This window comes from Pedobacter sp. UYP1, from assembly GCF_040547305.1.
Taxonomy (GTDB): Bacteria; Bacteroidota; Bacteroidia; order Sphingobacteriales; family Sphingobacteriaceae; genus Pedobacter.
Genome location: NZ_JBEPPL010000001.1, coordinates 1 through 230686, shown reverse-complemented (window position 1 = coordinate 230686; position 230686 = coordinate 1). Strand labels below are relative to the sequence as shown.

196 protein-coding genes, 1 tRNA gene, 1 other RNA gene and 1 pseudogene (1 of these 199 cut by a window edge) are annotated in these 230686 nt (G+C 38.7%); 90 read left to right on the top strand and 109 right to left on the bottom strand.

The genetic code is table 11. From position 1 onward, the window contains the following. The 4 genes in view from ABIB30_RS00995 to ABIB30_RS00980 are tightly spaced (at most 28 nt apart) and all read right to left on the bottom strand, a layout consistent with a single transcriptional unit that may run on beyond the window. Positions 1 to 570 carry the beginning of an FAD-binding and (Fe-S)-binding domain-containing protein gene (locus tag ABIB30_RS00995; protein ID WP_354298879.1) on the bottom strand. The gene continues 2355 nt to the left of window position 1, outside the view, so 570 of the gene's 2925 nt are visible here — the first part of the coding sequence; its start codon is at positions 568 to 570; its stop codon lies beyond the left edge, outside the window. Positions 571 to 597: 27 nt separating this feature from the next. Then, positions 598 to 2127 carry an L-piperidine-6-carboxylate dehydrogenase gene (gene amaB / locus ABIB30_RS00990; RefSeq protein WP_354298878.1) on the bottom strand — a complete coding sequence of 510 codons (1530 nt, stop codon included), beginning with the start codon at positions 2125 to 2127 and terminating at the stop codon, positions 598 to 600. A gap of 28 nt (positions 2128 to 2155) precedes the next feature. Then, positions 2156 to 3061, bottom strand: coding sequence for a DUF1338 domain-containing protein (locus ABIB30_RS00985; RefSeq protein ID WP_354298877.1), 906 nt, complete (start codon positions 3059 to 3061; stop codon positions 2156 to 2158). Between the two features lie 6 nt (positions 3062 to 3067). Then, on the bottom strand, positions 3068 to 4129 hold the full coding sequence (locus ABIB30_RS00980; RefSeq protein ID WP_354298876.1) for a saccharopine dehydrogenase family protein: 1062 nt from the start codon (positions 4127 to 4129) through the stop codon (positions 3068 to 3070). 75 nt (positions 4130 to 4204) lie between these two features. Between ABIB30_RS00980 and ABIB30_RS00975 the strand changes: the two genes are divergently transcribed. The 7 genes from ABIB30_RS00975 (at position 4205) to ABIB30_RS00945 (ending at position 12929) form a co-directional block, all read left to right on the top strand. After that, entirely contained in the window at positions 4205 to 5095 is an 891-nt protein-coding gene (locus tag ABIB30_RS00975) for a LysR family transcriptional regulator (protein ID WP_354298875.1), read from the top strand. A gap of 26 nt (positions 5096 to 5121) precedes the next feature. After that, the gene (locus ABIB30_RS00970) at positions 5122 to 5790 is read left to right on the top strand and encodes a GDSL-type esterase/lipase family protein (protein WP_354298874.1); all 669 of its coding nucleotides are present in this window, start codon (positions 5122 to 5124) and stop codon (positions 5788 to 5790) included. Between the two features lie 170 nt (positions 5791 to 5960). Then, positions 5961 to 6245, top strand: coding sequence for a helix-turn-helix domain-containing protein (locus tag ABIB30_RS00965; protein WP_354298873.1), 285 nt, complete (start codon positions 5961 to 5963; stop codon positions 6243 to 6245). 231 nt (positions 6246 to 6476) lie between these two features. Next, the gene (locus tag ABIB30_RS00960; RefSeq protein WP_354298872.1) at positions 6477 to 7070 is read left to right on the top strand and encodes a TetR/AcrR family transcriptional regulator; all 594 of its coding nucleotides are present in this window, start codon (positions 6477 to 6479) and stop codon (positions 7068 to 7070) included. Between the two features lie 53 nt (positions 7071 to 7123). Then, a complete protein-coding gene (locus ABIB30_RS00955; RefSeq protein ID WP_354298871.1) occupies positions 7124 to 8287 on the top strand; it encodes an efflux RND transporter periplasmic adaptor subunit in 1164 nt (387 codons plus the stop codon). Between the two features lie 6 nt (positions 8288 to 8293). After that, positions 8294 to 11494 carry an efflux RND transporter permease subunit gene (locus tag ABIB30_RS00950; protein WP_354298870.1) on the top strand — a complete coding sequence of 1067 codons (3201 nt, stop codon included), beginning with the start codon at positions 8294 to 8296 and terminating at the stop codon, positions 11492 to 11494. Between the two features lie 28 nt (positions 11495 to 11522). After that, positions 11523 to 12929: an efflux transporter outer membrane subunit gene (locus tag ABIB30_RS00945; RefSeq protein WP_354298869.1), complete on the top strand. Its 1407-nt coding sequence runs from the start codon at positions 11523 to 11525 to the stop codon at positions 12927 to 12929. Positions 12930 to 12932: 3 nt separating this feature from the next. Here ABIB30_RS00945 and ABIB30_RS00940 read toward each other — a convergent pair whose 3' ends face one another. After that, positions 12933 to 13670, bottom strand: coding sequence for an NUDIX hydrolase (locus tag ABIB30_RS00940; protein ID WP_354298868.1), 738 nt, complete (start codon positions 13668 to 13670; stop codon positions 12933 to 12935). 68 nt (positions 13671 to 13738) lie between these two features. Here ABIB30_RS00940 and ABIB30_RS00935 point away from each other — a divergent pair, with 68 nt between their 5' ends. Further along, positions 13739 to 14419: a pseudouridine synthase gene (locus tag ABIB30_RS00935; RefSeq protein ID WP_354298867.1), complete on the top strand. Its 681-nt coding sequence runs from the start codon at positions 13739 to 13741 to the stop codon at positions 14417 to 14419. A gap of 219 nt (positions 14420 to 14638) precedes the next feature. Here the strand turns inward: ABIB30_RS00935 and ABIB30_RS00930 are convergent, their stop codons facing one another. Together ABIB30_RS00930 and ABIB30_RS00925 are read right to left on the bottom strand one after the other, a co-directional pair. Beyond that, a complete protein-coding gene (locus tag ABIB30_RS00930; RefSeq protein ID WP_354298866.1) occupies positions 14639 to 17011 on the bottom strand; it encodes an ABC transporter permease in 2373 nt (790 codons plus the stop codon). 131 nt (positions 17012 to 17142) lie between these two features. Next, positions 17143 to 17685 carry an NADPH-dependent FMN reductase gene (locus tag ABIB30_RS00925; RefSeq protein ID WP_354298865.1) on the bottom strand — a complete coding sequence of 181 codons (543 nt, stop codon included), beginning with the start codon at positions 17683 to 17685 and terminating at the stop codon, positions 17143 to 17145. Between the two features lie 277 nt (positions 17686 to 17962). Here ABIB30_RS00925 and ABIB30_RS00920 point away from each other — a divergent pair, with 277 nt between their 5' ends. Next, positions 17963 to 19075, top strand: a complete 1113-nt coding sequence (locus ABIB30_RS00920; protein WP_354298864.1) for an aminotransferase class I/II-fold pyridoxal phosphate-dependent enzyme — start codon at positions 17963 to 17965, stop codon at positions 19073 to 19075. 132 nt (positions 19076 to 19207) lie between these two features. After that, positions 19208 to 20476, top strand: coding sequence for a YeiH family protein (locus ABIB30_RS00915; protein WP_354298863.1), 1269 nt, complete (start codon positions 19208 to 19210; stop codon positions 20474 to 20476). Between the two features lie 45 nt (positions 20477 to 20521). Here ABIB30_RS00915 and ABIB30_RS00910 read toward each other — a convergent pair whose 3' ends face one another. Genes ABIB30_RS00910 through ABIB30_RS00900 form a run of 3 tightly spaced genes read right to left on the bottom strand, consistent with a single transcriptional unit; the run spans position 20522 to position 24556 of the window. Then, on the bottom strand, positions 20522 to 21787 hold the full coding sequence (locus ABIB30_RS00910) for a hypothetical protein (RefSeq protein WP_354298862.1): 1266 nt from the start codon (positions 21785 to 21787) through the stop codon (positions 20522 to 20524). A 2-nt stretch (positions 21788 to 21789) separates the two neighbouring features. After that, a complete protein-coding gene (locus ABIB30_RS00905; protein WP_354298861.1) occupies positions 21790 to 23856 on the bottom strand; it encodes a hypothetical protein in 2067 nt (688 codons plus the stop codon). A gap of 22 nt (positions 23857 to 23878) precedes the next feature. Next, positions 23879 to 24556, bottom strand: a complete 678-nt coding sequence (locus ABIB30_RS00900; protein WP_354298860.1) for a hypothetical protein — start codon at positions 24554 to 24556, stop codon at positions 23879 to 23881. A gap of 100 nt (positions 24557 to 24656) precedes the next feature. Here ABIB30_RS00900 and ABIB30_RS00895 point away from each other — a divergent pair, with 100 nt between their 5' ends. Beyond that, positions 24657 to 25544 (top strand): retropepsin-like aspartic protease, encoded by an 888-nt coding sequence (locus ABIB30_RS00895; protein ID WP_354298859.1) that lies wholly within the window; start codon positions 24657 to 24659, stop codon positions 25542 to 25544. Between the two features lie 18 nt (positions 25545 to 25562). Here ABIB30_RS00895 and ABIB30_RS00890 read toward each other — a convergent pair whose 3' ends face one another. The 5 genes from ABIB30_RS00890 to ABIB30_RS00870 all read right to left on the bottom strand — a co-directional run bounded on the left by ABIB30_RS00890 (position 25563) and on the right by ABIB30_RS00870 (position 33249). After that, positions 25563 to 28505, bottom strand: coding sequence for a DNA polymerase III subunit alpha (locus tag ABIB30_RS00890; RefSeq protein ID WP_354298858.1), 2943 nt, complete (start codon positions 28503 to 28505; stop codon positions 25563 to 25565). Positions 28506 to 28509: 4 nt separating this feature from the next. Continuing rightward, positions 28510 to 29664, bottom strand: coding sequence for a DNA polymerase IV (dinB, locus tag ABIB30_RS00885; RefSeq protein ID WP_354298857.1), 1155 nt, complete (start codon positions 29662 to 29664; stop codon positions 28510 to 28512). A gap of 151 nt (positions 29665 to 29815) precedes the next feature. After that, a complete protein-coding gene (locus ABIB30_RS00880) occupies positions 29816 to 31204 on the bottom strand; it encodes a DNA/RNA non-specific endonuclease (RefSeq protein WP_354298856.1) in 1389 nt (462 codons plus the stop codon). A gap of 243 nt (positions 31205 to 31447) precedes the next feature. Beyond that, complete coding sequence (locus tag ABIB30_RS00875; RefSeq protein WP_354298855.1) at positions 31448 to 32707, bottom strand: MFS transporter; 1260 nt, start codon at positions 32705 to 32707, stop codon at positions 31448 to 31450. 65 nt (positions 32708 to 32772) lie between these two features. Beyond that, entirely contained in the window at positions 32773 to 33249 is a 477-nt protein-coding gene (locus ABIB30_RS00870) for a winged helix-turn-helix transcriptional regulator (protein ID WP_354298854.1), read from the bottom strand. A 21-nt stretch (positions 33250 to 33270) separates the two neighbouring features. On the opposite strand from ABIB30_RS00870, the gene ABIB30_RS00865 reads away from it, so the two are divergent. The 11 genes from ABIB30_RS00865 (at position 33271) to ABIB30_RS00815 (ending at position 47968) form a co-directional block, all read left to right on the top strand. Beyond that, positions 33271 to 34695, top strand: coding sequence for an MFS transporter (locus ABIB30_RS00865; protein WP_354298853.1), 1425 nt, complete (start codon positions 33271 to 33273; stop codon positions 34693 to 34695). A 206-nt stretch (positions 34696 to 34901) separates the two neighbouring features. Further along, positions 34902 to 35423 (top strand): hypothetical protein, encoded by a 522-nt coding sequence (locus ABIB30_RS00860; protein ID WP_354298852.1) that lies wholly within the window; start codon positions 34902 to 34904, stop codon positions 35421 to 35423. 98 nt (positions 35424 to 35521) lie between these two features. After that, complete coding sequence (locus ABIB30_RS00855; RefSeq protein WP_354298851.1) at positions 35522 to 36088, top strand: RNA polymerase sigma factor; 567 nt, start codon at positions 35522 to 35524, stop codon at positions 36086 to 36088. Positions 36089 to 36182: 94 nt separating this feature from the next. Further along, positions 36183 to 37235 (top strand): FecR family protein, encoded by a 1053-nt coding sequence (locus ABIB30_RS00850; RefSeq protein WP_354298850.1) that lies wholly within the window; start codon positions 36183 to 36185, stop codon positions 37233 to 37235. Between the two features lie 168 nt (positions 37236 to 37403). Continuing rightward, positions 37404 to 40850 (top strand): SusC/RagA family TonB-linked outer membrane protein, encoded by a 3447-nt coding sequence (locus ABIB30_RS00845; protein ID WP_354298849.1) that lies wholly within the window; start codon positions 37404 to 37406, stop codon positions 40848 to 40850. 25 nt (positions 40851 to 40875) lie between these two features. Continuing rightward, positions 40876 to 42759, top strand: a complete 1884-nt coding sequence (locus ABIB30_RS00840) for a RagB/SusD family nutrient uptake outer membrane protein (protein WP_354298848.1) — start codon at positions 40876 to 40878, stop codon at positions 42757 to 42759. A 3-nt stretch (positions 42760 to 42762) separates the two neighbouring features. Continuing rightward, positions 42763 to 43722, top strand: a complete 960-nt coding sequence (locus ABIB30_RS00835; RefSeq protein WP_354298847.1) for a formylglycine-generating enzyme family protein — start codon at positions 42763 to 42765, stop codon at positions 43720 to 43722. 40 nt (positions 43723 to 43762) lie between these two features. Beyond that, a complete protein-coding gene (locus ABIB30_RS00830) occupies positions 43763 to 45082 on the top strand; it encodes a Gfo/Idh/MocA family protein (protein WP_354298846.1) in 1320 nt (439 codons plus the stop codon). A 30-nt stretch (positions 45083 to 45112) separates the two neighbouring features. Further along, positions 45113 to 46102 (top strand): FAD:protein FMN transferase, encoded by a 990-nt coding sequence (locus tag ABIB30_RS00825; RefSeq protein WP_354298845.1) that lies wholly within the window; start codon positions 45113 to 45115, stop codon positions 46100 to 46102. An 85-nt stretch (positions 46103 to 46187) separates the two neighbouring features. Then, positions 46188 to 47114 (top strand): hydroxypyruvate isomerase family protein, encoded by a 927-nt coding sequence (locus ABIB30_RS00820; protein WP_354298844.1) that lies wholly within the window; start codon positions 46188 to 46190, stop codon positions 47112 to 47114. A 32-nt stretch (positions 47115 to 47146) separates the two neighbouring features. Beyond that, positions 47147 to 47968: a DUF475 domain-containing protein gene (locus tag ABIB30_RS00815; RefSeq protein ID WP_354298843.1), complete on the top strand. Its 822-nt coding sequence runs from the start codon at positions 47147 to 47149 to the stop codon at positions 47966 to 47968. Here the strand turns inward: ABIB30_RS00815 and ABIB30_RS00810 are convergent. Together ABIB30_RS00810 and ABIB30_RS00805 are read right to left on the bottom strand one after the other, a co-directional pair. Then, on the bottom strand, positions 47948 to 48250 hold the full coding sequence (locus ABIB30_RS00810; protein WP_354298842.1) for a hypothetical protein: 303 nt from the start codon (positions 48248 to 48250) through the stop codon (positions 47948 to 47950). The genes ABIB30_RS00815 and ABIB30_RS00810 overlap by 21 nt on opposite strands. 67 nt (positions 48251 to 48317) lie before the next feature. Continuing rightward, positions 48318 to 48557: a hypothetical protein gene (locus ABIB30_RS00805; protein WP_354298841.1), complete on the bottom strand. Its 240-nt coding sequence runs from the start codon at positions 48555 to 48557 to the stop codon at positions 48318 to 48320. Positions 48558 to 48734: 177 nt separating this feature from the next. On the opposite strand from ABIB30_RS00805, the gene ABIB30_RS00800 reads away from it, so the two are divergent. Beyond that, a complete protein-coding gene (locus ABIB30_RS00800; RefSeq protein ID WP_354298840.1) occupies positions 48735 to 48971 on the top strand; it encodes a hypothetical protein in 237 nt (78 codons plus the stop codon). Positions 48972 to 49012: 41 nt separating this feature from the next. On the opposite strand, the gene ABIB30_RS00795 is transcribed toward ABIB30_RS00800, so the two are convergent. From ABIB30_RS00795 to ABIB30_RS00780, 4 genes are read right to left on the bottom strand one after another with little or no spacing between them, the layout of a single operon-like run. Continuing rightward, positions 49013 to 50524 (bottom strand): S8 family serine peptidase, encoded by a 1512-nt coding sequence (locus tag ABIB30_RS00795; protein ID WP_354298839.1) that lies wholly within the window; start codon positions 50522 to 50524, stop codon positions 49013 to 49015. A gap of 37 nt (positions 50525 to 50561) precedes the next feature. Continuing rightward, complete coding sequence (locus ABIB30_RS00790) at positions 50562 to 50933, bottom strand: hypothetical protein (protein WP_354298838.1); 372 nt, start codon at positions 50931 to 50933, stop codon at positions 50562 to 50564. A 31-nt stretch (positions 50934 to 50964) separates the two neighbouring features. Further along, positions 50965 to 52041 carry a hypothetical protein gene (locus tag ABIB30_RS00785; protein WP_354298837.1) on the bottom strand — a complete coding sequence of 359 codons (1077 nt, stop codon included), beginning with the start codon at positions 52039 to 52041 and terminating at the stop codon, positions 50965 to 50967. A gap of 4 nt (positions 52042 to 52045) precedes the next feature. After that, a complete protein-coding gene (locus ABIB30_RS00780) occupies positions 52046 to 52411 on the bottom strand; it encodes a hypothetical protein (protein WP_354298836.1) in 366 nt (121 codons plus the stop codon). Between the two features lie 524 nt (positions 52412 to 52935). Between ABIB30_RS00780 and ABIB30_RS00775 the strand changes: the two genes are divergently transcribed. Next, complete coding sequence (locus tag ABIB30_RS00775; RefSeq protein ID WP_354298835.1) at positions 52936 to 53517, top strand: hypothetical protein; 582 nt, start codon at positions 52936 to 52938, stop codon at positions 53515 to 53517. A 51-nt stretch (positions 53518 to 53568) separates the two neighbouring features. On the opposite strand, the gene ABIB30_RS00770 is transcribed toward ABIB30_RS00775, so the two are convergent. From ABIB30_RS00770 to ABIB30_RS00755, 4 genes are read right to left on the bottom strand one after another with little or no spacing between them, the layout of a single operon-like run. Further along, positions 53569 to 54183, bottom strand: a complete 615-nt coding sequence (locus ABIB30_RS00770; protein WP_354298834.1) for a class I SAM-dependent methyltransferase — start codon at positions 54181 to 54183, stop codon at positions 53569 to 53571. 32 nt (positions 54184 to 54215) lie between these two features. Continuing rightward, a complete protein-coding gene (locus ABIB30_RS00765) occupies positions 54216 to 55139 on the bottom strand; it encodes an outer membrane beta-barrel protein (protein WP_354298833.1) in 924 nt (307 codons plus the stop codon). A 36-nt stretch (positions 55140 to 55175) separates the two neighbouring features. Further along, positions 55176 to 55991 carry a glycoside hydrolase family 16 protein gene (locus tag ABIB30_RS00760; protein ID WP_354298832.1) on the bottom strand — a complete coding sequence of 272 codons (816 nt, stop codon included), beginning with the start codon at positions 55989 to 55991 and terminating at the stop codon, positions 55176 to 55178. A gap of 35 nt (positions 55992 to 56026) precedes the next feature. Next, positions 56027 to 57874: a glycoside hydrolase family 30 beta sandwich domain-containing protein gene (locus tag ABIB30_RS00755; RefSeq protein WP_354298831.1), complete on the bottom strand. Its 1848-nt coding sequence runs from the start codon at positions 57872 to 57874 to the stop codon at positions 56027 to 56029. A 463-nt stretch (positions 57875 to 58337) separates the two neighbouring features. Here ABIB30_RS00755 and ABIB30_RS00750 point away from each other — a divergent pair, with 463 nt between their 5' ends. The 8 genes from ABIB30_RS00750 (at position 58338) to ABIB30_RS00715 (ending at position 69697) form a co-directional block, all read left to right on the top strand. Then, entirely contained in the window at positions 58338 to 60770 is a 2433-nt protein-coding gene (locus tag ABIB30_RS00750; RefSeq protein WP_354298830.1) for an outer membrane beta-barrel protein, read from the top strand. Between the two features lie 56 nt (positions 60771 to 60826). Further along, positions 60827 to 63394, top strand: coding sequence for an excinuclease ABC subunit UvrA (gene uvrA / locus ABIB30_RS00745; RefSeq protein ID WP_354298829.1), 2568 nt, complete (start codon positions 60827 to 60829; stop codon positions 63392 to 63394). Then, on the top strand, positions 63370 to 63882 hold the full coding sequence (locus ABIB30_RS00740) for a hypothetical protein (protein ID WP_354298828.1): 513 nt from the start codon (positions 63370 to 63372) through the stop codon (positions 63880 to 63882). Before uvrA ends, ABIB30_RS00740 begins: the two co-directional genes overlap by 25 nt. Positions 63883 to 63921: 39 nt before the next feature. Beyond that, positions 63922 to 64128 (top strand): YdeI/OmpD-associated family protein, encoded by a 207-nt coding sequence (locus ABIB30_RS00735; protein WP_354298827.1) that lies wholly within the window; start codon positions 63922 to 63924, stop codon positions 64126 to 64128. 92 nt (positions 64129 to 64220) lie between these two features. Beyond that, positions 64221 to 66101 carry a sensor histidine kinase gene (locus ABIB30_RS00730; RefSeq protein ID WP_354298826.1) on the top strand — a complete coding sequence of 627 codons (1881 nt, stop codon included), beginning with the start codon at positions 64221 to 64223 and terminating at the stop codon, positions 66099 to 66101. A gap of 251 nt (positions 66102 to 66352) precedes the next feature. Beyond that, the gene (locus tag ABIB30_RS00725) at positions 66353 to 67693 is read left to right on the top strand and encodes a TIGR00341 family protein (RefSeq protein WP_354298825.1); all 1341 of its coding nucleotides are present in this window, start codon (positions 66353 to 66355) and stop codon (positions 67691 to 67693) included. A 6-nt stretch (positions 67694 to 67699) separates the two neighbouring features. After that, positions 67700 to 68248 carry a MepB family protein gene (locus ABIB30_RS00720; protein WP_354298824.1) on the top strand — a complete coding sequence of 183 codons (549 nt, stop codon included), beginning with the start codon at positions 67700 to 67702 and terminating at the stop codon, positions 68246 to 68248. Positions 68249 to 68269: 21 nt separating this feature from the next. Then, on the top strand, positions 68270 to 69697 hold the full coding sequence (locus ABIB30_RS00715; protein WP_354298823.1) for a hypothetical protein: 1428 nt from the start codon (positions 68270 to 68272) through the stop codon (positions 69695 to 69697). 9 nt (positions 69698 to 69706) lie between these two features. On the opposite strand, the gene ABIB30_RS00710 is transcribed toward ABIB30_RS00715, so the two are convergent. Next, positions 69707 to 70300, bottom strand: coding sequence for an LURP-one-related family protein (locus ABIB30_RS00710; RefSeq protein WP_354298822.1), 594 nt, complete (start codon positions 70298 to 70300; stop codon positions 69707 to 69709). A gap of 134 nt (positions 70301 to 70434) precedes the next feature. On the opposite strand from ABIB30_RS00710, the gene ABIB30_RS00705 reads away from it, so the two are divergent. Continuing rightward, positions 70435 to 70803, top strand: coding sequence for a YccF domain-containing protein (locus ABIB30_RS00705; protein ID WP_354298821.1), 369 nt, complete (start codon positions 70435 to 70437; stop codon positions 70801 to 70803). Positions 70804 to 70985: 182 nt separating this feature from the next. After that, positions 70986 to 71059 (top strand) — tRNA-Arg (locus ABIB30_RS00700). A gap of 89 nt (positions 71060 to 71148) precedes the next feature. Here the strand turns inward: ABIB30_RS00700 and ABIB30_RS00695 are convergent. Beyond that, positions 71149 to 71538 carry a winged helix-turn-helix transcriptional regulator gene (locus ABIB30_RS00695; RefSeq protein ID WP_354298820.1) on the bottom strand — a complete coding sequence of 130 codons (390 nt, stop codon included), beginning with the start codon at positions 71536 to 71538 and terminating at the stop codon, positions 71149 to 71151. Positions 71539 to 71639: 101 nt separating this feature from the next. Between ABIB30_RS00695 and ABIB30_RS00690 the strand changes: the two genes are divergently transcribed. Then, positions 71640 to 72494, top strand: a complete 855-nt coding sequence (locus ABIB30_RS00690; RefSeq protein WP_354298819.1) for an enoyl-CoA hydratase/isomerase family protein — start codon at positions 71640 to 71642, stop codon at positions 72492 to 72494. A 295-nt stretch (positions 72495 to 72789) separates the two neighbouring features. Here the strand turns inward: ABIB30_RS00690 and ABIB30_RS00685 are convergent, their stop codons facing one another. The 5 genes from ABIB30_RS00685 to ABIB30_RS00665 form a co-directional block, all read right to left on the bottom strand. Then, positions 72790 to 73449, bottom strand: coding sequence for an FAD-dependent monooxygenase (locus ABIB30_RS00685; RefSeq protein ID WP_354298818.1), 660 nt, complete (start codon positions 73447 to 73449; stop codon positions 72790 to 72792). Further along, positions 73416 to 73856: a Rossmann-fold NAD(P)-binding domain-containing protein gene (locus ABIB30_RS00680; protein WP_354298817.1), complete on the bottom strand. Its 441-nt coding sequence runs from the start codon at positions 73854 to 73856 to the stop codon at positions 73416 to 73418. Before ABIB30_RS00680 ends, ABIB30_RS00685 begins: the two co-directional genes overlap by 34 nt. 152 nt (positions 73857 to 74008) lie before the next feature. Then, a complete protein-coding gene (locus ABIB30_RS00675; RefSeq protein WP_354298816.1) occupies positions 74009 to 74890 on the bottom strand; it encodes a helix-turn-helix domain-containing protein in 882 nt (293 codons plus the stop codon). Positions 74891 to 75068: 178 nt separating this feature from the next. Further along, positions 75069 to 77666, bottom strand: a complete 2598-nt coding sequence (locus ABIB30_RS00670) for an ATP-binding protein (RefSeq protein WP_354298815.1) — start codon at positions 77664 to 77666, stop codon at positions 75069 to 75071. Positions 77667 to 77725: 59 nt separating this feature from the next. Beyond that, a complete protein-coding gene (locus tag ABIB30_RS00665) occupies positions 77726 to 78931 on the bottom strand; it encodes a DUF2252 domain-containing protein (RefSeq protein WP_354298814.1) in 1206 nt (401 codons plus the stop codon). Between the two features lie 167 nt (positions 78932 to 79098). Between ABIB30_RS00665 and ABIB30_RS00660 the strand changes: the two genes are divergently transcribed. Both ABIB30_RS00660 and ABIB30_RS00655 read left to right on the top strand, forming a co-directional pair. Beyond that, complete coding sequence (locus tag ABIB30_RS00660) at positions 79099 to 79620, top strand: GNAT family N-acetyltransferase (protein WP_354298813.1); 522 nt, start codon at positions 79099 to 79101, stop codon at positions 79618 to 79620. A 261-nt stretch (positions 79621 to 79881) separates the two neighbouring features. Then, entirely contained in the window at positions 79882 to 82080 is a 2199-nt protein-coding gene (locus ABIB30_RS00655) for a tetratricopeptide repeat protein (protein WP_354298812.1), read from the top strand. Positions 82081 to 82573: 493 nt separating this feature from the next. Here the strand turns inward: ABIB30_RS00655 and ABIB30_RS00650 are convergent, their stop codons facing one another. From ABIB30_RS00650 to ABIB30_RS00615, 8 genes are all read right to left on the bottom strand, one after another. Continuing rightward, a complete protein-coding gene (locus ABIB30_RS00650; RefSeq protein ID WP_354298811.1) occupies positions 82574 to 83140 on the bottom strand; it encodes a hypothetical protein in 567 nt (188 codons plus the stop codon). Between the two features lie 197 nt (positions 83141 to 83337). Further along, positions 83338 to 85746: a TonB-dependent receptor gene (locus tag ABIB30_RS00645; protein WP_354298810.1), complete on the bottom strand. Its 2409-nt coding sequence runs from the start codon at positions 85744 to 85746 to the stop codon at positions 83338 to 83340. Between the two features lie 121 nt (positions 85747 to 85867). Beyond that, on the bottom strand, positions 85868 to 87181 hold the full coding sequence (locus tag ABIB30_RS00640; RefSeq protein ID WP_354298809.1) for a sensor histidine kinase: 1314 nt from the start codon (positions 87179 to 87181) through the stop codon (positions 85868 to 85870). Then, the gene (locus ABIB30_RS00635; RefSeq protein ID WP_354298808.1) at positions 87178 to 87852 is read right to left on the bottom strand and encodes a response regulator transcription factor; all 675 of its coding nucleotides are present in this window, start codon (positions 87850 to 87852) and stop codon (positions 87178 to 87180) included. Before ABIB30_RS00635 ends, ABIB30_RS00640 begins: the two co-directional genes overlap by 4 nt. A 153-nt stretch (positions 87853 to 88005) precedes the next feature. After that, positions 88006 to 88923 carry a cation diffusion facilitator family transporter gene (locus ABIB30_RS00630; protein WP_354298807.1) on the bottom strand — a complete coding sequence of 306 codons (918 nt, stop codon included), beginning with the start codon at positions 88921 to 88923 and terminating at the stop codon, positions 88006 to 88008. Positions 88924 to 89022: 99 nt separating this feature from the next. Next, entirely contained in the window at positions 89023 to 90387 is a 1365-nt protein-coding gene (locus ABIB30_RS00625; RefSeq protein ID WP_354298806.1) for an MATE family efflux transporter, read from the bottom strand. A gap of 30 nt (positions 90388 to 90417) precedes the next feature. Continuing rightward, positions 90418 to 91050 carry an AlbA family DNA-binding domain-containing protein gene (locus ABIB30_RS00620; protein WP_354298805.1) on the bottom strand — a complete coding sequence of 211 codons (633 nt, stop codon included), beginning with the start codon at positions 91048 to 91050 and terminating at the stop codon, positions 90418 to 90420. 28 nt (positions 91051 to 91078) lie between these two features. Further along, positions 91079 to 91564 (bottom strand): DUF4442 domain-containing protein, encoded by a 486-nt coding sequence (locus ABIB30_RS00615; protein WP_354298804.1) that lies wholly within the window; start codon positions 91562 to 91564, stop codon positions 91079 to 91081. Positions 91565 to 91724: 160 nt separating this feature from the next. Between ABIB30_RS00615 and ABIB30_RS00610 the strand changes: the two genes are divergently transcribed. From ABIB30_RS00610 to ABIB30_RS00590, 5 genes are all read left to right on the top strand, one after another. Then, positions 91725 to 92342, top strand: coding sequence for a fasciclin domain-containing protein (locus ABIB30_RS00610; RefSeq protein ID WP_502931076.1), 618 nt, complete (start codon positions 91725 to 91727; stop codon positions 92340 to 92342). 189 nt (positions 92343 to 92531) lie between these two features. After that, the gene (gene hemF / locus ABIB30_RS00605; protein ID WP_354299447.1) at positions 92532 to 93425 is read left to right on the top strand and encodes an oxygen-dependent coproporphyrinogen oxidase; all 894 of its coding nucleotides are present in this window, start codon (positions 92532 to 92534) and stop codon (positions 93423 to 93425) included. A gap of 98 nt (positions 93426 to 93523) precedes the next feature. Continuing rightward, positions 93524 to 96136, top strand: coding sequence for a DNA gyrase subunit A (gyrA, locus tag ABIB30_RS00600; RefSeq protein WP_354298803.1), 2613 nt, complete (start codon positions 93524 to 93526; stop codon positions 96134 to 96136). A gap of 105 nt (positions 96137 to 96241) precedes the next feature. Next, positions 96242 to 97342 carry a tetratricopeptide repeat protein gene (locus ABIB30_RS00595; RefSeq protein WP_354298802.1) on the top strand — a complete coding sequence of 367 codons (1101 nt, stop codon included), beginning with the start codon at positions 96242 to 96244 and terminating at the stop codon, positions 97340 to 97342. An 89-nt stretch (positions 97343 to 97431) separates the two neighbouring features. Continuing rightward, positions 97432 to 98577 carry a tetratricopeptide repeat protein gene (locus ABIB30_RS00590; RefSeq protein ID WP_354298801.1) on the top strand — a complete coding sequence of 382 codons (1146 nt, stop codon included), beginning with the start codon at positions 97432 to 97434 and terminating at the stop codon, positions 98575 to 98577. 2 nt (positions 98578 to 98579) lie between these two features. On the opposite strand, the gene ABIB30_RS00585 is transcribed toward ABIB30_RS00590, so the two are convergent. Next, positions 98580 to 101303, bottom strand: coding sequence for a TonB-dependent receptor (locus ABIB30_RS00585; protein WP_354298800.1), 2724 nt, complete (start codon positions 101301 to 101303; stop codon positions 98580 to 98582). Positions 101304 to 101372: 69 nt separating this feature from the next. Beyond that, a complete protein-coding gene (locus tag ABIB30_RS00580; protein ID WP_354298799.1) occupies positions 101373 to 101663 on the bottom strand; it encodes a hypothetical protein in 291 nt (96 codons plus the stop codon). A gap of 158 nt (positions 101664 to 101821) precedes the next feature. On the opposite strand from ABIB30_RS00580, the gene ABIB30_RS00575 reads away from it, so the two are divergent. Continuing rightward, a complete protein-coding gene (locus ABIB30_RS00575) occupies positions 101822 to 102739 on the top strand; it encodes a hypothetical protein (protein WP_354298798.1) in 918 nt (305 codons plus the stop codon). A gap of 113 nt (positions 102740 to 102852) precedes the next feature. After that, a complete protein-coding gene (locus tag ABIB30_RS00570; RefSeq protein ID WP_354298797.1) occupies positions 102853 to 105534 on the top strand; it encodes a CBM35 domain-containing protein in 2682 nt (893 codons plus the stop codon). Between the two features lie 212 nt (positions 105535 to 105746). Here the strand turns inward: ABIB30_RS00570 and ABIB30_RS00565 are convergent, their stop codons facing one another. The 6 genes from ABIB30_RS00565 to ABIB30_RS00540 all read right to left on the bottom strand — a co-directional run bounded on the left by ABIB30_RS00565 (position 105747) and on the right by ABIB30_RS00540 (position 115769). Further along, entirely contained in the window at positions 105747 to 108254 is a 2508-nt protein-coding gene (locus tag ABIB30_RS00565) for a S9 family peptidase (protein ID WP_354298796.1), read from the bottom strand. Between the two features lie 219 nt (positions 108255 to 108473). Beyond that, positions 108474 to 111362 carry a TonB-dependent receptor domain-containing protein gene (locus tag ABIB30_RS00560; RefSeq protein WP_354298795.1) on the bottom strand — a complete coding sequence of 963 codons (2889 nt, stop codon included), beginning with the start codon at positions 111360 to 111362 and terminating at the stop codon, positions 108474 to 108476. Between the two features lie 260 nt (positions 111363 to 111622). Next, positions 111623 to 112768 carry an MFS transporter gene (locus ABIB30_RS00555; RefSeq protein ID WP_354298794.1) on the bottom strand — a complete coding sequence of 382 codons (1146 nt, stop codon included), beginning with the start codon at positions 112766 to 112768 and terminating at the stop codon, positions 111623 to 111625. Between the two features lie 70 nt (positions 112769 to 112838). Next, the gene (locus ABIB30_RS00550) at positions 112839 to 113504 is read right to left on the bottom strand and encodes an HAD family hydrolase (RefSeq protein ID WP_354298793.1); all 666 of its coding nucleotides are present in this window, start codon (positions 113502 to 113504) and stop codon (positions 112839 to 112841) included. Positions 113505 to 113515: 11 nt separating this feature from the next. Further along, the gene (locus tag ABIB30_RS00545) at positions 113516 to 114538 is read right to left on the bottom strand and encodes a zinc-dependent alcohol dehydrogenase (protein ID WP_354298792.1); all 1023 of its coding nucleotides are present in this window, start codon (positions 114536 to 114538) and stop codon (positions 113516 to 113518) included. Between the two features lies 1 nt (position 114539). Beyond that, entirely contained in the window at positions 114540 to 115769 is a 1230-nt protein-coding gene (locus ABIB30_RS00540) for an aspartate aminotransferase family protein (protein ID WP_354298791.1), read from the bottom strand. Between the two features lie 604 nt (positions 115770 to 116373). On the opposite strand from ABIB30_RS00540, the gene eat reads away from it, so the two are divergent. Genes eat through ABIB30_RS00515 form a run of 5 tightly spaced genes read left to right on the top strand, consistent with a single transcriptional unit; the run spans position 116374 to position 122281 of the window. After that, the gene (gene eat, locus ABIB30_RS00535) at positions 116374 to 117690 is read left to right on the top strand and encodes an ethanolamine permease (RefSeq protein ID WP_354298790.1); all 1317 of its coding nucleotides are present in this window, start codon (positions 116374 to 116376) and stop codon (positions 117688 to 117690) included. Next, complete coding sequence (locus tag ABIB30_RS00530; protein WP_354298789.1) at positions 117687 to 119045, top strand: glutamine synthetase family protein; 1359 nt, start codon at positions 117687 to 117689, stop codon at positions 119043 to 119045. The genes eat and ABIB30_RS00530 overlap by 4 nt, the downstream gene beginning before the upstream one ends. A gap of 11 nt (positions 119046 to 119056) precedes the next feature. After that, positions 119057 to 120205, top strand: coding sequence for an iron-containing alcohol dehydrogenase (locus ABIB30_RS00525; protein WP_354298788.1), 1149 nt, complete (start codon positions 119057 to 119059; stop codon positions 120203 to 120205). Then, the gene (locus ABIB30_RS00520) at positions 120205 to 120909 is read left to right on the top strand and encodes a gamma-glutamyl-gamma-aminobutyrate hydrolase family protein (protein ID WP_354298787.1); all 705 of its coding nucleotides are present in this window, start codon (positions 120205 to 120207) and stop codon (positions 120907 to 120909) included. The genes ABIB30_RS00525 and ABIB30_RS00520 overlap by 1 nt, the downstream gene beginning before the upstream one ends. A gap of 4 nt (positions 120910 to 120913) precedes the next feature. Continuing rightward, a complete protein-coding gene (locus tag ABIB30_RS00515; protein ID WP_354298786.1) occupies positions 120914 to 122281 on the top strand; it encodes an aldehyde dehydrogenase family protein in 1368 nt (455 codons plus the stop codon). A gap of 207 nt (positions 122282 to 122488) precedes the next feature. Here ABIB30_RS00515 and ABIB30_RS27260 read toward each other — a convergent pair whose 3' ends face one another. Further along, positions 122489 to 122578, bottom strand: a complete 90-nt coding sequence (locus ABIB30_RS27260) for a hypothetical protein (RefSeq protein WP_502931079.1) — start codon at positions 122576 to 122578, stop codon at positions 122489 to 122491. A 92-nt stretch (positions 122579 to 122670) separates the two neighbouring features. On the opposite strand from ABIB30_RS27260, the gene ABIB30_RS00505 reads away from it, so the two are divergent. The 6 genes from ABIB30_RS00505 to ABIB30_RS00480 all read left to right on the top strand — a co-directional run bounded on the left by ABIB30_RS00505 (position 122671) and on the right by ABIB30_RS00480 (position 128854). Continuing rightward, a complete protein-coding gene (locus ABIB30_RS00505; protein ID WP_354298784.1) occupies positions 122671 to 123399 on the top strand; it encodes a ThuA domain-containing protein in 729 nt (242 codons plus the stop codon). A 35-nt stretch (positions 123400 to 123434) separates the two neighbouring features. Continuing rightward, positions 123435 to 124649, top strand: a complete 1215-nt coding sequence (locus ABIB30_RS00500; protein ID WP_354298783.1) for a TCR/Tet family MFS transporter — start codon at positions 123435 to 123437, stop codon at positions 124647 to 124649. 66 nt (positions 124650 to 124715) lie between these two features. Continuing rightward, complete coding sequence (locus ABIB30_RS00495) at positions 124716 to 126878, top strand: FUSC family protein (protein WP_354298782.1); 2163 nt, start codon at positions 124716 to 124718, stop codon at positions 126876 to 126878. Between the two features lie 45 nt (positions 126879 to 126923). After that, positions 126924 to 127334, top strand: a complete 411-nt coding sequence (locus ABIB30_RS00490) for an organic hydroperoxide resistance protein (protein ID WP_068398459.1) — start codon at positions 126924 to 126926, stop codon at positions 127332 to 127334. Positions 127335 to 127406: 72 nt separating this feature from the next. Continuing rightward, on the top strand, positions 127407 to 127829 hold the full coding sequence (locus tag ABIB30_RS00485; protein ID WP_354298781.1) for a hypothetical protein: 423 nt from the start codon (positions 127407 to 127409) through the stop codon (positions 127827 to 127829). Between the two features lie 17 nt (positions 127830 to 127846). Further along, positions 127847 to 128854, top strand: a complete 1008-nt coding sequence (locus ABIB30_RS00480) for a hypothetical protein (protein ID WP_354298780.1) — start codon at positions 127847 to 127849, stop codon at positions 128852 to 128854. A 46-nt stretch (positions 128855 to 128900) separates the two neighbouring features. On the opposite strand, the gene mgtE is transcribed toward ABIB30_RS00480, so the two are convergent. The 3 genes from mgtE to ABIB30_RS00465 are packed head-to-tail and all read right to left on the bottom strand — an operon-like array spanning position 128901 to position 132035. Then, on the bottom strand, positions 128901 to 130250 hold the full coding sequence (gene mgtE, locus ABIB30_RS00475; protein WP_354298779.1) for a magnesium transporter: 1350 nt from the start codon (positions 130248 to 130250) through the stop codon (positions 128901 to 128903). Between the two features lie 45 nt (positions 130251 to 130295). Beyond that, complete coding sequence (gene corA, locus ABIB30_RS00470; RefSeq protein WP_354298778.1) at positions 130296 to 131420, bottom strand: magnesium/cobalt transporter CorA; 1125 nt, start codon at positions 131418 to 131420, stop codon at positions 130296 to 130298. Between the two features lie 3 nt (positions 131421 to 131423). Continuing rightward, positions 131424 to 132035: a WbqC family protein gene (locus tag ABIB30_RS00465; protein WP_354298777.1), complete on the bottom strand. Its 612-nt coding sequence runs from the start codon at positions 132033 to 132035 to the stop codon at positions 131424 to 131426. Between the two features lie 106 nt (positions 132036 to 132141). On the opposite strand from ABIB30_RS00465, the gene ABIB30_RS00460 reads away from it, so the two are divergent. Beyond that, positions 132142 to 133167: a glycosyltransferase family 2 protein gene (locus tag ABIB30_RS00460; protein ID WP_354298776.1), complete on the top strand. Its 1026-nt coding sequence runs from the start codon at positions 132142 to 132144 to the stop codon at positions 133165 to 133167. Here ABIB30_RS00460 and aroQ read toward each other — a convergent pair. Continuing rightward, complete coding sequence (gene aroQ, locus ABIB30_RS00455; protein WP_068407275.1) at positions 133142 to 133561, bottom strand: type II 3-dehydroquinate dehydratase; 420 nt, start codon at positions 133559 to 133561, stop codon at positions 133142 to 133144. The two genes, ABIB30_RS00460 and aroQ, sit on opposite strands and share 26 nt — an antisense overlap. Positions 133562 to 133603: 42 nt before the next feature. On the opposite strand from aroQ, the gene xerD reads away from it, so the two are divergent. After that, positions 133604 to 134503 (top strand): site-specific tyrosine recombinase XerD, encoded by a 900-nt coding sequence (gene xerD, locus ABIB30_RS00450; RefSeq protein WP_354298775.1) that lies wholly within the window; start codon positions 133604 to 133606, stop codon positions 134501 to 134503. A 23-nt stretch (positions 134504 to 134526) separates the two neighbouring features. On the opposite strand, the gene prmC is transcribed toward xerD, so the two are convergent. Then, positions 134527 to 135369, bottom strand: a complete 843-nt coding sequence (gene prmC / locus ABIB30_RS00445; RefSeq protein ID WP_354298774.1) for a peptide chain release factor N(5)-glutamine methyltransferase — start codon at positions 135367 to 135369, stop codon at positions 134527 to 134529. Positions 135370 to 135452: 83 nt separating this feature from the next. Here prmC and ribD point away from each other — a divergent pair, with 83 nt between their 5' ends. The 5 genes from ribD to ABIB30_RS00420 all read left to right on the top strand — a co-directional run bounded on the left by ribD (position 135453) and on the right by ABIB30_RS00420 (position 140189). After that, positions 135453 to 136508: a bifunctional diaminohydroxyphosphoribosylaminopyrimidine deaminase/5-amino-6-(5-phosphoribosylamino)uracil reductase RibD gene (gene ribD / locus ABIB30_RS00440; protein ID WP_354298773.1), complete on the top strand. Its 1056-nt coding sequence runs from the start codon at positions 135453 to 135455 to the stop codon at positions 136506 to 136508. After that, positions 136505 to 137368 (top strand): EamA family transporter, encoded by an 864-nt coding sequence (locus tag ABIB30_RS00435; protein ID WP_354298772.1) that lies wholly within the window; start codon positions 136505 to 136507, stop codon positions 137366 to 137368. The genes ribD and ABIB30_RS00435 overlap by 4 nt, the downstream gene beginning before the upstream one ends. Beyond that, the gene (locus tag ABIB30_RS00430) at positions 137358 to 137972 is read left to right on the top strand and encodes an IMPACT family protein (RefSeq protein ID WP_354298771.1); all 615 of its coding nucleotides are present in this window, start codon (positions 137358 to 137360) and stop codon (positions 137970 to 137972) included. Before ABIB30_RS00435 ends, ABIB30_RS00430 begins: the two co-directional genes overlap by 11 nt. A gap of 34 nt (positions 137973 to 138006) precedes the next feature. Next, entirely contained in the window at positions 138007 to 138882 is an 876-nt protein-coding gene (locus ABIB30_RS00425) for a nucleoside phosphorylase (RefSeq protein WP_354298770.1), read from the top strand. A gap of 77 nt (positions 138883 to 138959) precedes the next feature. Then, positions 138960 to 140189 (top strand): multidrug effflux MFS transporter, encoded by a 1230-nt coding sequence (locus tag ABIB30_RS00420; protein WP_354298769.1) that lies wholly within the window; start codon positions 138960 to 138962, stop codon positions 140187 to 140189. A gap of 8 nt (positions 140190 to 140197) precedes the next feature. On the opposite strand, the gene ABIB30_RS00415 is transcribed toward ABIB30_RS00420, so the two are convergent. Then, positions 140198 to 140746 (bottom strand): mechanosensitive ion channel family protein, encoded by a 549-nt coding sequence (locus ABIB30_RS00415; RefSeq protein WP_354298768.1) that lies wholly within the window; start codon positions 140744 to 140746, stop codon positions 140198 to 140200. A gap of 394 nt (positions 140747 to 141140) precedes the next feature. Here ABIB30_RS00415 and ABIB30_RS00410 point away from each other — a divergent pair, with 394 nt between their 5' ends. Further along, the gene (locus ABIB30_RS00410; protein ID WP_354298767.1) at positions 141141 to 141461 is read left to right on the top strand and encodes a hypothetical protein; all 321 of its coding nucleotides are present in this window, start codon (positions 141141 to 141143) and stop codon (positions 141459 to 141461) included. A 41-nt stretch (positions 141462 to 141502) separates the two neighbouring features. On the opposite strand, the gene ABIB30_RS00405 is transcribed toward ABIB30_RS00410, so the two are convergent. Continuing rightward, positions 141503 to 141895 carry a hypothetical protein gene (locus tag ABIB30_RS00405; protein WP_354298766.1) on the bottom strand — a complete coding sequence of 131 codons (393 nt, stop codon included), beginning with the start codon at positions 141893 to 141895 and terminating at the stop codon, positions 141503 to 141505. A 19-nt stretch (positions 141896 to 141914) separates the two neighbouring features. Further along, entirely contained in the window at positions 141915 to 142781 is an 867-nt protein-coding gene (locus ABIB30_RS00400; protein WP_354298765.1) for a sigma-70 family RNA polymerase sigma factor, read from the bottom strand. Positions 142782 to 143003: 222 nt separating this feature from the next. On the opposite strand from ABIB30_RS00400, the gene ABIB30_RS00395 reads away from it, so the two are divergent. Continuing rightward, on the top strand, positions 143004 to 143465 hold the full coding sequence (locus ABIB30_RS00395; RefSeq protein ID WP_354298764.1) for an Lrp/AsnC family transcriptional regulator: 462 nt from the start codon (positions 143004 to 143006) through the stop codon (positions 143463 to 143465). Between the two features lie 151 nt (positions 143466 to 143616). Further along, a complete protein-coding gene (locus ABIB30_RS00390) occupies positions 143617 to 144492 on the top strand; it encodes a lysophospholipid acyltransferase family protein (protein ID WP_354298763.1) in 876 nt (291 codons plus the stop codon). Here ABIB30_RS00390 and ABIB30_RS00385 read toward each other — a convergent pair. The 5 genes from ABIB30_RS00385 to ABIB30_RS00365 form a co-directional block, all read right to left on the bottom strand. Further along, positions 144482 to 145987, bottom strand: coding sequence for a malate:quinone oxidoreductase (locus ABIB30_RS00385; RefSeq protein ID WP_354298762.1), 1506 nt, complete (start codon positions 145985 to 145987; stop codon positions 144482 to 144484). The two genes, ABIB30_RS00390 and ABIB30_RS00385, sit on opposite strands and share 11 nt — an antisense overlap. 197 nt (positions 145988 to 146184) lie before the next feature. Next, entirely contained in the window at positions 146185 to 147429 is a 1245-nt protein-coding gene (locus ABIB30_RS00380) for a glutamate-5-semialdehyde dehydrogenase (RefSeq protein WP_354298761.1), read from the bottom strand. 49 nt (positions 147430 to 147478) lie between these two features. Beyond that, positions 147479 to 148555, bottom strand: a complete 1077-nt coding sequence (gene proB / locus ABIB30_RS00375; RefSeq protein WP_354298760.1) for a glutamate 5-kinase — start codon at positions 148553 to 148555, stop codon at positions 147479 to 147481. Between the two features lie 34 nt (positions 148556 to 148589). Beyond that, positions 148590 to 151214 (bottom strand): MGH1-like glycoside hydrolase domain-containing protein, encoded by a 2625-nt coding sequence (locus tag ABIB30_RS00370; RefSeq protein ID WP_354298759.1) that lies wholly within the window; start codon positions 151212 to 151214, stop codon positions 148590 to 148592. 52 nt (positions 151215 to 151266) lie between these two features. Beyond that, positions 151267 to 151614, bottom strand: a complete 348-nt coding sequence (locus ABIB30_RS00365) for a hypothetical protein (RefSeq protein ID WP_354298758.1) — start codon at positions 151612 to 151614, stop codon at positions 151267 to 151269. 147 nt (positions 151615 to 151761) lie between these two features. Here ABIB30_RS00365 and ABIB30_RS00360 point away from each other — a divergent pair, with 147 nt between their 5' ends. After that, positions 151762 to 152214, top strand: a complete 453-nt coding sequence (locus ABIB30_RS00360; protein ID WP_354298757.1) for a DoxX family protein — start codon at positions 151762 to 151764, stop codon at positions 152212 to 152214. Positions 152215 to 152437: 223 nt separating this feature from the next. Continuing rightward, positions 152438 to 152872 (top strand): YtxH domain-containing protein, encoded by a 435-nt coding sequence (locus ABIB30_RS00355; RefSeq protein WP_354298756.1) that lies wholly within the window; start codon positions 152438 to 152440, stop codon positions 152870 to 152872. Positions 152873 to 152946: 74 nt separating this feature from the next. Here ABIB30_RS00355 and ABIB30_RS00350 read toward each other — a convergent pair whose 3' ends face one another. From ABIB30_RS00350 to ABIB30_RS00320, 7 genes are all read right to left on the bottom strand, one after another. Further along, positions 152947 to 153258, bottom strand: coding sequence for a hypothetical protein (locus ABIB30_RS00350; RefSeq protein ID WP_354298755.1), 312 nt, complete (start codon positions 153256 to 153258; stop codon positions 152947 to 152949). Between the two features lie 2 nt (positions 153259 to 153260). Continuing rightward, a complete protein-coding gene (locus ABIB30_RS00345) occupies positions 153261 to 153977 on the bottom strand; it encodes a pirin family protein (RefSeq protein ID WP_354298754.1) in 717 nt (238 codons plus the stop codon). Between the two features lie 85 nt (positions 153978 to 154062). Further along, positions 154063 to 155931 (bottom strand): TonB-dependent receptor plug domain-containing protein, encoded by a 1869-nt coding sequence (locus ABIB30_RS00340; protein WP_354298753.1) that lies wholly within the window; start codon positions 155929 to 155931, stop codon positions 154063 to 154065. 145 nt (positions 155932 to 156076) lie between these two features. After that, complete coding sequence (locus ABIB30_RS00335) at positions 156077 to 156703, bottom strand: phosphatase PAP2 family protein (protein ID WP_354298752.1); 627 nt, start codon at positions 156701 to 156703, stop codon at positions 156077 to 156079. A gap of 3 nt (positions 156704 to 156706) precedes the next feature. Beyond that, positions 156707 to 157363 (bottom strand): DsbA family oxidoreductase, encoded by a 657-nt coding sequence (locus ABIB30_RS00330; protein WP_354298751.1) that lies wholly within the window; start codon positions 157361 to 157363, stop codon positions 156707 to 156709. Between the two features lie 28 nt (positions 157364 to 157391). Further along, on the bottom strand, positions 157392 to 157961 hold the full coding sequence (locus ABIB30_RS00325) for an NADPH-dependent FMN reductase (protein ID WP_354298750.1): 570 nt from the start codon (positions 157959 to 157961) through the stop codon (positions 157392 to 157394). 10 nt (positions 157962 to 157971) lie between these two features. Next, the gene (locus tag ABIB30_RS00320) at positions 157972 to 158997 is read right to left on the bottom strand and encodes an aldose epimerase family protein (RefSeq protein WP_354298749.1); all 1026 of its coding nucleotides are present in this window, start codon (positions 158995 to 158997) and stop codon (positions 157972 to 157974) included. A gap of 145 nt (positions 158998 to 159142) precedes the next feature. Here ABIB30_RS00320 and ABIB30_RS00315 point away from each other — a divergent pair, with 145 nt between their 5' ends. Both ABIB30_RS00315 and ABIB30_RS00310 read left to right on the top strand, forming a co-directional pair. Beyond that, positions 159143 to 160294, top strand: coding sequence for a galactokinase (locus ABIB30_RS00315; protein ID WP_354298748.1), 1152 nt, complete (start codon positions 159143 to 159145; stop codon positions 160292 to 160294). Positions 160295 to 160309: 15 nt separating this feature from the next. Then, positions 160310 to 160840, top strand: a complete 531-nt coding sequence (locus ABIB30_RS00310) for an RNA methyltransferase (protein ID WP_354298747.1) — start codon at positions 160310 to 160312, stop codon at positions 160838 to 160840. Positions 160841 to 160895: 55 nt separating this feature from the next. Here ABIB30_RS00310 and ABIB30_RS00305 read toward each other — a convergent pair whose 3' ends face one another. The 4 genes from ABIB30_RS00305 to gltB all read right to left on the bottom strand — a co-directional run bounded on the left by ABIB30_RS00305 (position 160896) and on the right by gltB (position 168119). Next, positions 160896 to 161411, bottom strand: a complete 516-nt coding sequence (locus ABIB30_RS00305) for a hypothetical protein (protein WP_354298746.1) — start codon at positions 161409 to 161411, stop codon at positions 160896 to 160898. A 1-nt stretch (position 161412) separates the two neighbouring features. Further along, positions 161413 to 161937, bottom strand: a complete 525-nt coding sequence (locus ABIB30_RS00300) for a hypothetical protein (RefSeq protein WP_354298745.1) — start codon at positions 161935 to 161937, stop codon at positions 161413 to 161415. Between the two features lie 201 nt (positions 161938 to 162138). Next, the gene (locus ABIB30_RS00295) at positions 162139 to 163605 is read right to left on the bottom strand and encodes a glutamate synthase subunit beta (protein ID WP_354298744.1); all 1467 of its coding nucleotides are present in this window, start codon (positions 163603 to 163605) and stop codon (positions 162139 to 162141) included. A gap of 2 nt (positions 163606 to 163607) precedes the next feature. Next, positions 163608 to 168119, bottom strand: coding sequence for a glutamate synthase large subunit (gltB, locus tag ABIB30_RS00290; protein ID WP_354298743.1), 4512 nt, complete (start codon positions 168117 to 168119; stop codon positions 163608 to 163610). Positions 168120 to 168557: 438 nt separating this feature from the next. On the opposite strand from gltB, the gene ffs reads away from it, so the two are divergent. Beyond that, positions 168558 to 168657: signal recognition particle sRNA small type (gene ffs / locus ABIB30_RS00285), an RNA gene on the top strand. A gap of 103 nt (positions 168658 to 168760) precedes the next feature. After that, positions 168761 to 169426, top strand: a complete 666-nt coding sequence (fsa, locus tag ABIB30_RS00280; RefSeq protein WP_068398341.1) for a fructose-6-phosphate aldolase — start codon at positions 168761 to 168763, stop codon at positions 169424 to 169426. An 89-nt stretch (positions 169427 to 169515) separates the two neighbouring features. Here fsa and ABIB30_RS00275 read toward each other — a convergent pair whose 3' ends face one another. Next, positions 169516 to 170013 carry a D-glycero-alpha-D-manno-heptose-1,7-bisphosphate 7-phosphatase gene (locus ABIB30_RS00275; protein ID WP_354298742.1) on the bottom strand — a complete coding sequence of 166 codons (498 nt, stop codon included), beginning with the start codon at positions 170011 to 170013 and terminating at the stop codon, positions 169516 to 169518. Positions 170014 to 170073: 60 nt separating this feature from the next. Beyond that, entirely contained in the window at positions 170074 to 170307 is a 234-nt protein-coding gene (locus tag ABIB30_RS00270; protein ID WP_354298741.1) for a hypothetical protein, read from the bottom strand. Positions 170308 to 170765: 458 nt separating this feature from the next. Between ABIB30_RS00270 and ABIB30_RS00265 the strand changes: the two genes are divergently transcribed. Beyond that, entirely contained in the window at positions 170766 to 171146 is a 381-nt protein-coding gene (locus ABIB30_RS00265; RefSeq protein ID WP_354298740.1) for a hypothetical protein, read from the top strand. Between the two features lie 44 nt (positions 171147 to 171190). Here the strand turns inward: ABIB30_RS00265 and ABIB30_RS00260 are convergent, their stop codons facing one another. Further along, the gene (locus tag ABIB30_RS00260; RefSeq protein WP_354298739.1) at positions 171191 to 172051 is read right to left on the bottom strand and encodes a hypothetical protein; all 861 of its coding nucleotides are present in this window, start codon (positions 172049 to 172051) and stop codon (positions 171191 to 171193) included. 9 nt (positions 172052 to 172060) lie between these two features. Further along, positions 172061 to 172888 (bottom strand): hypothetical protein, encoded by an 828-nt coding sequence (locus ABIB30_RS00255; protein WP_354298738.1) that lies wholly within the window; start codon positions 172886 to 172888, stop codon positions 172061 to 172063. Between the two features lie 178 nt (positions 172889 to 173066). On the opposite strand from ABIB30_RS00255, the gene ABIB30_RS00250 reads away from it, so the two are divergent. The 5 genes from ABIB30_RS00250 to ABIB30_RS00230 are packed head-to-tail and all read left to right on the top strand — an operon-like array spanning position 173067 to position 177184. Beyond that, positions 173067 to 173543, top strand: a complete 477-nt coding sequence (locus ABIB30_RS00250) for a DUF7832 domain-containing protein (protein ID WP_354298737.1) — start codon at positions 173067 to 173069, stop codon at positions 173541 to 173543. Positions 173544 to 173587: 44 nt separating this feature from the next. Further along, positions 173588 to 174451, top strand: coding sequence for a WGR domain-containing protein (locus ABIB30_RS00245; RefSeq protein WP_354298736.1), 864 nt, complete (start codon positions 173588 to 173590; stop codon positions 174449 to 174451). A gap of 15 nt (positions 174452 to 174466) precedes the next feature. Further along, positions 174467 to 175123 (top strand): CatA-like O-acetyltransferase, encoded by a 657-nt coding sequence (locus tag ABIB30_RS00240; protein ID WP_354299446.1) that lies wholly within the window; start codon positions 174467 to 174469, stop codon positions 175121 to 175123. A 27-nt stretch (positions 175124 to 175150) separates the two neighbouring features. Then, on the top strand, positions 175151 to 175816 hold the full coding sequence (locus ABIB30_RS00235) for an SMI1/KNR4 family protein (protein WP_354298735.1): 666 nt from the start codon (positions 175151 to 175153) through the stop codon (positions 175814 to 175816). Positions 175817 to 175837: 21 nt separating this feature from the next. After that, positions 175838 to 177184: a hypothetical protein gene (locus tag ABIB30_RS00230; protein ID WP_354298734.1), complete on the top strand. Its 1347-nt coding sequence runs from the start codon at positions 175838 to 175840 to the stop codon at positions 177182 to 177184. A gap of 3 nt (positions 177185 to 177187) precedes the next feature. On the opposite strand, the gene ABIB30_RS00225 is transcribed toward ABIB30_RS00230, so the two are convergent. Further along, positions 177188 to 178108, bottom strand: coding sequence for a hypothetical protein (locus ABIB30_RS00225; protein WP_354298733.1), 921 nt, complete (start codon positions 178106 to 178108; stop codon positions 177188 to 177190). Between the two features lie 77 nt (positions 178109 to 178185). Beyond that, positions 178186 to 179640: a MocR-like pyridoxine biosynthesis transcription factor PdxR gene (gene pdxR, locus ABIB30_RS00220; protein ID WP_354298732.1), complete on the bottom strand. Its 1455-nt coding sequence runs from the start codon at positions 179638 to 179640 to the stop codon at positions 178186 to 178188. 136 nt (positions 179641 to 179776) lie between these two features. Here pdxR and ABIB30_RS00215 point away from each other — a divergent pair, with 136 nt between their 5' ends. Then, the gene (locus ABIB30_RS00215; RefSeq protein WP_354298731.1) at positions 179777 to 180226 is read left to right on the top strand and encodes a GNAT family N-acetyltransferase; all 450 of its coding nucleotides are present in this window, start codon (positions 179777 to 179779) and stop codon (positions 180224 to 180226) included. On the opposite strand, the gene ABIB30_RS00210 is transcribed toward ABIB30_RS00215, so the two are convergent. From ABIB30_RS00210 to bla, 4 genes and pseudogenes are all read right to left on the bottom strand, one after another. Next, positions 180182 to 180631 carry a hypothetical protein gene (locus tag ABIB30_RS00210; RefSeq protein WP_354298730.1) on the bottom strand — a complete coding sequence of 150 codons (450 nt, stop codon included), beginning with the start codon at positions 180629 to 180631 and terminating at the stop codon, positions 180182 to 180184. The genes ABIB30_RS00215 and ABIB30_RS00210 overlap by 45 nt on opposite strands. Before the next feature lie 45 nt (positions 180632 to 180676). Next, a pseudogene (locus ABIB30_RS00205) lies at positions 180677 to 180844 on the bottom strand (SMI1/KNR4 family protein); the annotation flags it as partial. 62 nt (positions 180845 to 180906) lie between these two features. Then, positions 180907 to 181083: an SMI1/KNR4 family protein gene (locus ABIB30_RS00200; protein ID WP_354298729.1), complete on the bottom strand. Its 177-nt coding sequence runs from the start codon at positions 181081 to 181083 to the stop codon at positions 180907 to 180909. An 84-nt stretch (positions 181084 to 181167) separates the two neighbouring features. Further along, positions 181168 to 182025 carry a class A beta-lactamase gene (gene bla, locus ABIB30_RS00195; RefSeq protein ID WP_354298728.1) on the bottom strand — a complete coding sequence of 286 codons (858 nt, stop codon included), beginning with the start codon at positions 182023 to 182025 and terminating at the stop codon, positions 181168 to 181170. A 209-nt stretch (positions 182026 to 182234) separates the two neighbouring features. On the opposite strand from bla, the gene ABIB30_RS00190 reads away from it, so the two are divergent. After that, positions 182235 to 183422 carry a metallophosphoesterase gene (locus ABIB30_RS00190; RefSeq protein ID WP_354298727.1) on the top strand — a complete coding sequence of 396 codons (1188 nt, stop codon included), beginning with the start codon at positions 182235 to 182237 and terminating at the stop codon, positions 183420 to 183422. Between the two features lie 61 nt (positions 183423 to 183483). Here the strand turns inward: ABIB30_RS00190 and ABIB30_RS00185 are convergent, their stop codons facing one another. Together ABIB30_RS00185 and ABIB30_RS00180 are read right to left on the bottom strand one after the other, a co-directional pair. Continuing rightward, positions 183484 to 183819, bottom strand: a complete 336-nt coding sequence (locus ABIB30_RS00185) for a hypothetical protein (RefSeq protein WP_354298726.1) — start codon at positions 183817 to 183819, stop codon at positions 183484 to 183486. A 69-nt stretch (positions 183820 to 183888) separates the two neighbouring features. Continuing rightward, positions 183889 to 187287, bottom strand: a complete 3399-nt coding sequence (locus tag ABIB30_RS00180; protein WP_354298725.1) for a trifunctional glycoside hydrolase family 18/polysaccharide deacetylase/glycosyltransferase family 2 protein — start codon at positions 187285 to 187287, stop codon at positions 183889 to 183891. A gap of 142 nt (positions 187288 to 187429) precedes the next feature. On the opposite strand from ABIB30_RS00180, the gene dinB (ABIB30_RS00175) reads away from it, so the two are divergent. Together dinB (ABIB30_RS00175) and ABIB30_RS00170 are read left to right on the top strand one after the other, a co-directional pair. Next, positions 187430 to 188563: a DNA polymerase IV gene (gene dinB, locus ABIB30_RS00175; protein ID WP_354298724.1), complete on the top strand. Its 1134-nt coding sequence runs from the start codon at positions 187430 to 187432 to the stop codon at positions 188561 to 188563. A gap of 59 nt (positions 188564 to 188622) precedes the next feature. Further along, positions 188623 to 189198 (top strand): pentapeptide repeat-containing protein, encoded by a 576-nt coding sequence (locus ABIB30_RS00170; RefSeq protein ID WP_354298723.1) that lies wholly within the window; start codon positions 188623 to 188625, stop codon positions 189196 to 189198. A gap of 26 nt (positions 189199 to 189224) precedes the next feature. Here the strand turns inward: ABIB30_RS00170 and ABIB30_RS00165 are convergent, their stop codons facing one another. The 9 genes from ABIB30_RS00165 to ABIB30_RS00125 all read right to left on the bottom strand — a co-directional run bounded on the left by ABIB30_RS00165 (position 189225) and on the right by ABIB30_RS00125 (position 202601). Next, entirely contained in the window at positions 189225 to 190397 is a 1173-nt protein-coding gene (locus ABIB30_RS00165) for an esterase-like activity of phytase family protein (RefSeq protein ID WP_354298722.1), read from the bottom strand. Between the two features lie 137 nt (positions 190398 to 190534). Beyond that, positions 190535 to 191326: a M12 family metallopeptidase gene (locus ABIB30_RS00160; RefSeq protein ID WP_354298721.1), complete on the bottom strand. Its 792-nt coding sequence runs from the start codon at positions 191324 to 191326 to the stop codon at positions 190535 to 190537. A 180-nt stretch (positions 191327 to 191506) separates the two neighbouring features. Continuing rightward, positions 191507 to 192298: a M12 family metallopeptidase gene (locus ABIB30_RS00155; RefSeq protein ID WP_354298720.1), complete on the bottom strand. Its 792-nt coding sequence runs from the start codon at positions 192296 to 192298 to the stop codon at positions 191507 to 191509. A 66-nt stretch (positions 192299 to 192364) separates the two neighbouring features. Further along, positions 192365 to 194188, bottom strand: coding sequence for a cytochrome c peroxidase (locus tag ABIB30_RS00150; protein WP_354298719.1), 1824 nt, complete (start codon positions 194186 to 194188; stop codon positions 192365 to 192367). Continuing rightward, positions 194175 to 195566 carry a purple acid phosphatase family protein gene (locus ABIB30_RS00145; RefSeq protein WP_354298718.1) on the bottom strand — a complete coding sequence of 464 codons (1392 nt, stop codon included), beginning with the start codon at positions 195564 to 195566 and terminating at the stop codon, positions 194175 to 194177. Before ABIB30_RS00145 ends, ABIB30_RS00150 begins: the two co-directional genes overlap by 14 nt. 1 nt (position 195567) lies before the next feature. Next, a complete protein-coding gene (locus ABIB30_RS00140; protein WP_354298717.1) occupies positions 195568 to 196656 on the bottom strand; it encodes a phytase in 1089 nt (362 codons plus the stop codon). Between the two features lie 23 nt (positions 196657 to 196679). Next, on the bottom strand, positions 196680 to 197942 hold the full coding sequence (locus ABIB30_RS00135; protein ID WP_354298716.1) for a right-handed parallel beta-helix repeat-containing protein: 1263 nt from the start codon (positions 197940 to 197942) through the stop codon (positions 196680 to 196682). Positions 197943 to 197960: 18 nt separating this feature from the next. After that, the gene (locus ABIB30_RS00130; protein ID WP_354298715.1) at positions 197961 to 200723 is read right to left on the bottom strand and encodes a TonB-dependent receptor; all 2763 of its coding nucleotides are present in this window, start codon (positions 200721 to 200723) and stop codon (positions 197961 to 197963) included. A gap of 282 nt (positions 200724 to 201005) precedes the next feature. Next, positions 201006 to 202601 carry a tetratricopeptide repeat protein gene (locus ABIB30_RS00125; protein WP_354298714.1) on the bottom strand — a complete coding sequence of 532 codons (1596 nt, stop codon included), beginning with the start codon at positions 202599 to 202601 and terminating at the stop codon, positions 201006 to 201008. Positions 202602 to 202822: 221 nt separating this feature from the next. Between ABIB30_RS00125 and ABIB30_RS00120 the strand changes: the two genes are divergently transcribed. Next, positions 202823 to 203023 carry a DUF3606 domain-containing protein gene (locus ABIB30_RS00120; protein WP_211321544.1) on the top strand — a complete coding sequence of 67 codons (201 nt, stop codon included), beginning with the start codon at positions 202823 to 202825 and terminating at the stop codon, positions 203021 to 203023. Positions 203024 to 203063: 40 nt separating this feature from the next. Here ABIB30_RS00120 and cls read toward each other — a convergent pair whose 3' ends face one another. Further along, positions 203064 to 204524, bottom strand: coding sequence for a cardiolipin synthase (gene cls, locus ABIB30_RS00115; RefSeq protein ID WP_354298713.1), 1461 nt, complete (start codon positions 204522 to 204524; stop codon positions 203064 to 203066). A 420-nt stretch (positions 204525 to 204944) separates the two neighbouring features. On the opposite strand from cls, the gene ABIB30_RS00110 reads away from it, so the two are divergent. Further along, entirely contained in the window at positions 204945 to 205310 is a 366-nt protein-coding gene (locus tag ABIB30_RS00110) for a response regulator (protein ID WP_354298712.1), read from the top strand. Position 205311: 1 nt separating this feature from the next. On the opposite strand, the gene ABIB30_RS00105 is transcribed toward ABIB30_RS00110, so the two are convergent. From ABIB30_RS00105 to map, 9 genes are all read right to left on the bottom strand, one after another. Next, the gene (locus tag ABIB30_RS00105) at positions 205312 to 206496 is read right to left on the bottom strand and encodes an aspartate aminotransferase family protein (protein ID WP_354298711.1); all 1185 of its coding nucleotides are present in this window, start codon (positions 206494 to 206496) and stop codon (positions 205312 to 205314) included. A 114-nt stretch (positions 206497 to 206610) separates the two neighbouring features. Next, positions 206611 to 207864, bottom strand: a complete 1254-nt coding sequence (locus tag ABIB30_RS00100) for a sensor histidine kinase (RefSeq protein WP_354298710.1) — start codon at positions 207862 to 207864, stop codon at positions 206611 to 206613. Positions 207865 to 207908: 44 nt separating this feature from the next. Continuing rightward, complete coding sequence (locus ABIB30_RS00095; RefSeq protein ID WP_354298709.1) at positions 207909 to 208583, bottom strand: response regulator transcription factor; 675 nt, start codon at positions 208581 to 208583, stop codon at positions 207909 to 207911. Next, on the bottom strand, positions 208580 to 209860 hold the full coding sequence (locus ABIB30_RS00090; RefSeq protein ID WP_354298708.1) for an NAD(P)/FAD-dependent oxidoreductase: 1281 nt from the start codon (positions 209858 to 209860) through the stop codon (positions 208580 to 208582). Before ABIB30_RS00090 ends, ABIB30_RS00095 begins: the two co-directional genes overlap by 4 nt. 107 nt (positions 209861 to 209967) lie before the next feature. Next, the gene (locus ABIB30_RS00085; RefSeq protein WP_354298707.1) at positions 209968 to 211161 is read right to left on the bottom strand and encodes an anhydro-N-acetylmuramic acid kinase; all 1194 of its coding nucleotides are present in this window, start codon (positions 211159 to 211161) and stop codon (positions 209968 to 209970) included. A gap of 163 nt (positions 211162 to 211324) precedes the next feature. After that, positions 211325 to 212758 (bottom strand): AcvB/VirJ family lysyl-phosphatidylglycerol hydrolase, encoded by a 1434-nt coding sequence (locus ABIB30_RS00080; RefSeq protein WP_354298706.1) that lies wholly within the window; start codon positions 212756 to 212758, stop codon positions 211325 to 211327. Between the two features lie 9 nt (positions 212759 to 212767). Next, positions 212768 to 215362 (bottom strand): phosphatidylglycerol lysyltransferase domain-containing protein, encoded by a 2595-nt coding sequence (locus ABIB30_RS00075; RefSeq protein WP_354298705.1) that lies wholly within the window; start codon positions 215360 to 215362, stop codon positions 212768 to 212770. Positions 215363 to 215454: 92 nt separating this feature from the next. Next, positions 215455 to 216684 (bottom strand): MFS transporter, encoded by a 1230-nt coding sequence (locus ABIB30_RS00070; protein ID WP_354298704.1) that lies wholly within the window; start codon positions 216682 to 216684, stop codon positions 215455 to 215457. A gap of 16 nt (positions 216685 to 216700) precedes the next feature. Beyond that, positions 216701 to 217501: a type I methionyl aminopeptidase gene (gene map / locus ABIB30_RS00065; protein WP_354298703.1), complete on the bottom strand. Its 801-nt coding sequence runs from the start codon at positions 217499 to 217501 to the stop codon at positions 216701 to 216703. A gap of 352 nt (positions 217502 to 217853) precedes the next feature. On the opposite strand from map, the gene ABIB30_RS00060 reads away from it, so the two are divergent. From ABIB30_RS00060 to ABIB30_RS00040, 5 genes are all read left to right on the top strand, one after another. Next, positions 217854 to 218312, top strand: coding sequence for a GNAT family N-acetyltransferase (locus ABIB30_RS00060; protein ID WP_354298702.1), 459 nt, complete (start codon positions 217854 to 217856; stop codon positions 218310 to 218312). Between the two features lie 149 nt (positions 218313 to 218461). Then, positions 218462 to 219169 carry an aquaporin Z gene (gene aqpZ / locus ABIB30_RS00055; protein WP_354298701.1) on the top strand — a complete coding sequence of 236 codons (708 nt, stop codon included), beginning with the start codon at positions 218462 to 218464 and terminating at the stop codon, positions 219167 to 219169. Between the two features lie 79 nt (positions 219170 to 219248). Then, complete coding sequence (locus ABIB30_RS00050; RefSeq protein ID WP_354298700.1) at positions 219249 to 220091, top strand: helix-turn-helix domain-containing protein; 843 nt, start codon at positions 219249 to 219251, stop codon at positions 220089 to 220091. Positions 220092 to 220150: 59 nt separating this feature from the next. After that, the gene (locus tag ABIB30_RS00045; protein ID WP_354298699.1) at positions 220151 to 220837 is read left to right on the top strand and encodes an ankyrin repeat domain-containing protein; all 687 of its coding nucleotides are present in this window, start codon (positions 220151 to 220153) and stop codon (positions 220835 to 220837) included. Between the two features lie 12 nt (positions 220838 to 220849). Next, entirely contained in the window at positions 220850 to 222262 is a 1413-nt protein-coding gene (locus ABIB30_RS00040) for an amidohydrolase family protein (RefSeq protein ID WP_354298698.1), read from the top strand. A 186-nt stretch (positions 222263 to 222448) separates the two neighbouring features. Here ABIB30_RS00040 and ABIB30_RS00035 read toward each other — a convergent pair whose 3' ends face one another. From ABIB30_RS00035 to ABIB30_RS00015, 5 genes are all read right to left on the bottom strand, one after another. Next, positions 222449 to 223645 carry an MFS transporter gene (locus tag ABIB30_RS00035; protein WP_354298697.1) on the bottom strand — a complete coding sequence of 399 codons (1197 nt, stop codon included), beginning with the start codon at positions 223643 to 223645 and terminating at the stop codon, positions 222449 to 222451. Positions 223646 to 223776: 131 nt separating this feature from the next. After that, a complete protein-coding gene (locus ABIB30_RS00030) occupies positions 223777 to 224685 on the bottom strand; it encodes a helix-turn-helix domain-containing protein (RefSeq protein ID WP_354298696.1) in 909 nt (302 codons plus the stop codon). Positions 224686 to 224743: 58 nt separating this feature from the next. Beyond that, positions 224744 to 227542 carry a TonB-dependent receptor gene (locus tag ABIB30_RS00025; protein WP_354298695.1) on the bottom strand — a complete coding sequence of 933 codons (2799 nt, stop codon included), beginning with the start codon at positions 227540 to 227542 and terminating at the stop codon, positions 224744 to 224746. A 217-nt stretch (positions 227543 to 227759) separates the two neighbouring features. After that, positions 227760 to 228737 (bottom strand): FecR family protein, encoded by a 978-nt coding sequence (locus ABIB30_RS00020; protein WP_354298694.1) that lies wholly within the window; start codon positions 228735 to 228737, stop codon positions 227760 to 227762. 154 nt (positions 228738 to 228891) lie between these two features. Then, complete coding sequence (locus ABIB30_RS00015) at positions 228892 to 229476, bottom strand: RNA polymerase sigma factor (RefSeq protein WP_354298693.1); 585 nt, start codon at positions 229474 to 229476, stop codon at positions 228892 to 228894. A gap of 146 nt (positions 229477 to 229622) precedes the next feature. Between ABIB30_RS00015 and ABIB30_RS00010 the strand changes: the two genes are divergently transcribed. Both ABIB30_RS00010 and ABIB30_RS00005 read left to right on the top strand, forming a co-directional pair. Beyond that, a complete protein-coding gene (locus ABIB30_RS00010) occupies positions 229623 to 230084 on the top strand; it encodes a GNAT family N-acetyltransferase (protein WP_354298692.1) in 462 nt (153 codons plus the stop codon). A 4-nt stretch (positions 230085 to 230088) separates the two neighbouring features. After that, positions 230089 to 230460, top strand: a complete 372-nt coding sequence (locus tag ABIB30_RS00005; RefSeq protein WP_354298691.1) for a DUF2784 domain-containing protein — start codon at positions 230089 to 230091, stop codon at positions 230458 to 230460. The last annotated feature ends 226 nt before the right edge of the window (positions 230461 to 230686 follow it).

Here is a 230686-nt window from a genome sequence, read left to right as displayed (position 1 = left end):
TTCGTTTTCTAAGGAATCCCCTTCACATTTTTCGATAAACTCCTCAAATTCAAGCGCTTTAAACTCAGCTACAGAACCGTCAGCTAACAATGCTTTAATTTCAAGCGTGTGTTCGCGGGTACTTCCATATATCAAGCTGTTTGAACCACAAGAATTATTTCCGACCATTCCACCGATCATCGCTCTGTTAGCAGTAGACGTTTCAGGCCCAAAATATAATCCAAAAGGTTTGAGGTACAGATTAAGTTCATCACGAACTACCCCAGGTTGCACCTTAATCCACTTTTCTTCGATATTGAGTTCCAATATCCTGTTAAAATATTTTGAAACATCAACAATAATGCCTTTCCCCACAACTTGTCCTGCAAGTGAGGTACCGGCAGTTCGCGGAATCAGCGATATCCCTTCTTTTCCTGCAAACAGGATCAGTTTTTCAAGGTCTGCAACAGAGCTGGGTATAGCCACTGCCAACGGCATTTCCCGATAAGCGGAAGCGTCTGTAGCATATAGTATACGGGTCTGATTGTCAGTAAAAAAATCCCCGTCCAGTGAATCGGACAGGGATTTCATTTTTTCATTGCTGAGCTGCATATCAACCTAAAGATCGAATTTAATACCTTGTGCCAGTGGTAATTTATTAGCATAGTTGATTGTGTTCGTTTGTCTGCGCATATATCCTTTCCAGGCATCAGACCCACTTTCCCGTCCACCACCTGTTTCTTTTTCTCCACCGAAAGCTCCGCCAATTTCAGCGCCAGAAGTACCGATGTTTACATTGGCGATACCACAGTCAGAGCCATTAGTAGATAAGAAAAGTTCGGCCTCTCTGAGGTTTAAGGTCATGATTGCAGACGAAAGTCCTTGCGGAACACCATTTTGAAGGGCAATTGCTTCTTCTAAAGTTTTATAACTCATTACATATAATATAGGTGCAAAAGTTTCTTCCTGCACAATTTGATAATGATTTTTCACTTCAGCAATACAAGGTTTTACATAACAACCAGAACCATAAGGCCCACCTGCAAGAACGCCACCTTCAGCAATAAAATTAGCTCCCTGAGCCTTACCTTTTTCAATTGCCTCAAGATAAACTTCTACAGCAGCTTTGTCAATTAGCGGCCCAACATGATTATGCTGATCTAAGGGGTCACCAATACGAAGCTGTCCATAAGCTTTAACCAGCTTGTTTTTAAAATCTTCATAGATATCCTCATGAATGATTAAACGTCTGGTCGAAGTACAACGCTGTCCTGCAGTTCCTACCGCACCAAATGCAGCACCAATGATAGCAATATCCAGATCTGCATCTTTGGAAACAATAATTGCATTGTTACCACCAAGCTCAAGGATTGTTCTTCCGAAACGACCTGCTACAGCTGATGAAACTAAACGGCCGACCCTTGTCGACCCAGTAAATGAAACTAATGGAATTCTTGGATCATTATTGATCAGATCTCCGACAGGATTTCCTGTGATCAATGAGCTGATTCCTTCGGGCATATCATTCGCTTTTAAAACTGAAGCAATGATGTGCTGACAAGCAACTGCACAAAGCGGGGTTTTAGAAGAAGGTTTCCAAACACAAACATTTCCGCAAACCAGTGCTAATGCAGTATTCCAGCTCCAAACAGCTACCGGAAAATTAAATGCAGAAATTACGCCGACAATACCCAGTGGATGCCATTGCTCGTACATTCTGTGATCTGGTCTTTCAGAATGCATAGTCAAACCATACAACTGTCTGGATAATCCAACTGCAAAATCGCAGATATCAATCATTTCCTGAACCTCACCAAGCCCTTCCTGTAAACTTTTTCCCATTTCATAAGAAACCAGGACACCCAGGTTCTCTTTATTTAACCGGAGTGCCTCACCTAGCTGTCTCACTATTTCGCCTCTTTTTGGTGCAGGCACATTACGCCAGAACAAAAATGCTTCAGCACTCGTACTGATTACTTTTTCATAATCTTCAGTGCTGGTTGTACTTACTTTGGCAATTTCTTTACCATCTACTGGCGATGAAGAAGTAATAACTTTTGCATCCGATTCCATCCATAGATGTCCAGTAGAAGTACCACTATTATTTTCAGTAATTCCTAATTGATTTAATACTTTTTTGATATCCATATCTTTAATAATATATCTTTTAATAGTTTCAGGACTTTACTTGTCCGGTATAAGTGCTTTCGAAAATTTTATCAGCATTGCTGGTCTCAAAACCTTCTCTTCTATGTACTGATTGAATTTCTTCAGATTTAAGGTGATTATAAGCCGGCAAAACTGAACGCTCTGCAAACTCCACATAACTACCCGCAATTTGTGTTTTTGCCCCATCAGCAAACTTAACTTCCTGTAAACCGGCCACTGTACTGCTTTGGCTCAGTAAACCATCTGCGCTGGTTTTAATTTTTCCTCCAGCATCATTTAGCTTGATGCCCAGACCTTCCACAAATTTATTAAAATCAGGCAGAGACTGATAACCTGCAGGCAGCGCATGAACACTGATCGTGTAATGATTCAGGTAATACCGGTTGTAAATTACCCAGGCAGCATATTCACTTTCTTCAAGCAATGCAGTATAATCTTTTAAATCTGGTAATCTCCATAATGGATGATGTAAAAATGCAGCAATAGCCTCACCATCGTTCAGATTTAGCGCATCAACAGGATCTGATTTAATATCACCTGTATATTTTTTGATAATCTCCTGCGTGTTTTGACTTAACTGATCTACTTTGAGCTCACTTAAAAAGATGCGCGGATATTCCGGAGCAGGAGGGGCATACCAATACGCATCCAGCTTTTTCTCTTCAAAATAATAATGATCTCTCTTTTGGTAGCCGTGAAACAGAAAGATTTTCTCAAATGATTTAATACCAAGATTCGGAACGCCAAGCGTTCTGAAAGCGATATGATCATTTACAATTTCATCCTGAGAACCAACAACACCGTTTTTCAATAAAGCAGCCGTAATCTGATTAACTTCTGGCACAGCTTCACGGTAACGGTTAAAAAGTTCAGTCAGAAAAATATCTAGTGGACTATTCGTGTTAAAATTCATATTTACCTATTTAAAGAGACTTCCGCATTTTGTATTTAAAAGTGCCTCAAACGAGATTTCTTCCTGTTTGATAAAGCCTTTAGAAGGCAATGAGCCATTAGCAACCATCTCCACAACAGCCACAATACTCGCCGCTGTAGTCCATGAAATTGCTCTCCATGAGTTGCCATTCAGTTCGATAGGGCCATAAGATTTACAGAATTCGTTACGTTTCAATTCATTGTTTTTCCATCCCTCGGCATCTGCATAGATAATAACCACATCTTCATCCACCGGAGGTTTTGCATTTTTAAGGATATCTTCTAATTGTTGTTTATCCTCCTTCATATGTAATTCATTAATCAGGAAATTCATCAGATCACAATGACCTGGATAACGAATAGTTTTATAATCCAGTCTGTCCAGTTTACCCGCATAAGTTTCACACATGGTTCCCAAACCACCCGATGTATAAAAAGCTTCATATAGCGCACCATTGATCTGGATAGTTTCTTTGCCCTGTAATGAAGGTACCAATTTCCGCTGACCATGATGGATAGCTTCAGCATCATTAATATATTCATTAACCACACCCGCTGCAGACCAATTAAATGCATAGCCCATCGCACCGTTCGGGTATTTTGGTAAAGCACCAACCCGCATATCAATTGACCTTAATTTTTCAAAATCATTTCCCAGATGCGCACCAATAATACCAATTAACCCTGGTGCCAAACCACATTGCGGAGCCATTACAGCCGTAGCTGTTTCACTTAGTTTTCTGATTTCATTGGTTGTAGGAACGTCCTCAGTTAAATCAAAATAATGTTTTCCTAATTTGTGTGCGATTCGTGCAATCGGACTATTTAAGAAAAACGGCAGGGCAGAGACTACCGCATCAAACTGGCCTATCATCTTTTCCATTAAAACCAAATCAGATACATCTCCGGTGGTGATACTGAATGGAAGCTCATAATCATAGTGTGGAGCTTGTTTGTCCATTCCAGTAACTTCGAACTGGTCGCTCAGCAATGTTGCTACCAGCGTACCTACCTTGCCAAGGCCCAGGCTTAAAATTTTATTGATCATTATTAAGTTTATTTTGGTTTACAATCTCAAATATCATTAGTTTTACCATTAGTAATAATTCTGATTACTTAAACTATGATAAGTATCACTAATCAAATAGAACTAAGACATTTAAATTATTTTAAGCTACTCGCCGAGGAATTGCATTACCGGAAGGCGGCAGAGAAGCTATTTATATCGCAGTCGGCTTTGAGCCAGCAGATTAAACAACTCGAACAATACCTCGGGCATTCTTTATTTGACCGGAATAATAAACGAGTGGTTTTAAATGAAGCGGGAAAGCTATTTTACAAAGACGCTGTTCAGGTCATTCAAAAAATGCAAATAGCAGTTAACAATGTACAGCTCCTGCAAAAAGGAAATACCGGACAGCTTGGAATTAGCTTTGTGGCTTCGGCAATGCAGTCTATACTACCTGTTTTACTTAAACAGTTTAATAGTGATTGTCCGAATATTGAGTTTCATTTAGAAGAATTAACCAATAAAGAGCAATTATTGGCTCTGGAAAAGGGGGATATTGATTTGGGATTTATGCGTTCTAACCAGGTTGGACAAGACATGATGATTAAAAGTGTGTACAAAGAGACTTTTACGCTGGTACTGCCTGCGGCACATTCCATGTCTGCGGTAGCTTTCAACCATATAGGGGAGTTAAAAGATGAATATTTTATCCTTTTCCCCAATGACCAGAGTCAGCTCTATTACCAGCAGATCATTAATTTATGTGCCGATCAGGGCTTTACGCCTAAATTGTCGCACCGCTCTATCCATGCGCCTACGATATTCAAATTGGTGGAAAATGGGATGGGGCTTTCCATTATTCCTACTTCACTGGCTACCTCAGAAAATCCTGGTATTAAATTTATTGAGCTAAAAAATATTCCACAGCAAACCGAATTATATGCAGTATGGAAGAAAAAAAATGATAATCCTGCATTACCTTATTTACTGGAAATGCTTGCTTGATCCTTTTATTATAGATATTTTTGGGAATGTTGAAAATTTTTAAAGCAATCGCATTAAGCTCCACATTCCTGTTCCTATTTAATTTCAATTCCTTTTCACAGGCAAAACCTGCATTTTGGGATGATATACAAGCTATAAAGCAGTATGATAGGATTTATGCACCTCCAAAAGACCCAATATTATTTATTGGAAGCTCTTCGATCCGGTTATGGGTTGACTTTACTAAAACATTTAAAGATTATCCAGTATTGAACAGGGGGATTGGCGGTGCAGTTACCGCTGACGTAGATCGCTACCTCGAAGATATTGTTTTTCCATATCACCCTAAACAATTAATCATCTATGTAGGTGAAAATGACTTAATTAATGCAACTTCAGGAGATGAAGTATTTGCGTCTTTTAAAAAGCTTTATACCGATATAAGAGCAAAATTACCAATTGTGCCTATTGTTTACCTCGCAATCAAAGCAAGTCCTTCCAGAGTTCAGTACTTATCAAAAGGTATAAAAGCAAATCAATTAGTACAACAATTTTTAAAAGGAGAGAAAAACACTGTATTTCTTGATATCTATAAGCCAATGTTTGATAAAAAAGGAGAAATGCAACCGAAATTATTTAAAGAAGATATGTTGCATATGAATGCAACCGGATATGCAATCTGGAATAAATTATTAATGCCTTATTTGAAAAAATAAGATAAACAGCTGATCCTTGACCAACAAATCAAGGATCAGCTTTTGTTTAGCGATAATCAGTATCGATCAATGTCGTTTTATCTTTAAATGGCTTCAGATTATGGCCATCGGCTACCATCCTCAGGCGAAATCTTCCCGAAATCACAACTCAGGAAAAAAAGAGTAAAGAAATGGAATCTGTTTTCGCCTATATTCACGAACATATTTACACACCGGGCCAGCTTAAAGCACAAGTCATGGCCACGCATTTCCATACTACTCCAGATTATATCGGCCCTTATTTTAAAAGAAATACAGGTGTAACTCTTCGGGATTATATTGGAGACTATCGCAGAACACTTATCCAAATAAGAATGACAAGCGGAAACTACAGTCTGAAGCAAATTGCAGTCGAATTTGGGCTAACTGATGAAAGCCATGTCAGTAAATTCCTGAAAACTAAACAAATCCTATAATTCATTCTATCCTGTAGAACCAGTTGTTCGTCGGTATGTTTCAGCTGTTGGTCAATTTCTTCTATTTAGCATTTCTTATTTGACTATTTTGGCCTTATAGTCGATTGTTATAAAAACAAATAACTGTATTAATGCTCAGCTTTGATTGCATTCATGTGATGAAAAGCTGGGTATTCGCTAATATCTTTGTTTAACAAAAATGTCAAACATTAATATTAAAAAGAAGTCACGATGCCAGTAAAAGATAAAGGAACAGAGCAACTAATTAAAGATACTGCCAAGAAGATATTTTTTGCAGACGGAAAGCTGCATGCTACCACACAGGATATTGCTGACGCCGCAGGAGTAAACAGAACCCTTGTACACTATTATTTCAGGTCCAGAAAATTATTATTTGAGCAGGTTACCGAAGAGGCCATGAATGAATTGCGTCAAATAATGTCGGACGCCTTTACCGGAAAGCTGACATTTAAAGAAAAATTAAAGAAACTGATCAATGTTTTCATGGATCAGACCATGGCTTATCCTTACCGGGAATTGTTTTTGATTACTGAAACTAACCGGTATAACCAAGCGCATGCAGACGAGGTTCATGATACGCATACTAAACCGTTTCTGGCAGAGATCAAAGAAGAAATGGACAAAGGAAATATCCAGACTATGGATCCCCGTCATTATATGATGAACCTATTTGCTTTAATGGCTTATCCTTTGCTATCAGCTAATCTGAGTAAAAGTTTCCTGAAAATAAGTGATCAGGAATATCATAAACTAATGAAGCAAAGAAAGCAGCTCATTTTTGACATGATCTATCCCACAAAATAAATCGTATTCAATATTAATTCACCATAGAAACCAATCAGCAAGAAAAAGTAAATATGAAAACATCAATACAGATTGGGCTCCTGTTCATTACAGGATTAACCCTGGCCTCATGTGGCAACGATAAAAACAAGGCTGCACAGGCCGCAGCCGCAGCTGGGCAGGTTAAGGAATACAAAGTCCTGAAACTGGAACCCAGATCTGCCACATTAAACACAGATTATCCTGCAAGTATACAAGGACAGCAGAATATCGAAATCAGACCAAGAGTAGACGGATACATCGACAAGATATTTGTAGATGAAGGTGCTGTTGTAAAGATTGGTCAGCCGTTATTCAAAATCAGTGCACCTCAGTATGAGCAGGAAGTAAGGACAGCCAATGCCAGTATTGCGAATGCCATGTCACAACTGAATGCTGCTAAATTAGCGATCAATAAAGTCAAACCATTAGTAGAGAAAGATATCGTAAGTAAATATGAACTGGAATCAGCGCAATATACTTATGAGTCTGCACAGGCAGCAGTTGCTACAGCAAAGGCTAGTTTAGCTAATGCCAAAACCAATTTAGGATTTACGACCGTAACCAGTCCAGTTAATGGGGTGGTAGGCTCCATTCCTTTTCGTTTAGGAAGTCTGGTGAGCAGCACAACTGCAGACCCTTTAACTACAGTTTCGAGTATAGGCAATGTCTACGCTTATTTTGCGCTGAATGAAAAGCTATTGTTAGATTTCACAAAAGACGGCAATGGTTCTTTTGCCCAGAAACTAGCTAAACTTCCAAAGGTTTCTTTATTACTTTCTGACGGATCACCTTATACAGAAGAAGGACGCATAGAAACAGTAAACGGATTAATCAATACAGCTACAGGTTCAGCAAATATCAGAGCTCGTTTTCCGAATCCAAAAGGTATTATCCGCAGTGGAAGCAGTGCAACTGTAAGAATTCCCAACGCGGTGAAAGATGCAATTCTGGTTCCTCAAAGTGCAACTTTCGAGTTACAGGATAAACGTTTCGTGGTTGTAGTCGGACAAGATGGTAAGACCAAAAATGTTGCAGTAACAGTGATGGAAAATACAGCAGGTAATTTCTTCGTGGTGGAAAGCGGCCTGAAAGCAGGAGATCAAATAGTATTAGAAGGAGTAGCAACTCTAAAAGATGGCACGCAGATTAAAGCGAATGCTGAAAACCCGGAAACTGTCTACGCAGACTTAAAATAAGAGCAAATGTTTAAAATATTCATACAAAGACCAGTACTCTCAACGGTAATCTCTGTGATTATTGTTATTCTGGGGATACTGGGACTCACCTCGCTGCCAATTGCGCAGTATCCAGATATAGCACCACCCACAGTCAACGTTTCTGCCAGTTATACTGGTGCGAATGCTGATGTGGTCTTAAAAAGTATTGTTATTCCGCTCGAAGAGCAGATTAATGGGGTGGAAAACATGACTTACATGACTTCTACCGCAACTAACGATGGTGCTGCAAGTATTAAAATTTACTTTAAAGTAGGAACAGATCCCGATTTAGCAGCTGTAAACGTACAGAACAGGGTATCCAGAGCAACAAGTTTATTGCCAGCAGAAGTAACTCAGGCCGGTGTAACAGTAACGAAAAGTCAAAGTAGTAACCTGTTGATTTTTGCCTTGTACAGTGATGATAAAACTTATGATCAGACTTTCCTGCAAAACTATGCAAAGATCAATTTAGTACCACAAATCCAACGTGTAACCGGAGTAGGAGACGCGACAGTTTTTGGCTCTAAAGATTATTCCATGCGTATCTGGTTAAAACCTGATATGATGCAACAGTATAGTTTAATACCAAGCGATATTTCTGCTGCCTTAGCAGAACAGAATATTGAAGCAGCACCGGGAAAATTCGGTGAGAACGGTAACCAGGCATTTCAATACGTAATTAAGTATAAAGGCCGTTTAACAACAGCAACAGAATTTGAAAATATTATCATTAAATCTGCCGGAAACGGTCAGTTATTAAGGTTAAAAGATGTAGCTAAAGTTGAATTAGGTGCATTAAGTTACACTGCAACTATTGAAACCAATGGTAAAGAATCAGTAGGTGTGGCGATTAGTCAGACACCTGGTTCAAATGCAAGAGACGTAATTAACAATTCGAAAAAGATCATTGAAGAAGCTGCCAAAACTTTCCCTAAAGGAGTCAAGTATACTACGCTGGTCGATGTAAATGAGAATCTTGATGCTTCAATTGATAAAGTAATTCACACGCTGGTTGAAGCTTTTATCCTGGTATTTATTGTAGTATTTATTTTCCTTCAGGATTTAAGGTCTACTTTAGTGCCCGCAATTGCGGTTCCGGTTGCAATTATTGGTACTTTCTTTTTCCTGAACTTATTCGGTTTCACGATCAACTTGCTTACACTCTTCGCTTTAGTACTAGCCATCGGGATTGTGGTCGATGATGCGATTGTAGTCGTCGAAGCGGTCCACGCGAAACTCGACCATGGTTATAAATCAGCTAAGAAAGCTACTATTGATGCAATGAGTGAAATATCGGGTGCGATTATTTCCATTACACTCGTTATGGCGGCAGTATTTATTCCGGTAACTTTTATTACAGGATCTACAGGTGTATTTTACAAGCAATTCGGTATCACACTGGCGGTAGCGATTATCTTATCAGCCATTAACGCTTTAACTTTGAGCCCTGCGCTTTGTGCTTTACTGTTGAAACCACATGCAGATGACCATAAGCATCAAAGTTTTGTACAAAGATTTTATACTGCTTTTAATGTTGCATTTGATAATTTAACAAATAAGTACAAACGTTCTGTACAATTTCTTTCAGTTAAAAAATGGATTGTCCTGGGAAGTATTGCAATTGCAGGTGCAGCTTTATTTTACATGATGAAAACTACACCTTCAGCCTTTGTACCGGCAGAAGATCAGGGAACAATATTTGCAAATATCAGTTTACCGCCATCGTCTTCTATGGAGCGTTCGACGGCGATTGCTAAACAGGTTGATAGTATTGCACATACAATTCCGGGAGTTCAAAACACATTACGTATTGTAGGTCAGAATTTCACCGCAGGTGCAGGTAGTGCATACAGTATGGTTATTCTGAAGCTAAAGACCTGGGACGATCGTAAATTGAGTGTCGATCAGGTAATCGGTCAGCTTTTTGCAAAAACATCAGGAATCAGAGAAGCAAGTATCTTCTTTATTTCGCCTCCAACGATCCAGGGATTTGGTCAGAGTGGTGGATTTGAGTTCCAGTTGCAAGATAAAGGTGGACATACTACTGATGAATTCTTTAAAGTAAATAATACCTTTCTTGCTGCGCTTTCAAAACGTCCGGAGATTCAATATGCGACGACACCTTTTAACCCTGGTTTCCCGCAATATCTAATGGATGTAAATCTGGAGAAATGTAAAGATGCCGGTGTCAGCGTAAACACAGTTCTACAGACGATGCAAGGTTATTACGGTGGACTATATGCTTCTAACTTTAATAAGTTCGGTAAACAATACAGAGTTATGGTTCAGGCAGCTGCCGAATTCCGTACAAATCCAGAAGGATTGAGTAAAATATTTGTGAGAAATAGTGCTGGTAATATGGCACCGATCACTGAATTTGTGAAAATGACCAGGGTATATGGTCCGGAATCTATTTCAAGGTTCAACTTATTTAGCTCTATATCGATCACAGGAGCACCTAACCCAGGTTTTAGTTCTGGTGATGCAATTAAAGCAATTCAGGAAGTAGCAGCTTCAACATTACCTGCGGGATATGGATTTGACTTTTCAGGTTTGACCAGAGAAGAGCTGGCTTCAGGTAGTGAAACAGTATTTATCTTTGTTTTATGTCTGATCTTTGTATACTTTCTGTTAAGTGCGCAGTATGAAAGTTATATTCTTCCATTCGCTGTATTGTTATCAATTCCTTTTGGATTAGCAGGTGCTTATCTGTTTTCTATTATCTTCAAACTAAACAGTAATATTTATCTCCAGATTTCCCTGATCATGCTGATCGGATTACTGGCCAAGAACGGTATTCTGATTGTGGAGTTCGCCCTCGATCGAAGAAGAAATGGAATGCCGATTGTTCAGGCAGCAATTGAAGGTGCTGTTGCACGTTTAAGACCAATTCTGATGACCTCCTTTGCCTTTATCTTTGGTTTAGTGCCCCTGATGTTTTCTACAGGTGCAGGAGCGGTAGGTAATAAGTCAATTGGTACCGGTGCAGTAGGAGGAATGCTTATCGGAACTCTTCTGGGAGTATTTGTGATCCCCGTATTGTTTATCATATTCCAGACTTTACAAGAAAAAATCAGCGGCCCAGCCAGAAAAAGCTATGACGATGATGAAGAGGAAGAAGAACAGGAGACTAAAAGGATAGACGGTGCCGAAGAACACAAGCTTCTTGAACCGCCAACTGCTTAGTTGATTTTAAATTTTAGAACAGAATAAGATGACTCATAAATATAACAAACAGGTTTTTGCTTTACTGGTCGCCGCTTCCTTTTTTAGTGCGTGCTCGGTAACGAAAACCTACGAAACACCCCAGGTGAAAACTGACGGATTGTATCGCGGACAAAATGTAACAGACTCTGCAACTATGGCTTCACAGCCATGGCAGACGTTGTTTACAGATGAGAAGCTCAAAGTACTGATCCAAAAAGGGCTGGATCAGAACGTGAACCTGAAAAATGCAATTCAAAACATTTTGCAGGCACAAGCATCCTTGCAACAGGCAAAGCTGGCTTTCTTACCAACTTTGAGCGCAGATGCGAATGCCACAAGAAGCAAACAGTCTTCTGCGGGTTTAAACTTTCCTCCCGGGATTAATATTAATACGCTGACCAACACTTATAAATTATCTATGAGTACTTCGTGGGAAGCTGATATCTGGGGTAAATTGAGCAGTAGTAAACGTGCGGCCTTAGCAAAGTATCTGGAAACAGACGCAGCAAAGAAAGCTATACAGACACAATTGATTGCTGATATTGCAAATAACTATTATGGATTATTAGCTTTAGATCAGCAGTTGGCGATTACTCAGAAAACACTGGAAAGCAGGATTGCAAATGTAGAAACGATGAAAGCCCTGAAAGAAGGCGCAGTAGTTAATGGTGCAGCAGTAGTCCAAAGTGAGGCTAGCCGTTATGCCACTGAAGTTTCTATACCAGACTTGAAAAGAAGTATCCGTGAAACCGAGAACGCAATTAGCATATTGTTAGCTGAAAATCCAGGATCTATTGACAGAAGCACTATGGAAGCGCAAGCTGTTCCTTCAGCTTTAGCGACTGGTGTTCCTGCGCAGTTATTGCAGAACCGTCCTGATGTTCAACAGGCCGAACTTGCTTTCAGAGGGGCTTTTGAAAATACGAACCTGGCCAGAACCTATTTCTATCCAAGTTTAACTTTAACAGCTTCAGCTGGTTTTTCAAACCTGACCTTGAAAGACTTCTTTGACCATTCTGTATTCTATAATTTAGTAGGAGGGTTGACCCAGCCAATTTTCAATCAGGGGTTAAATAAAGCACGTTTAAAGACTGCTCAGTCACTTCAAGTACAAGCATTGAATAACTTCCAGCAAAGCTTACTGGTAGCAGGACAAGAAGTCTCAAATGCTCTTTATGCCTATCAGACTGCGGTAGAAAAACAAGATTCGAGAGCTAAACAAGTTGCAGCACTGGTTAAAGCAGTGGACTACACACAAGACTTGCTGCGCTTTAGCTCTGCTACAAACTATACTGACGTATTAACATCAGAACAAAGTTTATTAGCAGCGCAATTAAGCGGTGTAAGTGATCATTTGCAAAAAATGCAAGCTGTAGTTAATCTTTACCGTGCATTAGGTGGTGGCTGGAAATAGCGATTACCAATCGAGTCCCTGCAGAGACTCATGATATTTCAGAGGATCAAAGCTGTAAAGGTAGGGTGCTTTATGCGCCCCACCTTTACGCGGGTCTTCCTGTTTAATCAAGATATCAAAGCGCATAATACGGCGGTAGAAATTACCCCTGTTCAGCGATTTCCCCAGGATAGTTTCATAAAGCTTTTGTAACTCTGAAAGTGTAAACTTCTCTGGAAGTAAATTCAGGCCAATCGGTTTATAACTTAACTGTTGCCTTAATACAGTTAAAGCATTCCTATAGATCAACTGATGGTCCATTGCCAGTTCCGGCAGATCATTAATACTTCGCCACTCACAGGTTTCACTATATTCATCAGCAATCACATTTACTTCTGTATAATCAACAAGTGCATAAAACCCGGCAGAAATAAAACGTTGTTTATACCACAGGTCATCTTCATAGCCTTCAAAAAATCCTTCAGAACGATTTGTAGCTCCAAATACTCCGAATTCTTGTAAATAGACACGTTCTGCACCGGTACGTTCGAACAAAACACGTTGCGCGGCATCTTGTAAACTTTCATTTTTAAGGATATAACCACCTGGTAATAACCATTTTTGAGCAACAGTCATTTTGAGTAACAAAACCTTGAGTTGGTTTTCATGAAATCCAAATACTACACTATCTACAGAAATATGGGGTAAGCAATTTTCCCACATCCATTTACTTTTCTCTATTATCCCCTGGTCTAGTTTCATTACGGGGCAATATAAGAATCTGTTTAAAAGATATTTTGGCTTTTTTGCTATATTCGCGAAAAAAATTAATGCTTGAAATTGTATACCAGGATGATCATATCATTGCGATCAATAAACCACACGGACTACTTGTACATCGTTCCTCCATCGCAACCGATGCGAAAGAATTTGCACTGCAACTCTTAAGAGATCAGGTTAACAGACGCGTAAGTCCGGTACACCGTTTAGACAGAAAAACAGGTGGTTTATTACTCTTTGCTTTTGAGAAAGAAGTTGAAATTGCACTGCATCAGCAGTTTCAGAATGGCGAAATACAAAAGAAATACCTTGCAATTGTTAGAGGTTATGCTCCAGATAGTCAAGACATAGACTATCCCCTGGTGAAAGAAAATGGCGCGATTCAAGAAGCTTTCACTTCGTTTGTCACCCTTAAAAGAGCAGAACTCGATATTGCTTTGGGTCAACACCCCACTTCAAGATACTCTTTAGTAGAAGCAACCCCTACGACCGGACGTATGCACCAGCTCCGTAAACACTTTGCGCATATCTTTTATCCAATTATAGGCGACCGTAAACATGGCTGCAATAAACAAAACAGGTTCTTTAAAGACCAATGGGAAATGACAACCATGCTATTACATGCTTCAGAACTCAGTTTCAAACATCCGGTTACCAAAGAAGATATTCATTTAAAAGTTGGTATACACGAAGAATTTAAAAGAGTTATGGATATCATGAGCTGGTCATGAAAACACGATTATCTAAACTCAGGTCAGGAACTTCTCTCATTTTTCGGGTCGGAACTACACAGCTATTCATTAAAATCTGAGCGTTTGCAGATCTTTCATTTTTTGAATATTTGGGGTTTAATGATCCAAATATATAGTAGAAAAATATAGAACTCATAACGTAGCAATATGCATTTTTTAATTTAGGTAGTTTTACGGTTTGATTATTAAAACCTGCTTCTAGTCATATTTAAGTGCCTTTATCGGATTAGCAATAGCTGCTTTGTAGGTTTGCCAGCTCACAGTGAGCAATGCAATAAAGACTGTAAATAATGCAGTTAAAATAAATATCCAAAAGCTGATTGGAGTTTGAACATCAAAATTCATTAACCAGCTCTTCATCAGGTACCAGGCGATAGGTGAGGCGATCACTACAGCAATCAATACCAGCCTTACAAAATTCACTGTCAGCATTCCCATTAACTCTTTCACCGTTGCACCTAATATTTTACGGATGCCTATTTCTTTAGTACGCTGCGCAGCACTGTAAGCGGTCAGACCAAACAAACCCATACAGGAGATCACTATGGCAAGTCCACCAAATATATTAGCAATAGCACCCATTGTCACTTCATTTTGTAATTTTTCCTGATTCAGGTCATCGATGAACTTAATATCAACCGGGAAATTCGGGTTAAGTTCCTTAAGGATGGTACCAATGGTAGCCATACTTTCAACAGCATTTTTCTGAGGATTAAGCCGCATGGTGATTGTTTCACTGATTCCGTTTGCATAAGCTATGATCATAGGGGCGGAGAACTTGTTTTGTTTACCCCATACAATATCCGCAAACACACCAGTAACCACCCTGGGTTCTCCCTGGTGAATTATTTTTGCACCGATCGGATGTTTCAGCCCCATCACCCGGACTGCTTTTTCACTGAGCAGAATTCCAGCCTGATCAGAGACCCTGTCTTTGTTGAAATCTCTTCCCTGAGTTAGCCTGATTCCTGTTGTTTTCACAAAATCTGCCGTCGTGTAAAGCTGATCAAAATCTATAAGTTTGCCCGATTCTGCCATGCCTTCCCATTGTAATTCACGAATCGTACTTTCCTTATTGGTGATACCACCCGAAGATTGTGTAACCCCGATAACTGCCTGGCTGGCTAATAATCTTGATTTCAAAAGATCATATTTTTCATAAAGCAATCCTTCGTGAGGAACCTCAATCAAACCATTCGACTGATAGCCTAATGACCTGTTCTTAATAAACTGAATTTGTTGATAGATCGTGATTGTCGAAGCAATTAAGATGATAGCAAATGAAAACTGAACAATAACCAGAATTTGTCTTAAACCTAACACGTGATAACCGCCCACATGAACCGCCTTCTTTAAAGTTTGTACCGGGTTAAATCTGGAAAGGTAAAATGCTGGATAACAACCAGCAAGAAAACTAGTGAACAAAAGCAAACCAATTGAGATCATCCAATTAGAAGGATCCAAGTAATTGATCGTTATAGTGATACCCAGCAAATGATTAAACCAGGGCAAGGTCAGCTCCACAATCGCAATGCTAAATAATATACTGATTGCTGTTAAAATAAGGGATTCTGTTAAAAATTGAAATATCAATTCGCTTTTTGTTGCCCCCATCGTCTTTTTAATACCAACCTCTTTTGCTCTTTTCTGTGCATGGGCAGTAGATAGATTCATGAAGTTAATGCAAGCAATCAATAAGATACCAATAGCCAATGCTACAAATAGCTGAACCTGCTCAATTTTCCCTCCTGTACTTTTACCATTGGTAAAATCACCATACAAGTGTAGCCTGGTCAGTGGGAAAAGAAAAACATCTTCTTTAGCTGTAGCAAGATGATTTTGAACTAAACCTTTCAACTTTTGATTGAACTGATTGATGTCCGGATTTTGAGCCAGAGTCATTAAGGTATAAAAGGAATGGTTGCCCCAGTTCGTTTTGGCCGGCCATTGATTTAGATTCTCAAATAACGTCCATGGAGCTAGTGCCTCAAAACTATAAGTGATATTGGCAGGGAGATCTTTGATAACAGCAGTAACTTTTAAATCTGCCTGGTTCTCAAATTTCACGCTTTTGTTTAAGGCGTCTATGGTCCCAAAAAGACGCTTTGCCGTAGTTTCCGTAAGTATAATGGAATTAGGGTCACTCAATGCTTTTACTGGATTTCCGCTGATAAACTGAAAATCAAATACTTGAAGAAAATCTGGATCTGCATATCTGCTATTAATTTTGAAGCTAGTATTGTTAGTGGTCAATAATCTTTTGTAGACATCCGTTGTTCTGGCGATATGTTTAACCTCCGGAAACTCTTCCTTTAACGTTGCGGCAAGCACATTAGCAGTTAGGTTTATAGTTCTTACCGTATTGCCATTTCCGTCATAACCATTTACCATGGCCTGATAAATCTGAGTTGAATTCTTGAACTGCTTATCGTAGTTCAATTCATAATGTGCATATAACATCAAAAGCAGACAAGATGATAATCCAATAGCAAGGCCTCCAATATTGATTAGTGAAGACGATTTGTTTTTCCAGATATTCCTGAACGCGATGATGAATTTAAGTTTGAACATAGATTGGGAATGAATAGGTACAACACTGCCAAGGATGTGCCATCAATCAAATTATAGCTTACCTGATGATTAAGCTTGTTATCGGTTTTATAACTGTTCAATTCCGGACATTTACTGTTCAATCCTGAACGTTATTCATTGATCGTATGCTTAAAGCTAAGGATTAATTTTTTGATTTCTTCCAGCGTTTTTTCATCTGTAATCTGACCTTCCGCATTGATTTTTGTTTTAGCGAAAGGAATGAGCAACTGCAGGTGTTCTATATTTTTTGCTTCTATAACCTTTAGTGTCTCCAATAAGGCTTCATGCCCATATTTTCCTTCAGTAGATGCTGTAATCAGAACAGTTGGTTTATTAGAAAACTCAGCACTGGAAACTGTCCAGTCGATTGCATTTTTTAATATTCCCGGAACTCCATGTGCGTACTCCGGGGTACAAATCAATATGCCGTCGGCAGTGTAGAGCAAGGTTCTGAAATCAAGGACTTTGGCAGGTGTGTTTTCAAAGCTCTCCTCAGGATTAAATGCCGGCAAATCCAGTAAACCTTCAAACGTTGTAATTTCGAAAATATCTTTTGATAACTCTCCAATAGCTTTAATCAACTGATGATTGGTGGAGTTTTTCCTGGTACTGCCAGAAATAGCAATGATATTTTTTGGAGTTATCGGTTTCATGAAGCAATAATACACAATGAATCTATAAAGCGCAAAGAAACCATAACCAGGCAATGGAGCATAAAAAATCCTCATTTCTTTTGATGGCAGTAGCTTAAATGCATTGAGGTTAGGTTATGCTTCTTTGGCGAAAGACGAAATGGAGACAGGATTGAGGTTGATTGGAAAGATGGTTTAATATATATTAGCAGCCGCAGTGCACATCGCTTAAACTTAAAAAATGAGCATAGCTTAAAACTAAAAAAATGAGCATAAGCTTAAACCTAAAAACCTGGATATGAAAATAAAAGATTTTGCTGTAGAAAGATACTTTGCCAGATATGAATTTACAGCTAAATATCTGTTGTCAAGTTCTGACTGTGACGGTTACCCAATGGAATATGTGCTTAACCTGGCTACAGCAGAAGAAAAAGAAAGATGGAATGGCTTAAAATTAGGTTATACAGAAACACGTGGGAGCCTGGAACTCCGTACCGCAATTAAACAGCATTTCAAAACTATTGAACTGGATGAAATCGTCGTTTCTTCACCCGGCGAAGCTAATTTTGTCCTGATGAATGTTTTACTTTCCCAGGGAGATCATGTGATCTGTATGTCACCGATGTATCAGTCTTTATATGAGATCGCTAAATCATTAGGCTGTGATGTTTCCTCGTGGAAAGCCAGCCAGGAGCAAGACAACTGGTACTATGATCCTGAAGAACTTGAAAAACTGATCAATCCCGCCACCAAAATGATCATTATCAATTTCCCGCATAATCCTACCGGTTTTATCCCGGCTCTTGAAGATTATAAAAAGATAATAGCCATAGCTAAAAAGCATAACCTGGTTCTTTTCTCTGATGAAATGTACCGCTTTTTAAACCATACAGAAGAAGAGGATTTACCTTCTGCTTGCGATTTATATGAAAATGCAGTCAGCTTGTGGGGCGCAGCAAAAACCTTTGGCCTTGCCGGTTTAAGATTAGGCTGGCTGACTTCAAAAAACAAAGACATCCTGCAAAAAGTAGAGAATTTCAAAGATTACCTGAGTATTTGTAACAGTGCAACCAGTGAAATACTAGCCACTATTGCACTCAACAACATGGATAAATTTGTACAGCCTAACTTAGTGAAAATTAAAAGGAACCTTCAATTGTTTACGCAGTTTCATCAGGACAACGCAGACTTGTTTGATTTCCCCAAACCAGTGGGAGGATCGACGGCTTTTATCAAGCTGAAAATTAAAGAAACATCCCTGGAATTTGCAGAACAACTGGTTAAAGAAACAGGAATCATGTTATTACCAGCCGAAACATTTGAATACGGCGACAAACATGCGAGAGTTGGATTTGGACGGGAAAACTTACCAGAGATTCTGGAAATCTTCGGAAAGTATATCAGGAAATAAAGCGAAGAAACAGCCTAAAATGTGAAGACTGCTAATTTAGCATACTAAATTAGTAGTCTTACACTTCGTATAAGTTAAATTTTAATATATTAGGGTGCTTAACCAATTGGAAGCCTGACCTTAATTGTTAAAATGACCGATAAAATTAAACCTCTGCACGAAGATTGGACAGTAGTTATCCTGGGATCTCTTGTCATTCTCTTTTCCCTTGTTTTTTATATAGTTCCTGTACCTGTCTATAAATGGAGCAGTCCCGCTGAACTTGGAACTGCTATTTTTAATACAGGTAACCTCACGACAATCTTCATTCAGTTTATTTTTGTACTGATAGTCGGTGCAATTGGTGCGCTGGTAACCGGTAAGCCAGTCAAAAACTTTCTAATCAGTTTTCCCGCAGTCTATCTGCTCACTATTTTTGCACTCATCGTAGCCGGAAATTCATTTATCAAATCAATTAACCTGGAAGCTGTGATCTTTAGTCTGGCCATCGGCCTGGTCATCGGTAACCTTTTTAAACTTCCACAATGGTTTAAGGACACGCTATCTACCGAGCTTTTTGTTAAAATCGGACTTGTTTTACTTGGAACCACAGTTATTTTTTCAGATATCTTAAAAGCAGGCTCATTAGGGCTGATGCAGGCATTAATAGTTGTGCTATCTGTATGGTATTTTGCGTTCTGGCTTTGTAAAAAGCTGAAAGTAGATGATGAATTGACCATGATGATCTCCAGTGCAGTGTCTATTTGCGGCGTTTCTGCTGCGATTGCTACTTCAGGAGCTATTAAAGGTGATCCTAAAAAGTTGTCTTACGTGATTTCTATGGTGCTCATTACTGCTATTCCAATGATGATCTTTATGCCTTATATCGCTGCTTATTTTTCTTTTCCACAACAAGTAACCGGCGCATGGCTGGGTGGCAGTATTGATACGACAGGAGCGGTTGTGGCTTCCGGGACTTTAGTAGGAGAGGAAGCGTTAAAGATCAGTACCATTGTTAAATTTTCACAGAATGTGCTGCTGGGAATCGCAGCTTTTGCCATTAGTATTTACTGGTCTTATAATAAAACTGCCAAAGGCAGCGACGTCGTAGAAAAACCTACCTTAAAAGTAATCTGGGAGAGATTTCCAAAGTTCGTACTCGCATTTATAGGCGCGTCGGTAGTTTTCTCTTTCTTTCTATCACCAGCTACAGCTGCTCCGGTAAAGGATAGCCTTAAAAACCTGCAAAATGCATGGTTTACATTAGCTTTTACCAGTATAGGCCTGGAAACTAACTTTAAAGATCTTTTTAAGAATGAGAATAAAAAGCCGTTATATGCATTTTTATTAGCACAGCTGTTTAACATTTTCATCACTTTAATTATTGCCTGGTTCCTGTTTAGCGACGCAGCGCAGATTTGAGGAATAAGAGCACCTTATGCTCCCGAAGATGGAAAATAACTTATGCTAAAAACTAATCTCCCTATTAAATTTCAGTTCTAATTCAACTTTTCCAACCCGATGATTTTGCCTGATCGCTTTTACCTTTAGCGAACTCAAATCTTTGATGTAGGTATTCAATACAGGAAACTGGTTCTGCTTGCTGATTTGATTAAAATCCAGTTCTGCAAATAGGAAATAAGGAGTTGTAACCAGTCCGGAAGCCATTGGTCCGGCTTCATTCGTGCTGAATTGTAACGCCTGGTTATCATATTGACCATAAACTTCATACAAAGGAAACAATTCTTTATTCAGCTGATTATCAATCCCAATAATCCTTTGTTTTTGCAAGTAATGCACCAATGAAGATGTATTCCCCTTTAAGGATAAGGTAATTTCCGGAACTTTAACCTCTTTCTGAACCACCTGTTCAACCTTCTCAAATTCGTCATTGTAAGTATAGCTGATTACTGATTGTGATTGGTTTACCGGATTTCCAACTGCAATCGCCGCATACCCTTTATAATACTTTAATAGCGAGTCTCTTTCCAGCACATAATCTTTAAACCTGATATCCTTAGTTAATAACTTGCTTAAATCACCATTTACCCAAGCATTAACACTTAAACCTTTAGCTAAAGCAGCAGGCCGATTCAATACATCCGTTACGCCAAAACCCGCTGCAGGAAATGTCCCGGTTAATAAAATACAGTGATCAGCAAAGCTTGCCTGTCCGGAGTAATTTTTAAAATCATAAACAATAGGAGCATTCTCCTTTTTCAACCTGACAATCCGATCAGCTGTATCAGCTAAAAAACTTTTTCCCGCCAGCAGTTCTCCCATGATGTCATTTACATTTTCTTTTAGTAAAGAATAGCAGACCACCACGTTCCTGTCATCATAAGCTATCTTTATACTTTGATCCTGATTATTTCCCCAAACCGATCCTTGTGCATTTATTATAAAATGATTAATCTTGAATACTTTTTTAAGATAGGCCTTTAATTCTATAGTATCGGTTACCGGGAGAGAACAGAAAAATGTCAGTGCTGATTTATTACTAACCGTATAAACAAAAATATTAGCGGGTACACCAAATCCACGAGCATCGCTTTTTAAATTACTTAAACCTCTCTTTTTCACAATATGATCTACATTGATTTTAAAAATCAGTGAAGCATGCTGATGAATCCTGTTCTGATAAGAACTGTATTGTCTGTATTGAAGCAAGCTGTAAACAGCTAACAGCAACAGTAAAACTATACCTGTTGCTGCTACGAATATTTTCTTCATCCTTATTTTTCTACATCTTCCGCAATAGAGAATAAATATTTTAAAGCATTTTGCGCTTTCGCCGGGATATCCATGCTAATCTCTCCAGAAAACACATTTCCTTTGATCTGGTTAGATTTCAGATAAATATCTCCTAAAGAATTCAGCAGTTTGTTGGTTCTGATCAATTGCACAGGATTGGTCAATTCATTTTCAGGAATCTTTCCGGCCAGCCTTTTAGAACTGAAATACGCAGAGAAATTACTTTTCAAAATTGCGTTCCTGTGTTTAGCAGAAACCTTCGCCTGGTATTGATTACTAACAATCTGTTTAATCTCATCCACGTTCGTTCCAACAAAGATAATCCCGTCATGAATCGCAAAATAAAGAGGCATAGGTGTCTTTGGTGTGAAGATCTCATAGTAACTATGCAGATCCTTAACTACATTTTTCTTAACTCCATAAGCAATCAATTTATTTAATAGCCTGGTATCCTCCGTAGAAACCATGAACAAGAAATCAGGAGAGGTTTCTTTTTTAGTTTTGGTGACTGTGTCTTTCTCAAAATTATCCTCATTGTACTCATAAGTTTTATAAGTAACCTCATTTTGCTTTAAGCCGTTGAAAATGAAAAGTGCATCCCCCTTAACTACTTTACTAACCGCTTCCTCATCTAGTAACAGTGAAAATAAACCGGTCGCCATGTCTGCTTCATCCTTATAAATTGAACCGTACATTCTGTTCATTAACTTAGGGTATTCCTGCAAATAAGCCTTGGTATCCAACGCATAAGCCATATAACCTGTAAGTTTATCTTCATTTATATAGTTCAGAAACTTCTTGTTTACCTTTCTCTTATTAATTTTGATAAAGGCTTCTGCCATTTCGTTATTTAAGGTAATCGATGAACCAATTCGGATGGCATCCTTTTCCAGGTAAAGTTTTACATTTGCGCTTCCATAACCGTTCAGTACATTGATTCCTTTAAAAATTGCTGTTGGCATAAAATCCAGCACCGCTTTTTCAGTACTTGCAATCCATGCTGTAACTTCTGCTTTTTCATCTATACTTTTAACAAAATCTTTATTGCTTAAGATAGAACTGTGGTTATCCTTCATGAAGAAGCCGGAGATCATCTTTTTTGTCCAGCTTGCTACTTCTTTATTCTTAATAGCTGCGATCCGTTTATTCGCATTTACTGTAGCTGTGTCAATTTCAATATCCTGCGCGTAAGCAGAAACCGGAGCATTTTCATCAATAATAATATCGGAATTAGCTGTATCAATTACTGCATAACTCTCTTCCTTAACAGGCTGCTCATCCATACTGTTTACTTTATTTACCTTTTTTCTTTTCGGGTATTTCTTTGACGTTTTATGCTTTGGAAGACTATGGCGGCCAGATTTATGTTGGCGAACAGCAGCTTTCTTTTTCCTTACTGGTACTATTTCTTCCAGGTAAGGTTCTGTTGCCGTTATTGCAGAGTCCGCATCTTTTGTATAATCAAGACCACGGTAAGCAGGTTCAGCCACATTAGTTGCAGAATCCGTTAAACTATAATCTCTGGTTACAGGTAAACCTAATCTTTTACTCACTTCTGGTCTGGAAAAATAAGCTTCTTTTCCGCTGCTTTTCACAAAAAGCAACATTTCATTATTCCAAATCACCACTTCCGTAGAATCATGGTTATAAAAAGATCTTAACTGATCATTTACAGTAAATTTCTTATCAGACTGTTTGAACAAATCATCCAGCTGTCCGGAATTGTTGACAGGGGCAAGGACACAATTATAACTTACACTATCATTACTCTGGTTATAATAGTAAAAAACAGAAGCCAGGTTAATGCCAAAATCTGCAATAGTTTTAGTTTGTCCTTTTACTGATTCAGGCATTTTCCCCAGCATCTTTTTACCAAGAAAAGTAGTATTGAACTCTTTTACAGACATCAATTCAATCAGGTTGTCTCCTTTAAGGGTAACAACAGCTTTGGCATCTGCCGGGATTTTATTGACCAGGCTTTGTGCATTTGCGCCCAGCGCAACTATAGAAAAAATGGCAGTAACCGCACATTTAGAAAGATGATTCATGAGAATGATATATTATAAAATGTTATTTAGACAGGATAATTTGATTAGAGATATTGGTTTTGCCATTAATCAGGCCCAGGATACCTGTATTCAGCAAAATAGCTTTTTTAGATTTTGAGACTTTAGCCAGTGGATTAGCGGAACTGACAACCGGTTTTTCAAATCTGTAAATACTGGTATAAGTCGCTTCTTTAAAGACATTTTTCACCTCTGGCTTCAGCTTATTATATTGTATAACTGCTTCTTTAGTATGGGTATAATTGCGTTGAAATGTTCCGGTCGCTATAGTATAAGCATATGAAGAGTTATTTACTGCATTGATCTTCAACTTCTTAAGGACGCTTTGATTGATGTTATTGATATTAGAAACCTGTTCAAAAGCGAAACTTAAGCTCACAATAAAATTATCGAAATCTACTTTCTTTTTGACGTTACTTATCCCTTTGGCCTTTTTCAAATAGGCAACTATTTCGTCCATTTCTTTCTGAATAGTCTGTTTGGTTGGCACTTTATACCCATTGATACTATCTAAAAGCATGATAGAGGCTACCTTAGATCTGCTCGCACTCAAATTCACTGTCAGATTTACTGTTCCTGAGCCATCATTGGCCATATTAATTTCTTCAATGATTTGAAAACAAGAAGAAAAACAACATAGAGTTAAAAGTAATAGCAGGTATCTGAGCGCTTTATTTTGCATTTAAAAGGTAGAATAATCGTTATATAATATTTTTTAAAGGTAGAGTTTTTTTCAAATCTTCTTTTGTATCTTCCACTTTCCATTTTTTATGCCAAAATCAATGCTCTACTACTTAAAACCTTTACTATTTCTAATTTTCATCGCATTAACCAGCGAGACATTACAAGCACAGACCACTGTTCCCATCACCATAACCAACCAGGGACACGTGATGGTCAAAGCAAAAATCAATGGTGTTGAAGGCAATTTTGTGTTCGATACCGGTGCAGGCTTAACGCTGGTCACTAAAAAATTCTCAGATAAAATCAAAGGATTAAAGAAGCAGGATGGAGGATATACAGCCTTCAGAGCGACCGGAGAGAAGCTTGATGCCGATCTTTATGATGCCGCTTCGTTGACTATAGGAAGTTTTACTGAAACAAATCCGGTATTGACAATTTTCGATGTGGACTTTGGCCCGATAGACGGACTGATTTCTTTAATGAGCTTTAAAAAGCAGGTAGTGACCCTGGATTACACCAATAAGCAACTGATTTTTGAAACGCCAAAGAGCTTTGCTGAGTTGAAGAACAAAGGCAAAACTGTTGCTTTACAACTGGAAATATCCAGAGATAAATCATTGGATATGTTTGCGTATTTTAATATCAACGATAAACTAAATCTGCAATTTTCTATAGATAGTGGTTCGGGAAATAATGTTTACCGCATCAATTCTAAATATATGCCTTTACTGGGAATCGATAGTACAGATACCGCAAACGTGAAAGTGAGCGCTAAACCCAGTGATTTTAACCCTGCTGTATTGAGCAAAATATACACAGCTAATCTGCAGTCGATAGCACTTAAAGACCTTCCTTCGGCAAAACTGGAAAACCAAAAAGCTTCTTTTGTGGAGGGGCTGATTTATGATGGTATCGTTTCGCTTGGCTGGATCGGAAAAAAGATTACTATTGATGTGAATCATGCACAGTTGATTATCAATGAATAATTATGCTGATGCTGGAAGTTATTCCAATACCGGATTGCCGACAATCGGTAATTTGGCAAATTTGAGAACTTCTATACCTGGATAACCAAAGTCTTCCACTACCTTTCCTAAAATCAGGTAACAACCTGCTCCACGGAACGGATAGGATGGGGTACTGCTTGAAAAATGGGTCGTATCAAAGAAATTGCCTTCCGCATCCAGGAAGGTGCCGAACCACATCTTTTTATTGTTCTTAGTATGTACTGTCTTTTCACAAACATACAAACCAACCATTTTAACGACCTGTCCTACATAACTAACCAGGTCATTGGTTTGGGGGTGTCCGCGGTAATCGGTTTGCAGCAGATCAAAAGGAGAAAGACTGAGTGGAAAGCCAAGCAATTCAAGCTCATGATAGGCATCTTCCAATGTTGTATTCACTAATTCGGGCAGCTGATAATGTTTGTGCTCTGCTTCGAATAACTGTGCATGAGCCGATACTTTCACTTTAGAGCCGAGTAAAGAATGTACATCCCAAAGCAATTCCTTTTTGCTGCGTCCGGTGAATCGTAAAGCCCCTGTACGAATCAGGATAATTGCCTGATCCAAACTAATTGCTGTACGTTTTACAAAATCGTCCAGGTTCAGGTAATCTCCATTTTGATGACGTTCCTCTGGAATCTGTTCCATCAATTTCAAGGTCAATCCCAGTATCCCTATAAAACCCAGGTAAGCATCAGTTCCGCGTAAACTGACTACCGGAGTACTTTTATTTACGCAAGGCAGATATACCCGGGCACCCGCTTTGCGCAGTTCATGTACATATAACCAGCGGGGATAAAAACCGCCATAATTATTCAAAACAGCGACCATAAACTCTATCGGATAATAAGTTTTCAGGAATAAACTCTGATAACTTTCTACTGCAAAACTCGCGGAATGTGCTTTAGAGAAACTGTAACCTGCAAAAGAAGAAACTTGTCGCCATACTTCTCTGGTCGTTACTTCTTCGCGTCCCAGCTCCCTGGCACCTGCAAAGAATTTATCAATTAATTTATCAAATTCCATACGGGACCGGTATTTCCCACTCATTCCTCTGCGTAAAATATCGGCATCACTACCATTCATCCCCGCATAGTGGATACAGACTTTAATCACGTCTTCCTGATACACCATCACCCCATAAGTTTCCTGCATCTGTTCTTTCATAACCGGATGCAGATATTTCACGGTTTCTGGCTGATGGTAGTTCTGAATATAAGTCTTCATCATACCGGATTGCGCCACACCAGGCCGGATTATAGAGCTGGCGGCAACGAGTGTAAGGTAATTGTCGCATTTGAGTTTAGCCAACAGCTGACGCATCGCTGGTGATTCAATATAAAAGCAACCAATTGTATTCCCGGATTGCAGCCTGAGGTTCAGCGCCGGGTCTTTCATGAAGTTCCTAACCTGATGTACATCTATTTTCAAACCCAGATTCTGCTCCACCAATCTTGCAGCTTCTTTAATATGACCAATACCCCGCTGACTTAAAATGTCATATTTGTCATAACCGATCAGTTCTGCTTCATACATATCCCACTGTACGGTAGCCATTCCTTTAGGAGGCAGATCCAGCGCTGTATAATAAGTGATCGGTTCTTCAGAAATCAAAACTCCACCAGCATGAATACTACGCTGGTTAGGCATACTGCTCATCAATTCCGCAACAGCCATGATCTTTTTAAAGGTAGGGTTACTCTGATTAGCGAGATCCTGGGTACGGTCTGTAAAGCTGTCAATCTCCGCCTTGGGCAAGCCCATAACCTTGCCAATTTCCCGGATCACAGAACGGTCTTTGAAAGTAGACATCGTCCCTAATAAAGCGGTGTGCGCTGCACCATACTTCTCAAAAATATACTGCTGTACATTTTCCCTCTCATCCCACGAATAATCGATATCAAAATCAGGAGGGGAAGACCGCTGTGCATTGAGAAACCGGTCAAAGTAAAGGTCTAACTCTAAAGGGTCAACATCAGTGATTCTCATGCAGTAAGCTACTGTGCTGTTTGCTCCAGAACCACGGCCTACATGATAATAACCCTGGCTGGTGGAGTATTGAATAATGTCCCAGGTAATCAGAAAATAAGCACAGAAATTCAGGTCATGAATGATTTTAAGTTCATATTTTACTTTCTCTAGTGCCTTTTCATGGCCTTCTCCATAACGTTCAGCCAGACCTTTCATGGCCAGTTCTTCCAGCAACTCTTTGTCTCTGGCCATACTTCCGGTAAAGGTTTTCCGGTTCAGTTTGACCTTGCCCTGCTCATAATCCATCACACAGCTATCCAGCAGCAGCCGTGTATTTTCCAGGATAAAAGGGTATTTACTAAACCGGGTTTCCAATTCTCCAGGTTCCAGGAAAGTATCAAAAGGGCTGCATTTATCGGCCGCACTTGTTTTGGTTAAAAGTGTATTCAGCTCAACACTCCGCAGATATTCATGTAAACGGTAACTTATTTTATCCAGAAACACGACAGGTTGTAAAACGACAAGTTTAGCCGCAAAACCGGTGATATCTTTCCCGTAAAGCTGGTGTAACTCATCAAAACGAATTCCCATGAACTCATTTTCTCTGAGCATTTTCCCATGTTTATAAGGATAAACGATAAAACAATGCTTAAATATGGGCGGCTGATCTGGCAATTCCTGCTGTTTCAGGTTATGAAAGGTCAGGAAATCATTTAACTCCTTCATGCCTTCTTTATTCCTGGCAATGCCGATAAACAGCAATCTTTTATTCCTGCGAAACTCTAATCCGCCAATTGGTTTAATCCCATTGGCATTACATGCCCTCCAGAATTCCATCACACCAGTAGAATTATTCAGATCGGTCAGCACCAGCTGGGTAATTCCTTTGGCCGCGGCTGCTTCGATCAGTTTAGGGATCGCAATTGTGCCATAACGAAGGCTATAATGGGAGTGGACATTCAGATACATCAGCTTAAATTTTTAAATCCAGTACAGAAGCCATTGTAATTGCTTTTCCTCCAAAACGCTGACGGATTTTATCCATCGCCTGGCATAAATTATATTGCTCTTGCGAATTTTCATACAGATCAATCTGCTCAAAACCATTCACCAGGTTAGACAGGCGTACACCAACCAGGCGGATGAGCATGCGTTTCTGATACAGTTGTTTGAATAAATCTTTGGCTTTGCGGATCAGCACTGCGTCCATAGAAGTATAAGAAATCGTTGCCTGCTTAGTCACGTCTTCAAAGTTGGAATAACGGATGGTCACTGTGATGCAAGCGGCGATTTTCTGCTTTTGCCGCAGTTCAAAACCCAAATCCATCACCATCGAGGTAATCAGGTTGTTGATAGTTTCCACATCAATTGAGTCGGCTTTGAAAGTACATTGCGTCCCTATACTTTTTTGTTCCTGGTAAGGAATAACCTCAGACTGATCAATTCCCTTTGCCTTTTGTAATAAGGACAGCCCATTTTTACCAAGTAAACTGACCATCTGATCCGGATGAATCTGTGACAGGGTAAAAATCTTTTTAATCCCCATATCACTGAGCTTCATAAAGGTTTTTTCACCTAATCCGGGAATCTTTCTAATCGATAATGGATTGAGAAATGACTGTACTTCATTTTGCATAACATCAAGTTCTCCATTAGGTTTACATTCATTGGTTGCCATTTTGGAAACAGTCTTATTGACGGATAAACCAAAGGAGATAGGCAGACCTGTTTCCCTGATCACAGTTTGCCGTAGTTCATGGGCATACTGAAGTGTACCATGGAAACGATCCATTCCGGTCATATCTATATAATGTTCGTCGATACTTGCTTTTTCAATCAGTGGAACCCGCGATCTTAAAATTTCGGTAATTTTTTGTGAAGCCTCAGAATAGGCGTCCATATTCCCCTTAATGAAAATAGCATGTGGGCAAAGCATCTTTGCCATACGGGAAGACATTGCGGAATGGACACCAAATTTACGGGCTTCATAACTACAGGAGGCAACCACACCGCGATCAGAAATGCCACCGATAATGACTGGTTTGCCAGCTAGTGAGGAATCTTTATGCACTTCGACAGAGACGAAGAAAGAGTCCTGATCCATATGTATGATGTGTTTCTCTGCCATAAAACGGTTTATTTTTACACAAATGTATGCTAAAAATAGTCGTTATAACAAGTGTTTTACTAAATATATTAGTAATTACACCTGGTGATAAAATTAAAAAGGGGAATGAAACTTATACGGTCTCATTCCCCTTTTTAAAGCACTGTTCCGGTTAAACGCCCGAATCAGTACGGTTTTCAAGAACCGTTTGTATGCTTTGGCTCACGTTAGACATAATGTTAACCCCTGCAGCTGTTTCAATAGATTTCACAGTAGTCAGGTATTGTTTCCAGTCTGCATTGACTGTACTTTGATCATTTGGTGTATCCACAGCAATCACACGTGTTGCAGTAGTAATGCGTGAAAGATCATTGTTGCCATTGGGAAGTACTACGATAACTTTCCAAACACGGGAAGGCACATTTACTTTTCCACCATCAATAGTAGTCTGATAGCCGTTTGAACCTGTACCACCAGATCCATAAGAACCCATAACCACATAAACTTCATTACCGGCAGTCACTAAAGAACGTACATAATTTTCAAGAGTTGCCCAGGTTTGCTGATTGTTTTTAGGCGCTTGCGGAATCATATTTGTCATTAAAAACGTAGCTGAGTTCGCAGTACTGCTTGAAGTCCGGTCGCCTGAAGGGCAGTTGTGTCCGCGGTCAAAACCAGAACCAGAATAGCTTGTATTACTTACACCATACCAGCCAGAAGGCAGGTTGATATCTGCTCTGAAGTTATCAGAACGGGAAGTGCTGCCCAGGTCAGCACTGCTGATATGCCATGATACCCAGTTGGGTGTACCTTTATCTCTGTTATAAGACTCTGTAAAATAAGTCTGATCCATCAGGTAATTTGCTGTTGAATTGATGCTTGGTTGTGCGTTGGTTGGGTTTCCTAACAATAAGTTGTTATTGTCAGCAGTGTTACCCGGAGTACCTGTACCTGGATCTGTGCCCGGATCGGTAGGAGGAGTGCCACCGCCTGTACTAAAACTAATATCATCGATGTTAATACGTGCAGTACCACCTGATACTTTACGGATCTCGAAAGTCAGATTACCAGTTTTAGTGACTGCAAAAGTAGCAGTAGCTAATTGACCTGACGAAGTCGTGATGGTATTGCCCACTTGTGAATAAGTACCTCCATTATCACCTGACACCCATAATTGCCATGTAGAAGAGTTATCAGTTCCATAAACAGCATGTTTAACGGCTACTGAAGTTGGGCTGCTCACATTAAAATTCATACTCAAAATACCATTGTTGCGAATACGTACAGATTTTGTACCTGCTTTGATATCGGCGGTTGTTGAACCGATCAATGCATCATTCAGGTTCCATGAACCTGTAGTTAAAGTCACATCTCCAGTAGCGTAAGAACTTTTGGTTCCTGATTCGAAGTCTTCAGTGACAACTGTAGCTGCAGCTTGATTCGAAGCACCCTGGCTGGACGGATTTGGATTAGACGGGCTGAAGTCTTGCGTAGTGTTTTTCGAGCAAGATGCAAATGCCAGTGACAAGCAGCTGGCGAAAAGTAGATTTCTTAATTTCATAGGTTGATTAATATTTAGGTAAAGAGACTCATGTAATATTAAAGTTATATTATTTGAGTGTTATCTAATTAAAATATATCAATTGATAGAGAAATAAAAATTCCTGATAAGGAAACTGCAAATATGGATACGCGGACACCCCGGAAATCATATCGCTGAAAAAAGCATTTTGCAGGGGTTGCGGCATAGTACCACAAACCCTACAGTACTATGCCACAATTACCCGGGACCTGGTACTAAAACTTATACTATTACTGATACTTTCTCCGTTTTATTTGTCCCCGTTTCTTTAAGCAGCAAGCTCACTACAATGGCAATCACGATTCCCGCAATCCAGAATAATCCGGCAGACTGGAAATGACTGGCTTTATCTGTTGCCCCTGTCAATGTTTTACCAAAGAAATGGCTAAACAGCGGGCTCACTAAAGTAGTTACACTAAAAGTGATGAAGTTAATTGCCCCGGTAGCACTTCCTTTCACATGGTCAGGATTGGATTCTTTGATAATCGAGTAGGGGATCATCGCTGCTCCTGAGGCTACACCTAACATAAACGTACTCACATAGGCTGGTACCAGGTCTGGTAAAAACAATAACTGTAACAAGCTTAAAATCATCAGTGCCGCACCACCAATTAATACAGGCTTACGCTCACCAATTTTATCGGTCAGGTAACCTAGCAGCGGACAACCAAACACCCAACCCATAGGTACCATTGCACAGGCAATAGTGGCATCATGGAAACTGAAAGCTCTCTCTTGCTGAAAAAAGGCAACACCCCAGGTCATCGCAAAAATAGTAGTTGGTGCAAACAAAAGCCCTGAAATAATTCCGCAAAGCCAGGACTGAACATTAGAGAATACCACTTTATAAGGACTTAAAAATCCTTTTGAGTGCAATTGTTTAGTCGATTTCTGTTCTTCTCTGGCTTTTGGGATAACCAGTAATAATCCGAAAGCAACGATGATTGTAAAAACCCCTGCACCGATCCAGAATAGTTTCTGATCCACTCCTTTTTCTATTAAAGGACCTACAACGAATTGTCCGGCAGAACCACCCAGCATTCCTATACACTGCGTAAAACCAATAGCTGTAGCTAACGATTTAGCAGAAAATCCTTTGGTAGCCAGGTAAACACAGCCAGGAAAAGCAAATGCACAACCAGCTCCCTGTAATAAACGACCAGTATTCCCGGCAAATTCGCTTGAAATAACAAAGAGTAACGCGCCGATTCCCAGAATCACTGCACCAGCAAACAAAGAGTATTTTGCACCGAATCTGTCGAGCGCTATCCCTGCAATCAGGCTGCAAGTTGAATAGGTATAATAATAGGTGCCTATAATAGATACCAGGCCAATAGTAGAAACATTGAATACTGCTGATAATTGAGGGATCATCACTGCCGGAGCAGCCCTGATCACATAATCCAGAAAGTAGAAAAGAAGGCCGAAAACCCAGGCAATAACGTAATATTTTGTAGCAGACGATTTGTTGGTATGATCCATAGTAAGTTTAAATTGTTAGAAAGGGCTGTAGTTTAGGGCATGCCTGTATAAAGCATAGAGAGTCGCTAAGGATTAAATTTAGTTACCTGGCAATAATTATCGCCCCAGTCTGACAAGACCTGCATAACCGGGATCAGTGTTTGCCCCAGTTCAGTAAGCTGATATTCTACTTTAGGTGGTGATTCTGCATAAGCTTTTCTGGAGATAATGCCATCACGCTCCAGTTCACGCAATTGTGTGGTCAATGTAGTTTGCGTAATATCCTGCATCTTTTTTCTGAGCTCTCCAAACCTTGCAGGACATTCCTGGCGGATTGCATTTAGTAAAAGTAGTTTCCATTTCCCCCCAATAACTTTCCATGCGTTTGTCATCGAACAGTTATCTTCCGGCTGCCCGTAATTTTCTTGTTTTATAACCGGCTGAGGGTCATCATTAGTACTGTTTTCCATACTTAGTATTGTCCGGCAAACTACTTGTTTAACTTCAATGGAGCTTCCATCTTTGGGTGGCAAAGTTAACCATAATCGAATGATCATACCCATAAAAAACACATTAAAATAGCTATGAGCAAGCAACCTTCTAAATGGATAGTACTTCTTATCCTTTCTTCTTCGGTCTTTTTATCTGTCATTGATATATTTATTGTCAATGTGGCTATACCCACTATCAAAAAAGGAATTCATGGCACAGACGGTGATATACAACTTGTTATTGCATTATATCTGCTAGGCTACGCTGCATTCTTAATTACTGGCGGCAGGGCAGGAGATTACTATGGTAAAAAGAAAGTATTTATCTTGGCGATGCTCTCCTTTACTTTCACTTCACTGCTCTGCGGAATCTCTCAAACGGCTTTTCAATTAAATACGGCACGTTTTTTTCAGGGAATCAGTGCTGCTTTCATGGTACCACAGGGTATTGCTTACATTCAGCTGATTTTCCCTTCTCATCAGGAACGGATTAAAGCGTTAGGAATCTATGGAAGTATAGCAGGAGCCGCATCTGTGATTGGTCAGTTTTTAGGTGGGATATTACCAGATACTCATTTCTTTATTGCAGGCTGGCGCTTAATTTTCCTGATTAATCTTCCATTGGGTATAATTTCAGCCCTTCTGGCTGCAAAACTATTGAAAGATAACACTGTAACAAAAACTGGTGAATTTGACTATTCAGGTGTAATCCTTTTGACCGTAGCCCTGGTTAGTTTGATCTATCCTTTAATCCGCGGAGCGGAATTAGGCTGGCCCTGGTGGAGTATAGTCTTGATAGGGGGATCAATTGTCCTGCTGTTTATCTTTTTATATGATCAAAAAAGAAAACTTCTCCAAAGAAAAGAGCCACTGATTAATGTCAGGTTATTTGGTTATAAGGACTTCAATATAGGTCTTTGTGCAGTCTTGTTTTATTTCATGGCACAAGATTCTTATTTCCTGATCAATGCGATCCTGTTACAGACCGGATTTGGAATCAGTTCTTCAGAAACAGGTGTTTTCTTTGTTTTTCAAGGGATCGGTTATGTGCTTGCCTCGGTTATAGCAATAAGGTTGATCCCGATTTATGGAAAAAAGGTCTTGCAATGTGGTGTACTGATCATGGTCACAGCCTTGGTGCTCCATATCTTGTTTTTTAAATCGGCAGCTGTGAGCCGGATGATTTTTTTGCCTATATTATTTATTTACGGCACAGGCTGTGGCGCTGTGTTACCTTCTTTACTGACTATGGCGCTGAAAAGTATTCCGCCGAAATTTGCTGGTGCTGCCTCGGGAACTTTTTCTACTTTTCAGCAAACGGCAATTGCATTGGGAATCGGTATAGTTGGAGGGATTTTCTTTTATGTATCAGGAAAAGCTGGAACACATCAGGATTATCTATCCGCTTATCAAACAGCTACTATAATCAATATAATCTGTTTAGTATTGGTTAGCTTTTTTCTCTTTCTCTTACCAGAAAAAACCACCACCTGCAGGAATAATCAGACAAATAAGTAAAACGTTTTAAAATAATCCATAACAAAAAAGCAGGTAGTTTGTTAACTCTAACAGCAAGCTTTTTTGTTTGCTGGAATCATAAAATTATAGTAGTTTGGCTTAAAGAGATTGCAGATAGGTTTATTAACCAGGCCTGAGCAGTTTAACCTAAACAAAAAAATTAACGGCGGGATAAGGAACTGGGAATCCCTTTGTGAATTAGTAAAATGGAGATTATTAAAGACATTTATAAATTAGTAGGAATTGTGAGGCATATAGACCTGTTAAGGCTGGAAGAGGGCGCTAAACAATGTCTGAATCAATTTAATATTAGTTTTGAAATTATCAATGCCCGATCTTCCTCATTGAAAGTAAAAACCCGGCAGTGGAAATGTAAATCCGGTCATCCTGCAGAAATCCCAAAACTCATTGCTATCACCCAGGATCTTTTTGAAAGATTTGTAGTGAATGTACCAGTAACAGTTCATCCTATAGCTTATACACCCGCTGTAGTAGATGAGGTTGAACCGCTTTGGATCAGTGATAAGATGCTGAATATGGGGATCACAATCAAAGATATTCTCCGCGACACAGGTGTTGACAGGTTAAGTCTGACTGCCTGGATTGAAGGACTCCAGCCTATGAGCCAGGATGTTAAAGCAATGTTTTTCTATTACTTCGAGAGTATACAACTGCGAAAAAATCCACATCCCAGCCTCAGTACATTTAACGAACCCTGTTACAATTGATTTCAACTCCTTAAAACACACAACCTTTTCTAGTTGAGCAGAAGAGATTTGGATGGTATGGTTAAATTGTTAAATTTGAGTTAACCAAATATATCCCGATGCCTAAACCTGCTGCAGACCTATCTCATCTGATCTGTGAGATAGCTTTATATGATAGTGAAAATGCCTATGAAAAGCTATTTAAAAGCCTTTTTCCTGCATTATATCGCTTCTGTTATTACTTGTTAAAATCAAGAGAACTGGCAGAAGAGGTGGCAAATGACGTGATGATCACCCTTTGGAAAAACAGAAAAAAATTACCAGAAATACAAAATATTAAAGTTTATAGCTTTGTTATTGCGCGCAATCTTTGCCTGAATATTTTAAATAAACATTCCAAAAGAGAACTGATCTTTTTGGAGGATATTGATATACAAATCGTGTTAGACAGCCTGAACCCCGAACAGATCCTGATCAATGACGAGCTGAAAAAGAAACTAGAACAAGCTACCGAAGCATTGCCAAATAAATGTAAGCTTGTTTTTAAGCTTGTTAAAGAAGATGGAATGAGTTATAAAGAAACAGCTGCGATTCTGAATATCTCTACAAAGACCGTTGATGCCCACCTGGTCACTGCCGTAAAAAAATTGACCGCTGTTCTTAAAGTCGAATTCAACCTGATGTAAATTTATTTATTTTTTTTTATTCCAGACTAGGGAGTTTTCTGATATATATTGTCTTATCTACACTAACCAATATAAAACTCTTGCGGCGGTCTTTATGAAAAGAAGCAGAATTATAGAATTATTAGCTCGTAAAATGGCTGGTGAAGCGACCCCATATGAATTGGAGGAGCTGAATACGCTCATTGATAGCTATCCTGATTCTGTTTATTATGAAGAAGTACTTAAACAAATCTGGCTTAACAATGAAGAGGATGAAGCAGATCTTCCGGATGTAGACCGCATTTATCAATGTCACAGGTTACGGTTTTATGATGAGCTGACTACGCCTGTACCAGAGGAACCAGTTCCATTCTTTCGTCAATATAAAAACTTATCTATCGCAGTTCTAGCTTTATGTTTAGTTTTCTTTGCTGGCTTATTTTATATCCACAGCAATGAACAGGATAATTTCAATACGCAGCTGATTGCAGGAAAAGGGGTAAGAAAAAAGGTGAAACTTCCGGATGGTACTTTAGTCTGGCTGAATTCGGATAGCAAATTAGCTTACCATTCAGATATTAATCAGAAAAAGACACGTATAGTACATTTAACTGGTGAAGCTTTTTTTGATGTAGCCCATCATGAGTCGCAACCATTTATAGTGCGTACCGATAAAATTGCAATCAAAGTATTAGGCACTGCATTTAATGTGAAGGCATATCCTGTAGATCAGAAGTCTGTAGCTACGCTATTACGTGGTTCTATTGAATTATCTGTCAATGAAAGGCCACAGCAAAAAATCATTTTAAATCCTTCCGAAAAATTTGTGCTGGAAAATGGTCAGCAAGGGGTACTCAAAATGGATGATCATGACATTACCTTAATGATTGAACATATCGTGCCTATTCATATTGGAGGCAACGAATATATTGAAGAAGTTTCCTGGAAAAATAATACGCTGGTATTTCACAATGAGTCATTTCAAGATTTAAAGCCAAGGCTGGAACGCTGGTTTAATATCAAAATTCACCTGGGTTCATCCAGAGCAAAATCCTATCGCTTTACCGGAGTCTTTAAAAATGAGAATATTAAAGAAGCCCTGACAGCTATGCAGTTAATCAAACCCTTCACCTTTAATCTTAGCGCACATGACGTGACCATCTACTAAAAAAAGGGAGTAAATGCGCCAACATTCCCTCCCTTTTCAACCTTCCAACCCGTAATGTAACAAACGGTTTATCAGATTTTTAACTTTGAAATTCACAAATCTATGAAAAAAAAAGGACTGTGCAATAAAGTTCTATGCGTCCACTTTTCCCAAAAAAAACTAATATTAATGCTAAACTGGATCTTTGTTTTGTCTTTTCTCTTTTGTTTTCAGGTATCTGCCAGCAGCTACTCTCAAAACAAAAAGATTGATTTAAACCTTCAGCAAATAAAACTAAAGGATGCTTTAGTTATTCTGGAGCGTAAAGGGAACTTTCGTTTACTGTATAGCGAAGAAGATCTCCCGCTGGATAAAAATATTACCCTGATGCAGAAGGACATCCTGGTCTTTGATGCACTGAGTTTTCTTTTGAAAGGCACTGGTTTGAGATTTCAGTCAATGGAAGATGATCTGATCATTATCAGACCTAAAAATGGGGCTGCTGCTGATATCGTGGTCAGAGGGGTAGTAACGGATGAAAAGGGCGGAGGAATTCCCGGAGTCAGCATTAAACTTAAAGAAACGACTGCCGCCGCGACTACTGATGTATCAGGTAAATACAGCATTAAAGTTCCCGACAATGGGGTACTGGTCTTTTCTTACCTGGGTTACAATACACAGGAAGTTCCGGTTAATAACCGCCCTGTAATTAATGTCAAACTACAGGAAAATAGCCAGGCATTAACCGAAATCGTTGTGGTTGGTTATGGTACACAGAAAAAAGCAGTGGTATCCGGCGCTGTAACTTCTGTAAAAGGTGCAGAGCTGGCCAAAACACCGAACGTTAACTTGTCTAACTCTTTAGCCGGCCGTTTACCTGGGGTAACTGCTTTACAATCAAGTGGAGAACCGGGAGCTGATGGCTCTACCATCAGGATTCGTGGTGTAAATTCATTAGGAAATAATGACGCCCTGATCGTTATTGACGGGGTTCCAAACCGCGCGGGTGGTTTAGAAAGGATCAATCCTAACGACGTAGAGAGTGTATCGGTACTGAAAGATGCTTCGGCGGCAATTTATGGATCTCGGGCAGCAAATGGCGTAATTTTGATCACAACTAAACAGGGTAAATCTGGTAAGCCACAACTTTCTTATGATTTTAGCTATGGTTTGCAACAGCCTACCAGAACACCTAAAATGGCCAATTCAACACAATACGCTGAGATTTTAAATGAACTGAATATTTTTGGTGCAGATTTACCAGTAGACCAATGGAATGCCGCATCGCAGGCATTTAAAGCTACAGGCTCTTATAAAAGAACAGATAATGGGAATATATTGTCGGCTGTTTATCGTCCTGATGAAATGCAGAAATTAAGTGACGGTTCCGACCGTTTGCGTTACCCGAATACAGACTGGTTCAAGACTACTTTAAAGAATTGGTCACCTCAGCAAAGACACAATTTGCAATTAACAGGCGGCGCAGAAAACATCAAATACCTGGTATCATTAGGCTATCTGGATCAGGATGGCTATTATAAAAAATCAGCTACCGGTTATAAGCAATATGATTTAAGGATCAACCTGGAAGCCGCAGTAAGTAAATATGTAACTTTAACTTTAGGGATTACTGGCAGAGAAGAGGCCCGTAATTATCCAACAGTTGGTGCTGGTGATATTTTCAGAATGCTGATGCGCGGTAAACCTACTGAACAGGAAGTCTGGCCAAATGGATTACCAGGACCGGATATCGAATTTGGCTATAATCCTTACGTGATAACCACAGATCAGACAGGTTACAATAAAGACCAACGTGATTACTTTCAGTCTACCGGTAAGATTGATATTAAAGTACCAGGTGTAGAAGGGCTGAAAATTACCGGTACAGCTTCTATTGATAAGTTTGCGGGAAGACAAAAAAGATGGCAAACACCCTGGACATTATATTACTGGGATAAAAAATCTTTTGAGGCCGATGGTATTACGCCACTGTTGAAAGGATCTGTGCGTTCGGAACGTACTGATGCAAGTTTAAATGAGACAGCAGGAGCACAACTTGCAATCAATTTAATGGGAATGGCTACTTATGATAAAAAAATAGGAGACCATACTTTTAACCTGATGGCGGGAGTAACCAGGGAGAAAGTTAACAATGATGGTTTTAGTGCAGCACGCAGGTATTTCCTGTCTACGGCCCTGCAACAATTGGTAGCAGGAAGTGATAGAGAGCAAACTGTTGGAAACCCGACAGATGGACCTAATAATTTATTCAATAGAGCACGCTTAAGTTATTTTGGAAGAGCAGGTTATAATTACAAAGAAAAATATCTGGCAGAGTTTTTATGGAGAGTTGATGGCTCTTATATCTTTCCTGAGAATAAAAGATTTGGATTTTTCCCGGGAGTTTCAGCAGGGTGGAGAGTGTCGGAAGAATCCTTCTTTAAAGACCATGTAAAGTTTATTAATAATCTAAAAATCAGGGCTTCTTATGGCCAGATGGGTGCTGAAGCTTATTTCGGCGATGCTTTGGCTGAATACCAGTATCTCAATACAATGGGCTTTGGAAATTATATCGTTAACAATCAATACAGCCAGACTTTAGTAGAGAACCGCGTGCCTAATTTGGATTTCGGGTGGGAAGTAGCCAACAATGCGAATCTGGGTTTAGATGCTTCGTTTTTAAATAACAAGCTAAGTTTTGAATTCGATTATTTTTATAATAAAAGAACTAAAATCCTGATCAGCAGAGGAAGTTCTATTCCGGGCAGTTCTGGAATCACTGATAAATTACCTCCTGTGAACCTGGGAAAGGTAAATAATAAAGGGTTTGAATTTAAATTGAGTTACAATGACCATGTTGGCGAATTGAACTATGGGGTAAGTGTAAACGGTGGATATTCTAAAAACAAGATCATTTTCTGGGATGAAACACCAGGCGCACCTTCGTGGCAGCAATCTACTGGGATGCCAACAGGTACGGATTTGATTTATGAGTATGCAGGGGTATTTAAGGACGACGCGGAAATTAAAGCTAATACGATTAATTACAGTGCATTAACAAACAAACTGCTTCCTGGAGACATGAAATTCAGAGATGTTAATGGGGATGGCAAAATAGATGGGGACGACCGCATCAGGTCTGATAAAACCAGCACACCAACTTTTACAGGTGGTTTTAACCTGACTTTACAATATAAGAACTTTGACTTCTCTGCCTTGATACAGGGAGCCAGCGGAGGTGTTCAAATTGTAGGCCTTACAGAGTCAGGTGACATTGGAAACTTCCTGGACTGGTCTTATAAAAACCGCTGGACAATTGAGAATCCCAGCAGTGAATTCCCTCGTTTGTCGAACCGCGGTAAAACTTATTATACAGACTTTAACAACGCAGGCAGAAATACTTATTGGCTGCGCAGTAATAATTATGTCAGACTGAAAAATGTAGAGATAGGCTATACTTTACCATCAACATGGTGCAAAAAATCCGGTATTAGTGCGCTAAGAGTATATGTTAACGGCTTGAACCTGATTACAGTGGATAAAATTGGAATCTGGGATCCGGAATCAACAAACTCCAGCGCACAGTATTATCCACAGGCAAGGGTAATCAATACAGGGATCAAAGCCACTTTTTAAACTCATTATCTATAGATCTAAACATATGAACCAGATATTCAAAAACACTTATATATTACTAACCACCGCATTGCTGGTCTCTTTTTCCTGCGGATGTAAAAAAGATTTCCTGACCGTAACTCCGCCTACTCAAATACCTTCGGAACTGATCTGGAAAGATCCGGCGCTGGCACAAGCCTTTGTGACAGAAATTTACAATGGCTTAGGCAATGGCGGTTTTCCAGAACAAATGTTGTCTTCTGTGACTGATGAATCTTTATTTACACACCCAAACAGGGGAATTGATTTGGTGAATGCCGGAATTATTAATCCGACAACTTTAGGTTGGGTGGATGATACCTGGGCTTATAACAAAATGTATAACCGGATCAGGTCTTGTAATATCACGATCGAAAAATTATCAGGAGCCGATAATGGGATTACAGATAAAAATGTGAAAGACCAGTTATTGGGTGAAGCACACTTTTTAAGAGCTTATTTTTATCATCAACTGACACGTTTTTATGGTAGTGTACCATTGATTACTAAAGTTTATGCGCTAAATGAGGACTATGCAGCGAAACGGGCAACTTATGAAGAGTGTGTGAATTTTATGGTCAAAGATTGTGATGATGCAATTAAGGAGTTAACGGGAAAGTCTACGCAAAAGGGAAGAACTTCTGCTTTAGCCGCAATGGCGTTAAAGTCAAGGGTACTTTTATATGCAGCAAGTGATTTACATGATTCACCGACTGCCAGATCAAAATCTAAAGGGGTTATTTCAGGCTATGCCAATCCGGAATTTCTTGGATATCTGACAGGAGACCGGATGCAGCGTTGGAAAGCAGCGCAGGATGCAGCTAAAGCTGTAATAGATGCAGGTACAGGTTACAAACTGTCTTTCAGCGAAAAATCATCTGTGAAAGACGGTATCAGTAATTATAAAAGCATTGCCATGGGCGGAGAAAGTAAAGCACCGGGTATAGATGCTTCAGCAAGTTCAGAACTGATATTTGCGCGGTATTTTATTGACCGGAGTGATAACCGCTATGCACGTGCGAATGGTCCGAATGGCTATCATAACTGGGCAGGTAATACACCCATTGGTTTAATGGTGGATGATTACGAAATGACAGACGGGACTAAATTCAGCTGGGCAAATACAACGCAAAAGAGTGCGCCTTATCAAAATCGTGATCCACGTTTTTATGCTACTATATTATATGATGGTGCCGAATGGAAGCCAAGGGATAAAGTTTCTGGAAATGTCGATCCTGCGAATCAGATTCAGACTGGTGAATATGATTTGAAAGAGGGTAGCAATGTGATTAATTTTAAAGGTTTGGATACCCGCGGAAGTTCTATTGAAAACTGGAATGGAAGCTGGACCGGCTATTATATGCAGAAATTTACTGATCCGGATCCTGCTATTGTGGATGCTTCAATGCCGCAATTTGTGCCATGGCCTTTTTTCAGGTATACAGAAGCAGTGCTAAATTATATTGAAGCCAGTATTGAATTAGGACAGACTGACCAGGCTATTGTTTGGTTGAACAGAATCAGGTTCAGAGCTGGTATGCCGGCTGTCAGCTCAAGTTCACCAACTGAGTTAAGGGATATTTACCGCCACGAACGCAGAGTGGAAATGGCTTATGAAGAACAGCGTTATCATGATACACGCCGCTGGATGATTGCCGAAGAAACATTAGGCAGACAGCCTACTTATATCAAAGTTACAGGTAAGTTCAAATCCGGGCAAACCATGTCTGCGCCTTATCATTACGATCCTTCAGTTTACGACTATACCTATACGCCAACTGTTGAAACTGCTCAGGAGAACCGTAAATGGGCAGAAAAAATATATTTCAGACCATTTGAACGTGATGAAGTTTTTAAAAATAAAGAGTTAAAACAAAACCCCGGCTATTAAATTATGAGCGTTAAAGTATTATTTACAGTTCCATTGCTGCTGAGTGCATTTTTTTCTTTTGCGCAAGAGAAATCTTATACCCAGCAAATTGAAGGCACCAAACTAAGTTTCACCATGCAGGCTATCCCCGCGGGAGAATTCCTGATGGGAAGTAAAAAGGGAAAAGCAGATGAACTGCCTTTACACCGGGTAAAACTGGATGCTTTCTGGATGGCAACTTTTGAGCTGACCTGGGATTTGTATGAGCCTTTTTTGTATAAGGATTATGAGACTTCTCATAGTACGGGGCCTGTACCTGCAAATGTAGATGCGGTAACCAGGCCCACCAAGCCTTATCTGGATATGACTTTTGGAATGGGAAAGGAAAATCATCCTGCACTGGCAATGACACATTACAATGCGATACAGTATTGTAAATGGTTATATGCCAGAACAGGGGTGTTTTATCGCTTACCTACAGAGGCCGAATGGGAGTATGCTTGCAGAGCGGGGAGTACTACTGAATATACTTTCGGGGAAACTGCTGCCGGATTGAGTGATTACGGCTGGTTTAAGGAAAATAGCGGGGGTAAAACTCATGCTGTCGGACAGAAGAAACCAAATCCGTGGGGCTTGTTTGATTTATATGGAAATGTAGCTGAATGGACATATGATCAGTATGCGGCCGATTTTTATGCGGCGCAGCAAAATGGAGTTGCGGTTAATCCTGTAGCTGCTCCGTCAAAATTATATGCGCATGTGATTCGCGGAGGTTCTTATGAGGATACCCCGTTAGATTTACGTTCAGCAGTAAGACTGGCTTCAGACCCGGTTTGGAAACAACTTGATCCTCAGATCCCAAAAAGCAACTGGTGGTTTCCTGAAGCTCCATTTATTGGAATGCGCTTAGTCAGACCTGTAAAGACACCTGCCAAAGCTGAAATCACAGCTTATTACGATCAACCTGTGATTGCCGATTATTAAACACAATGAACAACCAAATAGAACCTAAAAAGATTTTACTATGAACAATGAAGAATTGCGTGAAAAACGCCGTGAATTTTTAAAGTCCTCGGCACTGATTGCCGGAGGTGTATTGTTAAATCAATTCACTTTTGCAGGCGGACACACTTCAACTGATGATACGATTAAGATTGCTTTGATCGGTTGCGGAGATCGTGGAACTGGCGCAGCTTTCCAGGCTTTGAGCACGACTCAGAATGTGAAGCTGGTGGCTATGGCCGATGCTTTCCAGGATAGAATGGACAATAGTTACAAAGTCCTTTTTGATAAATTTAAAGACAAAGTCGATGTCCCTAAAGAACGTCGTTTTATAGGATTTGATGCTTATAAACAGGCTATTGCCCTGGCAGATGTAGTTTTATTGGTGACGCCTCCGGGATTCAGACCTGGACACTTTGAAGAAGCGGTTAAACAGGGGAAACATGTATTTATGGAAAAACCTGTAGCAGTGGATTCACCGGGAATCCGCAGAGTACTGGCAGCAGCAGAGATTGCCAAACAGAAAAAACTGAATGTCGTGGTAGGTTTGCAGCGCAGATACCAGGCCAATTACAGAGAAACGATGAAAAGGATACAAGATGGGGCGATAGGTGAAATTTATAGCGGACAGGTATATTGGAATAGTGGTGGGGTTTGGGTTAAGAAACGTGAGCCTCAGCAAACTGAAATGGAATATCAGATGCGGAACTGGTATTATTTCAACTGGCTTTGCGGAGACCATATTGTAGAGCAGCATGTGCATAATATTGACATTGCCAACTGGGTAAAGGGTGCTTATCCTGTTTCTGTGCAGGGGACCGGCAGCCGTGCCTGGAGAACAGGGAAAGATTATGGGGAAATTTATGATAACCATGCAGTAGAACTAACTTATGCGGATGGAGCTGTGATTTATAGCCAGTGCCGCCACTTTGAAGGAACTGAGAACCGGGTGGATGAAACTTTCCAGGGCACTAAAGGCCGCACATATTTATCGGCAGGAAATCATGGGGTATTATGGGATCATAAAGGGAAAGAAATATTCAGTCATCCGACTAAAGGAAATAAAAATCCTTATCAGACCGAACATGATGAATTATTTGCCGCAATCGCTAAAGGAGAGTTTAAGTTCAGTGATGCAGAACGCGGAGCTAAAAGCTGCTTTACTTCAATTATAGGCAGGTATGCTACTTATTCTGGTCAGACCATCAAATGGGACGATGCTTTGAAAGCAGATAATAGTCTTTTCCCGGCTGAACTCAACTGGAAGGCTAATCCTAAATTGATGCCTGATGAGAATGGATTATATCCAATTCCAACGCCTGGAAAAACCAAGGTAATTTAATTATAAGCAGTGGTTTTTATCCATAAAACTATGGTGATCGTTGTATTGCTGTTGCTTTCCTTCTTTGTACAAAAGAAGGAACAACAGCAATACACTTTACATGGTTACGCTCAGGGAACTGATTATTCCATTAAATATTTTGCTGAAGCTCCTATAGTGAGTGGAGATGAAGTGGATAGCATCTTGTTAAAAATAGATTCATCAATGTCTTTATACCAGCCTTATTCTTTGATTACTAAGTTTAATAACTCTATTAAAACTTTAAGTATAGATACTCATTTTCTGCGCGTGATCAATAAATCATTTGAGATTTATAAGGCTACTGATGGCAAATTTGACATTACTGTAGCCCCGCTGGTTCAGGCCTGGGGTTTTGGGCCAAAACCAATTGCTGTGTTCCCGGATAGCGCCAGGATTAAGGAGTTGCTGAAAAATGTGGGAATGAATTTGCTCGGAGTTCAGGGGAATAAGCTATTTAAAAAGCAGCCGGGTGTACAGATTGATCTCAATGGAATAGCACAGGGCTATAGTGTAGATGTGGTCGCGGATTACTTGCTGTATAAGGGTATCCGGTGTTTTGTGGTAGAAATAGGCGGTGAGATCAGGATGAGGGGGCCAAAACCTGATGGAACTGCACTGCGGGTCGGTATTGAAGGACCAGCATTGAATGAGCAGTCAGAACCCCAGCTCAGGCATGTCATTAGTTTTAAGGAAGGTGCAGTAACAACTTCTGGAAATTACCGGAAGTATTTACAGGCTGGTGGAAAAAAGATCTCTCATTTGATTAATCCGAAAACAGGCTATCCGCTGGATAATCAATTGATCAGTGTGACTATTTTTGCCAAAGATGCTTTAACTGCTGATGGGTATGACAATGCGGTTATGGCAATGTCCGTAGAACAGGCGTTGGCCTTTGTGAGTTCGAAGAAAAATATGGAAGCTTATTTAATCTATCACCGCAAAGATGGAACCGTTACAGACACGCTGACTGCCGGATTTAAGAAAATGATCGTAAATTAACAGCAATAGCTATATGAATCGGTATAAAACATAACAGTTCACATAGCAACAAAAACACAATATAAAATAGCTTAACCATTTTAATATGAACAGAATAGAATTTTTAAGAAATAGTGCAATTGCAACGGGTGCGCTGATTGCAGGTTCTTCCGTGACCGCGGTAGCTGGCTCTTCAGAAAAAGTGCAGATGCTTACTGGAAAAACATTTAACCTGGATTATGCGCCACATCAAGGCATGTTTGCCCAGCATGCTGGTAAAAGCTTTCTGGATCAGATTCAGTACATGTACGACCAGGGGTTCAGGTCCATTGAAGACAACGGTTTTTTAGGCAGACCCTTGGCAGAACAAACAAAAATTGGTGATTTACTCGCTAAACTTGGGATGAGAATGGGTGTATTCGTAGTGGATGGAGGCGATAACTGGAAAACATCGCTAACCACTGGTAAAAAAGAATTCAAGGATAAATTTATAGAGACTTGCCACCGTTCTGTCGAAGCTGCAAAACGCTGCAATGCGAAATGGGTAACTGTAGTCCCTGGATTCTATGAACGTAAACTTCCTTACGGAATTCAAATGGCAAACGTAGTAGATGCCATGCGCGCAGGTGCAGCGATTTTTGAGCCACATGGCCTGATTATGGTATTGGAAACTTTAAGTGACACACCAGAACTATTTCTGCAGCAGACACATGAGACTTTTAATGTTTGTAAGGCAGTCAATAGTCCATCCTGCAAAATACTTTTCGATATCTACCATATGCAACGGACAGAGGGAAATCTGATGATCAATATAGACCGCTGCTGGGAAGAGATTGCCTACCTGCAGATTGGTGATAATCCAGGAAGAAATGAACCCGGAACTGGTGAAATTAACTACAAAAATTTATTTAAGCACCTGCATCAAAAAGGATATAAAGGAGTGATGGGTATGGAGCATGGCAATTCAATAAAAGGCAAAGAAGGGGAGTTGCGTGTTATTCAGGCCTATAGAGAGGCGGATAGCTTCCTGTAGGAAATGTTCAGGTTTTAAAGTAAGTTTGGCCTATGGATTTTTTACACACGATTCTGGGGCCGGATATTAAAGCTGGATTACTGATTATTTTAAACCTGATTGTCATAGAAAGCTTGCTCTCGGTGGATAATGCTGCAGTGTTAGCCACCATGGTCATGGATTTACCCAAAGATCAACGTAAAAGAGCCTTGAAATATGGAATTATCGGTGCTTATGTATTTCGTGGAATTTGTTTATTTCTTGCCGCCTGGTTAGTTAAGATCTGGTGGTTAAAACCATTGGGAGGGCTATACTTATTGTATCTTGCTTTTGATTTTTTCAGAAAGAGAAAAGCGAAAAATAATGCGCATCTGGAAGAACAGATTGATAAATCAAAAAGCTGGTTTTACAAAAACACAGTCGGTTTGGTTGGAACATTCTGGGCAACAGTTGCGCTGGTTGAGGTCATGGATTTAGCATTTTCGATTGACAATGTATTTGCAGCTGTCGCTTTTACCGATCACATTTACCTGATTTATATTGGTGTATTTATTGGGATTTTAGCCATGCGCTTTGTGGCACAGGCATTTGTCAGATTAATGGAAAAATTCACTTTTCTTGAAACTGCTGCTTTTACTGTAATTGGTGTGCTGGGTATTAAACTTACCTCATCACTTTTGACACATTTTTTCCCTGAATCATCAATCACACATTTAATAGAGAGTGAAAAAACAGACCTTTTTGTGTCTATCTTTACAGTAGCCATTTTTGTGTTGCCCATTGCCTCCTCACTATTGTTTAACTTCCCTAAGAAGAGTAAAACACATGAAGAAATTGAAAAAGAAGAAGGAAAATCAGCTTTTGATCAGGATTAGCAAGGCAACAAATAAGCTTAAATCAAAAGTAAAGGTACACACCCAGATGAATCTTCTGGATAATCCCAGATCACGGTAGTAGTAAAATTCTTTCTTTTTATAATTGCTAAGATAATAGCCAACTATTCCGAGTGTAATGACTTTGAACCAGATAATTACAGGCTGGAATTCTACACCCATAAATTGATAAGCTATTATACCAATTAAAAAGAGGATCAAAGTGGTGGCCATTAAGCCGAGGTACGAAGTAAGCAAAAGCCTTAAAATTTTCAGGGTTTTCATAATAGAGCGAGATAGATGCTTAAATATAAATAATTAAATAACTATCCTGACAACTAAAGACGTAATATTAATGTGATTTCCTGATTTTTTTCCGGGGAGAAGGAACTTGATATTCCTGTTCTGGATAGATGTTCCACTCGTCCAGGGCTTGCTGCAAGATTCCCAGTGTAGATTCTTCCATATTGACCAGAGCTGTTTCAGGCCACAGGCTATTATCCAGTATCTGGACATGGTGAGTCTCCAGAATTGAGCATACCTTTTCCAGGTCCGGCTCTTCAATCCCATGATATTTGATGATGAAATTCATTTTTGAGGCATAACGTTTTCATAAATTTAATCAAAATATTGATTAAAAAGTATACTGAAATTTTTATGTGGTAATTGGCCACTTACGTATTTTCACCACGTTTAAGTATTTATACGTACGATAAAACCGTAATTTACACCTATTGATGGGATGGCGGCTAACAGATACTTTAGTATCATGCAAAAATACACCTATATCGCAAACGTCAATGAAATGAAAATTACATTAACGATTAACAATGCAACGGCAGTTGTACCACTTTACCAGGTGTTTACCAATGGTAGATTAGTGGGGTGCTTACTGAAAGAAACGAAAGAAGAAGATTTAGTCTGGAGCGGAACCACATTGCTAACACAAAGACTAGCCTTAGAGATTGGCGATTTCATTAGAAGGACTGACGAATTCACTTGTTAAACAGGGACCACTCCAGAACTCATAAAGTGATCCCTATTTAATTATTTTGTAGCTGCTGGTGGCTGTAACATACCTTTGCCTTCGTAGAGGTTTCCAAACCCCAGCGCTTTGATATTGACAGAAAGGTATTTCACCATTTCATCTGCTCTGGTTTGATTTCTTGGTAAATTAAGCAGGTCAGGATTACCAGCCAGTATCCTCGCTGCCATACCTGTTGCCGCAGGACAAGCCATACTGGTTCCATCCATCACTGCATATAAGTCGTTCGGATAGGTAGAAATGATTCCAACTCCAGGCGCAGTCAAATCAGTTTCAGGGCCAATATTGGAAAAATCAGCTATAAAATTAGCTACATCTGTACCGTAAGACTCTTGTACTGAGCCGCTTTCTACACTATCTGTTGGAAAGGTATTGAGCCTGCCCATCGCAGAAACCGCTATACAAAGACTGTCATTGGCCGGGAAGCTTACCGGACTTCTGTTGTCATTTCCATTTGCCGCAAAACACACAATTCCGGCATTATAAGCTTCTTTAATATAACTTGTAATTCCTTCATCAACCTGTGATTCTCCAAGGCTCATATTAATCAGGTCACATTGGTCTGTTATGGCTTCATTGATTGCTTTCATGATGTCAAAATTCGAAGCACCGCTTCCTTTCGGGAAAACACGGTAACTCATAATTTCTACTCCAGCGGCAACACCATTCAAACCACCGTAAGCGCCAATTATTCCGCCCACATGGGTACCATGACCTTCACCATTATCCTGGTAGTCAGTTTCTTTTTCGCCCCTGACCAGGTTTTTACCTCCTGTAACTTTCAATTCATGATGAGGGCCAACACCAGTATCAATAATTCCAACACGGACTTTTTGTTTGAGTTTAGGCAGCTTGGCGGTATCATAAAAATATCTCAGGCTATCTTTGAAGTCTAGCTTGATGGGTACAAGCTGAATGTCAAGGGTGGCACCCAGCTGCACATCTTTTTTAAAATAACCCCAATAGCTATGGTCTGCATAAATATAAACCCGTTCCGCAATGCTCTTATCCAGATTTAAAGAGATAGTTCCCTGTGTACTCGTGACTCCGGAAGCTCCTTTACTCGCTGCAAAATCTGTAAAAAGGACCACTGTAGCATTCGGAATACCTTTGCCTTCGGGATCTTTAATCGTTACGGCAACTGCAGTTTTTATTCCAGCCTGCTCAATCTGGATCAGTATTCTTTTCGGTGAACAAACTGCAGGATTATAGAATTTCTCTTCAATAATCCTTAATCCAGGGTAGGAGAAACGGAAATTAGCCAGCTCATCAGCATTGATTCTGATCAGCTTCGCGCCTTGTTTTTCAATAGAATCCAATACGACAACAGGAATGTCATCACTTGATTTTTGGTGCATATTTCTGCTGGCCAGACTAACTGTGGAAGAATGTTCAACAGAATTACTGAGCATGGTCAGAAACCTGGCTACATTTGGGCTGTCTTGTTTGGTAATATTGGTACGAAAGACGGGGAGCAGAATGTAGTTTTTCGAAGCAAAATTGTTCTTTTTCATAAGCAAGAGGATTTAAAATTAGTTGAAGAAGTAATATTTACCACCAGGTGGCATTGAAGCGTCTTTTCGTTTTGATGGTTTGTCTGAAACCAGCCTTAGCCGCGGCAGGAGGATCAGCTTTTGTGCCTAATACCTGGTTTGTACCAGTTGCAGTTGCATAAATCAGAAAACCATTTAGCAAGGCAATAAAATACCTGGAAATCTCATTTCCGGCAGACCGTGTTAATAGCGCAGCCGCAAAGGAAATCAGAATAGAGACCAGCAATGCAAGCCATTTCGGATTAAAATCGAATACTTTCTGGATTGTACTGCAAATAATATAAACTGCACCGGTAGCACCTGCTAAAGTACTCAGACTGGCAGTGGTGAAAAAATCTCCGGGAATACCTGTAGCATGTAACTCTTGCATAGCGATAAGGATTAAATAAAACATTAAGTTTCTATTTCGCGAAATCTCTGGACATAATTGAGCTGAAAGAATATTTAGCAACGATACCAAAGGAGAGCCGTTCATGGAACTGGTCTGTACTGTGGAGGTTGTTAAACACATCATTTGACTGCAAGTAAAGGCCGCCTGCAAATTTGCCTTCACTTTTATAAAAATTGATTGCGGTACCCGCCTGGAAGACCTTATTAATCTCCTTCTCCTGCAAGGGCAAAATGATCCGTGTATACAAAGTATTCCAAACCAACCGGTAATCGTCGCTGACCCGGCCGTAATACAGTGCATCAGTTTTTATATTTACCCTGTTATAAGCCATATAGCCACCTTCGTAAGCACTGAGCTTAGTTTCTGTTGACAGCTCTGAATTATTCGCTGTAGTCGTGTTTTTCAGTGTGTAACTGGTCAGGGCTAAAGAATCAAGATTATTATAGCGCTCATAACCTAAAGCAATACCAAATACCCAGCGTGGTGCATACTCATAATTTAAGCCTATATCTACAAAACCACCTCTGAAGCTGACCTTTTCAAATCGTTTGGACAGGGAAGGGGCATCTTCTGGTTTATATAACCTGAAATTATCTGCATTCAGACCTGCATTGATATAAGTGGTCAGAGATTGGGTATGCCTGGTTTCCCTGTCAGCCTGGATTTGTTGATTTAATAGCTTAATGGCATTAATGGCTGTCTCATTTTTATCAGGGTTTGCGTCTTCAATTTCTTTAATCCTTTGTAACAATTCAAGCACAGTAGTCTGATAGCTTTTTCTTAATCCAATAAAAACACCAACTTTAGATTGTGGTGTCAGTTTACCGCCATTAAAAAGATCAGCTATGCCTTCTCTGTTATTTCCACTGGCAGACAAGCCCCAAATAATTTGTGAAGGTTTTTCTATAGCCAGTTTCCTGAAATTATTCCATGAAGCAGCTAAAGCTGCTTCGTTCAGGTTAAATGAAACATTCGAATTTTTAGTGATGATAGCAGATTCCCCTTTTGCATCTTCAGCAATAATTTGCGCGCCAGCCCTGCCAGACAGGACTATACTTAACAGTAACAGCAGATAAAGCGTTTTCATAGCGTTATTTCGTAAGTTTATTATAATCAAGATTCCCTTTTGCGTTTGTATACACTTTGATTGTATTTGAGGCCAGCGGTACACCATCAACCAGAATGTCTAAAGTCCAGAAATCACCAGACAGGCCGCCCGCATATAGGGTAATCTGCAAGCCACCCTCTTCAAGGAGACATAAGTACTTTTGAGAACCTTTGGTGGAAAAACTAGCAGGGTCGCTGTCCTGATCTCGAGCCAGGTCAATATTGGTATAGCCGATATGGAAACCATTTTCAAGAAATACTACATTGGAAGACTTTTTCAGACTGTAAGTTACAGCAACAATTTTCCCCGATTTGCCCTTGGCAGTAGGAGAAAGCTTGAAAAATTTCATAGAGTAAGTTGTTAGTAGTCAGTATCAAGATAAGGATTTATAAATATTAATTACACTAATTAGAAATAATTTTCTCCACCAAATTGACAGGTTATACACATGTTTTTAAAGCAAAAAAGAACATTTAATGAAAAATCATATTAGCAAGGCTAAAACTTTTCTTGAAATCAACTAAAGGAGCGAATTCGCGGCGAATTAAACGAAGCAAAAGAAAATATATACTTAAAAATAGCGACGAAAACAATAATTATTATAAATATTGTAACTCATCTTATTATAATTTGAGTTTAAAGCTGCTTATTATTATGGTATTCAATCGTTAGGGGTTAATTTTCAGCTAAAAAATAAATATAAATTAAACCTGTAGTTATACCACGATAAATAAGCACATCATACTGTAGCGCAGGTTTATAAACAATTGTTAAAAAATCAAATAAATTAAAACATTTCGCTAATCATTGGGTTTTTAGGGTATTCAGGCAAGAATAGCCTGATAAATTTTAACAGTTTAAAACAAATATCTTATGAAAAAATTTACTTTATGCCTGCTAACTGCAATCTTAGGAGTTGGCTTGTCTGCAAATGCACAAATCCAAAAAGGTAACGTAATGGTTGGTGGTAATCTGGCTAATTTAGGCTTAGATCTGAATGGTTCTAAAAACTTTAGTTTAGACATTACGCCGAAAGCAGCATGGTTTATTCAGGATAATGTAGCCTTAGGTGGTTACGTGAATTTAGGATTAAAAACCGTTAAGGATGGCCCGACTACAACAAACTACGGTTTTGGTGGTTTAGGTCGTTATTATGCTGGTTCAGACACTGAAGTACTTAAACATGGTCGTTTCTTTGGAGAGGCTACTGTTGGTTTTGGTGGTACAAACACAAGTAAAGGTGGTGCTAACACGAATGGTTTAGCATTCAGTTTCGGCCCTGGTTTTGCTTATTTCATTACACCTAACATTGGTTTAGAAACCTTGTTAAAATACAATGCGACAGCAGGATTTGGAAATACAGGTTACCAAAACAACCTTGGTTTGTCTTTTGGCTTCCAGATTTATCTGCCAGGTCAGCGTTCAATCAACAAAGTTAAAGGTGACGTAAAATAGTTTAAACCCTATGATAAGAAGCCCTGTTGTGAAAGCAACGGGGCTTTTTGTTTATAGTTTTTGCAGGCACCAGGTAGTCATGCAGCGCAGGTTCTGAACATTTGTAGTTTTAACAGGTTCATACAAATATCCGTTGAGCTCTCTTGTATAGTCCAGTAAAGTCTGTTCATTTACCAAAAAACGTTCTGTTCCGTCTGGTAACAAGTACCGGCCATTGCCTAAAGGACAAATCAGCTCTTCTATTCCGATATCAGAAGCTAATCTGGCAAAAAAGAAACCGCCTGGCTTAATGACCTTCCACATCGCCAGCAACATCTCTTTAAAGTGCATTTCATTTTTGGCAAAATGCAGCACAGCGCTGCATATCAGCAGGTCGAAATATTCTTCACCAAAAGGCATATCTTCTGCACTGGAAACCCTGAAATTAATTAAAGGATTCGTTGGTGCAAGACTCTCAGCTAAGGCTTTAACAGTATTTATAGCGGCAGGGTTGGGGTCTATTCCGTATACTTCAAAGCCGTTATTGAAAAAGTAAACCAGGTTACGTCCGCCGCCACAGCCCACATCTATTACTTTTTGACAATAGTTATAATGCCCTTTCAATAACTGATCAAAGAGATAAATATCTATGTTACCATAAAGATGCTGCAGAGAAGATGATGTCATTGCTGTATATTATTTTTGAAATATACGTCAATTTACAGATTTAAACCAATACCCGCAGCTAAACCAGCTCCATGCCTTTTAGCGCTGTTAAATTGAGATTGAACAACTTTACCGTCTATCAAAAACAACTCATCAGTACCTTTACCGGTATTAGCGTAACTATAATTACCTCTTGCAAAAACAGACAAAATAGAAGTGAATCGAAAATTTAGTTGCAAAAGACCGTCTGTTCCATAACCGTTAGCGGTATGCCGGAAGCTTACCGGGTGTTCGAATGAGTCAATTAGATTCCAATCGGCAGTTGCTTTATATTTAAGCTGTTTATAATTAACCATTCCACGGAGTGAAAGCTGATTGCTAAGCCGGAAATCAGCTTCTATACCGATCATCGGGCCTGTCCAGTTAGCCTGGTAAGTACTGTTTAAAGTTTTAACAGCTGGATCACTTTCTTCGTTGAAGTCTTTGAGGTGTAAATGCTGTGCGTCTTTCAGATAACCTGCAAATGGGCTGAGTTTGAGAAAAGGGTTAATTTTAAATTCATAACCGCCAGCTACTGCATAAGTATAGGTAAAGCCTTCGTTGCTATTTAAATCAGCGTGGTAACTGGTATTAGTTCTGTTATCGGAAGCATAGTCTGTATCAGATACCTTACCGCTTTTAATAAAACTACTTTGATAGCTTACTTTCAAAAAGATAGGAGACCAGATATTCAAACGAATATCCAGTCCCATACCCGGGCCTTTTATATTTTTCCATTTGACCTCTGATAATATATTGGGATTTTGTCCCATACTATTGCCAGCGATCGACCAGTCAAAATCCTGTACGCTGTAAGCACCATAAACATTGAATTCCACATTGCATTTTTCATCACCGCTTTTTGAATAAACAGCAGTTGATTGCGACCTGGCAGAAAGCGCAATAGCGAACAGGACGAGAAACAAGTAAAATCTCATAGTATATATAGCTAAGCTGAGGACCCTTTTTAAAAATTATGAACCTACAATTTTGTAAACCCTCACGTAATCTACATACATTTTTGCAGGTAATCTGCTCTCGTCAATGGTTTGTCCCGGAAGATTACCACCAACAGCCATATTTAACAGTAAGAAAAACGGACGGTGAAATTCGTCAGTACCATTAATACTATTGGCAATGTTTCCTACATGAAACTGTACGTCATCTACATACCAGGTAATCGCAGTAGGAGTCCAGTCTACACGGTAAACATGGTAATTCTGAGGGGTAGTATTTGTGTTACCTCCATAATACGCATAAGCCTGATCAAACCAGTGCATTGTACCCAATACTTGTGAATTCGTATTTACATTTTCCATGATGTCGATTTCGCCACATTTTGGCCATCCTACGCTACCGATATTTGAGCCAAGCATCCAGAATGCAGGCCATTGTCCTTGTCCCTGAGGTAATTTGATTCTGGCCTCAAACCTGCCATAAGTGTATTCCTTTTTGCCCCTTGTAATCATTCTTGCAGAAGTATAAGGTGCTCCGCCAACACTTTGTTTCTTAGCCGTGATAATCAGGTTGCCACCACTTACAGTCGCATTATCTGGTTGGTAATATTGCTTTTCATTATTTCCCCAGCCGCCAGCACCGGTTTCAAAAGTCCAGTTTGCCTGGTTTACCGAATTTCCGTCAAATTCATCAGACCATAATAGCTGATAACTTACTGCACGAGGATCAGTATTGGCAGAAGAATTCTCCGAGGATGCATTGACATCCTTTTTACAAGAGCTCAAAAGCTGTGCGCCCGCAATCAGGCACAGCATTAAATTAATTGTTTTCATAGGTGATAGGATTAGATTTGGTTATTAGGATTTGATTAATTCAAACTAAAAGCTTCCCATCCTGAGATAGTTGGCCTGGTGCAGGTCATTTCATTTACACCGTTTTCAGAAGAAAGATACAGCCCGTTATTGCCACGGAAAGAGATCTTCCCATCTGCATTGACTACCCAGTCGAATTTCTCCCATTCACTGATCGTCGCTCTGCTGCAAGTCACTGAAGCGGCTCCGTTTTCTGAAGAAACATATTTATTCATAGACATCAGGGCAATTTTACCACCACCTGCATCGACAACTGTGAATTTTTCCCAGTCACCTGGGGTAGCTCTGTTACACCACATGGCTTTATCACCATTTTCGCCACTTACAAACTGGTTATTAAAGCCTCTTAAACTTACAACCTGGCCAATAGGAGCAGTGCCTGGATTTCCGGTAGAGGCGCCTGACCATTTAAAGGTAGCTACTGCACCGGCAGGTAATGTATAGGTAAAAGATTGTGTTCCCCATTTAACCTTGAAGGTACTGCTTGATGAACCACTGTTAGAAGCGATGACTACTTTAGTGCCATCTGTATTTTTAAAGGCTACATTCTGAATTGTGCCTGCAATATTTGATGCGATCCTCACAGCCCCAGGTCTTACAAATTTAGAAGCATGTGCGATAATATAATAAGATACATTTCTGGTTACATTACTTCCATTAACTGTTAAAGCTCCTTCACAAGTACTGCATCCGCCTTGTGTATGTGGTCCATAATTTTGGTCGGCAGCAAGATTCCATTCCAGTACATTACGGCTCCAGTTTCTTGTTGCACCAATAATCAATGTATTGACATGCCATTGCAGATCTCCGGCAAAGTTACTCGGACCGCCAACCCATTGCTCTGTGAAATAAATATTTTTATTAGGGTAAGCATTATGTACATCATTCAGCGCATTAATATTTCCACTATACAAGTGAAAAGCAGAACCGTCCACGTAAGCATTTGCCGCAGCGTCGTTAAGTACTGCCAGAGGATAATCTGTACGGTCTGTATTGTGATCATAGGCAATAATTTTAGTTTTGATCTGATTTGCACTGAATTGTGGTCCAAGGTTGTTTTTGATAAAATTAGCCTGATCAGTAGCTTGCATGACCATGCTTGGATTATTATAAGGATTTAAAGGCTCATTTTGCGGGGTGATCGCATCAATAACAATTCCCTGATCACGCATAGCTTTAATATATTTAACCAGATATCTGGCGTATGCATCATAATATTCGGGTTTTAAGCTACCGTTTACATAAGCTCCGTTTGTTTTCATCCAGACCGGAGCAGTCCATGGGGAGCCCAGGATTTTAATATCAGGATTGATAACCAGAATACTTTTTAAAACTGGGATCAGGTCAGTCATCTCCCGGCTGATACTAAAATTATTCAGGTTATTATCTGTTTGGCCTGCCAGAAGGTCGTTGTAGGTAAAAGGTTGTGCACTTAAATCAGAAGCACCAATAGAAATTCTTAAATAGCTGATGCCGATGTTTGATCCGGTTGTTGCAAATAATTCCTGTAGCAAGCTGTTTTTTTGCGCTGCACCAAGTCCATTGATTAAAGAAGCACTTGCTCCGGTTAGGGTATAACCAAAACCGTCAATTCCCTGATAGGAGGTGGCTTCATCAATGTTGATGGTTGCTGGATTGGTGCCGGCATCTGGAGCGAAGGTCACATTGGCCTGAGTTTGTAATAACTTGCTCTTGTCAGAAGTTGTTACCCAGACACTTACAGATTCATTGGCACGTACAATTGTTGGTGCGGCCGCTGCTCCAGCGGAAGAGAGATCCTTTTTACAGGAAAATAAGATGGCACAGCAAAGCGCACAGCCTAATAAAGACAACTTTTTGTTCATAGGGTAGATTGATAATATTTGGTTATAGGTTAAGGAAACGCCCGTAAATGTGACTCGAATGAGAGAGAAAAAAGGTAACCTGGATAAAATGTAGTTACAATATAATACATTCTTTTACAATATTTTGCTAATTAATTTAATATTTAATAAAAAATAAGCTTATTAGTATATTAACTGTATTTATTGTTAAATATAATTTCTTTCCTTTTATGGAAACAAGGTTTTAAACATTCTATATAATTGCGTTTATTTTACACTATGAAAAATAATTAAACCTTTTATTAAACAAATATTATCCATTAAATCATTATTTATTTAGCTTAAAAAGCTTATTATATTTTAATATTTAACTTGACATTCTCTTGTAGAATAAAATTTGCCTGGAAACAAGTTTATTACACAACGCTTGCAACAAATGAAATATGCCTGCGTCTTATGATCAAATTACCAACCTAAAAACCAAATGACCAAAAACTACGCAACCTTATTATTTTTATTCTGCCTCTCCATTTTTTTTACATTCCCTGTTGCTGCGCAATCTCCAGCAGGTACTATTAAAGGTTCGGTAATTGATTCTGCCACGAACAAGCCTATTGACTTCATGACTATTGCCCTTAAAAGGGATAATGTTGTAATTAAAACCATGGTTGTTAATGCTTCCGGGAATTTTAGCTTTGAGAAGATAGCGCCTGGTCAATATACCGTAACCGCAATCGCAATTGGCTATAATGCTAAAAACGTTTCAGTAAGCCTTACGAACGGTGCAACCGATTTAGGAAGCATACTCATGGTTTCCCAATCAAATAATCTAAAGGAAGTTTCTGTTACCGCAGACCGGCCGTTGATTAAACAGGAAATTGACCGGATTAGTTATGATATCCAGGCAGATCCAGAGAGTAAAGGACTTACTGTACTGGATATGATGCGCAAAGTACCATTGTTATCCTTAGATGCTGATGATAATATCAAATTAAAGGGAAGCGGTAATTACAAAATACTGATCAATGGCAAGCCTTCTACTATGGTAGCCAGAAGTCCTAAGGATGTATTGCGCAGTATGCCAGCCTCCTCTATTCTTAGAATAGAGGTGATTACCACACCGCCTGCCAAATATGATAGTGAAGGCTTATCAGGTATCATCAATATCATTACTTCAAAGAAAATTGACAATGGCTATAACGGGAGCCTGAACCTGCGTTATCAGGGGCCGGTTGGTGGACCTGGAATGGGAGGTTTCGTCACTGTTAAGCAAGGTAAATTTGGGATGACAGCTTATGGAGGGACTGGTTTTTACAGTTCACCACAAACGGAATCCTCTACAATCAGAACGACCACCGGAGATTTACCAACCACCTTAATTAGTAATGGTACACGCAGATTTGATAACAATTACCGATATGGCGGTGTAGAATTAAGTTATGAAATTGATACGTTAAACTTAGTCACCATGGAATTGAATCCTTATGGAGGCTATAATAAATCCTATACCAGCCAATTATTCAGTTTGACAGATGGGAACAAAAACATTGGCTATAACCAGTTAGGCAGAAATAGATTCGGATGGAATGGTTTTGATGCAACCCTAAACTACCAGTTAGGTTTTAAAGGCCATAAAGATCGCCTGCTGACTTTTTCTTATAAAAATGGAAATTCAGGAAATCCATTAGAGAACCACCTGACTTTTGTGGACAGAGCAAATTTTACTGATCCTGACTTCAACCAGAAAAACAATAGCCGTACCAAAGAGCAAACCTTGCAGCTGGATTATATACATCCTTTGAAAAGCATTACTGTTGAAGGCGGGATTAAAGGGATATTGAGAACAAACAAAAGCAATTTCGAATATGAAAGCCTGAATGACGCTACCGGAGAATTTCAAACTGATCCTGCACGTACAAATAAATTCAACAATGACCAGGATGTGATTGGCGCTTATAATTCCTACGCTTATAACCTGAAAGAATGGGGTTTTAAAGCTGGAATACGTGCAGAAGGTACCTTTGTAAAAGCAGACTTTATCAGTGCAGGGTCTAATGTAAATACGAACTATTTCAATCTGATCCCCACTTTATCGGTTAACCGCAAGTTCAAAGATATGAGTAGTCTGAATTTTGGCTATACGCAAAGAATAGAGAGACCAGGTATTGACAATTTAAATCCCTTTGTAGATCGTTCTAATCCTAATTTCTGGACAACTGGTAATCCTGATCTGAAAGCTGTATTGAGTAATAATTTTGAACTTACTTATAGCAAGTTTAAAAAAGGATCAATAAATGTGGGGTTAAGTTACAGATTTGCAAATAACACGATACAGAATGTTGCAGTCTACAATGAAGAGGATAAGATTACAAGATCTACATTTTTTAATATAGGTAAAGATAAAGCGTTAAGTACCAACCTGAATATTAATTACCCGATTACGCCAAAATGGAACGTTGCAATGAATGGAAATATTGGTTACATCTGGATTCAGGGTGCTATTGATGGGCAGCTGACTAAAAATGACGGCTTAACAGGACGTGCATATATCAATACTGGCTATAAATTTGAGCATGGATGGAAAGCCAATGCAAGCGCCACTTTTGAAGCACCAGAGATACAATTACAAGGGCAGACCAGTTCCTTCTTCTTCTCATCTTTTAGCGGAAGTAAAGAAATCATCAAAGATAAACTTACACTTTCTGCAGGCGTAAATAATGTCTTTTCGAAATTCAGATACTATACGACCTCTACACAGGGCGCTAACTTCACGCAAAACTATCGTTCACAGAATTATAACCGCTCCTTTAATGTAAGTTTAAACTGGCGTTTCGGAAAATTAAAGGATGCAATTAAAAAAAATCAGCGTGGTATTGATAACAGTGATGTGAAGAAAAGCAGCACCTCTGGCAGTTAATTGCTATAAATTTAAATCAATTCTCTGGCTTGGCTGTTATGGTATGGAATACTCAAATGACAAATCAGAAAAAACAAACATTTACAGGCTTCGTCAAAGTACGTGGAGCCCGCGAACATAATCTCAAAAATATAGACCTGGAAATTCCCCGTGATGCATTAGTTGTATTCACGGGTGTTTCTGGTTCTGGCAAGTCCTCTTTAGCTTTCGGCACGTTATACGCTGAAGCACAGCGCCGCTATTTGGAATCGGTATCTCCGTATGCCAGACGATTATTTAACCAGATGGCTATTCCGGAAGTGGACGAAATAGAAGGTTTACCACCAGCCATTGCTTTACAACAGCAACGCGGGTCTGGTACCACGCGCTCTTCTGTAGGCAGCGTTACTACCTTGTCGAATTTATTAAGGATGCTGTATTCCCGCGCAGGAGAGTACCCTGATGGACAATCTATCAGTTATGCAGAAGCATTTTCTCCGAATACGCCCGAAGGTGCTTGTCCGGAGTGCCACGGTTTAGGGAGAGTTTACGAAGTCACGGAGCAATCTATGGTTCCTGATGATTCTCTTACGATCCGGGAGCGTGCTATTGCAGCATGGCCAACTGCCTGGTTAGGACAGAATTTCAGGGATATCCTCACCACATTAGGTTATGATGTCGATATTCCATGGCGTGAGCTTCCGCAAAAACAACGGGATTGGATTCTTTTTACGGAAGAGAAACCGATAGTTCCTGTTTACGCCGGATTTAATCCGGCACAGGTCAAAGAAGCTCTCCAAAAAAAGCTGGAACCAAGTTACATGGGGACTTTCACTGGTGCTAAAAAATATGTGCTCCATACCTTTGCCAATACGCAGAGTCAGCTGATGAAAAAGCGGGTATCAAAATATATGCTGAGCGGGGAGTGTCCATTATGTAACGGTAAACGTTTACGCCAGGAGTCGCTCGCTGTAAAATTTGCAGGGCTGGATATTGCAGAAATGTCAAGAGTAACACTGTCCCGCTTAAATGACATTTTCATTTCTTATACGGAAGAGAAAACCACACCTTTAACCAAGACAGAGAAAGCGCATCCCGAAAAAGCGATGGTTACTCAGCGGATTGCCCAGGATTTGGTTGCGCGTATCGGTGTGATGCTTGATCTGGGTCTTGGGTACCTGAATCTGGAAAGGAGTACACCCACACTTTCACCAGGAGAATTACAACGTTTGAGGTTGGCAACACAAGTGCGGTCTAATCTTTTCGGGGTCGTTTATGTATTAGATGAACCCTCTGCAGGTTTACATCCTGCAGATACTGAAGCATTGCTTCGGGCACTGGACAGGTTAAAGAATTCAGGAAATTCGCTTTTTGTGGTAGAACACGAGGTTGATGTGATCCGTCATGCCGATTGGATTGTAGACGTAGGGCCCTTTGCGGGAGAAAAAGGAGGCCATGTATTATATAGCGGCCCACCTGAAGGACTCAGCAAAATTGAAAATTCACTGACCAGAAATTATATATTTGGAGCACAGTCTATTCTCCCCGAAAAAACGAGAACACCTAAAGCATGGCTTCGTTTAGAAAACGTTACCCGTAACAACCTGAATAACTTAGCTGTTTCTTTTCCGCTTGGTGTATTTACTAGTGTAACAGGAATTTCAGGCTCTGGAAAGAGCAGTTTAGTGAGCCAGGCCCTGGTCGAACTGGTTGCAGGCAGACTGGGTCTGGAGGCAGAGCTACTTACTGCTTCAGCAGAAGAAACTGAAACACTGGAACTCGACAAAGTGTTGACTAAAGATGGGAAAATAACGGAAGGAATGGACGCGATTAAGCGCCTGGTACGTGTAGATCAAAAACCGATAGGCAGAACACCAAGATCAAACCTGGCCACTTATACTGGATTATTTGACCAGGTCAGGAAGCTTTTTGCAGCGACTGAAATGGCTAAAAGCCGGCGTTACGATGCAGGACGGTTCTCTTTCAATGTAGTTAAAGGCCGCTGTCCGCATTGTGAAGGAGAAGGCTTTGTAATGGTGGAATTGTTGTTTTTACCCAGCGTATACGCACCTTGTCCAACTTGCAAGGGCACGAGATATAACCCTAAGACGCTGGAAATCAAATATAAAGAAAAGAACATTGCAGATGTTTTAGGGATGACTGTAGCTGCCGCCTGTGAGTTTTTTAGTTCAGAACCGCAGGTATTCCGCGCATTGGATGTGGTGAAGCAGGTTGGTCTGGGTTATTTGAGGCTGGGGCAACCGGCAACAGAACTTTCTGGTGGGGAGGCACAGCGAATTAAGCTCGCTACCGAACTCCAGCGCGTTCAGCATGGCAATACACTCTATGTTCTGGATGAGCCGACTACAGGCCTGCATCCATCTGATGTAGAAAAATTAATGGTACAGCTGGATAAACTTGTAGAACAGGGAAATACAGTTGTTGTGGTAGAACATGATATGCATGTGATTGCAGCGAGCGACTGGGTGATTGATATTGGTCCTGAAGCTGGTGAAAAAGGAGGAATGGTCGTAGCTTCCGGTCCTCCCGTATTGGTAGCGAAGTCAAAAAATAGTCGTACTGCACCTTACTTGAATAAATTTTTTAATCCTGAACGCACATGGAAAAGCCCGATGCCACTATAAGAATGAGATTACCACTTCCGATGGGTAAAACGCTGTTTGCAGGCGTATTCCTATTTATTGGATTTGTGGCTACGCTGATCTTATCTTTTGAGTATCAAAATCAGATAGAAGAATTAATCGGGATAAACCTTGCTCAGATATCAATTGTTACTATAATGATAGTATTGATTATTCCCTGGGTAATTATTGCCTGGATATTAATCAGGAAATTTGCACATTACGGCCTTTTAAGTTTATACACTGATTATTTAACGATTACCAGTATCGAAAGCAAAAAGATAATTAAAAAGTATCCTGCAAGTGCAATTGCTTTTATAAAAATACAATATCTGTCCTATATTTTCACTGTTAAGAATGGTTACAGTTTTCATAGTATAAACATGTCTGTAGACAAGAAATGTGAAAGTCAGCTGATGGAATTTAATCCTGTATTTCATGCTTTTATCCAGCGAAATGAAATACCTATACAAGAAGGAGTAGTACTCTAATTTTAAAAAATGAATCAAATCTCCAATAAATCAATTCAAATGGAAACAAACATCAGGATACCCGAAGATTTGCAAAAACTATTTGATCAGAAAGAAACCGCTTATAAAAACTTTCAATCATTTTCAGCTTCTTCTAAAAGAATCATACTGGAATGGATCCTGAAAGCAAAAAAAACAGCAACAAGAGAAAAAAGAATAGTGCATACCGTTGAACTTGCAGAAAGAAATATAAAAGCCAATCACTAATAGTTGATAAATACTTGATTTTAAACATGGCCGGATATTTGATTCCCCCATGGATAAGTGAGTTTTTAATCGAGCAACCCACTGTCTATCCTATGTTTAAACATTTCGTTTTCTTATTTCTGCTTAGTATTTCCTTATTCAATTATACCCATGTATTTTCTCAGACACACCAAATCAACAGACTTGAATCGGGCCTGCCGTTAATTAAAGACAGTATAAGATATGTAGATGTAATGAACCGGATAGCGATGTTATCTCATATGAATTATCGTGATTCCTGTAAATTTTATGCGCAAAAAGCTAAGGCAATAGCTATCAGACTCAATTATAACAAGGGTATAGCAGATGCATCGAATTGCGAAGCTATAGCCAATGTTTCGGTCAATAATTATCTTTCCGCAAAATATTTCAATGAAGCATTAAGGATTTACAAATCAATTAATGACCAGGAAAATGTATGCCAGGTACTTATGAATATTGGTTTGCTGATGGATGTAGACAAAGATCAAAAAGCAGCCTTGCGGTATATTTACCAGGCTTATGACAAGAGTAAATCTTTAAAACATGATTCGGTCCGCGCACTGATTATCAGCAATATCATGTCTGTTGATCAAAATCTTAGTCAAAAAAAATTAGCTCAATTACTTCAGGAAGGCCGCACAATAGCTGAAAAATACAAAGATGAAAGATTACTCTTGTTTTATGAAGGCGCCAGGGGAATGCAGCTTTACAATGCTGGAGAAAGACAAAAAGGGATTGCTGTACAGACCAAAATACTGCACAAGGCAGACAGTTTAGGACTTCAGAATACAAAGGTAGAGGCCTATATAGGTTTAGGCGATACTTTCCTTGATTCTGAGAACACAGAGATGGGGCTTGATTATTATAAAAAAGGTCTGGATACTTCCAGAAAATATGGATATCCGGAACTTTACCTGGTATTTGCAGAAAGGCTGTACGATTTTTACAAATCACATAACCAGATGGACAGTGCTTATTATTATATGTCCTTGTTACTTGCTAAACGTGATATTATTAGTAAAGTGACCAATAAGTCTGGTTATAATTACATGAACTTTGCCTTGAATGAGAATGAGAATAAACAGCTCAGATTAAAAGAGAATTCAAACCTTAAAATAATCGCATTATTAGGATGCTTGTTTACCTTAAGTGTGGCTATGCTATTTTTGATTTACCGCTCCTTGAGGATCAAAAGAGAATATGGAAAAGTCCAGCATGAGTTACATGAAGTTGCATTAAAACAAAATACAGAGCTGCAGCAAACCAACCATTTCAATACGATGCTGATTTCTGTAATTGCACACGATATCAGACAACCTTTTAGCACGATCGTTATGCTTTCCAGCGTTTTTAATACTGACGTCGATTTGTTAACCGAACAGGAGAAACTGGAGATTATGGCAGAATTGAGTGAAACTTCACAAAAAAGCCTTTCTTTTATGGACGGGTTATTGGAATGGATTAAATCTCAAAAAAGTGGCTTTAAATATCAACCTGAGTCACTTCTGTTGAAGGAACTTATTCCTGAAGCAAATTCTTTCTTTAAAATAGCCCAGGCAAAGAAAAACATCAAGTTGGTCGTAGATATCCCAGGGCAAACCGAAATACTCGCACATCGGCATATGTTACTTTTTATCATTCGGAATGTGCTGAACAATGCGACGAAATATTCACCAACAGCAGGAACTATTCATATCTCATGTTATTTAGAAGAGCAGCATATGGTGATTGCCATCAAAGATCAGGGCGCAGGAATGAGCCAGGATAAAGTAGATCAGCTTTTCAAATCAAATGCGAGCGACTGGGAAAATACAAATGATCAGGGCGCGGGCCTTGCTTTAAGTATTTCTTATGAAATGGCGCTGTTGATGGGCGTAAAAATATGGGCAACGAGTAAAATAGGAGATGGAACTACTTTTTATATCTCGGGGATGCCAAAAGATTTGGCGTAAACACCTAACTTGAAGTTAATTTAAAATATTTGACCTTTGATGTGCAATTTCTGAAAACTCATTTGTCATTGTGAATTATTTCTATTTTAAATCGCTTAACAAATCACATTAAGATATCAATACATCTAGATCAAGAATTAATTTCATCAAGATATATGCATTGGTGAAAACGCGAACAAATAATATAATAACCCTTTTCAATACTTATATTGGCGTTTTACAGCATTGTTCATCTCCTACAAAAATTCACAATGGCAGAACCTACTCAAAAACAGCAGAATAAGCTATTCCGAATCATTAAACTTTCCATACACAAAAGGTTTAATCTTCATTTGGATAAAGCAGATGAAGATGATGTCGTGCTTTCCATTAAAAAGAATTCAGATTTTGTAGGTGCAAATCTGTGGACACTGATCTTTGCTATTTTCATTGCCTCTATTGGTTTGAATGTCAATTCAACAGCTGTCATTATTGGTGCTATGCTCATCTCCCCGTTAATGGGACCTATTATGGGAATTGGGCTGGGTATTGGAACCAATGATTTTGAGCTGGTAAAAAAAGGTCTGAGAAACCTTTTGATAGCTACTTTAATTAGTATTGTCGCCTCGACTATCTATTTTTACATCACCCCATTACATGATGCGCAGAGCGAATTACTAGCCAGGACAACTCCTTCCATATGGGATGTATTTATAGCGTTTTTTGGTGGTCTGGCGGGTATAGTAGCTGGAACAAGAAAAGAAAAAAGTAATGTTATTCCTGGTGTAGCCATTGCAACAGCACTAATGCCTCCACTGTGTACCGCAGGTTTTGGTCTTGCTACAGGTAATCTATACTTTTTTATGGGTGCTATCTATTTGTATTTTATTAATAGTGTCTTTATTTGTATCAGTACATTTCTTATCGTTCGTTTTCTGAGGTTTAAAAAGAAGTATTTCGAAGACAAAAACTATGAAAGGAAAGTTTCCCGCTATATTTTAATAACTGTTACTGTAGCAGTTGTTCCTAGTATCTACCTTGCTTACGGAATCGTCGATAAAAGTATTTTTGAGAATAATGCTCAAAAATTCGTCAACGAACAATTCCAATTTAAGAACACACAGGTAGTCAACAAAAATTTCAAATACAATACCAAGGGAAATGAAATTGACTTGCTCCTGATCGGCTATGAATTACCAAAAACAGCCATTGATTCTATCAATAATCTACTGGTTAAGTATAAATTAAAAAACACTAAACTTCAGATCCGCCAGGGATTAAATGCTAAACAGGAAATTGACTTTTCTCAAATTAAAGCCAGTATCCTGGAAGATGTTTTTAAAAAAGATTCTGTCATTCAAAACAGCAGCATCGCTTTATTAGATAAACCCTTGCCTATCATAGATCAGGAATTAAGGGCATTGTATCCAGATATGAAGTCTTACGCGTTATCAAATGTTGTGCTTCACAAACTGGATATTGCAGTTACTGATACGTTAACTATTATGGTAGCTAGTTTTGCTAAAAAAACAAGTCTGGCAGAACAAATCAAATTAGGAAAATGGTTAAAGAGCAGGTTACAGGTCGATTCTGTCCAGGTTATCATTAAATAAGTATTCATGCTGTTAAAAAATACAAAAATCCGGGTTGACCAAAATGGTTTTCCATCAGATCTTCTTACGGCTCAAGAGCTGATTTATAAGCCCTGTAATTTTAAGTATTCATCGCCTGTTCCCGCCGCCCAAAGTGCAGATTATTGTGCTTACACCTTTAATGTTAAAAATCTGGCTGTTCAGTATCGGATAGCTAAGGTTACGCCAACAAAAGTTGGCCAGTTTGTTACTTTATGGAAGAAAACCGGAAATGGGCCTGTTCAGCCATTTGATTATACAGATGACGTTGATCTGTTTATTGTTGGTACCCGCCAAGGAGATCGTTTCGGTCAGTTTATCTTTCCAAAAGCAATCCTGCAAGATAGGGGGATAGTATCGACTATGATCAGAGAAGGTAAGCGTGCGATCAGGGTATATCCACCTTGGGATATGATATACAGTAGGCAGGCTCAAAAAACCCAGCAATGGCAGCTTGCTTATTTTTTAGAAATGGGGGCGGGTCTGCCGATAGACCTTATCAGGACGAATACATTATATAAAGACATAAATATCTAATAAGAATTGAAGATCAGAAAGATGAAAAAGTTATTAGTGGGCGCAGTATTGATGTTGATTACAAGTCAAATCAGTGCTCAGGAAGCCACGATAAAAATCGACGAACAAGGTAATCGTATTTGTACAAGCTGTGACACAATAGTCTTAAAAACGGGTAAACCGACAATCCTATTATATAACATCCGCAGGTTTTATTCGCTGGCGGACGAAGTTTATAGAGTAATGCAGCTTAAAGAGGCTGATTTAACCTCTTCTGACGAGAATCTGCGTTATCAAATAAGTAGTTCACCTTATGCACAACGAGAATGGAATGAACTTAAAAAACATTATCCTGCAGCTCAGTTCGATTATGAATATCTGTTTCGTCCAACCTATATCAAAAAACAGAACAATGCTATTGAAGACATCAATCTTTTAAATTTAAACGAGCAGCACGAGGGGATTATTTATTGGAGTGGAAAATCAAGAGATAAACTAGTGAATATTATCACAATGCACAAGATCACTGAGATAGTTGCTGTGCAGCGAAAAGAGAAGTTCCGTTCAGCTTATGTTGTAAAATATGAACAGGATTCGGCTCAGGTAGCGCGTTACAAAACAATTTTCCGCCCTACAAAGATAACTGCTGTACAAGCTACAAACCTAGCCTTTGAATTAGCTTATACAGATCGTTTTCTACCCGTGCAATTTTTCGACTTTAAGGGAGTTAAAAAAGTAAGTATTAAGATTCCTCATAGCAGCTTTAAAGATGTGGAAATTGAGTTTAATGCCCAAGGGCAATGGACCGATTATCGAACCGCACGTAACAACATCTCTTTAAGTTATAAGGACGGTGCACCATTCAAAATGGTGAGTAGTTCAATACAGCCGCAATTGGAGTTTCACTATTCAGGAGATACGGTTTTAGTTACCGGTGACCAAAGAATCGATGAATATCTGCTAAAAGGAGAAATGCTTTTCAAGACAAAAACCTATTTAAAGGCCGAAGTTAATCCTATAAGCAAAGATTTGATCATTTTTAATAAAAGTATAGTTAATCAACCCAATAAAGGAATTAGACTGGTTTCTCAACTGAAAGAACTTCATGAAGATCTGCTTGGATTTTTATCTACTACAGCAAATCAGGAAGGGGTAGAGCCTGTACTTACTCAAGCCAGCAAAACAAAATGGGAGTTACCAGTAAGTACAGAAAGTGAATTTTTTAACGAGGGTATTGGAAAGAATGATGTTTTGATAGAAACTTATGGTCTGAATGCAGAAGGACTTCTAGTTTCAGAAAAGACGGTTGGATCGAGCAGACAACAGGTAATTTTCAAACTGGAGAATGGACTGCCATCAAGAAGTGTAACCGTAGGACAAAAACTTTCTGAAGATGGCAAACAAACAATATTGGAGTCTGTGCCCGGTACAGAAATGATGAAGTTTAGTTATGAATATTATCAAAAATAGGCTGAGCGCCTATTTTTGATTCTTTAACACCATATCAATCGTAATTGCTGCTGATAAAATAGCAACTTTATTTTTGCTTTCTGTATAATTTGGATCAATATGTACGTTATATTTATCGGCCTTCGTAAAGATTTCCCGCATTGCACCAGCCCATTTTTTACTGATTGTACCTATTTCAATTTCCTTATCATCTTTGATCTGGAATGCCCAGGCTTTCCAATCTCCTTTGATCTCAGCGATCAACTGTCCTGAATTATCTAAAATCCTGAAAGTTGGTTTAAATAATTTGAACTTCTGCTGAATAGAAGCCAGCTCATTTCCATCAGGATCACTCACTATGATTTTTGACATAAAAAATGTCCAGCCTCTGGATATTGTAGCTTGAACTTCGTCTTCATTGTTTACAATTTCCAATTTAAAAGGTAAAGCTGGTTTACCGATCAAAAGTGTCAGAACTTTTTGTCCAAAAGATAAGGTTTGTCTGACTGCACCAATGTTTTCACCAGTTTCATTGAATATATTGTAAACGTTCGCGAACTTGAAAAAATGCACTTTTTCATCAATAAAATAATCATGGCCGTTAAAGAAATTAGTTTTACTCATAATCTGCGTTAATAATGATCGGCAAATTTGTATTAAATAATTGGAAGTTTATAATTAACAACAATAATTATCACTTAGATTGTAACTAATCTGACAATTTCTTATCTTAATTACAAAATACAAAAGCACACAATATGAACTTTTTAGGCAATATAATATGGATTATTTTCGGTGGGATATTTATCTTTTTCGAATACATCATAGGAGGGCTGATTCTTTGCCTTACCATTATTGGAATCCCTTTTGGACTCCAGTGTTTTAAATTTGCCATTGTCGGTCTGGCGCCATTTGGAGTTAAAATCACAGATACCTCATCAAACACAGGTTGCTTATCAACCGTTATGAATATTATCTGGTTCTTTTGCGGTGGCGTGTGGATTGCACTTACACACTTATTCTTTGGAATACTTTTATGTATTACTATTGTAGGCATTCCATTCGGAAGACAACATTTCAAACTAATGAACCTTGCATTTTCACCATTTGGAAAATCGATCAGTTAGTATCAATTAATCGATATTAATCCTGATAAAAGATTATATTAAAAATGAGCGGGGAGGAACGGAAAACAGTAAAATTATTCTGCCTGATTGCAAAGTAGTTAGGTTTTTTACAGCAGAAAAATGCAATTCAGATTTGCGACTTCTGATTTTTTCTCCTATCCTTGCGACCCTTAAGAAGGAATGCATCCATAGCTCAGCTGGATAGAGCAACGGTTTTCTAAACCGTAGGTCATAGGTTCGAATCCTATTGGGTGTACTCAAAAGCTCTTAACTTAATTGTTAGGGGCTTTTTTTATTAAAACATCACTAATTGTAACTTTTAACATTAAATATAATTGTATTCAATTATATTCCTATTTCTGTCGGATTTACCATTCTGATAACTTGTCGATGTTGTTTTCCCCAATCTATCAAACTTTCCACAATGGGGTACAAAGACTTGCAATAATCCGTTAACATATATTCTACAGTTTTCGGAAAGTCAGGATCTTCAATTCTAATTACCAATTTGTTGAGTTCCATCGATTGCAAATCCCTGGAGAGCATAGTAAATGTTATACCTGGTATATTTCGTGCGATGTCACGATAACGACGTAAACCATTATATAAAGCTACGATGATAGGCATACGCCATTTGCCACTTAATACATAAAGTGCATCCTGGGCATACTTGATTTCTTCCTGGTTTTTAACCGTACAGATATACGGTTTCTCTTTATTTTCTTCACCTGCCATGTGCTATAGTCTGTTATAGCATTTTCAAAAATTAAAAATGCAGATTTTACCTTTACTAAGGTATCCATAAAAATAGGAACAAGAATCTTAACAATAAAAAAATGACTCAGATTAACACAGTGAAATTTAAAGAGAATGCCTATCAAATGTTACATTTAAACATAAAAAAAGGTATAGCTAATATAACCTTAGACAATGCCCCTGTAAACGCATTGAGTGGAAAGCTGATAAAAGAATTGAAACATTTACTCAAGGAATTATCTACTGATAAGAACGTTAAAGTGGTCATATTCGACAGTATAAATCCTGATTTTTTTATCGCTCATGTAGATATCAATATTTTAGGAGAACAGGCTATATTAGAAGAATTAGGTAAAGCTGCACCAGAAGGGCTAAACATCTTCCAGGCAGTTGGCGAAATGCTCAGAGAACAACCTCAAATAACAATCGTAAAATTGAAAGGTATAGCACGTGGTGGTGGTGCCGAATTTGTTGCAGCTGCTGATATGAGCTTTGCCTCTTTGGAAAAAGGAAAATTGGCTCAATGTGAAGCGCTGATGGGTATTATTCCCGGAGGTGGAGCTACACAATATCTTTCTTCGAAAATGACGCGTGGCCGGGCTTTAGAAGTTATTTTAGGTGCCGATTTATTCGACGCTGCTACTGCCGAACGTTATGGCTGGATTAATCGTGCCATACCTGATGCGGAAATAGACACATTTGTAGATCACCTTGCTCAAAATATCGCAAACTTACCTGAAGGTGTAATAGAAACAACAAAAAGGGTATTGTCACCGGTCAGAAACGTACCAGGTTTTCAATTGGAAAATGATGGTTGGGCTGCATTGGTTTCTAATCCGGAAACAGCACGGATTATGACCGGAGCCATACAAAATGGGGCACAGACAGTAGCGGGTGAATTAGAGCTCGAAGAGCTTCTTAGAGCTTTGAAATAAATAATTCCATCAGATATTTTGGCACAATCATGCACAAAATATTCGATGTAAGCCCCTGTTGTATATACTAAAGGCAGCGTTATAACGCTGCCTTTAGTATATACAACAGATATCCGGTTTTTGTTCAGAAAGCATTGTTCCTTGCCAGACTGGTGAGCATACTGTACTGGAAAAATATGTATCCGATATTCAGCGATATGTATAACCCGCCAACAGCCATTGCCAGGTAATTTTGCAGCATAAAATAACAAACATGAAATCGAAGTTTAAATCCTGTAACTTATCGTAAACAATATTAAAAGGGTACTTCTAGTGCATTCCTTTTACGAATAGCTTCTTCGGTTCTTGAAACCATCACCTCTAATCCAAATCTTACAGCATTAGCTTGAACTTCCTCGATAAACGAACGTAAATTTATATTATAATCCTGAAACGCCAACTCAAAATTTCCGCTGTGCTTCTGCATAGCATCAGCTAATGCAGAAGCTCCATTAATTGCCAGCGAACCACCCATTCCAGCAGCAGGCGAAGCACAATAACCCGCATCGCCCACCAAAGCGACCCTGCCTTTTGTCCAGGATGGCATCTTTATTTGACTGAGTTTATCAAAGTAAAAAGTTTTCGTGTTCTTCACTTCTTCCAATAATTCTGGAGTTCTCCAGCTTTGTCCGGCAAACTGATGCAAAATGATCTCTCTTTGCTGTTGCTCATTCCGATAATCATAAAAAATCTCCTTTTCTGAATAGAAACAAAAAATAATATCGGTCTTGTTATTATAGGCATTCAGCATAATAGCTTTATCCGGCTCATTATACATTTGTGAGGTGTTTGGTTTGATCAGCAATTTGTTTAAGATGCTTATAGAAAAATACTGATTAAGAAAATGTGAGTATTCATCATCCTCACCAAACCAAATTTTCCTTACTGTCGAATGTAAACCATCGCAGCCAAACAATAAGTCAAATGAGCGCTCCGGGCCATTTTTAAAGGCAACTTGTATCGCATCTTTTGTATCGCATCTTTTGTTTCGCTGATAGCAGTGATGCTATTGTTGAAAATAAATTCAACTTCATGTTTGATGGTATTGAATAAAATATTCAGCAATATATCCCGTTCAATTTCGCATTCATCGTCCACGGCATATTCACCTTCTTTTTTCATCGGTATTGAACCTTCGGTAACATCATCGGAGTTTTTAAATTCCATCGCTTCCATATTTAATCTGTTGGATTTAATTTGCTCGAAAATCTCCATATTCTTTACGATAGCTACAGTGTTTTCGCGAATATCGACAGGCGTGCCGCCCTTTCGAAGTTCATTTGCAATTTCAACAACGGCTACTTTGTAACCCAATTTATTCATCCAGTAAGCGGTTGAAAGTCTGGCAAAACTTGCACCCGAAACGAGTACTTTTTTTCTTGTAATGGTTCCATTTTTTATACGAGTTTATTTGACTCTGCAAAGGAACATCGTAGCAGAAGGATACAGAATAGCAATACAAAGTAAGTATTGGACTAATCGCGTTTTTTATTGCGGAACGCTAGAGCAGTCATTCCCGTAACTTTGGTAAACAACCTTGAAAAATAGGGGTAATCATCATAGCCTAATGCTGTCGCAATTTCTTTTACAGATTGATCAGAATAATACAGCAACCGTTTTGCCTCTAAAATAATGCGCTGCTGTATGTGATTTGAAACAGAATAACCAGCTGCATGTTTAACACATTCGTTCAGGTAGGGTATGGAAAGATGCAGTTTTTGAGCATAATCTGCCGGGCGTTTGAGATTGATATAATTAAGCTCCAGCATTTCCCTGAAAGCTTTGGTAATAATTTCAAATCTTGAAGCTTTGTCTGTTGATTTAGTTAATTCTAAATACTGTGAAATAACAAATGCGGCCAATGCATTACAACTATCTTTCAATAACGAATGGTATAATTTGTCAGTTTTCCGTTTAGAATATCTGATTGCAATTGATACCGTTTCAGAAACAATTGAAAACTCTTCTTCTTTTAATACTAACGGTTTTGCCGGAGTGATATCTTCCAGTAATTTCAGGTACTCCGGATTCAGGCTTTCATTATTCATTGCCCAGCTGCTCACTACGACATTTTCCATGGCCAGAATACGATGTACCTGATCGGGGTGAACATAGATGATAGAAGAGTGGTTAATTTTATATTCCTGAAAATCAATTTCAATGTGCACTGTTCCTTTTTCAAGCAGGAAGAATGAATGGCGGTCTTCCCGATGCGATTGTTTTGCAACTTCAAACTCTTTTAGCGTTGCGTCGTCCCAAATAGATAAATCTTCAAAAGACATCGTTTCAATGGCGATACCTTCGTCAAAATCATCAAACATCGTATTTACAGGAACGGATTTATTTTTCTTACGCATCTTCTTTTCATTCAAATGGAAAGATCTTAAAATATTTTTTCATTGCCATACAATATTTCCATTTGTTTGACGCTTTAGTAGGTGAGAGCGTTAATTTAGATAAGCGGAAATGGTCATTGATCATTTCCGCTTTCTTTTTTTAAGCCAGATCTATGGAATCAGAAAAGCATGTTTTACACTATACAGAAGCCATAGCTACCGGTAAGCTAAACCAAAAAGTACTGCCTTCCCCGAATTCGCTTTCCACCCCGATTTTTCCTTGATGCCTGTCTATAATCTCGGCACATAAATAAAGGCCAATACCAAAGCCTGAGACAATATCATCATTCAAGACCCTATAAAAACGATCGAACAGTTTATCCTTATCCTGAGCCTTAATTCCCCGTCCCTGATCCTTAACCTCAATCAATAGCTCTCCATTTGTGATTTTGCTACTGACCAGAACCACGCTTCCTTCCGGTGAATATTTCACAGCATTGCTTACATAATTGTGTATAACCTGTCCTACTTTATCACGGTCAGCATTTAAAATTGCTGATTCGGGCTCAATGAAAATAACCCGGTGGCTAAATATCGTAGAATGCGCTTCTTCATCTGCCTCCTTAAAAAGAGAGGCGATATCAAAATTCCGTTTCTCGATATGAATCTTACCAGAATCTAAGCGGGAGACATTTAAAAACCCATTGATCATCGTAATCATTTTTTTAACCTGGCTATTTGCCTTATCATGCATCATTATCGCGGTACTTTCCTGAGCTTTTTTAGCCCTTTGCTCCAAAATCTGCAGATATCCTTTGAGCGAGGTCAACGGAGTTTTAAGCTCATGGCTTACCATAGAAATAAAATCATTTTTACGCTGCTCGTCCTGCTTTTGCTCAGTGATATCAATAATTGCCCCAGAAAAGTAGACCTCTCCATCGGCAGTATATTGATTGAGTTTGCCAACTGCTCTTACCCAGCGTAACTGCTGATCATGAAATCCAGTTAATGAATACTCTATAAAATAATCTTCGCCCTTAGCAAATGCAGCTTCTACAGCAGCTATTACCCGTTCTCTGTGTTCTTCAGAGATTTGAACAACTGAGGCATCATAAGGCATTTCCTCCTCAGGATAATATCCAAAGATTTCTTTTAAGCGGGGAGAGGATACCATAACACGGGTAGTCTGGTTGATTACAAAAGTCCCAATATTTGCCGCTTCAACAGAAAAACGAAGCATATCCTCCGCTTTCTGCACCTCTTTCTTTGAATTAACCTGTTGGGTTACATCAGTAGCCACAATCAGAACACCGGTAATCGCTTCCTTATCATCCTTAATTGCCTGATAAGATATATTAAAATAGCCTTCAACAAGATGGCCATTCCGGTTTACAACGGCTTTGGTCTCATTAAAAACGTGAGTTATTCCACTCGTATATACATCATCAAGCAGCTTTAGAAAAGGTTGTCCCTCTAATTCCGGAATAGCATCAGCAAACCGCTTGTGAACTATAGCTGCCGATTTGCTGATAATATCAAGCATGGCGTCATTTACGGACTCAATAACCATTGATCTGCCATTACAAACCATAATACCCGCAGTTGCCTGCTGTAATATCCCACGGAACCTGGATTCACTTCTGTTCAGGTACCCGTTTACTTCTATCAGGTAATCCTGAGAACTAATCAAATCTTCATTTGAAGCGGTTAATTCCTCATTCATTACTGCTAGCTCTTCATTCATTTCTGTTTCCCGAGCACGGCTTGCTATTTTTTCACTGACATCAGTACCTACAACGATCACTCCGGTAACCCGGCCTGATTCATCTTTAAGCGCCTTATAAGTAACATCAAAATATCTCTCCTCCACTAACCCCCTGGCTAGTACAGGCGCTTTGACACCCAGTCCAATATGATCTTCACCTGATTCCAGCACGCCTCTGATTACTTTCAAATAAGGATGGGCAATCAGCTCTGGTCTTGCTACCAACAAAGGTTTTCCGATAATTTCAGCAGTTCTGCCCAGCATATCAAGCATAAAAGCATTAGCCTGTTCGATGATCAAATCGGGGCCGCTATAAATGGAAATCGCAACCGGAGCCTGCGCAATGAGCTCACGAAAACGGTTCTCACTCTTTGTCACATTTTCATTCAGCAACTGCAGATATTCTCTGGACTCGTTTAGCTCTTCATTAATTACCGTAAGTTCTTCATTGATACTTTGCATCTCTTCCCGATGCTGCATTAATTCATCATTAACAAGTTGCTTCTTTTCAATCTCTTCCAAAGCAGACAATCTCAATTCCAGCTGATCCATAACTGCAGCCGCCAGTCCTTTTAAAATCAATTCCTCCTTTTCATAAAATGTACGGGGCTGTTGATCAATAATACATAAAGTTCCGATCAGAAATCCATCATGCGTGATCAATGGTGCTCCGGCATAAAATCTCAGGCCAAATTCACCGGCAACATTAGGGTTTGCAATCAGACAAGGTTCTTTTAAAGCATCTTCAAAAATAGTAAGCTCAGGATTTAAAACAGCCAGCGCACAAAGGCTCTTGCCACGGTTCGACTCTTTGGCTTTTCCCATCCCTACATTAGCCTTGAAGAAAACACGTTCAGCATCAACCAGAGATACTAAAGAAATAGGAACATTAAATATCTGTGTACATAAACGGGCAATATTATCGAAGGAAGCCTCAGAAGGGCTATCCATAATCCTGTATCGTTTAAGTGCCAGAAGCCTTTCGGAATCATTATCCGGAATGATATTCATTCCGAAGGTATTTTCAATCATTCGATCCTTATAAAGAGGTTAAGAAAGTTTGCAAATATAAATTATTTGCAGAATAATAATTAACTATTAGCATAGATACCCGAATCAAATCCAGTCTTAAATATCTTGAAATCCTTCTTCACCTTTTGTGCATATTTAAACGCATAGTCAATCAGTTTTTCCTGCCATTCTGTACTTTTACCAAATTCAATAAGTTCATCAGCAATGGCTGAACCCTTTCTACCTGAACTTCTGATATGAGCCGAAGCAGTCAACGCCGCCATATCATCAATAACCTGAAAGATATCTCTGTATTGATCCTGGATTAATCTAAACTTAATCTTATCTTCGGCAGGCTGCATTTCTTTGACAACAAAAGCATCACCCTTAAAAACAGTATGACTCAGTAGTGAACAAGGTATATGCTGGGAAAGTTCCTGTGCAAAAACTACACGTTCAGCTTCAGTTTCCCACCCAGGCTGTGAAACCTTAACGTAAGGGGTAAGTGCACTCGGCTGCGACTCCTTCATATCCACAATCAAATATTCCCCTTTCTTTAGCGCGTTTTCCAGTAAGAACATATAGCGTTTAGTACCCACGCTTCCAGTGCCGGCAAGACGAAAAACGACATCACGTACTTTATAATTATAAGGACTTCTACTATGGTTATTGATCCAGTCTGTCAAGTGTTCCACTAAATCTTTCTTCAGGTCTTTATCCAGCTCAAAATGTCTTTCATCTTCCAGGGAAAGTACCAGCTTCCGTTTTCTAACTTCAGTACGTTTGTCGAGTAAACGGCTCTGCTTCCGTTTAGAGACGGCCATCAAAAATGTACAAATGATACCTTTTGCAATTCTGGGTTCAATAGCAAGCGCTTTTCCCCGGGCTAAAACTGCACTGTAATTTTTCAAAAAGACATTTGCCATATTCATTGCTTTCAGATCTTCCAGTTCTAAAAAGTCAAAACAAAGGAAAATACTAGTCAGCATTCTGACCAATTCAAATGCAACAGGAGCGAGCAACGCTTCATCAAAGTCATTCAGGTCAAAATACACTTGACCATCGTCAGCCTTATAACTCCCAAAATTCTCTACATGCAGGTCGCCACATATCCAGCTTAAAGGAGATTTCGGCATTGCTTTCCACAATGAAAGATCTTGATAAAAAATCTCACAGGTCCCTCTGAAAAAACGAAAGGCACTTTCAGTCATTGCCTGATATTTGAGCTGTACCATCTCAGCAAGCATGCCCTTATTAGAGGTTATAATTCGTTCCGATAAACTCATATCTGGTCAATAGTATTATTAAATTTCATATTAAGCGAATTAGATTGGCGCTATAACCCATAACAACATAAATGGTTTTAATTTCAGTGCGGTTCTGTACAATTTTATTATTAACTGTTATAATTAAGTAACCCTATTTCTGCTACCTTCGTTTTTTTTATTAGTTTATGTCAATTTCAAAAGCTTCAATTTCCGATTTATCAGCGCTATTAAACTTGGTCAATACTACTTATCGCGGTGAAACCTCTATTAAAGGATGGACATCTGAAATTCTTTTATTATCAGGGGAGATCCGTATAGATGAAGAAATACTAGCGGATTACCTTACAAATCAAGCTATTTATGTTTTAAAGTATACCAACCCGGACAATCAGCTGATTGGTTGCGTTTACTTAGAGCAAAAAGAAGAAAATCTTTATTTAGGTATGCTTGCAGTTAACCCCGAATCTCAGGATGGCGGTATAGGAAGATTGTTGTTACAAGATGCTGAAGAACATGCCAGACAACTCAATTGCAATAAAATCAATATAACCGTGATTGAAGACAGAACAGAACTTATTGCATGGTATAAAAGGAGGGGGTATGTTACTACTGGCAGAAAATTCCCTTTTCCTGTGGAATATCATAAATATGGCAAACCTTTAAAGGAAATCATCCTGATTGAAATGGAAAAGAAAATCCATTTTTAGCTTTTGGCCTTATTGGGATACGCTAAAGTCCTATCCGATATATCTTTCCAGAGTAAAGTGGTGACTCTGCTTTTATATTTTTAAAAAAAAATTAAGCTAAACAAGTCTCTTTATTTCGTGTAATCTTATATTTGCCGCTAAATTGCGCTATCATGTTAGCCACTCAACATAGCCGTAGTACTGGATAAAATATATATGACCACTATACAAGACTTACAATCCCTTTATAATCAAGGTGAATTTTCAATATGCATTGAATCTTTGAACCCTTTTCTCCTGGTGAATCCTGATAGTATTGAAGGGCTGCTGCTCAAAGCCAGATGCGAATATCAATTAGCTAGTCAGACTTTTGATCCTGACCTAAATGATATGTCACTATATACAACTGCATATCATAGTTTTGAATACGTTTTGAAACTTCAGCCTACCCATGAAGAAGCAATGTTATACGCTGCTTACATCAATATTTTTGTGACGCAGGATAATTTACCAGAAGCACAGGTTTATTGTGATATCCTTGCCTTTTCAGAAAACGAAGATACCAGGCTAAAAGCAATCGGCTATCGCCGTCAGGTTAATTTTATCCTGGGAAATATGGAGTTTGTATTGGAAGATATAGATTTAATGATTGCACATTATAAAGCACTATATCCTAACAACAGAAGTATTCTTGATAAGGAATTAAGCCTGCTTTATCTGGAAAAGACGAATATTTATCTGTGGCATAAAGAAGATGCGCTACAAGTGTTTCAAACCTTCAGAGAAGGTAAGGCGTATCCTCATCAAAATTATCTGACACATAATGCAGTTGCTTTACTTGCCTTAGATTACCAGCGATTAGAACTGGCGGGTGAAGCTGCTTTTATGGCCTTTACGTACAGCGATGAGCAGCCCAACCAAGAGCTGATTGATCTTTACCACAGAATTAACGACTTAAGCGCAAAAAGCAAACTGAATAAACTTTTGGTATACAGTTTAATACTAGCTTTAAGAAGGTTTTCTGAACATTTAAAGGCAGATTCGATCGAAATACTAAGTCTTTCTCTTAGTTATATGAAAGTTTATCCTGATTGGGATATTCCATATCATTTTGCAGGTACATTTTTGTTTGATGAAAAGAAGTATGCAGAGGCATTACCCTACCTGAAAAAGAGTTTAGAAATAGGAGGGCTGGCGCGCGGACTGCGCCGTTATGTTGACGCTAATTGTCGTGTTACAGGGCAATTACCAGACATCGAATCTTTACCCGCAGATTCTCCTGAAGCCTATTATGCCGCAGGTTGTGATTTTTATTACGAGTCTATCCCAAATATCTGGACTGAAGAACTTTCTGAGGAATTACAGGAAATCAAAGTCAAGTTTTATGAGGTTTCCTATCAGGGCTTTTATGAATATTTCTACAATAATACTGGTGAAAGTTTAGCAAACGAGATCCATACTTTTGCGATGTGCTGTAATAATTACGGAATAGCACTTTCTGAAATCGGCGCTTATGAAAAAGCTGCTGAAGTACATGCTATTGGTTACTCTCTTTCTCCTTTTTGGGAGCAGTTGAATAGCTGGGGAACAGCGCTTAAAGGGCTGGAAAAATATGAAGAGGCGATAGAGATATACCAAGTAGCAGCAAACTATAGTAGTGATTATCTGTCTTTTTCAGATTACCTGAGGATCAAAGCTGAGATTCTGGATATGACTTATAAACTAGGTCGTAATGAGAAAACTTATGAAATCTTAGATGCGATAACTGAAGAATACGACTCTTTTCTGGAAATCAACAAGAAAGAGCTCACAGAAGCTCAGCTCTTCGAGCTAAGTGAGCAATATATTATCATTCAAAATGTCCGCCATGATCTATTAAGTAAAGGAAGCCCGGAAGATGCGATTAAAGCATGGCAAAATGAGCTGGTTAAAAATCCTGACGATAATTCTGCGTGGTTTATGCTGATGCAGGAATATTATATCATTAAAGATTATAGCCAGTGTATTGCTTGTGCAGATAACTATCAATCAGTCAAGAAGGAAGCAATACAAGATACTTCACGTTGCAAAATCCATTATATGCGCGGATTATCTCACATGAATCTAGGTAATTACGAAAAAGCAATTGAAGATCTGAAAGCTTTAATTGCACCACTAAAAATAGTTTATCCAGATAATGAGTACGAATTGAGCAGAGCTTATCTTCATCTTACTGATTGTTATTTCATCTTAAATAAATGGGATAATTGCAATGATGTGGCTTACCAGGCCATATTATGTTATATCAGGAATGGATGGGCTTGGGATGATGAACTTTTAAAAGTGAAATTACAATATGCAGATGCGTTACATGCCACAGGATCTAAAGGAGAAGCCTTAGAAAATATTAAAAATATTCTCGAAGCTTACCCGGCTAACGAAGAAGCGCTTAAAAGGAAGAAGGAGTGGAAAAAAGGATTGTTTTCTTTTTTTAAATCCTAAAAAAGACTTACCTAACTAAGTTTCATTGCGCATTAACGAAATATTAATTAAGCCCCTTAGTGGTTTTTTTTTGCTTATACTAATCTTCATAAACAGATTTACAGTGGAGCCCGATGATCAGAGATTTACCTAATCAGGACCTCGATATAACTTGTCAGGTCTGCCGACTTATGCGGTTTCGAAAAGTGATAACAATGCCTGTGATTTTTATATACCAAAGTAGCAGGCGGACCTGCCATAGTTAACAAATACCTCTATCATGCAGGTGTAAAAAACATTTCCATTGTCTATACAGAAGGGGAAATGGAAAAGGACTGGGCACTACAATATAAAAACTGGTGTAAACCCGGTGCTTCGTTACAATTACTTCCACCGTTATATGAGCAAAAACTACTTTCTAAATCAAGCAATGATTTCCTGATTCAAATCATGAGGGTATTACCATATTGAGGCAAAAGAATTACCGTTCTTTTGCCTCCTGAAGCTGATTTAATTATTTAAAAGAGTAAATGATTTTTTCTGCAGCTTTAGCTCCGTTAACAGCATTTACCGGGTAAGCCACGATAATTCTCTGGATTCGTTTATCCTTGCCTTCAAGATAAGCTGCCATGATCTGCATATCTACAGCTAATGCTTTTGTACTGAATTTATAAACTTTTGCAGGATACGAATTAATCATTGTATCAATTACAACAGTCGTTTCTTTAGCATCTTTTGCCTGTCGGCTGTAAAAATCAAAGTTATAATCAGTGCACCCTTTTAGTCCATATGGAAATTTGTTTAGTGTACCTTCTTCTTTTCGTCTTTTTTCGTAACCTTCTTTTTTAATGGTTTCGCCCTTTATGATAAACGTTTTGGTTTCATCCTTACCTTCGTATGAATACCAGGCTTCTTCTGGTGCTACTTCTGTAATACCCACCGGCACTTTAATTTCATATTCATTTTTCACAGTTACTGTCTCAAAAGGACTATCTATATCAATTGATGTACTGACCATATTATTACAGGAAACAAAAAATAGGGCGATACACAGCGTAGCAACAGGAATTAATTTCTTCATTTTATATATTTTAATTAAAAGGCGAAAGATAGGGGTTAAATGGGATATAGTCCAAATTGTTCCGCCTGGCAGTTTTTACTTAAATAACCAACCTTCAGCTTATATCAGGCTTGGTTATGGGTCCTTGAATAAGGAAGAGCTTATTCAAGGATTGAAAATTATGAGTGAAGTTTATAGGAACTTGTAATGCATAAGGCTTAAAACTTGTAAGTGTATCCAATTCTGAATACCTGTGTTTCATAGTAGTCTGTACTTTTTATCTTAAAACCATTTCCTAAAATCTCTTTTTGAATTTTTAATGTATTGAATAGGTCTGTAGCATTCAGAAACAACTCACCGGCTCCTTTTTGTACTAATTTTTTAATCCCCAGATCTACCGTATATCTTGAACTTATTCTGCCTTGGGGAATAATATCAGGCGCTAAATAAGTACCTGTCAGCTGTGCTTCTAACTTATTTGGAAGATGAAATAAGCCATTAATCTTCAGGTTTCCTGAGAATAGTTTTTGCAGTGCTGCACGGTAAGTTACAGGTACTGGATATTTATTCTCTACCTGAAATGCGTTAATTGTATTTTGATAGACATTCGCATTTGCATTCACAGAAACCCACGAAACAAGATCTTGTTTTATAATGAGTTCCACACCTGAATTATAACTTCGCTCTGCATTCTGAAACACATTATAAATCAATGTACTACCCGATACCTGTGTGGCGATTCGGGTTATCGTTCCGTCTGTAATTCTATGATATAATGCGGAGTAAAAATAGCCATTATCCCAGTTATTTTTATAGCCAAACTCTAAACTGTTCGTAAACTGAGGGCGTAGTGCTGGATTTCCAACTTTAATAACTTCTGGCTCATCATATTTTGGAAAAATTCGTATATCGACTTCATTTGGCCGATCTACCCGGCGGGTATAGAACAGAGAGATCTTGTTTTTGTCATCCAGTTTATAGGCTATTCGCAAATTAGGAAATGGTTTTGCATAATCATAACCTTCACTTTTATAGGTATTATGATTTGGATTTACTTTGTAAGCTATTTTTACATATTCTACTCTTAAACCAGCTTCAAGTTCGAATTTATTGTTTTCATAAACGTAGTTTGTATATAATGCAGGAATGGTTTCACTGTAATCTGCCCATCCGCCAGCACTAATATCAACAGGAGAATTCAGCCCCGGAAAGAACTGCATGTTGACGGGAATTGTTCTTCTGCGGAACTTTAATCCACCTTCAACTCTTCCATGTTTTAACGGACGTACATAATCAACATTCAAATCTGCGACCTGCTCGTCAGAAAGGAGTTTAAAAGAATCTTCTCCAATATAAGTTGGCATGATGTTGGTGAAAAAATACTTTTCGTCTTCCCTATGGAAAGTGTAATTAAAACTTGCGTTTAGGGTATGTCCAGCTTGTTTAAAGTTATGCTGATAGATGGCTGAGGCAGATGTTGTGTATTTCACCTCATCTTCTAAAAACTGCCATAATCTACTGCGTATAGTAAGATCTTGGTTGAAATAAGGAATATCTCCGCGATCAGTAATCTTTTCCCGGTTAAAAAGTACGGTAACGGTTAGAGTGTTGCGTTCGTCTACATTCCAGTCCAAACCGGCCTTTGCAGTAGCAAAGGTTGTAATGCGATTTCGCTTCACTTGTTGTCTGATAATTTCACCGGTGTCATAGGTTCTTTCGGCAAATTCGTTTCTGTTTAAGGTTTGTGTATATAACCAATCTCCCTGAAAGAAAGTATTGATTTTATTTTTACGGTAATTTAAGGACAGAGATGGATTAATTTTAGGAGTGTTCTGGTATTGTGGTCGAATACCAGGCAGGTTTTCTTTCTTTTGCCCTAACGCACCTAATCCAGCAGTAAGTCCGGCTTTCCCATTAAATCCTTCTTGTTTATTCTTTTTGTAAATGATGTTGATAATCCCGGCATTACCATTAGCATCAAATTTTGCGGATGGGTTATTAATGATCTCGATTCTTTCTATAGCTGATGCTGGGATATTATCTAAACCAGTTTGGCCTCCGAATCCTGTTATTGCGGTTTGTTTTCCATCGATAAGAACAGCTACTTTATCACTGCCTCTCAATTCCAGTTTGCCATCTTGTGTGGTAGATACACCTGGCAGGTTTTTCATCACTTGTAAGACTGATCCACCTTCCTGACTCATATTATCTGCAACTGAAAAGGTCTTTTTATCCATTTTATTACTGATTCCTATAACCTGATTACTGAAGATCTTAATTTCATTTAGCGCTTGTGCATCTTCTTCGAGATCTAAATTTCCTAAGTCAAGGAAAGCACTCAGCATTCCTACCAGTACAGGCAATTCCATTTTTTTATACCCCATATAAGAGACTGTCAGCATATATTTCCCACTGGTTATGTCAGTCAGTTTGAACTGCCCATAAACGTCAGTTACTTTTTCGGCTATTAAAGTGCTATCCTTAATTGTTTTAAGCTGAATATTTCCGAATGGAATAGTGACCTTCGTTTTTGAATCGTTGATTGTTCCAGAAATGGTCACTTTGCTAATTTGTTGTGCTGATCCCAAAATGGGTAACAAAAGGAATAGTATTGTGTACTTCATCATATTTACTTCTTTGTAGGTGATTGACTACAAAGTTTCTTTACAAATTAGGAGAAAAGTTGGATTTTAGAATTTGTTAAAGAATCCTATTCAAGAGGCATGAAAGAAATTGAAATGGGTCCGATTAAGATAAAGGAGTTGGAGGAGTTATTGGATTTTTAAAGCTAATGGTGAAAATATGCAGGTTATTGATGAAGTTATAACTAACCTTCCATTGATACAGGTCACAAATATGTTTAATGATAGCCAGTCCGAGTCCGCTACCGGGCGTTTCTTTAGAAGTTGTGCTGAATCTTTTGAATAATTTATTTGCCGCTAAAGTGTGAGTGCCTGTATTCATGAGCTGGAGCCGATGTTCAGTTAATTCGATACTGATCTTTCCATTAATGTTATTATGCCGGATAGCATTGATTAATAAATTATTGATTAGTACTTCAAGTAATACGAGGTTGGCTTGAATTCTAACATCGGGCTGAATACACTCTTGAAGTGTCAATTGCTTCTGTTCGAAATGTTCGGTAAACATATCTATCATTTCATATAGGACTACAGATAGCAGTATGTTATCATAATCTGCAAACTGATGGTTTTCAATCCTGGCCAGGATCAACAAGTTCTTGTTGATCCTCGATACTCTGGTTAGGGCTGTATGAGCACTTTCAACAATGTTATACTGGTCATCTGTAAGTGAAGGATGCTGGAATAGCAGATCTAGTTTGGATTGAACAATTGCCAGTGGAGTCTGTAATTCGTGAGAAACATTCTCGGTAAATTCTTTCTGCTGTTTGTAGACGCTTACATTCCTGATGAGCAGTTTGCTCAGGCTATCATTTAATTCATTAAATTCTTGCGTGTCACTTGGGGTGAAGGAAATCTCCTGATCGCTGTTTAGTTTAAAATTTCTGAGTGTACCCAGGGTAATATAAAAGGGTTGCCAGACCTTTGCAGATATTCTTTTGATTAACAGGATAAATCCGCCAAGAAGTAACAGAAAAAAAAAGATAGCGGCTAAAGAAATAGCAGTTACAGTTTCATCTGCTTCCTCCATATTAGTTTCTATCAGCAGCCGATAATGTTTGTTATTAATACGTACACTGGTAGAAAGAGCGCGAAACTGTTCTCTGTCTTGCAGGAAATCATCAAAACGCATAGTGGTATAAACACTGTCTTTGATCACTTGATCAGTAGGATGAGCGGTAAGTACAAATCCTGGTTCTATTTTATTCCAGATATTAATGGTTTGTTCTACTGTACTGTCTGGTAAATTTAATTTTACAAGTCTGGATTCTATTTTGTCCCGCAAAACGTATTGATGTTTATCAAGTTCGCTAACCCAAATGCGGTCTACGATGAAATAATAGGCTGGAATACTTAGTAAAAGGACAATCAGCGCATAGATAGCGAGAGGTTTCAGGATTTTATCGAGTAATCTTTTCATATTTCCCATCTATATCCTGTTCCATAAACTGATTTTAGATAATTACCGCAACCTGAGTCACCGAGTTTCTTCTTCAGATTTTTGATATGTGAGTACACGAAATCATGGTTATCAAGCATATCAGCAATATCTCCGGATATGTGCTCTGCGAGCGCATTTTTAGAGATCACCCGATTTTTATTACTGACGAAATATAGGAGCAGGGCATATTCCTTTTTAGTAAGGGTAACAGCGGTATCTTTTACCTGGACTATTTTTGATAAAATATCAATTTGCAACTCTTTTTGCCGGACAATATTAGAATTGGTGAAATTTTTCCTTCGGATAACGGAAAAGACTCTTGCAGAAAGTTCAGATAAATGAAAAGGTTTAGCAAGATAATCGTCTGCACCAATCTGAAGTCCTTTTATTTTATCATCTAATGAGTTTTTAGCCGAAATGATAATAACTCCATCTTGTTTGTTCTGTTTTTTGAGTTCTGCTAAGATTTGCATTCCATCGCCCCCTGGCAGCATCAGATCAAGCAGGATACAATCGTATTTATAAAGATTGATTTTATGCATGGCCTGGCTGAAGTTTACAGCAAATTCACTGTTATAATTTTCTCCTGAAAGATAATCAGCTATACTTGTTGCGAGTTCTGCTTCGTCTTCGATTATTAATAGCTTCATAACACGAATATACTATAGCAATTCTGTGTTCTTTTTGGAGTGGGTTGCAAAAAGTCTTATTGTGCTATTGTTTGATCTTACGGGTTCAATATTAATTGAATTGGAAAAGACCAATCAACAAATTGCAAAGCTTTTTCAGGAACGTACAGATTCTTAAAACTTAAACTGCTTTGTAAACTCTTCTGGTTGTACAATAATATAACGGATAAGTGGGAATTCTTTTCTGATTCCAGCCTGAATAGCGTCAATAGCTTCGTTGATTTGATGGGTATTCAGGTCTTCTTTGAAAGTCGCGATCAGCATTAAAAGCACTTCATCTGGTGATTGGTAAGTGGATACAACGGTTAAAACTTTGACAACCCCGGGAACTGCTTCAGTTTTCTCCACTATTTTTTGTCTCGACATTGCAGAGATTCCTTCACCCATTAATAAGCTCCGGCTTTCTCTGGCCAGTATTAAAGAAACCCCTACTAACAACAGTCCGACTAGCAAGGACGCTACGCCGTCCAATTGTGGAATCTGAAACCGGTGACCGATGACCATACAGATCATCACGATAGATAATCCTAAAACAGCTGCACCATCTTCAAAAAGCACTAAGAAGCTGGAAGGGTCCTTACTTTTTACAATCGCATTCCACCAGGTTTCATGACCTCTCACTTTATTGAAAGCTTTAGCGGCTATAATTAGTGAAGTACCTTCAAAAACAATAGAAAGCGCAAGTACTACATAATTCCAGGTGGGATCTCCAAGAGGTTCTGGGTTTGAGATATGAATAATGCCCTGGTAAATAGAGATTCCTCCACCCAGACCAAAAATCAAAATAGAAACGATAAAGGAATAGAAATAAAGCTCTTTTCCATAACCGAAGGGACGGAGTGCATCTGCGGGCTTTTTGCTTCTTTGTAATCCGAAAAGCAATAAAATCTGGTTAACGGTATCGACCACAGAATGTATCCCTTCAGAAATCATGGATGCACTGTTGCTGACTGCACCGGCTATAAATTTGGTAATGGCAATAAGCAGGTTCGCTGCCAGCGCGCTGTAAATGGATGCTTTTTGATTAGCCATAAGTGTAAAATACGCAAGAAAATAAGAATCTTAAAAAGACTTTGCCTTTACTGTACAAAAACAAAAGGCAAAATGTTTTAAAACAGCCTCTTGTATTTTTTATACTGGGACAGCAACCAGCATTTTTGTCCTTTTCTGAAATCTGAAGAACAGCATGACAGAAGCGGTAAGTAATCCAAAAGTCAGACCATACCAGATTCCGTTTACACCCATCTCTAATGTGATACCTAAAAGATAACCTAGTGGGATACCTATCACCCAGTATGCTACAAAAGTGATCACTGTAGGGATATTTACATCACCCAAACCTCGCAAAACACCTAATCCAACTACTTGTGTACCATCAAATAACTGGAAGAAACCAGCAATAATCAATAGTTGAGCGGCAATACTGATTACAGCAGTGTCCTCTGTATAGATATAGGGTAATATATGATTCGCGCAAACAAATGCAACAGCAGTAATGCTCATAAAAACAGCTACAGTATGGTAACTTGCTATGGCTGACCTTCTCAAATCAAGGAAGTTCTTTTTACCCAGATTATTACCTGTTTTAATGGTCGCTGCTGAGGCTATTCCACTCGCCAGCATATAAGTTACGGAAGCCAGGTTGATGGCTACCTGATGCGCTGCTTGTTCCACAGCGCCAATAGTACCGATCAGAATTGCAGCCCCGCTAAATGCACTGATCTCGAAGGAATATTGCAGCGCAACCGGAGCACCGATTTTTAAGATTTTGATACTTCTTATTTTATCGATCAGGGTTAGTTTAAAGTTTTGCAGATATATTTTGAAGTTCTTAGCGTTGAAAACATAAATACACATTACTATAGCCATTAATATCCTGTCTACCAATGTACTGACACCAACGCCTTTAACGCCCATGGGAGCGATGCCAAACATTCCTTTAACCAGGATTATTCCCAGGATAACATTGATAATATTTCCCCAGATAGAAATAAACATAGCTTGTTTTGTAAAACCCAGTCCTTCGGCAAATTGCTTGAAAGTTTGAAAAATCATCAATGGAATGATAGAAAAACTCAGGTATCCAAGGTAAGGTTTTGCATAGGCAACCACTTCTGGAGATTGTCCGAGATTATCAATAACCAATAAGGTTCCAAAGTGTACTAATAGATACAGGAAAATCCCTATCATGATATTAATCAATAGGCTATTTGATAATAATCTGCCGCATTCTTTGTAGTTTTTACGCCCATTTTCCTGCGCAATAAGTGGAGTTAACCCATAGGAAATACCCATTCCTAAAACCAGGATCAGCATGAATAAGCTATTCACCAACGAAACCGCAGCCAATTGAATTGTTCCAGCAAAATGTCCTACAATCACACTGTCTGCAAGGTGCACAACGGTATGGCCCAGCTGGGATACCACAATAGGCATGGCCAGTCTAAGGTTATCCAAATAATAAGGCTTGTATTTTGCGTAAAAGGAACTGAACATAACAATTTAATTGAACCAGCAAAGGTACGGCTATTTCGGCGTTGCCACGGTAAAATATTCCTCTTTTTCGGAAGAATGAGGCTGAATCAGGTCAGCAAGAATGAAACTGACCAGAATTTTCTGCGCTTTCTGATTAGAGATTTTAGTGAGTTTACTAAATTGTTTTAAGGTAATACGCCCTTCCTGATCGAGGTACTTTAATAGCTTTTGTTCCTGTTCAGTATAAGTGATCAGTTGTCCGCTGTGGGTATTTTCCTTTTTGAGTACATCAACGATAATCTTACTGGCCAGAATGCTCTTGTCATTGACCCGGAAATAGACCCACCATTTCTTGTTCTCGTCCAGTGCGTAGTGCGGTTTGGTATCACTTTGCGGAATTTTCGCGACCAGGACGAGCTTACTATCAATGTATATTTCTTCAAATTCCGGTTCAATCGCTGGCTTGCAGAATTGATGCGCGGATCTGGTAATCATGTATTTCTCTTCTTCTTCAGATTTAACGCCTTTGATCGTGCCATCATCGGCTACGCCGATCAATAATTGTCCTCCTTTGTTATTGGCAAAGGCTACCAGGCTTTTTGCAATCTTTTCATAGTTATTAATTGTCTTTTTAAAATCCAGTGTAGTTCCTTCTCCTTGCAAAATAAGTTTCCTGATATTCATTTTTAGAGGTTTTAACAGACATTTCTATTTAATAAGCTACCGGGCCATTTTCGCCACTGTGCAGGTTTCTGACATATACCTCGTTCATTACTGTGGCACAAACTTCACCAGCGCTGTTTTTAATTTCCATGGGGTAAGCTTTAACAAATTTGCCACTGGTATTTAACGCTTCAATAGCATCATTCAGCATCTCATCAGTAATAATAATAGTAAAAAAAAGGGCTGATCTTCCAGGTTTCAGGTATTGTATGCTCGCGCTTTTGAGCCATACTCTGATTTTAAATCCCTGGCGTTGTAAAAGCTGATCAAACAATAATGCATAAAATGGATCTGTAGCGGCATAGATCGTTCCGCCAAATATGGACCCGTTATAGTTTTTATTGAAAAGGCTTTTATAAATTTTAACATCAGCTCCCCTGAACCCTTGATGGAATTTCTTAACCCAAATACGCTGGAAGAGAAGCGGCGGGTAAAAACGCAGTCCCCATTTAAGTGTTCTTTCTGATACTATCATGTGCTTTAAATATCAGAAAGATTATTGGGATCTTGTAGAATCTGTAGAAATTAATATGATAAATTTTACAGTTCTCAGAGAATAATCTGCTTATAAAAAACCGGCAGGCCAGTGATCTCGTATATCATTTTACAAAACTGACAAAACAAAATTAAACTTTATGAAAAAGCAAATTTTTACGGTTGCAATGGCTCTTGCATTTCTTTCTTTAGCTTCAGCTTGCAACTCATCAAAACCTGATGCTGCTAATGATACCTCAATGTCTACAATGACGGATACCAGCAGTAAAATGTCAAGCATGGCTGATACTTCAAAAATGAGCACTCAGGAAGGTGTTATGGTAGGTGGTGCTTTAATGGTGCCCACAAAAAATATTGTAGAAAATGCTGTTGAATCTAAAGACCATACTACATTGGTTGCTGCTGTTAAAGCTGCTGGTTTAGCGGAAACATTAAGTGGAAAAGGGCCTTTTACTGTATTTGCACCAACAAACGAGGCTTTTGATAAATTGCCTGCTGGTACTGTTGCGAAGTTGCTTAAACCAGAGATGAAAAAAGATCTGGCTGGTGTTTTAACTTATCATGTTGTAGCAGGAAATTATAAAGCTGCTGATTTAAAAGATGGCCTGGAACTAACTACTGTTCAGGGACAGAAAATCAAATTCTCTAAAAAAGATGGTCAGTGGTATGTGAATGATGCTAAAATAACAATCACTGATGCAGTTTCAAGTAATGGGGTAACGCATGTAATCGATGCGGTATTAATGCCGAAAAAATAGTTTAATAATAGGTAGTTGATTTTTTTTAGGCTTTGCTGGTTGATCGGCAAAGCCTTTTTTATGATTACAAATCGCAAGTTATTAATGAGAAATCGTAAGTAATTACTTACAAACCGCAAGTATTTACCTATAAATTGCAAGTAAATACTCTTTAAAAATCTAACTTTGAACCCATATATTCACGGAACGATGTTAAAAGATAAAGTTGTAGAAGCGTACCAAAAGATCCAGGATGAGATTTGCCAGGCTTTGGCTTCAGCCGATGGCGGTGTGCAGTTCGAAGAAGAAATCTGGACCAGAGCGGGTGGAGGCGGTGGCCGCACACGTATTTTTCAGAACGGAAATGTAATTGAAAAAGGTGGAGTTAATTTCTCTGCTGTATATGGTAAATTACCAGAAGCGGTTAAAAAAGCTTTCAAGGTAGAAAATGATGAATTTTTCGCTACCGGAGTTTCTATTGTGATTCATCCTTCGAATCCATTTGTACCTATTATACATATGAATATCCGTTATTTCGAAATGGATGAGCAAACAAGATGGTTTGGTGGAGGGATTGATTTAACGCCGCATTATGTAATTGATGAGGATGTCCGCTTTTTTCATCAGCTGCTAAAACAAACCTGCGATGAGTTTGATGCTTCGTTTTATCCTAAATTCAAAAAACAAGCAGATGATTATTTCTTCATTAAACACCGCAATGAAATGCGTGGGGTAGGTGGAATATTCTATGACAGGCTGAAACCTGAAAATACCGGACTGGACTGGGATCAATTGTTCAATTTCTCCCTGGCGGTTGGTAATTCGTTCATTCCAGCTTATACTGAGCTGATTAAACGGAATAGAAATACTGAATTTACAGCCCAGCAGCAAGAATGGCAATATGTAAGAAGAAGCCGTTATGCAGAATTTAATTTAGTTTATGATTCGGGTACAAAGTTCGGTTTAGAGACAAACGGAAGGATAGAATCTATCTTAATGAGCTTACCACCAATGGCAAAGTGGATATATAATCACCAGACTACAGAAAACAGTCCAGAGGCCGCAACTCTGACCAAGTTAATAAAAGGTATAGACTGGGCTTAATTTTTTTCCACAATGCGCTTAAACGGCAATATTTTCTTAAATTCGCAAGGTTATAACATTACCTTATTTAAATCGTTTTTAACGAACATCAATATTTTATGGCAGAAGATTTAGAAAATCAGGAAAACGACAAAATTATAAAAATTGATATTGACGAGCAGATGAAGTCTGCCTACATCGATTATTCGATGTCTGTTATTGTATCAAGGGCGTTACCTGATGTACGCGATGGGTTAAAACCTGTACACCGTCGTGTACTTTACGGGATGCTTGATCTTGGTTTGGCGAATAACAGGCCTTACAAGAAATCAGCCCGTATTGTAGGAGAAGTATTGGGTAAGTATCACCCGCATGGTGACTCTTCAGTATATATGACTATGGTTCGTATGGCACAGCCCTGGAGCTTACGTTATTTACTGGTAGAAGGTCAGGGTAACTATGGTTCGATTGATGGTGACTCTCCGGCAGCAATGCGTTATACGGAAGCGAGATTCCAGAAAATCGCTGAAGACATGCTTGCAGATATCAATAAAGATACTGTAGACTTTCAGTTGAACTTTGATGACTCTTTAAAAGAGCCAACAGTGCTTCCGGCAAAAGTTCCAAACCTTTTAATTAATGGTTCTTCGGGTATTGCAGTAGGTATGGCAACAAATATGCCTCCTCACAATATTACAGAAGTAATCAATGCGACTATCGCTTACATTGAAAATACAGAGATTACTATTCCTGAGTTGATGAAATTCGTAAAAGGTCCGGATTTTCCTACCGGAGCAATAATTTACGGATATAATGGCGTTTCAGACGCTTTTGAAACTGGTAGAGGCCGTATTGTAATGCGCGCTAAAGCTGAGATCGAGACTGTTAAAGACCGCGAAACTATCATTGTTACTGAAATTCCTTACCAGGTAAATAAGGCAATGATGATTGAGCGTACTGCTGAATTAGTCGGAGAGAAAAAACTGGAAGGTATTTCTAATATTAAAGATGAGTCAAACAAGGATGGTATCCGTATCGTTTATGAAATTAAACGTGATGCGAATGCTTCAATTGTATTGAATAACCTTTTCAAACAAACTGCTTTACAAACTTCATTCAGTGTCAACAATATCGCTTTGGTGAATGGCAGACCTCAGATGCTAAATCTGAAAGATCTGATCAGACACTTTGTGGATCACAGACACGATGTTATTGTTCGCCGTACTAAATTTGAATTGGATGAAGCACAGAAACGTGCACACATCCTGGAAGGTTTATTAATTGCTTTAGATCATCTGGACGAAGTAATTAAGTTAATCAGAGCATCAAATACTCCTGAAGAAGCAAGAACAGGCTTAATGGAGCAGTTTGGTTTAAGTGATATTCAGGCGAGAGCGATTCTGGATATGACTTTACGCCGTTTAACAGGACTGGAAAGAGACAAGATCAAAGAAGAGTTTAATGAGTTGATGAAAACGATTGAGTACTTACAATCTATCTTAGCTGATGAAAGTCTTAGAATGCAGATTATCAAAGATGAGCTGGCTGAAATGATGGATAAATACGGCGATGAACGTAGAACTACTATCGTTCACTCTGCTGAAGATATGAGCATGGAAGACTTTATCGAAGATGAAGAAGTCGTGATCACTATCTCTCATGAAGGTTATATCAAACGTACGCCTGCAACTGAATACCGTACACAGGCAAGAGGTGGTAAAGGGTCCAAAGGAAGTGATTCACGAAATGAAGATTTCATTGAGCATTTACTGATTGCTTCTAACCACAACTATATGTTGTTCTTTACGGAAACAGGACGTTGTTTCTGGTTAAGAGTATACGAAATTCCTGAAGGTTCAAGACTAAGTAAAGGAAGAGCGATCCAGAACATTATCAATATTCCTAAAGAAGAAAAAATCAAGGCCTATATCAAGGTTAAGAATCTGAAAGATCAGGAGTATCTGGAGAACAACTATATTATCATGTGTACCAAAAAAGGAACGATTAAGAAAACTTCTCTGGAAGCTTATTCAAGACCTAGGGTAAATGGTATCAATGCAATTAATATCAATGAAGGTGATCAGTTACTGGAAGCTAGTTTAACAAGCGGATCAAGTGAAATCATCATGGCATTGCGTTCAGGACGTGCTATCAGGTTCAATGAAGCGACCGTAAGACCTATGGGCAGAACGGCTACCGGAGTAAGAGGTGTTACTTTAGGTCATGCTGCTGATGAAGTTGTTGGCATGATTGCTGTTGATGATCCATCAGCAACGGTAATGGTAGTTTCTGAAAAAGGTTACGGTAAACGTACTAATGTAGAAGATTACCGCGTTACTAACCGTGGTGGTAAAGGTGTAAAAACAATTACTATCACTGAGAAAACAGGTGATTTGATCGCTATTAAAGCGGTTACGGATGCTGATGATTTAATGATTATCAATAAATCGGGTATCGTTATCAGAATTGTATTAAGTCAGCTTAGGGTTATCGGAAGAGCAACACAGGGTGTTCGTTTGATTAACTTGAAAGGAAATGATTCTATTGCATCTGTTGCGAAAATCGAACATGAGGATGATCCTGAAGAAGAAGTTAACGGAGAGCTGTTGTTTGTAGATCCTGCTGATGTATTGCCGGAAGAAGGTGGTGCTGAGGAAGCTGAAACTGAGGAAGAAGAAGAGTCTGATGAGGAAGGTGAAGCAGATGATACGGACGAAACAGAAGAAAACTAAGTATAAATTAAATTAAAAACAGACCCAATAAACCCTGCAGTAGTAACGGATATTTTTTATCCTTTTAAACTACAGGGTTTATGTTCATTAAAACCAATTTACAATATGAAAAAAGTAGTTTTAAGTATGCTTTTAATAGGTGCTGCCACCTATGCAAACGCTCAGAAGAGTGAAGTTTCCAAAGCTAAAAATACCTGGGCATTAGCGAGTTTACCTAGTGCTAAAACTTTAGATGAAACCTTAAAATCTCTTGAAGATGGTCTAAAGACTACTGATAATGCTATTGCAAACGAGAAGTCTAAAATTATGCCTGATGCATGGTCTTACAGAGCATTATTTGCGTCAAGAATTTCATTTGTAGATTCTTTAAATATTGCAAATGCAGTTGCTAAGGATAAAATTGCTGAAGAAGCAATTGCAAAGGCGAAAGAGTTAGATACAAAAGGGAGCGAAAAGGATAACATCAAAGAAGCTGAACAAACTTTATCTAATGCTTTAAGAAACAGGGCAATTTTCGCTTACAATAAAAAAGATTTCAAATCTGCACTTCAGTTTTTTAATGAGTTAACGGTTAAAAACCCTCAGGACACTTCGACTTTTGTAAATGCAGGCGTTACTGCTAAGCAGATCAATGATTATCCTGAAATGGTTAAAAATTTCAAAAAGGCAATTGATTTAGGATCTAAAGATTCTGAATCTTTGTACAGTGAAATCATTTCTACTGAATTCAGCCAGGTGAAAGATACGGTTGCTGGTACTGCTTTATTAGAAGCCGCTTTAGCTAAATATCCTGAGAATTCTTATTTCTCTGGTATGCAGACTGATCTTTATATCAAACAGGGTAATGTAGCAAAAGCTCAGGAATCATTAGCTAAATTAATTGCTAAAGACGGTAAAAATGCTTCATACCAATATGCTATGGGCGATACTTACTATAAACAAGCTTTAGATTTACAAGGAAAAAGAAACAAAATCGATCCTAAAAAGAAAAAGGAATTTGATGATGTAACTGCTAAAATGAAAGGTTTTATCGATCAGGCATTACCTTACTACAAAAAAGCTTATGAATTAGATTCTAAAATGGTTTCTGCTTTAGAAAACTTAAAAGTTATTTATGCTTTTAAAGATGACAAAGTAAACTATGAGGCGACTAAAAAATTATTAGATGCGCAAAATGGTACGCCAGCTGCTGCACCAAAAAAATAATTATTGATCACAAATGTGATATTAAAAGAGGGATAAATTTTATCCCTCTTTTTTTTTGTATAAATTTGTAGCTAAGCCTAATGAAGCATATGATGAAGAAACGATATTTATTTGCAGTTACTATTTTGATGGTGAGTTCCACTTCAGCGTTTTCCCAAAAGACCCAGCTCTATATTGCGAGAAATAGTGTAGGAAAGCTTCAGGCAGCAATTGCAAATAAACAAGATCAAAAAACACAGTTGTCAATACTATCAGAAGGGATTAAAGCGGCAGAAGCTGCTGAAAAGGATAGAGAAACAAAGAATTGGCCTGAAACATGGGCTATAAAATCTTACTTGAGTTCTTACATTGCTATCGTTGACCCGAGTCAGGATAATTCTGATAAATATTTTGATCTGGCTATTAATGCGATAGATTCAGCTAAAAGGTTTGATAAGTTTGAAGATAACTCCGGTCTGATCAAAGCATCAAGTTATAATGTAAACATTAAAAAACAGCAAAAAGGAAAGTCTGCTTACCAGGCTAAAGATTTCAGTGCTGCATTTAAATATTTGAAAGAAGTAAGTGATTTCTTTCCTAAGGATACTGTTCTTGCCGTCAATGCTGCTTTAAGCGCTGAAGGTGTTAAAAATGAGGATGAAGCGTTAGCGTATTTCAAACGTGCTAAGGAGAATGGGATTATGAATGCAGTAGTATTCCAGCGTATGGCTGATATTTATAAACGTAAACTGGATAATGAGCTTGCTTTAAAAACGCTGCAGGAGGGACTGATTTACAATCCTTATAATGATTTATTGAACAATGATTATATCAACTTGTTGCTGGATACTGAGAAATATACTGAAGCTAGACAGGTTATTGAAAATACTTTAAAGGTAGAGACCAGAAGTAAGTTGTTGTATTATCTGTATGGTTATTTGCATCAGAAAAATACAAATATGGGAACCGCGGAGTTAGCTTATAATAAGGCTTTAGATATAGACCGTAATTATTTTGATGCGCTGTATCAGTTAGGTTTAGTTTATCTTAACCTGAGCAATGACGCATTGTCTACTCCTAAAAAAGATATCCTTGCGTTTACTTCTAATCTTAACCGCGCTGAGATCATTTTATCGCAGGCACATAAAGTCAATAGAAAAGATAAACCTACTATCACTTTATTGATTGACATTTATACACGCAAAAACAGATTTGACAGGGCACAGGAATTGAAAGCTCAGTTAGAGGAGTTCTAATATTACTTTTTCCATCTTTCAGGATAAAAGGTAACTCCAATGTTGACATATCTTGACAAATAATTATAGGATGCAGTGGTTTTTTCAGTAATCCCTGCATTCAAAAGTTTAATCATATTTACATTAAGCAAGTTATTTACCCCGATATTTACTTGCCAGCTTTTTAGTTTACTGAAGTATTTGTAGAGATTAAAATTAATAATTGGATTAATTGAACTCAGCGTATGATCGGTATTAATCAAAATCCATTTGGTTGAAACTTTATAATAAAGTCCTTCCATCAATTTATTATCATCTTTAAGTTCCATATTATACCGTACGGCTGAACTTCCGGCAGTTCCATGAGCGTTATTAATAATTGCTTGCACACTTAAATTTAAGGTATGTTCTTTAGAAAAGTTAATTTTTAACCCTGCTTGCGGACTGATTGCACTAAACTCCAATGGTGTTATAATTTGTTGATTCAATTGATATTGTTTTCGCCATAAATAAAATAGGAATACATAAGGATTGATTGATTTTGATGTATTGAATCTAAAGTAGGATAGAGTTCCGGTAATTTCTTTTGCTTTTCCAAATTGGGTAAAAATCCGCTCTGGAAAAGGGCCGCCATTAATTATATTGAAGTTATCAGTTATTGGCAGACTTGTTATAGCATAGTTTACCTGAAGATTTACTGAGCCGAGACCTTGTATAAAAACATCTGAATTAATTTCATATTTGTTGGAGAGATAGGGGGTCAACGTTGGGTTCCCGGTTGAAACCTGTTGTATTATACTACTATCAACTGCTGGTAAAAGATTATTTAAAACTGGCGTAAATTGTTCTTTTGTATACCTGAAAGATACCTTTGATTTGTTAAAAACATAATTAACATAAAAACCAGGTAAGAATGTAGTTTTGTTGATTTGGTTAAATAAGGAGTCATTTGCCGCGACTCTCCAATGGGATGATAATGCTCCAGCCCCAGCAACAATACTTAAAGCACCAGACTTATAGAACAGGAAACTTTGAAGTGTAATACGATTATTTTGAACTATAAAATTCCTTGCACTTAAGGACAAACTTGGTTGCACTCTTTTATCCTCTAAAATGTTTCCGCCAACTCTATCTGTCAAGCTCCGGGAAAGCATTGCATTCGTTCTGATATCAAATAAGATTTTTCTACTGAGTGATGTACTATGTTGAACAGTACCAAAATAGTTATAATTGATGTTGGACTGGTGAATCTGGTTATCAGCATTATTTAAAACGTTTGTATTGGTTGTCAGCTGATTCTGATAATTATTATCAGCGATTGTTTTATTGAGCAGCATACCAGCTGAAGCTGTGGTCTTCTTAGCTGATTTCTGGTACCTGTGTTCCCAATTCCCGGTAAGCAGCAATAAATTATTACTATTTACTGGCAACTGATTGGTGAAAATCAGCGCTTTATTGATCAGGCTGTCTGATTGGCTATATAAAGAACTATTGAGCTGGCCGGACTGCTCAGACTTCAAATACTTTCTTTCGAGAATTAACTTGGCACTAATTGTATTTTTATCGTTTGGAGTCCATTTCAAACTGGTTTCCTGAGTAGCATCAAAAGCCTTATTCCTATTGGTATACTTCTTAAAGTCTTCTGCGCGAAATTCCCCTAAACTTCTTGTTGTTTTTGAAATATCATCGATATCGGCTTTATCGTAACTACCAAGCAAATAAGAATTCCAGCTTATTTTTTTATATGTTTTACTAATATTAAGTCCTGCTGATAATGTTTTATGCTCGCCCTTCTCTAAAAAAGATAGTTTTTCTAATACTCTGTTTATATTATCAAAAGGATCTTCTAATTTGAAATCGTAGTATAGTTTCTGTGTACCAAGGGTATTCCGTATTTCATTACCAGAGCTAATCATTTTGAGATAATCATTTGGGGACAGCACTTGCTGATTCTGGTTGTTATAGTTGAAAAAAGAACTGAAATTCGTTCCGGGTTTAATTTTATTCAACTTAACTCCGACATTATTTCTGTCACTAGTTCCTTGCTGGCCGTAAACTTCTCCGTACCATCCTTTTTTCCGGTCTTTTTTCAATCGGAGATTCAGCTCGATGCCTCCTCCGGAATCTCCTTCCATATTAATCATTTCAATATCCTTAAGCATATCTGCTTTAATGTTTTCGAGTGTTGCTCTTGGATTTCCACCAAATATTTCGGCTCCGTCTAATCTGATTTTCTGCACCTTTTTACCAAGAGCGGTAATATTTCCGTTTGAACCGGCAGAAAATCCTGGAATTTTATCAATCAATTCAGTGGCACTGGAATGTGGTCTTGTTCTGATATCCTCTACCGGTATGACCAGGGTGTCACCGCGTTTATAGGTTTGTCGCTGTGCATTAATAACAACTGTTTTTAAATGTAAAGCAACAGGCTCCAATAGCAGCTGTTTAGTGAAATTCACTTTTAAGGTGTCAAATTTCCAGTTATAAACAGGAACAGTTTCTCCTAATCTGGATATTACAGCATGGTAAACTATTCCGGATTTTCCGGATATGCTAAAGATTGTATCTGTTTTTGAGTTCAGAAATTTGAACTTAAGCGTAGAGTCGGCGTAAATGTAAAGATCAAATGGTTCTTTTTCAGAAGCGGTGTTATTCGTAATTTTAATAGATATTATTTTGTTTGCCTGTGGAAATAGTTTCGCAGGATTAAAAAAAAGAAATAATATTACGAACAATAGAAATTTCAATGGTTATCCGGTTTGAGTTGATATTTTGAACTAAAATAAGGCTTAGATCCAGTTAATGATATTTATTTTTTAATAAAGATAGATAAGCAGTACGCCGGAGTTTCCGTCATAAGCCCACCAGCCAACTACGTTTCCATCCCCATCGGTTACATCACCATGTGGCAGTCTTCGGTTAGCATTCGACTGAATATTTTGTAAAGATGTATATTCAATAGCAGCATTTGTTGATATCAATTCATTAAGTGAATAGCTATTATTTGCAATAGGTGTAATCATATTTACAAAATCAGATTTTGTAAACGCGTTAGCAAAGGTGGTTCCTGCAAATGCTAACATAACGATTAAGAGAACTTTTTTCATGATTTTAAGCTTTAAATGGTTAAATTAATTCTTTTTGATATAAGCCTTATTCTAATATCATCAACTAAAGGTTAATCTACGAAATTTTAATTCCCATTACAAACGTTAATTAAATATAAAGTTTACTATAATTGCATTCACAATTAAATAATACTGAAATGAAAAGAAAATTATTATACGCTACTAATTTGGTCGTTTTTTTATTTTTTATATCATCGGTAAAATCTCAGATCACAAAACCCACTTTTGAAGGATACAAGGGGCATAAGTTAATTTCGGTCATAGAGAATAAGACTGACAATGGGAGCCAGATATCGGTTGATGGCAGTCAAAAAGCTGATCATAATCAGTCGATTGGTAATTCATCCAGTAAAACTGAAATATTAACCTGGGAAACCAAATTTGATAAAAAAACTTCCGATCAAATAGGGGTTGAAAAGAAACTTAAAAGAGCAATCCTCATTTTAGATAGACCGTTTGGAGTCTTAAAATATGATTCTGATAATTCATTTGAATCGACAGATGGATCTGAAAGGCTGGTAAAGAAATTTACAGATGTGCTTAATAAATCATCTGTAATGTTTATTGAGGAACATAAAACTGCTGATACAACTCCAAATGTGAGCAAAGTCAATAAATTATGGAACAGTGAATTGCCGGTTTATGAGTCAGATATGTATTGGAATGGCTTAATTTTTAATGTCGGTTTACCTGCAAAAATAGCGTTAAACAACAGCTGGAACACTTCAATGGAATTAAACGACAGGAAAATAGAAAACACATTCACTATTCTGAAAATTGACGGGGATGACCTGACAGTGTCATTAAAAAGTAAGGAGACTTATAAAGATAATGCAAGCAAGAGCGTAAATGCAGAAGGAGCACCTGCTGGGATCTCATTAGGTCTGAGTAAAAAACAAAAGACTTATGATGGTGTATTCTATGTAAATGCCAAAACAATGTTTATTCTGAGTGGGGTATTTAAATTAGAAACGATCTCTGGCTTATCTTTAAATGGTGGATCTTCAGAGAGAAAAAGTTTTTCGACAACAAAATTCACAAATAGTTTCCAATAAGCTGTTTTCCGGAATATAGCATAATATAAGGCCAAAAAAGCATAATCTTAGGTCATTGGTTCTGGTTATTTTTAGGGTATATCACCAAACCAAATATAATTAACCTCTACTTTATGCGAAGCTTATCCCGGATTGCCGCCCTGGCATGTATTGTATTTATTTTTCCAATTACATTTGTTTCTGCCCAGCAGCCTACTTATGAAGCCGAATCTGGCGTATTGGCTAATGGTGCAAATATTCAGACCTGTACTACTTGTTCAGGCGCAAAAATGGTCGGCAACCTTGGAGGAACAACCAATGGGAGCCAGGTCAATACGATCAACGTTAGTGCAGCGGGCACTTATAACCTGACGATATATTATGCGACGAATGATCCCCGGTCTTTATTTTTGAAAGTAAATAATAATACAAGCGTGGAATTGCCTTGTTTCCCATCGGGGGGATGGAGTACTGTAGCCTCACTAACTACAATTGTAACACTGAATCAGGGGAGTAATATGATCAGGCTGGATAACAGTTCAGGCTGGGCCCCTAATGTCGATAAGCTGGAAATTTCACCTTTAGATGCAGCAGTAAAGACTATCAATTTCGGTACAGGTAACAGAATCGCTTATAATCTAACTACAGGTAAATACGATGTTTATTTCAATAATACTAAGACGATTATTGATGCTTATGCCGTTGCGAAAGCGAACGCGACAAATTCCAGCACCGGTTATACCACCCGTACTTATGCTTCAGTTGCTATTAATGATGGATTTGGGGCGGGAATTAAACATACCATCAGCATGTCTGGAAATGGATTAATCCCAATGCAGCAAGTTTTTTATGTTTACAATTCAAGAAACTACTTTTATACAGAAGTCATCTTAAACGGGACAGGTGCTAACAGTTATTATATGTCACCTATGGTCTCAGGAAATTCAAAACTGCCATTCACTGGAGACCTCAAAGCTTTATATGTTCCTTTTGATAATGATACTTTTATCAGATACGATGCCAAATCGCTAAGCAGTGCTGTGAATACTACGAGTTCAGAAGTCAGTGCAATTTATGACAATAACAGCCGTAATGGACTGGTATTAGGCTCCATAGAGCATAGTGACTGGAAAACCGGAATTAAAATTAATGGTACAGGTACAAACCTTACTGCGCTGGAAGTATTCGGAGGTTTTGTTGAAGAGCAGACCACCAGAGATAAAAGAGGACATGGCTGGGTAGGGGTAGGAACCTTAACTGCGAAATCACCTAAGATGCTGGTCGGTTATTTTAATGACTGGCGGGAAGGGATGGAGGAGTACGGTAAATCGAACAGCATAGCTGAATCACGGTATATATTTAACTGGACACAGCCGACACCATTTGGGTGGAATAGCTGGGGAGCAATTCAGAGCAATCTTTCTTTAACAAATGCGAAAGGAGTGGTAGATTTTGTGAATACCAGTTTAAAGGGGTATCGAAATGGAAATACAGCTTATATCGATCTTGATTCCTATTGGGATAACCTAAATGATAGTCAGTTGAAAGAATTTGCTGATTATTGCAAAAGCAAAGGACTGAAACCTGGAATATATTGGGCACCCTTTGTCGACTGGAGCAAAACAAGCAGGACGGTGGAGGGGAGTTCAGCTAATTATACAGAGATCTGGACCAAAGAAAATGGTGCTTACCATGATCTGGATGGTTGCCGGGCAATTGATCCGACACATCCTGCAACTAAACAGCGTATCGCTTATATGATTGGCCGCTTCAAGACGGCTGGTTTTCAAATGATTAAAATTGATTTCATTGGTCATGCAGCGATTGAAGCAGACAGCTATTATGATCCTGCTGTACATACCGGAATGCAAGCATTTCGTAAAGGAATGGAATACCTGACTGACCAATTGGAAGGTAAAATGTTAGTTTATGCTGCCATTTCACCGAATCTGGCTACTGGACGGTATGCACACACCAGAAGAATTGCCTGTGATGCGTATTCTGCTATAGGAGAAACTCAATATACCTTGAACAGCACAAACTATGGCTGGTGGCAAACTTATATCTATAACTACATTGATGGTGATCATTTGGTACTTAAAAATGAATCTTTAGGAGCAAATAAAGCGCGGGTAACGTCTGGTGTCGTCAACGGAACACTAATAGCAGGGGATGATTTTTCTACAACCGGGCAGTGGAGTGCCAGGGCACAAACCTTATTTCAGAACCAGGATGTGCTTGATATCGCAAGAAACGGAGTTGCATTCAGGCCTGTAGAAGGCAACACTGGTCAGGGGGCAAGCGAGTTGTTTACCAGGCAGATAGGCGGCTATTTTTACCTGGCTGTTTTAAATTATGGTTCAGCTGCTAAATCTTATACGATTGATCTGAACCGCATCGGATTAAATTCTTCGCAGAATTATTCGGTCAAAGAACTTTATAGTGGAAATAATTCATCATCCACGGGTTCATTAACGGCAAATCTGGGTGCTGCAGATGCAGCAATTTATCGTTTCGATCTTGGCGGTTCGAGTCAGACTTCAAATGTTCCTGAGCGGAAAATTATTCCTGAAACTCCGAAAGAATTTCTTCCTTTTCCAAATCCTGTTATAGATTGGCTGAGGTTAAATAGTGAAACTGTAATTTCTTCTGCGAAACTGACTTCACTTAGAACTGGTCAGGTTGTTCAGATAGTTCAACAGGTAAATAGTAAAAACCTGGAAATAAATATGAAAGATTATCAGGATCCTTATTATGTACTTACTGTGACCGGTTTGGATGGAATTGTGAAAACCTATAAGATTATAAAGAACTAATGATGATACAGCTCAGAATTGATGTTTTCACGAGCCGGGGGATGCGTCTCCTAAACGTACTTAACATAATGTTAATTATATAACAATAATATAAAAAGGAATAATATACGGTTTTACAGATTATAAAGAGCTGATACAGGCAAAGAATATTATAAAAAGAAACTGACCTTTAGCCATTTAAGGCAATCAGGTCAGTTTCATCCTAAGTTTTATTATTTTTTCTGTTCTATTTCTTTTTCCATCTCCACGACATCCACCTGATCAGCAGCTGAAGCATCGCCAATCAAATATTTATTGAAGTGATCTGCTAATTTCCAGAATGTATATTCTGTTAAATCTCCAAATCCATGACGCTGTCCGGGTACAATTACAAACTCAAAACGTTTGCCGGCTTTCATTAAAGCATTGGCGACCCTGATCGTATTTGCCGGGTGTACATTGTTGTCAATATCACCTGTCATCAGCATTAAATGCCCCTTAAGATTTTTGGCGAGGTCAGGATTCTTGTCAATACTATATTTAAAAGTTGTATCACCTTTTGCTGTAACAACTTCTTTTACGCCATGGTGTGTTTCACTCCACCAGCGATTATAGATATTGTTGTCATGGTTACCTGCATTGGATACTGCAACTTTAAAAAAGTCAGGATAAACCAGCATCGCAGCTGTAGACATAAACCCTCCACCAGAATGTCCGGTAATTCCTACTTTGCTGATATCAATAAACTTATTTCTGTCTGCCAATTGCTCTATTGCAGCCTTTTTATCTGCCAGTCCGTAGTCACGCAGATTTCCGTAACCATAAGTATGATACCATTTGGATCTTGCAGGATTTCCACCACGATTTCCAACAGTAATGACAATATAACCAAACTGCGCCAGCCGGTCTGTTCTGTCCATGCTTTTACTAAATGCCTTATTTACTGCTTCTGTTTGTGGACCAGGATATACATACTCAATTATTGGGTATTTTTTATTTGGGTCGAAATCAAAAGGTTTGTACATCACCCCATAAAGATCAGTAATGCCATCGTCAGCTTTTACAGTGAATGGCTCTGGAAATTTATACCCGGTAGCCATCAATAAAGAAAGGTCGGTAGTTTCCAGTTCCATAACCACCTGGCCATTGTTATCCTTTACTATTGCTTTTGGAGCCGTATTCACTCTTGATGAATTGTCTACAAAAAACCTGGCTTCATCATTCATGCTTATTGCATGATCTAAATCTCCGGCGTTAAGCAGCTTGATTCCTGAACCATCAAAATTGATACGGTACAAATGTAGATAATAAGGGTTTTCTTTGGTTTCCCTACCATTAGCCGTAAAATAAAGAACCCTGTTTTTTTGATCCACATTGACAATGTCTTCGCAATGAAAAGCACCTTTAGTAATCTGATTTTTCAGTTTTCCAGCAGCATCAAACAGATAAAAATGTCCCCACCCGTCACGTTCAGACCAATGAATGATTTCTTTACCATCGTTTACCAGTCCTGGTCGACTAGTTTGCAGGTAGGTATTAAAACGCTCCTCAATCAAAGGAGTAACCGTTTCACTATGAATATCAATTGCACACAAATCTACTCTTTTCAAATCTCTGCTTTTACGAGAAAAATAGATCTTGCTATTTGTACCCAGCCAAATGGATGGTCTGAATTCGTTGTCTCTGTTTTTGTTGAGTGATGGCGCATCCCACAAAGAGAAATCCTGATCTTTGAAAGCTGACGTATTTAGTTTTTTATACGTTTTAGCTCCAAAATTGAATACTAACAATTCATTAACCGGGGCTTCCGCTTCACCGGGCATCTGGTATTTATAGGTCTCTAATGTTGGTCTGCCTTCAGCTATACTATTAATCACCCAAAGATCCTTTACCTTACGTTCATCCTCTCTGTTTAATACGAAATTTTTAGCATCCGGTGACCATAACACATATGCTCCCCTCCTTTTTTTATTATTCTTTTCATTCTCTACATTGTTTTCTCCATCTCCATTAGCCCCATAAGAATAGAATTTAACTCCATCTTTAGTCAATTGATGTTCTACAATTGTGCTGTCATCTTCATTTTTGACTGCTTTTTTATAATTTTCTCTATCCATCCAGTACAGATTATAGTTTCTGCTAAAAATAATAGCCGAAGAATCTGGTGCTACTGAAGCCCATTTTGGCTTTTCTTTAGGTTTAGAATAATTAGGTATCTCTGTTAGCTTTGCGCTGGCAAGCACATAGTGAAAAGAGAAGATTTTTTTCTGCGTGGAGTCTGCAGCGTTCTTATCTTTTCTGTCTTTTTTAGGCTCATCAATCGAACTTTTCACTTCAAAAGTAACTGATTTCTCATCACCCGAGAATTTCAGGTTTTCTAAAGGCAAATGTTGTGCATCAAAAGGATCACGAATAATGGTCGTAATTTCGGCAGCAAGTTTTGCCTTATCAAAGATTTTCTTTTTAGTTTTTGCTGATGGATCTATCAGGTACCATTCTTTACCTGATGGCGATTCATAGGCATACCAAAATCGGTTGCTTAATTTCATCCAATGCGGATCTGCTTCAATTGAGTAGACCATCTTCTTAACTTTGGCTGGCGAAAACCTTGAGGCCAGCTGATAGTTCGCTTTTGGAGCGGCAACCGATGATTCTGTAATAGTAAATGTTTTTGTTTGCGCCATTGCGCTGTACCCCGTACTACAGAGTGAGAGTAAAATTGGTAGGTAAAGTTTCTTCATTGATGGTTTTTAATAAACGGTCTAAATTATTTATTAAAAACGAATTAGTAGAAGCTCTTTTGTAATAAATACGATTGTTTGGACATATTATATAGACCCTCCGGACGATCGAAAAACAAAAGGGATTAACCTTGCTCATTCACCAATTCCCTCAGGGTTTGGGTAGCAATAGTTTATATCGCCTGAAATATTCATTTCAGGCGATATAATAAGCTTTGATTATGGATTAAATGCATAAGCCACGTAATAAATCGCGCCAACTGCAGGATTTCCGTAAGAAGTGAAATTATACTTATTCAGCACATTGGAACCACCTATTTTGATCATAGAGTTTACCGAAGGGATTTTCAGGTTAACCTGTGCATCAAGGGAAGCAAATGCGGGCACATCGCCAGAGGCAAAAGAAGAATTCCAGTAGAATTTTCCTTGCCAGCGATAATTTACATTAAAACCAACGTTTTTGATCAATTCTCTTTTTGCTATCCCCAGATTATACCTGATTTTTGGCGTGTTAAAATCATTGATATAATTATCAGGAATATCACCGATGTTGTTATAAGATATATTACCACTCAAATTATAGTTAGCGAGTAAATAATCAATTCCCAGTGCTGCGCCATAAGAAGTCACTTTTCCAGCTGCATTCACGGGAACACCGAATTTAGTGAAACCAGACCCATCAGTATTTCTCTGATAAACATCTACTGCAGTAATAAAATTCTTATAGATATTGTAATACGCATAGGCATCGATCAGGAATTTAGGGCCAAGCAAACCTCTATAACCTACTTCAAAAGCCTGAACACTTTCGGGCCTCACCCCTTTCGCATCAAAACTATAGTTTTTTAACAAGGCCGGATCAGGATTTCCAGCTGATGCTGCTGCTAAAAAAGCTCTATAACTGACATCTGTATAAGCCTGATTTGTAAATAAGCTATATTTATTTAAAATTTCAGGGATTCCACCGATTAACCTTTGTGATCCTCCACCCACTGATAAATCTATATATTGGTTCTGTGTAGTCGGATTACGATAGCCAGTCTGGTAAGAAACCCGGATGTTATTATTCTTAGCTACGGTATAAACTCCCGTGACCCTTGGCGTAAAACGGCCATCAAAGTTGGTACTTTTATCATAGCGGCCAGAAACTGTCAACTTCAGTTTATCCTCAAAAAACTTCTTACCTAATTGGGCAAAGCTCCCATATTCTTTAATATTAATCTCATCAACCAGGTCATTAAAGATAGTTCCGTTCGATCTTAACTGATACAAACGATAAGAAGCACCTAATTGAAATTCAACAACGTTATTAAATAAGTTGCTGAAATTATACATTCCCTCGTAATGGTATAAATTAGTCTTATCATTAAATTTCGCTCCGTAAATTCCCTTTTTAAAATCTGTACCTGCGATGGTCGTATTCAGGATTTGCTCCTTGGCTAGTCCAAACTCACGGGACCCCGGAACAAACCTGCCCTGGTCTGCTGCTGCTCTTGCTGCCGCATAAGCAGCGGCATCTGTAGCTCCCTGAGACTTTGCGCCAATATAATTCCCTACGTACTGAGGAAACCAATCTGTAGATTTTTTAGAAGTTTCATTAATATAACTACCCAGAATCGAAGCGATATAAGAATCACCTGAACGTTCTTGTGTAGTATAACCTCTTACAAAAAAGTCCTGGCCTTTTAACTCCAGTTTATACTGGCCGATACTGAAATTTCGCAAAGAATAACGATCCGAACCTGTATAAACAGAAGTACCACTGCCCCAGTAAACTTGCGCAATAGCTTCTACAGTCTTACTGAAACGATAATTTGCTGAGCCGGAAATTTTAAGTGATTGTGTTTTATAATCCACTAGTGAACTTTCTTCATAACCCGTGCGGGACACATTCTGATCAGGTAATAAACCTGGTGTATTCAGACCTGCATAAAAAGGCCTCATGGTCGCATTGGTTCTTAAAAAACCATTTAATGCACTTAATCCTGCAGGATTTGACTTGAACGCATCAATCTGTGCAGCAGTTGGAGGCGCTGTTAAACCAAGCGCACCCTGAACAAAACCAGAAGTCCCGGCATTCAAAACTGACTGCGCCACATTTCGCATGTTTTGACTAACTTCATCACCATATACATTAATCCCGTCATAATTAGGGTCTGAACTTCTGTTGCCATCTTTTCCGGTTCTTGCAGCACGGTCAAAATTGGAGAAATTATCTGCCTGCCAGTCTTGTGCCTGAAGAAACGAGAAAGTCCCCTTAACGGCGAATTTATTGTTCCAGGCTTTCGCAAGGCGGACATCCAGTTGATTGTAAGGCTGTACACCTGTATTGTTATCGTTAACATGGTTAATGCCTGTTTTAAACTGAAAACTAGGCCCCTGATAATCAAAAGGGCTTTTGGAAGTCATCAGCATTGTTCCGTTAATTCCACCTGCACCATAAAGTGCCGATGATGCACCCGGCAACAATTCCACATTATCTACATCCAGATCATTAATACCCACGATATTACCTACCGCAAAATTAAGACCTGGGGCCTGGTTATCCATTCCATCGACAAATTGATTGAACTTGGTATTTCCATTCGAATTGAAGCCCCTGGTGTTGATAGATTTGAAAGTTAAACTTTGTGTACTCACTTCAACACCTTTCATATTATTCAAGGCATCATAAAAAGATGGAGCAGCTTGTTCTTTGATGGTACTGTGTCCCATCCTTTCTATAGATACTGGAGATTCCAATATCCTTTCTGGAGTTCTGGAAGCTGAAATCACAACTTCCTGCCCAAGGATACCTTCTTGTTCCAGTTCTACATTAAAGTTGGCAGTATTTCCACTGATTAATTTTTCAATGGATATATAACCCAAAAAAGAAATAACAATGGTAAAGGGTGCTTTTTCGGTCGTACTGAATGCATACTTCCCGCTCTGATTTGTGGTAGTACCGATTGTTTTTCCTTTGATGGTAATTCCTGCGCCAGGGACAGGTTCTTTGCTCAGCTTATCCATAACTGATCCGCTAATAACGACGCTTTGTGCCTGAACACAGAGAGCTGTGATACAGAGCATTAAAAGCAAGAATACTGGTTTTGTAAATCTTCTCATCATACGTTAATTTATTATTTGGTTTAGACTTACTTAAATTTAACGTAATTAAATGAAAATATATAACGTTTAAGTCCCGATTATTTGGGTAAGTAAAACAAGTAATTTAATACCGTAAGTGTTAAATTCAGGGGCTAAAATAAGGGCCTTAGCCCTCTTTATTTCATATTCAGTATGAATTCATTGAAGATTTGATTTAAGCCCTTAAAATGGCATTTTTCATACGTTTATCGTCTGATTTACAGCAGCTTGAATATCGTCATTTAAATCATCTTTTTAATCTGAGAAGCCAGCAGCGTTGTTCCAAATCCAAGGATTGCAATTAATAAGAACGACCAGCGTAAATTGGTTGCCTGTGCAATAAAGCCAATCATCGGCGGGCCGATCAGAAAGCCTAAAAAGCCAACTGTAGAGACTGCTGCAATTGCCATTCCCGGCGCCATAGTCTTTGATTTTCCAGCTAGTGCCAATACAAGGGGCACTACGGATGATACACCGATCCCTACCATTAAAAAACCTAAAGTAGCGGTGTAGATATTTGGAAACATCACAGCCAGTAAAAGTCCGGTTGTGCTGATGATTCCGCTGAATTGCAGGATTTTGCTGATCCCAAACCTGGTTACAAACTTATCTGCTGCAAAACGGCCACCTGCCATTGTAGCCATAAATGCGATAGATCCCATCGTAGTTAGCGCTTCGGGAACGGTAACTACTGTTTTAAAATATACACCACTCCAATCGAACATTGTACCTTCTGTAATCAGACTTGCAAAAGCAATCAGGCCCAGTTTCAAAATATTGCTGTCAGGTTTCGCAAATAAGGGTTGTGATTCTGAAGCACCATCTTCTGGTAACAGATAACGCCAGGAATAAAATACCAGTATCCAGCAAAGTACACCAACAAGTACAAAGTGCATCCAGAATGGCCATTTTAATGCAATAGCCAAGGTGCCAATAGCAACGCCTGTGAAGCCAGCTAAACTCCATAATCCATGAAAAGAAGCCATAATTGACCTCTTATACAACTCTTCTATGCCTACTGCCTGCGTGTTCATGGCGATTTCAAAAACATTATTTAAAAACCCGAATAGAAACAGCACAATAACTAGTTGCCAGATATGGGAAGTCAATCCGATAATACATAAGACAAAAGGAAATAATAGACCTGCCGCAATCAATACTTTGCGGCTTGTAAATTTGGTGACCATCCACCCGGAAATTGGTAAACTAATCATCAGACCAACTGGCAAAGCAAATAATACACTTCCCAGTTCTCCATCACTTAAAGTATAGAAAGATTTAATGTCATGGATACGGCATGCCCAGCTGGAATAAGTAAGCCCGGCGATAAAAAAGAATATACTGGTTGCAATACGATGAGAACGTTTTTTATCAATAGATAAAGGCATAGATTATTTATGTTTTAAAACAGGACATCGGATAAAAACCCAATGTCCTGTTTGGTTTTAAGTTGTGTATTTATACCAGGTGCAGTTGTAATTCGTCGTAATCTGCAATCTTTACAATATCTGCAAGATCTTCTAACTTTTTGTTATCAATTCCAATAAATTGGATACCTAATTGTTGTGTAGCCTGGTAATCCCATTTGCCATCGCCTACGTAGATAATTTCTGACAGCGGCATATCTATCCCATGCAGACTGTTCATTTTCTGAATAGTACTACCTATAATGTCACGTCTCGCTCTTGCGTCTTGTGCAAATGAGGCGGCTGCACAAGCGGTAATAGCAATGTCCGCACAATTCAATTTAAATAAAGCTGATTCTTTCCAGCCACCAGTAGCAAGGCCAACACTGACCCCTTCCTGTGCGCATAATGCCTGAAGTATTTTGCCTGCTTTAGGTATTTCTTTCATACAGTCATTACGTTCTGTGTGCGCGTCTTTGAGTAAAACTAAGAAATTCTTGATGAATAGTTCTCTCTCTGCTTCTGTATAGGTACGCTGATGGTTTTCTATAAAAAGCTGATGGATAATACCAGAATCCGTTGTGTTCTCATAGTGTCCGTAATCTGTTTCAAAGCCACGGAAACCGAAAGTTTCTTCTAAGGCTTGTGTAAAACAATGATCATCTACCTGAGTAGTATCTGTCAATGTTCCATCTATATCAAATATGATGTATCTCATGGTTAGTTTTTTTAAATTCTGATTACAGATTTAAGACTTGAAATATTATTGCTTCTTACTTTTGTGCCGACGTCACAACCCAGATCTTTGATCGCGGATTCAAAATCATCCAGGCCATACTCATTGGTAATGATTTTTTCCAAGCCCAGATTGCCTTTATTAATCAGGTCTACCGCATGCCTGAAAGTGTCCATGGAATCAATAGATCCGATAATTGAAATACTACGGTCAGCAATCTCTCTTGCATTAATAGTTTGCTGGTTATTGCGCAGGCCCATCATACAGATTTTACCGCCGTCTGCTATCGATTGCATTGATTTTTCCAATAGTGAACCTGTGGTATCAATAATCAGGTCATACTGGTTCTTCTGTGGAACAAATGAAGGTTCTATTTTCCAGTTACGGGACAGGACATTGTTTTCTTCAATGAGTTTAATCCGGTCACGGGACGCTTCGTAAACTACGCCTTCTTGTATGCCATGCTGGGTTAATGCCATATAAAAGAGCAGACCAATTGGACCGCCACCCAGAATTGCGGTGCGCATATATGGGGTTACTGCCAGTTTTTTTACCGCAGTGAGCACACAACTAAGCGGCTCAGACATCGCCCCCTGCTCAAAAGGAATGTTATCGTTCAAGGGATAAATAAACTGTTTGGTAGTTTTAAAGTATTTAGTAAAAGTACCATCTATAGAAACGCCCGCTTCTGTACTTGATTTCAGTAAGCAGTGATTGCGAAGTCCTTTACGGCAGTTTTCACAATAGCCACAATAAAAAGTCGGATCAATAATGACACGCTGGCCTACACTGCAGGTTTCTACACCATCACCTTTGGCTACAATAATTCCTGCAGATTCATGACCGATAATTACCCTTGGGCTTGCATTGTATTCACCAGAAATTATGCTCAGGTCTGTTCCGCAAATACCAGTGGCTTTAATTTCGACAATGACTTCATCTGCAGCTGTGATTACAGGTTCTTCTCTTTCTTTGAGCTGGATATCCCAGGCTCCATTATATACGATTGCTTTCATTTTATAGTTGACTGAATATTTTGTTTAAGCGGAAATAAATTTCTTCAATATCATCTTGTGTCGCGGTTAATGCAGGGCGGACTTTAACCACATTTCCAAATCCGTAACGTGATCCTCTAAGGATCATTTTGTGGTCTGAAAGTGCTACATCAACGATTTTATTAGCAAGATCAACGTCTGGTGCGCCATCTTTATCTACGATTTCAAGTCCCCACATGTAGCCGATACCGCGTACATCGCCAATTACAGGATAGTTTTCTTTTAATTTGTATAAGAAATCACCTAATATTTTTCCTGATACCTGGACATTCTCCAGGAAACCTGGTCTGGAAACTACTTCCATTGTTTTTTGTGAAGCAGTCAGCGAAAGTAAGTTCCCTCCCGAAGTATAAGAATGTTCAAATTTTTCCAATACGGCGTATTCTTTTTTATAAAGGATGGCTGCTGCCGGGATACCGATACCGCCTAAACCTTTAGCGAGCGTAATAATATCAGGTTTAATATCATAATGTTCGCTGGCAAACATATGACCAGTTCTTCCAATCCCTGTTTGTACCTCGTCGGCAATCAGACTGATGTCCAGTTCATCGCATATTTCTCTTACTTTTTTGAAATAGCCATCTGGTGGGATGATATTTCCGCCATTTCCTAAAATTGGCTCTATGATCATGCACGACACACCTCCAGAGCTTCCGTACTGTGCATAATCATGAATCGCTTCTGCACAAAGATATCCGCAATCCGGCCCTTTAGCTGAAAAAGGACAGCGGTAACAATATGGAGCCGGGATCACAGCATTATTGGTTGTTATCGTGTTGGCAAAAGATTTTCTCCTGAAAGCATTTCCGGAGATATTAGTGGTAAAAAGTGTTTGCCCATGGTGTGAAAGAGATACGCTCAATACCTCGCTCTTACCATTGAATTTATTCGCAATTTTTACTGCTCCCTCATTTGCAGTAGAGCCGATGATGTCACGCATCCAGCCATCAGTAATGTGCTCAGGAGCTTCATCAAGAATGCTGTCAAGTACTTCTTGTGCCAATTCACCTGTAAAAGAGGAAGATACGTGGATCAAGTCTTCTACTTGTTTTTTTAAGGCATCTACTAATTCCGGATGACTATATCCCAGAGAGAGATTAAAAGTCCCGGAAACAGCATCAATGTACTCTTCGTTTTCTGGGGTGTAAAGGCGAATACCTTCACCCTTAATGAATTTAATGTTGTCTGCCATTGTTTGATTGTATTTGGTTTTTTTAAGTTGCGATTATGGTGTTTTTACAGGATTTATGAAATCATTAATTTAACATTAGGATAACTTTAATCCTTATAAGAAAAAATAAAGCATTTAACAATCTCGACCATGAAAATAATATTACATAACTGTGTTCTGGTTTTATATTAGTTCAACTCTTTTAAATAATTAGTGCATAAACTTTCGTAATTATAATTTAAGATCATAATTTATTTGACGAAACATACCTATTCACGTGGTGAACGAAAATCTTGCTAATACGATAAAACAATGCTTAAAAGTCGTATTATATGCGTTTGCAGATAAGAGAAGCAGTTTTTCGATAAGCATTATTGTGTATTTTTAACACTTTATGTTTTTTTTGAAATATCCTGGCTAAGAAAATTCAGTTGACCGACTCTTATCAGCTAAAAAACAACTCTTCTTTTGGTCTTTTTCAGCCTGCTCAACAGACTTACAGCCGGGCTTTTATAAAAAAATTCAATATTTAGTTTTCCTTTAAAGAAACCCCATGAAAACTTGATCATCAGCTACATTTTTAAATAATTATCCTATATTTAGTAATCGAGTAATTGAGGCGTAAATGACAGACAATAAGGGTTTAAGAAAAACACTAACTCCATTTATGCTTTGGGGGCTTGGTGTCGGTTATGTAATTTCAGGCATGTATTTCGGCTGGAATTTAGGTCTTGAAAAAGGTGGCACAGGCGGAATGGCTATTGCCACTATTGGAGTAGCAATTATGTATGTTACTTTTACCTTCAGTTATACAGAGCTTGCTTGTGCAATACCCAAAGCTGGTGGCGTATTTGATTATGCCAGCAGAGCAATGGGTAAAAATATCGGCTTTATTGCCGGGATAGCGCAAATCGTCGAGTTTATACTTGCCCCTCCTGCTATTGCTTTCGCTATTGGTGCTTATTTTAATGCCTTTTTTCCTCAGGTTCCTATTTTAACAAGTGCAATTGTGATCTACTTTATATTTACAGGGCTAAATATATATGGGATCAAGGCGGCTGCTTCGTTCGAAGTGATTGTGACAGTATTAGCAGTTGGTGAATTGTTATTGTTTTCGGGTTTGGCGTTGCCAAAACTGGAAGTAGCTAATTTGACACACAATTCTTTCCCCAATGGCTGGGGTGGCGTTTTTGCAGCCATTCCTTTTGCAATTTGGTTCTTTCTTGGAATTGAGGGGCTGGCCAATGTAGCAGAAGAAACCAGAAATCCTCAAAGAGATATTAGTAAGGGCTTTGGGTGGGCAATACTTACTTTGGTCGTACTATGTGTGCTGGTGTTTATTGCAGCTACAGGCATTGCTGGATGGGAAGCAATTGTCTATAAAAATGGGGTAAGTGGTGAAACATCAGATTCCCCTCTTCCACTGGCACTGGCTAAAATAACAGGAAGCAACCACCTGATGTATCATTTATTAATTACAGTAGGCTTATTTGGTCTTGTGGCTTCATTTCACGGATTAATCCTTGCTGCCGGACGCTCTACTTATGAAATGGGCCGCGTACATAATATCCCTTCTTTTTTAGGCAGGATCTCTCCGCGTTTTCAGACTCCTGCAAATGCTTTATTTGGAAATATGGTGATCGGAATTTTCGCACTGTTATCGGGCAAAACCTCAGAGATCATCGTGATTTCTGTTTTTGGTGCTTTGACTTTATATAGTATAGCAATGATTTCCATCCTGCTTTTAAGAAAGAATGAGCCTGATCTGGATCGTCCTTTTCGTGTGCCTTTTTACCCTTTGTTTCCGATAATCTCTCTGGTTATTGCAGTGATCTCCATCGTGGCGATGCTGCTCTTTAATTTCAAGTTAGGGCTGATTTATTTTTCCATATTGGCTATTACCTTTTTGTTATACCGAACGTTTAAATCCTCTGCATCATGACAGTTCAAGAAATATTAGCGTATGTAAAACAACATCCTTCAGGAAAAGTAAAAGTAGCTGTTGCTGATATAGACGGCGTTTTAAGAGGCAAGTATATTGCTGCTGAAAAATTTGCCTCCATTGTGGAGGGCCGGATTGGGTTCTGTGATGTCACCTTTGGCTGGGATATGGGCGATGTGGCTTATGATAATATAAAGTTTACGGGCTGGCATACGGGCTATCCTGATGCATTGGTCAAACTTGATTTAAGCACGTTCCGTAAAATTCCATGGGAAGATGAAGTGCCATTTATTCTCGGAGACTTTGTCAATGAAAGTGATGTGCCTGCTTATACCTGTCCGCGGCAATTGCTGCGTAAAGTACTTGCTGAAACTGAACAACAGGGTTTTCGTCCTTATTTCTCGCAAGAATTTGAGTGGTTCAATTTTTCCGAAACACCTGAAAGTGCAGCTCAGAAAGGTTTCCATCAGCTTACACCTTTAACTCCTGGTATGTTTGGCTATTCTATTTTGCGAAGTTCTCTGAAAAATGATTACATGACTGACTTGTTTGATTTGCTATGTAAATTTGGGATTCCGATTGAAGGTTTACATACAGAAACCGGCCCCGGAGTTTACGAGGCAGCGATCAGGTACGCACCAATTTTGCAGGCAGCAGATCAGGCCGTGCTGTTTAAAACGGCAGTGAAAGAGATTGCTTACCGACATGGAATTATGGCCACTTTTATGGCCAAGTTCAGTGAAAATCTGCCCGGGTGCAGTGGTCATGTGCATCAAAGCTTATGGGATAAGGATTCAAAGAAAAACTTGTTTTATGAGGAAACTGATCCTGATAAAATGAGTGAGTTAATGAAAAGTTATATCGCTGGACAGCTTTATTGTCTGCCACACCTGCTCCCAATGATTGCGCCTACCGTGAATAGTTATAAAAGACTTGTGGAGGGCGCCTGGGCTCCAACTACGCTAACCTGGGGGATTGATAACAGAACAGTTGCGTTAAGGGCTTTACCGGGAAGCAAAAAAGCTACAAGACTGGAAACAAGGGTTGTTGGATCAGATACGAATCCTTACCTGGCGCTATCGGCTTGTCTGGCTGCCGGATTATATGGCATTAAACATCAGCTGAAATTAACACAGCCAGCTACTCAAGGCAATGGTTACGAGGAACTCTCCTATGGAGTTCTGCCGCGTAATCTTCATGAAGCCACACAGTTAATGAAGCATTCGGTAGTTGCGAAAGAGTTATTCGGAGCTGATTTTGTGGAGCATTTTACTTTAACCAGAGAATGGGAATGGAAACAATATGCAAAAGTAGTGACCGACTGGGAGCTCAAAAGATACTTTGAAATTATTTAACAATTACAGCTATGACATTTGATAAAGTTTATCAGTATAACTTTCCTACGATCATTCGCTTTGGTGCAGGTGCAATTAAAGAATTACCTGCCTATTTACAGCAAAATGGGTTAAAGCGCCCAATGATTGTGACAGATCCAACTATTGCCAACTTACCTTTTTTTAAGGCTATTGTGAGTGATTTACAGGCTAATCAGCTCGCTGTTGAGGTGTTTAGTGAAATTCATAAGAATCCTGTAAAGAGTGATGTTTATAAAGGAACTGAGGTTTGGGACGATACCTCACGGGATAGTATTATTGGAATTGGCGGAGGTGCAGCTTTAGATGTGGCCCGCTCTATTGTTTTAAGGGTGAATCACCGGGAAGACCTGTTCAAATACGATGATTTAATTGGTGGTGATGTTTATGTAACGAATGACGTACCTCATTTTATTGCTGTTCCAACTACTGCCGGTACCGGAAGTGAGGTTGGGCGGAGTGCAATTATTGCAGATGATGTGACCCATCAGAAGAAGATTCTGTTCTCTCCCAAGCTGATGGCGAAGGTCGTTTTTGCTGATCCGGTATTGACTATGGATTTGCCTCCGTTTATTACAGCGGCAACAGGCATGGATGCGCTTACACATAACCTGGAAGCCTTTTTAGCCAAGAATCCACATCCTTTATGTGATGGGATTGCGCTGGAAGGCATATATCTGATCAAAGATTCGATTGAAAGAGCTACCAATCATCCGGATTTAGAAAGCAGAAGTAAAATGCTGATGGCTTCTATGATGGGTGCGATTGCTTTTCAAAAAGGTTTAGGTGTAGTCCATTCTCTGGCGCATCCGCTTTCTTCTTTGCTCGACACGCATCATGGGTTAGCAAATGCGGTTAACCTGCCTTATGGTATGGAGTTTAATATCGTTGGTTTTGAAGACCGTTTCAGGCGTATTGCGAGAACCCTGGAGTTGAAAGAAGAAACGGGTGCAGCGGTAGTGCGCTATTTAACAGAACTGAATTCAAAGGTGCATATTCCTCAGCGGTTAAGCGAAATTGGGGTAAAGCCTGAGCATATTGAAACACTCGCCGATCTGGCACTGGCCGATTTTGCACACCCTAATAATCCAAAACCGGTAAGCCGGGAAGATTTTAAGCAGTTGTATTTAAAGGCGCTTTAATGAAAAAGAAGATTGGAATAAGTTATACAGAGACTAATTTTCAAAATTACTGGAATTGGTTTACGGCTGCTGATCTGGGGGATGACCTGGAGCTGATTGAATTATCTTTCGAAAAAAACAATGTAAAGGATATTGAATTATGTGCAGGTTTTCTGTTAACCGGAGGGATTGATGTAGCACCTTGTTATTATGGTGGAGCTCCGGATTATCCCGGACAACCTGACTTTTTCCTGCCGCAAAGAGATGAATTTGAGAAGCTGATTTATGAATACTCGCAGGCTTTCAAAATACCTGTTTTGGGGATTTGCAGAGGAATGCAGTATATCAATATTCTGGAAGGCGGGAAAGTTCTGGAAGACATCGGATCAGCAAATCTGATTCATAAAAAAGTGGCCGAAGATAAGACCCATCAAGTCAATATAGGTCATAACTCTATGTTATACGCTATAATTGGAGCAAAAAATGGAATTGTTAACAGTGCACATCATCAAGGCGTTACTGAATATATATTAAGCAATAATTTAATAGCAAATTCTTATGCTGACAGCCCGGATCAATTGATCGAAGGCCTGGAATTTAAAGACAAAACAAACAAATCCTTTATGCTCGCGGTGCAGTGGCATCCAGAAAGAATGAAAGAAAAGGAAGTAAATCCACTTTCTCAAAAACTTAAAGAGCAGTTTATTGACGAGGTAAAAAAATGAAAAAATGAACGTAATAAATCCTGCTACAGAAGAGATAATTGCAACACTCCAGGAAGATACCGAGTATTCGTTGCGTGCAAAACTGGAAATATTGAAAAATGCACAGCGGGAATGGGCTAAAGCTGGCTTAGCTGAACGGATCAATGTGATTCAGCAATTCTATGATTTACTGGAAGTTGAGAAAGAAAGACTTGCCGGAGTGCTGACTTCAGAAGTTGGAAAACCTTTGCAGCAATCCCGCAATGAGCTTAATGGCGCCAGGTCCAGAATTCAGTGGATGTATACTCATGCTACTGAATATCTTTCTGATGAACAGATCATTAATTCTCCTGACCTAAAGGAAGTCATCTCTTACGATCCGCTTGGGGTAATCTGTAATATCTCTGCCTGGAACTACCCCTATCTGGTTGGTGTCAACGTTTTTATACCTGCATTGCTGGCCGGAAATGCTGTGCTTTATAAACCTTCTGAATATGCATCACTGACTGGATTGGAGATTGAAAAGCTGCTTAAAAAGGCAGGCGTACCAGATGGCGTTTTTCAAGTAGCTTTAGGCGCCAGGGAAACCGGCGAGCTTTTGCTTGATATGGATTTTGATGGTTATTATTTTACGGGTTCCTATCGCACAGGTCAGCATATTTACCAACGGGTAGCAGCCAGAATGGTTCCTTGTCAGCTCGAATTAGGTGGTAAAGACCCTTTGTACGTGGCTGATGACGTGAAGGATATTGAAGCCGTGGCTGCCGGAACAGCGGATGGCGCATTTTATAACAATGGGCAGAGCTGCTGCGCTGTGGAAAGGATATATGTACATGAGAAAGTGTATGATAGTTATATTTCTTATTTTGTTAAAGAGGTCAAATCATGGAAGATAGGTCTGCCAACTGAAGAAGGTATTTATATTGGTGCGCTAACACGTAAGGAACAGCGTGAGGTATTGGAAGGACAGATTGAAGATGCTTTAGCTAAAGGTGCAGTCTTGTTAAATGGTGGAAAAAGAACTGTTGGCAAAGGGTATAATTTTGAACCTACTGTTTTAACCTGTGTGTCTAATGAGATGAAAGTTATGCAGGAAGAGAGTTTTGGGCCGATTATAGGCATCATGAAGGTAAAGGATGACGCAGAGGCGCTAAGATTGATGAAAGACTCTGCATACGGCTTAACGGCGTCCGTTTATACAGATAGCATAGATCGGGCTAAGGAAATTCTTTCTCAGATTGATACTGGAACTGGTTACTGGAACTGCTGTGACCGGGTAAGTGCAGGGCTTCCATGGAGTGGAAGAAAACATTCAGGAATTGGCGCTACCTTGTCTCATCAGGGTCTCAGGGCATTTACGAAAACCAAGTCGTGGCACCTTCGCAAAGGTTAATAATTACTTTATATTAAAAAGGCTGTATACAATAATACAGCCTTTTATGGTTTTTACGGATCCATGAATTTAACCAGATCTTTGATCACTTTAAAATCTGGCTTCACAATATTGTTATCAGGTGAAGACGTTAATGGAGCATCCCTGTCTATCGCATAAGAAAGAACGCCTCCTTTTTCACCAGTAACTGGCTCCCATCTGGCGTAATCATAAGCACGACCTTTGCCGTTTCGTGGATAACACATCGTCCCAATAATTGCCTGGATAACGGTTTTCTTCATAGCATGAAAATCCAATGATAAATTGTCTGGATTGGATATATGGAGTATTTAAACCGTTAAAGCAAAAACATTTCTTAAGATATTACCATTTATAAGTATCTTTCAATTATGAAAAATCTAACCCTTTTAATGAGCTTCATTTTATTGCCGTTTTTAGTCGTTACCGCTTATGGACAAGCTGCTAAACCGCGGATTCTCGTATTTTCTAAAACAGCAGGATTCAGACATAGCGCTATTGCTACTGGAAAAACCGCGATTATGAAATTGGGTAAGGAAAATAGTTTTGATGTAGATACCACAGAGAATGCCAGTTATTTCAATCCGGATTCCCTTAAAAAATATGCTGCAGTAGTTTTCTTCCAGACCACAGGTGATGTATTGAACGATGTGCAGCAAACAAGTTTCGAAAAATATATACAAGCTGGCGGTGGCTTTGCGGGAGTGCATGCGGCTACGGATACGGAATATGGATGGCCTTGGTATGGTAAATTGGTCGGTGCTTATTTTGTGAGTCATCCTGCGCAGCAGCAAGCTGTATTGCATGTTACAGACCGTTCACACATTTCTACCAAACATTTGCCGGCAGTCTGGACCAGGAAAGATGAATGGTACAATTTTAAAGAGGTAAACAAAGATATTAAGGTGTTAATTACGATTGATGAAAAGTCTTATACAGGTGGCATCAATGGAGATATACATCCAATGGCATGGTACCATGATTATGATGGAGGAAGATCATGGTATACGGAATTAGGTCATACTGAGGAGTCTTATGCGGATCAGAATTACCTGAAACATTTGTTAGGCGGTATTCAATATGCAATTGGCAGCAATTAAAGAAATTAATCTAATTTTACAGTTTAATTTATCATATGGCCTCTCCAAAAAAATCTGCAATTGGATTTATTTTTATCACTTTACTGATTGACTTTACGGGATTTGGAATTATCATCCCTGTTTTACCAAAATTAATAGAAGAACTTACTGGTGGCGGACTAAGCGTTGCTGCACTTTACGGCGGTTATCTGACTATTTCATATTCTGTTATGCAGTTTATCAGCGCTCCTGTTTTAGGTGGATTAAGTGATAAATTTGGCCGCAGACCTATACTTTTAGCTTCTTTATTCGGCCTGGGAATTGATTATATTTTCCTGGCTTTTGCACCCACTATCGGCTGGTTGTTTGTGGGCAGAGCATTGGCCGGAGTTACCGGAGCGAGCTTCACTACAGCCATGGCCTATATTGCTGATGTGAGTACGCCAGAAAAAAGAGCACAAAACTTCGGAATGATTGGGGCTGCCTTTGGTATTGGTTTTATTGTAGGGCCCGTTATTGGTGGTATATTCAGTCAATTTGGACTTAGGATCCCCTTTATTATCTCAGCTGTACTGGCATTAGTTAACTGGCTTTATGGTTATTTCATTTTACCAGAATCATTAGCCAAAGAAAACAGACGAAGTTTTGACTGGAAAAGAGCAAATCCTGTCGGGTCTTTATTACGGGTCGTACAATTTCCTAAATTAATAGGTCTTTTGGCTGCGTTATTTCTTTTATACCTGGCAGCACATGCTGTTCAATCTACCTGGACTTATTATACGATGGAAAAGTTTCATTGGAATGAGACTTGGGTGGGATATTCTTTAGGGTTTGTCGGAATTGTAGTTGGCATAGTACAGGGAGGACTGATCCGGATAATTATTCCTAAGATCGGACAGGAAAAGGCTGTTTTTTATGGGTTGTTTTTATATATGATCGGATTTGTCCTTTTTGCCTTTGCGACAAAAGGCTGGATGATGTTCGCTTTCATGCTGCCTTACGGACTGGCGGGTATCTATGGCCCGGCGATGCAGGGGATCATTTCCAATAATGTCGAGGCAAATGCACAAGGTGAGATACAGGGGTTTACGGCTAGTCTGATGAGTGTTGCGGCAATCTTCGGCCCGTTAATTATGAACAATCTTTTTTACTATTTCACCGATCCAAAACATGCAATTTATTTTCCTGGCGCACCATTTTTAATGGCTGCTTTTCTAACACTTATCGGCCTGTTTATTTGCTCTGCGGCACTTAAAAAGCATCATTCCTGATTTCCATTTACTAAATCAGGTTGTTTCGGTCAGATTATTGCTCAATTCAAATATTAACCTCCAGAAATGTTTAACCGTCCCATCAGAAGTATACATGATTTTTTACTGAGCACCTATTTCGCAGACGGGCTGCGGATCACCTTCGGGGTGCTTCTGCCCTCTTTGATTTTGGCTCAGTTTGGTCTGCTTAAATATGGGATGACTTTATCTTTGGGTGCGCTGTGTGTAAGCGTGGTTGACACACCGGGGCCAATTGTTCATCGCAGAAATGCAATGCTGGTGACTACGGTACTGATTACTGTGTTATCAGTGATTGTTGGTTTAACGAATAAGAACCAGTATTTTATTGCAGTGCTGCTGGTGGCTTGTAGTTTTCTGTTCTCCATGTTTTTCCTTTATGGAACAAGGGCTGCTTTAGTGGGTACGGCATCTTTACTGATCATGGTCTTGAGTATCGACGATGTAAGACCATGGAAAGATGTGCTGATCTATTCTGCGCTGGTTTTCTCTGGTAGTTTGTGGTATACGGTTTTAAGTTATTTCTTTTACAGGCTCAGACCTTATCGGCTGGTGCAGCAAACCCTAAGCGATTCTATTCATGAGGTGAGTGAGTTTTTAAGGGCGAAAGCGAAGTTTTATCATGAAAGCACAAATTATGATGATAATTATGCGGAGCTGATCCAACTTCAGGTGGCTGTTCATGAAAAGCAGGATGCGGTTAGAGAGGTGCTGTTCAAGACCCGTGAGATTGTAAGAGAATCGACACCAGAAGGCCGTTTCTTACTATTGGTTTTTGTAGATATGGTGGATCTGTATGAGCAAGTCATGTCAACTTATTACAATTATAAACAGCTTCACGATCAATTTGATAAGGCCGGGATACTTTCCCGCTACGAACGGATTATCAACCGGATTGCCTGGGAGCTTGATGAAATTGCATTCGCACTTAAAACCGGTGGCACTCCCCGCCCACCTGCGGTTTTAACAGAGGATGTTAAACGCTTGAAAGACGAGATTAACGTGCTTGAGAAAGACAATGCAGATAGCAAGTATAATACATTGGGGCTCATTGCGCTGAAAAATATAGAAGTAAATATTGAAAATATAGCTGCAAGGGTTAAAACTATAAATGGATACTTCAATAAGAAAGAAAAGAAGAATTTAAAGAATAGTAGTGCGGTAGATACAGAACGTTTTATTACGAGACAGAAATTTGATGCCAAACTGTTTTTTGATAACCTTACTTTTAGCTCCTCTACTTTCAGACATGCAATGCGTGTATCAATTGCGATGCTGATTGGTTACCTGGTTGCCAAAATGCTGGATTCTTCCCATAGTTACTGGATTTTGCTGACTGTACTGGTTATTTCCAAACCGGCTTTTAGTTTAACCAAGCAGCGCAATTACGAACGTTTAATCGGAACTGTTGTGGGGGCGCTTATCGGGATGGGGATCCTGGTTTATATTCATGATAAACATACGCTGTTTTTTATCCTGCTATTTTGCATGATCGGGACCTATAGTTTTCAACGTAAGAACTATATTGTGAGTGTGTTGTTTATGACACCTTATATACTGGTCTTGTTCGACTTTTTAGGGATGGGTAGTTTGTCTGTAGCCAGGGAAAGAATTTTTGACACTTTAATTGGTTCAGCAATCGCTTTATTAGGTAGTTATACTTTATTCCCTAACTGGGAGAATAAGAATTTAAAAGAGGCGATGCTGAGTACTTTAAGAGCAAATATGGCCTATTTCCATGAGGTCACGCTTTTATATACAGAGACAGAACACAACCTGACCAACTACAGACTGTCACGTAAGGAGGTTTATGTAACGTCTGCGAATCTATCTTCTATTTTTCAAAAGATGTTTTCTGAGCCTAAGAGTAAACAGCGGTTAATGCCCGAGATGCATCAGTTTACAGCGCTGAATCATTTGCTGTCTTCATATACAGCTACACTTTCGCTTTATTTTAAAGAACATGCTTTTACGTTGTCTCATCCTGAGGAATTAAAGCCGACGGTAAACAACACGCTTTACCTGTTGAATCTTTCTGCAGAGTACCTGATTAAAAATGACGGGGAGCTAAGTAACGTGCCCTTAATCAAAAGTATACAGGATGAAAGTAAGGTAACTGACCCTAATGAAATGATGGTTATTGAGCAGTATGAGATGATCCAGAAGGTAGCTTATGATATTTTTAAATTAACTGAAAGGATTAAAATATAAAACTTAAGGGATGAATTTTTGTTGTAATAGCATAAACAAGAAAACATGGAAAAGTTATATACAGCTGCAGTACTAGCTAAAGGAGGCCGTGACGGCCATATAAAATCAAGTGATGGAACAATAGAATTTGAAGTAAGAACACCTAAAGAAATGGGTGGTCAGGGAGGAGCAACAAATCCTGAACAATTATTCGCTGCGGCATGGGGCCCATGTTATCTGGGTGCATTACATGCAGTGGCTAAAAATGAAGGTGTAGAAGTGGGTGAAGCTACTGTGAATGTACAGGTTTCGTTTAATCAGGATGGAAATGCTTATGTATTGTCTGCAGAACTGGATGTTCATATTCCGGGGCTTAGCCATGAGGAAACTCAGAAACTGGCTGACAAAGCGCATAAGGCTTGTCCTTATTCAAAAGCTACAAGGGGTAATATTGAAACAAGAGTTACCGCTATATAGCGCTTAAATAAATATAGAGCCGCTGCTTTATTAAAGGCAGCGGCTTTTTTATGAGTTAAATTAAATCATGGAATGAAAAGATATTTATTACTTATTGCGTTATCGTTTTCACTGCTGACCACGCATAGTGTGGCACAAACATTTCAGGATACTGGTGTATTCTCATTTTGGAAAGATGCTGCTGTTTCACATCCGCAGATTTTAACGAAAAATGGTTTCAAAAAGGTATATGGAGGGCCGAAAAAAGCAGGTGGCTTTCTTTATTTGTACCATAATAAAACTGCGCAGGAGTATTTGTTTATCCATTACACTCCGGCAATGGCTGCAGAAACTATCAGTTATTTAGTGCCAACAAAAATAAAGTATCAAAAACTGGTCAACTTTGATCAAAAGACCTTTCTACGCGGAGAAAAAATAATCCCCAGTGGAACTACCCGTTATGAAGACGGTAAAAAATATTACCAGGTTACTTACATTTGTAAGTCCTGCATCTAAATTAGAATATAAACAAAATGGCGAAAACCTACTGGATTGACGAAGCTGATACTTTAACTATTTACCCGGCCAGAATGGCGCGCAGGATCAGTATAATTTACCTGATCGCATTTACGACGCTTAATATTGCGCTTTACCTCACTAAAACGTTAACCAGCGTTTCTACGTTGCTTATATTTGAGGGGCTGATTTTATTGCTGGCTATTTTCTTATATGGCTCTGGGGAGCGTAAAGCTGTTTTTGACGGCAATAGCAGGCAGTTATATACGAAGTTCTTTGGAATAACAATCAATACTATTCCTTTTGATCAGATTGCAACCATCACTCCTTATGATACCATGGGTGCTATAAGTTATAAAGTATTCTCCAAGGAAAACAGACATGGAAAAGGAATTCTTATCTCTTGTGGTTATTCTAAATTAACGAACAAAAATCTGATCGCTTATGAGGAAGAAGTTTTACCCAGGATTAACGAACTCGTATTTTCAAACCGTCCGCTGCATGTTAAATCGCCTGTCTTTGATTTCCAGTTTTTTAAGGAAGAAAATGGTATTTATAAGATACTTTTCAATAAAACAGGTGGCCTTATTCTGGGGATTTTATTAATTGCATTGACTTTCTTTATCCTGGCTCATCCGGATTTTATGAATGACAGGGAAAGTTATAAAAGATGGATGGTTACTTATCTTCCTGTAGTATTGGGTGTGGTCTTCGTGAATGCATTTTTCACTTCTGTAAGTTTTGATAAACATAACCGCCAGATTATCTATTCGACTCTTGGCGGTGCTATCCGGAAAATCTATTCATTTGATGATTTTATCCAGTTCTTAATTGTTCGTAAGTCTATGAATTTTATCTATACCGGGACAGAAGTAAAAGCGGTTCTTGATCTTCCTGCACAGGGAAAAACCAGGCAACTGATTCTGATTAATTTCAGGAATACTAAAAAGATCGAACGCTTTATAGACGAGGCGAATACAATCTTGGGTATTTATGAGGAATCTGCGTCTACTTTAACTGAGTAAGCTACTTTAAAGCAAAGCAGCTTACTCAGTTAAAAGTTGCTTTGCTTTAAAGCAATAATTTACTGGCCATACCGAGTAAAAGTAAGAATCCAAATACGTCGGTAAATGTGGTAATAATAATTGAAGAAGCGATTGCAGGATCGATACCTACTCTTTTCAGCATCAAGGGTATCCCCGCTCCTGTTACCCCTGCAATAACCAGGTTTCCTGTCATCGCCAGAAAAATAACAAGCCCTAATAGTGGGTTTGCATCAAATACAAGGGCAAAGATGAAAACGATTAATCCGGTTACCGCGCCATTGATCAGACCAACGGTAAATTCTTTCAAGACAGTCCGGTAAGCTTGATTATCAGTCAGGTCATATAAAGAAATCCTTCTTACGGTTACCGCCAATGCCTGAGTGGCTGCATTGCCTCCCATTCCGGCAATAATTGTCATGTAGGCAGACAGCACTGCGATTTTAGCAATAGTTGGTTCGAAATGCCTGACCACTGCCGAGGCAAGGAAAGCAGTCCCTAAATTAATAATTAACCAGGGTAATCTTGATTTTACAGCTTCTACCCAGTTCCCACTTAATTCTTCATCTTCTGATACTCCGGATATTTTCAGGATGTCTTCTGTATTCTCATCTTCCAAAACGTCAATAACGTCATCGAAAGTTACTCTTCCCAATAGTTTCATCTGGTTGTCCAGAACAGGAATACTGGTAATATTATATTGGGAGATCAGCCTTGCTACTTCTTCCTGATCGGTATCCGGACTTACCCAGGCCACATCAGCTTTAACTAATGAAGTGATTTCTACATTTCCTTTGGCTTTGATAATATCTTTTAAGGAGACAATTCCCTGGAATACGTTGTGCTCGTCTACCACAAAAATGGTATAGAATTCTTCAATTTCTTCGCTCTGTCTGATGATTTCGTCAATGGCATCTTTTTTCTTCAGATGAAGCTGAATCCGGATAAACTCCGTATTCATCAGCCCTCCTGCCGTATCCTCGTCGTAACTCAGCAGGTTCCTGATATGAGAGGCATCATCCTCGCTCAGATCTTCCAGAATCTCTTTTTGCTCATGTTCTTCGAGTTGCGAGATAATATCTGTCGCATCGTCATAATCGAGTTCTTCTACAATCTCGGTACGTTTATCAGGATGGAGCTGGAAAAGTAACTCTTCAGGGTGCGCTTCCTCGTGCATTTCTGCAAAAATCTCTGATGCAGTTTCAACGGGAAGAAGGTTGATAATACGCTGTCTGTCCTCTTGTGTCAGACTTTCAAATAAGATGGCAATTTCGGACGCATGGTATTCATCCAGAATTACAGCTAATTGATTATCGCTGCCATTCAGGGCGGATTTTATTCTGGTTACATCAGATTTGTCTAGTTCATAGGATTGCATGCCACGCTAAGGTAATTATATTTTCTCTTTTATGACCGCTGACATTTACTTAAACCACCCTTTTCGCCAAAAATAGATGACTTGGAGGACTGCAATAACAACCATAATCAACATGGTATATAAATATCCATGCGAAGCATAGAGCTCTGGCATATTGTAAGGCATGAATTTATGGGTCACAGGATCTTCTTTGGCAAAGTTCATTCCATAAACTCCGGCAATAAAAGTAAGGGGTATAAATATAGAAGAAATGATAGTAAGCACCTTCATGATTTCGTTCATCCGGTTACTGATAATTGATAGATACATATCAATATTACTTGCTGAAATCTCCTTCAGGGATTCCACTATATCAATAATCTGTATACAATGATCATAAGCATCACGAATATAGAGCTTGGTCTGATCAGTGATCAGGTGACTATCACTACGGAGCATATCATTTAGCTTATCTCTTTCTGGCCATGCGACCCGGCGGATATTAATCAGGTTTCTTTTGATCAGCTGAACATCGAACATAAAACTCTTATCGGGTTTGTCAAACAGGCGGTCTTCTATTGTATCAAGCTCTTCACTCCAGAAACCAAGGATTTCAAAATATTTATCTACAACAATATCCATGAGGGCATACATGATATAACTGCTGCCCGCAATCCGTATATTTCCTTTGCCTGCTTTTAGTCTTTGAATAACCGGACTAAAACAGTCAGAGTAGTTTTCTTGCAGGGTAATCAGCGCGTTATCGGTCAGGATAAAGGATAATTGTTCGTTTTCCAGGTTTTTGTCTTCATCAAGCAACAACATTCTGCTGACTGCAAACACATAGTTATCGTATTCTTCAATTTTTGGTCTTTGATAAGATCTTGTAATATCTTCAAGAATCAACCGGTTCACATGAAGTTCACTGTATAAGGTCTCAAACAACTCCGGAGATCCAAATCCTTTTATTTCAATCCAAAAAGTGAAATTCTTATCTGCCAGCAGCTGGGCAATATGATTGATATTAGGAAGCTCTTTGGTTTCGTAAGCAGACTCACTGATCTTATGGAGTGTGATTACTGGTTTTAATGAGTTTTCATCTATATATACTACCCCTGGACTGGAACCCGCCAGAGGTATTTTTAAGCGTTGTTTCTTTTTACGTGATTTACCTTTTTTATCAATACCCATACCTTAGAGATAGTTTTTGGTCTGAGGACCCTGATTGAATAACAAATCAACGATGCTCATGTTTGGCATAAATCCCATTCTATCCCCGAATACCTGAAAATAAGGTTTTGCAGGAATAATCAATTCAGGCTCTTTGAAATGAAGCTTGAGCCTATAATCGTTTTCAGGAGCTATTTCTTTAACATATTCTGTGGTGAAATTAAATTCAGCAGGTTTTTTAAGTTGTTTGAAGATCCATTGCAATATTTCCAGATTATAGTCAAACAGGAACTCGAATTTCTTATGATAAAAAACGGCAAGTTCATCTTCATAATACTCAAAATAGGCCGAATTACGGTAACAGCTTTCCAGGCTTAACCAGTGCAGACGCTGCCATTTAAAATCATAACTTATTTTTACATCTTTTACCTTTGTATGGTATTTTGAACCTTTAATTACTGGCAAAAACAGGTCTAAAGCCCCATTTGGCGAATAAATCCTGGTCCTGTTGCGGTAAGTTTGTTTAGGAAAATGTTCTTCCTTTTCTAAAATGAATTCGTAATTATGAGCGTTTAAAGCAGAGAAATAACTTACAGGAGGAAGATAAAAAAGAGGAAATATAGCTGGATTGTGCATTGGTTAATTTATGTTTGCATTTTCAATCAGGCAAAATAATGATAAAAAAGGCTTTTTTCCTATTTGATCTCCATTTTTTTATGAACGTAAACGAGAAATTAAGCTAATGTCAGAGCCGAGTGTAGCTGTTGTGATCCTCAATTGGAATGGAAAACAATTATTATCTGATTTTTTACCCGGAGTAATTAAAACCAGGTATTCGAATCTTCAGTTAGTTGTAGGTGATAACGCATCGACAGATGGATCTGTTGATTTTGTAAGGGCTAATTTCCCTGATATCCAGGTAATTGTAAATGAACGTAATTATGGATTTGCAGAGGGTTATAACCGGATTCTTAAGCAGGTAAACGCTGATTATTACGTTTTACTGAATTCTGATGTAGAGGTTCCTGAAAACTGGATTGAACCGGTCATCAAAGCCATGGAAGCTGATTCCCGTATTGCGGCTGCTCAGCCTAAAATTAAGTGGCAGAAGAATAAAACACAATTTGAATATGCTGGTGCTGCAGGTGGTTTCCTTGACATTAACGCCTTCCCTTTTTGCAGAGGAAGAATTTTTGATCAGGTTGAGGATGATTTAGGGCAATACAATGATGCTAAAGAAATTTTTTGGGCAAGTGGTGCTGCATTTTTCATCAAAAGAGCACAATGGGAAGAAACAGGAGGTTTAGACCCTGATCTTTTTGCGCATATGGAAGAGATTGATCTTTGCTGGCGTTTAAAGAACCTTGGCTATCAGATTGTCTATTGTCCTGATGCTGAAGTTTACCATGTTGGTGGTGGTACTTTAGCTGCAAACAGTCCATATAAGGTATTTTTGAACTTTAGAAATAACCTGATGGTTATGCAGAAAAATCTGCCTGCTATGGAAGCAGTGTGGAGTATAACACTCAGAATGACTATTGACTTTGTTGCCTGGATGCAGTTCCTGGTTAAGGGGGAAACTAAATTTGCATTTGCTGTGAATAAAGCACATTTTCAGTTCTTAACTAACCTCAGAAAGACAGGCGCTAAAAGGACTAAGAAGCAATTAACCTACTCCAAACACACCGGTGTCTATCATTCCAGTGTGGTCTGGAGTTATTTTATAAAAGGAATCAGAAAATTTAGCCAGCTAAAAGACTTTCGATAGCCAGACGATAGCCGTCTAATCCGAAGCCAGTTAATACGCCTTTGCAGTTTTTCCCAGTCAGGGAAACGTGACGGAATTCTTCTCTGGCATAGATATTAGAAACATGCACTTCGACAACTGGTGTATTAATCCCTGAAATTGCGTCTGCAATAGCTACTGAAGTATGAGTATATCCTCCGCCGTTCAAAATGATACCGTCGTATGAAAAGCCAACTTCATGCAATTTGTTGATCAGCTCCCCTTCTACGTTGCTCTGGAAATAGTCAAGTTCTATATTTTTGTATTTGTCTTTTAATTCTGTAAAGTATCCCTCGAAACTTTTGTTTCCGTATACTCCTGGTTCACGTATGCCCAGCAGATTTAAATTAGGTCCGTTAATAATCTGTATCTTCATCCTTTCAAACTTAGACTTAAAAACTAATAAATAAAAATCCGAGTGATTAATTATCCTTACCATAATTCATTCAAGGCCTACTTAAAGCTGGAACGCGGACTTGCTGAAAACTCTGTTGACGCTTACCTGAATGATGTTGCCAAATTATTTCAGTATTATGAAGTTATTGGCGAGGAATTCTCTGTTAAGAACATATCTGACAGTACATTACATAACTTTATTAAATGGTTGAGTGAGTTGGGAATGCTGGCAAATACACAGGCCAGGGTCATCTCCGGGCTAAAGTCTTTTTTCAATTATCTGATGTTGGAAGGGTTAATTGAGATCGATCCTTCTCAGCAGCTTGATTCTCCCAAACTAAGCAGAAAACTTCCTGATCTATTGAATGTGATAGAAATTAATGCTTTGATTGAAGCTGTAGATGCTTCTAAACCCGAAGGGATGAGAAACAAAGCAATTTTAGAAGTGCTTTACGGTTGCGGATTAAGGGTAACAGAGTTAATTACCCTTCGTATTTCAGATCTGCATCCTACGCAAGAATACATTAAGGTAATTGGTAAAGGAAATAAGGAAAGAATTGTCCCTATCGGAGGCACCGCATTAAAATACATTGATATTTATCTAAGCCAGGTTAGAGTACATTTAGCCATTAAAAAAGGAAATGAGGATTATATTTTCCTGAATAGAATGGGTTCAAGGTTATCACGGATCTCTGTATTTACTATGATTAAAGCACTGGCAAATGCAATAGGCTTAGAAAAGAGTATCAGTCCGCATACATTCAGACATTCTTTTGCAACCCATTTAATTGAAGGCGGTGCAGATTTGAGGGCTGTACAAGAAATGTTAGGGCATTCAAACATTACTACCACAGAGGTTTACACCCATCTGGATAAAGATTATTTAAAAGGTGTGATCACACAGTTTCACCCCAGAACGTAGCTTATAAATTGCAAGAAATCATCTTATAAATTACAGGAAATCATCCTGTCTTTGCCTTGCATATCTTGCTTTAAGATTATATCAGTGAATCCTTTAGACAAAAGCATCTCTACTGTTTCCTTACCTAGATACTCGTTGATCTCAAAGAATAGTTTTCCTTTTGGCTGCAGATTCATCAGCGCGAAGTCTGCAATACTTTTATAGAATAGTAAAGGATTTTCATTGGTCACAAATAAAGCCAGATGTGGTTCATAAGCTAAGACGTTCTGATGCATTTCTTCCTTTTCGTTTTCAGTGATGTACGGTGGATTACTTACAATCAGGTCATATTTCGACGGACTGTTATAGGTCAGAATATCTGAATGAATGAAATTGATAGCAGTAGTATTTAGTGTTGCATTCTCTCTGGCTACTTTTAATGCATCAGCTGAAACATCGAGTGCACTAACTTCTGTTTGTTCGAGATTCTTTTTCAAAGTGATTGCGATACATCCGCTTCCAGTACCAATATCCAGGATGCTGGAAACAGGTTGGGTTTTTACAGTATCCAGGATCCATGCGATGAGCTCTTCAGTTTCTGGTCTTGGAATCAGAACAGCTTCAGTGACTTTAAATTTAAGCCCGTAAAACCAGGCCTCTGCAAGAATATGCTGCACGGGCCTTCCTTTTTTCAATTCCACCAAAATAGAGTTGTAAGCTAAAGACTGTTCAGGATCTAATAATTCCGTAGCATGGATCAACAATTGAGCGCGATTCCATTCAGATACCTGCCCGGCGGCCAGACAAAACAATTGCTTTGCTTCTTCTCCATCATATAATGCGGATAGTTCTTTGATAAAGGATTGTTCTAATTGCTTAACATTCATTAAATGCAAAAGTATTAATAAATGTTGCATCTCTGTGGTCAAAATATTTCAATAGCTCATAAATTGAAGCTATTTTTGTCCTTATGAGCGATGAATTGTACATGAAACGCTGTCTGGAGTTAGCAGAAATGGGTAACGGTCAGGTAAGCCCAAATCCATTAGTAGGTTGTGTAATTGTCAGCGGAGGAAAGATTATAGGTGAAGGTTATCACCAGAAATATGGTCAGGCTCATGCTGAAGTAAATGCTATCCGTTCTGTAACAGACCGGTACGGCGAACAGGCGGCTGAGTTATTAAAAAATGCAGTTGCTTATGTAAGTCTTGAACCTTGTGCGCATTTTGGAAAAACTCCTCCATGTGCTGACTTACTGATTCGTCATCAGCTTAAAAAAGTAGTGATTGGTAACCGTGATCCTTTCCCTGATGTAGATGGTAAAGGAATTGAAAAGTTAAAAAATGCGGGTATAGAAGTAGTTTCAGGGGTACTTGAAGAAGAGTGTTTTGAAGTTAACCGTCGTTTTTTCACAAGAATTACGCAACAACGTCCCTACATCATTTTAAAATGGGCCAGAACAGCGAATGGATATTTTGCACCTAAGAATTCCGTACAACAGTGGATCAGTGGTCCGCTTTCAAAAAAACTGGTTCATAAATGGAGAACTGAGGAAGATGCTATCCTGGTCGGTAAACAAACTGCTATAGCAGATAATCCTGCTCTTAGTGCAAGAGAATGGCCGGGAAAAAACCCTGTCAGGATCGCCATTGACCGTAAACTCGAAATACCAGCAGACAGTAAGTTATATAATCAGGATGCTAAAACCATTATATTTAATGAGCAAAAAACTACTGTAGAAGGTAATATTCATTTTATTGAAATGGAAGACATGCAGTATTATCTGCCTCAAAAGATCGCCTATCAGTTATATTTGATGGATATACAATCTATTATCATTGAAGGTGGCGCAAATATCCTGAACCAGTTTATCTCTTCTGGATTGTGGGATGAGGCCAGAGTCTTTAATTCTACTTCGAGCTGGGATACTGGAATACATTCTCCGCAGATAAATGGCAACATTATGTCAGTTACACAAATAGATAAAGATCAGTTAACTATATATAAAAACTACACTAATAAATGATATACATATTACTCAGCATCAGCTGCAGCGTAACCGTAGCAGTCTTGCTCAAGCTGGCAAAACGCTACAATATTCATGTGCTGCAAGCGGTAATGTGGAATTATCTGGCAGCCATAATTCTTAGTTATATTTTCTTCAGACCAGAGTTAGCTCAGTTGGTGACAGTCCCTACAAGCCTTGCTATTGCAATCGGTGTATTGTTACCTGTCTTATTCCTTATCCTTGGCGCTTCGGTCAGAAACATAGGAATTGTAAAATCAGATATCGCACAGCGTTTATCTTTATTCATTCCTATCCTGGCCTCCTTATACCTTTTCGGAGAAAACTTTGGTGGATTAAAGGTGGCAGGACTTATAGTAGGCTTTGTAGCTATAGTACTTACATTATCCCGTAAGTCAACTGTTAAAGCAGAAACGAGCTCCTATATCTATCCTATTTTAGTTTTTATAGGGTTTGGACTCATTGATGTGATGTTTAAAAAACTGGCATTAGATAAATCTATTCCTTATACGAGTACATTAATGATCATCTTTTGTATCTCCTTTATAATTGCAGCACTGATTTTGGGATATGTTGTTATCGTCAGAAAGAAGAAAGTCGAATTAATCAATTTCTTTTGTGGTATCGTACTGGGTTGCTTCAATTTCGGAAATATTCTGTTTTATATGAAAGCACACCGGGCAATGGCATCAAATCCTTCTACTGTATTTGCCGCTATGAATATGGGAGTGATCATTTTAGGAAGCATAATTGGCATAGTCTTGTTCAAAGAGAAAGTAAGCAAGTTGAATTATATCGGTATAGCCATGGCTCTTGTAGCCATTTTACTAATTACATTATCGCAAAAATATGCTGTTTGATGATACTTATAAGACGATAGATCATCCTGCAGAAGGAACCTTTAAAGATAAAGGGAGTAAATTTATTGCTTTTGCCTACCCGCTGATTTCAGAAAATGAGGTTAAAGCGCACCTGGTAAAATTAAGAGCTGAACATACAAAGGCCAATCATTTTTGCTATGCTTACCGCCTTACAACTGATAAAAGTGTTTACCGTGTAAATGATGACGGCGAGCCTTCTGGTACAGCTGGCAGACCTATTTTAAATGCTTTATTATCAGCTGGCCTGACTAATATACTGGTTGTTGTAGTACGTTATTTTGGGGGTACCCTGCTAGGCGTTCCTGGTTTAATTAACGCTTATAAATCTGCTGCTGTTGAAGCAGTTAATGTAGCAGTGATTGTTGATAAAACTGTTAATGATATTTATCAGCTTAAGTTTGATTACCTGGTCATGAACGATGTGATGCGTATGGTAAAGGAAGAACAGCTGACGGTACTTGATCAACAGTTTGATAATGAGTGTACTATTAAATTTGAAGTTAGAAAATCCCAATTAAATAAAGTTTTACAAAGAGTCGAAAAACAGTCAGGTGTTGAAATAAAATACCTTGGCACTGTTTAAAACCTTAATTTAGAATATCATTAATCCAATTACCATGCAAAAATTATCAGAAGCAGACTTAGTCATCAATCCGGATGGAAGCATCTACCATTTAAATATACTCCCTGAAGATGTTGCAGATACAGTGATCACTGTAGGCGACCCTGACAGGATTTCAGAAATAACAAAACATTTTGACCGCATTGAGCTTAAAAAAGGAAAAAGAGAATTTTTAACGCACACCGGTTATATAGGTACGAAACGCATTACAGTGATTTCTACAGGAATCGGTACTGATAACATTGATATTGTTTTAAATGAGCTGGATGCATTGGTGAATGTAAATTTCGAAACTCGTGAGGTTAAGGAAAAGTTAACTTCATTAGCTATTATCAGAGTAGGAACTTCGGGCGCTGTTCAACCTGATCTGCCAATGGGAACTATCCTGGCCTCTACTTTCGGACTTGGTTTGGATGCTTTAATGCATTATTATGTTCATGGAGTACCTGATGAGGAAAAAGGGCTTTTTGATCATGTGAAAACTCATTTTAAAGATTTACATGCGGTTAATCCTTACCTTACTTCTGCAGATCCGGTATTATTGAACACTATAGGAAAAGGAATGGAACAAGGAATTACAGTAACGGCACCTGGTTTTTATGCTCCTCAGGGACGCCAGGTAAGAGCTCAGAATGCTGTACCAAATTTCATTCAGAAGTTGAATACCTTCAGTTATGAAAACTATAGGATTACCAATCTTGAAATGGAGACTGCCGGTATTTACGCTTTAGCGAAAGTTCTTGGACATAGAGCACTTTCGGTTAATGCCATTTTAGCAAGCAGAGTAAATTATCAGTTTAGTAAAGACCCGAATTCAGTTGTAGATAAGGCAATTAAGCTTGTCTTAGAAAGAATTACAGCTTCTAATTAATTACAAAATTCAGCACCCGTTCAATCAGATGGGTGCTGAATCATAACAATCGCGAACTCTCTTCGCAAAAATCTTCGATGACAAAAAAAAAGCATTTCTTCCTTATTCTCTTATTAGGCTCACTTACTGCATTGGGCCCATTTTCAATCGACATGTATTTGCCGGGCTTTCCTGCAATTGCTAAAGATTTAAATACTTCTATTGCGCGTGTTTCTTTGTCATTATCTGGTTTCTTTATAGGAATTTCCCTTGGACAGTTACTTTATGGGCCATTGTTAGATCGCTTTGGCAGAAAAAAACCGTTGTTTATTGGGCTTGTCATTTATATACTTGCATCTTTGGGTTGTGCTTACACTAAAAGTATCGATGCACTGATCGTACTCCGCTGTATACAGGCTTTAGGCAGTTGTGCAGCTGCAGTAGCTTCAATTGCAATGGTCAGAGACCTGTTCCCTGTTCATGAAAATGCCAAAGTGTTCGCGTTATTATGGTTGGTTGTAGGTGTTTCACCAATGATTGCGCCAACGGTTGGTGGATACGTGACTTCTACTTATGGCTGGCACGCTGTGTTTTTAGTTTTAATGTTGCTTGGTCTGCTAAATCTGATTGCTAGTGTTGCCGGACTTCCTGGTACTTATAAACCTGACACCACTATTTCTTTAAAGCCCAAACCTATTATAATGGGTTTCATTGCTGTTTTAAAAGAGCCGCAGTTCTATACTTACGCTTTTACAGGAGCAGTGGCATTCGGCGGACTCTTTGCTTATATATCAGGTTCCCCCTTGTTATTTATGAAGATTTTTGCTGTAAGTGAGAAAACTTATGGTTGGATCTTCGCTTTCTTATCCATCGGTTTAATCGGTGCCAGTCAGGTCAATACACTAATGCTTAGAAAATACAGTAGTGAACAGCTTATATTTGGCGCATTAACCTGCCAGGCAATTACCGGCGTCGTATTCCTCATTGGAAGTATCAATGGCTGGTTTGGTTTGACAGAAACCATCATTTTACTATTTATATTCTTAAGTTGCCTTGGCTTCGCCAGCCCAAATGCTTCTGCACTGACTTTAGCACCTTTTACTAAAAATGCAGGTAGTGCATCGGCTCTGATGGGAGCCATTCAAATGGGACTGGGTACATTAGCTTCTGTTGCGGTAAGTCTGTTTGATGCACATTCCTCTGTACCTATGGTATCGATTATGGCATCAACATCTATTCTTGCTTTGGCTATTCTCTATTTTGGGAGAAAAAACATTAAGCACAAAGTAGAACTGGACAAAGATAGTGCGATGATATCTTTTCATTAATAATCCAATTATTTGGGGGCAACACCTGGAAGCGGGATGCCCCCTTTTTTGAATGCATCCATCAGTTTCTCCTGGAACAGGAGTTTGGCATCGTTAAAACCATGAGATTTTAACCAGACACTGATCATTACTTTATATCCTGTTTCTTCCAGCAGTGAGATCCCTATTCGGTGTGTTGGTTCTTTGAGCAGATCTGATGAGTCGTTAATAGTTTGTATGGCCAGTTTAGCCAGCTGGTCATAATCGATACCATAACTAAACTTAATTTCAATGTCGAGCCTCCGGCTTCCTTTAGTGCTAATATTGATAATAACTTCATTCGATAGTTTTCCATTAGGTATAACCACCGACCTGTTATCAAAGGTGGTAACTGTTGTATAAAAAATCGCAATATTGGTCACAGTCCCCTCTTGTCCCTGTGCAATAATATTATCTCCAACTCTGAACGGCTTAAGCATTAAAATAAGCACTCCACTTGCAAAATTCTGTAATGTTCCAGACAGCGCAAGACCTGCTGCAACACCCAAAGCACCGATTAACGCCGCAAATACTGTCATTTGTATCCCAATAAATTGCATGACTGTAAAAACAAGTAATACGCGAAGTGCTGTAACCGAAAGACTAATGAAAAAAGGCTTTAAAGAAGGATCAACATCCTTGTTATAAAACCTTTTTTTAATCCATCCGGAGAAAATATTGATGAGCCATAATCCAACTTAAAGGACTGCTATGCCTATTAGAATGTTAGGCCCTTTTTCTACCAGCCAGGTAATCGCTTTATCATAAAGTAAGTCACTATTGTTCTGTGCAGCTAATTTCATAATTGAGTCTTTAAATCCTTAATTGCTCAAATAATAACGTTATCTCAATTGAAAAGTTTAAGATTTTCCAGGATTACAAAACAAAAAGGTGGCACAGATGTTGAATTCATATAGAAACAATAGACAAGACATGTTAAACAAAATCACTCATAACTTAACCATTTTAGCCGCTAAGAAGATTTTGACAACTAATAATGCAGAAAATCTGGGTACGGCCAAAAGGCTGATATCAATTATAGCCGGCGCTTATATTTTTCAAAGGGGTATCAGGTGTTTTTATAAGCATCCGGTAATAGGTTTACAAGAAACCTTTTTGGGAGGTTTCCTGATGTACGAAGCTGTAAAGGGCATTAAAGATACCTATCCTGCAAAACCAACTGACCCTTCGCAAATACGAAGAAATCAAATACAGGGAAATGATCCAAACTCACCGGTTCCGGCATTTGTTTAGGAAATAAGATATACAGGTAAATCAGTTCGTCATGAACTGATTTACCTGTTTTCGGTTCCAACAATCATCTTGCCCAGCCTCTCATAAAATACAGCCAGGCTGCCCATCTCTAAATGAATTATCTTGCAGTGTTTATATATATACGCTTCTCTTTCACTCAGATACATTCTATCACCTAAATACTTTAATATATCTATTATCCGGATATGTATGCCATAAACCTGGCACAAATGGAAGTTTAAATATTTGTCAGCATGGCTTCCAAAAATCAGAATGTCCCTGGTAGCCGAAAATTTGATCCGCTTTAATTCAGCTGAAAGATAATGTTCATCATTCAGCTCTTTCAGAGGCCTCTCAATGTTTTCTATTTTATAAACTAATTTGGTTAACAAATCAAGTTCATTGTAGCTTTCTGCTAGGTATAAATATGGCATAAATTATTTTTCTTCTGATTTATGAATTTCTGGTTCTATGGTAAGCCTTTCCTTTGTGGAGCTTTAACCTCAGTTTTTTTATTCCACCGTCTTTTAACTGTCTGATCCGCTCCCTGCTTAATTTAAAAATCAATGCAATATCATCGAGTGACAAAGGATGCTCTCCTTCTAAACCAAAAAACAAACTCAGCACCTTTTCTTCTCTGCGGGTTAAAATCTTTAAAAGCTGACTGGCTTCTATCCTGTCGGAATCAACAATGAGCAAATGATCAGGATAAGGCTGATGAGCTGGTGTTACTTCTAATAATGTATTGCTAAAATCGGGTTTCAAGATTTCATCCAGAGACATACATCTGCGTACTTTGCTTAAATAACCTGCTACCTGCAGCGTCTTAATGTCCATCTCTCCTGCAATTTCGTCTGCGGTAGGCAGACGTTCCAGGCGCTGTTCCAAACAAGATATAGTACCATTTATTTTAGTGATGGAATTGATCATATTCAGTGGTAAGCGAATAACACGCGTTTGTTGAGAAATAGCCAGCATTATCGCTTGTCTGATCCACCATACAGCAAAGGAAATAAACCTGAACCCTTTGGTATTGTCGAAGCGTGAAGCAGCTTTAATCAAGCCCAGGTTCCCTTCATTAATTAAATCTCCCAGACTCAGCCCGCGGTGCTGATATTGTTTCGCTACTGAAATTACAAACCTCAGATTGGTTTTTACCAAACGATCCAGCGCGGCCTGATCTCCGTGCCTGACTCTTATCGTGAGCTGTACTTCCTCATCAATGGTTAGCAATGGTATCCGCCCTACTTCCAGAAGATATATATTAATGGATTCCATGTCTCTGCCGGTGATGGCATAATCAATCTTTAGTTCTCGCATACATTTAGGTTATTGAGTAAAGTTGTACATAAAGATCGAATAAAGAAAGTTATCACTATTAATCCGATAAATTAACGTTTATAGGAATGTGAGCCGGATATAATCCAGTTCAGGACTATTTAGTAAACGACAAACCGTACAATAAAAAGTTTATTTAAGATTAAAATTATTAATTTAATAAACATTAATCCTCTATATTCACGAATTACAAAAACAATAATTATGGAGAAGAAGCTTGACAGAATAGATATTTCTATTCTTAAACTTTTACAGGGGGATTATTCACGTCCGCACAAGCAGATTGCTGGAGTTTTAAATAGATCAACTACGACAATTAGTGATCGTATTAATAGATTAAAGACAGAAGGTTATATTATTACCTCAGTAGCAGTACTGAGCCGCAGAAAATTAAAGCAAGAAGTTCTGGCTTATATTCATCTTAAACTGAGTCATTGCTCTGATGAAATCATCAATAGGTTCAAAGAAGAGGTTTCCAGGATTAAAGAAGTTTGTGAATGCTGTGCAATTACCGGAGAATATAACATGAAGCTAAAGATTGTGACCACTGATAATACATCCTTTTCAAGTATACAAAGACGCATAGCCAATATCAAAAATGTACAGGCACTTGAAAGTTACGTAGTACTTGATGATATTATTACTGACACCGGGTTCTTTTTTTAACTGAATAAACCGGTTCTGGCGAATAAAATCGGGAGCCGGTTTAAAATCAATCCTGCTAAACTTAAATTAAACGGATAAACTGCCTGATTTCTAAAAAAATGTAACCTAAGAAGGAGGAAAAAAAATTAAGTTTGTACCTTAATCAATTTTAATGTTAAAAAAGGCCGCCTCTTACCTAGCAATTTTTTTTATTTATGTGCTCTCTTTGTTGCCGTTACCCGTACTCTATGTAATTTCTGATCTTGTATACTTACTGGTTTACTACGTATTAGGATATCGCAAAGCTGTAGTCAGGTTAAATCTCAAAAATTCTTTCCCCGAAAAAGGAGAAGAAGAGCTTCTTGTTATAGAAAAAGAATTCTATAAATATTTATCTGGGCTTATTTTTGAAATTATTAAAATGGCTTCTATTTCAAGCGGCCAACTACGCAGACGTTTTAAATTCAAGAATATTGAGCTTATCAATGCATATTTTGAACGCGGTGAAAGTGTGCTGGCCTGTTCAGGTCATTATGGGAATTGGGAATGGGGAGCTTTATCAATCGGGCTTGTTCTAGAATGTGAGACTTACGCGATTTATAAACCACTATCCAATAAAGTCTTCGATGATTTTTTTCAAAGAATCAGGACCAGGTTTGGAAATAAAGTTGTACCCATGCGACAAACTTTAAGGGTATTGACAGAGACTAAAGGAAAACCGACTATGTTTTTATTTGGCAATGATCAGGCACCGCCAAAAAGCGAATCTCATTACTGGACTTCTTTTCTGAATCAACAGACTTCAGTTCAACAGGGAATGGAGAAAATTGCCATAAAAACCAATAGACCAGTGTTTTATATTCAGCTTACAAAAGTAAAAAGAGGATATTATGAAGTGGATTGCATGCCTATATGCCCTAATCCTGCCGAAACGCCGATCAATGAAATAACCCAGAAGCACACTCTCCTATTGGAAAAATTAATTATAGAAGAGCCTGCTTACTGGTTATGGAGTCATAAGCGATGGAAACATCAGCCTACTCAGTAATTTGAAGATTAAGTGCATGGGTAGTCTGTGCACGGATATTTCTGCAAAGTTGTGAATCGTCACTCAAAGTTTTGCCATATGAAGGAATCATCTGCTTAAGCTTGGTTTGCCATTCTTCACTTTCCATTTCTTCTTTAAAACAACGTTTCATCAGGCTGATCATAATCGATACAGCTGTCGAAGCACCTGGTGAAGCACCTAATAAAGCGGCAATAGAACCATCGCCCGCAGCAACTACTTCAGTACCAAATTCAAGGATACCACCATGTTTCTCATCTTTTTTAATAACCTGTACACGCTGACCAGCTGTTTCTAATTCCCAGTCTTTCATTTCAGCAGCGGGAAGATATTCTCTCAATGCTTCCATACGGTCTTCTGGAGATTGTCTAACCTGATCTATCAGATATTTTGTCAATGGCAGATTATCAAGACCTGCCGCAATCATCGGACGGATATTATTTGCTTTGATAGAGAGTGGAAGATCAAGTAAAGAACCGTTTTTCAGAAAACGCGTAGAGAACCCTGCATAAGGGCCAAAAAGTAAAGCTTTTTTACCATCGATCATCCTGGTATCCAGGTGAGGAACAGACATTGGCGGCGCACCTACTGATGCCTTACCATAAACTTTAGCATGATGATGTTCAATTACGGCCGGGTTAACGCATTTTAACCATTGCCCGCTAACCGGAAAACCACCAAAACCTTTTCCTTCAGGAATATCAGATTTCTCTAACAAAGGAAGAGAACCACCACCAGCACCAATAAAAACAAACTTAGCTTTTACTGTTTTTCTTTTACCAGTTTCTTCATCTTTCACTTTAACTTCCCATAAACCATCTTTTTGTTTCAATTTACGTACTTCCTGGTTGAAATCCATGGCCACATCAGGCTTGCTTTGCAAAGTAGTCAGCATCATTCTGGTTAAAGCACCAAAATTTACATCTGTACCTAACATCATCCTTGTTGCAGCAACTTTTTCCCCGGGATTTCTTCCTTCCATTACTAAAGGCATCCATTCTGCCAGTTGTTCAGGATTTTCAGAATAGGTCATCTCTTTAAACAATTCACATTCTTGTAAATTGTTAAAACGTTTATTCAAAAAAGCAACATTATCCGCGCCCCATACAAAACTCATATGCGGAATGCTTTTAATGAAAGTTTCAGGAGAACTAACCAGCTTATTCTGTACCAGGAATGACCAGAATTGTTTTGATACTTCAAAAGATTCAGCAATCGCTACAGCCTTATCGGTTTCTACTGTACCATCTGCTAATTGAGGGGTATAATTTAATTCACAAAAGGCGGAGTGGCCTGTTCCTGCATTATTCCAGGCATCAGAACTTTCTGCTGCCGCGACATCAAGCCGTTCAAAAATTTGTATGGTTAAATCCGGTGAGAGTTCCTTGAGTAGTACACCAAGTGTTGCGCTCATAATACCGGCGCCAATTAACACAACGTCAACTGCTTTATCTGAATTAGTACTTTTACTGGTCATGAAAGGATAGATAATTTATTCTCTTTATATCGGCCACAAAATTAATATAATGACCGGGAAAAGAGTCCTAAATTTCAATTTAATAAGTAATATTTTTACCAGTATCTGATAAAACACAAAATTGATCCTGATTCTTCCTTGATTTTGAGTTAGAATTGTCAGGATCAGGTCTTTTTAATAAAAATATCTGCTATAAATCAACGAATCTGTCCGTTACCTCTCACTACCCATTTATAACTAGTCAATTCTTTAAGTCCCATTGGTCCTCTTGCATGAAGTTTCTGCGTACTGATCCCAATTTCAGCACCAAGGCCAAACTGCCCGCCGTCGGTAAAGGCAGTCGATGCATTTGCATAAACCGCAGCTGCATCGACAACGTTCAGAAATGTAAGTAATTGATTTTCATCCTCAGCAATTATAGCTTCACTATGTTTAGAGCTGTAACGCGCGATATGTGATAACGCATTTTCCAGGTTTTCTACAGTTTTAATAGCCATTTTATAATCCAGAAACTCTGTTCCAAAATCTTCAGGACTGGAATGGTGCAATAAATGTTCAGGGTAGAGTTCTTCCAAAGCTTCGAAGGCTTCAGTATCCGCATAAACGTGAACAGATTTCCCTGCCAGTGGTGCCACTAAAGTATAAAGATCATCCAGGCGTCCGGCATGGATCAGCAGACAGTCCAGTGCATTACAGACACTTACTCTTCTGGTTTTAGCATTAAAAATAATTGCCTTTCCTTTTTCTTTGTCTCCTGATAAATCAAAATAAGTATGGACTATCCCCGCTCCTGTTTCAATAACAGGAACGTTGCTATGTTCGCGGACATAATTGATTAGTGCCTGACTACCTCTGGGGATCAAAACATCCACAAAACCTCTTGCATTTAAAAGTGCAGCAGTTGCTTCTCTTTCTGAAGGTAGTAATACCGCGACATGAATATCCACCTCGTGTTTGAGCAGTACCTGATGAATGATTTTAATTAATGCCTGGTTAGAAAACTCAGCATCACTTCCACCTTTTAATACCGCTACATTTCCTGTTTTAAAACAAAGAGAAAAAACATCTAAAGTCACATTAGGCCTTGCCTCATAGATAACACCTATAACTCCTAAAGGTACTCTGATCTTAGACAAATGTAAACCATTTGGAAGGGTATTCGCTTCTATAACTTCTGCAAGCGGGCTTTCCAGTTGAGCCACATTTAATATTTCCTGTGCAATATCATTTAATCTTTCCCTGGTTAGCTTTAACCGGTCATACTTGGGATCCTCTGCAGACATCCGCTTGAGATCAAGATCGTTCGCAAACAATATATCTTCCGTAAACAGTTTTACATGGGCAGCAAGATCTTTTAGGATTTCATTTACTGCCATTTGATCTAAACGGCATAAAGTACGGCTCGCTTGTAAAGCATTTTCAAAATATAACTGGTATTCCATTTCCTTTTTCGTTTAGAACCGGTATGTTGTTACGCCGGAATTTACTGTATTAGCTTACAGCATAAAAATAATTATAATGGACTAAAGATTTATGTCCCTTTTGTCCTATTCTTTCTTTCGCTTTATCAGAACCGTAATCTGCTATTCCCAAACCAATCAGCTTTCCATTCTCATCCAATAAGCGGATAATATCTCCCTTTTGAAATGAAGAGAGTATTTCTGTTATTCCAATTGGCAATAAACTGCGGGCCTGACCAGAAATCAGAGCTTCTGCCGCTCCTTTATTCAACTGAACACTTCCTGTAGCAGAATGCTCAGAATGTGCAATCCATTTTTTCTTTCCCGAAGTAGTCTTCTCCGGTACAAAATAGGTATGATCCACCTTTTGGGCTATTAAATCAGTCAGGATATTGTTTCGCGTACCATTGGCGATATAAACCGGGATACCCAGTTTTGCGACTTTCTGTGCCATTCCTAATTTAGTGACCATTCCGCCTCTGCCTAAACCAGATTTGGTAGTATTAATGAAAGAGCCAATATGATCATCCTTCTTGATCTCTCTGATTACACTGGAGGCGGGAGATTTTGGATCTCCATTATAAACACCATCTACATTAGAAAGGATAATCAGTGCATCTGCCTCTAACATTGAAGCTACCAGTCCTGCCAGCTCATCATTATCCGTAAACATCAACTCTGTGACAGATACGACATCGTTTTCATTGATAATAGGAATGACCTGATGTTTCAATAAGATAGAAAGACAGTTTTTAATATTTAAATAGTGCTTGCGGTCGCGAAAATCTTCTTTAGTGACTAATACCTGTGAGCAAAGCATTTGTTGTTTCTCAAACAGGGATAAATAAGTATTAATCAGTTTAATTTGTCCGATGGAAGCTAAAAGCTGTCTTGCTGCAACAGCATCCTGCTTTTCAGATATCCTGATCATACTTCTTCCAGCAGCCACAGCGCCAGAAGAAACTACAACTACTGCAATGCCAGCTTTTTTAAGCCTGATAATTTGTGCAACAAGGTGTTCAATCCGGGCATGATCTGGTAATCCATCAGCTTGCGTGAGGACATTTGAACCGATTTTAACAACGATTCTTTTATAGGCAACAGCCATAATTTATTGAGCGTAAAGGTTGAAAAATAAAGAACTAAAGAAGAGCTATCAAGCCTGTCCAGCCAGTCTGATGACTAGCGCCAAGCCCTTTGCCATTATCCCCATTGAAATATTCATGGAATAATATATAATCTTTAAAATGCGGGTCATGGTTAAACTTAGGGTTCCCACCCGATACGGGTCGTTCACCAGCATCATTTTTCAGAAAAATACACTTTAATCTTTTACTTAATAAAGCCGCGATCTCTTTAAGACTTAAAAACTGACCAGAACCAGTTGGACATTCTACTTTAAAATCATCGGTATAATACTCCTGGAAATTTTTAAGAGACTCAATGATCAGGTAATTGACCGGCATCCACATCGGTCCACGCCAATTACTATTTCCGCCAAACATTCCAGAATCACTTTCAGCAGGAATATATTTCACAGTATAGTCCATGCCATCCAATTGATAGTTAAAAGGATATGCGCAGTAAGCTTTAGAAACAGAGCGGATACCAAAATCCGAAAGAAACTCATTTGGATCCAGCATACGTTTGAGTAATAATTTCATCCGATGGCCTCTTAACAGAGAAAGTAAATGCTGATCACTGCCTTTAGTATCTGTCCAATGACTTACCAATTGAACCAGGTCAGGCCTTTGGAGCATAAACCACTCCAGACGCTCCTTTAATTTTGGCAGCTTACCCCATTTGCTCTCATCAAAAACAATCTGGGCAAACATAGGAATCAGCCCCACCAGACTTCTCAGGCGTAGTCTGTCAGCAGACCCGTCTGGTCTTCTCAGCATATCATAATAAAAACCATCCTCTTCATCCCACAAACCTATCGCATCCTCTCCCATATTAGAAATTGAACCCGCGATATATAAAAAGTGTTCAGAAAATTTGATAGCCATACTTTCAAATACATCAAAATGAAGCGAAAGCTCCATACTAATTTGCAGCATATTCAATGCATACATGGCCATCCAGCTAGTGCCGTCTGCCTGTTCCAGAAAACCGCCACCAGGTACCGGCTGACTCCGGTTAAATACCCCAATATTATCAAGACCAAGAAAACCACCCTCAAAAATATTATTTCCTTCACTATCTTTCTGATTTACCCACCAGGTAAAATTGAGCAGTAATTTATTGAAAATCTCTACCAGGAAGTTAATATCTCCCTTACCCTTAACCGCTTTATCTGCGAGATATACATGCCAGGTTGCCATTGCATGGACCGGCGGGTTTACATCACCGAAATCCCATTCATAAGCAGGCAATTGCCCGCTTGGATGCATATAATTGGCGCTAACCATCAATCTCAACTGTTCTTTTGCAAAATCAGGATCTAAAGGCGCAAAGCTGATACAATGAAAAGCAAGATCCCATGCTGCAAACCATGGATATTCCCACTTATCTGGCATAGAAAGGATATCATTAGCCACAAAATGTTTCCAATGTGAGTTTCTGCCAGTTCTTCTTTGTTTAGGAGGAGCAGGTTGTCCTGCATCACCATTCAGCCATCTATTGACATCAAAACTGTAAAACTGCTTATTCCAGAACATTCCGGCCCAGGCCTGCCGCTGCATAGATTTTTCATCTGCATTAGTGGTGTCAGCTTGTTTAACTGCATAAAAGGTATCAGTCTCTTGCAAACGAAGGGAAAATATATCCTCAAAATCATTAAAAGGCTGTGCTAATTTATTCTTGCTAAGCCTGATTCTAATGATACTGCTTTCACCGGCAGGAATAGTTAAATGATACCAAATACCTGCTTTTGTTCCTAAATTATCAGGATTAACTGCATTTTGATTCCCATTAACGATAAACTCATTAATTCCGTCTTTCACAAAACGGCTCACGTTATCAGATTGATACAGACGTTGGTTATTGGTTTCATTATCTGTAAACAGAAATTTCGGATTACCATCTGTATAACAATGGTAATCTCCAATATTGTCAGACCTTAAAAGCAGGGTGTGATTACCCTGGTTCAGGATTTCAGGTTTAGCTCCATGCTGTCTATCAAACCAGGTATTACGATACCAGATCTGAGGAATTACATCGAGTGTTACCGGAGCAGCACTTCTGTTAAATACAGTATATTTAATCAGCAGGTCTTCTTCTTTGTTTTTAGCATATTCAATAAAAACATCTCCGTATTCATCATGATCGAACAAACCAGTGTCAATCAATTCATATTCTGATTCTGTTTTGCTCCTCTTTGCATTTTCACTCAGGAGCAATTCATAAGGAAAAGCCTGGAAAGGATATTTATACAGCATTTTCATATAGCTGTGTGTAGGGCTGCTATCCAGATGATAGTACAGCTCTTTTACATCCTCTCCATGGTTTCCCTGGCCATTGGTCAGGCCAAACAGGCGCTCTTTAAGAATAGCATCCTTACCATTCCAAAGCGCTAGTCCAATACATATATTTTGCTGGTCATCACTAAAACCACCTATCCCTTCTTCACCCCAGCGGTAGGCTTTACTCCTTGCTGAATCATGGGTTGTATAGTCCCATACGTCTCCATTATAGCTATAATCTTCCCTAACCGTGCCCCATTGACGGTCAGACACATAAGGACCCCACTTAAGCCAGTTAGTTTCCTGATTATAATGACTGGTGAGGCGCTGCTGTTCCGGATTAAGCTGATCTTTGGAGTTCATATTTCAATAATAACGATTGTTAAGCGAATTAAAGAAAGGATCACGCAATAGCTTAATTTTTTACAATAGCTGTATCTTGAAGATCAACGATCATTGACGAGATTTCAACAGTAAACCATTCCTGGAAAACTTTATAAGTACGTTTCTGAGGCCAGTCATTCTCATCTGTATGGTAGTCTCTGAGTTCATTCTTAAATAATTGATCAAAGTTTTTCTTTAACCAGCTTTCAACCTTGGCCGTTGTTTTCTGTTCCTTGATCAGATATACAGTTCCCTCATCATTATCTATTACAGGAAATTCAGGATCTACATAGTTAATCCAATCATAAAATGGCTTTTTCGCTTTGATCAGGACTGCGTTCCTGTTGATGGTTTCGTAATATAATGTTGGCTCGATCATGTATAATTTATAAGAATACAAATTTATTTAATTTAATCTGTTATCGGGCATATTAATCCGGAGGTTAAAAAAGCATTATAATTAACCTTGTATAACTTGATATACAAGAGATTATTCCGTATATTGATATAACCAAAATATAACATCATGATGAACCTACTATCAAAAATTCAGGACTGGGGGGATCACCACCATCCGAAATGGCTGGACTATCTGAGAATAGTTTTAGGCATAACACTGATCTGGAAAGGAGTTGCATTCGCACTCAATTTACACGCATTTACTGTCCTGATGGAAGATTCGGGTTTAGGTACAGCGGTCTCTATCAGTTTAATAGCACATTTAATCATAGCACTTCATATTATTGGCGGTTTGCTTATTGCCTTAGGGACACATACACGACTATTTTGCCTGTTAATTATCCCAATATTAATGGTTGCAGTCTTTTATGTTAACTTCCCGCAACAACAAATATTCAGACCTTATTCAGAATTCTGGCTTTCCTGCCTGGTTCTTGCCGGTTTGATTTGCTTTCTGATTGAAGGAGACGGCGTATTGTCCATTGAAACAGTTAGAAAACCTGTCGCTTCTGAAAACTAACAGCTTTAATTATATTATATAGCGGCCTTCTGATTAAATTAGAGGGCCGCTTTTCTTTGTAAGGTTTAATACGGCCAGCAAGTTAAAAGCTTTTATATCATTTATTTTTCTTAAATATCCAAAATGGACTGGTTTTTGAACAGTGTAACCTGTAAACATAATTACAACAAATCTGTTTACCAACTTGAAATTAATACAGTTTAATCATAAAAAACTAATTACCATGGATTACAAAAAATTAATTAATGACCACTTAGGCAAGCAGACTGATAAAACTCCTGTTGTTGTAGCTTTATTAGCTGGATTAGCAGTTGGGGCAGCCTTAGGCGTATTATTTGCACCAAGCAGCGGATCAGAAACCAGGAACCTGTTAGCAGACAAGACTAAAGATCTTGCAGACAATGCAAAAGATAAACTGCAGACTTATAAAGAAAAGCTAAAAGACGGTGCGGATCAAATAGCCGACACTGCAAAAAATAAATACCAGACTTACGGTGAGAAACTGCAAAACGGAGCTGATGAACTTGTTGATTTAAAAGATAGAGCAGTAGAAACTGTAAAATCTAAGTTCAACGATGCAAAAGATGATATCAAGGATGCTAAAGAAGAACTTAAAGATAAAGCGAGCGCTGTAAAAAGTGATATAGAAAACGCTTAATTTATTCTGGTTAGAATGATAATTATAAAAAAACCGGCTGATTGCCGGTTTTTTTATAAGCTATAGAATCAGATTTAAATGATGGTACCCAATGCACTATGAATTTCTGCATAAAGTAGTCCGCTCCCACCACCATAATGTGGGATAATATGTATAGCCGGATGCAGTATTTTGATTTCCGTCTTCAGTCTTGCCTCTTCCGGCTCAGATAATCCACCACCAAGCAACAATACAGCATAAGTATAAGATTTACATTTCGCAATAGCCTCTTCACATCCCGAAACACCCTCAGCATGCCATGAACTTTCTGCATTCAATAACCTGATTATAGTCTTTAAAATATCTTCATGCGTGCCAACTACTAAAATCTCTGTCCTGTTTTCCATAATTAGAATTCCATAGGAACATCCATAATTAAAAATTCAGCATCTGCTGATGCTTCTATAGTGAAATTATCAGTATCCCAAATTCCAAAACCATCTCTGGTAGACAATGGTTGACCATTGATCTCAATATCACCTTCTAAAACAAAAATATAAGCACCATTTCCTTTTTTCTGCAAAGAATAAGCTATGAGGCTTCCTTTTTCCAGTTTTCCTAAATTAAACCAGGCATCCTGATGAATCCATACGCCAGCATCCTCTGGATTTGGAGATAAAATCTGTACCAAAGTGTTTGGTTTTTCAGGAGTGTCAATTTTTACCTGATCATATCTTGGTTCAACATTCCTTTTATTCGGGAATACCCAGATCTGCAAAAATTTGACTGTCTGATCTTTGTTCTTATTATATTCTGTATGGTAAATCCCAGTTCCGGCACTCATGACCTGGATTTCTCCAGGTTCAATAGTTCCGATATTACCCATGCTATCTTTATGTTCTAATGATCCTGATAAAGGAATAGAAATAATTTCCATATTATCATGTGGATGTTCTCCAAAACCTCTTCCTCCATCTACTGCATCATCATTTAAAACTCTTAATGCACCAAAATTAACTCTTTCAGGATTATAGTAACTCGCAAAGCTAAAAGTGTGATAACTTTTTAACCATCCGTGATCTGCTCCGCCTCTTGAGGCTGCAGTATGCAAAACTGTTTGTGCCATATTCTTATTCTTTTGGTTTGTTATACAAATTTACCTCCAATAATCTCCCTGCATCTTACCATAGAATAAGAAATAAATAAAAATGCTATAAAGCAATTTTATAACCCAATGTTGCCCATACACCCGGCATAGGGACTGCTCCAGCCTGTATAAAGTTCACATCAAAAATGTTAGAAGCATCTGCATAAATACTGCTGCGCTTTAATTTATAACTCAGCCTTGCATCCATTACCGTATAATCTTTATAACTGATCCTTTCACAATACCTTGCTGTTACAGTTAATGCCATAACTTTCAAAAACTCTGCATTGACAGTAGCGGTCAATTGATTTTTCAAAGATTCTACAGCATAACGGGAAATATTGGCTTCAGGTAAGGTTGTTTTGACTTTAGGATCAAGATAAGTATAAGCCAAACCAAATCTTAAGCTATTAAAAGCGGAATTCTCCAGCGCTCCAGTATTATAATCTGCACTTAACGTATACCCCATAGTATTGAGTTCACTAAAGTTCTTAGGTTGCCATGGATCTGTTGTTTTATCCTTTACCCAATCAATGAAATTAGTAATCCTGCGTTTAAATAAACTCGCATTTAACACAAAATGCGTAGAATTATATTTAATTCCTCCCTCAGCATAGCGGGATTTTTCTGGCTGTAACTGGTCATTACCAATATTAGTAGGCCCTTTATAGTAGAGATCTGTAAAAGTTGGCAAGCGTTGTCCTGTTCCAACATTCACAAAAACCTTCCAATTTCCGTAAAAGTTATACCCGGCATCAATGCCCGGAAAAGCCTGCCACCCATAATCAGAATTGTAATTCACGTAACTCCCTGCATTGACAAGCAGGTTCTTTACCAGGTCAAACTTATATTCTCCATATATACCTGCATTGTCCCTGTTTCTCTTTCCCAGGTTTGTACTGTTAATTTTCTCTTTTCTGGTTTCAAGCCCTAAACCAAATTCACCAATGCCAGTTTGAAAACTATTGTTCAGCTCAGCACTCAACACCTGAGTAACGTGGTGATTATGAAACTTATCAGGAGTTTGTTTGATATATAGATAATCATCAACATTGTTTCTATAACTCAATCTTGGCATCAAACTCCAAAAAGAAGTCAACTGTGTTTTATAAGCTACTGCTGCAATCGCTGTTTTTACTGTTTCTTCAGCTTCTTTATCACCAGGAGCTGAATAATAGCCATTTGCACCGAATTTATTATGGATATAACCACCTGTGATTTCCAGTTGATCTGTTTTTCCTACATTTACTTTACCTTCATAAAAGAATTTCTGATTATTGAAAGCAGTATTATAGCGATATCCATTTCCGGCTTCCTGTCCAGCAGAAAACAAGTGGCTGGATTCTTTTAATGCCAATGTCCCGGTCGCCCGGATACCATAATTTGCATAGGTATCTCCACTAACTTCATCCTTTTTAAAACTGCTTCCAGTAAATACATTGGCAGAAACACCAGTTCTGGTCACAGCTTTAGTCACAATGTTAATTGCGCCAGTTAAAGCATTCGTGCCGTATATTCGTGATGCAGATCCTCTTAGAACTTCGATATGATCGATATCGTCCACAGAAATAGGTAAATTCATCATATTGTGTCCCGTCTGAGGATCTGAAACTTTTACCCCATTAATTAAAAGAAGCGTCTGATCAAAAGTTCCACCATCAATACTGATATCAGCCTGTACCCCACCAGGTCCGCGCTGACGAACGTCAACCCCTGTAACATAACTCAACAATTCACTAATCGACCTTGAAGGCAAATTTTTAATTTGCTGGTTGTCAATTATCCAGATATTACGATTTTGTTTAGAGAACGGAAGTTTAAGACGGTTTTCTCTGACCATCACTTCATTTAGATTTTTTGTGGTGTCACTTTGTGCTGCTGCATAACCCGCAGACAGACATAATGTAACCAACATAGGTATCATTTTCTTCATATTCGATTAAAATTGCAGCGAATATAGGCAATACGTAATTACATTGTTTAGAACTCTTCTATTTAACCGGTCAGAAGATTTAATTTATTCATTAAAGAGACAGGCTTAACTGATAGTAAGCGTGAATAGTATATGAAGAAAACAGTTAATGTCCGGGTCTTAAAAAGCCCATAGAAAGTGAAGTACCTGTACCAACCAATGCACCAGTAGCTACATCAGAAGGATAATGCACACCTAAATACATTCTGGAATATCCAACAGAAGATGCCCATAAATAAGCAGGTGCAATCACATACCACTTATGATAAACCTGTGTTAAGGCAGTTGCCGTTGTAAAAGCAGAAGAAGTGTGACCAGAAGGAAAGGATGTTTGTCCCGGATGATAGACTGCATTGATTTTAACTTGCCCCAGAAAAGGTCTTGGGCGTTTTACAATTTTTTTAATAACCAGTGTCAGTAATAAATTAACAGCAGAACTGCTGGCAATATACATTGCATTCTGGCGGGTCCCTTTATCATTGTCAATTACACCTGCAGCAAATATGCCCGCAGGAACTGCAACATTAACCAGATTATTATACCTGGATAAGAACATGAACACGTTTGTTTGTGCTGGAGTCCTGTGTTCAGAAAGATCAATCATGATCCGGTTATCAATTTTCTGTATCGGATTATCAGGAGATAAACCACCCTGCGCAACTGATTTAAGTGGTATTGCAGTACAAAAAATGAGCTGCAATACCACTATATATTTTTTTAAACGGCCACTCATTTCCTAGGATTGCTGCCCCTCTGATACACTAGTAGTCCAGGCTTGTTCCAACGCACCTAAAAAAGTTGCAGGAGGCTGGGCACCAGAAACTGCTAATTTTTGATTAATAATAAAGAAAGGAACTCCGCTGATACCAATTTGCTGTGCAATCTGTTCGTCCGCACGTACTTCTTCCGTAAAAGTATTATCCGATAGTAAAGCTTCGATGTCAGCCTGATCTAATCCCGCACTTGTACCCGTTTCAATTAAAACAGCAGAATCATCGATGTTTTTTCCTTCCGTGAAGTGTGCAATAAATAATTGCTCTTCAATTTCATTGTCAAGCCCTTTGGTTTTAGCCAATTGAATCAACCTGTGTGCGTTAAAAGAATTCGCGATTACAACCTGATCAAAATCAAACTTTAAACCCACCTCAGCAGCCGCACCTACTACTTGTTCATGCATTTGCACTGACCACGCTCTGGTCTGTCCTTTTTTTTCTGCCAGATAATCATAAGCATTCAGTCCTGGTTTGGTTTCTGCATTTGGATCCAGCTCAAAACTGTGCCATTCTACCTCAACTTTGTCTTTATGCTCAAACTGTTCCAATGCCAACTCAAACTTCCTCTTTCCTATATAACAAAACGGACAATTAACGTCCGACCAGATATCTACTTTCATTGTAATGTTTGTTTATAAGCTTAACTTTTTATACGTCAGCCTTGATTAATTTTAACCCCTTTGTCCAGCGCACTAATTCTTTTAGCATGGCCTGAGCAGCTTTTTCAGAACGCTCATGAGGTACAAAAACATCATCCTCATTAATCAGTTCCGTGAAAAAAGAAAAATTCACTGCCTCATACAAAGGTACCATTTTAAAAGTGCTAAGATCATTTTTCAATGCATTTGCCGCTCTTGTACCAGCAGAAATACCGCCATAACTCACTATCCCGGCAGCTTTGTAATTCCACTCTTTATACAGAAATTCCAATGCGTTTCTTAAAGGCGAAGGATATCCAAAATCATATTCACCAGTTACAAATATAAAAGCGTCAGCTTGTTCAATTTTAGCACTCCATTGTTTGGTATGCTCATGATCATATTTTTGCATCGCAGGATGGTTGATTTCATCCATTAAAGGCAAGTTTAATAAACCTAAGTCTATCAACTCAACCTCAAAAGTACCTGCTTTTCTGGCTATTTCAGTTATCCACTCTGCCACTAATGGCCCTTTTCTACCTGGTCTTACTGTAGCACTGATGATCTTCAACTGATCCATGATCGCTTATTTAGATATGACTTACTTTGAAAATTGTAGTTTGTACATAAGTCTGCCCAGGACGTAAAATCGTAGTTGGAAATTCCGGAACATTCACACTATTCGGATAATGCTGTGTCTCTATACAAAAAGCACTATAGGGCCCATAAGCCCTTCCACCCTTACCGGTAGCAGTATTTAAATACTTGGCTGTGTAAAAATGAGCAACGGGTTCTGTTGTATAAACTTCAAGTTTTAATCCTGAAGACGCCTCCGTAGTTTCCGAAGCCAATCCTAACTCACCGTAAGGTTTATCCAGTACAAAACTCTGATCATAACCCTCTTCTACCTCCCAATCCTGTCCAATAGTCTTACCACCCAGAAAATCATGGCTCGTACCCGCTACAGGAACCAGCGCACCAGTAACTACATAATCCTTATCCTGCGCTAAATAATTACCAGCAGGGATCCTTAAATAATGACCAGCTATATTTTCCCCATTTTTATTTAAATTGAAATAAGTATGATGTGTCAGGTTAAGCGCCGTAGGCGCATCAGTAACCGCTTTGTAATCAAGAATTAATTCATTCGCATCAGATAGTTTAAACGTAAGCTGAACGGTCAGATTACCGGGAAAACTTTCCTCCCCATCCGGGCTTATATATTGAAGTGTTAAACTTGGGTCTACCGTAGGTAAAATGTCCCAAACCTTTTTATCGAAACCAGTTAAGCCCCCATGAAGACTTTGTGCCATCTCATAATCTATCCCATCAATACTATATTTTCCATCTTTAATCCGATTAGAGTAACGTCCAACAATAACGCCAAGATAAGGGTAATCATCACTCCTGTAATCTTCATTCAGATAGCCATCAATATCATCAAAACCTAATACGATATCCTGTTGCTCTCCTATTGCATTCTTCACAATAAACTCACTTACAATAGCTCCGTAGTTATATATTTTCACCTTGCTGCCAAGACTGTTGGTCAGCTCTACCGCGAAGATTTCTTTGCCATCAATAAATCGCCCGGTGCTAATTTGATTCTCTTTCATAAAACGTATATTAGTCGATATTTACAATAACAATACTACAAATAATACCAGCAAATTTTAAACCCGGATGAACATTTAATCAGTTTAAATTTGTTTTTTGACGAGTAGCTGTTGTTCCATTGCTCAACCAAACCACGAAACAATAATGAAATCTGAACTATCCAGTAAATTCTTTGATACCTACGGCCAGCAACCGGCCGCAACTTATTTTACTCCCGGCCGCGTAAATCTGATCGGTGAACATATTGACTATAATGGAGGTTTAGTACTACCCTGCGCAATTACGCTCGGTACATGGCTTTGCCTTGCACCAAATAACGACCAGGTAATCCGTTTCAAAAGTGTGAATTTCCCAGAAGAAGCTGTTATACCTTTAAAATCTGCCTATGAAAAAGAAGGTACAGGATGGTATAACTACCCGTTAGGAGTGTTCAACGAAATTCTTAAAAACTTTCAAATTCCAGTAGGTTTCGACCTTTTGTATGCTGGTAATATCCCGGTTGGATCCGGTTTATCATCTTCTGCCTCTATAGAAGTTGTAACAGCCTATGCAATTACCGCTTATCTTGGCCTGGATTATGACCGTTTAGCCTTAGTCAAGCTCGCTCAGAAAGTAGAAAATGAGTTTATTGGTGTAAACAGTGGCATTATGGATCAATTTGCCGTTGCTTTCGGGGAAAAAGATAAGGCAATTGTACTGAACTGTGATACTCTGAAATATAAAATTGTAGACTGTAATCTTGGAGACCATGTCTTAACCATCATTAATACCAACAAGCCAAGAGAACTCGCGGAGTCTAAATACAATGAAAGAGTAGCTGAATGTCAAGCTGCACTTCAAGCCCTGAATCAGGAAATCACTTTGAACAACCTATGTGAACTGACTGCTGATAAATTTGCGCTGCACAGCCATTTGATTAAAGACGAGACTATCCTGAAGCGTGCGACTCACGTTATTAAAGAAAATGACCGCGTAAACCTTGCCGCAAAAGCATTAAACAATGGCGATCTGGATGAATTTGGCCGTTTAATGTATGCTTCGCACCAATCATTAAAGGATTTATATGAAGTTACCGGAAAAGAATTGGATACGGTAGTAGAATTCTGTTCGGCCTATCCTGAGGTTACAGGCGCAAGAATGACCGGAGCTGGTTTTGGTGGTTGTGCAATCGCACTGCTGAAAAAAGATGCAGAGGCAGATTTCAGGGAAAAACTGACCGCTTACTATACAGAACACATTGGTTATGCGCCAGATATATATATCAGTGAAATTGGCAGTGGAGCTACCACAATTTAATTCTATTTTTGCGCCATGCAGAAATTAAAGACAGCTGAATTAAACCGTGTAGGTATAGAGGAATTTAAAGAACAGGATAAACTACCGGTAGTTGTGATACTGGATAATGTACGCAGCATGAACAATGTAGGGTCTGCTTTCAGAACAGCGGATGGCTTTGCTATAGAAAAAATCATTCTTTGTGGAATCACTGCACAGCCTCCACATCGTGAGATTGAGAAAACAGCTATTGGCGCAACACAATCTGTAGCCTGGGTACATTATGAAGAAACCTTGGATGCAATTAAAGATTTAAGAGCAGACGGTTATGAAATCATAGCCATTGAACAAGCCGTAGACAGTATTATGCTCAATACTTTTAAACCAAATCAGGCTAAAAAATATGCATTGATCTTTGGGAATGAGGTTAATGGGGTGAGTGACGAAGTGATGGGCCAAATCGATAAATGTATTGAAATACCTCAGTTTGGTACTAAACATTCTTTCAATATCGTGATCTCTGCCGGAATTGTGTTATGGGATTTCTATGCTAAGCTAAGATTGTAACTCAATCAGAGGTTCACCAAAATTGTTGAACCTCTGATTGAATTTAACTGATGATCTATTTTAATTTGATCACGTATATAGATGGAAATTCTTTAAACTCATCTGCGACAACAGCTTCACCATTAAATTTAAAGGATTTAGTTTTTAAGTTGGCACCTTGTGACAGGTCACACTCGTAAAATATAGTACCTATTTTCTTTCCATTCACAGCAAACCCGAATTCGTTTCCTGGATTTTGACCAGAAATTGCGTGTTGTCTGAGATCACTTCCAATGAAAATTCCATTGTATTTTTTTAATGGCTCAGTTATGGATTCCTCAGGAACCTGGTAAACATTACTACTCACATTTACTTCTTTACCACTGACCTTATTGATGTAAGTAAGAGAAATCACATCCGTTTTGGATTGTAACAGTGGCTTCCCATCTTTTCCCATTGCAGTAAAAGCAACAAGTTGTATAGGTGGCGGGTCTACAATAATAGTTGGCTCCTGCTCCGTTTTCATACAGGAACTCAATAAAGACATTGTTGTGGTCAGCAACAATAGAAAGAGTACATAATTTTTTTTCATTTTATAGTTTTAGGATGGAGATGATCTTGATTCCGTTAAAGCAGTCGTCCTGACAGCCGTTATTCACATATCCGCAGGTAGAAATCATTCCATTATTTTTCGCTTCAAAATAAGTTTCAGCATCTTTTCTTTTTAATAACCATTCAGTTTTTGCTTTCTGATAAACGTCATCCAAAGTTAAAGTAGGCGCACCAGCAGAATGTGTATTCAGTTTGCCCTGATCTTCCTGCCATTCTTCCTTTACAACAGGCTGAGATCCTTGTTTTTCTCCGGGGATTTTGTATACATAAGAGCGATTAGTTACTTTACCATCTTTTACAGTAATCAAAGTTTCAGCACTAGTACCAGTCCATGATTCTGAACTGACTTTATAATTATAAGAATTATAAGACGATTTTTTGAAGCTCATCCACGAGTCGTGGCTCCTGTCGAAATCATTTTTATGATCTATACTTTTTTTACAGGATATGAAGACAGTTATTGTTAAAAACATAAACAATAAAATCAGCGCATTATTTCTTGTCATATGATTAAATAGAGAATAAACACAAAAACACCTCACTAATATAGAAATAATTATTAATTATTGACCTATTAAGTTAATTATAATTAAAAAGCCGCCCATGAATATGGAACGGCTCTTCTTTTTGGTTAGTAATAGTTATTATTGTTTTGTCCTTGGTTTATTTCTTGGTTTAGGTTGATTTTAAATGCTCAGGTTAAATTCTTAAGCGTAAGGAATACCGTCTTTAGTAGGTAATCTGCTCGACCCCATCAGGTATTCATCGACTTTTCTTGCCGCTTCTCTGCCCTCTGATATCGCCCAAACCACTAAAGATTGCCCTCTTCTCATATCTCCGGCTGTAAAAATCTTGGCGATGTTAGTTTGATATTTACCTTCTTCAGCCTTAACATTCCCCCTGTTATCCAGCTCCACCCCTAATTTCTCCAGAAGACCTTCCTTTTGTGGATATAAGAATCCCATCGCCAGCAAAACCAGCTGACAAGGCAGCTCACGCACAGTACCTTCAATTTCTTTGAAATTCACAGGGCGTCCAACAGCATCAATTTCCCATTCCACATCTACAACCTGCAAAGCCTTCAATGCGCCATTTTCATCCGCAATAAAAGCCTTTGTATTTACGCCCCAGGCTCTGCTGCAACCTTCTTCATGAGAGCTGGTTACTTTCAATAACATTGGATAAGAAGGCCATGGCATATTCTCAGTACGGCTTTGCGCTGGCATAGGCATGATCTCAAACTGAGTTACGGACTTTGCTCCCTGGCGATTTGAAGTTCCAATACAATCAGATCCTGTATCACCACCACCAATCACGATCACGTCTTTTCCAGTAGCCAGAATTGGTTCCTGATCAATATTAAAGTTACGAACTCTTTTATTCTGCTGTTTTAAGAAATCCATTGCATAATGTACTCCTTTAGCGGCTCTTCCAGTCACATTTAAATCACGTGGAATCGTAGAACCACCAGCCAAAACAATCGACTGATACTCTCTCAACAAAGTATTCAGTTCAATATTGACACCAACATTAGCATTACACTTGAACTCAATTCCTTCCTTCTCCATCAAGCTGATCCTTCTGGTTACTACATCTTTCTGCAATTTAAAGTCAGGAATACCGTAATTTAATAAGCCACCTGGAGTATCGTCGCGTTCATAAACGACCACTTCATGCCCAGCTTTATTTAATTGTGCAGCCGCCGCTAATCCAGCAGGTCCAGAACCAATTACCGCTACTTTTTTACCGCTGCGGATCAATGGTGGTTCTGCTTTAATATATCCCTTGTTGAATGCAATTTCAATAATATGCTTTTCTATATCCTCAATAGAAACAGGAGATTTGTTGATTCCCAATACACAAGCAGATTCACAAGGCGCAGGACAAATCCTTCCTGTAAACTCAGGGAAGTTATTGGTGCTCAATAAAATATTGGCCGCTATCTCCCACTCCGCTTTATATACTGCTTCGTTAAACTCAGGAATTACATTTCCCAGCGGACAACCCGACTGGCAAAATGGTACTCCGCAATCCATACAACGTGCAGCCTCTTGTTTGACCTGATCCTGCTCAAACGCGACAACAAATTCATTATAATGTTTTAAACGCTCTTTTGCATCTTGCTTTACAGGAGCAGTTCTCTCATACTCTAAAAATCCGGTTACTTTTCCCATAATTATGATGTCTTAACTTTATTACTTCTTTTTAATAAAACCGCTTTGTATTCTTTAGGGAATACTTTAACAAAATGTGCAGACTGTGTTGTCCAGTCACTTAATATGAATTCAGCTAATTTGCTTTTTGTCAACTGGATATGTTTTTTTAATAAACTGTTGATTCGCAATTCATCTTCCTCATTCAAAGGATCAAGATCTACCATTTCCTTATTGCACTTGTTAGGGAAATCACCATTCACATCATAAATCCAGGCCACCCCTCCACTCATACCAGCAGCAAAATTGCTACCCGTATTTCCCAGAACAAGCACCTCACCACCAGTCATATACTCGCAACCATGGTCTCCTAAACCTTCCACTACAGCTGTAGCCCCAGAGTTTCTGACCGCGAAACGTTCACCAGCCAGACCTCTTACAAACAATTCGCCCGAAGTAGCACCATATAAAGCCACATTACCAATAATGATATTCTGTTCTGGCACATAGGTTACTTCGCGGAACGGATAGATCGATAAACGTGCTCCCGATAGCCCCTTACCTACATAATCATTTCCTTCTCCTTCTAATTCAAGTGATATCCCTCTCGCTGCAAAAGCCCCAAAACTCTGACCTGCAGAACCATGGAATTTAAAATTGATCGTATCCGGAGGTAATCCTACTCCTTTATAAATTTTAGATACTTCGTTTGATAACATCGTACCTAACGCACGATCCGTATTTTTAACCTCAAACTCTTTGAAAACAGGTTCTTTATTCAATAAAGCAGGTTGAGAAGCTGCAATCAGTTCATGATCCAGGACATTGCTGATTCCATGATCTTGTGATTCAGTATTGAATAAACTCAAACCGTTGTCAGGTGCTTTATATAAAATTGCAGAAAGATCAAGATTCTTTAATTTCCAGTCTGCATCATCAATTGCACGCAGACTTAAAGCATCTGCTTGTCCAACCATTTCCTCCACAGTTCTGAAACCTAATTCAGCCATGGTTTCACGAAGTTCTTCAGCCAGGAAGTGGAAAAGATTAACTACATGATCAGGATCACCAGTAAACAGTTTTCTCAAATCAGGGTCTTGTGTTGCAACCCCAACCGGGCAAGTATTCAAATGACACTTTCTCATCATGATACAACCTGAAGTTACTAAAGCAGCTGTAGCCACTCCCCATTCTTCAGCACCTAATAAAGCCGCTATCGCAATATCTTTACCCGTTTTTAACTGACCATCAGTTTGTAAAACAACCCTGCTGCGCAAACGGTTTTTAACTAAAGTCTGATGCGCTTCAGCCAAACCCAATTCCCAAGGCAAACCAGCATGTTGTATAGAGGTAAGCGGCGAAGCCCCTGTACCACCATCAAAACCCGAAACCAAAATCACATCAGCATGTGCTTTCGCCACACCAGCCGCAATGGTACCGACACCAGCCTTAGAAACCAATTTCACATTGATCCTTGCCGCTCTGTTGGCATTCTTAAGATCAAAAATCAATTGCGCTAAATCTTCAATAGAATAAATATCATGGTGCGGAGGCGGAGAAATCAAACCTACACCCGGTGTTGCATGACGGACTTTTGCAATCCAGTCATCCACCTTATGCCCAGGTAATTGTCCACCTTCACCAGGTTTCGCACCCTGGGCCATTTTAATCTGTAACTCGTCTGCATTGGTCAGGTAATTACTGGTTACCCCAAACCTTGCCGAAGCAATCTGTTTGATCGCAGAACGCATAGAATCACCATTTGGCAAGATTTCATATCTTAATTCATCTTCGCCACCTTCACCAGTATTACTTTTTCCGCCAATGCGGTTCATTGCAATCGCTAAAGTGGAGTGTGCTTCATGAGAAATAGATCCAAAAGACATCGCTCCGGTAGCAAAACGTTTTAATATAGCTTCAACAGGTTCAACCTCAGTCAATGAAACAGGCGCACGGTTATAATTGAATTCGAATAAACCACGAATTGTATAAGCCTGCTTAGTTTGCTCATTAACCAGTTTACTATATTGCTTATAAACATTGTAATCATTTTTTCGGGTCGCATTCTGTAATAAATGGATCGTCTGCGGATTAAACAAATGCTGTTCACCTTTTCTTCTCCATTTATAATTTCCACCAGTAGGCAGTAACATATCAGGACGTGTAGATTTACCAAATACACGGCTATGTTTAATTAAAGCCTCTCTGGCAATATCATCCAATCCTAATCCACCAATTCTAGATACAGCGCCGCTGAAATAACTGTCAACTACGCTTTTATGAATACCCAATATCTCAAATATCTGTGCACCATGATAAGATTGTAATGTTGAAATTCCCATTTTAGAGAAGATCTTCAACAAACCACTATTTACAGCATATATATAGTTCTGAATTAGTTTTTCTGGTTTAAGATCACTTTCCTTGTCAAAACCTGAAATAGTTTCTAAAGCCAGATAAGGATTGACAGCAGTGGCACCAAAGCCAATTAAACAAGCAAAATGATGAACTTCCCATACATCCCCAGCCTCAACCACAATACCTACTGCTCCACGATGTCCCTTACGGATCAAATGGTGATGCACTGCAGATACAGCCATCAGTGAAGGAATAGCAGCGTGTTCTGAATCCAATGCACGATCAGATAAAACAATTACCTGGAAACCATCTTCAACCGCGTCAACCGCATAACGGCATAAACGCTCTAAGCCTTTAGCCAGAGAACCTGGTTTGCCGTCAGCTCTGAAATAAGTTTGTAAAGTTTTAGACTGGAATACCCCTGTATCAATACTTCTTACCTTCTCTAACTCCAGATTCGTTAATATCGGATGTTTAATACCCACACAATGACATTGCATGGCATGTTCCTCTAATAAATTACCGTTATTGCCCATAAACCCGGCAAGACTCATCACCACCTTTTCCCTGATCGGGTCAATCGGCGGATTCGTTACCTGTGCAAACAACTGTTTAAAGTAAGAAGACAAGTGCTGAGGTTTCTGTGATAAGACAGCTAAAGGAATATCAGTTCCCATCGATCCTATCGGTTCTTTTGCCTCAATAGCCATTGGTTTTAAGATCAGATCTATATCTTCTCTGCTATAACCAAATACCTGGTGATATTTAAATATAGACTCTTGAGATAAACCTGTAAACACAACTCTCGGATCAGATAACTCTTCCAGGCGGATCTGGTATTGATTTAACCAATCCGCATAAGGACGGCGGCTGCAAACTTCAGTCTTGATTTCATCATCACTGATAATTCTGCCCTGCTCCATATCTACCACGAACATTTTTCCTGGCGTCAATCTTCCTTTTTCAATGATCTGGCTTTGATCTAAAGCTAATACCCCCGACTCAGAAGCCATAATTACGCGGTCATCTTTAGTGATCGCATATCTTGACGGCCTTAATCCATTTCTATCTAAAGTTGCACCAATTAAATTACCATCTGTAAATGCAATGGCTGCAGGCCCATCCCAAGGCTCCATTAAAGTCGCATGGAATTTATAGAAAGCCTGTTTAAGCTCATCCATATCCTCATTACCATCCCAGGCCTCAGGTATCAGCATCATTAATACATGTGGCAGAGAACGGCCCGCATGCAGTAATAATTCGATAATATTATCCAGGCAGCCAGAATCAGATTGTGTCTCATCAATTACCGGTAACAGAATGTTTAATTCTTCGGCTGTAAAATAACTAGAGGCGAAAGATTTTACACTGGCACGGAACCAGTTTAAATTGCCTTGTAAAGTATTGATTTCACCATTGTGGGCAATGTAACGGAAAGGTTGTGCCAATCTCCACGAAGGAAAAGTATTCGTTGCAAATCTTGAATGCACTAATCCAAATGCAGAAACTACTCTTTTATCGCTTAGCTCTGTAAAATAAGTGCGCACCTGCATGGAAGTCAGCTGACCCTTGTAAACTATAGTACGAGAAGAAAAAGAAGCGATGTAAAAATCAGCTTTAATTCCTTTAACTGTATTCAGAATAGTTTTAGTCAGGTAATTTTTGAATACATATAGTTTACGTTCAAAGTCAGCACCCGCAGCGATCTGGTCAGGTCTCGCTACAAATACTTGCTCCATTTCAGGCTCTACAGATAAAGCCATATCTCCAATACCTTCTGTATTGGTATTTACTTTTCTAAACCCTAATACTTCCAGGTTTAATTTTTCGGCAGCACGGTAAATTACTTCCCGGCATTCCTCGCGCGCTCTCACATCCTTTGGGAGAAATAACATCCCAACGCCATAGTCACCAGATTGATTTAAGCTAAACCCAATTTTAAGGCACTCGTCATATAAAAACTCATGTGGAACCTGTATCATAATCCCGGCACCATCACCAGTATTAATTTCAGCACCACATGCCCCCCGATGGTCGAGATTCTCTAAGATTGTAATAGCATCTGAAATTATTTGTTGTGACTTCCTTCCCTTTACGTGGGCAACAAAACCAATACCGCAAGCATCATGCTCAAAGCTTGAATTGTATAAGCCCTGATTTTCTTCTATTTGTTCCATATCTTAATGTATTCGAAACACTAAGATAATAATTTAGCGGAATAATTGCCATTTTGACATTTTTTTTGCGAAAAATAAATAACAGCATAATTTGAAGCTGGTTAGTTTACGAACTTAGCAATAAAAAGATATAATTATTACCAAGTTCACAAACGTGTTATTTAGAATTATTTTGCATTAGCGCTCTAAATCTGAGCCGTAATCAGAAGTTTTTATCTGAAAACTTCCTTTTTATTCCGTTTGTCAGCAGAAAAAAGAGCGGAAATTTAGGTTCTCAGCCCAATTTTTAAGGTTATTTCACTAAATATAGATATAAATGAAATTTTTATTCAAATACAATCCCTTAAAATTCAATCCATTATCAATTTTTCAATAAAAAACATCAATTATTTCTTGATTTCGTTTTTGTAGACTGAACTCTTTTGCTACATTTGCAGTGGGCAAGTCCTTTACGATCAGCTCCCTTTGAACTCCCCCAGGGCGGGAACGAAGCAAGGGTAGAAGGTTGTAGCGGTGCGATAAAGGTTGCTTGCCCATTTTTTATTTTTTAGCAGATTGACTATGCTTTCATTGCACAATCTTCCGTCCAAAGCATACGCTAAATTTATCCATAGTTTATTTTTCCTTAAATCATATAAATCATGAAATTTTTCATTGACACAGCTAATCTTGAGCAAATCAAAGAAGCACAAGATCTTGGTGTATTAGATGGTGTAACGACCAATCCGAGCCTTATGGCTAAAGAAGGTATTTCAGGCGATCAGAATGTTATCGATCATTACAAAGCAATTTGTGCGATCGTTGACGGAGACGTGAGTGCTGAAGTTATCTCTACAGATTTTGAAAATATTATTAAAGAAGGCGAAGCTTTAGCTAAACTTGATCCAAAAATCGTAGTTAAAGTTCCGATGATTAAAGACGGTGTTAAAGCCATCAAATATTTCTCTTCAAAAGGAATCAGAACAAACTGTACATTGATTTTTTCTTCAGGACAAGCTTTATTAGCTGCTAAAGCAGGTGCTACTTACGTATCTCCTTTCCTTGGCCGTTTAGATGATATAGGTACTGATGGTTTACAATTAATCGAAGATATTCGTTTAATTTTTGATAACTACGGTTATGCAACTGAAATTCTTGCTGCTTCTATCCGTGGACCATTACACATTATTAACTGTGCTAAATTAGGTGCAGACGTAATGACTGGCCCATTATCAGCTATTTTAGGTTTATTAAAACACCCATTAACTGATAGCGGATTAGCTACATTCCTTGCTGATCACAAAAAAGCAGCTGAAGCTAAGGCATAAGTTCGCTTAATATATAAGGTTAGAAAGCAAAAAGGCCGTTCCATAAATGGAACGGCCTTTTTGCTTTCTATAGTGATAGTGATAGACCCCTAATCCCCCTCCAGAACAGCCTTTACTTTGTTATAATCAATCTGCTCATCAGGTGCAATCAGGATACCCTTTACCCCTGCCCCGTTTGCAGCTTCCACATCTCTTGGTTTATCACCAATCATTACTGACAATGCAGGATCAATATTATATTCTGCAATGGCTTCAAGTAACATTCCAGACTTAGGCTTGCGGCATTCACACTCACCATTTACAGTTGGATGATGCGGGCAATAATAAGCATGAATGATCTCAGCACCCAACTCTTCAAACTTATTGAAAAGTATTTCGTGCATTTCAGCAATTGTATCTTCCGTATAACGCTGCAGCGCAATCCCTCCCTGGTTGGTAATGATTACTAAAAGATAACCTTCGTCAAATAATCTTTTTAAAGGAGGAATCTGATATTCCAGTACTTCAAAATCTTCTACCCGGCAGATGTAATCATTCCGCTCATGATTAAGGACCCCATCACGGTCTAAAAAAATTGCTTTATTCATTATTTTTGATTTGCTGCCAAAGATCAAAATATAAATGAAAAACCAATGATGATTTGTGAATTATAGTGTATTTACTGCAGGAATTTCTCCATATTTCTTCAAATAGCGAAATCCAGTAACGGCAGATTCACAGAGGTCATCCACTTTTGTATCGGGGTTATCCGTTATTAATTTTTCACAAAATGCGATGTACTTATTTATCACTGTACGGGACTCACCGTCTTTTACGGCATTGTTGGCTTCTAAACCGCTACTAAATACAAGGTCGTATTTTTCTCTGTTAAATATATCCATACTCAAATGTAATTAACCTTTAATGAGAAAACAAATTAAATTTATGTTACTTTTGTTCATCCTGTAGTTAAATAATATAAACACAATTAGGTTTAAACAACTGCTGTTCATTGAAATACCCTTTTTCCCGACATATTGTCTTTTTCAAGGAACAAATGATTTAATCTTTCAATAATTTATTTTAATAACAAATTAAACCAACTCACTATTTTAAAGTCATAAGTGTATTACAAAATAACACAGCAATATAAGCCTGTCATACAACAACACACCACATAGAATGCAACAACACACCCAAATAGTAAAAGTCCGGCAGTACATCGCCGGATTTTTCGTTTACACCCTTCTCCTTATTTTAGCTTTATTACATTAATGCCTGAGTGTCAGCTATAAATCAGCTTACGAAAGATTATTTTGAGTTAACAAACCCCCACTGTAATTATAGATATATTAGTACTATGAAACAGCTGAGTATTAAACATATCACAAATTTACATAGCGACTCCTTAAGGGGCCTGGAGTTTTACGCACAGGAACTTGGAATCCTGCAAGAAAGACTGGAAGAGATCCTTGCTGACAATACCAATAAAGAGGTAGCAGAGCAGGTTGAGCATTTTCAGAATGAATTTATCATCCATAAAAACGCAATTGATGAGCTGAAGAGCAGTATTCACGAGAATAATAATAACATCAAAGATCAGATCAGCGAATTTGATGGTTCAGTAGAGAAAATTACGATTTCAGACAATCACAATTTACATGAAGACTATCTGACAGAAGAAAGGCTTTTCAATGAACTGAGACATGAGTTTTATCGCTTTGCCTCAAAATGGATGTAATCTTTTTTAAGTTATCAATAAGGATCAGACCTTATTGATAACTTTTATTGAAAATAAGTATACTTATAAGTAGTGATTTCTGGTTTTGCTTCCGGAGTTCCATTCAACTGCCTGCCCATGTAACTCGTTGCAAGACTCAATGGCTTACCATCCTTCATCTTAAAAATATGGTGTGTGGTATAACCGGATTCAGTTATATCTACAATAAAATCTCCTGCTTTATCCTTGTAATACCTCTCTTTGCTCACGTTACCGATATCAGTTCTTCCTTTATAAACAAGATCATCACGATCAATCGATAATGGTAAAATCCAATTTGTGTTACTATAAGTTGTAATCACCCTGGGAAGATAGTCTTGTGCTATCAAATTAATAGGTTCAGAAACCACCTCAGCGCTATAAACTGTTTTTGTAATGCTGACCTGATTCGTACTTATTCCTGATTCTCCTGAAGAATCTGCCTTATGCTGTACAAATCGCTTGGTCTCTAAAAACATACTACCAACAAGAGCATAATGCCATGCGCTTGTTCCTATCTTTACAATTGCTGTATCTGCCGTATATTGAAAATACGCCATTTTCCCGTCTTTGTTCGTAAATTCATGTGGCCTATTATTTTTGTACTTTAACAATACATTATCACCTTTGGTACTCAGAGTAATCCAACGGCCACTTTTATCAAATTCCAAAATGTAGTCACTGTCAGGATCAGCAGCATTACTGGCTACAATCTTTTTTACCTTATGGAGCTTAAAAAACTGGATAGGAAAAACATAACGATCTTTAGTGGTCTGTTCAAAAGCAAGGTACATAGCTGCTTTTGCTGCATTTTTCAATTTACTTTCCTGCGCGATAGCTCCACCGCTTATCAATAGCATCAATACTATTATTGTATATTTTTTCATGCAATCGTACTAATTGAAATATTCATAGGTAATAACCGGCACATCCGGGCTAAGCACAGATTTGCGCACCTGCTGTCCAGCTTCTGATAAGAATTGTCTTGTTGTAATGATACTTACAGGTCTTCCATTTTTCATCGTAAAGAGAAAATGAAGTCTGTCCTCCCCGCTCAATGTCTTATCTAAAATCAAATTTCCCTGCGGATCATTGTAATAAGCATCCTGGATAAGATACGTCTGCTCCTGATCTTTCATTTGATAAGTTCTGTTAAAGGGCATAATCTGATTTCTCGAACTCGTCATATAGCGTATTTTGTCAGACGGCGGATCAGCAATCAGCTGCCCACTATCACCTTTAAGTTCAACTATCCGCGCACTGCTTAAGACTGAATCTATTTTTGTATAGCTACCTTCTTTGAGTCTGTACGTTTTTGTATTCAGCAAAACAGAACCACTCAAAGTATATAAAGCCATTGTTTGGTGATCAATTACGATGACCGTATCTCCTGAATAACGAAATTCGAGCACTTGATTTTTAGTAGCAAACTTAACAGGTGCATTGTCTTTATAACTCACGATCAAAGAGTCTCTTTTTCCCGCAGCTTTGATCAATTGACCTTGTTTATTAAATTCAATCCGAAGATCCTTAAACAGTTCATTTTCATTACTGTTGATCTTCATATTTTTCACTCCTTTAAGGTTGAATAATTGCAAAGGGAAATAGCTGCTAAACTCAGCATTCATTAATTCAAATCCAAGATAAACAGCCTGCTTTTTTACCTGCGCACTAACTCCACAGCTTACATATAGCAATAAAGCTATCATTACACACTTTCTCATTTCGCGCAAAATAACAATTATTTTATTGCAGAAGCTTGTTTAGTTTTGAATTAAATAAGTAAGTTTAATCAATCAGAAAAATGTTCGCATTTTTCCAACCAATATTACAATTCTCTTTATCGAAATATATTATATTTGATATATTAGCAATATCATATAAAGCAATGTAATTGGATTTATGAAGAAATACGACGATGCTTCCTGGCATTATGGTGGTGATTTTCCTAATGGACTGCCGCAAATAAGTGGCGCAACGCATATTGGAATATTCCTGACCTGGTTCATCGAAAATAACTTATTATCAGAAGAGCAAGTTGAAGACTTTGAGGATGATATACAAAATGTAAAAAGCAGGACACTCACGGGAAGTGAATATCTAATGCGTAATTGTGATGGTAAATTAACCAGCAATAACCTGAATAAAGCGGGTAATGAATTCGCTAAAGCATACTATGAAGACGGAACAAAATTTGCCAAAGCCTACAAGGATTATTTAGGTGATTATGCAAGGCTGCTCAATATCAGAGTCGTGAATAACCTGCTTGATCAGGATACTTTATATAAAATTGAAAACTCCTGGAGCAATTACGATTTGCTCAAAACGAGGATTGATGAACGATTCGAACAATGGAAAGAATTTAAAAAGAAGAAATAGTCTTTTTTAGACTAATGTATATAACAGAACCAATTTGACAAGCTATGACCAGAAGATTTATAAACCAGGACAACAACTCTAATAAATTTTGGAATATAACTACAGAAAATAACACTCAAACAATAACTTATGGTAAAGTAGGGACGAAAGGTCGGGAACTGATCAAAGAATTTAGCTCAGAGGCAGAATGTGAGGCAGAAACAGCTAAACTTATTGCTCAGAAAACCAAATCAGGTTATGTGGAGCTGAATGACAATGCTGATATTCCGGTTAAGGAAGAGCTTTCAGAAGATGAAGTAGCAGAGCTGTTTTTTTGGGAATCTATTCGGAAATCAAATAAATATAGAAACGCGAACTGGCAAGAATATGATCCGGATGAACATATAGAGAATCTGGCAGAACTACTCTCCAAAAGCGGAAAACAGCGGCTTATCTTATTTGAGAAATGTATGCAAGAAAAACTTCATGAACTCTATACCGCAGAAATTGCTGAGCTCTATGTGATTCTGGATAATGATTTTGAAAACAAAAATGGCGTAATTACCTTTGAAGATTCTTTTTCTGGCGACGGATTTATTTACTTCAGATGCTGGTTACTTTTAAAAGGGAAAGAATTTTTCGAAGGATTAAAAAAAGATCTCAATACATTTTTATCACCTGATTTTGACTTTTGTATTGGCAATGACTGGGCTGAAGGATTACTATATGTAGCTGATGAAGCCTATGGCATCAACCACGATAATGAGGATGAATCTGAAATCCGTGATGCTGTCTCTGAATTGTACCCTGATGTAGTTCACTATGACGATCCCGAAGATATGAATAGAGATACCGAAAGCGGTGCTGGATATCATAAACGCTATCCTAAACTAGTTGAAGAAATAGTCGCTATCAGAAAACCATCATAGATACGTTTGAATAATATGCAAGCCGTTTTTAATCCTGTAGATCTGGAAACCTGGGTCAGAAAGCCTTACTTTGACTATTACTATCAAACAATAAAATGTAAATACAATATCAATTCCAATATTGATATCTCTCATTTAGTTGAAGAAATTAAGGCGAAAGGACTTAAATTTTATCCTTCATTCCTGTATGTTATAACGAAAGCTGTGAATCAAAATGAGGAATTTCGGATGAGTTTTGATGAATATGGAACTTTAGGTACCTGGAGTCATATATTGCCCTCTTATACTATTTTCCATGAAGATGATAAAACATTTTCTGATGTATGGAGTGAATACCACGATAAATTCTCAGATTTCTATCAAACTGTACAAAGTGATATAGAGACTTATAAAGACGTTAAGGGTATTAAAGCAAAACAAGGCCGCCCGGCTAACTTTTGTCCGGTCTCTGCTCTTCCCTGGTTAAGTTTTACAGGTTTCAATCAAGATACCTATGCAGAATCTTTGCTCTTATTCCCAATTATCCGGTTTGGCAAATATTTCACTGAAAACGGAAAAACACTGATTCCCCTTTCAATTTTTGTAAATCATGCAATCGCCGACGGATATCATACCTGTAAGCTGGTCAATGATATACAGGATATAGCAAATAATGTTAAATATTGGATATAAGGAAGTTGAGGGGTTAAAGCAGATTAAATGGACGAACGAATAGAAAGAATTAAAGATAAACTGAGTCAGTTAAAGGAACTTGATTCCGAATTTAAACAGTTTGGTGCCAAAAACCATAAGTATATATTAAATCCACCGCTCACACTTAGTCAGATCAATCAGTTTGAGGCTGAGTGTCAGGTAAGCTTACCGAAAGAATACATTGCTTTCTTAACCACACTTGGAGATGGTGGAGCAGGTCCATTTCACGGTCTAAATACTTTAATAGACAGCCGGATCATGTATTTTGATAATTCAGAGAAAGCTCGGCATAGTTATTTTGAGCTTTCACAACCATTTCCTTATGTCGATAGCTGGAACGTTGAAAAAGAGCTTTCCGCACTGGATGAAAAAATCGAGCAAGCTTATGAAGACGGGAATGAAGAATTGGAAGAACAACTACTGGCAGAAAAGTCAGCACTTATTGATTTGCCTCAGCATGATTATGGCAGATTAAATATTTCAGATTACGGGTGTGGAATTACAATCAGTTTGATTGTAAATGGTAAAGAAAAAGGTAATATATGGACAGATGATCGTGTCAATGATGGCGGTATATATCCAGCTGTAGAACTTGAAAATACAGGGAAAATCTCCTTTTTGAATTGGTATGAACTATGGCTGGACAATACAATTAAAGAATCGACGATATAAAACTATAAGTGCTTTTAGAAAATGAATAACTTCTATTTTACAACATTCAAAGAACTCCTGACTATTGATCACTTCGCTAAATCCTGGGAAAACATTTTTCCCTATCAAGGAGAAGAATTTGACGAAGAAGCTGTTTTCGTTGTCAGTGATGGTGATGTTGATTTTCCAGAACATTTAAGACTGGATATTGATCTGGGCTGGAAGAGTAATGATCAAAACTGGATTAAACAGTTTCCTGGTTTACAAACTCAGAAATCTGATGAACTTATAGAAGGGATAATCATTTTTGGAAACCTAGCTGTAAAAGGATCTATCCTTAATGAAGAAGGGGATTATGGCGCATTTTTATATGTATCCGGTCAGGTGACCTGTCAAAGTTTTGTTGCTGGTGGATCTACTATTTATATCAAAGGAAATATAGCAACCGAAGAAGTTTTTATCAGTCATTACAACCACGGATATTTCAAATGTGATGCAACTGTTACTTCTCCCGTACTGATTATTAATGATCACTATACCTATCTGAATAATTACAAAGCCGATTTATTCTATTACAATGATAAAACCGGAGAATATCCTTCAGAAAATGCCTGTTATGAAGATGAAGAAACCGGTGAAGACTGGTTATGTTCTCCCAATTTAACGAAGCTCTTAGATAACCCTACTCTTACTTTTGAAGAATTGATATTTGATCTGAATGAAGGCGAGTACGTCTTCAAAAAATCCACTCAATTATTAACTAAAGATGAAGGCTACTGGTTATCAAAAGCGGTTAAATACTGGGGCAACTTAAAACGTATTCCGCATGCTATCAAAACAGAACATTTTTTTTACAAAGTATGCGAAAAATATGGGGCCTTTTGCTTCTCTTATTTTCCGGATACCTTCCTAACGCGAAGTCTTTGTAAGCAGGAAATACAAAAGAAAGGTACTAATCTTCAATATATTCCAGAACATCTGATTACCAGAGAGCTTTGCCATCTGGCGGCCGAACATGAAACAAACATATCCTTCATCCCAACAACCTATCTGGACAAATCACTAATTAAAGAGATCATCCATTATAATGACTCGGAAATGGATAACGTACCTGAGCAGTTTATCACAGAAGAATTACTAGTAGACTACGTGAAACTGGGACGTGGATTATGGCTGGACAAATATTGTGAAATAGCAAACGTTTCCAAAATTACAGTACTTTTAAAAGCATTAGACTCCGGAATTGAATACATAGAACAAATCTGGGGCTTTCATTTCCGCCAGGAAGTATATTATTATGCCAAAAAACTATATGACAACAAACACCATGAATCAGTCTGGAATAATTACCTGGCTAAATTTCAGAAGAAAATTGACCGGCTTTCCTAAACTTTACTCTTCAAAATATTCATAACTGAAATTGTTCACTTTAGTGCCAGATTCAGGGGCTCCTGTAATCCATTTTTCATTTGGCTGTTTGCTCAGACTAAGGCTAACAGGCAACCCCTCTCTAAGCTCGTATACAAAACGTGTAGTTTCGCCCATCTCTGTTTTTTCAATAACCAGTTTTTCCGGAGTCTCATAATAATACTGGTCGGTTCCAGCAATCTGATCATCAATAACGACGTATTTATTCTCAATGCTAAAAGGCAGAATCCAGTCTGTATTGCTGTAAGTAATTACATTTGGTGAAAAATACTTCTCTTTATTGATGTTGATTTCTTTTAAAATAGAGCGTTTATCTTCCCTGATTACCTGATAACTCATTATTAAAGCCACTTTACGGGGCGATGCAGAATCAATAATTTTACCTGTATCAGTATATAGTTTGGTATTTAAAAATTGTTTGCCCACCAATTGGTATTCCAAATCCCTTAACCATCTTCCTTTCAGCGTTTTTATCCTGACAACATCACCCGAATACTCAAACCTATATATAAAATCACTGTCACTCATTTTATTGCCAACTATAACCTGAAAAGGTTTATCGTTCTGATAAGTGACCGACAGGCCTGTACCCGTATTATCTTTCATATTTACCCATTGCCCCTTATTGTTGAACGCTATGGTAACAGATCTTACATTAGGAAGCTGCTCAGCACCCTTTAATATTATTTTTCTTACACCTTTCAGCTTAAATAATCTTATTGGTAAAGATGAGGATATACCTGTGATATCTTTAAAAGCATTATCGAAAGACAAATACATAGCTTCTTTCGCTATACCCTGTGCATTTGTAACAGAAGAAATCAATAATACACCAGCAATTAACAGCATCTTTATTTTAAACACAGAAACATCTCCAAAACTCATTTATAATTAAAATATACGGCTAAGGTATCTATTCTCATTTACAACCTAAGAAGCCCTCGTCTAAAATAAAACCCAACTCACAAAGTACAACTCATGACCTTTAACCCTTCAGTTAATTCTTCCTTATTTAAAGAACCATAACCGAGCCTTATATAATCAGAAGGTTGATTATTTAAGTAAAAACTACCAGGCGGTACAACTTGAACGCCTCTAAGCTTAAGTAATTCCATATATTGGGGGAAGTTCATTTCCCGGTTAAACTTCACCCAACAAGCAAGCCCACCTTCGGGCTTACGGAAACTGACCTGATCACCAAAATTCTGCAGTAAACAGGCCTCCATTAAATCTCTTCTCTCCTTATAAACAGCTACCACTTTACGCGCATGCCTTGCCATAGTACCATCCTCCATCAATTCAGCTATAGCATGTTCCATAATTGCATCTCCCTGTCTGTCTATCTGTACGCGTAAATTCACAAGAGATTTCATAAATGCCGCAGGGCCAGTAATGTATCCCATTCTGATTGCCGGAGCAATGAGTTTACTCAGCGAACTGATATAAATTACATTCGCAGCTTTATAATTACTTGCTAATGCCAGATTATTTCCCGCGCCAAAATGGTATTCATGATCATAATCATCTTCAATTACAGCAAAATGATACTTAAGGGAAAGTTCGATTAATTTTATTCTTCTTCCAGCTTTCATCATTACTGTGGTCGGAAATTGATGATGCGGTGTCACATATACTGCTTTGATCTTGGTCTGAAGACATAATTCTTCAAGCGCGTCGACATTAATTCCATCTTTATCTACATCGACTGTTTTTAATACAGCACCCGCTTCATGAAATAACTTTCTCGCAGCATAATACCCTGGATTTTCAACCACAACCACATCTCCAGGATGCACAAGAACTTTTGCCGCAAGATAGATAGCCATCTGGCTGCCCCTGGTGATACAAATATCAGCTACATCCGCGTGCAAGCCCCTATCCCGCGCAAGCATAACAGCAATCATCTCTCTAAGCTTCAGATCTCCCTTTTCACTACCATAGCCCAATAACCTCCATTTTCCCTGACGTTGGAATACGCGTTTGTAAGCCATTGATAATTCTCTGAGCGGGGCCAGCCTGGTATCCGGGCCACCTTCATTAAAAACAATCAGATTCCCGTCCAGCGGACGATCGTTGAGATCAAAAGAATCATGTTGAATATAATTGAAATTGCTTACTATCCGTTTTAGAACTGGCTTTGATGTTTCTGCTATCAGTGGCAGATTTTTAGCGATAAAAGTTCCCGATTTATGCCTGCTTTCCAGCCAGCCCTCTGCAATTAGTGCTTCATAAGCAAAAACAACGGTCTTTCTATTGACGCCAATGTCCTGAGCCAATGCACGACTTCCAGGTAGCGAGGCTCCACTCTCCAACCTCCCCCTGATAATTTCATTTCTGATCACCTCACTTATTTGTCTCACCAGTGTGTGATCAGTATGAAAAGAAATATTAAAAAGAGTCTTCCACGGTCTTAACATTTGTTTTTTATTGTCAGTTGCAAAACTAACCAAATATGTATGACATCAACTATCTGGCCCTATGAATTTGTTAAAACTGGACTCACAAAAGCATCCTGAAATAAGCCAGCTTTGCAGCATATTAAACACCACGATTATGAAGCATATTGAAAAAGCTACCTTAGCACATTTAAATGAATTTGCAGAACTATTTAACAATTACAGGATCTTTTACAGACAACCTTCAGACCTCGAAAGAGGAAAAGCTTTTCTTAAAGACAGGATCACCAACAAGGAAACTGTTACTTTCTTAATTCAAGCAGATAACAAATTTGCAGGGTTTGCCCAATTGTACCCCTTGTATCATTATGGAAAATTACAACGTCAATGGCTATTAAGTGATCTGTTCGTTTCCCCTAATTTTCGCGGACGTGGCCTTTCCATCGATTTAATTGATAGATGCAAGCAGTATTGCGACGAAACTAATGCCTGTGGTTTATTATTAGAGACAGAGAAGACAAATATTATCGGAAATCAACTATATCCGAAATGCGGCTTTGAATTAGATGAAGCTCATCATTATTATAACTGGTGGAAGGCTGATTAATAAAAAGAAATGGGGCCAGGAAATGACACCTTTCCTGGCATTCCCTCCAATTAGAGATCCAATAGTTCTTCTAACTCTTATCTTAATTGGACTATCTGTTAATGTTTTAACAAACTCCTTTCTGACCTTATCGTCAGAAAAAACAATCAATAAACAGTCCTCTGATAATTCGGGATATCTCAAAGAAGTGCTTTCCTCTAATGCTTTGAATTGCTCATAATTTTCATCCTCTTCCCGGATAAAACTAGCCGGAACCTGATTAGGACTTACCCAAATATGACCACCTTTAAACTCACCTTCATAATCTGCATATCCATAATTATAAAAATCAGGTTCCGCAAATTCAATATTTGCAACGTTTGAAATTTCTTTTAAAACATCCGCTATTGCCAATTCTGTCTCCATAACATACAAATGCTCAGCATCGATTTCAAGTAAAGCAAGATACTCCTTAAAACTATCAGCAATCACCTCCTCCTCGTCACATTCCAGGTCAATAAAAGTAATTTCAGGGTCAATTCTACCTCCTCTATAATCAAAGCAAATATACCAATGTCCGTCGCCATCAAATGGAATAAGTCCATTGAGTTCATAACTCGCAGGTGCATAATCAGTCAGATCTGTCGTGGTTATAGAAGGGAAATAAGGTCCTATTCCAAAAAGCAGGCCGGCATCGCCACTTAAGTAAAACGTGTATATCCCCTGTTTTGAATCTTCAGTAATTTTATATATTCTTTGGGAAGTTTGCAGCCCAATTGCTTTTCAGCACCCAATAATATCTCGTCTGTCAACTCTGGCTGAATATAAGGTGAGTATTTCGGTACCGACCACATTGTTTTTATTTCACTTTCTTTCATGCCTCTTGAATAGGATTTCTTAAATCATACACACAGAAGTAAATACGATGAGCCAGTAATCTATATGTTTTCATACTTATAGAATTAATGATTTACCGAATAGTAATCCCAGATCTCTTTTGCTATTGCTGCTATCGCTTTTTCACCTCTTTCTTTTGGAGCCTTAAAATCAGACATAAATACTGAAATAGCGAGATGCCTGCCATTAGGCAAAGTAACGATACCAATATCATTGAAAGGGGCCATTAATCCCTCTTTATTTACACCCGACGCACCGGTTTTATGAATTAAATCAGCTGTGGGAGGTAAAAGAACGGTAATTCTTTTAGCCCAATCTGGTAACTCTCTCATGATCTGAATCAGAAAATCATTGCTTGCTTTAGAAAGTAACTTCTGACTATATAATAGCTGAAGTAATTGAAGTGAAGCTGCAGGTTTACACCAGTTTTTATATTGTAACGCCCAGTCTTTTTCCATCTCCCCCTCTGTGTAGACAATAGAAATGTCTTTTACACCTGCCTTATGGAGATATTCGTTAACTATACCTGGCCCGCCTGCTACCCTGGTATATAGAAAATCACAAGCATTATTGTCACTTTTTGAAACCGCATAAGTCAATAAATCTGCTAAGGTTATATCCAGGTCCTGATGCGGTAAATCTTTAAGCATTGGGCTCCAGGTATTGGTGTCCAATGTTTCTTTAGGCATATGGTACTTTTGACTCAGCTTTAATTCTCCTTGATCCACCTTATGGAGTATCGCAAAAGCAAGGGGAAATTTGAAAACGCTCATCATTGGGTAGCCAGAATTACCATTCATGACAAAACCACCTTTAAAATCCATTCCCTTTACCCCTACACCAATTTTTCCTCCTGTAGTATCAATAATATGCTGAATTCTTTCTTGCAACTGTGAAATGGTTCTGCTTTGCTGAGCAAACATAACAGTGGGTAAAAGAAATAACACTACGAAAATTAACCTGAGATTCCTGAATTTTGTCATGATACAAATTAAGTTAGAATTATTGATCGGGTAAAGGCCGGATATTAATCAAATACAATTAAAGGTAACATTATTGCTGCGTACCCCAGAAACCCTATTTTAACATTCGATGCCTGAAACCAGGAATTTATTTATATTTATCGCATATTATGAAAAGAAAAATCAGTCTCCTCCCCTTTATACTTTTTGCCATTTTTATCTTCCTGCTAAACTGGTATGTACTTTCGGGTTTATTAATCATAAGCACGTCCAGCCTTACTACCCCTTTATTCTGCTTGTTTATTATAGCAGCTATTGGTGCGCTCTTTCTCGCCATCAGAAGAATGAGTGCCCATGGGATGGATCTTTTCTTCAAAGTCTCCAGCCACCTGTTACTCACGCTTTTTGCTGCCGAAGTAGTCGTATCGATTTTCCTGTTTATCGGTGATGTACCTCGTATTTTTACCGGCACAGGAAGAAATGTCTATTGGGTAGATTTATCTTTCCTGATGTTCCTGTTGACAATTGTCCTGTTCATTTACGGAATGATCTTCGGGAAATACAATTATCAGGTCATCAATCATGTTCTTTATTTCGATGACCTGCCAGATAAATTTAACGGTTTTAAACTTGCGCAAATCTCCGACGTGCATGCCGGAAGTTTCAATAATCCAGCTGCCGTACAACGTGGTATCAGTTTAATCAATGCACAAAAAGCCGATTTATTCGTTTTCACAGGCGATCTGGTGAACAATAAAGCAGAAGAGATCAAACCCTGGATCAGCTATTTTTCGCAAATCAAAGCACCATATGGTCAATTCTCCATTTTAGGAAATCATGATTATGGCGATTATATCAAATGGGAAAATGATCTTGAAAAAGCAAAAAATCTACAGCAATTAAAAGATTACCATCAGGAACTGGGTTTTAAATTATTGCTGGACACCCATGTTGAAATTAAAAAAGAAGAACAGCACATCATACTCGCAGGAGTAGAAAACTGGGGACTTGGTTTTGGCGAAAGAGGTGATTTACCAAAAGCACTGGCCGGTACTGACAACAGCGAATTTAAAATCTTATTGTCGCATGATCCAAGCCACTGGGAAGAACAAGTTAAAGTCTTTGGCAATAAAGTCCACTTAACACTCGCTGGTCATACCCATGGGATGCAGTTTGGCCTGGAAGCATTTGGTATTAAATGGAGTCCTGTTAAATATCGCTACGCACATTGGGCAGGTATTAAATCAGAAAACGGCAGCGTATTAAATATTAACCGCGGCTTTGGTTTCCTTGGCTTCTCAGGAAGAATAGGTATCTGGCCGGAAATAACGGTGATTGAATTGAAGAAAAGCGTTTAAATAAATAATAGAAAAAGCCGCTTCTCGAAAGATAAGCGGCTTTTTCTATTATTTATTTAGCTTAAACAGCATAAATATAAATTTTACTGTTTCTTACTGGCTCACCTTGAATAGCTAAGTATTCACCTCTATTATCTCTCAGCATTTTGATAACAAATGGATCGCCCCCCTTAGCTCCAAGATCAAAAGCAATCTTAAGCCTGTCGATATGGGTATCAGCATTCACTTTCCATTTTCTATCCTGGTACATAAAGTATGCAAAAATTACGCGGGTATCCCCTTTAATTTTCCCGTCTAATCTCACAAAGATTGGATTCTCTTTTTTTAAAGGTTCAACAGCTTTTACATAGAATTCATTAAAATCTGCAAATATTTGTTTTGCGTTATCGTTAGTCATATTGTTATTCTTTCGTGTTGTGTATGTTAATGTATATTATTAGTTGTATTAAGTAGGGTAAATAAGCTGCTAAGACTGCTCTTTTACATTACCGGTACGCTTCAGAACTCCCCAGCCTTCCAGCTCTCCTTTCAACGCTTTACGTACCGATCTGAACAAGACCAGGTACATCAGTTGTCTCCAGTAAAAACGTTGCGGGATGATATAAATCAGTTTCTTATAGGATTCTTTCTCCATTCTGAATGCAATTCCTGCGAAGAACAAATCTACCAGGATAAACACACAATAGAAGAAAAACACCTGTCCAAAGCCGTTATCAAGGCTTAACAAGCTGCCCATACCTTCTAAGGTAAGTGAATTTACGGAAGATAAAGAAAACAGCCCCGTGATGATAGAAAGTACCATAAAGAAATCCGCCAGTGGAGAAAATAATGGAAGTATAATTTGATAGATCAGGATATTAGGCATCCCAACCATTCCAAAATAACCATATTTCTTATTCAGAAGTGTTTTCCTGTTTTTCCAGAAGCTTTGCATTACCCCAAAACTCCATCTCAATCGTTGCTTCAACAGCATATCCACCGTTTCAGGAGCTTCAGTATAAGCAATTGCCGTATCGCAATTTTTCACGATATAACCAGCCCTTAAAATACGCATCGTCAAATCGCAGTCTTCTGCAAGAGTATCAGTGGTAAAACCACCAACTTCCTGGATCACCTGTTTTCTGAACGCACCAATCGCCCCTGGTACTACAGTAATGGTATTTAAAATATCAAATGCCCTTCTGTCCATGTTCTGTGCAGTGATATACTCAATAGACTGCCAGTTTGTAATCAGGTTAATCTTGTTACCAACTTTTACTGTACCTGCTACTGCAGCAATGTCCTCGTCATAAAAATAACGCATCAATTCAGTAATCGCATCAGTTTTCAACTGGGTATCTGCATCAATACAGATTACAAAATCACTTTCAGCGAGCGCAATACCAAAGTTCAAAGCAGAAGCTTTACCCCCATTTGGCTTAGTATATATTTTGATGTTTGACACCTGACTGAAATGTTCTTTGACCAGCTCTACAGTACGATCTGAAGACCCATCATCTACAAAGATAAACTCCGTATTAGGATAGCTTGTTTTCAGCAGGCTGTTTAAAGTTTGCACCACAGTTACCTCTTCATTATAAGCAGGTATAATGATACTCACTTTCATTGCAGGATCTTTCAACAGCAATAAGCTATCTTTTTTACCCGCCATTTTCTGTTTAACAGCCAGAATAGCAATAAAGATACTTCTCAGCATAGCTAAAATAATAGCCATGATAAAGATGTAGTTCAAGATCAGTGTTCCATAAGAGAATACATTCAGGAACAATGTATTTCCTGAAGTAATAAAACCATTTCCACCCGAATTAACCGGAGGCATCAGCTCATCTTTTTTCTTGCCGATCAGATTTCCGATCGTTACAAACTCATAACCTTTATCTTTGAAATATTTGATGATTCTTGGTAAAGCTGCTACAGTTGCCGCGCGGTTACCACCAGCATCATGCAAGAGCAGTACATTTCCATTATCCTGGTATTTTACAACAGCAGCAAAGATTTCATCTGCACTAATACCTGGTCTCCAATCCTGAGGATCAATAGACTCTCCGATATTGATATAATTCTGATCCCTGCTCTGTGCTACAGGAAGAATTTCTGCTGAGGTTGAAGGCTCTGCATCCGCATTAAACGGAGGCCTGAAAAGGATTGTACTATGTCCGGTTACAGACTCAATCAGTTTTCTTGTGGCATTCAACTCAAAATTCACCCTTTCCGGCCCTACTTTAGACATATCGGGATGAAAGAAAGTATGGTTACCAATCTCATAACCCAGGTTAAATTCTTTCAGTAAAAGGCCCATATTCTGCTCGGCCATAATCCCTACCACAAAGAAGCTTCCTGGTACTTTTTCTTTTTGTAAAATATCAATGATCTGAGGGGTATAAACCGGATCAGGTCCATCATCAAAAGTCAATACAATTTTTTTCTCCGCATGTCCATATCTGCGGATGGTATATTTTGTAGGTAAATCGACATAGGTCTGATCTGCAATGACAAAATTCTGAGTATCCAGCTTCACATCAATCTTTCCCTGTTTAGGTACAGAAACTAAATCCAGTATTTCTCCCTCACCAGAGTAATCAATCCTGTCATTTAATCCGATATGGGTTAATCTTTTAATATCAACACCACTTTTACGCACAGAGTCAATGCTCAGGTCTTTAGAGATGAAAGACCATAACCTTGGATCTTCCGCCCCCATACGCCAGATTGCGATACCCGCAACATCCCAGTCATCAGCTTTTCTGATCAGGTTAAAATTCGTTGCAGCATCCGTAAAAAACACCTGGTGATGTAAACCTGATTCATCTGTATAGCTGTAGTTCAGATTCGCCGAAATTGGGTTGTACTTAATTTTTCCGCCATACCTGCTTGCATTAGCAATAGCCTGCTGATAAGTGACATTTTTTCCAACATCCTGATCCGGCCAATCATAGCCATAACATGCAAGCGCAAGGATAACTTTTTCAGAAGAAATCTTCTCACATATTTTATCCAGTTGCTCTTCTACCCACTGTTGATGAGAAACATCACCAGCATTACTGCTTTCGCTATGCTGATCATAAGCCATCACAAAAATATAATCATTATATTCTGATAAGATCTGCAGGTTATAATCATCATTTTCCGGAGAAATATCCTGTGTAACGATCAGATTCTGCGCATGCAGCTGATTATACAGATTCTTTTGGAACGCGGCCAGCGGTGCGTCAGACTTTTCTTTGATTTCTTCAAAGTCAATATTTACGCCATGAAAACCATATTTCTTTAAGGATTTAATCAGGTTAGCAATGAACCGGTTCTGCAGTGGCTTATTTTGCAGCAACTTGTGGATTGCATTCCCATCAAAACTATCTTTACTAAAATTGGAAACCATCGCAATGGCCACCTTTTTATGTTTGTTGATGACTTGCATCGCCTCCACGTTCACCTGATCAATTAAAGTATCAGCACCGTTCTTGATAAAGAAAGATTCTGTAACTACCATATCCAGCTGTTTGATATGATCTTTTAAATCGGTCAGTGATTGCGGATCCCAGTTCACATAAAAACCAGCATTGATCCTCGCCTTGTTATTCGGGTGTCTAAGCCTGTTTAGCTTTTGGTGCTCTTGTATATGCAGGAGCTTCTTTTTAGAAATTTTGAAATCTGAATACGTTTTTGATTTCTTGATCTGCTCTATCTGTTTCTTGCTTAAAGTAGCCGTACTATTGATAATGGGCAAATTGGGGTAATGATTAGATAGCAATGTATAAGCTACACAAGCTGATGCAATAATAAATACAATAAGGAGCATCCTGGTCACCCATTGAAAAGTTATCCATCTGCTTTTCTTTGTGGTTTGAAAAATTTGTTTTCCGGGCATTTGAGAAATAAATAATTATTATTCAAGATAAAACTACAGCCATCTCCTGCTTGAGGCAGAGAGAAATATTGAGTGCGCCATAATTAAAAAAATCCTAATATTGGTCAAATATAAGGAGAATTTGACAAAAAAACCGGAGATAATGGGGAGATTTACCGAACCAGAATTAACGATGTCAGATCCAGCAGAAAAAACGCTTCAGCGAAAAATTATTCATATAGATATGGACGCATTTTATGCGACCGTAGAGCAGCGTGATTTCCCTGAATACAGAGGCAAGCCTATTGTGGTAGGTGGCTCTCCTGATGGACGTGGTGTAGTGGCGACAGCAAGTTACGAAGCGCGCGAATTTGGCATCCATTCGGCCATGTCGTCCCGAAAAGCAATACAGCTTTGTCCGCATGCCATATTCGTGTACCCCAGATTTGATGCTTATAAAAGCGTATCTGTGAGCATCAGGGAAATATTCAGGCGTTATACAGATTTGATTGAGCCACTATCGCTCGATGAAGCTTTTCTGGATGTCACTACCGACAAGCTGAATATTGGCTCTGCACTGGAAATTGCAAAACAAATAAAGGATGCGATTAAAAATGAGCTTAACCTTTCTGCTTCAGCTGGAGTTTCCAGCAATAAATTTGTAGCCAAAATTGCCTCGGATATGAATAAGCCAGACGGCCTCACCTTCATTGGCCCTTCTAAGATCAATGCTTTTATGGAAAAGCTGCCCGTAGAAAAGTTCTTCGGTGTGGGCAAAGTAACAGCGGATAAAATGAAGAAAATGGGCCTTTATAATGGAGCTGATCTTAAAAAACTGTCCGAACAGGAACTCATCCGTAAATTCGGTAAAACGGGCAAATTCTATTATAAGATAGTGCGGGGTATTGATGACCGGCCAGTACAACCACATCGCTTAACCAAATCACTGAGTGTCGAAGATACCTTTGGTAAGGACCTGATTTCTACAGAAGAACTGGTTACAGAATTAGAGCTGATTGCCGAAAAAGTGGCAGAAAGATTGGAAAAGAACAAGTTAAAAGGAAAGACACTGACACTTAAAATCAAATTTGATGATTTTAAACAGCTCACCAGGAACACCTCATTTCCTACAGGGGTGTCTGATTACGCGACTATTATTACTGCAGCCAAAGAGCTGCTGTTCAAGGTAGAAACTGATGACCGTAAAATCCGTCTGCTGGGTATCACCCTAAGTAATTTCGGGACATCCATTAACCCGGGCAAATTTACAGACCCAGATCAGCTGGAATTATTTTAGCTTTCGCAGATTATGTTTTAATTTGCAAAAGCATTCCAAACAAAGAAAAAACCAATCATATGGCCACATTATTCATAGAAGAAAAAACGTTTGATAAAGCAGACTTCACCCAAAATCCATTGGAAAAAGGTGAATATGAATACTGTATTTTCAAAAACTGTGACTTCTCCAATGCCGACCTTTCTGGTTTCGTCTTTCTGGAATGTGAATTTTCAGGCTGCAACCTGAGTCTGGCCAAACTAACGAAAACAGCTTTGAGGGGAATTAAATTTAAAGACAGTAAGCTCTTAGGTTTAATTTTTGACAGTTGCAATGAATTTGGACTGGAACTTACTTTTAACAGCTGCACCTTAGATCATTGTTCTTTTTACCAGGTAAAACTTAAAAAGACAACATTTAAAGACTCCAGGATCCACCAGGCAGATTTTACGGAAGCCGATCTGGGAGGTTCTGTTTTTGACAACTGCGACCTGCACCGAACGACATTTGAAAATACCCTGCTGGAAAAAGCTGATTTCACCAGTGCTTATAATTATACGCTTGATCCAGAATTGAACAGAATCAGAAAAGCTAAATTCTCTATGGCTGGAATAGCCGGTCTTTTAGCCAAATATGATATTGATATCAAAGGATAACAATATCACCTCAAACCAGATTGTAATTAAGGAATAACCTCAAACAACATAAACTGGGCCTGCTCCTTCTCATTAAAGTTATTATCTGCTACAAAAATCACTGTCTGATGCCCGTTCGGCAATACAGGCCCTATAGTCGCACCTTCAATATTATCTATATAAATCCCCAGGTCATCCATGTTTAAAAGCATTTTCTTTTGGATAGGCTGACTTGCCGGATTTTCTTTTAAAGATTTTGTAGCTATAATATTTGTTGCGCCCTTCAACTCCGCCAGGAATACTTTAATCGTCGTCCCTTTCTGTCCTTCGGAATAAGAACGTTCGGTAACAAGCATGCGGTGATTGCCTAGCCAAAGGATATCAGGGATACCATTAACGTATTCCCCATCGGCTTTTAATGGTGGTAAAGCCACAGGCTCCAGCTCATAAGCATATTGCCCAACATTCTTTTTAGTCTTCAGATCAAACTCGTAAATTCTGACAAAGGCATTATTTCTGACCCCTACTTCCGCGCGCGGCCCATCCTGATATAAAGGTTCTTCCAGATTTACATATAAAGTACTAAAGTCATCCGCAAAAGTAAGCCCTTCTAAAACACCATTTCTTCTCGGGCCGCTTTCTATACGCTGCATCCTCAAGTCGTCTGGCAATGGAATGCTATCTGCATATTTTCCATGGGTAGAAATGACATTGATAGTTGGATCGATGAGTATAGTATCTCCTTGCTTCATCACACGGTCTCCTTCACTGGTCCAATACAAATGTCCAGTCAGGCCATTGTAACGCATGGCTTCTGGATCTGTAGTGCGCGTGGCATTTTTACTGATTTTAGGATACGCAGAACCATCTTTCTGGTAAAGCGTATGCACACCGATCATACTTACTTTATTGATTCCGGCAGCAGAAAGCGAGATTTTCGCTGTGTAAAATCTGGCTGGGTTAATCGCCGATCTGTCATCACTAATCAAGTAATAAACTTGCTTAACCGGATCAAAATCTATAGCAGACAAACCGCCAACTGTAGTTCCTTTAAATTGCTGGTTATAGGGAAAAACGTAGGTATTGATATATTTAAGGCTAGTGACTGAAGCTAATACCTGTTGTTTAGGAGTTACATTTTTACGCACCGAACAACCGCCCAGAGCTAAGGAGATTAGCAAGGCAAATGCTATTTTGGAGTAATGCTCACGTTTTAACATAGGAATTGAATAGCTGGAAATTTTATTGTTTCCAGTAAAACGCAGCTAATATACGGTGAGAACTAAAATAAAAAAGGATGCTTATCAAATAAGCACCCTTTTTTAAAAATAACAATTAATTGATTAACTCATACTTATTAGCTCCTTCCTGGATAGTAAGTCTTCATATATAACACATCTTTCGCAGAGATAGTCGTGTTATTAGCTGCGATAGTTCTGTTGTTTGTTGTGAAACGGGCTTCAACAGGATAATGCATAATCGATGCCGAATCATAGGCCGTATAATTTAAGCCTGTTCTTGATTCTACGGCTAATACGTTGAAATCTACGTCTGCTTTAGACCAGTTATTAGGAGGTCCCATGTAGTAGTCATACACAGCCTGAGTATTCCATGGAATATTTGCATCAGGGTGAGACTGCTCATGGTTAAGTCCTAAAGCGTGACCAAACTCATGCGTTACTGTTCTTCTGAATTCTGTGTCGCTGGTGCTGTCATTAAACCAGCCATAGTTCATTGAAGGAGAGTAATTTTTAGATTCCTTGCCTACATATGACCACGAACCGTCATTTGCAAAAGCAATTTTAATATCAGCTGCTGCATTGTCTGCAACAAATGAAAAGGTAATATTTGCAGAAGTTTCCCAGGTTTTAGCATACTGTTTTACTTTGCTGCGGACATAAGTTGATCCCCCGATAAATTTCACTTTAATGGTACTTCCATTTGTCCAAAGTTGGTTTGCAGGGCCGTTCGCTTCTGTTTGCGGGCCGGTGTGTGCAGGTACTTTCATCTGGCAGGTAAAGCCAGTGTGTAAGCCTGTTTCCTGAACTTTTTGATCGTTCTCAACTGGCGCTGAATTCTCTGCATTTTTCTTACAGCTAGTCAGGCAGAACAGTACCGCAGTACTGATCAGTAAAAATTTGTTTTTCATGGTAATAAGTTTAGTTGTATAGGTATCAGCAATTTATGAATATAATTTTTATTACAAAACAATATTTGAAATTTCTCTCAATATTTTGTTCAGAATTGAATTGTTCTGTAATATTTAGAAAAAAAAGTGGCGCTTAATTGATTAAGCGCCACTTTCATGCATATTGATGTTGTTTATTAATTAACTTCTTCCCGGATAGTACGTTTTCATGTATAAAACATCTTTCGCAGAAATGGTTGTATTATTGGCAGCAATAGTCGTGTTGTTTGTAGTAAACTGCGCCTGTACAGCATAATGCATAATTGATGCAGGATCGTAAGCAGTATAGTTTAATCCTGTTCTTGATTCTACACGCAATACATTAAAGTCAACCTGTGCTTTGGTCCAGTTGTTTGGCGGGCCCATATAATAGTTATAAACTGCCTGTGTATTCCATGGAATATTAGCATCAGGATGAGACTGCTCATGGTTAAGCCCTAAAGCATGGCCAAATTCATGTGTAATTGTTCTTCTGAATTCAGTATCACTTGTTGTATCCGTGAACCAGCCATAATTCATTGATGGCGAATACTGTTTAGATGTTGTACCAATGTAAGACCACGAGCCTCCACTTGCAAATCCAACTTTTATATCAGCTGCTGCATTATCTGCAACAAATGAAAAAGTAACATTCGCAGAAGCTTCCCAGCTTTTAGCATATTGGATAACCTTGTTTCGGACAATAGTAGATCCGCCAATAAATTTCACTTTAATAGTGCTTCCATTGGTCCATAATTTGTTTGCCGGGCCATTGGACTCTGTGGTTGGGCCACCAGGTGCTGGTTGCTTCATTTCACAGGTAAAGTCTTGATGTAAACCGGTTTCCTGCACTTTGTGATCATTCACAACTGGCGCAGAATTCTCTGCATTTTTCTTACAGCTGGTCAAACAGAACAGTACGGCAGTACTGAGCAATAGAAATTTGTTTTTCATAAAAATAGATTTAGTTGAATAGATGTAAAGCAATTTATGAAAAAATAATTCTAAAACTATATACTATTATAGATTATCCGTTAATGATTTCATAAAACTAACTATATTTTGCATCTCTATCTCCGTCAGGTTTAAAGGTTTAGCAGAAAGTGTCTGTCCTGGCAAGTCAAGTCCCAAGCCTGCCCCGCCCCCTTTATTGTAGAAATCCACCACCTGGTATAAATCCTGAAAAGCACCGTTGTGCATATAAGGAGCCGTCTTTTCAACATTGCGGATGGTAGGTGTTTTAAACGCAGCCTGGTAATAACTAATAGGGAAAAAGCTATACCTGCCCCGGTCCTGATCTTTTTTAGGGTGCTTGAAGTCTGCATTTTCAGGAGTACCCAAAACCTCATATTCGGTCAGTTTATAATACGGAGGAATCAACCCGTTAAAAAGTGGTGCAAAGTGGCAGCTTCCGCACTGGCCCTTTCCCATAAACAGGTTGAAACCTTTAAGCTGCTGTGCATTCATAGCGCGGCGATCGCCATTTATATACTTGTCAAAAGCGGAATTGCGGGGTGCTAAACTTTGCACATAAGCAGCCAGCGCAGAAGCAATTGCATCGATAGTGACTGGATTTTCTTTTGCTGCTGGAAAGAGCTCCTTAAAATCCCGCTGATAAATCCCTGAGCTACTGATCCTTTCTGAAATCACCTGATGTGATCCATTCATCTCTTGCGGATTGGCAATTACTGTTTTAATTTGTTCCTGCAGACTTTTAACGCGTCCATCCCAAAACTGGCTATATTGAAAACCTGCATATACTAAAGTTGGCGCATTACGCACCACACTACTTTCCCCATCAAAAGCCAGGCTGGTTTTTAATGGCTCACTGAAATATTTTTCAGGATGATGACAGCTTGCACAATTCCTTTTCAAATTTCCCGACAGTGCCTTTTCCAGAAAGAGCTTTTTCCCTAGTGCTACAATTTTAGAGTCAGTTTTTATTGCACCTGGAAATACACTCAAAGGAATAGCATCTGGGCTAAAGATATTTTTAGCCTCATAATTCAGGGCGCTTTGCGTATTCAATTCAGCCTTTGAAAACCTGATAAAATTCGATAGCTGCTCTTGTAAAGGCAATACATAAGTTGTCAGGAATTTCATCCGGTCAAAACTATCAAAATCGGGATGCCGATCCAGATAAACTGCTGTCGCATCCAGATTTTGACGGAGCAAGACTGTAGCCTGATCAGACTGCTGCAGTAAAGGCAACAGCGCTTTTTGAATAGCCCGGATACTCTGCTCCGCTTCCACTATCCCACTTTTCAGTTCGGGTGCATCATATCCAGTTATACTTAAGGTTACAACCCTAATAAGCTCTAAACGTACACTTTCTAATATTTGCTGATCCGTTGCTGTAAAACTATAAAGTAAAGCAGGCAGATCTGAGGATGAGCTTGCTAACAGTTCCGCCTGTGCGGCCAGTTCTTTTTGATGAACCCAGGGCTGGGGATCAAATAGCAATGCTTCCATCACCTGGAATCCCGAAGGTTCCTGGTATTCCATGTAGGGCTCTTCTACCTCTGTTTTTGCAGGTTTATTGTAAATCAGTGAAGAACTCTGGAAAAAGTAATCCAGAAAAAATGCAACTCTTTTATAAGCCAGGCGACTGTTTTTTAAAGCGTTTTTGGCCTCATTGATACTTTGATGGTTTTCATTCAATGCTGCAACCGCCTTTTGCAAATCATTTGTGCTTTGCGCAAACAGCTTAAAATTGACTTTAACTTCTTCCACTAAAGGAATTAATCCTGTACTGTCTGTTGATTTTTTCAGTCCTAAAACAACAGACAGACAGGTAAGAAATAATAAAAACTGGAGGATTAATTTCAGTTTATTTCGGTACATGGGCTCCGCCAGCTTTTTTAACAATTGTAAACTGATCGCGGATTTCTCCATCTGCACAAACCCATTTGAGCTCTAAACGGTTACCCTCTACTTCTAAAACACTCGCCCCGCCATGCTCTGCATCAGAAAAATACATCGCGTTGTGCGGATAGGTTGATTGTTTTCCACCCAATTTACCCGCAGAACCACTCACCACATAGACCGTTCCCTGGTTATGCGCAGGATCTTTCTGATAAGGAGCAGAATCCGGGCTGCCGTCATTTTTCCCAGAAGAAGTACTCAGGTTATGTTTTTTAGCATCAAAGGTATGAGCAGGCCCATAATGCCCTTTCATCATTCTGCTACGTTCATAATCATGGCTATGGCCATTCAAAACAAGATCTACTCCTTCACGTTCCATAATGCGAATAAAGTTTTCTCTGATTTTAACCAGCTCTTCTTCCTGATCAGAATTATGTGAACCCATAGTATAAGGCGGATGATGCCAGAAAGCAACAATCCAGCCTTTATTTTTATTGGCTGCCAGATCTTTTTTAATCCATTGTACCTGTGGGCCTATAGTGTCATACAACCGGTAAGTCCGGTCTTCTTTTCCATAAGAGTCCAGAGAAAGGAAGTGTATATTCCCAATGTCAAAGGAATAAAAAGCCTGAGTATTAGAAGGCGTACCACCTGATTCACCATGAACAGGCATAGAGAAATTCTGGTAATAAGCAGTCTCATGAGTTTCCTGCGCATGTTTAGCCGAAAGATCGGTATCATGGTAATCATGATTTCCCGGCGTTGGAAACAAAGGATACTTTTTCAGCAGATCGTCTTTGTAGATGTTAAAAAACTTACTCTGAAATTCCGAATCTGTTCCATCAGAATAAGCATTATCACCCAATAAAATCCATGCAGTCAAACCTTTATCACCATTGTACTTAATCAATTGTTCTTTTACCCTGCGCTGATTGATTGAATTATCTCCACAATCCCCTAAAGCAGCAATCCTGTAATGTCCAATCTTGCCGGGTTCAGGCAAAGTAGTAAAATAGTTATCCTGATTGCCTTGCAAAGTATCCTGAAGGCCACCGATCGAATAATAGTAACGGGTAGCCGGCTTCAATCCTTTCAACTGCACCTGATGTTCGGTTAATAACTGATGATCTTGTACAGCCTGATCAAGTTTAGCCAGGTTTGTTCCATAACGAACTTTACTTCTGGAAGAAACATCAGTTCTCCAGCGAATTAATATCCCGGTACTGCTGGCCACTTGTAAATAAGGACCACGGATCAGCCTCACTGGCTCGGTTGCCGCACCTTTTTGCTTTTCCTGTGCAAAGACTATTACACTCAGTGCACAGGAGAAAAATAACAATACTGATTTCTTAAGCATCTTAACGATTAATTTTAAGTTTTTTACCTGCTATATCTTCCCAGCGGTAATAATGAAAGGTTTTATCATCGCTCATCACCACAAACAACCCGTGTTTAAAGGTATTATTCAGTGGAACATTGACTACATCAGATCCATCGCTATGATTTGCACTCACTTTAACTACTTTCAAAAGTTCGTGTGCATAAGGATTTTTAGCTGTACCTGCTCTGTTAAAGATATGAAATTGATTTGCCCCTTGATCTGACACTAAAATATAGCCTTCGGTAGCTGAAGTTTTATAAATAGAAATACCTTCATGGTCTTCCTTAAAACCAGTTGTCGCAAATAAAGACAGTTCTTTATTTCCTTTTTCAGGATCAGCATAGTATTGACGCACGCCAAATTGTTCATCTGAATAATAGATATAGCCCAGTTCATTATCTACTGCAATAGCTTCAATTTCCTTTTTACCACTATAATGACCAAATTTCCGGACCAGTTCTGCTTTAACATGACCAGCTCCATCGTCAGTTAACAAGTATTGCCATAGATAAGTCCCGTCTTCAGGGCCAGTTTTACGGCCAACAATAGCATACATCTTTCCAGCTTTGCTGGTGTAGATAGAAATTCCCATTAAGTCTCTGAATTCCGGTGCCGTCTCTCCCTCAAACATCGGAAGACCACCATTATCAACAGGCTTTAAATCAGGTAAAGAAAAGATCCGGAGTTTATGGGTAAAACGTTCTGTAGTAATGGCAATATCAGTTGCTTTGCCATTCAGCATCAGTCCATAGGCAACGTCAACATTATTTGGGCGTTTAAGCCCTTTTACGACCAGATTATGCTGAATCTTACCTTGCAGATCAAAAACATATAACCCGCCCTCAGTGGCTTTATCAGTCCCGATAACCAGACTTTTTGACGCATCCAGAGGATTAATCCAGATGGCAGGATCATCAGAATCGAATTGTACTTTTTCTGACACAATTACGGGTTGAACAATTGCGGAATCCACAGCAATTGCCATAGTATTGGTAATTTTCTGATTGCAGCCCGCTGCTAAAACCGGCAGGGCGAGCAAAAGAAATTTTGTAGGGTATCTTAACATATTAATGATTTGATGAAAGCTGATTATTTTAAGCCAAATGCGCCGATATTGACAGATGGTGCTGGTGAAGGATAAAGGATTCCATTCACGGTCAATCCGTCTGGAAAATTACGCACAAAGGCCGTAGTCCCTTTATTCAATGCCGCTGAACCTGGTAATAAATGGAAGTCCCAGCTTTCATTTAAGGTAGGGTTATCTGTAGCGGTATTCAATGGATAATTCGCAAATTCAGGATTATTCTCTCCTGCCAGTTTGCCTATCACATCATTAGTTCCGCCAACAATATCAGTCTTTGGCTGAAACTGATCAACTGTGGCCTGACTATATCCATAATACAAAGAATTTTTGAAAATTGAGCGTTTATCTTCCGGAAGCTTCAGATCTCTTTTAATTCCGAAACGGGTATTGGCAAACAAATTATTGTATAATTCTGCATATACTGTAGCTTCTAACCAGACAGAACCACCTTTTGCGGTTGGCCTTCTCCAGCCTGTATTCAACATTGTATTGTTATAAGCCACTACATGTGCTTGTGGCGTTCTGTCACCAACATTAGAAAGCTTAAGCGCATTGGTATTGGTTGCATAAAACAGGTTATAGCTGATATCAGCCAGACATCCCGATTTGATATTGATACCTTCCCCACCTACTAAACCTGTACTGTAGAACCTGTTATTTGAAAAGATGATCTTTCCACCTTCTATATAGGTACAGTCATCTCTGAAATACCTGAAAGTACTGTTAGTCACTACCAATTTACCTTTCACATTTGAAAACCACAGTGCAGGTGTATTCTCGCCACTTTTAGCTTTGTATAAGCCCATTTTCACAGAGGTTGAAGCTTCTGTAGTTGCCCCACCTCCATATTCTATAATCGTATTGTCCAGTAATAACTCCGTACAGCTTGTTGCAGCCAATATACCACCCCAAAGTTTACCATATTTATTCGCTGCAGTTCTATAGTTTTCTTCTACCGTGATTTTAACCGGACTTGCCGCGCTTCCCATGGAATATAAATTACCTAAAACAATGAATTCTGGTTTGGCAATCGTATCCATAATGACCGTTACGCCTTCTTCAATGATTAATGATTTTGATGCAGGAACAATTATATCCCCAGTTACCCGGACTACACTTCCTTTAGTCCATATTCCAAATACCTCACCCGAAACGCCGCTACCATTCTGGGCAATTGGCGTGGTGTCTACATCTATATTCGCTTTTTTACAGCTGGTAAATAGTGCAGCCATTAAGGCTGCTACTATGAATAATCTATTTATTTTCATATAATTTATATAATTCGTTTATAACTTATAGCGTAAACCTATCAGGTAAGTTTGTTCGTAGAAATCTTTGCGGATCAATGTTTCATTGCCACCTTCTTTTTGTTTCGGCAGGTCTGCATTTAAACTATTTTTACCTTTGATAAACAACTCATTAGGTGTATTCAACAAGTTTCCAGCTTTAATAAAAACACTGATGTTATTTTTAAATCTCTTCTCTACAGAAGCATCCATCTGGATGAACCCTTTTTGCCATAAATCATTGTCCACAAATTGAGAGATCGTATTGATTCTTTCTCCCGTATAAGAACCTGCCAATTGCGCATCCCATCCATGTTTACTGTCTTTATAAATCAGCGATAAATTTCCAGTATGTGCCGACTGACCAAATAAAGGCCTGCTTTGCTCCACATTAATTAATTTCAGATCACCACTTTCAGTTCTGATCCTGCTGCTTTTATCTGTGGTGATCCGGGAATGCGTATAGGTATAATTGGCCTTAATCCCTATCTTATTGAAGAATTTGATATAATCTACTTCTAAACCGTAGTTTTTAGCCGTTCCAAAGTTACCAGGCGTATAATATTGATCTTGTCCTCTGGTTGCATCTGCCTGGATCGTATATTCAATCGGATCTTTAATATTCTTATAAAACGCACCTGCTAATAATTGGTCGGTACTGTTTGGGAACAATTCATAACGTAAATCAAAGTTATCAGCAATAGCACGTTTCAAATCCGGATTACCGCGTTCCTGATATTCTTCAGTAACGGTTTTTGAAGGGACAATCTCGTAAAATCCAGGACGGTTTAGTGAACGGAAATAGGTTGCTCTTAAATTTTCATTTTTACTCAAACCATATTTCAGGTTCAGACTTGGAAGCAGATCTGTATATACCTGGCTTCCGGCTGGATTTGATTCCCCCGCAGGAAATAACAGGTTATAACCCTGATTGGTATGTTCTACTCTTGCTCCACCGATGACTTCCAGTTTAGCAATTTTGAAATTGAACATTCCATATCCGGCAGTAGTTTTTTCAGAAGCATCATAAGTTAATGGATTTGCTACCGCTCCTTTTGGATTCTGGACTTCCCAGTTGATATCTGTATAGTTCATGAAATCAGTTCCGTATAAACCTGCTCTGTTTAATGGATAAAGGACATAATTATTATAGAAACTGCTTCTTTGTTTGTCCCTGTAAAGTCCACCACCTGTAAAATCAACTTTAGTACCTGCAATATCGGCCGTATAAGTGATATCCAGATAACCTGCTTTGTCTTCATCCGTGTTTCTGGACCATCTGTGATCAACTTCTTTTGCTGTAGTCCGGTTATCCAGGAAATTTCTGCGTGTTCCGTTTAGCGAGATCGTTGTTTCATCCGGAATATCATTTTTAGCGGTAGAATAAACGGCTGACCATTGTATTTTTAATTTCTTCGGAACCAGCGTGTGCTCTCCATGCAGCGTACTGTTATAAATTTGCTGCTCCGTATATCTTGAACGGGTAGCGTACGAAATTTCAGCGCTTCCTGTGGCTGCATTGTATTCTGAAGTAGAAAAGTTTGTCGTGATCTGATCACGTGTCTGTATACTGGTCAGGTTCACATAAGAGTTGACCAGTGAGATTTTATTTCTGTCATTAAAATTATAATCTATTTTTCCGTGTAATCCGTAACGTTTTTGCTGTTCACTGAATTGTCTTTCGGCCATCGAAGTAATTCTTGAAAACTTATCTGTTTCAGCAACGGTTGAATTAAAGAAAGTACTGTTTGTACCCCGGTAAGTATTCTGATAACTGCCTGCGATTAATACACCCAGTTTATTATTTAAAAAGCGTTGTCCAATAGAAATACCACCTACCAGGTTTGGGTCTGCCTGTTTTGCTTTATAGTCTACTGTTCCTTTAGAAAAATCAGCTGCTTTCGCGTCGTAAGCTCTGCCATTATTTTCATAAGGGGACTTTGAATTGATTGCACCTGCATCGAAAGCAAGGAATTTACGATCAAAAAGCATCTGACTGTAACCTGTTGCCAAATTTGCATTTATCTGCAATTTGGAAGGTGCATCTTTCATCACCATATTAACCACACCACCAACAGCATCACCTTCCATATTTGGCGTCAATGATTTGTAGACTTCCAAACGTTCCAGTAATTCTGAAGGAAAAATATCCAGAGGTACATATCTGAATTTATTATCCGGACTTGGTATTTTGATCCCATTTACCAAAGTATAATTATACCTTTTATCCATTCCCCGCAGAATAGCATATTGTCCATCTCCGTTATTACTTCTTTCAATGGTTACCCCCGATACCCTTTGTATCGCATTAGCCACCGTTAAATCCGGGGAAATTTCCATTGCCCTGCCAGAAACCACATTCATCACCTGCATAGATTTCTGTTCTATCTTTCTGGCTGTGCGTTCTGTAGAGCCTTCCTGTTTAGCTGCAATTACAATTTCGCTCAGGTCATTGGTATTGTCTTCACTCAAATACACATTCAGAGCAGGGTTATGCTCCTTTTCTACTTCGATCTGTTTAGTGAAGGTCTTATAACTGATGTAAGAAACTTTGATCGTAAAGGTTCCTGCTTTAACATGTTTGAACTCGAAAGAACCGTCCAAACCAGTCATAGTTGTTTGTGTTGTGTTTTCCAATCTTACGGAAGCGCCGATCAGGGCTTCTCCGGTCCGATGATCGTACACGTGTCCTTTAATGTTACCGGCTTTTGCCACCGCTATGCTTAAGAATAAGCAAAGAATCGTTTGTAAAATTAGTTTCATTGTTCAAATTGTTTGTTTGTGAGCGTGTTGTTTTTTTCGCTGCAACAAAAGTGAGTTATCCTTTCTCAGTTGGCTAAAAATCACCGTGTACAAAATGTAAACACCGTGAACATGGCTGTATACAAAGCGCATACAGCGTATACATAGTTGTTGTAATTATTTGATATTCAAGTAAATAAAAAGAACAGAGCCGCCGTTATCATTCAGTTAGCGTAACATTAAGGAATTGTTAATAGCAAGAATTTGATTTTTTAATTCAAATCAGATTGCACGGTAAGCAAATCAGATCGTTTGAATGAAGTTGCTTAGGTTATCTCCCTGGCCAATATTCAGTTTTTTTCTTAGCCTGTACCTGGCTACCCTGAGGCTGTCTTGAGAAATCCCAAAAATCACCGCCATATCTTTAGAGCTCATGTTCATTTTCAGCAGCGCAATTAAACGGATATCATTTACAGTCAATTCTTCACAATGTGCTTTTAGACTATCAAAAAATGACTGATGCAATTGCTCGAATACCTGGGTAAAATCTTTCCACTGCTGGTCATGGTTGATATTTTGATTGAGTTGCCTGACTAACTGCTGCAATTGCTTTTTCTGATCCCGCTTGTCTTCTTTGATCATCTCATCAAGCTTGGTACGCAGGCTATCCAGGAAATTATTGTGCTGTATCACTTGCAAAGTGTGTGTGGTGAGTTCCCTGCTTTTAAGTTCCAATTGTTGCTGCTGGGCCAGATTAAGTTGTTCATTCTTTTCTGCAATTGCCCTGTTTTCTCTTAGCTTAAGTCTTTGACGGGAAATAGTCAATACGCCCATAACGATCAGCAGCAGGATAACTACCACTACTGCTATACTGATAATCAGGTTTACCTTTTTGCTATTTTCCAAAGCAGCAATTTCATCATTCTTCTTATCTATATTATAAATGATCTGTAAAAAGGACATTTGCTTATTACTTTCGTCAGAATATAAGTGAAGGACGTGTTTACGGCTCAGCTCCATATAATAATAGGCACTATCATTTTGTCCGGTCAGGTTATAGGATTTAGCGATATCGCGGTAGGCCGAAGCTTGTTGATACTCATTTTTAGTAGCGATAGATAAACTTAAAGCAGTTCTGGTGTACTTCAATCCTTGCTTATAATCACCTGTTTTCCGAAAAATATCGCCCAGATTGTTGATCACTTCAATACTGGAAACTTCATTGTTTACAGCTTTGTATAATTTCAGAGATTCATCAAAGTAATATTTTGCAGAGTCGTAGCGAACCAGATCTTCGTGAATACTCCCCAGGTTCTCATAGATTTTTGCTTCTCCTTGTTTATATCCTGCCTTTTGATATTCTTTTAAAGCATGCCGTTGATAATAAAAAGCGCTATCATACCGCTGTTCTTTTTCGTATAAATGGCCAATATGTCCATAAGTTTCTCCCAATCCTATGCTATTATGGGTGGTTTTATAGAGCTTCAACGCCTGATCATATTGTTTTCTGGAAGATTTTTTATTGAAATTCTGGTAATAGACTACACCCATATCATTCAGATTATCAGCAAGTAAGTCTTGTTCATTAAGCTGTTTGAAGAGTTTATCTGCTTGCTGATGATATTCCAGAGATTGCGCATAATGCCCCTGAGCGTAACAAATTTTCCCCATTTGCTGCAGGCACATCCCAATAATCTTTTTGTTATTGTCTGCAAGGGCCTGGTGATAGAGCTTTTTTAGCTGGACGAATGCAGAATCCGGGAGGCGGTTACTGAGCGCCAAGGTGCGTTTAAGTTCTTGTTCGGGTACTGATCTTGCCTCAGTTTTGTTCAGTTGGAATAAACAGATGAATAATAAAATCGAGGTTTTAAGATAAAATTTGCAGTTGACAGCTATCATTTGAGAACAATTAAACAGCCGCTTGATTGGAGTCCCGGCCCCTGCAAAGGAAGCCTTCTAGTATTAATACAATGTTAAGCCAATGGTAATGAATACTGAAATGTTAGGTTTTGTTTAATAACATGATAACATTAATTGTACAAAATAAGAAATAAAAGATTTAAATTTAGGCATAGGTATTGATATACATTCCCTACTAAAACTATTTAACCATACAATATATGCTCAGACACACTTATTACGATCCGAACGAAACGAATATGCCGGAAAACAAATTGATTGACTTACAAGAATACTACGAGGTTGAATATTGGTCTAAAAGATTTGGTGTTACACCAGAATTATTGAAGCGCGCAGTTAAAGAATCAGATAGTGCAGTCGCCGATGAAGTAGAAAAATATATCAGAACTAAGTACGCTTAACAAAAGCAGACGCTTAATTACGTTAAAAGAAAGCTCTCAATTACATTAAAGGAGAAAACAGACGACTTAACTTTTCAGGAAACTGTTTATATAAAGGTCTTTTTTCCCATTCTTCAGGATTAATCTGTATGGCATCTTCCAGATCCTGATAGAATATTTTTGTCATTTCCTGAGCGGTATGACTATCATAAATAACACTGTTCACCTCAAAGTTCAGTTCAAAACTTCTATTGTCCATATTGGCCGTTCCAACTACAGACAATTGCTGATCGGAAACCATCGTTTTTGCATGGATAAACCCTTTCTGATATTCATAAATCTCTACGCCCGCTTTCATTAAATCACCATAATAAGACTTTCCTGCGGCCGAAACCATTCTTGAATCTGATACCCCAGGTACTAACAAAACAACTTTTACACCGCTCAATGCAGCTACAACAAGCGCATCCAGTAAGCTTTCTCCTGGAATAAAGTAAGGGGTAGTGATCAGGATTTCTTCTTCTGCCATTCCTATGGCCTGAATTAATGAAAATAAAATCGTAGGATTATCGGAGTCAGGCCCACTCGCAGCAATTTGCATCACCGCATTTTCACCGTTATCCTGAGCGGCCGAGAAGAAATCTCTTTGGGGCACAAGTTCTTCGTCCGCACAAAAATTCCAATCACAGATAAACAAATATTGCAGGTAATAAATTCCAGGACCGGTTATTTTAAGATGTGTATCCCTCCAATAGAGCTGATCTGGTCGTTTCGGACTATTGATATAACGGTCACTGACATTAATTCCACCAGTAAATGCGATATTTCCATCTATGACAATGATCTTCCGGTGATTTCTGTAATTAATCCGGTTGGCCAAAGCGATGAAGAGAATCTTATAAAATGGATAGGCTTGTACACCTGCATCGATTAATTCAGGAACAACTTTTTTACGGATACTGCTGCTGCCAAAATCGTCATAGATCAAGCGTACCTGCACTCCTGCCCTGGATTTCTGCATTAAAATTTCTTTGATCGCATTGCCTATTTCATCATCTTCATAGATATAATACTCAATATGAATGTGATGTTTTGCCTGTTTCAAAGCTTCCAATACAGCTGGAAACTTCTCTTCACCGTTTTTTAAAATCTCAATTTTATTGTTCGCAGTGAGATTACTCATTCCATCTTTCAGCAGGAGTTTAACGAGTTTCTGGTACTTCAAAAGTTCATTGGGCACACTGTTCCATGTCTTTTCAGATTCTTTTAAAATCTGCCTTTCAATGTGACGCTGCATGATTTCATTTTTAACGATCTTTTTGCTGTATAATTTTCGCTTGCGGTAATTAGTGCCGACACAGAAATAGATAATAATTCCCAATATGGGAAAGAAAACGGTTAGCATCAGGTAAGCCAGGGTTTTACTGGTAGAATGTGTGTCATAAATAATACGCAGACAAGTGGCTATAACAATCAGGGTATAGACAATTTCCAGTAAGAGTATCCAGCTAATTTCTTGCATATTATTTTAAAAAGATAGTAAACAAAGCATAAAATGGTCAATACCATCACCATCAGGAAAAATATCCTGATCAATCTATTCCGTTCAATATAGCTAGTTTTGTGCCTGGAAAAGCGCCATTAACATTAAAAACTGCCGTTGGCAGGACATACTGATACTGAGTGTGACCGGTACTGCTAAAATAACAGATAGCAGCCAGATTTGTTGCAATATTAATCAATTTGGAACGTAAAGCATATTCCCCAAATTTAACCAGAGAATTAATTCTGCCGCCGCCCTGCTCTGCTTTTTCCAGGGCAATACAAATAAATAGGACTCCCTCAGTATCAACAGATTGACTATTTTACTATTTCCTCTTAAAAAAGTAAACCTTGGCATAAAATTGGCGGTATAATTTTCAATTAACGAAACTCAAAACCAATGAATAAGAAAATTTTAATATTTGATGATGATCAGGAAGTACTGACTGCTATGGAGTCACTACTTGACTTTGTAGATTGGGACTTACTTACCTTTGCAACCGGCCGGGATGCCCTGATGAAAATTGAAAAGGAAAATCCTGATCTGATTCTGATGGATGTAGAATTAGATGGATTTGATGGCAGGGAAATTTGCAGGTCAATTAAAGAAAATTCAGCACTACAACATATTCCTATTATTCTTATTTCAGGCCAGCTCCGTCCAGAAATGATTATAGACACGGAGTTTGGCCCGGACGACTTTTTACCAAAACCATTTAATATTGGCGATCTGATTGATAAAGTATATTTTCAGCTCGCTTCTTAACTCAGCTTGCGTCCAGTGCTTTTAAAATTGTGGAGCAGGCTTTCCTGATCTCTTCTTCAGTGATAATTAATGGAGGAGCAACCCTTAAGGCTGTTTCACAATGTAAAAACCAGTCTATGATGATACCATCGGCGGCACAAAGCTGACTTACTTTTTCTACCTGCTGGAAACTGTCCAGCTGGATACTCATCATTAATCCTTTCCCTCTAACCTCACGGATCATTGGGTGAACGAGTAGTTTTTTGAATAATTCTCCTTTTGCAGCAACACCAGCGACCAGGTTTTCATCCAAGATAACTTCCAGACTCGCCAGTCCGGCTACACTCGATACCGGGTGCCCGCCAAAAGTAGTGATATGACCAAGAATAGGGTTTTCTTTGAGTACCCCCATTACCTCTCTGTTCGCAATAAACGCACCAATTGGCATTCCACCACCCAATGCTTTGGCCAACAGCAAAATATCAGGTACAATATCATAATGTTCAAAAGCAAAGAGCTTTCCTGTACGGCCAAATGCCGCTTGTATTTCATCGAGAATAAGTAAAGTACCAGTCGCAGTACACTTATTCCTTAGTTTTTGCATATAAGTCTTTGAAGCTACCCGGATTCCGGCTTCTCCCTGTACCGTCTCCATAATCACACAGGCGGTGTTTTTAGTGATCAGTTCCAGATCCTCTTCTTTACCATAAGTGATAAAACGGACATCTGGCAACAAGGGGCGGTATTTCTGTTTAAAGTGTTCATTGCCCATTACACTTAATGCGCCATGTGTACTGCCATGGTAGGCCTGGTGACAGGAAATAATTTCTGATCTTCCGGTATAGCGTTTCGCTAATTTAAGGGCTCCTTCGGTAGCTTCAGTCCCCGAATTGACAAAGTAAACGTTATTCAGTTTCGAAGGCAATACACTGATCAGCTTGTCAGCAAACCTGACCATTGGGGACTGTACAAATTCACCGTATACTGTAAGGTGAAGATATTTATCCAATTGCGCTCTGATCGCATCCAGTACTTTTGGGTTCCGGTGTCCGATATTACTGACTGCAAATCCAGAAACCAGGTCCATATAACTTTTTCCGCTCAGATCATAGAGATACATTCCTTCTGCATGGTCAACTTCAAGCATATTCGGACTGGTAGATGTTTGGGCGTTATTACGTAAAAAAAGTTCTTTGTGACTGATCATTGGATTTCCTGAATTTTGCGGTAAAACTACTTATAATTTAAACAGGCTCTAAGAAAAAGAAGATCTTTTCCATGTCAAAATGAGTGATGAAACTCGAATTTCAGCGGGATAGGATCAAAATTTCAGGCTAAATATATGGTAGTCTGCCTGGTAGCTATAGCTTAGTTTATAATGATACAGGTTGCAGATCTGGCTGGTAATAGCAAGTCCCAGACCGGTTCCTTCAGAAGAAGCATCTTTATAGAACCTTTCAAATACGTGATGACTATTTAGTGCTTTTTGTGATCCGGTATTGGAAATACTGAGCTGGCCTGCTTGCAGTATTATTTTAATTTTCCCATGCTGCTGGTTATGCCTGATGGCATTACTGATCAGATTGTTCAGCAGAATATCTGCCAGATATTTACTCATGTACAACTGCTGAGGCTCCAGCCGGTTTTCTACTTCAATTTCATTGGCAATAAACAATTCATTAAACTGACGTAGCTTTTGAGCCAGCAGCACATCCAGCGCTATATCTTCTTCATCTTTGATCAGGTTGTTCTCTATTTTAGCAAGCAATAATAGAGATTGATTAAGCCGGGACAACTTATTTACAGCCAGGTAAACGTCCTCTATCAATTCTCCTTGCTTATCTGTTAATGATTCTGTTTGAATCAGCGTATCCAGTTTAGAGTTAATCACTGCCAGAGGAGTCATCATTTCATGAGAAGCATTGTCGGTAAAGCTTTTCAGTTCTTTGTAATCCTGTCTGACCCTGGTTGACATAGAAATTACGGATTCATTCAATTCCTGAAATTCGTCAATCTGAGTATGCTGAACAGAAAACTCATTTTTATCTGCCAGATTAAAGGCTTTAAGCTGTTTAAGTGTCTCATAAAATGGACGCCACAAACTATTAAGGACAAAACGATTAACAGCAATCAGACTTATCAATAACAAGACGATTATCCCAAGCGTAATCAGAAATATAAGACGTACCAGATCTTCTGCTTCAAGACTTGATTTGGTTATTGTGACTGCATATTCCTTTGCGCCAAGCTGAACTGTTGTATTCAGGCTGCGCCCTGGTTCTGTTTCTTTTTCTTCCGGATTATAGTACCAGGTATTGCTAAAGCTCCTGTCTATGGTATCTCCTTTTTTTAATTCATGGTAGCTTACCTTCTGATCTTTAAAGTCACTTGGCAAGGGAAGTTTATGATATTCACGAACGCTGGCCAGGATCTCTTCTTCTTCAATTTTAAGATCATTATCCAGCTTGTTGGTCAGGATATAGTGGATAGCGACATAATAAATAGCTCCGCTCAACACTAAGATAATGAGTGAAGTGAAGAGGTTTACTCTGTTGTATTTCTGGGCTAATCTCATCTTATTTTTATCCTAAGAAAAGCTATAAGCGTGTGCAAATCTCATTAGCTGCTAAATTTATAACCTACGCCGTACATAGATTTAATATAGTCATTACATCCCGCTTCCAATAGTTTTTTCCTTAGATTCTTAATATGCGTATAGATAAAATCAAAGTGATCGGACAGATCTATTTCATCTCCCCAGAGATGTTCTGCAAGGGCACTTTTAGTGATCACTTTACGCTGATTGGCAATAAAATAGACCAGCAGGTCATATTCTTTTTTGGTCAGATTGATATTATTTTGTCCAACAGTTGTCCGCATCGCCAGGGTATCAATATTAATTTCCTGGAAAACAATCAGGTTATTTCCATCAAAGCTTTTCCTCCTTACAATCGCTGACACTCTTGCTTTTAGTTCTGACAAGTGAAAAGGTTTAACGAGGTAATCATCTGCTCCCAGATTGAGCCCGGATAGTTTATCATCCAGAGAATGTCTTGCTGAAATAATCAACACCCCATCTGTCTTATGCATTTGCTTCAGCTTGCGTAAAATCTCCATTCCATCGCCATCCGGCAAAGTAAGGTCAAGCACGATGCAGTCGTAGTTATAAATATTTATTTTAGTTAACGCCGACGCATAGTTCTCCGCTGTTTCACAAATGCTCCCTTCCTCAGTGAAATAAGCAATAATGCTGTCTCTCAGGGCTGCTTCGTCTTCTACTAAGAGTATTTTCATGGAGCGGGTTCGTCATGGGTATCCACAGGTCTGATAATCATCCTTAAGGACTGATCTTTGGAGAAGTAAGCTACTGTCCAGTTGTAGAAAGTCCTGAACCTGTTCCGGTAAGAAATCAACGACATCAGGTGAATAAATAACCAGGCCAGCCAGGCTATAAACCCGTTCAGGTGAATCCTTGGCTTAGGTAAATCTACAACAGCTTTGTTGCTGCCGATTATGGCCATACTTCCTCTGTCTTTATAAATAAAACTGCGGGGTACTTTTTGTTCTGCGATACGAATAAAGTTAGCAGCGAGGTTTCTACCCTGCTGAATCGCAACCTGCGCAACTTGCGGGTGGCCTTCTGGATAAGCAGGGTCACCGGATTGCGCAACCGTATCTCCAATGGCATAGATATTTTCCAGCCCTTGTACTTTATGAAAGCCGTCTGCGATCATTCTTTTTCCGCGTCCGTAACTGGTAGCAGGAATTCCATCAAAGCTCATCGCACTAACACCTGCTGCCCAGATCAGATTTTTTGTGGCAATTTCTGTTCCGTCAGAAAGAATCACTTTATCATCTACAAAATCGTTTACATGGCTGTTCAACAATATTTTTACGCCCAGTTTGGTCAGGGATTCGTAAGTGTTTACTTGCGACTTGGTACTCATGGGCTTTAATAAAGCCGCACCGCCGTCAACCAGATAGATCTGAGCACCTGTATTTTTCAGTTCAGGATAATCTTTATGCATGATATTCTGGCGCATCTCGGCAAACATCCCGGAAATCTCCACCCCCGTCGGCCCGCCACCGGCAATGACAATAGTCAGGCTTTTTGCAATTTCAGACCTGTCTTTAGTGATGGTAGCTTCCTCAAAGTGCGTCAGTAATTTATTACGCATTTGGATCGCATCACTCAGGGTTTTCATCGGTATGGCATTTTTCTTTACATTTTCCATCCCAAAATAGTTCGTCTCTGCACCGGTAGCAAATACGAGTTCATCGTACTCAATAGTCCCATTACTTAACACGAGTTGTCGGGATTCCGGGATAACTTTAAGCAGTTCACCCAATCTGAAATGCAGGTTACTTTTATTTCTGAATAGTTTACGGATCGGATAACTGATACTGGATGGTTCCAGAAATGCGGTAGCCACCTGGTAAATCAGCGGCGGAAAGAAATTATAATTGTTTTTATCTACCAGTGTAACTTGATAGTGTTTCTTTTTTCCAAGTTCCAGGGCTAAGTTAATGCCTGCAAACCCTCCACCTATGATAACTATTCGTTTCTGCATAATTTATATTTTAACTATCAGCGCCGGGAGCGCCTTTTGATAGTCTCTGACTAATGACAGTTAAAAGTAAATAATGTTTTGAAACCTGAATGTAAAAATTAGTATTGTTAAGCTGGCAGACTGATTTTACCCATAGTCACACTTGGAATTCCACGGCGATGACCAAAATCAGTCTGTCCACCGGCCACGCATTCATTGGCTAGTAAGGCAAACAGCACTGCTTCTTTAGCATCCGGATCTATTCCTAAATCAGTGGTATCGTTCAATGGAAAACCTAGCCCTTCACTGATTTTTTGTACTAAAAGTGGATTATGCATTCCGCCCCCGCTTAAATAAACTTTAAATGGCTGTTCACCAATAGCTTGTTTAATTGCAGTGACGATACTGATCGCTGTAAATTCACATAAGGAGGCTAAGGTGTCTTCTTTGGAGATGGAAAGCTGTCCTGCTGCTTCTTTTGCTTTTTGAAGGTAAGCCAGGTTAAATAATTCCGGCCCGGTAGTGCGTGGAAACGGCCTGTCAAAGAATGGGTGAGCTAACAGCGCTTCAATAAGTTCAGTATCAGGAGTTCCGCTTTTCGCAATTGCTGCATCCTGATCGTAATATTTACCAGGATAATTGAGTTGAACAAATTGATCCATTAAGGTATTACCCGGGCCGACATCCGTTGAAAATACAAGATCAGGATTTCTACCGCCGGGCAGGTAAGTGAAATTTGATATTCCGCCAATATTCAATAATATCCGGTTTTCAACCGGGCTGGATAATAACAAATAGTCTCCATATACAGCTAATGGTGCGCCTTCTCCACCAGCGGCCACATGTTTCTGTCTAAAGTCACTGAGGGTGATTATTCCAGTTTGTACAGCAATATGATCGCCATCTCCTATTTGCAACGTCGCATTTGGAAAAGATTCCAGCTGGTGCAGAGAAATGGGCGCATGGAAAATCGTTTGCCCATGACTAGCTACCAAGTCAACAGCAATGGCCGGATATCCCCACTCTTTTAAGGCATCCAGGATCAGCTTCGCAGAATAACTCCCGATCACTGCATTTAACAAAGTAACTTTCTGCAGTTCAACCTGGGTTTTGAAAGAGATTGCTTTTAACTCTTCTTTGAATTCCTGGCTATAAGGCATCGTGATGAAATGCAATACTTTTACTTCAGTTTGTAAACCTGCTCCTGTGAATTCACATAAGGCAATATCTAAACCATCCAAAGAAGTTCCGGACATTAATCCGGCAATGATTCTGGAGGGGGCAGCAGCTATTCTGGCTAAATCAGCAATGTGAACATTCATATTTGTTATAGAGGAGCGCTTTTATTAAACAATACTTTATTGGATACTTTATTGGATACAAATTTATTGCGATAGTGTTATTGCAATAGTTTTATTCTGATGATTTTATTCTAATGGTTTTATTCCGATAATTCTACTGCGATGATTTTATCGGGGAATGTTTTTACTGAGGGATACTTTTTAAAAGATCAAGAGATAGTCCCTGGAAATTATCACCAAAATGGTGGTCCCCCGGAACAAGTTCCGTTTTCAAACCTGCTTTGATAAATCTGGAGGCGATATCCCCACCTTCCTCTTTTCCAAAGAAACTGATTACAGGAATGTTTTTGATCTTCTTCATCTCGGCCTGCACGTTATAAGTTTCTGTGGTATTGCCGAAACTAAGCATATCCAATACATGTATTTCGAAATCGGCAGTTACATCCGGAGATAAGGAAAGTACTGCTGAAAGACGTGATTTCAAGGCAGGTTCCAACCGGTCAGCAACAAAAGGGACAACAGACGCCCCAAAGGAATAGCCTGCCAGTACAAAATGTTCTTTGTTAAACTGGGCGGTATAATGCAGGATCGCTTTGCTCAGATCAGCAGTAGTCTTCTCAGGGGTACGCGCATCCCAGAAATACTTTTGGGCATCCAGGCCAACTACTGAAAGACCTCTTTCTGCAAGAGATTCAGCGAGCGACTGGTCAAAGCTTGTCCATCCGCCATCACCAGAAATCATCAGTATTAAAGGAAGGTTGTTCTTTTTAGCGGCAGGGATAATAGTCAGTGGTAAATCGTCTCCATAGAGTTTGATCGCCTGCGCTTTGAGTTCTTTATTTTCTCCTTGTTTGCGTTCTGCAAAAGAAGGTGCACTGGTTACTTTTTGAAAAGCGGCTTTGAATTGTGGCTCCCATTCACTGGTCACGGCGAAACCATGTCCTACTTTTGGCAGATTAATCAGTTCTGCCATGGGCATATCTTTTAGAAAAGAGGCAGTCGCCGCATACGGGCAGGCTTCATCTTTAAATCCATTCAGCACAATAAACGGAGCTGTCAGCTTCTCATTTCTTTCCAGCCAGAAGGAAACGCCCGGCTTGAGCACATGTTGTGTTAATCCGCTTCCTTTACAGAAAGGTTTCTTTGCGACAATATCAGGACAAAATCCTAATGCGATAGCCCCTTTAAAGGTGTTGGCAGGTGCTTGTGCTAAGATTCCGTAAATTAAGGTTGCTCCATAAGAATAGCCCACCAGCACCGGTTTGGTATAAGTACTGAATTTGTATTTTTTCTGGATCATTAAACTCAGCTGCTCAAAATCTGCAGCAGGGTAATAACAGTCAGTTTTACGTTTAGCTAAGGCTTTTTGATAACTCCGGGCATCAATACCCAGTACCAGGGCGCCTTGTTCAGTAAGATCTCTGGCCATATCAATCACACCATCTTTCCACCCGCCGTCGCCAGAAACGAACAGGACAACCGAGGTCGGTTTTTGAACAGGCTGATAGATCGTAATTTTACCAAAAGCGCCATACCGAAGAGATTCTTCTCCTTTTATCGCAAACGATGGTTTGCCGAAACAAAATAACATTGCGATCACGAGAATCAATCTTTTCATAGGCTCATTTTAAGGTTTAATGACTTTGGATAATACTGCCGGAATCTGGATAAGGTCATAATCCTGCGCGTAAACGAGATATTTATTATGCCATACTGGTGAAAATTTATCCTTCGCATCTCTCAGTCCTTTGTAATGGGAGAAGGATTTAATTTTCTCATAAGCAAATTTCAACGAGCGTTCCGGAAGGTTTTTTGGATCATTCAGACCTGATAAAGGTGCAAAACCAATATTGACTGACGTATATCCTTTTTCTTTCAGGTATTTAAATAACTCGACAAGAATAAAGTCAATAACACCATTTGGTGCATCGGCCGTTTTCCGGATCAGATCATAAGTCCCTTCCCCTTTCGCATAATCCGGAATGATATTCAAAAAGGCAACAATCTTTTCTTCCGAATTCTCTACGGTGATAATCGTTTGATTTTTCAGTTCTTCCCAGTCAAACATCCCCTGAGAGAAAACAATTTCTTCCCGTTCTGTTTCTGCCAGCCATTCATCTGAAACTGATTTTATTTTTTGTAATAAACCGTCTTTAACCGGTGCTTCATAAATCTTACTGTGGTATCCTTTTTCACCTACTTTTTTGAGGGCGTTACGGATTGACTTTCTATTTCCTCCATCCAGGGTAAATGTAGTCAGGTTAACTACACCTTCTTGTCCTAAGAATAAACGCTTTTTACCACTTTGGGTAAAGGGCTCCAGGTTTTCTTCAGCTACACGGTAATAAAAGCTTTTCATCCCGCTTTCAAAGCAGTACTTATCAAATGATTTGATAAATGCTTTTAAGTTTTCAGGGGCGGTCACCGGTGATTCCAGCACAACAGCAAAGTTTCCGGCGATCCGGTAAGAAATAAAGCCTTCCAGGTCAGGTGAGCGGTAAATGAGCTTATCAGGATAGGTTTTGAAATAATCCATTGCCGAATTCCCATACTGATCCAATTGAGTTCTTGCCCAGTCAAATTCTTCAGCATCGGTCGTATCTTTGATAATATAAGGACGGATCAAAGTATAAACCAGGAAGGCTACGGATAAGAATCCACTGATATTGATAGAATAAAGGAACCCTCTTGCAAAAGCGTCTTGTGGAACAAGGTCGGTACTGTCAATCAGTACAAAATTCTCTAAAGTATATTTTATAGATTGAAGAATACCAAAATCAACATTAAAGTGCTTGGCATCCAGGAAATAAAAACCAATTGTTCCATATAAAGCTACTGCAGCCACACTAAGTAAGGTAGTTTGAATACCTATAAAGCGCAGTCTGGAGTTGTGTTTAACGTAATATTCTTTTCTGGAAAAAATCAGTCCGATAATAACGATCACTGAATACAGGGCTTCTTCATAATCGAAAGCCTTGGTCAGGTTTCCAAAAAGAGAGAATACACATAAACTCAGGGCAAAATACCAGGCCATTTTAAGCCCTCTGAGCATAAATGCTGCAGTAACCAATAAAAACAAACCTACTACGAGTACAAAGTAATTCGATGCTGCAATAGCCGAAATAGGCAAAAAGTTCTTTAAGAATACTAACCTTTCGTGGATTGCCGGTGTAAGTACGGAAACTATATTTACAATCCCTAAAGCAAGGATCATCAATGCGGGTACAATACGCATCAGCAATTTATTGATTTTAACCAGGAAGCTCAGGGCGCCTAATAACATTGGAATCCAGAACTCCATGAAACGGTACAGGAAAGTAACCGACACCGCTGCCGCTTCTGAATAGCCTAAACGGATCAGCATAAAGGTCATTGAGGCCTCTACTGCTCCTAAACCTCTTAAAAAAGGAGAGATAATCAGGAAGACTACACCCACTACATAACTGATCGTGGCGACAATGATGGAAGGCTCAATATTCAGGGCTACCATCGCAATATAAATGTGCACTACCCCGATAATTTCAATCAGCATGCTGTAAATGAAAGTCCAGATAAAGCCATTGCGTTCAATTTTATTACTCTTGAATTCTGCCAGGAAGATTTCTACTGAAGGGATGTATTTAACCAGGAGCTGATAGATTTTACCACCATTTGAAATGGATCTGTAAATCAAATAGATACCCCCTATTAAAACAAATATAGAAATCAAACCGATCCACTCCCCCGCGCCTATACTTCCTTTAAAGATCGCATAAATAAACACCGGGATAGCGATAACGACTACCGAAAGAATACCTACGAAGCCATAGATTGAGGAAGCGAAATTAATCTGAGATTTACTCACTCCTTTTTTCTCAATATCTCCGCTAAAAAAAGCGAGAGAAGAGACTCCTCCTGCTGGCAGAAATACACTGACAAAATTCCTTTTTAAATATAACATTGTGGAGTCAAGCAGGCTAACTTCGCTTCCTACCGCTTTAAAGGAGTGTTTGTACATTAAGCCATGTACAAAAATATAAACAACACTGAGTACAATACCCAATGTGATCCAATCCCACTTAGAGGTCAGGACAAGGTGTTTTACTTGTTGGAGTTCTGCTTTTTCGTGTTGAATAAACCAGATGCCCAAACCAATAAAAAACAGCGTGAAAATATAACTCGCGATGATTTTGTAATTATCCTTTATAAAAGGAACCGGGTTATATTGTGCAGGTAATTTCATGTATAAGTAACGCTTTTTCAAATAGTAATCAGGATAGCAAAAGTATGACAATTCTGCCGATTAAAGAACTTCGTGCAGCGAATTAGCCTAAACTAATTCCTTAAAACGTTTTCTGCTGCGTTTTGGTTTTTCTTTGTCCTTGATTTTGAAAAGATAACGATACCGATTGCAATGAATGACCACAGTAGCATTTGCCAGGTAGAAAGTGCCCATCCACCGTGTTTCCAGCAAAGCAAGCCAAAAAAGGTTCCTATTCCTCCCCCAATAAAGTAAGTAGTCATATAAATAGTGTTTAAACGGCTATGAGAGTTTTCATCTAAGGAATAAATCCTGGTAAAATTGGTAATCTGTGTAGCTTGTACGCCAATGTCGAGTATAAATATGGCAATAATCATCACAATCACTGAAACCGGGAAGAGTTTAAGCAACACCAGGCTGAAAATAATCATGGTTACACTGATGATCAAAGATTTCTTTGTATTTCCTTTGTCTGCTAATTTCCCAAAATAAGGGGCAACCAGTGCACCTCCAATTGCGACGATACCGAAAAGCCCGATGGTATCTGCATGAAAGCCAAAGGCAGGTCCACTCAGGTAAAAGGTGACAGTTGTCCAGAAAGAGCAGAAAACACCAAATGTAAATGCACCAAGAATTGCCGACCTGCGCAAGAGCTCATGTTCTTTGACTAAGGCCAGGGTTGATTTAAGTAATGCCACGTAAGTACCTGTAAATTTATGTTTTACATTTGGAAGATAAAGCTTTAACAGTACAGTTACGGTCAAAACCATGATGGAAGAAATTGCGTAAACGTAGCGCCAGCCAAGCCAGTCAGTGATGAATCCACTGATCACTCTTGAACCTAATATGCCAACCAGGATGCCACTAAAAACAATTCCGACGGTTTTACCCCGGTTCACTTTATCTAAGCTGGCAGCCATGGGCAGAATGATTTGTGCAGGTGCGGAACAGACGCCAATGAGCAGACTCAGCGCCCAAACGAAAACAACGCCTTTTGCAAGCACCATCAGGATCAGCATAGCGGCCAGACTCAGCATCAAAATAAGGATTAACTTTTTACGGTCTACTTTATCACCTAGCGGGATCAGGAAAAACATACCAAGACCATAGCCCAGCTGCGCAAACATGGATACCCGCCCTATTTCTACATCAGTAGCCTTCAAAGAAATTGCCATTTCCTTCAATATTGGCTGATTGTAATAAATATTGGCGACGGTAATACCCGCAGCAACAGCCATTAACAAAATTGTACCCGATTTCAACTGATCACCTTCCTGGTGTACTTTATTATTTTCACGATTCATCAGACCGTAAAAATAACTAATAATAGGATGAATTCAGGTTCTTGTTTGCTTTCTCTGCAATTTCTATTAAAGTATAGTTGGACAAGATCATGGCATGGCCTGGTTTAGTACAAACATCATGTTCAAAGTGTACAGATGGTTTACCATCGGCCGTTTTGATTGTCCAGCCATCTTTTGATACCTTGATATCTTTAGTACCCAGATTCACCATAGGTTCAATGGCTAATACCAGGTTTTCTTTCATGAGTATCCCCTCGTTCCTTCTTCCATAGTTTGGCACTTGCGGGTGTTCATGCATATCACGTCCCAGACCATGACCTACAAACTCCCGGACTACTCCATAACCATTACTTTCTGCATGCCTTTGTATAGCACTTGAAATATTAGTTAAATAGCTGCCTGCCACAGCATGATTGATTCCTTCATAAAGACATTCTTTAGTTATTCTTACTAAATCTATAACTTCCTGATCAGCTTCCCCAATGATAAAAGTGTAGGCGTGATCTCCATGAAATTCGTTTTTAATGACACCTATATCCACAGAAACGACGTCACCTTCCCGCAAGGGCTTATCGTCTGGCATGCCATGCACCACTACCTCATTTACTGAGGTACAGATATGGTGTGGATAGCCTTCATAGTTAAGGAATGATGGAATAGCGCCGTGATCCGCAATATATTCAGCCGCGAGTTTGTCAAGAGCCATGGTGGTGATTCCTGGTTTCAAAACTTTAGCGACTTCAGCAAGGGTTGAGCTAATTAAGGTAGCACTGATCCGGATCAATTCTACTTCTTCATCTGTTTTAAGTATAATCATTAGATTGCGGGTTAATTTTCCTGTTCAATTTTTAAACTGCGGTCAGCAGATAAAAGATACTCATAAAATCTCTTATTTCCAGTATGATTCTTAATCAGTAAAACGATTTGGTAAATAGAATAAGATGATTTACGGTTTATCGGATTTTGACCAGAGGTGGCTAACAAACTGTATTTCAATATTTTGTTTATTTAAAACTGCTTTAACTATTTATTAGTTAAGGAGAATAATCAAAAATAGGATGTTTAATTCAGGAAACAAACAGAAATAAAATGATCTTATGTGATGCTTGGTTTTTCAATATTTACAGGTTGTTTTAGCAGATTTTTTTACCTTTATTTTTTAACAAATTATGATGGAATATACCGAGATATGTAAGCCTTTTGATTCCCTGACTGTAAAAGAGCTTTATGCAATATTAAAACTGAGAAGCGAAATATTTGTGGTGGAACAAAATTGCGTTTTCCTGGATACAGATGGTAAAGATTCGTCTTGTCAGCATTTAATGTTGTATCAAAATAAAGAATTGATGGCTTATGCGAGAATAGTTCCTGCTGGATTATCATTTACTGAACCTTCTATAGGAAGAATAGTGAGCAGCCATGCGGCAAGAGGAAAAGGGTTTGGCAGACAGCTGGTCTCACTGGCTATTTCGAATTGCCTGCGCTTACATGGAAATAAGCCAATCAAAATTGGTGCACAGCTCTATTTGAAGTCATTTTATGAGTCTTTTGGCTTTGTAATGCAGGGAGAAGAATATCTGGAAGATGACATTCTGCATATAGACATGATCAGACCTGTAACTGCCTGATAGTTAAGAGAGATTCAGCTTATTATTGGTACAATTAAATTGTCATTTAATTGTAGGTTTTTGATAAAATATGCTTAATATTATACAGGGTGTAAGTTTCTTACACTTAAAAATCAATTATCCATCCACAATAACTAATCAAATCTCACATGGAAACAACTACTTTTTCAAAATTCTCGGCCGAATTTTTCGGTACACTGGTCTTAGTCCTCATGGGCTGTGGCAGTGCTGTAATTGCCGGTGCTGATGGTACAAGTGGAGTCGGTTTGCTTGGCATATCCTTCGCTTTTGGACTGTCTGTAGTCGCTATGGCCTATGCCATTGGCCATATTTCAGGCTGCCATATTAACCCGGCAATTTCCATCGGTATGGTGGTAGTTGGACGAATGAAATCGAGTGAGGCAGTTATTTATATTATTGCGCAGGTATTAGGAGCAATTGCAGGTGCAGCTATTTTATACCTGATTGCATCTGGCAAAGATGGTTATACGCTTGCTGATGGAGGTCTGGGCCAGAATGGCTATGAAGCAGGCTCCCCTGCTGGTTACAGCCTGCTTTCTGGCTTTGTTGCAGAGACAGTATTTACTTTTATCTTCCTGATGGTGATCTTTGGATCAACTTCTACAAAAAATATCAATGGTGGTTTTGCTGGCTTAGCAATTGGCTTAAGCCTGGTATTGATCCATATTGTAGGTATTAAAGTAACAGGCGTATCTGTAAACCCTGCCAGAAGCATTGGTCCGGCATTATTAGTAGGCGGCCAGGCAATCAGCCAGGTTTGGTTATTCATTGCCGCACCTATTTTAGGAAGTATACTGAGTGCTGTCGTATGGCGTTTCCTGCTAGAAAGAAACTAAGCTGTAAATCATAAAAAAAGACCCTGTTTTTTTCGTTTATTGCGAAACAAAACAGGGTCTTTATTATTAATCACCATTGATGCTTTTACCAACTGTCGGCATAGAAAAAATTTTCAACCTGCCTTATACACAAGAAGATTTTAAGATTGTTTACCACACTCCCCTTGGTATGCCCGTTATACCGCAGGCACATAAGCATGATTTTTACATGGTATTGCTGATTGAAAAAGGCACAGGTACACATACGATAGACTTCTTTGCACATGAGGTCAAACCTCAAACGGTATTCTTTTTAGCCCCCGGACAGGCACATCAATGGAATTTATCGGCAGACACTTCCGGGTTTCAGGTCATGTTTTCTCCGGATTTCCTTTTACAGGTACAGCAGAAGTTCCCTTTTTTTACACCCGCCGGCAAAAGTTCCCTGGTGTTAACTGGCGATGACTATCAACTGGTGGTGAAAGCACTGAAAATTCTACTACACGAAACCAATGCGCAAAAGGCTTTTTACCTGGAGATGCTGCAGCACCAGTTGCAAATAGTATTGCTTTTGCTTAAACGTGCTTATCAGGCGAGTTTTAAAACTGAGCTGCCACCTACTGATCACCGTTTGCTGAGCCGCTTTCAACAGAGCCTGGAAAAGCATTACCACACTTATAGCGAGGTATCATATTATGCTGATATACTAAATGTTACACCTAATTATCTGAATCAGGTTTGCCGTAAAAGATTTGGAAGTACTGCCGGTGATCAGATTCGTGAACGTATCTTATTGGAAGCGAAAAGAATGTTAACTCTGACCAGTTTGGATATCAAGGAGATCGCTTTTACGCTGGGCTTTAATGATACTTCTTATTTCTCCAGGTTTTTCCGGAAATACACAAAATCCAGTCCTGTGGAATTCCGCAAAATAAATAATTAGTACCGGTGATGTACTAACCTGTCCTATATTCAGGTAAACAGAACAGCTAAGTTTGCCAGATGATAAAACACTATTATCTGCAATTAACAGTTTTGCTTTGTCTCTCTGGCATTGCATTTAGCTCTTGTGCTCAGGAAAAGAATATGGAAAAGGAAAAAATAACAGTTTTTAAAATTATCGCTTCAAATGATGTCAATGCACTAAAACAGTGGATTGCGGAGCGGAACAATGTGGAAGTCCGCAATGAAAAGGGTGAAACTCCACTGATCGCCGCTACTTATGCGAATCAGGCAGAGCTGGCTAAATTACTCATTGACGCTGGCGCCGATGTAAATGCGCAGGACAAGATGCTGAATAGTTCATTTTTGTATGCCGGAGCTACAGGTTATCTGGAAATCTTAAAATCAGGATTGAAAGCAGGGGCTGATTACAAAGTTTTTAACAGGTATTATGGGACAGCATTGATCCCTGCGTGTGAAAAAGGACATACCGCAGTTGTTGCGGAATTGTTAAAAGACAAGTCTTTCCCTATAGATCATATCAATAAATTAGGCTGGACTGCTTTGCTGGAAGCAATTATCCTGAACAATGGAAATAGCAAGCAGGTTGAAATAGTAGCCATGCTCATTCAGGCTGGCTGCAATGTAAATCTGGCAGATAACGAAGGAATTACCCCTTTAACCCACGCAAAGAATAAGAATTTTAAAGCGATCACTGCTCTTTTAGAAAAAGCTGGAGCTCAATAACAGGAATTAATTATGAAAAGACTATTTATTTTAATTGTTTCCTTGCTGCTTGGATCTGCTGCTTTTGCGCAAAAGACAAAGGCAGACCTGATGATTACCGGTGGAAGTATTATTGATGTTAAAACAGGACGGCTTAGCTCAAATAAAGTGATTATTATCCGCAATGATAGTATCATTACAGTTATTGATCAGGATAAAAGTTCGCATTGGCAGGTGAAACAAAATTATAATGCAGCAGGAAAGTTTATCATTCCCGGACTTTGGGATATGCATATGCATTTTGGCGGTGGAGATTCACTGATCCAGGAAAACAAGAACCTGCTTCCTCTTTTTCTTGCGCACGGAATTACAACGGTCAGAGATGCTTCGGCCGATTTAAGTAAAAGCGTATTACAATGGAGAGATGAAATTGCAAAAGGTCAGCTCCAGGGACCAACGATATTTACTTCGGGGCCAAAAATAGAAGGTTATAAGTCTATTTGGCTCGGAGATATTGAAGTGGGTACTACTCAAGAGGTCAAGTTGGCTTTGGATTCCTTAAAGCAGTTAAAAGTTGACTTTGTAAAAATCACAGACAATACGTTAAAACCAGCTCTGTTTCTGGAAGCAATCAAAATGGCAAGACAAAGAGGATTTAAGGTTTCAGCACATATCCCCGCTGCTTTAACAATGAACCAGGTAGCTGATGCCGGGTTAAGCGCGGTGGAGCATATTGGTTATGCGCTAAAGGCAGGTACTAAGGATGAACAAGCTATATCTGATGAAATTGCTTCGGGCGCATTGAAAGGAAAAGCTGTCAACGGACGGATCATTGCAGATTTCGACGAGGTCTCGGCATTAAAGGCTTATAAAAACATGGCTAAACACGGTATGTCCTTAACGCCTACGTTATTGATCAGCCGCACAGTTGCTTACCTTGATCAGGATGACCACAAAAATGATCCTTATTTGAAATACATAGGCAAAGGACTTCGGAAAACGTATAACTGGCGGGTAGAAAGAGCTGCAAAAGATGATCCTGAAGCTATTGCATTCAGACACCAGGTTTTTGAAAAATCGGCGGCTGTTTTGCCGCTTTTACAAAAAGCAGGTGTTAAAATTCTGGCAGGTACGGATGCTGGCTATTTAAATTCTTTTGACTATCCGGGCATTGGTTTGCATCAGGAGTTGGAATTATTTGTTCAATATGGCTTAACGCCGTTACAAGCTTTGCAGGCTTCAATCATCAACTCTCCGGAATTTCTTAATCAAAAGCAATATGGAAGTATAAATTCCGGCAAAAAAGCCGATATCTTAGTGCTGGATCAGAATCCACTGCTTAATATCAAAGCAACTCAAATGATAAATGCTGTGGTGGTAAAGGGACAGTTACTGGATCGTAAGTATTTAGATCAGCTATTGGAAAGTATTAAAACTAAGAATTAATTGCGTATTTCTACTTGTGGATATGCGTAGTTTAACTACTCCATTTAAGAATAATCTTTTATAAGTTTGGTATAAGGTTAACATCTCATCAATCAACACCTTATTTTAAACAGGAAAAGCCTCATCAACGAGGCTTTTTCAATGGGGTGATCTTTCTAATTTGATCTTAAAGCATTTGATTTCTTTTTAAACAGCAGAAATCTGTGTTTTTTTCCGGATCACCATAAAAGTAAGTATGGAAAGCACAACCAGCACCATATAACTTAAGCCAAGACTTGCTTGAGATTTCGCTGGAATCAGTGAAACGATGCTATAACTTAAAATAGAGGTAATGACATATAACGCTCCTCCTGTTACTCCACTAGCAATACCAGCGTTTTTGGGAAACAATCCAAGGCAGTAAGAAAAGTAATTGTTAAAAACAAAACCTGCTATGAAATGAATACTGAACGCAAATGCCATCATCGTCATTAAGTTAGTATGGATTGCCGGGACTAAAATCATAGCCAGTGTGAGCAGGAATTGAATACTGATTGCAATACTTAACTTTTTAACGAAAGGATACTTGATTAATGCTTTCCCCAAAAAGCCACCTGACAATAAGGAGATTCCAAGAGTCAGAGCGCAATAACCAGTGGTGATTGCTGTATCGTGAAAAGTATGTTCAATAATAAAAGGGCCACTCATCCCATAAACCATAAACATAGAATTGGATAAGCCCAGCATAATCAGGCCAAGACTAAAACTCAGGGTTTTAATCATATTGCCATAAACCTGAACAATTGATTTGAAATGAAATTTCTGATAGACTTTTAAGGATTCACCACCAAATGCGAGTTCAAGAACAAGCATAATCAGCGCGAAATAACCTATCAGATAGAAATTGGACTCCCAGCCAAATGCGGTTTGCAGATATCCTCCGAAAAAGGGTGCTATAATTGGAGCAGAAGACCAGACAATAGAGAACAAACTTGTATAGTGTTTTAGTTTATCTCCTGAAAAGATATCTACGAAATAAGCCCTTTTCCCCACTACAATAGCTGCCACAGTTATGCCGTGAATTACACGCATCAGGTAAATGATATAAACGCTATGTGCATTGGCAATGGTAAAACTGGCGATACTGAATAACAATAAAGCGGCTATAGTTATCTTAAAACGTCCAAAACTATCTAATAAGCTTCCAATGAACAGTTGTGAAATTCCATAGCTGATCAGGAAAAACACAATGGTTAATTGGACTTCTGCATTGGTTGCATGCAGTTTATTAGCCATATCGGGCAGTGACGGTAAGTAAATGTCGGTTGCGAAACCAGAAAGTGGTATTAAAACGAATGCAAGGATAGTTCCGATTCCGTCATGGTCTTTTTCAATAGTTCTCATTTGATGCTGCGCTTCTTCTTATTTATTTGCGCTTCATTTTAAAGCACAATATGTATGGGTCAAAGATATAGGCAAAGGCAGAGAAGTTCCTTTCAAAAAACAAAGAAATGATTACATAAATCAAATAATAGCTACAAATTATATTTAAAGATAGATGGGGTTATTCCGGTATGTTTTTTGAAATAATTATTGAAATGCGCAGGATAGTCAAACCCAAGACAATATCCGATTTCAGCTACATCCCAGTCTGTATTTTTCAGCAGGGTTTTAGCTTCATCAACAATCCTGTTACTGATCATTTGCGTAGTAGTTTTGCCGGTATGTGATTTAATCACATAGTTTAAGTGGTTAACATGGATATTCAGCTGACTTGCAAATTCAGAGGCACTTTTGATTTTGAGTGGGTTTTCAGGCGAATCTACAGGGAACTGGCGTTCCAGTAATTCAATAAACATTGGCGTTATCCTATCGGGAACGTCTTTGTGTGCGGTTACACTATCCGCAGATTGTATTTTAATCCCCTGGTGTATGATCAGCTTAAGTAAGCTCCTGATCACTTCAAATTTATAGTCATAATCGCTTTTCAACTCATCGATCATCTGTTTAAAATACCCGCTAACCAAATCCGTTTGTTCTTTATTGAGAAAAAAAACAGGATTAAGTACAGGATTAAATAACGGACACGTAAGTTCCAGGCCTTTTTTTAATTCAGCAGAGATGAAAGAGTCATTAAACAGGCACAAGTAGCCTTCCTGCGTCTCTACAGTAGATTCCCAGGAATAAGGTACGGAAGGATTAGAGAAAACAAGTGCCGGCTGGTTCACCTCAATCACCTTATCTGCGAAGTGAAGCCGGCCGGCTCCTATAGTCAGGCACATCTTATAATGGTCTCTTCTGTTATAGGGAGTTACCTTATGACAGTAAGATCTGGGCTGAACATTAAAATGACTTGAATTTCCTTTTGGGTTTAACAAATCGGAAGGAATTACCTGATTTGTTCTATGATAATAATCTCCAAGAGTTTCTATTGCTGCCTTCATATTGAATTGAATATTTCAAAGAACAAAGATAATTAAAAATAGAATCAGATTGGAGGGATTAATTTTTTACCCTTCCTTTTTCCACATCAGCACTCCCAGTATCCCGCTTACTTTTTTTAGACAATGACCTTCCAAAATTATAATTGAAGCCTAAAGTAAATACCTGTGAATTAAATTTATTCCTGAAAGCCTCTGTAGCATTCGGAATATTATTGGTCAAACCATTGTTCTTGTAAGTCTTTAAAATATCCCGTACACTAAACTTAACTGATCCCTTATTATTGAATACTTTCTTTTGGATACCCGCATTCAATTGTCCGGTTCCATTATTAATAAACTGACTGTTAGCACGTTTAGAAACGTAAAACCCACTTAGTTCAGCACTCCATCCAGAAGATAGCGTAAATATATTTGAGCTGTTAATTTCGCCCATAGTCCTGGATTCATCCAGAAAAGTTGAGAACAACTGTCCTTTAAAAACATTATTAAAGACCTGGACATATGTATTATTAAGCCACCATTTTGCCGGTTCAAAAGCAAGTGTAACTGATGCGCCAACATACTTTGCTGTACCTATATTGCCTATTCCATCAATAAAAATAGCGCCTTGCTGTTTAACAACTTCATATTGCAGATCTGAAACATGCGTATAATAAACCGCCACAGTGAGCATACTTTTATAGTTATAAGACAGTTTGAAAATGTCAGAATATTGCGGACGTAAATAAGGATTTCCAGAGAAATAACTGTATTTATCCACTATCGTGACAAAAGGGTTTAAATCCTGATAGTAAGGTCTGCGAATCCTTCTGCCATAAGAAGCGATCAGCGAATGATGACCTGCGCTATCTAATTTATAAGACAGATAAGTTGTAGGAAACAGATTGGTATAACTTTTCACAAAGGAGGAATCAGGTCTTTCAATGCTCCCAAGCTGGTGTCCACGGGTATTTGTATTTTCTGCACGCAAGCCCGCCTGGAATGAGAAACGCTGATAAATCTTACTATAATTCAAATAAGCGGCATTGATATTCTCTTTGTATAAAAAGTGGTTCGTAAAATCAGGATTTGATGTACTTACTTCTTCAACTACATTAAAATAATTTGCTTCGTTATCGGTTTGGATATAGCTGCTTTTAAGACCTGCTTCCAGTTTAGCTTTACCACCTAAAGGAAGCGTATAGTCTGTTTTAACGGAATAAATATTGATTTTGGTTGGTAAATGGTCGGTAATTACCTGCGTATTTGTAAGTGCACCGTCAGCAGCATAAGTCTGGTTAAAAAATCGCTGATTATTGGTTGAATTATAAATCAGACCATCAAGGTCAAAGGTGATTACTTTGCCTAAACTATCAAACTGGTGACTATAGTTCAAATTGACTCCCGCATTATTAAAATGTCCTTTACTCCTGTTGTCAGCATAAATTAATGAGTCCAGCTGTTGATTTTTATTCAATAGCTGATTGGTTGAATTCGTTCTGCCCGACTTTGGTGTAACCGAGCCTGTAAAGACTATACCCCAGGTAGTTTTAGGAGATTGATAGTAGTCCATACCAATTTTGATATTGCCAGAATTACTTTTGTCTTTCAGGATAGATTTGAGTCTGAATGCACTTTTAAAAGTATTATCTGGATCAAAATAATTCCGATCCTCTTCAAATTCCCGGTAACTCTGAGAAAGTGTATAAGAAGCGCTTGAGAAAAGATTGATTTTATTAACCCGGTAATTCAGATTCAGGCTTTCATTAGTTTGCCCTGTATGTGCAAGACTATAATTAGCCGATAAAGAGCCATTGAATCCATTCGCTTTAGATTTTTTAGTCTTGATATTGATTACCCCTGCGGTACCAGCTGCATCGTATTTAGCTGGTGGGTTATCCATAAGTTCAATCTGATCTAAAAGTGATGCTGGTAAAGATCTCAAATAGCCAGCCAGATTTGCTCCTGATAAATAAGTAGGTTTTCCATCAATAAAAATAGTGACACCAGGCTTACCTTTAAAGCTGACTGCTCCATTTCCATCAACCAATACGCCAGGTGATTTTTCAAGTACTTCTAATGCATTTGCTCCCTCATTTGAAATTAAAGCCCCTACATTAATAACCGTGCGGTCAAGCTTTTGCTCGATATACGCTTTCTTTCCTGTGATAATGACTTCATTAAGATTCCTGCCATTTGCACTCAGCAGGATAAATGGTAATTGTATAGTTTTAATATCAGCCAGATTTACTGCAACGCTTACGCTATCCATACCAATTGCTGATATTTCAATCAGGTAGTCGCCTTTATCTTTGATCGCTAACTGAAAATTACCTTGCAGATCAGTCTGTTTTCTTTGCAAAATCTGATTACTGTTTATTGCCTTGATACTTACTGTAGCAAATTCCAGCGGCAAATGATTTAAACTGGTCACTTTACCCCTGATTATATAATTTTCCTGCAAAATATTTTTCTCCAATAAAATGTTATGATCAATTTGTCTGAATGTAAAGAAGCTGTTCTGCAGCAGTTCGTTTAAAGTTTCCTCTACTGTTCTTGGAATTAATGGAATATTCAGCTCCGAAATGTCTTTAACATCGGCTTTACGATAATAAAATCTGAATGCGCTTTGTTCCTCTATCTTTTTTAAAGCAGTGACCAGGTTATCGTGTTTCAGGCCAATAGTTACCTGGTCAGTTTTGATATTCTGTCCATTTAGCGAAGTAGCAAAAAGCAACTGCAAGGTGGAAAATAATAGAAGAGTTGATAAGATGCTAATGCGCATTAATTGATAGATAAATTGTTTTTTTGATATTTTGCTGTCAGTAATAATGGCATATAATGCCCCCTGTCTCCGCATTTTTGCAGAAATATTCATACTTTTAAATGTTTTAAGTGATACCAATTGTTTAAAACCCCGGTTCTTCCGGGATACCTGTGAGCTGATTGCCGTCGGCTTACAGGTTTTTGCTGAATACTACTGGCCTTGAGTAGTCATCGCCTGATTAATTCTCTTTTCTTTTTATCTGCTGTTCATCTTATTTCCTTCTGCTGTTCATCTTATTTTCACGGTGTCTGCTGTCAGTCCATTTACATTAATTACATCCTTGCCCGCTAATCACTATATTACCGTCCTTTTTAGTCGTATAAGAGGCATGATTAAAAGCACAAATCACTTTTAATATTTTATCCAGTTTATCATAAGAAAGTACAGATCCACTAAATCTGCAATCTTTTATCTTTTGATTTTCGAAACTGATCTTCACTTTAAATCGCTGTTCTAACTTCAAAGCCGCCTGCTCAAAAGTAATGTCATCGAATAAAAGATCAGTCTGCTGCCATGCGATAGCTTTCTGACTATCGGTTTCGGCTTGCACTGCTTTGTTATCTGGAATATTAAAAATGACTTGCTGATTGGGTTTAAGTATCGCCAATTGATCAGACCCTTTGGCGACTTTAACTTTTCCCCGGGTTACAGTTACCACAATAGTCTGTAAAGATTTATCTTCTTTGATATTGAATGCGGTACCTAAAACAGTCGTAACAATTTTTCCTGTATGCACAATAAACGGTTTATCAATATCATGTTTAATATCAAAATAAGCTTCACCTGATAAGTTGACCTCCCTTAGCTTACCTTTAAAAGATTGAGGGTAAGTTAAAACTGAATTAGAATTGATCCAAACCTGGCTGCCATCTGGCAGAATAACCTGTTTTTTCTGACTGGAAGAAACTGTTAATTGTGTAATCGGCGAAGATTTTATATCCTGATGGATCACCGGCCATAACCAATACAAGGAGAAAACAACAATTATCGTTGCAGCCACAGCCGTCCATCTACTCCATAAATATCTTTTTGAAGGGGTGACTTTAGTTGAATGTATAGTTTGATGAATATCATCATATACGCTGGCAAGCCATTGTGCTTTATTGGCCTCATCCATATCCGGCCATGCATCCGATTGAGGATTCAAATCGGCTTCCAGCCATTGCGCTATGATTAAATTTTCTTCTTTAGACGTCTTTCCCTGAAGATAGTTATCCATCAGGGATTCTATATCATTTTGATTCATTTACCGGAACTTTTGCAGTAGCCGTATAAACTTCCATTAAGTACTATCAGAAAGTGATTAAATTTTAAATGATTTCTCAAGTTCACTGTCTTTGATCTGCATTGACAATGTCTTCGCCTGGAATCTGGTTTAAGAAATTGTCCTTAAACCTGGCTTAAGAATTTATCCAGTATAACAGTGCGGTAACAGATACCTGAGCTAATACTCTCTGCAAATGCTTTAATGCTGTTGAAAGTTGATTTTTGACAGTTTGTTCTGCCAATCCAAGTTTTTCAGCTATTTCTTTAATACTTAGCTCTTCTACCCTGCTCATTTGATAGATTTCCTTTACCCTTGGTGAAAGCTCGTTGAGAGATTTCTCAATAGTATTCTCCAGCTCTTTCAGATATATTTTCTGTTCAATACTATTATGGTAAGCATAACGCAAAGATTTTAAACTTTCTGCATATTCTTCACGGGTAATATTCTTCCGGATCTTATCAATAATACGGTGACGAACCAACAGATATAAATAGGTCTTTAAATTTGAGCTGATAACCAATTGATTTCTATTTTCCCAAAGCTTCACAAACAGGTCATGAATGAGATCTCTCGCATCTTCTAAGCTATACAATTTTGAGCAGGCAAAACCAGCCATGTTTTCCGCATACCGGCTATAAATCTCCGCAAAAGCAGATTCGTCATCTCCTTTAAGAAGTTCAATTAACTGGAAATCATCTAACCTTGTGTACGCCTTCATTGTAAGCAGGCTAATATACAAGTCAACAATAAGGAATGCAACTCTATAAAAACTTTAGGGAGTGGCTATATTTATAGCTATATAAGCTGTTTTTTATATCTTTATAAGCAGATTAGCAGTCATAATTGATATTAAAAATACATACAATGATTAAAATCGTAAGAACAAATTCAGAAAACACAGATTTTGTTAAACTTATCAATTTTCTTGATAAATATTTAGCAGAAAAGCATGGCAATGACCACTTTTTTTATACTCAGTATAATAAAGTTGATCAAATTAAGCATGTTGTCGTTGCTTATCAGGATGATGAACCAATAGGCTGTGGTGCAATTAAACAATATGATCCGGATACAATGGAAGTTAAACGAATGTATACCTCTCCTGTTGCCAGAGGTAAAGGTATTGCAACAAATGTATTAACTGAATTGGAGATATGGACCACTGAGCTAGGCTACAAAAAGTGCATCCTGGAAACTGAAAAAAGACAAGTTAAAGCTATAGAACTTTACAAGAAAAACGGTTACCAACTCATTCCAAACTACGGTCAGTATGCCCAGATTGAAAATAGTGTCTGCTTTGAAAAAGATATGATTCGTATCTTTTAACATCATGATGTATGTATTATTTGACTGGTTTTTCACCTTGCTTCATCTTGTCATTATTGGCTTTAATTTATTGGGCTGGATATGGCCAGCTACAAGAAAACTGCATCTGATTGTAGTTGCACTTACTTTAGGCTGCTGGTTAGTTCTTGGTATCTGGTATGGATTGGGCTATTGCCCGATTACCGATTGGCAATGGCAGATTAAGGAAAAATCAGGTGAAGTGAATCTGCCAAATTCTTTTATTAAATACTATGCCGACAAGATTTCAGGTCATGCTATATCATCTTCTCTTATTGATATCATAACCGGAGTTAGTTTTACGCTTGCGGTAGCGATTACTATCTATGTGAACTTTATCAAAAGAAGACATATTTGACACCGTAGCGGTTAATTAAAGTACAAAACAGCGACATCTATCCCGGATCGTATTGTGATCTATGTTGAGAAGGGGTTGGTAAGGCTATTGGCCTTACCAACCCCTTCTCAACATAGATGACTTATACATGCTGTCCTATACTGAGATTAGTTTACAGTAGAAAGTAGATTACTAATTTATGTTTACCTAGTTTATTACAATTTCCTGCCCTTAGTTTACAATAGGA

Bases quoted from the DNA above. Each gene is read 5' to 3' on its own strand.
- ABIB30_RS00050 (WP_354298700.1), top strand. From the start codon at position 219,249: ATGCTTTTACCAACTGTCGGCATAGAAAAAATTTTCAACCTGCCTTAT.
- ABIB30_RS00435 (WP_354298772.1), top strand. From the start codon at position 136,505: ATGATATACATATTACTCAGCATCAGCTGCAGCGTAACCGTAGCAGTC.
- ABIB30_RS00020 (WP_354298694.1), bottom strand. From the start codon at position 228,737: ATGAATCAAAATGATATAGAATCCCTGATGGATAACTATCTTCAGGGA.
- ABIB30_RS00775 (WP_354298835.1), top strand. From the start codon at position 52,936: ATGAAAAAATTTACTTTATGCCTGCTAACTGCAATCTTAGGAGTTGGC.
- ABIB30_RS00480 (WP_354298780.1), top strand. From the start codon at position 127,847: ATGGCGAAAACCTACTGGATTGACGAAGCTGATACTTTAACTATTTAC.
- ABIB30_RS00075 (WP_354298705.1), bottom strand. From the start codon at position 215,362: ATGAAATTACCTGCACAATATAACCCGGTTCCTTTTATAAAGGATAAT.
- ABIB30_RS00975 (WP_354298875.1), top strand. From the start codon at position 4,205: ATGATAAGTATCACTAATCAAATAGAACTAAGACATTTAAATTATTTT.
- aroQ (WP_068407275.1), bottom strand. From the start codon at position 133,561: ATGAAGATACAGATTATTAACGGACCTAATTTAAATCTGCTGGGCATA.
- ABIB30_RS00545 (WP_354298792.1), bottom strand. From the start codon at position 114,538: ATGAAAGCAATCGTATATAATGGAGCCTGGGATATCCAGCTCAAAGAA.
- ABIB30_RS00100 (WP_354298710.1), bottom strand. From the start codon at position 207,864: ATGAGATTAGCCCAGAAATACAACAGAGTAAACCTCTTCACTTCACTC.
- ABIB30_RS00520 (WP_354298787.1), top strand. From the start codon at position 120,205: ATGAAAAAGAAGATTGGAATAAGTTATACAGAGACTAATTTTCAAAAT.
- ABIB30_RS00405 (WP_354298766.1), bottom strand. From the start codon at position 141,895: ATGCCATATTTATACCTAGCAGAAAGCTACAATGAACTTGATTTGTTA.
- ABIB30_RS00025 (WP_354298695.1), bottom strand. From the start codon at position 227,542: ATGAATATTTCTGCAAAAATGCGGAGACAGGGGGCATTATATGCCATT.
- ABIB30_RS00385 (WP_354298762.1), bottom strand. From the start codon at position 145,987: ATGACCAGTAAAAGTACTAATTCAGATAAAGCAGTTGACGTTGTGTTA.
- ABIB30_RS00615 (WP_354298804.1), bottom strand. From the start codon at position 91,564: ATGATAGTATCAGAAAGAACACTTAAATGGGGACTGCGTTTTTACCCG.
- map (WP_354298703.1), bottom strand. From the start codon at position 217,501: ATGATTATACTTAAAACAGATGAAGAAGTAGAATTGATCCGGATCAGT.
- ABIB30_RS00860 (WP_354298852.1), top strand. From the start codon at position 34,902: ATGGAGATTATTAAAGACATTTATAAATTAGTAGGAATTGTGAGGCAT.
- ABIB30_RS00390 (WP_354298763.1), top strand. From the start codon at position 143,617: ATGTTAAAAAAGGCCGCCTCTTACCTAGCAATTTTTTTTATTTATGTG.
- ABIB30_RS00415 (WP_354298768.1), bottom strand. From the start codon at position 140,746: ATGACAGTATTTGCGGCGTTAATCGGTGCTTTGGGTGTTGCAGCAGGT.
- ABIB30_RS00395 (WP_354298764.1), top strand. From the start codon at position 143,004: ATGGAGAAGAAGCTTGACAGAATAGATATTTCTATTCTTAAACTTTTA.
- ABIB30_RS00330 (WP_354298751.1), bottom strand. From the start codon at position 157,363: ATGAAAGTAGATATCTGGTCGGACGTTAATTGTCCGTTTTGTTATATA.
- ABIB30_RS00185 (WP_354298726.1), bottom strand. From the start codon at position 183,819: ATGACTAACGATAACGCAAAACAAATATTTGCAGATTTTAATGAATTC.
- ABIB30_RS00650 (WP_354298811.1), bottom strand. From the start codon at position 83,140: ATGAAGAAATTAATTCCTGTTGCTACGCTGTGTATCGCCCTATTTTTT.
- ABIB30_RS00030 (WP_354298696.1), bottom strand. From the start codon at position 224,685: ATGAAGGCAGCAATAGAAACTCTTGGAGATTATTATCATAGAACAAAT.
- ABIB30_RS00135 (WP_354298716.1), bottom strand. From the start codon at position 197,942: ATGAAAATAAATAGATTATTCATAGTAGCAGCCTTAATGGCTGCACTA.
- ABIB30_RS00595 (WP_354298802.1), top strand. From the start codon at position 96,242: ATGAAAAAAGTAGTTTTAAGTATGCTTTTAATAGGTGCTGCCACCTAT.
- ABIB30_RS00240 (WP_354299446.1), top strand. From the start codon at position 174,467: ATGCAAGCCGTTTTTAATCCTGTAGATCTGGAAACCTGGGTCAGAAAG.
- ABIB30_RS00895 (WP_354298859.1), top strand. From the start codon at position 24,657: ATGCTCTACTACTTAAAACCTTTACTATTTCTAATTTTCATCGCATTA.
- ABIB30_RS00035 (WP_354298697.1), bottom strand. From the start codon at position 223,645: ATGAGAACTATTGAAAAAGACCATGACGGAATCGGAACTATCCTTGCA.
- ABIB30_RS00345 (WP_354298754.1), bottom strand. From the start codon at position 153,977: ATGGCACAAACAGTTTTGCATACTGCAGCCTCAAGAGGCGGAGCAGAT.
- ABIB30_RS00300 (WP_354298745.1), bottom strand. From the start codon at position 161,937: ATGACAAGAAATAATGCGCTGATTTTATTGTTTATGTTTTTAACAATA.
- ABIB30_RS00850 (WP_354298850.1), top strand. From the start codon at position 36,183: ATGAAAAGAAGCAGAATTATAGAATTATTAGCTCGTAAAATGGCTGGT.
- ABIB30_RS00140 (WP_354298717.1), bottom strand. From the start codon at position 196,656: ATGTTAAGATACCCTACAAAATTTCTTTTGCTCGCCCTGCCGGTTTTA.
- aqpZ (WP_354298701.1), top strand. From the start codon at position 218,462: ATGGAAACAACTACTTTTTCAAAATTCTCGGCCGAATTTTTCGGTACA.
- ABIB30_RS00955 (WP_354298871.1), top strand. From the start codon at position 7,124: ATGAAAACATCAATACAGATTGGGCTCCTGTTCATTACAGGATTAACC.
- ABIB30_RS00145 (WP_354298718.1), bottom strand. From the start codon at position 195,566: ATGCTTAAGAAATCAGTATTGTTATTTTTCTCCTGTGCACTGAGTGTA.
- gltB (WP_354298743.1), bottom strand. From the start codon at position 168,119: ATGGAACAAATAGAAGAAAATCAGGGCTTATACAATTCAAGCTTTGAG.
- ABIB30_RS00695 (WP_354298820.1), bottom strand. From the start codon at position 71,538: ATGGCAGGTGAAGAAAATAAAGAGAAACCGTATATCTGTACGGTTAAA.
- ABIB30_RS00110 (WP_354298712.1), top strand. From the start codon at position 204,945: ATGAATAAGAAAATTTTAATATTTGATGATGATCAGGAAGTACTGACT.
- ribD (WP_354298773.1), top strand. From the start codon at position 135,453: ATGAGCGATGAATTGTACATGAAACGCTGTCTGGAGTTAGCAGAAATG.
- ABIB30_RS00795 (WP_354298839.1), bottom strand. From the start codon at position 50,524: ATGAAAAAGAACAATTTTGCTTCGAAAAACTACATTCTGCTCCCCGTC.
- ABIB30_RS00230 (WP_354298734.1), top strand. From the start codon at position 175,838: ATGAATAACTTCTATTTTACAACATTCAAAGAACTCCTGACTATTGAT.
- ABIB30_RS00865 (WP_354298853.1), top strand. From the start codon at position 33,271: ATGAGCAAGCAACCTTCTAAATGGATAGTACTTCTTATCCTTTCTTCT.
- ABIB30_RS00550 (WP_354298793.1), bottom strand. From the start codon at position 113,504: ATGAGATACATCATATTTGATATAGATGGAACATTGACAGATACTACT.
- ABIB30_RS00090 (WP_354298708.1), bottom strand. From the start codon at position 209,860: ATGCAGAAACGAATAGTTATCATAGGTGGAGGGTTTGCAGGCATTAAC.
- ABIB30_RS00125 (WP_354298714.1), bottom strand. From the start codon at position 202,601: ATGATAGCTGTCAACTGCAAATTTTATCTTAAAACCTCGATTTTATTA.
- ABIB30_RS00160 (WP_354298721.1), bottom strand. From the start codon at position 191,326: ATGAAAAACAAATTTTTACTGATCAGTACTGCGGTACTGTTCTGCCTG.
- ABIB30_RS00890 (WP_354298858.1), bottom strand. From the start codon at position 28,505: ATGTATCTGAATGTCCACTCCCATTATAGCCTTCGTTATGGCACAATT.
- ABIB30_RS00350 (WP_354298755.1), bottom strand. From the start codon at position 153,258: ATGGAAAACAGGACAGAGATTTTAGTAGTTGGCACGCATGAAGATATT.
- eat (WP_354298790.1), top strand. From the start codon at position 116,374: ATGACAGACAATAAGGGTTTAAGAAAAACACTAACTCCATTTATGCTT.
- ABIB30_RS00555 (WP_354298794.1), bottom strand. From the start codon at position 112,768: ATGCCTTTATCTATTGATAAAAAACGTTCTCATCGTATTGCAACCAGT.
- ABIB30_RS00790 (WP_354298838.1), bottom strand. From the start codon at position 50,933: ATGCAAGAGTTACATGCTACAGGTATTCCCGGAGATTTTTTCACCACT.
- ABIB30_RS00665 (WP_354298814.1), bottom strand. From the start codon at position 78,931: ATGAGTTTATCGGAACGAATTATAACCTCTAATAAGGGCATGCTTGCT.
- ABIB30_RS00580 (WP_354298799.1), bottom strand. From the start codon at position 101,663: ATGAAAAAAGTTCTCTTAATCGTTATGTTAGCATTTGCAGGAACCACC.
- cls (WP_354298713.1), bottom strand. From the start codon at position 204,524: ATGCAAGAAATTAGCTGGATACTCTTACTGGAAATTGTCTATACCCTG.
- ABIB30_RS00525 (WP_354298788.1), top strand. From the start codon at position 119,057: ATGACATTTGATAAAGTTTATCAGTATAACTTTCCTACGATCATTCGC.
- ABIB30_RS00260 (WP_354298739.1), bottom strand. From the start codon at position 172,051: ATGAAAAAATATACAATAATAGTATTGATGCTATTGATAAGCGGTGGA.
- ABIB30_RS00490 (WP_068398459.1), top strand. From the start codon at position 126,924: ATGGAAAAGTTATATACAGCTGCAGTACTAGCTAAAGGAGGCCGTGAC.
- ABIB30_RS00820 (WP_354298844.1), top strand. From the start codon at position 46,188: ATGAACAGAATAGAATTTTTAAGAAATAGTGCAATTGCAACGGGTGCG.
- ABIB30_RS00420 (WP_354298769.1), top strand. From the start codon at position 138,960: ATGACAAAAAAAAAGCATTTCTTCCTTATTCTCTTATTAGGCTCACTT.
- ABIB30_RS00085 (WP_354298707.1), bottom strand. From the start codon at position 211,161: ATGAATGTTCACATTGCTGATTTAGCCAGAATAGCTGCTGCCCCCTCC.
- ABIB30_RS00095 (WP_354298709.1), bottom strand. From the start codon at position 208,583: ATGAAAATACTCTTAGTAGAAGACGAAGCAGCCCTGAGAGACAGCATT.
- ABIB30_RS00985 (WP_354298877.1), bottom strand. From the start codon at position 3,061: ATGAATTTTAACACGAATAGTCCACTAGATATTTTTCTGACTGAACTT.
- ABIB30_RS00355 (WP_354298756.1), top strand. From the start codon at position 152,438: ATGGATTACAAAAAATTAATTAATGACCACTTAGGCAAGCAGACTGAT.
- ABIB30_RS00960 (WP_354298872.1), top strand. From the start codon at position 6,477: ATGCCAGTAAAAGATAAAGGAACAGAGCAACTAATTAAAGATACTGCC.
- ABIB30_RS00675 (WP_354298816.1), bottom strand. From the start codon at position 74,890: ATGCGTAAGAAAAATAAATCCGTTCCTGTAAATACGATGTTTGATGAT.
- ABIB30_RS00500 (WP_354298783.1), top strand. From the start codon at position 123,435: ATGGCCTCTCCAAAAAAATCTGCAATTGGATTTATTTTTATCACTTTA.
- ABIB30_RS00565 (WP_354298796.1), bottom strand. From the start codon at position 108,254: ATGAAGAAACTTTACCTACCAATTTTACTCTCACTCTGTAGTACGGGG.
- ABIB30_RS00830 (WP_354298846.1), top strand. From the start codon at position 43,763: ATGAACAATGAAGAATTGCGTGAAAAACGCCGTGAATTTTTAAAGTCC.
- ABIB30_RS00360 (WP_354298757.1), top strand. From the start codon at position 151,762: ATGATGAACCTACTATCAAAAATTCAGGACTGGGGGGATCACCACCAT.
- ABIB30_RS00845 (WP_354298849.1), top strand. From the start codon at position 37,404: ATGCTAAACTGGATCTTTGTTTTGTCTTTTCTCTTTTGTTTTCAGGTA.
- ABIB30_RS00180 (WP_354298725.1), bottom strand. From the start codon at position 187,287: ATGCCCGGAAAACAAATTTTTCAAACCACAAAGAAAAGCAGATGGATA.
- ABIB30_RS00380 (WP_354298761.1), bottom strand. From the start codon at position 147,429: ATGGAATACCAGTTATATTTTGAAAATGCTTTACAAGCGAGCCGTACT.
- ABIB30_RS00320 (WP_354298749.1), bottom strand. From the start codon at position 158,997: ATGAAAGAGAATCAAATTAGCACCGGGCGATTTATTGATGGCAAAGAA.
- ABIB30_RS00825 (WP_354298845.1), top strand. From the start codon at position 45,113: ATGGTGATCGTTGTATTGCTGTTGCTTTCCTTCTTTGTACAAAAGAAG.
- ABIB30_RS00255 (WP_354298738.1), bottom strand. From the start codon at position 172,888: ATGAGAAAGTGTGTAATGATAGCTTTATTGCTATATGTAAGCTGTGGA.
- ABIB30_RS00570 (WP_354298797.1), top strand. From the start codon at position 102,853: ATGCGAAGCTTATCCCGGATTGCCGCCCTGGCATGTATTGTATTTATT.
- ABIB30_RS00560 (WP_354298795.1), bottom strand. From the start codon at position 111,362: ATGATGAGAAGATTTACAAAACCAGTATTCTTGCTTTTAATGCTCTGT.
- ABIB30_RS00905 (WP_354298861.1), bottom strand. From the start codon at position 23,856: ATGAATCATCTTTCTAAATGTGCGGTTACTGCCATTTTTTCTATAGTT.
- ABIB30_RS00335 (WP_354298752.1), bottom strand. From the start codon at position 156,703: ATGAGTGGCCGTTTAAAAAAATATATAGTGGTATTGCAGCTCATTTTT.
- ABIB30_RS00170 (WP_354298723.1), top strand. From the start codon at position 188,623: ATGGCCACATTATTCATAGAAGAAAAAACGTTTGATAAAGCAGACTTC.
- ABIB30_RS00080 (WP_354298706.1), bottom strand. From the start codon at position 212,758: ATGAAAAGATTGATTCTCGTGATCGCAATGTTATTTTGTTTCGGCAAA.
- ABIB30_RS00165 (WP_354298722.1), bottom strand. From the start codon at position 190,397: ATGTTAAAACGTGAGCATTACTCCAAAATAGCATTTGCCTTGCTAATC.
- ABIB30_RS00640 (WP_354298809.1), bottom strand. From the start codon at position 87,181: ATGAAAAGATTACTCGATAAAATCCTGAAACCTCTCGCTATCTATGCG.
- dinB (WP_354298724.1), top strand. From the start codon at position 187,430: ATGGGGAGATTTACCGAACCAGAATTAACGATGTCAGATCCAGCAGAA.
- ABIB30_RS00130 (WP_354298715.1), bottom strand. From the start codon at position 200,723: ATGAAACTAATTTTACAAACGATTCTTTGCTTATTCTTAAGCATAGCG.
- ABIB30_RS00150 (WP_354298719.1), bottom strand. From the start codon at position 194,188: ATGTACCGAAATAAACTGAAATTAATCCTCCAGTTTTTATTATTTCTT.
- ABIB30_RS00730 (WP_354298826.1), top strand. From the start codon at position 64,221: ATGTTTAAACATTTCGTTTTCTTATTTCTGCTTAGTATTTCCTTATTC.
- ABIB30_RS00720 (WP_354298824.1), top strand. From the start codon at position 67,700: ATGCTGTTAAAAAATACAAAAATCCGGGTTGACCAAAATGGTTTTCCA.
- ABIB30_RS00070 (WP_354298704.1), bottom strand. From the start codon at position 216,684: ATGAATCGTGAAAATAATAAAGTACACCAGGAAGGTGATCAGTTGAAA.
- ABIB30_RS00965 (WP_354298873.1), top strand. From the start codon at position 5,961: ATGGAATCTGTTTTCGCCTATATTCACGAACATATTTACACACCGGGC.
- ABIB30_RS00945 (WP_354298869.1), top strand. From the start codon at position 11,523: ATGACTCATAAATATAACAAACAGGTTTTTGCTTTACTGGTCGCCGCT.
- ABIB30_RS00215 (WP_354298731.1), top strand. From the start codon at position 179,777: ATGAAGCATATTGAAAAAGCTACCTTAGCACATTTAAATGAATTTGCA.
- ABIB30_RS00805 (WP_354298841.1), bottom strand. From the start codon at position 48,557: ATGAATTTCATCATCAAATATCATGGGATTGAAGAGCCGGACCTGGAA.
- bla (WP_354298728.1), bottom strand. From the start codon at position 182,025: ATGTTTGCTCAGCAAAGCAGAACCATTTCACAGTTGCAAGAAAGAATT.
- ABIB30_RS00200 (WP_354298729.1), bottom strand. From the start codon at position 181,083: ATGAAAGAAAGTGAAATAAAAACAATGTGGTCGGTACCGAAATACTCA.
- ABIB30_RS00780 (WP_354298836.1), bottom strand. From the start codon at position 52,411: ATGAAATTTTTCAAGCTTTCTCCTACTGCCAAGGGCAAATCGGGGAAA.
- ABIB30_RS00010 (WP_354298692.1), top strand. From the start codon at position 229,623: ATGATTAAAATCGTAAGAACAAATTCAGAAAACACAGATTTTGTTAAA.
- hemF (WP_354299447.1), top strand. From the start codon at position 92,532: ATGTTAAAAGATAAAGTTGTAGAAGCGTACCAAAAGATCCAGGATGAG.
- ABIB30_RS00485 (WP_354298781.1), top strand. From the start codon at position 127,407: ATGAAAAGATATTTATTACTTATTGCGTTATCGTTTTCACTGCTGACC.
- ABIB30_RS00735 (WP_354298827.1), top strand. From the start codon at position 63,922: ATGGAAACAAACATCAGGATACCCGAAGATTTGCAAAAACTATTTGAT.
- amaB (WP_354298878.1), bottom strand. From the start codon at position 2,127: ATGGATATCAAAAAAGTATTAAATCAATTAGGAATTACTGAAAATAAT.
- ABIB30_RS00705 (WP_354298821.1), top strand. From the start codon at position 70,435: ATGAACTTTTTAGGCAATATAATATGGATTATTTTCGGTGGGATATTT.
- ABIB30_RS00810 (WP_354298842.1), bottom strand. From the start codon at position 48,250: ATGAAAACCCTGAAAATTTTAAGGCTTTTGCTTACTTCGTACCTCGGC.
- ABIB30_RS00690 (WP_354298819.1), top strand. From the start codon at position 71,640: ATGACTCAGATTAACACAGTGAAATTTAAAGAGAATGCCTATCAAATG.
- uvrA (WP_354298829.1), top strand. From the start codon at position 60,827: ATGACAAATCAGAAAAAACAAACATTTACAGGCTTCGTCAAAGTACGT.
- ABIB30_RS00465 (WP_354298777.1), bottom strand. From the start codon at position 132,035: ATGCACAATCCAGCTATATTTCCTCTTTTTTATCTTCCTCCTGTAAGT.
- ABIB30_RS00670 (WP_354298815.1), bottom strand. From the start codon at position 77,666: ATGATTGAAAATACCTTCGGAATGAATATCATTCCGGATAATGATTCC.
- ABIB30_RS00400 (WP_354298765.1), bottom strand. From the start codon at position 142,781: ATGCGAGAACTAAAGATTGATTATGCCATCACCGGCAGAGACATGGAA.
- ABIB30_RS00250 (WP_354298737.1), top strand. From the start codon at position 173,067: ATGAAGAAATACGACGATGCTTCCTGGCATTATGGTGGTGATTTTCCT.
- ABIB30_RS00460 (WP_354298776.1), top strand. From the start codon at position 132,142: ATGTCAGAGCCGAGTGTAGCTGTTGTGATCCTCAATTGGAATGGAAAA.
- ABIB30_RS00425 (WP_354298770.1), top strand. From the start codon at position 138,007: ATGCAAAAATTATCAGAAGCAGACTTAGTCATCAATCCGGATGGAAGC.
- ABIB30_RS00210 (WP_354298730.1), bottom strand. From the start codon at position 180,631: ATGGAGACAGAATTGGCAATAGCGGATGTTTTAAAAGAAATTTCAAAC.
- ABIB30_RS00235 (WP_354298735.1), top strand. From the start codon at position 175,151: ATGGACGAACGAATAGAAAGAATTAAAGATAAACTGAGTCAGTTAAAG.
- proB (WP_354298760.1), bottom strand. From the start codon at position 148,555: ATGGCTGTTGCCTATAAAAGAATCGTTGTTAAAATCGGTTCAAATGTC.
- ABIB30_RS00410 (WP_354298767.1), top strand. From the start codon at position 141,141: ATGTTAAACAAAATCACTCATAACTTAACCATTTTAGCCGCTAAGAAG.
- mgtE (WP_354298779.1), bottom strand. From the start codon at position 130,250: ATGCAATCCTATGAACTAGACAAATCTGATGTAACCAGAATAAAATCC.
- ABIB30_RS00540 (WP_354298791.1), bottom strand. From the start codon at position 115,769: ATGGCAGACAACATTAAATTCATTAAGGGTGAAGGTATTCGCCTTTAC.
- ABIB30_RS00295 (WP_354298744.1), bottom strand. From the start codon at position 163,605: ATGGGAAAAGTAACCGGATTTTTAGAGTATGAGAGAACTGCTCCTGTA.
- ABIB30_RS00725 (WP_354298825.1), top strand. From the start codon at position 66,353: ATGGCAGAACCTACTCAAAAACAGCAGAATAAGCTATTCCGAATCATT.
- ABIB30_RS00105 (WP_354298711.1), bottom strand. From the start codon at position 206,496: ATGATCAGTCACAAAGAACTTTTTTTACGTAATAACGCCCAAACATCT.
- ABIB30_RS00925 (WP_354298865.1), bottom strand. From the start codon at position 17,685: ATGAAACCGATAACTCCAAAAAATATCATTGCTATTTCTGGCAGTACC.
- ABIB30_RS00980 (WP_354298876.1), bottom strand. From the start codon at position 4,129: ATGATCAATAAAATTTTAAGCCTGGGCCTTGGCAAGGTAGGTACGCTG.
- ABIB30_RS00660 (WP_354298813.1), top strand. From the start codon at position 79,099: ATGTCAATTTCAAAAGCTTCAATTTCCGATTTATCAGCGCTATTAAAC.
- ABIB30_RS00915 (WP_354298863.1), top strand. From the start codon at position 19,208: ATGACCGATAAAATTAAACCTCTGCACGAAGATTGGACAGTAGTTATC.
- ABIB30_RS00710 (WP_354298822.1), bottom strand. From the start codon at position 70,300: ATGAGTAAAACTAATTTCTTTAACGGCCATGATTATTTTATTGATGAA.
- ABIB30_RS00750 (WP_354298830.1), top strand. From the start codon at position 58,338: ATGACCAAAAACTACGCAACCTTATTATTTTTATTCTGCCTCTCCATT.
- prmC (WP_354298774.1), bottom strand. From the start codon at position 135,369: ATGAATGTTAAGCAATTAGAACAATCCTTTATCAAAGAACTATCCGCA.
- ABIB30_RS00840 (WP_354298848.1), top strand. From the start codon at position 40,876: ATGAACCAGATATTCAAAAACACTTATATATTACTAACCACCGCATTG.
- ABIB30_RS00575 (WP_354298798.1), top strand. From the start codon at position 101,822: ATGAAAAGAAAATTATTATACGCTACTAATTTGGTCGTTTTTTTATTT.
- gyrA (WP_354298803.1), top strand. From the start codon at position 93,524: ATGGCAGAAGATTTAGAAAATCAGGAAAACGACAAAATTATAAAAATT.
- fsa (WP_068398341.1), top strand. From the start codon at position 168,761: ATGAAATTTTTCATTGACACAGCTAATCTTGAGCAAATCAAAGAAGCA.
- pdxR (WP_354298732.1), bottom strand. From the start codon at position 179,640: ATGTTAAGACCGTGGAAGACTCTTTTTAATATTTCTTTTCATACTGAT.
- ABIB30_RS00740 (WP_354298828.1), top strand. From the start codon at position 63,370: ATGGAAAAGCCCGATGCCACTATAAGAATGAGATTACCACTTCCGATG.
- ABIB30_RS00630 (WP_354298807.1), bottom strand. From the start codon at position 88,923: ATGGCTAATCAAAAAGCATCCATTTACAGCGCGCTGGCAGCGAACCTG.
- ABIB30_RS00910 (WP_354298862.1), bottom strand. From the start codon at position 21,787: ATGAAGAAAATATTCGTAGCAGCAACAGGTATAGTTTTACTGTTGCTG.
- ABIB30_RS00755 (WP_354298831.1), bottom strand. From the start codon at position 57,874: ATGAACAAAAAGTTGTCTTTATTAGGCTGTGCGCTTTGCTGTGCCATC.
- ABIB30_RS00785 (WP_354298837.1), bottom strand. From the start codon at position 52,041: ATGAAAACGCTTTATCTGCTGTTACTGTTAAGTATAGTCCTGTCTGGC.
- ABIB30_RS00680 (WP_354298817.1), bottom strand. From the start codon at position 73,856: ATGAATAAATTGGGTTACAAAGTAGCCGTTGTTGAAATTGCAAATGAA.
- ABIB30_RS00970 (WP_354298874.1), top strand. From the start codon at position 5,122: ATGTTGAAAATTTTTAAAGCAATCGCATTAAGCTCCACATTCCTGTTC.
- ABIB30_RS00940 (WP_354298868.1), bottom strand. From the start codon at position 13,670: ATGAAACTAGACCAGGGGATAATAGAGAAAAGTAAATGGATGTGGGAA.
- ABIB30_RS00635 (WP_354298808.1), bottom strand. From the start codon at position 87,852: ATGAAGCTATTAATAATCGAAGACGAAGCAGAACTCGCAACAAGTATA.
- ABIB30_RS00715 (WP_354298823.1), top strand. From the start codon at position 68,270: ATGAAAAAGTTATTAGTGGGCGCAGTATTGATGTTGATTACAAGTCAA.
- ABIB30_RS00880 (WP_354298856.1), bottom strand. From the start codon at position 31,204: ATGAAATTAAGAAATCTACTTTTCGCCAGCTGCTTGTCACTGGCATTT.
- ABIB30_RS00835 (WP_354298847.1), top strand. From the start codon at position 42,763: ATGAGCGTTAAAGTATTATTTACAGTTCCATTGCTGCTGAGTGCATTT.
- ABIB30_RS00515 (WP_354298786.1), top strand. From the start codon at position 120,914: ATGAACGTAATAAATCCTGCTACAGAAGAGATAATTGCAACACTCCAG.
- ABIB30_RS00365 (WP_354298758.1), bottom strand. From the start codon at position 151,614: ATGATCGAGCCAACATTATATTACGAAACCATCAACAGGAACGCAGTC.
- ABIB30_RS00225 (WP_354298733.1), bottom strand. From the start codon at position 178,108: ATGAGTTTTGGAGATGTTTCTGTGTTTAAAATAAAGATGCTGTTAATT.
- ABIB30_RS00935 (WP_354298867.1), top strand. From the start codon at position 13,739: ATGCTTGAAATTGTATACCAGGATGATCATATCATTGCGATCAATAAA.
- ABIB30_RS00610 (WP_502931076.1), top strand. From the start codon at position 91,725: ATGAAAAAGCAAATTTTTACGGTTGCAATGGCTCTTGCATTTCTTTCT.
- ABIB30_RS00920 (WP_354298864.1), top strand. From the start codon at position 17,963: ATGAAAATAAAAGATTTTGCTGTAGAAAGATACTTTGCCAGATATGAA.
- ABIB30_RS00325 (WP_354298750.1), bottom strand. From the start codon at position 157,961: ATGGATCAGTTGAAGATCATCAGTGCTACAGTAAGACCAGGTAGAAAA.
- ABIB30_RS00815 (WP_354298843.1), top strand. From the start codon at position 47,147: ATGGATTTTTTACACACGATTCTGGGGCCGGATATTAAAGCTGGATTA.
- ABIB30_RS00875 (WP_354298855.1), bottom strand. From the start codon at position 32,707: ATGGATCATACCAACAAATCGTCTGCTACAAAATATTACGTTATTGCC.
- ABIB30_RS00625 (WP_354298806.1), bottom strand. From the start codon at position 90,387: ATGTTCAGTTCCTTTTACGCAAAATACAAGCCTTATTATTTGGATAAC.
- ABIB30_RS00855 (WP_354298851.1), top strand. From the start codon at position 35,522: ATGCCTAAACCTGCTGCAGACCTATCTCATCTGATCTGTGAGATAGCT.
- ABIB30_RS00770 (WP_354298834.1), bottom strand. From the start codon at position 54,183: ATGACATCATCTTCTCTGCAGCATCTTTATGGTAACATAGATATTTAT.
- ABIB30_RS00305 (WP_354298746.1), bottom strand. From the start codon at position 161,411: ATGAAAAAAAATTATGTACTCTTTCTATTGTTGCTGACCACAACAATG.
- ABIB30_RS00505 (WP_354298784.1), top strand. From the start codon at position 122,671: ATGAAAAATCTAACCCTTTTAATGAGCTTCATTTTATTGCCGTTTTTA.
- ABIB30_RS00530 (WP_354298789.1), top strand. From the start codon at position 117,687: ATGACAGTTCAAGAAATATTAGCGTATGTAAAACAACATCCTTCAGGA.
- ABIB30_RS00590 (WP_354298801.1), top strand. From the start codon at position 97,432: ATGATGAAGAAACGATATTTATTTGCAGTTACTATTTTGATGGTGAGT.
- ABIB30_RS00310 (WP_354298747.1), top strand. From the start codon at position 160,310: ATGCAGAAATTAAAGACAGCTGAATTAAACCGTGTAGGTATAGAGGAA.
- ABIB30_RS00760 (WP_354298832.1), bottom strand. From the start codon at position 55,991: ATGAAAACAATTAATTTAATGCTGTGCCTGATTGCGGGCGCACAGCTT.
- ABIB30_RS00190 (WP_354298727.1), top strand. From the start codon at position 182,235: ATGAAAAGAAAAATCAGTCTCCTCCCCTTTATACTTTTTGCCATTTTT.
- ABIB30_RS00270 (WP_354298741.1), bottom strand. From the start codon at position 170,307: ATGGATATATTTAACAGAGAAAAATACGACCTTGTATTTAGTAGCGGT.
- ABIB30_RS00930 (WP_354298866.1), bottom strand. From the start codon at position 17,011: ATGTTCAAACTTAAATTCATCATCGCGTTCAGGAATATCTGGAAAAAC.
- ABIB30_RS00495 (WP_354298782.1), top strand. From the start codon at position 124,716: ATGTTTAACCGTCCCATCAGAAGTATACATGATTTTTTACTGAGCACC.
- ABIB30_RS00765 (WP_354298833.1), bottom strand. From the start codon at position 55,139: ATGAGATTTTACTTGTTTCTCGTCCTGTTCGCTATTGCGCTTTCTGCC.
- ABIB30_RS00950 (WP_354298870.1), top strand. From the start codon at position 8,294: ATGTTTAAAATATTCATACAAAGACCAGTACTCTCAACGGTAATCTCT.
- ABIB30_RS00005 (WP_354298691.1), top strand. From the start codon at position 230,089: ATGATGTATGTATTATTTGACTGGTTTTTCACCTTGCTTCATCTTGTC.
- ABIB30_RS00245 (WP_354298736.1), top strand. From the start codon at position 173,588: ATGACCAGAAGATTTATAAACCAGGACAACAACTCTAATAAATTTTGG.
- ABIB30_RS00060 (WP_354298702.1), top strand. From the start codon at position 217,854: ATGATGGAATATACCGAGATATGTAAGCCTTTTGATTCCCTGACTGTA.
- ABIB30_RS00800 (WP_354298840.1), top strand. From the start codon at position 48,735: ATGCAAAAATACACCTATATCGCAAACGTCAATGAAATGAAAATTACA.
- ABIB30_RS00370 (WP_354298759.1), bottom strand. From the start codon at position 151,214: ATGAACTCCAAAGATCAGCTTAATCCGGAACAGCAGCGCCTCACCAGT.
- ABIB30_RS00645 (WP_354298810.1), bottom strand. From the start codon at position 85,746: ATGATGAAGTACACAATACTATTCCTTTTGTTACCCATTTTGGGATCA.
- ABIB30_RS00155 (WP_354298720.1), bottom strand. From the start codon at position 192,298: ATGAAAAACAAATTTCTATTGCTCAGTACTGCCGTACTGTTCTGTTTG.
- dinB (WP_354298857.1), bottom strand. From the start codon at position 29,664: ATGGCAGAGAAACACATCATACATATGGATCAGGACTCTTTCTTCGTC.
- ABIB30_RS00900 (WP_354298860.1), bottom strand. From the start codon at position 24,556: ATGCAAAATAAAGCGCTCAGATACCTGCTATTACTTTTAACTCTATGT.
- ABIB30_RS00340 (WP_354298753.1), bottom strand. From the start codon at position 155,931: ATGAAGAAAATGATACCTATGTTGGTTACATTATGTCTGTCTGCGGGT.
- ABIB30_RS00040 (WP_354298698.1), top strand. From the start codon at position 220,850: ATGAAAAGACTATTTATTTTAATTGTTTCCTTGCTGCTTGGATCTGCT.
- ABIB30_RS00045 (WP_354298699.1), top strand. From the start codon at position 220,151: ATGATAAAACACTATTATCTGCAATTAACAGTTTTGCTTTGTCTCTCT.
- ABIB30_RS00015 (WP_354298693.1), bottom strand. From the start codon at position 229,476: ATGAAGGCGTACACAAGGTTAGATGATTTCCAGTTAATTGAACTTCTT.
- corA (WP_354298778.1), bottom strand. From the start codon at position 131,420: ATGGGTATTGATAAAAAAGGTAAATCACGTAAAAAGAAACAACGCTTA.
- ABIB30_RS00430 (WP_354298771.1), top strand. From the start codon at position 137,358: ATGCTGTTTGATGATACTTATAAGACGATAGATCATCCTGCAGAAGGA.
- ABIB30_RS00315 (WP_354298748.1), top strand. From the start codon at position 159,143: ATGAAATCTGAACTATCCAGTAAATTCTTTGATACCTACGGCCAGCAA.
- ABIB30_RS00120 (WP_211321544.1), top strand. From the start codon at position 202,823: ATGCTCAGACACACTTATTACGATCCGAACGAAACGAATATGCCGGAA.
- ABIB30_RS00870 (WP_354298854.1), bottom strand. From the start codon at position 33,249: ATGGGTATGATCATTCGATTATGGTTAACTTTGCCACCCAAAGATGGA.
- ABIB30_RS00620 (WP_354298805.1), bottom strand. From the start codon at position 91,050: ATGAATATCAGGAAACTTATTTTGCAAGGAGAAGGAACTACACTGGAT.
- ABIB30_RS00275 (WP_354298742.1), bottom strand. From the start codon at position 170,013: ATGAATAAAGCAATTTTTTTAGACCGTGATGGGGTCCTTAATCATGAG.
- ABIB30_RS00265 (WP_354298740.1), top strand. From the start codon at position 170,766: ATGAAACAGCTGAGTATTAAACATATCACAAATTTACATAGCGACTCC.